General features: G+C 35.4%; 270 protein-coding genes, 5 pseudogenes and 1 other annotated feature (2 of these 276 only partly in view). Of the genes and pseudogenes, 55 read left to right on the top strand and 220 right to left on the bottom strand.

The genetic code is table 11. The annotated features are described in order from the left end of the window. The 5 genes from ACQKNX_RS05260 to ACQKNX_RS05240 all read right to left on the bottom strand — a co-directional run. Window positions 1–553, bottom strand: the 5' portion of a protein-coding gene (locus ACQKNX_RS05260) for an MFS transporter (RefSeq protein WP_427427906.1). 692 nt of this gene lie to the left of the window's left edge; the window shows 553 of its 1,245 coding nt (coding positions 1–553); the start codon lies at window positions 551–553; its stop codon lies beyond the left edge, outside the window. 324 nt (window positions 554–877) lie between these two features. Further along, on the bottom strand, window positions 878–1,252 hold the full coding sequence (locus tag ACQKNX_RS05255; RefSeq protein ID WP_427427905.1) for a DoxX family protein: 375 nt from the start codon (window positions 1,250–1,252) through the stop codon (window positions 878–880). Between the two features lie 474 nt (window positions 1,253–1,726). Continuing rightward, window positions 1,727–2,200: a MarR family transcriptional regulator gene (locus ACQKNX_RS05250; RefSeq protein ID WP_427427904.1), complete on the bottom strand. Its 474-nt coding sequence runs from the start codon at window positions 2,198–2,200 to the stop codon at window positions 1,727–1,729. Window positions 2,201–2,354: 154 nt separating this feature from the next. After that, window positions 2,355–5,060, bottom strand: coding sequence for an aconitate hydratase AcnA (acnA, locus tag ACQKNX_RS05245; RefSeq protein ID WP_427427903.1), 2,706 nt, complete (start codon window positions 5,058–5,060; stop codon window positions 2,355–2,357). Between the two features lie 341 nt (window positions 5,061–5,401). Next, on the bottom strand, window positions 5,402–6,886 hold the full coding sequence (locus tag ACQKNX_RS05240; RefSeq protein ID WP_427427902.1) for a methyl-accepting chemotaxis protein: 1,485 nt from the start codon (window positions 6,884–6,886) through the stop codon (window positions 5,402–5,404). Between the two features lie 141 nt (window positions 6,887–7,027). Here ACQKNX_RS05240 and ACQKNX_RS05235 point away from each other — a divergent pair, with 141 nt between their 5' ends. Next, on the top strand, window positions 7,028–7,981 hold the full coding sequence (locus ACQKNX_RS05235) for an MBL fold metallo-hydrolase (protein ID WP_427427901.1): 954 nt from the start codon (window positions 7,028–7,030) through the stop codon (window positions 7,979–7,981). 61 nt (window positions 7,982–8,042) lie between these two features. Here the strand turns inward: ACQKNX_RS05235 and ACQKNX_RS05230 are convergent, their stop codons facing one another. Beyond that, complete coding sequence (locus tag ACQKNX_RS05230; RefSeq protein ID WP_427427900.1) at window positions 8,043–9,869, bottom strand: DNA ligase D; 1,827 nt, start codon at window positions 9,867–9,869, stop codon at window positions 8,043–8,045. 102 nt (window positions 9,870–9,971) lie between these two features. Between ACQKNX_RS05230 and ACQKNX_RS05225 the strand changes: the two genes are divergently transcribed. Continuing rightward, window positions 9,972–10,790, top strand: coding sequence for a Ku protein (locus ACQKNX_RS05225; protein ID WP_427427899.1), 819 nt, complete (start codon window positions 9,972–9,974; stop codon window positions 10,788–10,790). A 165-nt stretch (window positions 10,791–10,955) separates the two neighbouring features. Further along, window positions 10,956–11,996, top strand: coding sequence for a serine hydrolase domain-containing protein (locus ACQKNX_RS05220; protein WP_427427898.1), 1,041 nt, complete (start codon window positions 10,956–10,958; stop codon window positions 11,994–11,996). 41 nt (window positions 11,997–12,037) lie between these two features. On the opposite strand, the gene ACQKNX_RS05215 is transcribed toward ACQKNX_RS05220, so the two are convergent. Continuing rightward, window positions 12,038–13,387, bottom strand: a complete 1,350-nt coding sequence (locus ACQKNX_RS05215) for an MATE family efflux transporter (RefSeq protein ID WP_427427897.1) — start codon at window positions 13,385–13,387, stop codon at window positions 12,038–12,040. A gap of 73 nt (window positions 13,388–13,460) precedes the next feature. Further along, on the bottom strand, window positions 13,461–13,883 hold the full coding sequence (locus tag ACQKNX_RS05210; RefSeq protein WP_427427896.1) for a MarR family winged helix-turn-helix transcriptional regulator: 423 nt from the start codon (window positions 13,881–13,883) through the stop codon (window positions 13,461–13,463). Window positions 13,884–14,206: 323 nt separating this feature from the next. Here ACQKNX_RS05210 and csaA point away from each other — a divergent pair, with 323 nt between their 5' ends. Together csaA and ACQKNX_RS05200 are read left to right on the top strand one after the other, a co-directional pair. Continuing rightward, window positions 14,207–14,539 carry a chaperone CsaA gene (gene csaA, locus ACQKNX_RS05205; protein ID WP_401016549.1) on the top strand — a complete coding sequence of 111 codons (333 nt, stop codon included), beginning with the start codon at window positions 14,207–14,209 and terminating at the stop codon, window positions 14,537–14,539. A 394-nt stretch (window positions 14,540–14,933) separates the two neighbouring features. Further along, window positions 14,934–15,887 carry a TRM11 family SAM-dependent methyltransferase gene (locus ACQKNX_RS05200; protein ID WP_427427895.1) on the top strand — a complete coding sequence of 318 codons (954 nt, stop codon included), beginning with the start codon at window positions 14,934–14,936 and terminating at the stop codon, window positions 15,885–15,887. Between the two features lie 111 nt (window positions 15,888–15,998). On the opposite strand, the gene ACQKNX_RS05195 is transcribed toward ACQKNX_RS05200, so the two are convergent. The 12 genes from ACQKNX_RS05195 to ACQKNX_RS05140 all read right to left on the bottom strand — a co-directional run bounded on the left by ACQKNX_RS05195 (window position 15,999) and on the right by ACQKNX_RS05140 (window position 26,534). Continuing rightward, window positions 15,999–16,850 carry a leucine-rich repeat domain-containing protein gene (locus tag ACQKNX_RS05195; protein WP_427427894.1) on the bottom strand — a complete coding sequence of 284 codons (852 nt, stop codon included), beginning with the start codon at window positions 16,848–16,850 and terminating at the stop codon, window positions 15,999–16,001. Between the two features lie 30 nt (window positions 16,851–16,880). Then, on the bottom strand, window positions 16,881–17,300 hold the full coding sequence (locus tag ACQKNX_RS05190) for an NUDIX hydrolase (RefSeq protein WP_427427893.1): 420 nt from the start codon (window positions 17,298–17,300) through the stop codon (window positions 16,881–16,883). Between the two features lie 12 nt (window positions 17,301–17,312). Further along, window positions 17,313–17,756 (bottom strand): NUDIX hydrolase, encoded by a 444-nt coding sequence (locus tag ACQKNX_RS05185; RefSeq protein WP_427427892.1) that lies wholly within the window; start codon window positions 17,754–17,756, stop codon window positions 17,313–17,315. A gap of 51 nt (window positions 17,757–17,807) precedes the next feature. Beyond that, window positions 17,808–18,539 carry a class I SAM-dependent DNA methyltransferase gene (locus ACQKNX_RS05180; protein ID WP_427427891.1) on the bottom strand — a complete coding sequence of 244 codons (732 nt, stop codon included), beginning with the start codon at window positions 18,537–18,539 and terminating at the stop codon, window positions 17,808–17,810. A 127-nt stretch (window positions 18,540–18,666) separates the two neighbouring features. Further along, on the bottom strand, window positions 18,667–18,867 hold the full coding sequence (locus ACQKNX_RS05175; protein WP_427427890.1) for a hypothetical protein: 201 nt from the start codon (window positions 18,865–18,867) through the stop codon (window positions 18,667–18,669). Window positions 18,868–19,036: 169 nt separating this feature from the next. Then, window positions 19,037–19,789 carry an SDR family NAD(P)-dependent oxidoreductase gene (locus ACQKNX_RS05170; protein WP_427427889.1) on the bottom strand — a complete coding sequence of 251 codons (753 nt, stop codon included), beginning with the start codon at window positions 19,787–19,789 and terminating at the stop codon, window positions 19,037–19,039. Between the two features lie 376 nt (window positions 19,790–20,165). Next, window positions 20,166–20,339 (bottom strand): hypothetical protein, encoded by a 174-nt coding sequence (locus tag ACQKNX_RS05165; RefSeq protein WP_427427888.1) that lies wholly within the window; start codon window positions 20,337–20,339, stop codon window positions 20,166–20,168. A 427-nt stretch (window positions 20,340–20,766) separates the two neighbouring features. Next, complete coding sequence (locus ACQKNX_RS05160) at window positions 20,767–21,972, bottom strand: EAL-associated domain-containing protein (protein WP_427427887.1); 1,206 nt, start codon at window positions 21,970–21,972, stop codon at window positions 20,767–20,769. Window positions 21,973–22,126: 154 nt separating this feature from the next. After that, window positions 22,127–23,023 (bottom strand): DegV family protein, encoded by an 897-nt coding sequence (locus tag ACQKNX_RS05155; RefSeq protein ID WP_427427886.1) that lies wholly within the window; start codon window positions 23,021–23,023, stop codon window positions 22,127–22,129. Window positions 23,024–23,230: 207 nt separating this feature from the next. Beyond that, window positions 23,231–24,334: a hypothetical protein gene (locus ACQKNX_RS05150; protein WP_427428265.1), complete on the bottom strand. Its 1,104-nt coding sequence runs from the start codon at window positions 24,332–24,334 to the stop codon at window positions 23,231–23,233. Window positions 24,335–24,348: 14 nt separating this feature from the next. Next, window positions 24,349–25,668 carry an SPFH domain-containing protein gene (locus tag ACQKNX_RS05145; protein ID WP_427427885.1) on the bottom strand — a complete coding sequence of 440 codons (1,320 nt, stop codon included), beginning with the start codon at window positions 25,666–25,668 and terminating at the stop codon, window positions 24,349–24,351. A 149-nt stretch (window positions 25,669–25,817) separates the two neighbouring features. Then, window positions 25,818–26,534, bottom strand: a complete 717-nt coding sequence (locus ACQKNX_RS05140) for a nucleotidyltransferase domain-containing protein (RefSeq protein WP_427427884.1) — start codon at window positions 26,532–26,534, stop codon at window positions 25,818–25,820. Between the two features lie 230 nt (window positions 26,535–26,764). Here ACQKNX_RS05140 and ACQKNX_RS05135 point away from each other — a divergent pair, with 230 nt between their 5' ends. Both ACQKNX_RS05135 and ACQKNX_RS05130 read left to right on the top strand, forming a co-directional pair. Beyond that, window positions 26,765–27,547 carry an ABC transporter ATP-binding protein gene (locus tag ACQKNX_RS05135; RefSeq protein ID WP_427427883.1) on the top strand — a complete coding sequence of 261 codons (783 nt, stop codon included), beginning with the start codon at window positions 26,765–26,767 and terminating at the stop codon, window positions 27,545–27,547. Window positions 27,548–27,549: 2 nt separating this feature from the next. Continuing rightward, window positions 27,550–29,169, top strand: a complete 1,620-nt coding sequence (locus tag ACQKNX_RS05130) for a hypothetical protein (RefSeq protein WP_427427882.1) — start codon at window positions 27,550–27,552, stop codon at window positions 29,167–29,169. A gap of 149 nt (window positions 29,170–29,318) precedes the next feature. Here the strand turns inward: ACQKNX_RS05130 and ACQKNX_RS05125 are convergent, their stop codons facing one another. From ACQKNX_RS05125 to ACQKNX_RS04995, 27 genes are all read right to left on the bottom strand, one after another. Next, complete coding sequence (locus tag ACQKNX_RS05125; RefSeq protein ID WP_427427881.1) at window positions 29,319–29,786, bottom strand: GNAT family N-acetyltransferase; 468 nt, start codon at window positions 29,784–29,786, stop codon at window positions 29,319–29,321. A gap of 223 nt (window positions 29,787–30,009) precedes the next feature. Further along, entirely contained in the window at window positions 30,010–30,435 is a 426-nt protein-coding gene (locus ACQKNX_RS05120; protein WP_401011566.1) for an acyl-CoA thioesterase, read from the bottom strand. A 290-nt stretch (window positions 30,436–30,725) separates the two neighbouring features. Beyond that, window positions 30,726–31,013, bottom strand: a complete 288-nt coding sequence (locus ACQKNX_RS05115; RefSeq protein WP_427427880.1) for a hypothetical protein — start codon at window positions 31,011–31,013, stop codon at window positions 30,726–30,728. Continuing rightward, window positions 30,994–31,260, bottom strand: coding sequence for an aconitate hydratase (locus ACQKNX_RS05110; RefSeq protein ID WP_427427879.1), 267 nt, complete (start codon window positions 31,258–31,260; stop codon window positions 30,994–30,996). The genes ACQKNX_RS05115 and ACQKNX_RS05110 overlap by 20 nt, the downstream gene beginning before the upstream one ends. An 87-nt stretch (window positions 31,261–31,347) precedes the next feature. Beyond that, a complete protein-coding gene (locus ACQKNX_RS05105) occupies window positions 31,348–31,686 on the bottom strand; it encodes a YolD-like family protein (RefSeq protein WP_427427878.1) in 339 nt (112 codons plus the stop codon). 18 nt (window positions 31,687–31,704) lie between these two features. Next, a complete protein-coding gene (locus tag ACQKNX_RS05100; protein WP_427427877.1) occupies window positions 31,705–31,977 on the bottom strand; it encodes a YolD-like family protein in 273 nt (90 codons plus the stop codon). A gap of 147 nt (window positions 31,978–32,124) precedes the next feature. Further along, the gene (locus tag ACQKNX_RS05095) at window positions 32,125–32,616 is read right to left on the bottom strand and encodes a hypothetical protein (RefSeq protein WP_427427876.1); all 492 of its coding nucleotides are present in this window, start codon (window positions 32,614–32,616) and stop codon (window positions 32,125–32,127) included. 130 nt (window positions 32,617–32,746) lie between these two features. Then, window positions 32,747–33,463 (bottom strand): hypothetical protein, encoded by a 717-nt coding sequence (locus ACQKNX_RS05090; RefSeq protein ID WP_427427875.1) that lies wholly within the window; start codon window positions 33,461–33,463, stop codon window positions 32,747–32,749. Window positions 33,464–33,677: 214 nt separating this feature from the next. Beyond that, window positions 33,678–34,361 (bottom strand): peptidoglycan recognition protein family protein, encoded by a 684-nt coding sequence (locus ACQKNX_RS05085; RefSeq protein WP_427427874.1) that lies wholly within the window; start codon window positions 34,359–34,361, stop codon window positions 33,678–33,680. Beyond that, window positions 34,361–34,627 carry a holin gene (locus ACQKNX_RS05080; protein ID WP_173477981.1) on the bottom strand — a complete coding sequence of 89 codons (267 nt, stop codon included), beginning with the start codon at window positions 34,625–34,627 and terminating at the stop codon, window positions 34,361–34,363. Before ACQKNX_RS05080 ends, ACQKNX_RS05085 begins: the two co-directional genes overlap by 1 nt. After that, window positions 34,627–34,926, bottom strand: a complete 300-nt coding sequence (locus tag ACQKNX_RS05075; protein WP_402760583.1) for a hypothetical protein — start codon at window positions 34,924–34,926, stop codon at window positions 34,627–34,629. The genes ACQKNX_RS05080 and ACQKNX_RS05075 overlap by 1 nt, the downstream gene beginning before the upstream one ends. A gap of 158 nt (window positions 34,927–35,084) precedes the next feature. Further along, complete coding sequence (locus ACQKNX_RS05070; RefSeq protein ID WP_427427873.1) at window positions 35,085–35,396, bottom strand: hypothetical protein; 312 nt, start codon at window positions 35,394–35,396, stop codon at window positions 35,085–35,087. 140 nt (window positions 35,397–35,536) lie between these two features. After that, window positions 35,537–35,695: a hypothetical protein gene (locus ACQKNX_RS05065; RefSeq protein ID WP_427427872.1), complete on the bottom strand. Its 159-nt coding sequence runs from the start codon at window positions 35,693–35,695 to the stop codon at window positions 35,537–35,539. Then, complete coding sequence (locus tag ACQKNX_RS05060; protein WP_427427871.1) at window positions 35,682–35,981, bottom strand: hypothetical protein; 300 nt, start codon at window positions 35,979–35,981, stop codon at window positions 35,682–35,684. Before ACQKNX_RS05060 ends, ACQKNX_RS05065 begins: the two co-directional genes overlap by 14 nt. A gap of 16 nt (window positions 35,982–35,997) precedes the next feature. After that, complete coding sequence (locus ACQKNX_RS05055) at window positions 35,998–36,927, bottom strand: glycine-rich domain-containing protein (RefSeq protein ID WP_427427870.1); 930 nt, start codon at window positions 36,925–36,927, stop codon at window positions 35,998–36,000. Continuing rightward, window positions 36,927–37,475 carry a putative phage tail protein gene (locus tag ACQKNX_RS05050; RefSeq protein WP_427427869.1) on the bottom strand — a complete coding sequence of 183 codons (549 nt, stop codon included), beginning with the start codon at window positions 37,473–37,475 and terminating at the stop codon, window positions 36,927–36,929. Before ACQKNX_RS05050 ends, ACQKNX_RS05055 begins: the two co-directional genes overlap by 1 nt. Then, complete coding sequence (locus ACQKNX_RS05045; RefSeq protein ID WP_427427868.1) at window positions 37,468–38,559, bottom strand: baseplate J/gp47 family protein; 1,092 nt, start codon at window positions 38,557–38,559, stop codon at window positions 37,468–37,470. Before ACQKNX_RS05045 ends, ACQKNX_RS05050 begins: the two co-directional genes overlap by 8 nt. Then, window positions 38,559–38,963, bottom strand: coding sequence for a DUF2634 domain-containing protein (locus tag ACQKNX_RS05040; RefSeq protein ID WP_427427867.1), 405 nt, complete (start codon window positions 38,961–38,963; stop codon window positions 38,559–38,561). Before ACQKNX_RS05040 ends, ACQKNX_RS05045 begins: the two co-directional genes overlap by 1 nt. Continuing rightward, on the bottom strand, window positions 38,963–39,322 hold the full coding sequence (locus ACQKNX_RS05035) for a DUF2577 domain-containing protein (RefSeq protein ID WP_427428264.1): 360 nt from the start codon (window positions 39,320–39,322) through the stop codon (window positions 38,963–38,965). Before ACQKNX_RS05035 ends, ACQKNX_RS05040 begins: the two co-directional genes overlap by 1 nt. A gap of 1 nt (window position 39,323) precedes the next feature. Further along, window positions 39,324–40,286, bottom strand: a complete 963-nt coding sequence (locus ACQKNX_RS05030; RefSeq protein WP_427427866.1) for an XkdQ/YqbQ family protein — start codon at window positions 40,284–40,286, stop codon at window positions 39,324–39,326. After that, window positions 40,279–40,959 (bottom strand): LysM peptidoglycan-binding domain-containing protein, encoded by a 681-nt coding sequence (locus ACQKNX_RS05025; RefSeq protein WP_427427865.1) that lies wholly within the window; start codon window positions 40,957–40,959, stop codon window positions 40,279–40,281. Before ACQKNX_RS05025 ends, ACQKNX_RS05030 begins: the two co-directional genes overlap by 8 nt. Beyond that, window positions 40,952–43,219 (bottom strand): tape measure protein, encoded by a 2,268-nt coding sequence (locus ACQKNX_RS05020; RefSeq protein WP_427427864.1) that lies wholly within the window; start codon window positions 43,217–43,219, stop codon window positions 40,952–40,954. The genes ACQKNX_RS05025 and ACQKNX_RS05020 overlap by 8 nt, the downstream gene beginning before the upstream one ends. Before the next feature lie 55 nt (window positions 43,220–43,274). Then, complete coding sequence (locus tag ACQKNX_RS05015; protein ID WP_427427863.1) at window positions 43,275–43,619, bottom strand: hypothetical protein; 345 nt, start codon at window positions 43,617–43,619, stop codon at window positions 43,275–43,277. Between the two features lie 116 nt (window positions 43,620–43,735). Next, on the bottom strand, window positions 43,736–43,978 hold the full coding sequence (locus ACQKNX_RS05010) for a hypothetical protein (protein WP_427427862.1): 243 nt from the start codon (window positions 43,976–43,978) through the stop codon (window positions 43,736–43,738). A 134-nt stretch (window positions 43,979–44,112) separates the two neighbouring features. Next, complete coding sequence (locus ACQKNX_RS05005) at window positions 44,113–44,781, bottom strand: hypothetical protein (RefSeq protein ID WP_427427861.1); 669 nt, start codon at window positions 44,779–44,781, stop codon at window positions 44,113–44,115. Between the two features lie 16 nt (window positions 44,782–44,797). After that, window positions 44,798–45,607: a phage antirepressor gene (locus ACQKNX_RS05000; RefSeq protein ID WP_427427860.1), complete on the bottom strand. Its 810-nt coding sequence runs from the start codon at window positions 45,605–45,607 to the stop codon at window positions 44,798–44,800. Then, window positions 45,607–45,816 carry a helix-turn-helix domain-containing protein gene (locus ACQKNX_RS04995; RefSeq protein WP_427427859.1) on the bottom strand — a complete coding sequence of 70 codons (210 nt, stop codon included), beginning with the start codon at window positions 45,814–45,816 and terminating at the stop codon, window positions 45,607–45,609. Before ACQKNX_RS04995 ends, ACQKNX_RS05000 begins: the two co-directional genes overlap by 1 nt. Before the next feature lie 159 nt (window positions 45,817–45,975). Here ACQKNX_RS04995 and ACQKNX_RS04990 point away from each other — a divergent pair, with 159 nt between their 5' ends. Together ACQKNX_RS04990 and ACQKNX_RS04985 are read left to right on the top strand one after the other, a co-directional pair. Next, window positions 45,976–46,752: a helix-turn-helix domain-containing protein gene (locus tag ACQKNX_RS04990; protein ID WP_427427858.1), complete on the top strand. Its 777-nt coding sequence runs from the start codon at window positions 45,976–45,978 to the stop codon at window positions 46,750–46,752. Between the two features lie 240 nt (window positions 46,753–46,992). After that, entirely contained in the window at window positions 46,993–47,217 is a 225-nt protein-coding gene (locus ACQKNX_RS04985) for a hypothetical protein (protein WP_427427857.1), read from the top strand. Here the strand turns inward: ACQKNX_RS04985 and ACQKNX_RS04980 are convergent. The 49 genes from ACQKNX_RS04980 to ACQKNX_RS04740 all read right to left on the bottom strand — a co-directional run bounded on the left by ACQKNX_RS04980 (window position 47,214) and on the right by ACQKNX_RS04740 (window position 75,989). Then, window positions 47,214–47,432, bottom strand: a complete 219-nt coding sequence (locus ACQKNX_RS04980) for a hypothetical protein (protein WP_427427856.1) — start codon at window positions 47,430–47,432, stop codon at window positions 47,214–47,216. The genes ACQKNX_RS04985 and ACQKNX_RS04980 overlap by 4 nt on opposite strands. Window positions 47,433–47,447: 15 nt before the next feature. After that, window positions 47,448–47,612 (bottom strand): hypothetical protein, encoded by a 165-nt coding sequence (locus ACQKNX_RS04975; protein WP_427427855.1) that lies wholly within the window; start codon window positions 47,610–47,612, stop codon window positions 47,448–47,450. A 29-nt stretch (window positions 47,613–47,641) separates the two neighbouring features. Next, a complete protein-coding gene (locus ACQKNX_RS04970) occupies window positions 47,642–48,076 on the bottom strand; it encodes a phage tail assembly chaperone (RefSeq protein WP_427427854.1) in 435 nt (144 codons plus the stop codon). Window positions 48,077–48,137: 61 nt separating this feature from the next. Beyond that, a complete protein-coding gene (locus ACQKNX_RS04965) occupies window positions 48,138–48,719 on the bottom strand; it encodes a phage tail tube protein (RefSeq protein WP_427427853.1) in 582 nt (193 codons plus the stop codon). A 14-nt stretch (window positions 48,720–48,733) separates the two neighbouring features. Further along, complete coding sequence (locus tag ACQKNX_RS04960) at window positions 48,734–50,062, bottom strand: phage tail sheath subtilisin-like domain-containing protein (RefSeq protein WP_427427852.1); 1,329 nt, start codon at window positions 50,060–50,062, stop codon at window positions 48,734–48,736. Beyond that, entirely contained in the window at window positions 50,062–50,292 is a 231-nt protein-coding gene (locus ACQKNX_RS04955; protein ID WP_427427851.1) for a hypothetical protein, read from the bottom strand. Before ACQKNX_RS04955 ends, ACQKNX_RS04960 begins: the two co-directional genes overlap by 1 nt. Then, window positions 50,279–50,722 carry a phage tail terminator family protein gene (locus ACQKNX_RS04950; protein WP_427427850.1) on the bottom strand — a complete coding sequence of 148 codons (444 nt, stop codon included), beginning with the start codon at window positions 50,720–50,722 and terminating at the stop codon, window positions 50,279–50,281. Before ACQKNX_RS04950 ends, ACQKNX_RS04955 begins: the two co-directional genes overlap by 14 nt. After that, on the bottom strand, window positions 50,712–51,215 hold the full coding sequence (locus ACQKNX_RS04945; protein WP_427427849.1) for an HK97 gp10 family phage protein: 504 nt from the start codon (window positions 51,213–51,215) through the stop codon (window positions 50,712–50,714). Before ACQKNX_RS04945 ends, ACQKNX_RS04950 begins: the two co-directional genes overlap by 11 nt. Continuing rightward, entirely contained in the window at window positions 51,215–51,577 is a 363-nt protein-coding gene (locus tag ACQKNX_RS04940) for a hypothetical protein (protein WP_427427848.1), read from the bottom strand. The genes ACQKNX_RS04945 and ACQKNX_RS04940 overlap by 1 nt, the downstream gene beginning before the upstream one ends. Next, window positions 51,571–51,966: a hypothetical protein gene (locus tag ACQKNX_RS04935; protein ID WP_427427847.1), complete on the bottom strand. Its 396-nt coding sequence runs from the start codon at window positions 51,964–51,966 to the stop codon at window positions 51,571–51,573. The genes ACQKNX_RS04940 and ACQKNX_RS04935 overlap by 7 nt, the downstream gene beginning before the upstream one ends. Before the next feature lie 5 nt (window positions 51,967–51,971). Further along, window positions 51,972–52,151: a hypothetical protein gene (locus tag ACQKNX_RS04930; protein WP_427427846.1), complete on the bottom strand. Its 180-nt coding sequence runs from the start codon at window positions 52,149–52,151 to the stop codon at window positions 51,972–51,974. Between the two features lie 14 nt (window positions 52,152–52,165). After that, on the bottom strand, window positions 52,166–53,221 hold the full coding sequence (locus ACQKNX_RS04925) for a major capsid protein (protein WP_427427845.1): 1,056 nt from the start codon (window positions 53,219–53,221) through the stop codon (window positions 52,166–52,168). 16 nt (window positions 53,222–53,237) lie between these two features. After that, a complete protein-coding gene (locus tag ACQKNX_RS04920) occupies window positions 53,238–53,552 on the bottom strand; it encodes a hypothetical protein (RefSeq protein ID WP_427427844.1) in 315 nt (104 codons plus the stop codon). Between the two features lie 19 nt (window positions 53,553–53,571). Further along, a complete protein-coding gene (locus ACQKNX_RS04915) occupies window positions 53,572–54,177 on the bottom strand; it encodes a phage scaffolding protein (protein ID WP_427427843.1) in 606 nt (201 codons plus the stop codon). 123 nt (window positions 54,178–54,300) lie between these two features. Beyond that, the gene (locus ACQKNX_RS04910) at window positions 54,301–54,510 is read right to left on the bottom strand and encodes a hypothetical protein (RefSeq protein WP_427427842.1); all 210 of its coding nucleotides are present in this window, start codon (window positions 54,508–54,510) and stop codon (window positions 54,301–54,303) included. Window positions 54,511–54,523: 13 nt separating this feature from the next. Then, complete coding sequence (locus tag ACQKNX_RS04905; RefSeq protein ID WP_427427841.1) at window positions 54,524–56,053, bottom strand: minor capsid protein; 1,530 nt, start codon at window positions 56,051–56,053, stop codon at window positions 54,524–54,526. Then, window positions 56,034–57,542: a phage portal protein gene (locus ACQKNX_RS04900; RefSeq protein ID WP_427427840.1), complete on the bottom strand. Its 1,509-nt coding sequence runs from the start codon at window positions 57,540–57,542 to the stop codon at window positions 56,034–56,036. Before ACQKNX_RS04900 ends, ACQKNX_RS04905 begins: the two co-directional genes overlap by 20 nt. Window positions 57,543–57,556: 14 nt before the next feature. After that, entirely contained in the window at window positions 57,557–58,822 is a 1,266-nt protein-coding gene (locus ACQKNX_RS04895; protein WP_427427839.1) for a PBSX family phage terminase large subunit, read from the bottom strand. Then, on the bottom strand, window positions 58,812–59,270 hold the full coding sequence (locus ACQKNX_RS04890; RefSeq protein ID WP_427427838.1) for a terminase small subunit: 459 nt from the start codon (window positions 59,268–59,270) through the stop codon (window positions 58,812–58,814). The genes ACQKNX_RS04895 and ACQKNX_RS04890 overlap by 11 nt, the downstream gene beginning before the upstream one ends. Window positions 59,271–59,337: 67 nt before the next feature. Continuing rightward, window positions 59,338–59,568 carry a hypothetical protein gene (locus ACQKNX_RS04885; protein ID WP_427427837.1) on the bottom strand — a complete coding sequence of 77 codons (231 nt, stop codon included), beginning with the start codon at window positions 59,566–59,568 and terminating at the stop codon, window positions 59,338–59,340. A gap of 172 nt (window positions 59,569–59,740) precedes the next feature. Next, window positions 59,741–59,956: a hypothetical protein gene (locus ACQKNX_RS04880; RefSeq protein ID WP_427427836.1), complete on the bottom strand. Its 216-nt coding sequence runs from the start codon at window positions 59,954–59,956 to the stop codon at window positions 59,741–59,743. Window positions 59,957–60,113: 157 nt separating this feature from the next. Next, window positions 60,114–60,284 carry a hypothetical protein gene (locus ACQKNX_RS04875; RefSeq protein ID WP_427427835.1) on the bottom strand — a complete coding sequence of 57 codons (171 nt, stop codon included), beginning with the start codon at window positions 60,282–60,284 and terminating at the stop codon, window positions 60,114–60,116. Between the two features lie 597 nt (window positions 60,285–60,881). Beyond that, window positions 60,882–61,544 carry a zf-HC2 domain-containing protein gene (locus ACQKNX_RS04870; protein ID WP_427427834.1) on the bottom strand — a complete coding sequence of 221 codons (663 nt, stop codon included), beginning with the start codon at window positions 61,542–61,544 and terminating at the stop codon, window positions 60,882–60,884. 4 nt (window positions 61,545–61,548) lie between these two features. Continuing rightward, window positions 61,549–62,031, bottom strand: a complete 483-nt coding sequence (locus ACQKNX_RS04865) for an RNA polymerase sigma factor (RefSeq protein ID WP_427427833.1) — start codon at window positions 62,029–62,031, stop codon at window positions 61,549–61,551. A 240-nt stretch (window positions 62,032–62,271) separates the two neighbouring features. Then, complete coding sequence (locus ACQKNX_RS04860) at window positions 62,272–62,847, bottom strand: GNAT family N-acetyltransferase (protein WP_427427832.1); 576 nt, start codon at window positions 62,845–62,847, stop codon at window positions 62,272–62,274. 232 nt (window positions 62,848–63,079) lie between these two features. Next, entirely contained in the window at window positions 63,080–63,517 is a 438-nt protein-coding gene (locus ACQKNX_RS04855; protein WP_427427831.1) for a hypothetical protein, read from the bottom strand. Window positions 63,518–64,330: 813 nt separating this feature from the next. Next, window positions 64,331–64,642: a hypothetical protein gene (locus ACQKNX_RS04850; RefSeq protein ID WP_427427830.1), complete on the bottom strand. Its 312-nt coding sequence runs from the start codon at window positions 64,640–64,642 to the stop codon at window positions 64,331–64,333. A gap of 7 nt (window positions 64,643–64,649) precedes the next feature. Further along, window positions 64,650–65,081 carry a DUF1064 domain-containing protein gene (locus tag ACQKNX_RS04845; RefSeq protein ID WP_427427829.1) on the bottom strand — a complete coding sequence of 144 codons (432 nt, stop codon included), beginning with the start codon at window positions 65,079–65,081 and terminating at the stop codon, window positions 64,650–64,652. 52 nt (window positions 65,082–65,133) lie between these two features. Further along, window positions 65,134–65,844, bottom strand: a complete 711-nt coding sequence (locus ACQKNX_RS04840; RefSeq protein WP_427427828.1) for a hypothetical protein — start codon at window positions 65,842–65,844, stop codon at window positions 65,134–65,136. Window positions 65,845–65,889: 45 nt separating this feature from the next. Further along, window positions 65,890–66,288 (bottom strand): replication terminator protein, encoded by a 399-nt coding sequence (locus tag ACQKNX_RS04835; protein WP_427427827.1) that lies wholly within the window; start codon window positions 66,286–66,288, stop codon window positions 65,890–65,892. Between the two features lie 89 nt (window positions 66,289–66,377). Beyond that, window positions 66,378–66,887 (bottom strand): single-stranded DNA-binding protein, encoded by a 510-nt coding sequence (gene ssb, locus ACQKNX_RS04830; protein WP_427427826.1) that lies wholly within the window; start codon window positions 66,885–66,887, stop codon window positions 66,378–66,380. Then, window positions 66,884–67,300, bottom strand: a complete 417-nt coding sequence (locus ACQKNX_RS04825; protein ID WP_427427825.1) for a YopX family protein — start codon at window positions 67,298–67,300, stop codon at window positions 66,884–66,886. Before ACQKNX_RS04825 ends, ssb begins: the two co-directional genes overlap by 4 nt. After that, window positions 67,297–67,503: a hypothetical protein gene (locus ACQKNX_RS04820; RefSeq protein ID WP_402763434.1), complete on the bottom strand. Its 207-nt coding sequence runs from the start codon at window positions 67,501–67,503 to the stop codon at window positions 67,297–67,299. Before ACQKNX_RS04820 ends, ACQKNX_RS04825 begins: the two co-directional genes overlap by 4 nt. Further along, on the bottom strand, window positions 67,500–68,006 hold the full coding sequence (locus ACQKNX_RS04815) for a hypothetical protein (RefSeq protein WP_427427824.1): 507 nt from the start codon (window positions 68,004–68,006) through the stop codon (window positions 67,500–67,502). The genes ACQKNX_RS04820 and ACQKNX_RS04815 overlap by 4 nt, the downstream gene beginning before the upstream one ends. Then, window positions 68,003–68,611 (bottom strand): hypothetical protein, encoded by a 609-nt coding sequence (locus ACQKNX_RS04810; RefSeq protein WP_427427823.1) that lies wholly within the window; start codon window positions 68,609–68,611, stop codon window positions 68,003–68,005. Before ACQKNX_RS04810 ends, ACQKNX_RS04815 begins: the two co-directional genes overlap by 4 nt. 35 nt (window positions 68,612–68,646) lie before the next feature. Next, window positions 68,647–69,489 (bottom strand): DnaA ATPase domain-containing protein, encoded by an 843-nt coding sequence (locus tag ACQKNX_RS04805; RefSeq protein WP_427427822.1) that lies wholly within the window; start codon window positions 69,487–69,489, stop codon window positions 68,647–68,649. Next, complete coding sequence (locus tag ACQKNX_RS04800; RefSeq protein WP_427427821.1) at window positions 69,401–70,198, bottom strand: helix-turn-helix domain-containing protein; 798 nt, start codon at window positions 70,196–70,198, stop codon at window positions 69,401–69,403. The genes ACQKNX_RS04805 and ACQKNX_RS04800 overlap by 89 nt, the downstream gene beginning before the upstream one ends. Before the next feature lie 50 nt (window positions 70,199–70,248). After that, window positions 70,249–70,965 carry a hypothetical protein gene (locus ACQKNX_RS04795; protein WP_427427820.1) on the bottom strand — a complete coding sequence of 239 codons (717 nt, stop codon included), beginning with the start codon at window positions 70,963–70,965 and terminating at the stop codon, window positions 70,249–70,251. A gap of 59 nt (window positions 70,966–71,024) precedes the next feature. Beyond that, window positions 71,025–71,225 carry a helix-turn-helix domain-containing protein gene (locus tag ACQKNX_RS04790; RefSeq protein WP_427427819.1) on the bottom strand — a complete coding sequence of 67 codons (201 nt, stop codon included), beginning with the start codon at window positions 71,223–71,225 and terminating at the stop codon, window positions 71,025–71,027. Window positions 71,226–71,234: 9 nt separating this feature from the next. Beyond that, window positions 71,235–71,408, bottom strand: a complete 174-nt coding sequence (locus ACQKNX_RS04785; RefSeq protein ID WP_427427818.1) for a hypothetical protein — start codon at window positions 71,406–71,408, stop codon at window positions 71,235–71,237. A gap of 13 nt (window positions 71,409–71,421) precedes the next feature. Further along, entirely contained in the window at window positions 71,422–72,225 is an 804-nt protein-coding gene (locus tag ACQKNX_RS04780; RefSeq protein WP_427427817.1) for a PD-(D/E)XK nuclease-like domain-containing protein, read from the bottom strand. Beyond that, window positions 72,197–73,075 carry a hypothetical protein gene (locus tag ACQKNX_RS04775; protein WP_427427816.1) on the bottom strand — a complete coding sequence of 293 codons (879 nt, stop codon included), beginning with the start codon at window positions 73,073–73,075 and terminating at the stop codon, window positions 72,197–72,199. Before ACQKNX_RS04775 ends, ACQKNX_RS04780 begins: the two co-directional genes overlap by 29 nt. Window positions 73,076–73,145: 70 nt before the next feature. Continuing rightward, window positions 73,146–73,370 carry a YqaI family protein gene (locus ACQKNX_RS04770; protein ID WP_427427815.1) on the bottom strand — a complete coding sequence of 75 codons (225 nt, stop codon included), beginning with the start codon at window positions 73,368–73,370 and terminating at the stop codon, window positions 73,146–73,148. Beyond that, window positions 73,367–73,576, bottom strand: coding sequence for a hypothetical protein (locus ACQKNX_RS04765; RefSeq protein WP_427427814.1), 210 nt, complete (start codon window positions 73,574–73,576; stop codon window positions 73,367–73,369). The genes ACQKNX_RS04770 and ACQKNX_RS04765 overlap by 4 nt, the downstream gene beginning before the upstream one ends. Window positions 73,577–73,858: 282 nt before the next feature. Then, window positions 73,859–74,125 carry a hypothetical protein gene (locus ACQKNX_RS04760; protein ID WP_427427813.1) on the bottom strand — a complete coding sequence of 89 codons (267 nt, stop codon included), beginning with the start codon at window positions 74,123–74,125 and terminating at the stop codon, window positions 73,859–73,861. Continuing rightward, window positions 74,113–74,403, bottom strand: a complete 291-nt coding sequence (locus ACQKNX_RS04755; RefSeq protein ID WP_402763396.1) for a helix-turn-helix domain-containing protein — start codon at window positions 74,401–74,403, stop codon at window positions 74,113–74,115. Before ACQKNX_RS04755 ends, ACQKNX_RS04760 begins: the two co-directional genes overlap by 13 nt. Before the next feature lie 186 nt (window positions 74,404–74,589). Further along, complete coding sequence (locus tag ACQKNX_RS04750) at window positions 74,590–74,904, bottom strand: hypothetical protein (RefSeq protein WP_427427812.1); 315 nt, start codon at window positions 74,902–74,904, stop codon at window positions 74,590–74,592. Then, on the bottom strand, window positions 74,901–75,680 hold the full coding sequence (locus ACQKNX_RS04745; protein WP_427427811.1) for a phage antirepressor: 780 nt from the start codon (window positions 75,678–75,680) through the stop codon (window positions 74,901–74,903). Before ACQKNX_RS04745 ends, ACQKNX_RS04750 begins: the two co-directional genes overlap by 4 nt. A gap of 51 nt (window positions 75,681–75,731) precedes the next feature. Further along, entirely contained in the window at window positions 75,732–75,989 is a 258-nt protein-coding gene (locus ACQKNX_RS04740; protein ID WP_427427810.1) for a helix-turn-helix domain-containing protein, read from the bottom strand. Between the two features lie 161 nt (window positions 75,990–76,150). Between ACQKNX_RS04740 and ACQKNX_RS04735 the strand changes: the two genes are divergently transcribed. From ACQKNX_RS04735 to ACQKNX_RS04725, 3 genes are all read left to right on the top strand, one after another. Then, a complete protein-coding gene (locus ACQKNX_RS04735) occupies window positions 76,151–76,576 on the top strand; it encodes a helix-turn-helix domain-containing protein (protein ID WP_427427809.1) in 426 nt (141 codons plus the stop codon). 21 nt (window positions 76,577–76,597) lie between these two features. After that, window positions 76,598–77,038: an ImmA/IrrE family metallo-endopeptidase gene (locus ACQKNX_RS04730; protein WP_337981376.1), complete on the top strand. Its 441-nt coding sequence runs from the start codon at window positions 76,598–76,600 to the stop codon at window positions 77,036–77,038. Between the two features lie 101 nt (window positions 77,039–77,139). After that, window positions 77,140–78,303 (top strand): tyrosine-type recombinase/integrase, encoded by a 1,164-nt coding sequence (locus ACQKNX_RS04725; protein WP_427427808.1) that lies wholly within the window; start codon window positions 77,140–77,142, stop codon window positions 78,301–78,303. Between the two features lie 358 nt (window positions 78,304–78,661). Here ACQKNX_RS04725 and ACQKNX_RS04720 read toward each other — a convergent pair whose 3' ends face one another. From ACQKNX_RS04720 to ACQKNX_RS04690, 7 genes are all read right to left on the bottom strand, one after another. Then, entirely contained in the window at window positions 78,662–79,075 is a 414-nt protein-coding gene (locus ACQKNX_RS04720) for a hypothetical protein (protein ID WP_427427807.1), read from the bottom strand. 387 nt (window positions 79,076–79,462) lie between these two features. Further along, window positions 79,463–81,163, bottom strand: a complete 1,701-nt coding sequence (locus ACQKNX_RS04715) for a hypothetical protein (protein WP_427427806.1) — start codon at window positions 81,161–81,163, stop codon at window positions 79,463–79,465. A gap of 390 nt (window positions 81,164–81,553) precedes the next feature. Next, complete coding sequence (locus ACQKNX_RS04710) at window positions 81,554–81,730, bottom strand: hypothetical protein (RefSeq protein ID WP_427427805.1); 177 nt, start codon at window positions 81,728–81,730, stop codon at window positions 81,554–81,556. A 30-nt stretch (window positions 81,731–81,760) separates the two neighbouring features. Continuing rightward, entirely contained in the window at window positions 81,761–81,892 is a 132-nt protein-coding gene (locus ACQKNX_RS04705) for a hypothetical protein (protein ID WP_427427804.1), read from the bottom strand. A gap of 28 nt (window positions 81,893–81,920) precedes the next feature. Beyond that, a complete protein-coding gene (locus ACQKNX_RS04700; protein WP_427427803.1) occupies window positions 81,921–82,481 on the bottom strand; it encodes a glycine-rich domain-containing protein in 561 nt (186 codons plus the stop codon). 250 nt (window positions 82,482–82,731) lie between these two features. Then, window positions 82,732–83,235: a hypothetical protein gene (locus ACQKNX_RS04695; RefSeq protein WP_427427802.1), complete on the bottom strand. Its 504-nt coding sequence runs from the start codon at window positions 83,233–83,235 to the stop codon at window positions 82,732–82,734. A gap of 477 nt (window positions 83,236–83,712) precedes the next feature. Continuing rightward, window positions 83,713–83,976, bottom strand: a complete 264-nt coding sequence (locus ACQKNX_RS04690; protein WP_427427801.1) for a hypothetical protein — start codon at window positions 83,974–83,976, stop codon at window positions 83,713–83,715. Between the two features lie 212 nt (window positions 83,977–84,188). On the opposite strand from ACQKNX_RS04690, the gene ACQKNX_RS04685 reads away from it, so the two are divergent. Beyond that, a complete protein-coding gene (locus ACQKNX_RS04685) occupies window positions 84,189–84,686 on the top strand; it encodes a GNAT family N-acetyltransferase (protein ID WP_427427800.1) in 498 nt (165 codons plus the stop codon). Window positions 84,687–85,155: 469 nt separating this feature from the next. Here the strand turns inward: ACQKNX_RS04685 and ACQKNX_RS04680 are convergent, their stop codons facing one another. The 7 genes and pseudogenes from ACQKNX_RS04680 to ACQKNX_RS04650 all read right to left on the bottom strand — a co-directional run bounded on the left by ACQKNX_RS04680 (window position 85,156) and on the right by ACQKNX_RS04650 (window position 88,153). Next, complete coding sequence (locus ACQKNX_RS04680; RefSeq protein WP_427427799.1) at window positions 85,156–85,620, bottom strand: GNAT family N-acetyltransferase; 465 nt, start codon at window positions 85,618–85,620, stop codon at window positions 85,156–85,158. Between the two features lie 131 nt (window positions 85,621–85,751). Continuing rightward, a complete protein-coding gene (locus ACQKNX_RS04675) occupies window positions 85,752–85,955 on the bottom strand; it encodes a hypothetical protein (protein WP_427427798.1) in 204 nt (67 codons plus the stop codon). A gap of 253 nt (window positions 85,956–86,208) precedes the next feature. Further along, window positions 86,209–86,586: pseudogene (locus ACQKNX_RS04670) on the bottom strand (BclA C-terminal domain-containing protein); the annotation flags it as partial. A gap of 246 nt (window positions 86,587–86,832) precedes the next feature. Continuing rightward, entirely contained in the window at window positions 86,833–87,159 is a 327-nt protein-coding gene (locus ACQKNX_RS04665) for a hypothetical protein (protein ID WP_427427797.1), read from the bottom strand. A gap of 152 nt (window positions 87,160–87,311) precedes the next feature. After that, window positions 87,312–87,632, bottom strand: a complete 321-nt coding sequence (locus ACQKNX_RS04660) for a cytochrome C biogenesis protein (protein ID WP_427427796.1) — start codon at window positions 87,630–87,632, stop codon at window positions 87,312–87,314. A gap of 112 nt (window positions 87,633–87,744) precedes the next feature. Next, entirely contained in the window at window positions 87,745–88,011 is a 267-nt protein-coding gene (locus tag ACQKNX_RS04655; RefSeq protein ID WP_427427795.1) for a hypothetical protein, read from the bottom strand. After that, window positions 87,977–88,153, bottom strand: a complete 177-nt coding sequence (locus ACQKNX_RS04650; protein ID WP_427427794.1) for a hypothetical protein — start codon at window positions 88,151–88,153, stop codon at window positions 87,977–87,979. Before ACQKNX_RS04650 ends, ACQKNX_RS04655 begins: the two co-directional genes overlap by 35 nt. Before the next feature lie 327 nt (window positions 88,154–88,480). Between ACQKNX_RS04650 and ACQKNX_RS04645 the strand changes: the two genes are divergently transcribed. From ACQKNX_RS04645 to ACQKNX_RS04620, 6 genes are all read left to right on the top strand, one after another. Continuing rightward, the gene (locus ACQKNX_RS04645; protein WP_401012140.1) at window positions 88,481–88,624 is read left to right on the top strand and encodes a YjcZ family sporulation protein; all 144 of its coding nucleotides are present in this window, start codon (window positions 88,481–88,483) and stop codon (window positions 88,622–88,624) included. 404 nt (window positions 88,625–89,028) lie between these two features. Next, on the top strand, window positions 89,029–89,466 hold the full coding sequence (locus ACQKNX_RS04640) for a general stress protein (protein WP_427427793.1): 438 nt from the start codon (window positions 89,029–89,031) through the stop codon (window positions 89,464–89,466). Between the two features lie 354 nt (window positions 89,467–89,820). Beyond that, window positions 89,821–90,363, top strand: coding sequence for a hypothetical protein (locus ACQKNX_RS04635; RefSeq protein WP_427427792.1), 543 nt, complete (start codon window positions 89,821–89,823; stop codon window positions 90,361–90,363). A gap of 17 nt (window positions 90,364–90,380) precedes the next feature. Beyond that, window positions 90,381–90,572: a hypothetical protein gene (locus ACQKNX_RS04630; protein ID WP_172771363.1), complete on the top strand. Its 192-nt coding sequence runs from the start codon at window positions 90,381–90,383 to the stop codon at window positions 90,570–90,572. A 377-nt stretch (window positions 90,573–90,949) separates the two neighbouring features. Continuing rightward, window positions 90,950–91,243: an ArsR/SmtB family transcription factor gene (locus ACQKNX_RS04625; protein ID WP_427428263.1), complete on the top strand. Its 294-nt coding sequence runs from the start codon at window positions 90,950–90,952 to the stop codon at window positions 91,241–91,243. 39 nt (window positions 91,244–91,282) lie between these two features. Beyond that, window positions 91,283–92,281 (top strand): NADP-dependent oxidoreductase, encoded by a 999-nt coding sequence (locus tag ACQKNX_RS04620; RefSeq protein ID WP_427427791.1) that lies wholly within the window; start codon window positions 91,283–91,285, stop codon window positions 92,279–92,281. Window positions 92,282–92,461: 180 nt separating this feature from the next. On the opposite strand, the gene ACQKNX_RS04615 is transcribed toward ACQKNX_RS04620, so the two are convergent. Beyond that, window positions 92,462–92,650, bottom strand: coding sequence for a hypothetical protein (locus tag ACQKNX_RS04615; protein WP_427427790.1), 189 nt, complete (start codon window positions 92,648–92,650; stop codon window positions 92,462–92,464). A gap of 1,223 nt (window positions 92,651–93,873) precedes the next feature. Continuing rightward, window positions 93,874–94,014 (bottom strand): hypothetical protein, encoded by a 141-nt coding sequence (locus ACQKNX_RS04610; protein WP_401011597.1) that lies wholly within the window; start codon window positions 94,012–94,014, stop codon window positions 93,874–93,876. A 422-nt stretch (window positions 94,015–94,436) separates the two neighbouring features. Between ACQKNX_RS04610 and ACQKNX_RS04605 the strand changes: the two are divergent. After that, window positions 94,437–94,564 (top strand): annotated as a pseudogene (locus ACQKNX_RS04605) (manganese catalase family protein); the annotation flags it as partial. A gap of 470 nt (window positions 94,565–95,034) precedes the next feature. Continuing rightward, window positions 95,035–95,361 carry a gamma-type small acid-soluble spore protein gene (locus ACQKNX_RS04600; protein WP_401011605.1) on the top strand — a complete coding sequence of 109 codons (327 nt, stop codon included), beginning with the start codon at window positions 95,035–95,037 and terminating at the stop codon, window positions 95,359–95,361. Between the two features lie 145 nt (window positions 95,362–95,506). On the opposite strand, the gene ACQKNX_RS04595 is transcribed toward ACQKNX_RS04600, so the two are convergent. Then, the gene (locus ACQKNX_RS04595; RefSeq protein WP_427427789.1) at window positions 95,507–95,995 is read right to left on the bottom strand and encodes a GNAT family N-acetyltransferase; all 489 of its coding nucleotides are present in this window, start codon (window positions 95,993–95,995) and stop codon (window positions 95,507–95,509) included. A gap of 469 nt (window positions 95,996–96,464) precedes the next feature. Between ACQKNX_RS04595 and ACQKNX_RS04590 the strand changes: the two genes are divergently transcribed. Then, entirely contained in the window at window positions 96,465–96,611 is a 147-nt protein-coding gene (locus ACQKNX_RS04590) for a YjcZ family sporulation protein (RefSeq protein ID WP_427427788.1), read from the top strand. Between the two features lie 201 nt (window positions 96,612–96,812). Beyond that, window positions 96,813–96,926 (top strand): YjcZ family sporulation protein, encoded by a 114-nt coding sequence (locus ACQKNX_RS04585; protein WP_427427787.1) that lies wholly within the window; start codon window positions 96,813–96,815, stop codon window positions 96,924–96,926. 813 nt (window positions 96,927–97,739) lie between these two features. On the opposite strand, the gene ACQKNX_RS04580 is transcribed toward ACQKNX_RS04585, so the two are convergent. Then, on the bottom strand, window positions 97,740–98,480 hold the full coding sequence (locus tag ACQKNX_RS04580) for a lysozyme (protein WP_427427786.1): 741 nt from the start codon (window positions 98,478–98,480) through the stop codon (window positions 97,740–97,742). Window positions 98,481–98,611: 131 nt separating this feature from the next. Further along, window positions 98,612–99,424, bottom strand: coding sequence for a LysR family transcriptional regulator (locus ACQKNX_RS04575; protein WP_427427785.1), 813 nt, complete (start codon window positions 99,422–99,424; stop codon window positions 98,612–98,614). Between the two features lie 131 nt (window positions 99,425–99,555). On the opposite strand from ACQKNX_RS04575, the gene ACQKNX_RS04570 reads away from it, so the two are divergent. Beyond that, window positions 99,556–100,512, top strand: a complete 957-nt coding sequence (locus tag ACQKNX_RS04570; protein ID WP_427427784.1) for a TDT family transporter — start codon at window positions 99,556–99,558, stop codon at window positions 100,510–100,512. 108 nt (window positions 100,513–100,620) lie between these two features. After that, window positions 100,621–101,154, top strand: a complete 534-nt coding sequence (locus ACQKNX_RS04565) for a hypothetical protein (RefSeq protein ID WP_427427783.1) — start codon at window positions 100,621–100,623, stop codon at window positions 101,152–101,154. Window positions 101,155–101,193: 39 nt separating this feature from the next. On the opposite strand, the gene ACQKNX_RS04560 is transcribed toward ACQKNX_RS04565, so the two are convergent. The 16 genes from ACQKNX_RS04560 to ACQKNX_RS04485 all read right to left on the bottom strand — a co-directional run bounded on the left by ACQKNX_RS04560 (window position 101,194) and on the right by ACQKNX_RS04485 (window position 115,513). After that, window positions 101,194–101,859, bottom strand: a complete 666-nt coding sequence (locus ACQKNX_RS04560; protein WP_427427782.1) for an ATP-binding cassette domain-containing protein — start codon at window positions 101,857–101,859, stop codon at window positions 101,194–101,196. A gap of 19 nt (window positions 101,860–101,878) precedes the next feature. Beyond that, on the bottom strand, window positions 101,879–102,664 hold the full coding sequence (locus tag ACQKNX_RS04555) for a hypothetical protein (RefSeq protein ID WP_427427781.1): 786 nt from the start codon (window positions 102,662–102,664) through the stop codon (window positions 101,879–101,881). After that, window positions 102,664–103,464 carry a hypothetical protein gene (locus ACQKNX_RS04550; RefSeq protein WP_427427780.1) on the bottom strand — a complete coding sequence of 267 codons (801 nt, stop codon included), beginning with the start codon at window positions 103,462–103,464 and terminating at the stop codon, window positions 102,664–102,666. The genes ACQKNX_RS04555 and ACQKNX_RS04550 overlap by 1 nt, the downstream gene beginning before the upstream one ends. Continuing rightward, window positions 103,442–104,236, bottom strand: coding sequence for a hypothetical protein (locus tag ACQKNX_RS04545; RefSeq protein WP_427427779.1), 795 nt, complete (start codon window positions 104,234–104,236; stop codon window positions 103,442–103,444). Before ACQKNX_RS04545 ends, ACQKNX_RS04550 begins: the two co-directional genes overlap by 23 nt. Before the next feature lie 77 nt (window positions 104,237–104,313). Further along, a complete protein-coding gene (locus ACQKNX_RS04540) occupies window positions 104,314–104,706 on the bottom strand; it encodes a hypothetical protein (protein WP_427427778.1) in 393 nt (130 codons plus the stop codon). A gap of 257 nt (window positions 104,707–104,963) precedes the next feature. Further along, window positions 104,964–105,485, bottom strand: a complete 522-nt coding sequence (locus tag ACQKNX_RS04535) for an SMI1/KNR4 family protein (RefSeq protein ID WP_427427777.1) — start codon at window positions 105,483–105,485, stop codon at window positions 104,964–104,966. A gap of 18 nt (window positions 105,486–105,503) precedes the next feature. Beyond that, a complete protein-coding gene (locus ACQKNX_RS04530; RefSeq protein ID WP_427427776.1) occupies window positions 105,504–106,520 on the bottom strand; it encodes an HNH endonuclease in 1,017 nt (338 codons plus the stop codon). Window positions 106,521–106,726: 206 nt separating this feature from the next. Then, window positions 106,727–106,927 carry a hypothetical protein gene (locus tag ACQKNX_RS04525; RefSeq protein WP_427427775.1) on the bottom strand — a complete coding sequence of 67 codons (201 nt, stop codon included), beginning with the start codon at window positions 106,925–106,927 and terminating at the stop codon, window positions 106,727–106,729. A gap of 237 nt (window positions 106,928–107,164) precedes the next feature. Beyond that, window positions 107,165–108,049: a DUF3298 and DUF4163 domain-containing protein gene (locus tag ACQKNX_RS04520; protein WP_427427774.1), complete on the bottom strand. Its 885-nt coding sequence runs from the start codon at window positions 108,047–108,049 to the stop codon at window positions 107,165–107,167. A gap of 6 nt (window positions 108,050–108,055) precedes the next feature. Further along, window positions 108,056–108,610 (bottom strand): RNA polymerase sigma factor, encoded by a 555-nt coding sequence (locus ACQKNX_RS04515; protein ID WP_427427773.1) that lies wholly within the window; start codon window positions 108,608–108,610, stop codon window positions 108,056–108,058. A gap of 99 nt (window positions 108,611–108,709) precedes the next feature. After that, entirely contained in the window at window positions 108,710–109,540 is an 831-nt protein-coding gene (locus ACQKNX_RS04510; RefSeq protein WP_427427772.1) for a polysaccharide deacetylase family protein, read from the bottom strand. A 232-nt stretch (window positions 109,541–109,772) separates the two neighbouring features. Then, a complete protein-coding gene (locus ACQKNX_RS04505; RefSeq protein WP_427427771.1) occupies window positions 109,773–110,120 on the bottom strand; it encodes an aconitate hydratase in 348 nt (115 codons plus the stop codon). Continuing rightward, window positions 110,113–110,454 carry a YolD-like family protein gene (locus ACQKNX_RS04500; protein ID WP_427427770.1) on the bottom strand — a complete coding sequence of 114 codons (342 nt, stop codon included), beginning with the start codon at window positions 110,452–110,454 and terminating at the stop codon, window positions 110,113–110,115. The genes ACQKNX_RS04505 and ACQKNX_RS04500 overlap by 8 nt, the downstream gene beginning before the upstream one ends. Window positions 110,455–110,465: 11 nt before the next feature. Next, window positions 110,466–111,725, bottom strand: a complete 1,260-nt coding sequence (locus ACQKNX_RS04495) for a DNA polymerase thumb domain-containing protein (protein ID WP_427427769.1) — start codon at window positions 111,723–111,725, stop codon at window positions 110,466–110,468. Next, window positions 111,722–111,943, bottom strand: coding sequence for a transcriptional regulator (locus ACQKNX_RS04490; RefSeq protein ID WP_427427768.1), 222 nt, complete (start codon window positions 111,941–111,943; stop codon window positions 111,722–111,724). Before ACQKNX_RS04490 ends, ACQKNX_RS04495 begins: the two co-directional genes overlap by 4 nt. Before the next feature lie 966 nt (window positions 111,944–112,909). Further along, the gene (locus ACQKNX_RS04485) at window positions 112,910–115,513 is read right to left on the bottom strand and encodes a cation-translocating P-type ATPase (protein WP_427427767.1); all 2,604 of its coding nucleotides are present in this window, start codon (window positions 115,511–115,513) and stop codon (window positions 112,910–112,912) included. Between the two features lie 809 nt (window positions 115,514–116,322). Here ACQKNX_RS04485 and ACQKNX_RS04480 point away from each other — a divergent pair. Next, window positions 116,323–116,892, top strand: a complete 570-nt coding sequence (locus ACQKNX_RS04480) for a GNAT family N-acetyltransferase (RefSeq protein WP_427427766.1) — start codon at window positions 116,323–116,325, stop codon at window positions 116,890–116,892. 172 nt (window positions 116,893–117,064) lie between these two features. Here the strand turns inward: ACQKNX_RS04480 and ACQKNX_RS04475 are convergent, their stop codons facing one another. From ACQKNX_RS04475 to ACQKNX_RS04465, 3 genes are all read right to left on the bottom strand, one after another. Then, on the bottom strand, window positions 117,065–117,469 hold the full coding sequence (locus ACQKNX_RS04475) for a hypothetical protein (RefSeq protein ID WP_427427765.1): 405 nt from the start codon (window positions 117,467–117,469) through the stop codon (window positions 117,065–117,067). 74 nt (window positions 117,470–117,543) lie between these two features. Beyond that, complete coding sequence (locus ACQKNX_RS04470) at window positions 117,544–117,915, bottom strand: hypothetical protein (RefSeq protein WP_427427764.1); 372 nt, start codon at window positions 117,913–117,915, stop codon at window positions 117,544–117,546. Window positions 117,916–118,039: 124 nt separating this feature from the next. Then, entirely contained in the window at window positions 118,040–118,267 is a 228-nt protein-coding gene (locus ACQKNX_RS04465; RefSeq protein WP_427427763.1) for a hypothetical protein, read from the bottom strand. Between the two features lie 90 nt (window positions 118,268–118,357). Between ACQKNX_RS04465 and ACQKNX_RS04460 the strand changes: the two genes are divergently transcribed. After that, window positions 118,358–119,293, top strand: coding sequence for a hypothetical protein (locus ACQKNX_RS04460; RefSeq protein ID WP_427427762.1), 936 nt, complete (start codon window positions 118,358–118,360; stop codon window positions 119,291–119,293). A 411-nt stretch (window positions 119,294–119,704) separates the two neighbouring features. Here ACQKNX_RS04460 and ACQKNX_RS04455 read toward each other — a convergent pair whose 3' ends face one another. The 4 genes from ACQKNX_RS04455 to ACQKNX_RS04440 form a co-directional block, all read right to left on the bottom strand. Further along, the gene (locus ACQKNX_RS04455) at window positions 119,705–120,751 is read right to left on the bottom strand and encodes a phosphotransferase family protein (protein WP_427427761.1); all 1,047 of its coding nucleotides are present in this window, start codon (window positions 120,749–120,751) and stop codon (window positions 119,705–119,707) included. 11 nt (window positions 120,752–120,762) lie between these two features. Continuing rightward, a complete protein-coding gene (locus tag ACQKNX_RS04450; protein ID WP_427427760.1) occupies window positions 120,763–121,539 on the bottom strand; it encodes an SDR family oxidoreductase in 777 nt (258 codons plus the stop codon). Then, a complete protein-coding gene (locus ACQKNX_RS04445) occupies window positions 121,536–122,771 on the bottom strand; it encodes an acyl-CoA dehydrogenase family protein (protein ID WP_427427759.1) in 1,236 nt (411 codons plus the stop codon). Before ACQKNX_RS04445 ends, ACQKNX_RS04450 begins: the two co-directional genes overlap by 4 nt. 226 nt (window positions 122,772–122,997) lie before the next feature. Continuing rightward, on the bottom strand, window positions 122,998–123,888 hold the full coding sequence (locus ACQKNX_RS04440; RefSeq protein ID WP_427427758.1) for a LysR family transcriptional regulator: 891 nt from the start codon (window positions 123,886–123,888) through the stop codon (window positions 122,998–123,000). A 128-nt stretch (window positions 123,889–124,016) separates the two neighbouring features. Here ACQKNX_RS04440 and hutG point away from each other — a divergent pair, with 128 nt between their 5' ends. Beyond that, window positions 124,017–124,982, top strand: coding sequence for a formimidoylglutamase (gene hutG, locus ACQKNX_RS04435; protein ID WP_427427757.1), 966 nt, complete (start codon window positions 124,017–124,019; stop codon window positions 124,980–124,982). Next, a complete protein-coding gene (gene gltS, locus ACQKNX_RS04430; protein WP_427427756.1) occupies window positions 124,979–126,163 on the top strand; it encodes a sodium/glutamate symporter in 1,185 nt (394 codons plus the stop codon). The genes hutG and gltS overlap by 4 nt, the downstream gene beginning before the upstream one ends. Before the next feature lie 83 nt (window positions 126,164–126,246). Here the strand turns inward: gltS and ACQKNX_RS04425 are convergent, their stop codons facing one another. From ACQKNX_RS04425 to ACQKNX_RS04395, 7 genes are all read right to left on the bottom strand, one after another. Continuing rightward, entirely contained in the window at window positions 126,247–127,515 is a 1,269-nt protein-coding gene (locus tag ACQKNX_RS04425; protein WP_427427755.1) for a polysaccharide deacetylase family protein, read from the bottom strand. A gap of 112 nt (window positions 127,516–127,627) precedes the next feature. Beyond that, on the bottom strand, window positions 127,628–128,185 hold the full coding sequence (locus ACQKNX_RS04420) for a hypothetical protein (RefSeq protein ID WP_427427754.1): 558 nt from the start codon (window positions 128,183–128,185) through the stop codon (window positions 127,628–127,630). Window positions 128,186–128,195: 10 nt separating this feature from the next. Next, the gene (locus ACQKNX_RS04415; protein ID WP_427427753.1) at window positions 128,196–129,032 is read right to left on the bottom strand and encodes a D-alanyl-D-alanine carboxypeptidase family protein; all 837 of its coding nucleotides are present in this window, start codon (window positions 129,030–129,032) and stop codon (window positions 128,196–128,198) included. 123 nt (window positions 129,033–129,155) lie between these two features. Next, window positions 129,156–129,767: a histidine phosphatase family protein gene (locus tag ACQKNX_RS04410; RefSeq protein WP_427427752.1), complete on the bottom strand. Its 612-nt coding sequence runs from the start codon at window positions 129,765–129,767 to the stop codon at window positions 129,156–129,158. Between the two features lie 51 nt (window positions 129,768–129,818). Beyond that, the gene (locus ACQKNX_RS04405; protein WP_427427751.1) at window positions 129,819–130,241 is read right to left on the bottom strand and encodes a DUF3995 domain-containing protein; all 423 of its coding nucleotides are present in this window, start codon (window positions 130,239–130,241) and stop codon (window positions 129,819–129,821) included. 87 nt (window positions 130,242–130,328) lie between these two features. After that, window positions 130,329–130,841 (bottom strand): TetR/AcrR family transcriptional regulator, encoded by a 513-nt coding sequence (locus ACQKNX_RS04400; protein WP_427428262.1) that lies wholly within the window; start codon window positions 130,839–130,841, stop codon window positions 130,329–130,331. Between the two features lie 361 nt (window positions 130,842–131,202). Next, window positions 131,203–132,891, bottom strand: a complete 1,689-nt coding sequence (locus tag ACQKNX_RS04395) for an AAA family ATPase (protein ID WP_427427750.1) — start codon at window positions 132,889–132,891, stop codon at window positions 131,203–131,205. A gap of 93 nt (window positions 132,892–132,984) precedes the next feature. On the opposite strand from ACQKNX_RS04395, the gene ACQKNX_RS04390 reads away from it, so the two are divergent. Continuing rightward, window positions 132,985–133,419: a hypothetical protein gene (locus ACQKNX_RS04390; RefSeq protein WP_427427749.1), complete on the top strand. Its 435-nt coding sequence runs from the start codon at window positions 132,985–132,987 to the stop codon at window positions 133,417–133,419. A gap of 111 nt (window positions 133,420–133,530) precedes the next feature. On the opposite strand, the gene ACQKNX_RS04385 is transcribed toward ACQKNX_RS04390, so the two are convergent. Both ACQKNX_RS04385 and ACQKNX_RS04380 read right to left on the bottom strand, forming a co-directional pair. Next, window positions 133,531–133,971, bottom strand: a complete 441-nt coding sequence (locus tag ACQKNX_RS04385) for a GNAT family N-acetyltransferase (RefSeq protein WP_427427748.1) — start codon at window positions 133,969–133,971, stop codon at window positions 133,531–133,533. Window positions 133,972–134,071: 100 nt separating this feature from the next. Beyond that, window positions 134,072–134,260, bottom strand: a complete 189-nt coding sequence (locus ACQKNX_RS04380; RefSeq protein ID WP_427427747.1) for a transmembrane Fragile-X-F protein — start codon at window positions 134,258–134,260, stop codon at window positions 134,072–134,074. Between the two features lie 661 nt (window positions 134,261–134,921). Here ACQKNX_RS04380 and ACQKNX_RS04375 point away from each other — a divergent pair. Continuing rightward, window positions 134,922–135,707 (top strand): hydralysin-2, encoded by a 786-nt coding sequence (locus ACQKNX_RS04375; RefSeq protein ID WP_427427746.1) that lies wholly within the window; start codon window positions 134,922–134,924, stop codon window positions 135,705–135,707. Between the two features lie 102 nt (window positions 135,708–135,809). Here ACQKNX_RS04375 and ACQKNX_RS04370 read toward each other — a convergent pair whose 3' ends face one another. Further along, the gene (locus ACQKNX_RS04370) at window positions 135,810–136,247 is read right to left on the bottom strand and encodes a hypothetical protein (RefSeq protein WP_427427745.1); all 438 of its coding nucleotides are present in this window, start codon (window positions 136,245–136,247) and stop codon (window positions 135,810–135,812) included. 94 nt (window positions 136,248–136,341) lie between these two features. Between ACQKNX_RS04370 and ACQKNX_RS04365 the strand changes: the two genes are divergently transcribed. Beyond that, window positions 136,342–136,572, top strand: coding sequence for a hypothetical protein (locus ACQKNX_RS04365; RefSeq protein WP_427427744.1), 231 nt, complete (start codon window positions 136,342–136,344; stop codon window positions 136,570–136,572). A 379-nt stretch (window positions 136,573–136,951) separates the two neighbouring features. Here the strand turns inward: ACQKNX_RS04365 and tsaA are convergent, their stop codons facing one another. From tsaA to ACQKNX_RS04345, 4 genes and pseudogenes are all read right to left on the bottom strand, one after another. Further along, on the bottom strand, window positions 136,952–137,413 hold the full coding sequence (gene tsaA / locus ACQKNX_RS04360) for a tRNA (N6-threonylcarbamoyladenosine(37)-N6)-methyltransferase TrmO (protein ID WP_427427743.1): 462 nt from the start codon (window positions 137,411–137,413) through the stop codon (window positions 136,952–136,954). Between the two features lie 36 nt (window positions 137,414–137,449). Next, window positions 137,450–138,205, bottom strand: a pseudogene (locus tag ACQKNX_RS04355) (alpha/beta fold hydrolase). 286 nt (window positions 138,206–138,491) lie between these two features. Then, window positions 138,492–139,202: an NAD(P)H-dependent oxidoreductase gene (locus ACQKNX_RS04350; RefSeq protein WP_427427742.1), complete on the bottom strand. Its 711-nt coding sequence runs from the start codon at window positions 139,200–139,202 to the stop codon at window positions 138,492–138,494. Window positions 139,203–139,221: 19 nt separating this feature from the next. Beyond that, a complete protein-coding gene (locus ACQKNX_RS04345) occupies window positions 139,222–140,076 on the bottom strand; it encodes a DMT family transporter (RefSeq protein WP_427427741.1) in 855 nt (284 codons plus the stop codon). 118 nt (window positions 140,077–140,194) lie between these two features. On the opposite strand from ACQKNX_RS04345, the gene ACQKNX_RS04340 reads away from it, so the two are divergent. Then, window positions 140,195–141,082: a LysR family transcriptional regulator gene (locus tag ACQKNX_RS04340; protein WP_427427740.1), complete on the top strand. Its 888-nt coding sequence runs from the start codon at window positions 140,195–140,197 to the stop codon at window positions 141,080–141,082. 173 nt (window positions 141,083–141,255) lie between these two features. On the opposite strand, the gene ACQKNX_RS04335 is transcribed toward ACQKNX_RS04340, so the two are convergent. Both ACQKNX_RS04335 and ACQKNX_RS04330 read right to left on the bottom strand, forming a co-directional pair. Further along, complete coding sequence (locus tag ACQKNX_RS04335; protein ID WP_427427739.1) at window positions 141,256–141,420, bottom strand: hypothetical protein; 165 nt, start codon at window positions 141,418–141,420, stop codon at window positions 141,256–141,258. Between the two features lie 898 nt (window positions 141,421–142,318). Next, entirely contained in the window at window positions 142,319–142,471 is a 153-nt protein-coding gene (locus tag ACQKNX_RS04330) for a hypothetical protein (protein WP_427427738.1), read from the bottom strand. A gap of 379 nt (window positions 142,472–142,850) precedes the next feature. Here ACQKNX_RS04330 and ACQKNX_RS04325 point away from each other — a divergent pair, with 379 nt between their 5' ends. After that, window positions 142,851–142,994 carry a YjcZ family sporulation protein gene (locus tag ACQKNX_RS04325; RefSeq protein ID WP_427427737.1) on the top strand — a complete coding sequence of 48 codons (144 nt, stop codon included), beginning with the start codon at window positions 142,851–142,853 and terminating at the stop codon, window positions 142,992–142,994. A 444-nt stretch (window positions 142,995–143,438) separates the two neighbouring features. Then, window positions 143,439–143,711, top strand: a complete 273-nt coding sequence (locus tag ACQKNX_RS04320; RefSeq protein ID WP_427427736.1) for a hypothetical protein — start codon at window positions 143,439–143,441, stop codon at window positions 143,709–143,711. A gap of 373 nt (window positions 143,712–144,084) precedes the next feature. Here the strand turns inward: ACQKNX_RS04320 and ACQKNX_RS04315 are convergent, their stop codons facing one another. Together ACQKNX_RS04315 and ACQKNX_RS04310 are read right to left on the bottom strand one after the other, a co-directional pair. Then, window positions 144,085–145,020, bottom strand: a complete 936-nt coding sequence (locus tag ACQKNX_RS04315; protein ID WP_427427735.1) for a PD-(D/E)XK nuclease family protein — start codon at window positions 145,018–145,020, stop codon at window positions 144,085–144,087. A 17-nt stretch (window positions 145,021–145,037) separates the two neighbouring features. Then, on the bottom strand, window positions 145,038–145,772 hold the full coding sequence (locus ACQKNX_RS04310) for a sulfite exporter TauE/SafE family protein (protein WP_427427734.1): 735 nt from the start codon (window positions 145,770–145,772) through the stop codon (window positions 145,038–145,040). 91 nt (window positions 145,773–145,863) lie between these two features. On the opposite strand from ACQKNX_RS04310, the gene ACQKNX_RS04305 reads away from it, so the two are divergent. The 5 genes from ACQKNX_RS04305 to ACQKNX_RS04285 all read left to right on the top strand — a co-directional run bounded on the left by ACQKNX_RS04305 (window position 145,864) and on the right by ACQKNX_RS04285 (window position 149,840). Beyond that, window positions 145,864–146,367: a DUF1648 domain-containing protein gene (locus ACQKNX_RS04305; protein WP_427427733.1), complete on the top strand. Its 504-nt coding sequence runs from the start codon at window positions 145,864–145,866 to the stop codon at window positions 146,365–146,367. A 194-nt stretch (window positions 146,368–146,561) separates the two neighbouring features. Beyond that, window positions 146,562–146,870 (top strand): hypothetical protein, encoded by a 309-nt coding sequence (locus ACQKNX_RS04300; RefSeq protein ID WP_427427732.1) that lies wholly within the window; start codon window positions 146,562–146,564, stop codon window positions 146,868–146,870. Continuing rightward, complete coding sequence (locus ACQKNX_RS04295; protein ID WP_427427731.1) at window positions 146,858–147,499, top strand: hypothetical protein; 642 nt, start codon at window positions 146,858–146,860, stop codon at window positions 147,497–147,499. The genes ACQKNX_RS04300 and ACQKNX_RS04295 overlap by 13 nt, the downstream gene beginning before the upstream one ends. A gap of 532 nt (window positions 147,500–148,031) precedes the next feature. Continuing rightward, window positions 148,032–148,658: a hypothetical protein gene (locus tag ACQKNX_RS04290; RefSeq protein ID WP_427427730.1), complete on the top strand. Its 627-nt coding sequence runs from the start codon at window positions 148,032–148,034 to the stop codon at window positions 148,656–148,658. A 987-nt stretch (window positions 148,659–149,645) separates the two neighbouring features. Continuing rightward, complete coding sequence (locus tag ACQKNX_RS04285) at window positions 149,646–149,840, top strand: hypothetical protein (protein WP_427427729.1); 195 nt, start codon at window positions 149,646–149,648, stop codon at window positions 149,838–149,840. 98 nt (window positions 149,841–149,938) lie between these two features. Here the strand turns inward: ACQKNX_RS04285 and ACQKNX_RS04280 are convergent. The 5 genes and pseudogenes from ACQKNX_RS04280 to ACQKNX_RS04260 form a co-directional block, all read right to left on the bottom strand. After that, window positions 149,939–150,666: pseudogene (locus ACQKNX_RS04280) on the bottom strand (Rpn family recombination-promoting nuclease/putative transposase). 590 nt (window positions 150,667–151,256) lie between these two features. After that, window positions 151,257–151,934 (bottom strand): ABC transporter ATP-binding protein, encoded by a 678-nt coding sequence (locus ACQKNX_RS04275; RefSeq protein WP_427427728.1) that lies wholly within the window; start codon window positions 151,932–151,934, stop codon window positions 151,257–151,259. 1,564 nt (window positions 151,935–153,498) lie between these two features. Next, window positions 153,499–154,314, bottom strand: coding sequence for a hypothetical protein (locus ACQKNX_RS04270; protein WP_427427727.1), 816 nt, complete (start codon window positions 154,312–154,314; stop codon window positions 153,499–153,501). Window positions 154,315–154,400: 86 nt separating this feature from the next. Next, on the bottom strand, window positions 154,401–154,802 hold the full coding sequence (locus ACQKNX_RS04265) for a hypothetical protein (protein ID WP_427427726.1): 402 nt from the start codon (window positions 154,800–154,802) through the stop codon (window positions 154,401–154,403). A 59-nt stretch (window positions 154,803–154,861) separates the two neighbouring features. Next, entirely contained in the window at window positions 154,862–155,461 is a 600-nt protein-coding gene (locus tag ACQKNX_RS04260; RefSeq protein ID WP_427427725.1) for a hypothetical protein, read from the bottom strand. Between the two features lie 256 nt (window positions 155,462–155,717). Between ACQKNX_RS04260 and ACQKNX_RS04255 the strand changes: the two genes are divergently transcribed. Continuing rightward, window positions 155,718–156,212: a hypothetical protein gene (locus tag ACQKNX_RS04255; protein ID WP_427427724.1), complete on the top strand. Its 495-nt coding sequence runs from the start codon at window positions 155,718–155,720 to the stop codon at window positions 156,210–156,212. Window positions 156,213–156,686: 474 nt separating this feature from the next. Here ACQKNX_RS04255 and ACQKNX_RS04250 read toward each other — a convergent pair whose 3' ends face one another. From ACQKNX_RS04250 to ACQKNX_RS04230, 5 genes are all read right to left on the bottom strand, one after another. Further along, window positions 156,687–157,484: a hypothetical protein gene (locus tag ACQKNX_RS04250; RefSeq protein WP_427427723.1), complete on the bottom strand. Its 798-nt coding sequence runs from the start codon at window positions 157,482–157,484 to the stop codon at window positions 156,687–156,689. 378 nt (window positions 157,485–157,862) lie between these two features. Beyond that, window positions 157,863–158,498 (bottom strand): response regulator transcription factor, encoded by a 636-nt coding sequence (locus tag ACQKNX_RS04245; protein ID WP_427427722.1) that lies wholly within the window; start codon window positions 158,496–158,498, stop codon window positions 157,863–157,865. Between the two features lie 86 nt (window positions 158,499–158,584). Further along, window positions 158,585–158,767, bottom strand: coding sequence for a hypothetical protein (locus tag ACQKNX_RS04240; RefSeq protein ID WP_427427721.1), 183 nt, complete (start codon window positions 158,765–158,767; stop codon window positions 158,585–158,587). 421 nt (window positions 158,768–159,188) lie between these two features. Further along, window positions 159,189–159,362: a hypothetical protein gene (locus ACQKNX_RS04235; protein WP_427427720.1), complete on the bottom strand. Its 174-nt coding sequence runs from the start codon at window positions 159,360–159,362 to the stop codon at window positions 159,189–159,191. Between the two features lie 156 nt (window positions 159,363–159,518). Then, the gene (locus ACQKNX_RS04230; protein ID WP_427427719.1) at window positions 159,519–160,367 is read right to left on the bottom strand and encodes a helix-turn-helix domain-containing protein; all 849 of its coding nucleotides are present in this window, start codon (window positions 160,365–160,367) and stop codon (window positions 159,519–159,521) included. 899 nt (window positions 160,368–161,266) lie between these two features. On the opposite strand from ACQKNX_RS04230, the pseudogene ACQKNX_RS04225 reads away from it, so the two are divergent. The 3 genes and pseudogenes from ACQKNX_RS04225 to ACQKNX_RS04215 all read left to right on the top strand — a co-directional run. After that, window positions 161,267–161,362, top strand: a pseudogene (locus ACQKNX_RS04225) (polymorphic toxin type 35 domain-containing protein); the annotation flags it as partial. Beyond that, on the top strand, window positions 161,362–161,817 hold the full coding sequence (locus ACQKNX_RS04220) for a hypothetical protein (protein ID WP_427427718.1): 456 nt from the start codon (window positions 161,362–161,364) through the stop codon (window positions 161,815–161,817). The pseudogene ACQKNX_RS04225 and the gene ACQKNX_RS04220, both read left to right, overlap by 1 nt. 163 nt (window positions 161,818–161,980) lie before the next feature. Then, window positions 161,981–162,433 carry a hypothetical protein gene (locus tag ACQKNX_RS04215; RefSeq protein ID WP_427427717.1) on the top strand — a complete coding sequence of 151 codons (453 nt, stop codon included), beginning with the start codon at window positions 161,981–161,983 and terminating at the stop codon, window positions 162,431–162,433. Between the two features lie 234 nt (window positions 162,434–162,667). Here the strand turns inward: ACQKNX_RS04215 and ACQKNX_RS04210 are convergent, their stop codons facing one another. Together ACQKNX_RS04210 and ACQKNX_RS04205 are read right to left on the bottom strand one after the other, a co-directional pair. Next, entirely contained in the window at window positions 162,668–163,354 is a 687-nt protein-coding gene (locus ACQKNX_RS04210; RefSeq protein WP_427427716.1) for an MBL fold metallo-hydrolase, read from the bottom strand. Between the two features lie 107 nt (window positions 163,355–163,461). Beyond that, complete coding sequence (locus ACQKNX_RS04205; protein WP_427427715.1) at window positions 163,462–164,070, bottom strand: CPBP family intramembrane glutamic endopeptidase; 609 nt, start codon at window positions 164,068–164,070, stop codon at window positions 163,462–163,464. A gap of 358 nt (window positions 164,071–164,428) precedes the next feature. On the opposite strand from ACQKNX_RS04205, the gene ACQKNX_RS04200 reads away from it, so the two are divergent. Beyond that, window positions 164,429–165,829 (top strand): PLP-dependent aminotransferase family protein, encoded by a 1,401-nt coding sequence (locus tag ACQKNX_RS04200; protein WP_427427714.1) that lies wholly within the window; start codon window positions 164,429–164,431, stop codon window positions 165,827–165,829. Window positions 165,830–165,871: 42 nt separating this feature from the next. Here the strand turns inward: ACQKNX_RS04200 and ACQKNX_RS04195 are convergent, their stop codons facing one another. From ACQKNX_RS04195 to ACQKNX_RS04145, 11 genes are all read right to left on the bottom strand, one after another. Beyond that, a complete protein-coding gene (locus ACQKNX_RS04195; protein ID WP_401007429.1) occupies window positions 165,872–166,186 on the bottom strand; it encodes a TIGR04104 family putative zinc finger protein in 315 nt (104 codons plus the stop codon). Between the two features lie 98 nt (window positions 166,187–166,284). Beyond that, entirely contained in the window at window positions 166,285–167,508 is a 1,224-nt protein-coding gene (locus ACQKNX_RS04190) for a GNAT family N-acetyltransferase (protein ID WP_427427713.1), read from the bottom strand. Then, the gene (locus ACQKNX_RS04185) at window positions 167,505–168,236 is read right to left on the bottom strand and encodes an AAA family ATPase (protein ID WP_427427712.1); all 732 of its coding nucleotides are present in this window, start codon (window positions 168,234–168,236) and stop codon (window positions 167,505–167,507) included. The genes ACQKNX_RS04190 and ACQKNX_RS04185 overlap by 4 nt, the downstream gene beginning before the upstream one ends. 369 nt (window positions 168,237–168,605) lie before the next feature. Beyond that, window positions 168,606–169,130: an EamA family transporter gene (locus tag ACQKNX_RS04180; protein ID WP_427428261.1), complete on the bottom strand. Its 525-nt coding sequence runs from the start codon at window positions 169,128–169,130 to the stop codon at window positions 168,606–168,608. A gap of 36 nt (window positions 169,131–169,166) precedes the next feature. Continuing rightward, window positions 169,167–169,368: a binding site (T-box leader), on the bottom strand. Between the two features lie 30 nt (window positions 169,369–169,398). Further along, on the bottom strand, window positions 169,399–169,794 hold the full coding sequence (locus tag ACQKNX_RS04175; RefSeq protein WP_427427711.1) for a VOC family protein: 396 nt from the start codon (window positions 169,792–169,794) through the stop codon (window positions 169,399–169,401). Window positions 169,795–169,939: 145 nt separating this feature from the next. After that, window positions 169,940–170,494 (bottom strand): pyridoxamine 5'-phosphate oxidase family protein, encoded by a 555-nt coding sequence (locus ACQKNX_RS04170; protein ID WP_427427710.1) that lies wholly within the window; start codon window positions 170,492–170,494, stop codon window positions 169,940–169,942. Window positions 170,495–170,702: 208 nt separating this feature from the next. Continuing rightward, window positions 170,703–171,470, bottom strand: coding sequence for a DUF817 domain-containing protein (locus ACQKNX_RS04165; RefSeq protein WP_427427709.1), 768 nt, complete (start codon window positions 171,468–171,470; stop codon window positions 170,703–170,705). A gap of 221 nt (window positions 171,471–171,691) precedes the next feature. Continuing rightward, window positions 171,692–173,119: an amino acid permease gene (locus ACQKNX_RS04160; RefSeq protein WP_427427708.1), complete on the bottom strand. Its 1,428-nt coding sequence runs from the start codon at window positions 173,117–173,119 to the stop codon at window positions 171,692–171,694. A 278-nt stretch (window positions 173,120–173,397) separates the two neighbouring features. Beyond that, window positions 173,398–174,303 carry an arginase gene (gene rocF / locus ACQKNX_RS04155; protein ID WP_427427707.1) on the bottom strand — a complete coding sequence of 302 codons (906 nt, stop codon included), beginning with the start codon at window positions 174,301–174,303 and terminating at the stop codon, window positions 173,398–173,400. 404 nt (window positions 174,304–174,707) lie between these two features. Then, window positions 174,708–175,394: a DUF421 domain-containing protein gene (locus ACQKNX_RS04150; RefSeq protein ID WP_427427706.1), complete on the bottom strand. Its 687-nt coding sequence runs from the start codon at window positions 175,392–175,394 to the stop codon at window positions 174,708–174,710. Between the two features lie 139 nt (window positions 175,395–175,533). Then, a complete protein-coding gene (locus tag ACQKNX_RS04145) occupies window positions 175,534–175,695 on the bottom strand; it encodes a hypothetical protein (protein ID WP_427427705.1) in 162 nt (53 codons plus the stop codon). A 1,018-nt stretch (window positions 175,696–176,713) separates the two neighbouring features. On the opposite strand from ACQKNX_RS04145, the gene ACQKNX_RS04140 reads away from it, so the two are divergent. The 3 genes from ACQKNX_RS04140 (at window position 176,714) to fumC (ending at window position 180,404) form a co-directional block, all read left to right on the top strand. Further along, entirely contained in the window at window positions 176,714–178,333 is a 1,620-nt protein-coding gene (locus tag ACQKNX_RS04140) for an ABC1 kinase family protein (RefSeq protein WP_427427704.1), read from the top strand. 167 nt (window positions 178,334–178,500) lie between these two features. Beyond that, window positions 178,501–178,719, top strand: a complete 219-nt coding sequence (locus tag ACQKNX_RS04135) for a hypothetical protein (protein WP_427427703.1) — start codon at window positions 178,501–178,503, stop codon at window positions 178,717–178,719. Between the two features lie 296 nt (window positions 178,720–179,015). Beyond that, window positions 179,016–180,404, top strand: a complete 1,389-nt coding sequence (gene fumC / locus ACQKNX_RS04130) for a class II fumarate hydratase (protein WP_427427702.1) — start codon at window positions 179,016–179,018, stop codon at window positions 180,402–180,404. A gap of 423 nt (window positions 180,405–180,827) precedes the next feature. Here fumC and ACQKNX_RS04125 read toward each other — a convergent pair whose 3' ends face one another. From ACQKNX_RS04125 to ACQKNX_RS04090, 8 genes are all read right to left on the bottom strand, one after another. Further along, window positions 180,828–181,007 (bottom strand): sporulation protein Cse60, encoded by a 180-nt coding sequence (locus ACQKNX_RS04125; protein ID WP_427427701.1) that lies wholly within the window; start codon window positions 181,005–181,007, stop codon window positions 180,828–180,830. A 123-nt stretch (window positions 181,008–181,130) separates the two neighbouring features. Next, complete coding sequence (locus tag ACQKNX_RS04120; protein ID WP_427427700.1) at window positions 181,131–181,772, bottom strand: TVP38/TMEM64 family protein; 642 nt, start codon at window positions 181,770–181,772, stop codon at window positions 181,131–181,133. A gap of 202 nt (window positions 181,773–181,974) precedes the next feature. Next, window positions 181,975–183,063, bottom strand: coding sequence for a sensor histidine kinase (locus ACQKNX_RS04115; RefSeq protein ID WP_427427699.1), 1,089 nt, complete (start codon window positions 183,061–183,063; stop codon window positions 181,975–181,977). Beyond that, entirely contained in the window at window positions 183,060–183,746 is a 687-nt protein-coding gene (locus ACQKNX_RS04110) for a response regulator transcription factor (RefSeq protein ID WP_427427698.1), read from the bottom strand. The genes ACQKNX_RS04115 and ACQKNX_RS04110 overlap by 4 nt, the downstream gene beginning before the upstream one ends. After that, complete coding sequence (locus ACQKNX_RS04105; RefSeq protein WP_427427697.1) at window positions 183,718–184,326, bottom strand: class I SAM-dependent methyltransferase; 609 nt, start codon at window positions 184,324–184,326, stop codon at window positions 183,718–183,720. Before ACQKNX_RS04105 ends, ACQKNX_RS04110 begins: the two co-directional genes overlap by 29 nt. Window positions 184,327–184,537: 211 nt before the next feature. Continuing rightward, window positions 184,538–185,506: an MBL fold metallo-hydrolase gene (locus ACQKNX_RS04100; RefSeq protein WP_427427696.1), complete on the bottom strand. Its 969-nt coding sequence runs from the start codon at window positions 185,504–185,506 to the stop codon at window positions 184,538–184,540. Between the two features lie 24 nt (window positions 185,507–185,530). After that, complete coding sequence (locus ACQKNX_RS04095) at window positions 185,531–185,908, bottom strand: enoyl-CoA hydratase (RefSeq protein WP_427427695.1); 378 nt, start codon at window positions 185,906–185,908, stop codon at window positions 185,531–185,533. 196 nt (window positions 185,909–186,104) lie between these two features. Beyond that, a complete protein-coding gene (locus ACQKNX_RS04090; protein ID WP_427427694.1) occupies window positions 186,105–186,902 on the bottom strand; it encodes a TrmB family transcriptional regulator in 798 nt (265 codons plus the stop codon). A gap of 124 nt (window positions 186,903–187,026) precedes the next feature. Here ACQKNX_RS04090 and ACQKNX_RS04085 point away from each other — a divergent pair, with 124 nt between their 5' ends. Next, window positions 187,027–187,797 (top strand): TSUP family transporter, encoded by a 771-nt coding sequence (locus ACQKNX_RS04085; RefSeq protein WP_427427693.1) that lies wholly within the window; start codon window positions 187,027–187,029, stop codon window positions 187,795–187,797. Between the two features lie 80 nt (window positions 187,798–187,877). Here ACQKNX_RS04085 and ACQKNX_RS04080 read toward each other — a convergent pair whose 3' ends face one another. Beyond that, complete coding sequence (locus tag ACQKNX_RS04080) at window positions 187,878–188,819, bottom strand: stalk domain-containing protein (RefSeq protein ID WP_427427692.1); 942 nt, start codon at window positions 188,817–188,819, stop codon at window positions 187,878–187,880. Window positions 188,820–188,942: 123 nt separating this feature from the next. Then, window positions 188,943–190,712 (bottom strand): glycerophosphoryl diester phosphodiesterase membrane domain-containing protein, encoded by a 1,770-nt coding sequence (locus tag ACQKNX_RS04075; RefSeq protein WP_427427691.1) that lies wholly within the window; start codon window positions 190,710–190,712, stop codon window positions 188,943–188,945. 343 nt (window positions 190,713–191,055) lie between these two features. On the opposite strand from ACQKNX_RS04075, the gene ACQKNX_RS04070 reads away from it, so the two are divergent. After that, window positions 191,056–191,265 (top strand): hypothetical protein, encoded by a 210-nt coding sequence (locus ACQKNX_RS04070; RefSeq protein WP_427427690.1) that lies wholly within the window; start codon window positions 191,056–191,058, stop codon window positions 191,263–191,265. A 55-nt stretch (window positions 191,266–191,320) separates the two neighbouring features. Here the strand turns inward: ACQKNX_RS04070 and ACQKNX_RS04065 are convergent, their stop codons facing one another. The 13 genes from ACQKNX_RS04065 to ACQKNX_RS04005 form a co-directional block, all read right to left on the bottom strand. Next, the gene (locus ACQKNX_RS04065; protein WP_427427689.1) at window positions 191,321–192,904 is read right to left on the bottom strand and encodes an amidohydrolase; all 1,584 of its coding nucleotides are present in this window, start codon (window positions 192,902–192,904) and stop codon (window positions 191,321–191,323) included. 13 nt (window positions 192,905–192,917) lie between these two features. After that, window positions 192,918–193,469, bottom strand: coding sequence for a biotin transporter BioY (locus ACQKNX_RS04060; protein WP_427427688.1), 552 nt, complete (start codon window positions 193,467–193,469; stop codon window positions 192,918–192,920). A 115-nt stretch (window positions 193,470–193,584) separates the two neighbouring features. Beyond that, window positions 193,585–194,253: a TIGR04104 family putative zinc finger protein gene (locus ACQKNX_RS04055; RefSeq protein ID WP_427427687.1), complete on the bottom strand. Its 669-nt coding sequence runs from the start codon at window positions 194,251–194,253 to the stop codon at window positions 193,585–193,587. Next, window positions 194,240–194,755: an RNA polymerase sigma factor gene (locus tag ACQKNX_RS04050; RefSeq protein ID WP_427427686.1), complete on the bottom strand. Its 516-nt coding sequence runs from the start codon at window positions 194,753–194,755 to the stop codon at window positions 194,240–194,242. The genes ACQKNX_RS04055 and ACQKNX_RS04050 overlap by 14 nt, the downstream gene beginning before the upstream one ends. A 262-nt stretch (window positions 194,756–195,017) precedes the next feature. Next, a complete protein-coding gene (locus tag ACQKNX_RS04045; protein ID WP_427427685.1) occupies window positions 195,018–196,463 on the bottom strand; it encodes a diguanylate cyclase in 1,446 nt (481 codons plus the stop codon). Window positions 196,464–196,835: 372 nt separating this feature from the next. Beyond that, window positions 196,836–198,035, bottom strand: coding sequence for a hypothetical protein (locus ACQKNX_RS04040; protein WP_427427684.1), 1,200 nt, complete (start codon window positions 198,033–198,035; stop codon window positions 196,836–196,838). Beyond that, on the bottom strand, window positions 198,028–198,531 hold the full coding sequence (locus ACQKNX_RS04035; RefSeq protein ID WP_427427683.1) for a sigma-70 family RNA polymerase sigma factor: 504 nt from the start codon (window positions 198,529–198,531) through the stop codon (window positions 198,028–198,030). Before ACQKNX_RS04035 ends, ACQKNX_RS04040 begins: the two co-directional genes overlap by 8 nt. Before the next feature lie 122 nt (window positions 198,532–198,653). After that, complete coding sequence (locus ACQKNX_RS04030; protein ID WP_427427682.1) at window positions 198,654–198,875, bottom strand: hypothetical protein; 222 nt, start codon at window positions 198,873–198,875, stop codon at window positions 198,654–198,656. A 10-nt stretch (window positions 198,876–198,885) separates the two neighbouring features. Further along, window positions 198,886–199,956 carry a LolA family protein gene (locus ACQKNX_RS04025; protein WP_427427681.1) on the bottom strand — a complete coding sequence of 357 codons (1,071 nt, stop codon included), beginning with the start codon at window positions 199,954–199,956 and terminating at the stop codon, window positions 198,886–198,888. After that, window positions 199,953–201,401, bottom strand: coding sequence for a HAMP domain-containing sensor histidine kinase (locus ACQKNX_RS04020; RefSeq protein ID WP_427427680.1), 1,449 nt, complete (start codon window positions 201,399–201,401; stop codon window positions 199,953–199,955). Before ACQKNX_RS04020 ends, ACQKNX_RS04025 begins: the two co-directional genes overlap by 4 nt. After that, the gene (locus ACQKNX_RS04015) at window positions 201,398–202,096 is read right to left on the bottom strand and encodes a response regulator transcription factor (RefSeq protein WP_427427679.1); all 699 of its coding nucleotides are present in this window, start codon (window positions 202,094–202,096) and stop codon (window positions 201,398–201,400) included. The genes ACQKNX_RS04020 and ACQKNX_RS04015 overlap by 4 nt, the downstream gene beginning before the upstream one ends. Before the next feature lie 443 nt (window positions 202,097–202,539). Continuing rightward, window positions 202,540–203,556: an inorganic phosphate transporter gene (locus tag ACQKNX_RS04010; RefSeq protein WP_427427678.1), complete on the bottom strand. Its 1,017-nt coding sequence runs from the start codon at window positions 203,554–203,556 to the stop codon at window positions 202,540–202,542. Between the two features lie 18 nt (window positions 203,557–203,574). After that, window positions 203,575–204,198: a DUF47 domain-containing protein gene (locus ACQKNX_RS04005; protein WP_401018311.1), complete on the bottom strand. Its 624-nt coding sequence runs from the start codon at window positions 204,196–204,198 to the stop codon at window positions 203,575–203,577. 385 nt (window positions 204,199–204,583) lie between these two features. Here ACQKNX_RS04005 and ACQKNX_RS04000 point away from each other — a divergent pair, with 385 nt between their 5' ends. The 3 genes from ACQKNX_RS04000 to ACQKNX_RS03990 all read left to right on the top strand — a co-directional run bounded on the left by ACQKNX_RS04000 (window position 204,584) and on the right by ACQKNX_RS03990 (window position 207,799). Beyond that, window positions 204,584–205,351 (top strand): sulfite exporter TauE/SafE family protein, encoded by a 768-nt coding sequence (locus ACQKNX_RS04000; protein WP_427427677.1) that lies wholly within the window; start codon window positions 204,584–204,586, stop codon window positions 205,349–205,351. A gap of 136 nt (window positions 205,352–205,487) precedes the next feature. Then, window positions 205,488–206,876 carry a Na+/H+ antiporter NhaC gene (nhaC, locus tag ACQKNX_RS03995; protein WP_427427676.1) on the top strand — a complete coding sequence of 463 codons (1,389 nt, stop codon included), beginning with the start codon at window positions 205,488–205,490 and terminating at the stop codon, window positions 206,874–206,876. Between the two features lie 158 nt (window positions 206,877–207,034). Then, window positions 207,035–207,799 (top strand): class I SAM-dependent methyltransferase, encoded by a 765-nt coding sequence (locus ACQKNX_RS03990; protein WP_427427675.1) that lies wholly within the window; start codon window positions 207,035–207,037, stop codon window positions 207,797–207,799. Here the strand turns inward: ACQKNX_RS03990 and ACQKNX_RS03985 are convergent. From ACQKNX_RS03985 to ACQKNX_RS03945, 9 genes are all read right to left on the bottom strand, one after another. Beyond that, window positions 207,757–208,044 (bottom strand): hypothetical protein, encoded by a 288-nt coding sequence (locus tag ACQKNX_RS03985; protein WP_427427674.1) that lies wholly within the window; start codon window positions 208,042–208,044, stop codon window positions 207,757–207,759. The genes ACQKNX_RS03990 and ACQKNX_RS03985 overlap by 43 nt on opposite strands. Window positions 208,045–208,060: 16 nt before the next feature. Next, entirely contained in the window at window positions 208,061–208,384 is a 324-nt protein-coding gene (locus ACQKNX_RS03980) for a YnfA family protein (RefSeq protein ID WP_427427673.1), read from the bottom strand. A gap of 62 nt (window positions 208,385–208,446) precedes the next feature. Further along, window positions 208,447–209,187 (bottom strand): sulfite exporter TauE/SafE family protein, encoded by a 741-nt coding sequence (locus tag ACQKNX_RS03975; protein ID WP_427427672.1) that lies wholly within the window; start codon window positions 209,185–209,187, stop codon window positions 208,447–208,449. A gap of 38 nt (window positions 209,188–209,225) precedes the next feature. After that, window positions 209,226–210,086 (bottom strand): LysR family transcriptional regulator, encoded by an 861-nt coding sequence (locus ACQKNX_RS03970; RefSeq protein WP_427427671.1) that lies wholly within the window; start codon window positions 210,084–210,086, stop codon window positions 209,226–209,228. Window positions 210,087–210,242: 156 nt separating this feature from the next. Further along, entirely contained in the window at window positions 210,243–211,100 is an 858-nt protein-coding gene (locus ACQKNX_RS03965; protein WP_427427670.1) for a patatin-like phospholipase family protein, read from the bottom strand. A 376-nt stretch (window positions 211,101–211,476) separates the two neighbouring features. Then, entirely contained in the window at window positions 211,477–213,027 is a 1,551-nt protein-coding gene (locus tag ACQKNX_RS03960; protein ID WP_427427669.1) for a hydantoinase/oxoprolinase N-terminal domain-containing protein, read from the bottom strand. Then, a complete protein-coding gene (locus tag ACQKNX_RS03955) occupies window positions 213,020–214,123 on the bottom strand; it encodes a DUF917 domain-containing protein (protein ID WP_427427668.1) in 1,104 nt (367 codons plus the stop codon). Before ACQKNX_RS03955 ends, ACQKNX_RS03960 begins: the two co-directional genes overlap by 8 nt. Then, window positions 214,120–215,388, bottom strand: coding sequence for a cytosine permease (locus tag ACQKNX_RS03950; RefSeq protein ID WP_427427667.1), 1,269 nt, complete (start codon window positions 215,386–215,388; stop codon window positions 214,120–214,122). The genes ACQKNX_RS03955 and ACQKNX_RS03950 overlap by 4 nt, the downstream gene beginning before the upstream one ends. Window positions 215,389–215,520: 132 nt before the next feature. Next, window positions 215,521–217,113: a PucR family transcriptional regulator gene (locus ACQKNX_RS03945; protein ID WP_427427666.1), complete on the bottom strand. Its 1,593-nt coding sequence runs from the start codon at window positions 217,111–217,113 to the stop codon at window positions 215,521–215,523. Between the two features lie 263 nt (window positions 217,114–217,376). Here ACQKNX_RS03945 and ACQKNX_RS03940 point away from each other — a divergent pair, with 263 nt between their 5' ends. Next, window positions 217,377–218,255, top strand: a complete 879-nt coding sequence (locus ACQKNX_RS03940; protein WP_427427665.1) for a pentapeptide repeat-containing protein — start codon at window positions 217,377–217,379, stop codon at window positions 218,253–218,255. Window positions 218,256–218,299: 44 nt separating this feature from the next. Here the strand turns inward: ACQKNX_RS03940 and ACQKNX_RS03935 are convergent, their stop codons facing one another. The 9 genes from ACQKNX_RS03935 to ACQKNX_RS03895 form a co-directional block, all read right to left on the bottom strand. Beyond that, a complete protein-coding gene (locus ACQKNX_RS03935) occupies window positions 218,300–220,018 on the bottom strand; it encodes an FTR1 family protein (protein WP_427427664.1) in 1,719 nt (572 codons plus the stop codon). Continuing rightward, window positions 219,993–221,252, bottom strand: coding sequence for an iron uptake transporter deferrochelatase/peroxidase subunit (gene efeB, locus ACQKNX_RS03930; protein ID WP_427427663.1), 1,260 nt, complete (start codon window positions 221,250–221,252; stop codon window positions 219,993–219,995). The genes ACQKNX_RS03935 and efeB overlap by 26 nt, the downstream gene beginning before the upstream one ends. A 6-nt stretch (window positions 221,253–221,258) precedes the next feature. After that, on the bottom strand, window positions 221,259–222,125 hold the full coding sequence (efeO, locus tag ACQKNX_RS03925) for an iron uptake system protein EfeO (protein ID WP_427427662.1): 867 nt from the start codon (window positions 222,123–222,125) through the stop codon (window positions 221,259–221,261). 166 nt (window positions 222,126–222,291) lie between these two features. Further along, the gene (locus ACQKNX_RS03920; RefSeq protein ID WP_427427661.1) at window positions 222,292–223,488 is read right to left on the bottom strand and encodes an MFS transporter; all 1,197 of its coding nucleotides are present in this window, start codon (window positions 223,486–223,488) and stop codon (window positions 222,292–222,294) included. A 12-nt stretch (window positions 223,489–223,500) separates the two neighbouring features. Then, window positions 223,501–223,920, bottom strand: coding sequence for a MarR family winged helix-turn-helix transcriptional regulator (locus ACQKNX_RS03915; protein WP_401007562.1), 420 nt, complete (start codon window positions 223,918–223,920; stop codon window positions 223,501–223,503). A gap of 134 nt (window positions 223,921–224,054) precedes the next feature. After that, window positions 224,055–225,062 carry a FecCD family ABC transporter permease gene (locus ACQKNX_RS03910; RefSeq protein WP_427427660.1) on the bottom strand — a complete coding sequence of 336 codons (1,008 nt, stop codon included), beginning with the start codon at window positions 225,060–225,062 and terminating at the stop codon, window positions 224,055–224,057. After that, a complete protein-coding gene (locus ACQKNX_RS03905; protein ID WP_427427659.1) occupies window positions 225,055–226,056 on the bottom strand; it encodes a FecCD family ABC transporter permease in 1,002 nt (333 codons plus the stop codon). The genes ACQKNX_RS03910 and ACQKNX_RS03905 overlap by 8 nt, the downstream gene beginning before the upstream one ends. A 25-nt stretch (window positions 226,057–226,081) precedes the next feature. Beyond that, the gene (locus tag ACQKNX_RS03900) at window positions 226,082–227,008 is read right to left on the bottom strand and encodes an iron-hydroxamate ABC transporter substrate-binding protein (RefSeq protein WP_427427658.1); all 927 of its coding nucleotides are present in this window, start codon (window positions 227,006–227,008) and stop codon (window positions 226,082–226,084) included. 13 nt (window positions 227,009–227,021) lie between these two features. Further along, window positions 227,022–227,810 carry an ABC transporter ATP-binding protein gene (locus tag ACQKNX_RS03895; RefSeq protein WP_427427657.1) on the bottom strand — a complete coding sequence of 263 codons (789 nt, stop codon included), beginning with the start codon at window positions 227,808–227,810 and terminating at the stop codon, window positions 227,022–227,024. Between the two features lie 149 nt (window positions 227,811–227,959). On the opposite strand from ACQKNX_RS03895, the gene ACQKNX_RS03890 reads away from it, so the two are divergent. Beyond that, window positions 227,960–228,320, top strand: the start of a protein-coding gene (locus ACQKNX_RS03890) for an NAD(P)/FAD-dependent oxidoreductase (protein ID WP_427427656.1). 683 nt of this gene lie beyond the right edge of the window; only the first 361 of its 1,044 coding nucleotides appear in the window; the start codon lies at window positions 227,960–227,962; its stop codon lies off the right edge, out of view.

The raw sequence follows: 228,320 nt of genomic DNA, 5'->3' as shown, positions 1-228,320 counted from the left end.
TTATAATTGCGCCAAAGTACATCGGTGCAGAATAATCAAACTTGGCAAGTAATCCCCCCAACGTTGGACCAATGATCGTACCAACACCTACAACGGCACTAACCCATCCAAAGTATTTGGTTCTCTGCTCTGGAGGAATGATGTCTGCAAAATATGCGAAGATTGTACTTATACTTCCTCCTGTAACCCCTTCTATTATACGCCCAACAAATAGTACCCATAGAGCACCACCTATGCCAAAAACGAAGTAGCCGATTGCAGAACCTAAAAGGCATAATAGAAGCAATGGACGGCGACCATATTTGTCACTTAAAGCGCCAAGTGCAGGGGCTGTGAAAAATACGCAAACTGCATATACAGAGGTCAGCAATGTCACAATTACTGCTTGTTCTCCTTGACTACTCGTATATGGCTGCACTAAAAATGGAACGATAGGTATTATAATACTGAAGCCTATTCCGCAAAGAAACACCGAGATAAGGCCGAATATTAATGCGTGTTTATCTATGGTTTGTTCTGTACTTATTTCATTGTGTGATTTAAAGTTTGACATGTAAATTTCTCCTTGAACGTTATTATTTTATTTCCTAGGAAACAAAATAATAACACCATTTTGTTTCTTAGTCAACAAAAAACAAGAAAAAGAAATGGAAGACAAACGCTATATAATTCTTATTGTTTTAAAAAAACCTATTCTAATAATATCAATCTCGAAAAAAATCCCCCTAAAATGGCAACCAAAAAAATGCAGACCGATTTAACTTTGGACGGACTGCATTTAGTATTATCTTTCATATTTAATTTTCTACTACCTGTTCTTAATTTAATGATTCCTTTAAAAAATCAAGAACCAGAACCGTTTCATTTCTATTGCTTATTATTTAAAACCAGGAAAATTTAAAAGTGCAGAAATGTTGTTTATAAATAAGAAAATTGCCATTACACCTATTACTATAATCATTAGCATATTTTTAAATGAATCTTTAATGCGTACCTGTGCTAAAACGCCGCAGATTGCTGTACATGCAATTAGAAGCGCTCCTACTGCAAGCCAACTAGCAGCCCAATAACCGATAATTAGAGCTACTGCTGAAATGAGTTCGATGACACCTGTGATTACTCGAAACCATTGTGGTAATCTCAATTTATTAAATTCTTCAATAGGTGTTTTAGCACCCCTCAACTTCCCGAAACTTGCCATAAAAAACATAAGCATCAAGAAGGTCTGAAAAATAATCGATACAATATTCATGTTCAAACTCCCTTTTCCCTCAATTTAATATTATTTTGCTTTGTTAGAAACACTGATCCAATCGGAGAATGATCATCTTCATTGCATTAGTTTCTAATAATTTTGGACAACTCGATTATCATTTCACTCCTTTAAATGTTGTAGCCATTTCATAATGTTCACTTATAAGGTAGAAACCTCTTCCATTAGGACCTTACAATCTGTTGCGGTTCGTTAAGTTTTTAAATTCCTTCACTACATTGAGAAAAGTAATTAAGTACCTAATGCTATTAGCGATTGTTGTATTCAGTGTACCTTAGCTTATCGCTACCTTTAATATAGAGCAGTGTTAAACTGAATCCGGACTTAACATTTTTTATTTCCTAAGAAACAAAATAATAACACGCTTTTGTTTCCTGTTCAACAATAAAATAATAATAATAAAAAAGCAACCCTTTTCTTGATAGAATAAGGCTACTTTTTTGTTATCCGAACTTATTCCTGCTTCAAATCTTTATCTTGTTTCTTTATTTCTGCATCCAAATGCGCCCGATACTTTTCTACAAAGCTAAGCATACTATCTAATTGAGCATCAGTTATCTGGTCAAAGACGATCTTATCACGCTCTCGAAACTCTTTGTGGAGCTCCTCATGGATATTAAAAATTACTTTTCCTTGTTCAGTAAGTTTAAAATAGATTTCTTTTTTGTTATCCGCCTTTTGATAGCTTTCAATAAGGCCCTTTTTTATAAGTTTCTTCGTTAATTTACTAATGGCACCGCGCGTCATGTAAAAGAACTCCGCAAGTTTAGTTACATTGGAATCTATATTTTTTTCAATGTATTCGATGCAATGTACCTCTGAAGGTGTATGCCCTTTAAGGCTTTCTTCCATCTTATCTTTATTAAGCCAAACCATTTTGTTATATAAGTCCCGAAATCCCATGATAATTTGTTCTTCTTTGTTCATGGTCAGCCGCCCTCCTACTCGTTGGTGCATTAACAATATTATAGTAAATTTTTGTTTCTACTTCAACAATATTAGAGAGCACTTTAACATCGGTGTTCCGCCAATTCCGCAAAAAAAAAACCGATCTCCTAAGAGATCGGTTTTGATAAAATAATTATTCAGCAGCTTTCGCGCGAAGAACCATTTGTAGGATACCACCGTGACGGTAGTAGTCTACTTCTACTTCTGAGTCGAAACGAGCTAAAGCTTGGAAAGTTTTAACTGTACCGTCTTCAGATTTAGCAGTAACTGTTAAGATATCACGTGGTTTTACGTTGTCAGTAATGTTTACAGAGATTTCTTCTTTACCAGTTAAACCTAGAGAATCAGCAGATTCACCGTTTAAGTATTGTAAAGGAAGAACACCCATCATTACTAAGTTTGAACGGTGGATACGCTCGTAAGATTGTGCGATAACAGTTTTCACGCCAAGTAGGAATGTACCTTTCGCAGCCCAGTCACGAGAAGAACCCATACCGTAGTCATTACCAGCAAGTACGACTAAGCCAGTACCTTGCTCTTGGTATTTCATACATGCGTCATAGATGTACTCTACGTCGCCTGTTGGCCAGTAAGTAGTGAATCCACCTTCTGTACCAGGAGCTACTTGGTTACGGATACGGATGTTTGCAAATGTACCACGCATCATAACTTCGTGGTTACCACGACGAGAACCATATGAGTTGAAGTCACGGATTGCAACACCGTTTTCGATTAAATATTTACCTGCAGGTGTATCTTTACCGATTGCACCAGCTGGAGAAATATGGTCAGTTGTAATTGAGTCACCGAACTTCGCCATAATGCGTAAGCCGTCTAAGCCTTTGATAGCTTCTGGCTCTTTAGCAAGACCTTGGAAGAATGGTGGGTTTTGAATGTAAGTTGATTTGTCATCAAATGTGTATAGAGACTCAGTTGATGTTTCAATTTCATTCCATTTTTCGTTCGCTGTGAATACAGTTTCGTATTCTTTTTGGAATAATTCACGGTTAACTACAGTACCTAATACTGCATTAACTTCTTCAGTTGCAGGCCAGATATCAGCGAAGTATACTTCGTTACCATCTTTGTCTTTACCGAATGAATCTTTTTGTAAGTCGATATCCACAGTACCAGCAAGTGCATAAGCAACAACAAGTGGTGGTGAAGCTAAGTAGTTAGCTTTTACAAGTGGGTGTACACGGCCTTCGAAGTTACGGTTACCAGAAAGAACAGACGTTACGAATAAGTCGTTGTCTTTGATAGCGTCTTCGATTTCAGGAAGTAATGGACCTGAGTTACCGATACATGTTGTACAACCGTAACCTACTGTGTTGAAACCGATTTGGTCAAGGTACGTTTGTAAACCTGAATCTTCAAGGTAACCAGTTACAACTTTAGAACCTGGTGCTAAAGAAGTTTTTACCCATTTAGGTACAGTTAGACCTTTTTCTACAGCTTTTTTCGCAACTAAACCAGCAGCGATTAATACGTATGGGTTAGATGTATTTGTACAAGAAGTGATTGCAGCGATTGCTACAGCACCTGTTGGGATTTCTACATCACCTTCAGCAAATTTAGCTACAGAAGTTTTTTCGAATTCAGCTTCTGTTAAACCGAAACCTTGAGTACCTTGTGGAGCCACTACTGCTTCTTTGTAACGAGAACGCATTTGAGATAGTGGAATTAAGTCTTGTGGACGTTTAGGACCAGAAAGGTTTGGTTCGATTTCATCTAAGTTTACTTCTAATACATCAGTGTAAACAGGCTCTAATGTTGGATCGAAGAACATGTGGTTAGCTTTTAAGTAAGCTTCTACAACCGCGATGTGATCTTCGTCACGACCAGTTAAACGCATGTAGTTTAATGATTCTTCGTCAATTGCGAAGTAACCACATGTAGCACCATATTCAGGAGCCATGTTAGAAATTGTTGCACGGTCAGCTAGTGGTAATTTAGATACGCCAGGTCCGAAGAACTCAACGAATTTACCAACTACGCCACGTTGACGTAAAACTTGTGTAACTTTTAATGCTAAGTCAGTTGCTGTAGTTCCGTTTGGAAGATCGCCAACTAATTTAACACCGATAACTTCTGGGATTGGGAAGTATGAAGGTTGACCAAGCATACCTGCTTCAGCTTCGATACCACCAACACCCCATCCAAGAACGCCGATACCGTTGATCATTGTTGTATGTGAGTCAGTACCTACTACTGAATCTGGGAATGTTTCGAATGTACCGTCAGCATTTTCGTTTACGTGTACAACTGGAGCTAAGTACTCTAAGTTTACTTGGTGAACGATACCAGTTGCTGGTGGTACAGCACGGAAATTATTGTAAGCAGTTTGAGCCCATTTTAAGAAATTATAACGCTCAGCGTTACGTTCGAATTCAAGGTCCATGTTTGCTTGTAATGCAGATGCATTACCGTATTTGTCAACTTGTACTGAGTGGTCAATTACAAGGTCAACTGGAATAGCAGGGTTGATTTTGCTTGGGTCGCCGCCCATTTCTTTCATTGCTGAACGAAGAGATGCAAGGTCAACTACTACTGGTACACCAGTAAAGTCTTGTAATACAACGCGAGAAGGTTTGAATGGTACTTCTGCTTCTGGATCAGCACCGTTACCCCATTTTGCTAATTCGTTTACGTGTTCTTCTTTGATTACATACGCATCATATTGACGTAAAACAGATTCTAATAAAACTTTGATTGAGTAAGGAAGGTTTGAAACTTTTGCAACGCCAGCTTTTTCAATCGCAGCTAAGTTGTAATAATTGTAAGTTTTACCATTAACTTCGAATGATGCACGGCTGTTGTGTAAATTACCTTGTGCCATTTGCGGATCCCCCTAAATATCTTTTTGAAAAGGCCTAATGTAAAGCATCTTTTCTCCACCACCCATGATAGCGTATTTATATTCATAAGTAAATTACATTAATATTATCTTTTTCAATAAGTATTTCTTATGACATTAAATTTAACTCGTTTAATTTACATGAATGAGCGAATTTGTGACGAAAATGACATATTTCGGCCTAATTTATTGTGAACATTTCTTTAAAAAATATTCATATATAGTTTTGAACAATAGCAAAACTATTTGTTTACTATAAAAACACAAGGAATATATCCTTAATGCACCAAATTTTGAGAGAAAAAGTTGATGTTGCAATTATGTTATGTTGCTAACCGTTCATTTGTAACAAGTGATTTCAACCTAATACTCAGCTTTTGGATTTGATCCGTTGTAGTCGTCATCATTTCAAGCATTTGATGTTCATCCTCTACTGAAAGTAAAATCTCACCTGTAGAAGCTGCATTCTCTTCGGTCATCTCATTTAGTTTTTCAATTTGTTGTTGAATTTTTTCAAACTGTTGGATAGCACTACTTAATTCATTCATACCACTTGTTAAATCTGTATTGGTCTTTGCATAAGATTCTTTTAATACATTGAAAAAATGGCTGACTTCCTGCAACAGACTTTCTCCGTACTGTAATGCTTTTTCCCCTTCACTTGAACGTTGTTGCGCTTCCGTAGATTTTTCAAATAATGTTTTTGTTACATTTGTAATGCTAACAGTAATAGCAGCACTTTCTTCAGCTAATTTCCGAACCTCATCTGCAACAACAGCAAAACCTTTTCCTTGCTCACCAGCTCTAGCTGCCTCAATAGCCGCGTTTAACGCTAGTAGATTAGTTTGCTGCGCTATATGATGGATTCCTTTTAATAACGTATCAACGGTTTGCAAACTATGCTGTAGCGCTTGGACTGTATCAGCAGTTGAACACATCGCATTGTTCATTACCCCCATTTGAGCCATCGCTTCTTGCATTTTTCCCCAACCAGCTAACACTTCCTGTTGTAGATCACTTGATTTAGATACAGTATCCTTTGATATTGTAAATGTTTTATTTACAAAGTGTACTGATTGCTTCATTGTGCCGTGAATCACTTGTAAGCTTGATGCCTCTTGTTGAATACTTGCTGCAATATCTTCGGTTGCTTGAAGTATTTGCTTACTCGATCCTGAAATATTATTCATAGTTTGTTGAAATAATGTTGCATGCTCATCTAGTTGATCGCTACTTTGCTCAATTTGATGGAAGGTCGCCTGTAGCTGTTCGAGAGAAATCCTTACTGCATGTTGCTGGGTAGCTGCATGTGTAATAAGTTCATTTCCCCATTTCGCAAGTAGGAAGAAAACGATGATTACCCCATTTGTAATAGCTAAAAGTGTAACGAATACAATAATATCGTTAAAAGGCCCCAGTAACGATTCTGATTTAAAGATATATAAAATAACAAAGCAACTGTTTAGTATAACCCCATAAGAGACTATTAGCTCCTTTTTAAAATACAACGCAATAATGGCAATTGTGCAAAGCAAAATATAATGTTTGTTTAATGAAAAGCTATCAAGTAAAAACAATGTAAAGACAATACATGTAGGAATCATGCCGAATATAAAACCTTTAACATATGTACGAATTGGTAAAAAGTAATTACATATAGCTAAAGCAATTACCGCTAGACCAATGAATAAAAATACAATACCTTTCGACAGAATCATAGGACCACAAATAAGAATGGCCAAAATTGAAATGATTGCTAAATTTACTTGATGAACTTTACGTGTGTCATAGCGGATATTTTTCTCCATTATATCTTTCTCCTTTTTAAAAATGAATGGACATTCAGTTTGTTTTTCCATTATTATATAGTATAACTACTATTTTTTGTAGATAAAAAAGGTATTTTAGAGAAAAAATAGGTTTTTTCAAATTAGGAGGAGATTTATTTGATGGAGCGAACGCAAAAAATAGCACCAAACTTTTTTTGCATTGATACAAATGATTTAAATAGGAAGGAACGTACAAGTGCTTATTTACTGATTGATGAAAAAATTGCTTTAGTCGAGACATCAGCTAGTCCTTCAGTTCCCTATATAATGGAAGGTTTAAATGAATTGCAAATTACATTAGAAGATATTGATTATGTCATTGTTACTCATATTCATTTAGATCATGCGGGTGGAGCGGGACTTTTCCTTCAAAGCTGCCCAAACGCAAAGTTGGTCGTACACCCGCGTGGCATATCACATATGGTTGATCCAACTCGTCTAATTGCAAGTGCAAAAGCTGTATATGGTAATGAATTCGAGCGCCTTTTCGACCCAATAGTGCCCATTGCTCCAGAACGAATTATTGAAGCCGGACATGGAGATATATTGTCATTAGGCAGTCAACAGCTTACGTTTTATCATACGGAAGGTCATGCAAAGCACCACGTATCGATGCTTTATTCTGCTACAAATGGATTGTTTGTAGGTGATACTACGGGCGTTCGATATCCAGAGATGGCGGAGGAAGCAATTGATTTAATCATCCCTTCTACCTCCCCTAATCAGTACGACCCTGAAACGATGGAAAAATCTATTCAATTATACGAGGAACTAAATGTACATGAATTGTATTTCGGTCATTACGGTGCATATCAAAACCCTACTGAAGCTTATCGGCAAGTACGCTACTGGACACCATTGTTTTTAGCTGAAGGTGAAAAGGCACTAGCAGCGTCTGATACATTTGCGGAACAAGTTAAATTGTTAGATAGAGGATTACAAACGTTATTACATCATTTTCTACAAGAAAACGGTATAGCAGAAAGCCATCCTGTCTACCAAACGATTCCTTATGATACAATCGTATCGGCCATGGGTATTCTCGACTATTTACAAAAAAAGAAAAACGTCTAACAAAAATCTGCAATGTTTCTCCATACTATTTCGAGAAATATTGCTGATTTTTTTACGACAGTCATTGATTATTTAAATGCTGGAGCACTGAATGAAAATCCTGTTCCTCCCCTATTGCTCGAAAATTTCTAAATGGGTTGCCTACTTGTTTGATTCGCTCAATGACAGCTGGTATTGTAAAGTGTTCCGGTCTTAGTTGTTCATTTACTTCGTCCCAATATAACGGTGTAGCTACTAAACCCATTGGATTACCACGTGTTGAAAATGGTGAAATGATAGTCTTTCCTTCCGCATGTTGAATATAGTCTAAATACAATCGGTCATTTCTATTTTTCTTTAACCGCTCAATTGTATATAATTCAGGTTTTTGCTCACATAAAAAACGACATACAAACGCTGTAAATTGCCGTACTTGTTCATACGAAAAAGCATTATATCGCAATGGAATGTAAACTTGTAAGCCTTTGCCCCCGGAAGTTTTAACGAATGACTGCAACTTAAAATAATCAAATATTTCTTTTAAGTGGCGTGCACCACTTATTGCAAGTGGAAATGCATCTACCGAAGGCGGATCTAAATCGAAAACGATTTCAGTCGGTTTATCAGTGTCGATTGTTTGAAAAGGAATGTGAAATTCTAACGCAAGCTGATTTCCTAGCCACAATAAAGTTTCAAGATTATTGCATAGAATTACCTGATGATCACTAACTTTCTCCGTTGCGACAAATTCCGGCAGATTGTCTGGACTGCTTTTTTGATAAAAACTCTCACCAGGTACCCCGTGAGGAAAACGAATTAATGTCACAGGTCGTTGATGCAAAAAAGGCAGCATAAAGGGTGATATCAGTTGTAAATAGTGCAAATAGCTATCCTTTGTAATACGGATGTCTGGCCATATCGGCTTGTTTGGATGTGTTACTTGTACACTTTTAGGTATCGGCATTAGCTGTCGTTGCATTTGTTGCCAATTACATTCCTGTGGATCCATCTCTAATCGGAATGCATGAAATCGTGGCTCTCTTAACTTTTTGCCATCAAAGTCTATACATGCTATATCAACACAGATGGATGGTTCTAATTGCCATGTCTCATTCAGTTTGCGACCATTTGCTTGGAAAAACGCTATGAGTGTATTTAAATCATCATTTTTCATACCATGTCTAAAAACAACAACTTCTGTTAATTCGCCCTGTTGCTCAACATAACCATGAAAATAACCATTTCCTTTATCAAATTTGGTGACAATCACCGAAACAATTCTCCAATTTTTTATCTTTATCCATTGCGTAGAGCGTACATCTTCCTGCCATTTACTCGTCTTTTTCTTCGCAATAAGACCTTCGCCATTATTATTAGTTATTAAATGCCATAAAGTTTGACTCGCCTCGAAAACATCAATTGCTTGCAAACGTCGGGTCTCTTCATAATTAATTGTAGTCGGCAGCTGCAAATTAGTAAAAAGGGTCGTTAATTGCTGTTTACGTGTCTTTAAATAGCGATTCGCTTGGCTTTCCCCTTTCAAATATAGTAAATCAAATACAACATAATGGCATGGAAAAGATTTTGCGTGTGCAGCTATTACTTCTTTATTTTGCATTCTACCTCTTTGTTGTACGATTGAAAATTCACTTTTATAGTTGTTCATTAAAAAGACTAGTTCACCATCAAATGTTAACGGTAAATAAGCTTTAATTTGATTATAAATAGTTTTACAATACGCAATAATCTCCGGAAACAAATGATTAAGAACATTACCATTTCTACTTATTAAAATGGGTTCTTCTTCAGCCCACTGTAAAATACAGCGGAAACCATCGTATTTTGCTTCGTAAAACCACTCTTCCCCTGTTGGTGGTTCCATTGCTTCTGTTAATAACATTGGTTTCATGATGCACACCTACTTTCTTTTTTCGTCCAGTAGTGACTATTTCTATTTAGCATACATAAAAATCATCAAAATATAACATAGTAAGAAAAACGAGGTGACAACATGCATACAGTTTGGAAGGGCAGTATATCGTTTGGACTTGTCAACATTCCTGTAAAATTACATGCAGCTACAGAAAATAAAGACATCAAATTGCGACAGCTTCATAAAGAATGCCATACACCAATAAGCTATAAAAAAGTATGTGAAGGCTGCAACCAAGAAGTTACAGATGAAAATATAGTGAAAGCGTATGAATATGCAAAAAATAAATTTGTCGTTCTTGATGAAGAAGAAATAGAAAACTTACGTAAAGAAAATGAAGATAAGGTCGTTGAAATTATAGATTTTGTTAAATTAGGCGAAATTGACCCCATTTATTTTGAACGTACTTATTTTTTATCACCTGATACTACTGGCAGTAAGGCGTATGCTCTATTGCGACAAACATTAGAGGAATCAGGTAAAATTGGTGTTGCTAAAATTATCATCCGTTCAAAGGAACAGCTTGCAATCGTTCGTGTCTATCAAAATGCGTTAGTGATGGAAACAATCCATTTTCCTGATGAAGTACGAAGTGTACAAGATGTTCCAAATATTCCGAGCGAGCCAACGATAGTTCAAAAGGAATTGGACGCTGCGTTAATGCTTGTCGATCAGTTAACCACTGAGTTTAATCCAGAAAAATATACGGACGAATATCGAAATGCTTTGATGGAACTTATCGAGGAAAAGAAAGCGACAAATACAGTATCGACAAGCGATAAACGTCCTCTACCTGATAATGTCACCGATTTAATGTCAGCACTTCAAGCTTCTTTAGATAAAACGAAAAAACCAGCAACAAGAAAAAGAGCAACGAAAACGAAGAAAAATGCGTAATGGACGCTCTGTCTCACAAAAAGATAGGCATCGAGAAATTTACTCTCGATGCCTTTATTATGTGCTCATTTGAGTTAAAAAAACGACGTCTCATGTGAAAATGACAAATAAAAAACATACGTTCGCCATTTGTGATACACTAAAATGAAAGGAAGGAGTGTAAAAATGTCTAACATAAACATCGAAGAACGAATGAAACATTATCGTGTGCAAGGGTTAAGTTTATTGTTTATTGAAAATGGGCAGATCAGTAAAATAGAACACCACGGGACTCTTAAAGCAGGAACACATCATCAAGTAGATGAACATTCTGTTTTCAATGCATGCTCAATTAGTAAATTTTTAACTAGCATGTTAGTGATGAAATTAGTAGAACAAGGTTATTTAAATTTAGATGAGGATGTTAATGAGAAACTAAAAGCGTGGAAAGTACCCGAAAATCCATTCACGAAGCACAAAAAAGTGACATTACGTAACTTGCTTTGTCATCAATCAGGGATTATTGACCCTGCTGATAGCTTTTCCCCATTACACGCTCTTCAAGCTAAACCTTCTTCAATCGTAGACTTGTTAAATGGTAAATCTCCCTACTGTCAAAGTCGAATTGAAGTGTCAAATGAACCGTGGCATAAATTTCATTACTCAGATGCGGGCTTTTGTATAATTCAGCAATTAATAGAAGACGTTATGAAACAATCATTCGACGCTATTATGGACGAACTTATTTTTAAATCGTTAAACATGGCAAATAGTACTTTCTCTACGTCTATTACAAAATCACAAGAAAAAATATTCGCTTGTGGTCATCATCAAAATGGCGAATTAGTTACAGGCAATTATCCCATTTACCCTTATTCTGCTGCTAGTGGCTTATGGACTTCCCCCACTGATTTAGCGAAATTACTGCTAGAATTTATGAATGCTATAAAGGGGTCTAGTAAAATTGGTATTTCTGCAAAGCTTGCCAAAGCGTTTATTCAACCACAAGGAGGCAAGGCATGGACTGGTCTAGGCTTATTTCTTGATGGCTCAGAACATGAAGTTGAAATTTCCTCACTTGGTTGGGGGGTAGGATTTCAATGCATGCTCGTTGCCTATCCGTATTTAGAAAAAGGATTTATCGTTATGACAAATACAGATTTAGGTGTTCATCAAATGAAAGGAATCATTGGCGATCTATATAAATCGTTCATGTCTTGCACATGAAAGAGCATGTTAGCCAACACTTGCTCTTTCATTTTCTATCATTAGTCAAATTGCAGTTCTTCTATATTAACCGTTAATTTATTGCGCAAAACATATAAAACGCTTATGCCAATTAAGAAAGTAAGGAAATCCCCTATAAAAATGGACCAAATGATTCCATGGAATCCTGCGATACTACTCATAATAAATAAAATTGGTATCATGATGAGACCTTGTGTCAGAGACATTATCATCGCTGCTTTACCTTGCCCAGTCGCTTGAAAAATTCCGATAATAAGGAATGTAAAACCAGTGACGAATAATGAAAGGAAAATGACTTTAATCACATAACTTCCTAATTCAATTAACTGTGAGTCTGTCGTAAATATACCTACTAAGTGATTGCCCGTTAAAAATACAAGAATCGCAAATAATGCTGCGAGAATCGCTACTGTCATACTCGTAAATTTTATCGTTGATTTCATACGTTTTTTATTAGATGTAAAATTATAGGCAATCAGTGGGACAACACCTTCACAAAGTCCCATAATAATAAGCTCTGGAAATTGCAAAATACGTTGTGATATACCATAAGACGCAACTGCTGCATCTCCATAACTAGCAGCAAAATTGTTGAACACCAATGCTGTTAATCCCATTAAAGCACTCATTAGCGCAATCGGAATACCAATTTTCAACACTTCAAAAACGACTGATTTTTCAATTTTAAAATATTTCATTGATAAAGTTAAATTCTCACTTTTACGAATTATATGCCAGCTATAATAAATTACCGCTCCGATGTTACCAATAAGTGTCGCTAATGCAACACCTGGAACACCCCAGTGACAAGCGAAAATAAAAATGGGATCTAAAATTAAATTAATGCCAACACTTATAAACATACCGACCATTGATACGATTGCAGAACCTTCAGCACGTACAATTTGCTCCAATGAAAAGTTTAATATAATAAATGGCGAACCTATTAGCATTACTAAAATATATTGCTTCGTGTAGTCAAAAGCCGCTGCACTGGCACCTAGCCCTGTTGTAATGCTATTAGTAGCTACAATCCCTACCAGCATGGCGATAATTCCTAAAGCAATAGAGGCGTAAAATGAAAAAGATGATACTTCTTTTATTTGTTCAAGCTTTTTTTCTCCGAGCAGACGTGAAATAAATGTACCGCCCCCTACTCCAATTAAATTCCCAAGTGCCATTAACACTGCAAGGATAGGAATTGTCAGTGTGATGGCTGTCATCATAACTGTGTCGTGTAGTAAACCGATAAAATAGGCATTTAATATTGTATAAATGACACTGACAGACATTCCGAGCATCATTGGTAATGAGAAATGAGCTACAGCTTTTGCAATGGGCGCTTTCTCAAAATAATATGTGTTCTCCATATAAAATTCTCCTTTTTAATAAATCGTTAGATATCTAACTAAATAAGCAGAAGAACTGAATCAATCAGCCTTCTTAATCTAAGTTTTTAATTATGCGGTTTAACAATAATATAAGCTGTTCTTTTTCCTCTTTTGAGAAGTCTTTTGTCATCTCGTCATCTAGCTCTTTAAAAAACATTTGAAAATCCTTAACGATTGCTATGCCCTTTGGAAGCGGTCGAATAATTTTACGACGTTCGTCCGTTAAATCCGTCTTACGTTCAACTAAACCCTTTTTCTCAAGATTCGTCACAATACTTGAAATCGAAGAGCCTCTACGTTGGAAGACGTTCTCCATATGTTTTTGCGTAATGCCCTCTTCCATATGTGAAACTAAGTAATCTAGAGCATGCCCCTGTTCAATCGTAATGTCGTACGATTCGAGCTTTTTGTCTCCTCGCTGCTTCATTTGATGACCAATCATACGAATTTGAAATTGATAATTGACTTCTTTCATCGTATCACCTTTTTCAATTAGATTTTCTTTTTAGTTAGATTTCTAACTAATAATAAATTATCGATCTTTAGAAGTCAATCACTTTAGTTAGAAATCTAACTAATTCTCCGAGTATCATTTTCCAAAATTTATCGGCGATTCCACATAGTTTATCAGCGATTTCTAGCGTTCTTCCGGCGATTCACACGAAGTTATCGGCGATTCTGTACGTTTTATCGGCGATTCTTCAGTTCAATCATAACCACTTCAAGAAATATCTTTCTTTAGATATTAAACCATTTTATGATAACATTTACAAAAACACATATAAGAGGAGTACAATTATGGCGACCATTGAAGACTTTATAGCACTTGATATTCGAATCGGTACGGTTATCCAAGCAGAAGAACTACCGAAAGCTCGTGTTCCAGCGATTAAAATGAACATTGATTTTGGAGAAACTTTAGGAATTAAGCAATCCTCCGCACAAATTACAAAACGTTATACACCAAATGAAATCATTGGTAAACAAGTAGTAGCAATTGTCAACTTCCCTCCTCGTCGAGTAGCAGGCTTTAAATCAGAGGTTCTAGTTATCGGCGGCGTGCCTATAGAAGGAGATGTTATTTTATTAACACCTGATCAAACAGTACCAAATGGCACTAAAATTAGTTAAGTAACTTATCTAGCTTTACTCTAACGATTTCAAAGGATTTTTTTAATCTATTTCACAGGCAAATGGCTATTTCTTTATAGCTTCATCAGCATATTAATAGTAGTGTAAAGCTTAAATAGCCTTACAAAAACTCTCCTGTTTTGGGGTCACTTTCTATATGGAAGTGACTCTTTTTTCTATTTAGTCTCACGTATTTTCGTCTATTATTATGCTGCAAAAAATCGGTCAAAATTTTGGCAGCAAAACCTACTTTCTTCCTAAGAATTCAATTATTACTGAAACTATGTTAGACTTAAAATTTAGTGCACATAGACATCCTCATATTTAGTTGTCTTTTTTAGTAAATAAAGAATTGAGGATTTAGAGCAATAGTAATTAGAAAAGGATGAATTAATTGCGTAACATACAAAGTGAGAGTAAATATATATACACATATGTACATCACGTAGACGAGTACGATCTATGTAGAATGGAGATGCGTTCATTTTTTAATGTTGATTCCCAATCAAATTTTATTATAAGCAATATTGAGGTCGACCCTAGCCGTAGTCCTTTTATTCAAGATCGACTTGAAGTGCTGTATGAAGATAACAGCATAGATAACATCAAAGAATTAGTGACCAATCTAATAGTAAATGCAAAAACCTATAAAGTGGTTTGTTTAAATAATTTTGATATAGGTGAAACAAAAAAAATCCCTCAATCAGAGCGTCGATTGATAGAACGCGAAATAGGACTATGTATTGAGGGAGAACCAGACCTTAATTTCCCTGAAGTTGTCTTTGGCCTTTTATTTATAGATGGAAGATGGTACTTTGGCATACATAGCAAAAGTGAATCCATTTGGCGTAAACATTTACACAAGCCACATAGCTATTCAACGGCGCTGAGCACAAGAGTAGCTCGGGCTGTTGCGAACATTGCGGTTCCTCAGCCTCAAAACATTCGTGCTATTGATCCTTGTTGTGGTATAGGAACGGTAATAATCGAAGCTCTTTCCATGGGAATTAATATGGAAGGAAGAGATATGAATCCCCTTGTATGCAATGGTTCACGCGAAAACATTGCCTATTTTGAATTACAAGGAAAAATTACATTAGGTCCCATCTCAGAAGTAACGGACCACTATGATGTAGCGATAATTGATTTACCATATAACTTATTTACGCATTCATCACGTGAAGATCAATTTGATATTATCAAACATGCTCGTCGCATTGCCGATAGAGTTGTTATTGTTACAATTGAAACTATTGATGACTTGATAGCAGATGCTGGATTGGTAATATCAGACCGATGCATTGCTAAAAAGCACACATTTTTACGTCAGATTTTATTATGTGAATAATACTAAGTGATGTATGTGTCCACATAATCATAAAATTGCCCAATGGCTGATTGCTTGATTTCAAAAAATCGTATGCATCAGCCAAATGGCGATCTTGCACATGACTTATAACTATAAATACACGATACATCCTCTTTCTTGTAATTCACCTAACCAAGTTGGTACTTGTAAATCGTGGTTCCATCTAAGATCCAGACGTTCTAATCCTTCTATTTCCAACAACGATTTTGGTAGCTCTGTTAGAAGATTACTTCTTAAATCAACTTCCAATAAATTTGTTAATCGTCCAATCTCTTCCGGCAATGTTGTCAATTGATTATGTCTTAAATTTAATCGTCTTAATTTTAAACATTTAAGTATCGATTGAGGAATAGCCTTTAATTGATTTTCTTCCACGTCTAAAACCCGTAATAATGATAACTCACCTACATTGTCTGGAAGCGTTGTTAGTTGATTATTTTTCAAGTGCAACTCTTTTAAATTACGTAAACCACCAATAGTTGTCGGCAACTCTGTCAATTGATTATTAATGACACGAAGTTCTATTAGTTTGCTTAATTGCCCAAATTCTTCTGGTAATTTTATTAATTGATTATCACTAAGATTTAAATATTTTACTTTGACTAGTTTAGCGATTTCAGGTGGAATGGATTGTAATTTATTATTATGAAGATATAAATAATCCTCCATGTTGTGCAAATTTCCAATTTCAGGTGGAATCACTGCAATATCATTATGCCCTGCATCTAGCATGACTAGCTCTGTTAAGTCCCCGATTGCAGCAGACATATGACTGATTTTATTAACAGATATATTTAATGTGTTTATATTTTTCATGTTGTAAATTTCAACAGGGATTGTCGTGAACGCATTATCAAATAAGCTTAAATGTGTGATTGCTGCTATAGGTACTTCTAAATTGGGTAAAGCATCTAAATTCATATGGTGGAATTTTAATTTCATTAGTTTTTCTCCTCGTTTGTTTCAAATAAATTAATTAAAAATTAAATGTAAATAATCGCCGTGACCTCGAATTAGTTCCTCTTCATCTTTTGATGAAATCCAAAAATAATGGAATATTAGCCCCTCCTCATCTCCTCCACCGGTTGGAGCGTAATCCCATTCATCTAGTGTTTTAAATACATGTATTTTGTAAAAAAATCGATTTTGTACAACACCTTCATCATTTTCCCAAATGTCTTCTGCAAGTAGCTTTTCGACATTGAAATCTTTCAATCCCGTTTCTTCTTTCATTTCCCTTATTACTGCTTGATAGGTGCTTTCTTTAGGTTTTACTGTACCTTTAGGAATCTGTATTCCAGCTTCCATAACCGAATGACGAAAAACTAACACCTGTATTATACCTTCTTTAACACGGGTTATATAACCATAAGCTTTTTTAATCGGCAACATAAACCTCCCCTTTTATTTACATCTTATTGCTTCATTTATAGCCCAGCTTTGATGTTCATGAAATAAAATCTCTTTTGCCTGATTTGGTTCCATCCATTTAAGGAAGTGATCTTCCTCTATAGGACTAGCAATTTGTCTACCTGTATTACATAAGTAAAAAAAGCCATCATTTAGATAATATTTTAATTCAATTGTAGAATAAAAATATCTTCGTGCGCGTCCTATAAAAGGACCTACTGTAACATCCATTCCCATTTCCTCAAGTGCTTCTCTTTTCAAACATTGCGCATGTGTCTCATTATTTTCTAAGCCCCCACCTGGAAGAAAAAACTTACCATTACTTGTTTGAATAATTGCAATTTTATCTTTCTGACTATTGAACATTACACAATAGACTGCAGGTCGTAATATGTATTCTATTTCTTCATCTTTTTCACCGAACGTTTTAATATCCATAATTCACCTCACGTGCTATTACAACGAGAGCTGTCTGGAAAGCAGAAAATTTTATTTATCACATGAAAAGATTAAAAAGAGTGGAATCCTCATCCTTCGTTGATATTCACTTTCACTGCTAAATTTCTCGACTTTTGGTTTTCCTTCTCGAATATCATTAATTTTGAATCCAGCTAGCTTTAAAAGTTGAAAATATTCTTCAACTGTCCGATGATACTTAACAACTTTTTTATCAATCCAAGGTTCTACTCTTTTGCCACTATAAAAATAATCATCTACAATCCAATCTGTCTTAGTAGCTGAAGCTGCTGCACTTTTTATTGATGAAGTTAATACTGGATGCTGAACACTAAATATAAATTTTCCGTTCGAAGCTAAGGATTTATGAATTTCCATAAAGATACTCTTTAAATCTGCTATATAATGTAGAGCTAATCGTGAAACAACTAAATCATAATGTTCTTTTGGAAAATCCCATGCTTCCATTGAAGAAAGATACACATTCCCCTTTGTTTCATTAAGATTTTTAGTAGCTTCTTTTACCATATTTTCAGAGCCTTCAACACCGTCATATTGGATACATCCTTTTTGTAAAAGTTCAACACCAAACTGAGCGTCACCGCATCCTAAATCTAACACCGTTTTCCCTTTTACATCACTCATAAGTTCTAACATTATCGGTTTTTCGATCATATTGTTCGGGCTTTCTACACGATTTCTTCTCGTTAAGTATTCGTTGAAAAATGTTGCATCGTCGTAAGCTGCTACACCACTGTATTCCATGCGATTCACTCCTTGTAGATTTTCACTAATCATCATACCTTACAATAGATAAATATTGTTTAATAAATCAAAAATAAAAAGAGCACAAATTAGTCCTCGCTAATATGTGCCCCATTATTTTATTTCGCTAATGATTTTGCTTCTCTTTATCCTTTCTAATTTTCATCATTATTAAGGTCATAATAAAACCAACAAAAATGACAATCCAATTATCAATAGCAGAAAAAGAAAATATTTTTGAAATGATAAAAAACACAACAAAATATGCGGTAATCATAAATGAACCATGCTCTGTGATAAATGAACCGAAATCTCTTCTTTTTTTCATAAGAAATAACTTCCACTTCCTTTTAAATCATTTTGTCACTAAACTTCTATGTTAATATTCATGTGATTTTGGGTAAAATAATCTCTATTTCCATAATCGTTTTTATAAATCTTATATATTATTTCTTTAGAATCAATTATTTTATCTTTAAATCCATTTAAATAAAAAACTATCTTCCCCCGCTAACATTAATGATTTCACCTAATATATAATTCGAAGCATCAGATACAAGAAAAGCTATTGTTTCTGCGATTTCAACTGGTTGTGCTACTCGTTTTATAGGTATAGTTGCAGACATGCGAGAAAGTCGATCATCATTTGGCGCAAACTTTTCATGGAAAGGCGTTTCCACCATTCCAGGTGCCACTCCGTTTACAATGATGCCATATTCGATTAGTTCTTTAGCCATGCCAATCGTCATTGTATTTAAGGCCCCCTTGGAAGAAGCGTAATGAATGCTTTCACCAGCACCTCCAATGCGAGCAGCAGTTGAAGATATATTGATTATCTTGCCTTCTTTTCTTGGAATCATATGTGTTAATACGGCTTGTGAACATAAAAGAACACTAATAATGTTTAGCCTGTATGTTTCTTCCCACAATTCTTCACTTGCATCCATAAACGTACTTTGTCGTATACCACCAGCAGCATTATTAATTAGAATATCAATTTTCCCAAAGGATGCTAGAGCCTGATCCACCATTGCATTCACTTGCTCTTTATTTGTGACATCCGCTTGAATAAGCATCGCCTCTCCACCATTCTCTTGAATGCACTGTACTGTTTCTAAAGCCCCTTTTTCATTCGAAAGATAGTTAACAATGATCCTTGCACCTTTAGATGCAAGTAATTCCGCTGTAGCACGTCCAATTCCTGAGCTTGCACCTGTTATTAAAATCACTTTTCCAAGTAAGTTTTGCATAGTTTCCCTCCTAAATATTTGTTATAAATATAACTTAGCAATTAAATTGTCATTTGTAAGGAATTTTATTTAACAAAATTTATATGAAACAAAAAATTAAATTATTATTATCTAAAGATAGAATTTAACTCTAGCAATACTAAAAGACTGCAAAAATTAATATAAGTTATTATACAGCCTATATAATTATCCAAACGTAGGAAACCAATAAATGTAACTAAATAAACAAATAAAACCCCATTGCAATGAAATCTTCTATTTTCATCTGCAATGCGCACGTTAGGAATTCTTTCTAACTTTTAGCTTCATTCAGCAGGACGGAAAAAAGCACCCAAATTGGGTGCCCTTTGAATGTAGTTTAGTTTTCATTAAACATTTAAACTGGGATTGGACATGCCTTTCCAGGAACACATGTTGGAGGCTTAGAAGGATACCCTCCGCTGCCACCTCCTCCTTGCTCGTTTGTCGCGCTTGCGCTCGCACCAAATGATAAAGTCACTACTAGAAGCATTGCAGTAGCCACTGACCATATAGTTTTTTTCTTTTTCATTATTTCAATCACTCCTTCATCTATTTTTTGCACTACAATTACTATATTAGACATTATTTGTAAAAACCCTTCGATTTTTTAAAAGTTTTTTTATTTAATTTAAGAGACGAATCTTTTACGCTACTCTATTGCATAAAAAAATACTCAACCTTAAAAATCGGTTAAGTACTTAATTCATTAAAATATTCTAAATCTGGTTCAGCTAAACACGGTAATAAATCATAAATTATATACAATTTCTTATCACTCTCAAGGTCCATACGGTGAGCCACGATACTAAGGTTGTTATTGAATTGTATATTCCGGAAGCTTTCATCGCTTAATTCAATTTGAATGAATTATAATTTTTTAGGTTGATTCGGGGTACTTATCGGGGTACAAACTAAATTTGTACCCCTCAACCCTTGATATATAAGCATTTATCACTCTATCGAAATATATTATGTTCATAGAGAAAATCATAAGAAAGATCGACGAATAAATATTCGTGTTCATTAATAGCAATCGAAAACGTTCGTGTAATTTCCCCTGTCTCGATATCTCGATATAGTTCTGAAATTTCACCATTTTGATCATTACGCATTTTAATAATCGTTTGCAGGAAATACGGTCGCCAACTCCAATTTTTATTAATCGCGTTTGGCTGTAATTCCCATTTCCCTTCTAAACGCATAACGTTGGGCGTTAATTGGAAACCATCCTCATTACAAATATATAATCGGAAAGAATAATGGTCTAATAGTTCCGCTAAATGCTCTAATTGTGAAATATTATCGCTAGAAGGTTTTACACGATGAACAATTGCTTCTAGCTCTTCTCTTAATTTCTTTAACTCGAAATATTGTGCCTCAAGCATTTTCTTTTCAGAAGTAATAAATTGCTGACATTCTTCTTTAAAACGTTCCTTTAATATATCTTTCTCCACAAATGTCTTTGCAGCATTTGCTAAATACGAACCTTGATAGAAGCGTCCGCCATTTTTCCAAGCAAATTGCAATTGATAAACTGTACCAATCCCTTCAAACAATAGGTTTGCGCCTATTTTATAAGCCAAACTTCCAATTGCAGAAATCATGTCGGATTGAGCAGACCACGAATCATAATTCAAATCGCGAATATTTACCTTTAAAATTTGAGGTGATAATAATGCGATATGCTCTAAATGGCTTTCAGCTCCTACTTCCTGTACAGCTATTTTCACACCAAATGTTGTAAAATAACGAAGTGCATGGTGTAGTTTATTGATATCACCTAAAAACCGATGCTCGGAAACCACCAATACGATGCGGTGTAAGTCTTCTTCGCCAATATATTGTTGAATAATATTAAAGTGACTTTCACCGAAATCTTGCATTAACAAATTCGGATTACTAGGAATATAAATATCAATGTCAGATGCTATTGTATCTATTTGGGTTAGTGCTGCGTGCAAAATTTTATGTTCCATATCAATACGATATTCTTCTGGAATATCTTCATTATTAACAAAGTCTTTTAAGTTAATTTGCTGTCCTTCTATTTGTAACTGACCGGAAATTTCGTAGGCAATCACCGTATGCGCATCAGCGCTAAATATAGGTTGAAAATACCCATGTATTTGGTCTAAATTAGTTAACACTTCAATTGCGTCCATTGTCGAAACCTCCATACTTGAATAATCATTATTATTCAAAAATAACATTACATCTACAGTACATTTTATAAAAAAGCTCTCTGACTGTATAATAGTGTGTTTATAGGAATTTCGCAACTTCACATGCACAATTTTTGGCCAATAGCCAATCACTTTAAATGGTCACTAATTCTTTTTCTTGCCGTTTCGGTGCTATAAGTTCTGGCAGACGCACCCAGCTCAATCCAAGCGTACCCTCTCCTGCATGAACGCCAACACAAGCACTCAATGGCAGAACACGAAAAGTAATAAGAGGATAAGCTTTTTCTAAAGCTGATTTCCAAATAATCGCGCCTTTTTCATTATTGCAGTGAATAACTGCTACCTCTGGGATAATACTTGATTCCAAATCGTTACTTAAAAGATTTTCCACATATGCTTTTGCTTTTGTTGCTGCGCGTACTTTTTCTTTCATAACAACTTTCCCATTTTCAAAAGAAATAACGACCTTTATATTTAATAGGTGACTCAAAAATGCCTGTGTTCCTGAAACGCGACCACTTTTATGCAATTGAGATAAGCTTGCCGGGATAAAGGATAGCTCACTGTGATCAGCAAGTTCATTTATCTTTTCAACGATTTGATTCGGTTCGAAACCTTCTCGCTCTAATTGCTGACCAAGTTCAATCATTTTCATCATTGGAAATGAGCCGATTTTTGAATCGATTGGATATACCTCAAATTCCGCTTGTTGCGCTGCCGTGAAAGCGCTTAAATAAGTGCCCGACAAATGTTGCGAAGTATGAATAGCAATAGCACAGGCATAGCCCTGCTGCTTTAACGATTTATATAACTCTACCACATCACCTATGGCAGGCTGAGATGTCTTTGGATGTGTTTTAGTAGTACGAAGTTTGTCATAAAATTCATCATGTGTCATATCAACAGTTTCTCGTAATACACCTTCATCAAAAACAATATTAAGTGGTAAAACGTGAATTTGATTGTCCTGTATGAATTTTTCATCTAACAATGCTGCTGTATCTGTAACCCATGCTATTTTCTTTTTCATTAAATGCTGTGCTCCTTGTCTATTGTAAAATATTATTATCCTTATAGCTTATGCAACTATACATAGACAGAACCGTGATGAATAGTGACATTTATCATAATCAGAAATTTTTTTTACATCGTTCGACATCATTCCGACAATATTCGCAATAAAAAAACAGTATTCCAAAAGTATGTAGTGTTCACACTTTTAGAATACTGCTATCGCTTATTCATTCATAAAGAAATACCAAACTACAGCTAGGACCATCAACGATAAAAGAACTGCAATCGTTACACGTAGTGGCGAAATCGGAGCATCTCCTCCTACACGCCCCGTTTGACCATTCACCATAAATCTGAAAATTTTATCTTTATATCGGAAAGAAGAAAGCCAAATTGGTAACATTAAATATTTATATGTAATGTCATCATGTGTTGTAGAGAAGCGCACATTGGAAACAACATCTGCAAACTTTTCCACACGGATTTTTGAAGTAATTTGTGCGTTTAAGTGGTCGTGAATTTCTCTCTTTGCTTGACTCCAACCATCCTGTAACCCAATGCTATATCGCTCTGACAGAAAACCTGCCACATATTCTGGCTTATAGGATTTATTGTTCAGTAAGTTAAATGGTTCAATTTTACGCATCATTTGACGGTCATAACGAGTCGTTGCACTTATTAAATGATCATCTATAAACTCCTGGTAAAAACCACTTGTAGAATACCAATCTGTTACAGTCTTTTGATTGCCATCTTTGTCAGTTACCGTACGATGTTTGCCATAGCTTGCTGAGTAGCGTGAGCTTGTTTTTGTATCAAATGTCCAATACGGCAGATATACACCTTTAAAAGAATCTGGCCTTGCACTAATTTTTGCTGCTTTGGGCGTAAACCATCTTCCTTTAATCCACTTTTGAAAATTTTCCCCTGCTTGTTTATCTGTTACTTCAAAAGCACATACACCATTTGGAGCAAGTGTGTTTTCAGCACTGGCTTCCATTACTTGATTTGAGCCACAATACGGACAGCTATCCGCTACTTGTAATGCATCGTAAATTGTTTCAGCTGCACAAGCTTTACAAATCACTGTTTTTTTCTCTACGCCCCAGTTAAAGTTTCCTCGTTCCTCAGCTTTCGCAAAGTCCATTTCCTGTGCCACTTTTTCTTGTTCCATTTCTGGTGTAGCAATCTCTGTTTCAAAGCCACAGTAAGGACAAGTCAGCTTGCCTGTTGCTGGGTTAAATTCAATTGATGCACTGCATGATGGACATTCAGCATCGAATTCTAGCTTTGCCTCTTTGACGTTTTCCGCTTCTTGCGTCGTCATCATCAGTCATCTCCTTACTTCATATCATTATCATCAAAAATATCGCCACACTCAGGGCAAAACTTTGGAGGATTTGCAGGGTTTTCTGGTTCCCACCCACATTTATCACAAGCATATTGCAATACGCCTATAGGTTTTTTGGCCCCACATTCACTACAGAATTTACCTTTATTGATCGTGCCGCATGCACATGTCCAGCCCTCTTCTACTGGCTTCGATGCTCCACAATTCGAACAAAATTTACCTGTATTCTCCTGCCCACATGTACATGTCCAAGCATTAGAAGGGCTTGATTGTGTTTGTGTAGTTGCTTGTGCCTGTTTATTTTGTTCGCTCATTTGGAATAGCTGACTTGCGTTGACGCCACCTGCTTGTGTCGCCATGTTCATACCCATGAACCCTGCCATCGCACCCCCATCGTTGTGTGCAGCGGCAATCATCGCTTCTGCTTGTGCGCCTGTTAAATGAGCTGCAGCCATCCCTGGATCACGCATTACCGCATTACGCTGTAGTTGTTTAATCATCGCTTCATCTTCGTCAGATGCTTTTAATGAACTAACTCCAAAAGACACAACAGCTAAACCACGTGTTGCAAGCCATTTTTCTGATAGCACTTTGTTAAGGGCGTCTGCTAGCGCCACTGTATGAGCAGGAATTTCACTATAACGAACGCCACTAGCAGAAATATGAGCAAAAGCTGGCTGTAACGCTGTCATAAGCTCTGTTTTCAATTGACTATCAATAGCGTCACGAATATATTCGCTCTCTACATTTCCACAGACATTTGTATAAAATAATAATGGGTCTACAATTTTATATGAATATTCGCCATGACAACGAATGGCAATATCAATATCTAGGCCGATATTGCGGTCAATAACACGGAAAGGAATTGGTGCAGGTGTCCCATACTTATTGCCGACAATTTCTTTCTTATTAAAATAATACACACGCTGATCTTTTCCTGGCTCTCCACCAAAGGTAAAACGCTTTCCAATTTGCTTAAACGTCTCCGTAATGTTTGATGAAAGGTCTTCGCCATACATAATAGATGGCTCAGTAGATGTGTCATAGACATATTCACCGGATTCTGAAGAAAACTCCACTACTTTTCCCTGCTCGACAATCATCATACATTGCCCTTCATTGATTGCAATGATAGAGCCATTACTAATAATATTATTATTTCCTTTATTTGAGCCGCGTTTAGAAGAGCGTTTTACACCTTTAGCGACAAGAACATCCGCTGATAAAGACTCGCAGTAAAAATACTCTCGCCACTGATCTTCTAATACACCTGTTAATGCACCAATACCTGCTTTTAATAAACCCATTTTATTTCCCACCTTTAAATAAATACTTAACACTATTTTATCACTAAAAATATTGAACTCACTATTGTATTACGCAGGAATGGACATTTTGTTTCAAAATTTTTGCTTAGGTCATAAAAATCCGGCATAACAGAATGCAAGTAAAGTCGTTATTTGCCTAATGAAAAACCGTCAAATAATTTTCCGCCATAAGGCTCAAGTACATTTTGAACCAACTTAATAATGTGTTCTTTATCGCCCGTTTTATAAAAAATATCAAAAGCATTAATAAACTGTTGCGTAAATGCCTCATCATATTGCATTAATGCACGCACTACCCATTTCGAATGACCAATCCATTGACGGTTTGTTCTTAACACAAATTCACTTACTAATTCAGCAAGTGCATTCGCTATAAATAATTCTTCTGCTTTATTTGAACAACCTATAAGATCATCCAATGCATCCGAGATAAAATATTGTTTTGTTTTAATCGTTTGTTGCGACCATTTTTCTGGGCCCTTCTTTAATAGTTGATTCGCTTCTTCTTTAATGACTTCAATAAAACTGTTATCTTTTAAAATGATTCCTTCTGAAACCATTCTTGGCATGGAAGGTCTCGCTCTTTTATAATCTTCGTCAAAATACTGCTTATAAGATGTCAAATTGTGTACAAACACTTCTATAGCCCAACCGTTAGCTATTAAGGATTCTCGATAAGAGGTCATACGATGATTGTCAAATACAACGATATCTAGGTCAGACGTTTCTGTTGCTTCGCCACGAACAACACTTCCAGCTAATAATGCTCCATCACAATGAGGAAAATGTTTTGCAATAAACTGCTGTGCCGCCTCGATTGCATTGCCCTTTTTTAGATGATTCACTTTTTCCACCTCAGCTTAGTAATTATCATACTAAAACAATTTGCTATGATGAACATTCTACATTTAAAATCATATTCCTTTAAAAAGACCTAACTAATAATTACTTGTGTCTAAAGAATAATATTGTAATTAATAACAATTTGCGGAAATCGTGTATAATGACTATAGAGAACTATTTAGCCTTATAGTTACTTTTGTATAGTAATAATCTAAAAGGAAGGAGCTATTCCATGGAGCAACAAGAAATTTTAACGATTACAGATTTGACGAAGAGTTATGGTAGTAAGGAAATATTAAAAGGAATCGACTTACATGTTGCAAGAGGAGAAATTATTGGTTATATCGGTCCAAATGGTGCTGGTAAGAGTACGACTGTTAAAATCATTTTAGGGATCGAGGCCGAATACGGTGGAGAAATAAAGCTATTCGGAGAAGATATTAGGCAAAATAACATTGAATATAAACGAAAAATTGGCTATGTGCCAGAAATAGCCGATGTTTATGATAATTTAACTGGTTACGAGTATTTGACCTTTATCGGCCAGCTTTACGGGTTAAATTTTGATTTTGCCGCTACTAAGTCTAAATCATTAATGGAATTGTTTGGGGTTGGAGAAGCATATCATGCAAGAATATCCTCGTATTCAAAAGGAATGAGGCAAAAGCTATTAATTATCGCCAGCCTTATACATAATCCAGATTTACTGTTCTTGGATGAACCTATTAATGGCTTGGATGCGAATAGTGTAATGATCTTCAAAGAAATTTTAACGCAATTAGCAGCCCATGGTAAAACAATATTTTATTCCTCTCATATCATGGATGTTGTTGAAAAAATCAGTAGTCGCATAATTTTATTGAACGATGGAATAATCGCTGCTGACGGAACATTTGCCCAATTACAAACAGCTAATACAGCAGGAACTTTAGAAGGGATTTTCAATCAACTTACAGGTTTCCATAATCATAAGGAAATTGGTGAACAATTCGTATCGGTAGTCCAGGAGGTGTAGAAATGAAAGATTTTAAAATCCTGCAACTGCTTGATAAATTGCATTTTATTTTTCGCAAACTAGGCATTGATTATCAGATTATGAGACAAATCCTTCATATTAAACTAACTATGGATGAAAGAAAAGTACCGACCATCTTTAACCAAAACAAAAAAGATCAGAAAAATAGTTACATAAAGTCTTTATGGATTTATGCCTTATACGGCCTTGTGCTAATTCCATTTATCGTCTTTGGCCAAAACTATCATTTTCAGATGAGCATTGCTTTTGGTATGATAATTTTTATCATCATGACAACATTAATCTCTGACTTTTCTTCAGTACTTCTGGATGTGCGTGATCGAAGCATCCTCTCAACTAAGCCCATTACTGCTAAAACGGTGAACGCTGCCAAATGTATGCATATACTCATCTACTTAACTTACTTAACAATTGCCTTAACAGCAATTCCGCTTTTAGTCGGCTTATTTACTCAAGGAGTATTATTCTTTCTATTAACTGTACTAGCACTTATCTTCATTAATATTTTCATTGTCGTTTTAACGTCGATTTTATATATTGTGATTTTGAGATTTTTTGATGGAGAAAAACTAAAGGATATTATCAATTATGTGCAAATCGGTTTATCATTGGTTTTGATGATTGGTTACCAAGTACTGATTAGATCCTTTGAATTTGTTGATTTTAATATAGTCGTAACGTCTAATTGGTGGAGTATTTTCATCATCCCGATGTGGTTTGCAGCTCCATATGAGCTAATCCTTAATGGGAATAACTCATTTTTCATTATTTTATGTACTATTTTCTCTGTCATCGTACCACTTTTATCAATATTGCTTTATATTAGGCTTATCCCTACATTTGAACGTAATTTACAAAAGTTATTAGGTACAAGTAAATCAAAAAAAGAAAAGAAAAGTCGCTTAAAAGATTATTTATTAACGTTCATTTGCCGAACATCAGAGGAAAGAGCCTTTTACCGATTTGCCTCCCTTATGATGAAACAAGAGCGAGAGTTTAAATTGAAGGTTTACCCATCTTTAGGCTTTTCATTCGTCATCCCTTTTATTTTTATATTTAATATTATTCGTGCAGAAGATGTTGATTATTCTGTCAGTATGAGCTATTTAAACATTTATTTTAGTATGCTAATCATCCCGTCAGCCGTGATTATGCTTGGCCATTCAGCAAAGTTTAAAGCAGCTTGGATATATAAAGTCTTCCCAATTAAAGAATATACAGACTTACAAAAAGGCAGTCTAAAAGCTTTTCTAATAAAGTTGTATATACCTTTATACATTGTCCTAAGCATCGTATTTTGCTTTATTTATGGCCCAAGAATCATTCCAGATTTATTGACTGTTTTAGTAGCAAGCTGTTTGTACACGATTATTTGTTATGTAGGTTCTGGAAGTAAGATTCCCTTTGCGAAGCCATATGACGAAATCGGTGATGGACAGAGCTGGCAGTCCTTAATCTTATTTATTCCTTTAGGTATTCTAGCAGGTCTGCACTATTACATGGCGACACACATTTCTTATGGCACAATTATTTATTTGATAGTACTTCTAATCGCGAATTTCATTTCTTGGAAGCTCTTGTTTAAACGATCTAACCATTAGTACAAGGGGCTTCCGATAAGCACTATTCGAATTAATAAATAATAAAATCCACTTGCTATTAGTGGTCACAGTGTAAGCTGTTTCTACTAGTGCAAGGTGGATTTTTAAAATTTGTATCCTTTTAATGAGCAGTTCGTGAGTATCATTCTTTACAAATCATGACTCATTACGATTAATTCCCCTTTTATCCCCATTACTCTTTCACCTTTATCGGTATATCCGCATTTCTTGTATAGTCCTTGTGCGGCTTCATTCTTTACATTTACAGCCAATACAATTTCATTTATCGCACTATACTGTTTTTTTACAAATTCAGGCAATAGCAGTAGAGCCTTTTTGGCATATCCTTTCCCTTGATGACGGTAATCAGTTGAAAAGGCTCTTATTAATATCGCATTTTCATTATTAGAATATGGCTTTACCCCCTCTTTTCGATGTAATACAAAGAAAACAACAAGCTTTCCTTCATCGATAGCTAAAATTGAGTGACGATTGGCATCCACTTTAGAAAGTTCAAGACATTCCTGAGGTGTTCCTGTAAATTCAAGTTGTTCTTCAGTTAATTGATACTGTTCAATTAACGGCATAAAGCTGCCTTCAAATATGTATAATTGCATAGTTTCTCCTCTCCCAAGAACGTTTGTTCTTATTGTATCAATATTACGTGTGATATTCAACATAAAAATGTATTATTGTGGTATATCAACCAATTTGTTTTACAACTTTATAAGGAAGAAACTAGTACAAGCAAAAGACAGCACCAGCTATTTGCTCTAGTACTGCCTTCGTAATTGATGCTTTTATTAGTATTTTTAACGCAGGGCGACAACACCCTTTGTTCTATTTTGTTTCAATAGCAATTTCTTTATATTTCGCATCCCAAGCTGGGTCAATTTTACTTAGAGAAACCGGGCGTAACGTTTCTTTGTGCGCTAGAATATGTACTGATTGTGCTGTAGCAGCAATCGTGCCATCTTCATGTAAAATTTCATAACCATAAGTTGTACGTAGTCGATCATGTTTTTCTACCCAAGTGCGTACAGTTGCCACCTGGCCGTAGTGCATAGCTGCCTTATAAGAAATCGATAAATCCATTACTGGCGATACATAACCTTCTTTTTCTAATGCTGCGTACTCAAATCCTACATCACTTACTAACTGTGTACGTCCAATCTCCATCCAAATGATGTAGTTAGCATGGTAGACAACGCCCATTTGGTCTGTCTCCGCATATCGAATCTCAATCTGTTTTTCACTCACAAACATTTTCTTCACCTCGTCCTATATTATAGCGTAAAAATGTTGATTTGGCGGGGTTTAGGGTCTGGAGATGAAAAATGATTAAAAACACTATTTAGGAAAATATGGATAATTAATTTCAGTGTTCTTTTTGGAAAAAAATGTTGGTATCCGTTTTTACCCTATGAACCCCATTTATTTGGGGTACAAATTGGGGTACATTGGGGTACACAAAATAAATAACTACACTGGGCAGGTGCTAAGGTTAAATACAAAAAGTCACTCATTATCTTTCTAATGAGTGACTTTCTTTATTGCTATTTTTCTTTTGTCAACATTTCATTTTCACCAGTTATAATATTTCTTAATTTTAATAATTGGTTAATTACTACATCTAAAATCTCTACTTTATTAAAGCCAAGTGTTACAGGAGCATCATTTAAACTTAACATTTCACTTGTTTCTAATTCTGCGCCAATTGGTAAGGGATCAATTTTGGTAAATTGAATGGCACCCGTTTTTAGCTTCTTATTTCCAACTATCCGAACACCTACATCTCCATTTCCAAATAATATTTGTACAGAACTAGTTTTTAGTATTGGCATTATCATTTATCTCCTTTAGGTAGTTAAATATCAAATTTTCTACTTGTGTTTTTAAAGCTTGTTTAGCGTACCGCAGTTCTACATTTTCTCCTGGGGTTTTTAAAACAACGTCACTAAAATATTCGTCTATATGAATCCACTTCACTACCTCAATTTTTTGTTTAGCTAACATTCGTTTTTTATTGAAATAATCACATCTTAAATTTTTTAATAGGTCATCAACTATTTTGATATATACCTCTGCCATTTTTAGATTTCCTAGTTTATCGTAATCATTCTGCAACGATTTTACTGCCATATCCAGAAGGATAAATTATTTCTTCGCTCATCAGGCTTAATCATCAATATCTACCAGTGACGCATTTTGTATCATATCAAAGGTAATATGCTTGATTGATAAATCAGTATCTAAAAGTAACTCCTTATTATAAATATTTGTACCAGTAATTATTCCAATTTCATCATATAATTTTTGGCTTTTCCAAAGTGTGAGTTTAATTAGCTTTTTCATTTTGAAAGCTCGTTGTATTGTTTGCTCAATCTCTTCAAGTTCCCATTCAGTCAACTCACGCTTTTTATCGTAAAACTGCTCCTTTTTCCACTCTTTTAACCGAACTAAATGTTCAGGCAGCATCAATGATGTCCATTTCATATTTCCACGGTCATTTATCATTACAATCACTCTCCACAATTATTCAACATCGGATACTTTTAAAATGTCTAAAAAATGTATCTTATGGATGCCCATATACCTGTCTTTTATATGGATTAATTTAGTGTTTGCATCCATTTTTACAACTGTACCCTCTAATAGCTCATCATGTTTGTATATTGTGTATGTATAAACCTTATTTTCTTTCATCGATTCCGTTAAGGTATATGCGATTTCTTCAAGGTCGAATTCATCACGATCTAAATGTTTAGGCTCTTTCTTTTTTGGTGGTATTTTTGTTTTAGCAACCATATTAACTCCCCTTATCAGAACACTTGTTTGTTCTATTATAGAACATCAGTTCTTTTTTTAGCAATAAAAAATAACACCTTTCACAAGATATAGCTAGAAAGATGCCATTTATTGAAATTATATTCTTAAGGCTGATTAATATTTTCATTAATCTAAAAAATCACTTTTGTAAAAAGGCTGAATATTTAACTCTTTTAATAAATATTTCATATGAAAATACATTTTAGTTTTATCTAAATAATTGTAGATTTCACGTTTCATATCGCTTTCCACAGAATCCGGTAATACTAATTCCCAATGTTCCTTTTTACATTTGCATAACTTTAGAAGCTGTTGAAATAACTCCAAAATGCGGTGATACATAGAGGGGAATTCTCTTCTAATTTTATCCCTATTTTTGAGAAAAGCTTGTGTATAAAGGCAAAGTTCTTCTGGTTTCTTATAGAAATGGAATACACAACCTGCTTCCCAATTTCCTAGTTTCACCATATAAACTGCAATAGCATACCTTCTAATTTCTTTATCTTTCGCATCAAAGTATTCATAATAAGGATAGTCTTCAAAAATAGAACCTGTGTGAAAACCACCTACTTCAAAACCTCTTAACCCCTTTTTTACAGATGCTATTATATTATCCATTTTACACATCCTCCTATAATATAGGGTTTTTGTTGTCAAATATACAGAATATAAAACTAAATTTATCACACAAAAAATGCACCGTAAAATCAATTATAATTTTAATAATTTTACGATGCAATTATTTAATTTAGAAGTACGGATATGCGGTTATTACTACCCAATCGTATGCAGAGTATCCCGTCATATCTGACCCTCGTCTTAGAATTACTTTTACATTCTGTTGTTCTGTTTTAGACCAAGCAGTTTTAGAATACTTTCCATCTTGTTCAGTTACAAGATTTGTTGTCCCATTAATCGCTTCCATAATTACATCCATTGTTGATGCAGAGAAGCGTGCATACATAAATTGAGATGCACCATTTTTATCATATTTTTTAGTACCATTAGCGTTTGCCATATGACGTTCAAATATATGGCAATATCCATAATTATAGTATGGATTAACTGCAGGCATAACGACTCTAGACCCTTGACTACTACTTCTAATTTCGCTCGTTACTGCACTACTTAGCGGTGCAATTGAATCTTCTAACTCTTCACTAGGAAACAATGTAGTGTCTTCTTTAATAGACGTTAAAGGTTCTTCATTATTAATCTGAGTTCCTGGGATCATAGCAATATAATTATTAGGTGTCCGTGCATATGTACCACATATTAAAGGTACTTCCTTTTTAGCTAATTTGTCTATTTCCCAATTATAAGGTTCAATACTTGAGTCTGTATAATTAGACTCATATACCTCTAAGTCCTCCTCGTAAACTGTTGAAGCGTAAGTACTTTGAGGTACCATTAAGAAAGATAATAGTAAAATTGATATTAGTGAAATTTGAAGTATTTTTTTCACTGTTAACACCTCCTTATCTAAGGGTAACATATCTTATATTACAAATATATACTTTTTATCAATATACTGTAATTAATAATTTGAAATCTAAGCCTTCTCCTTAAACTTTAAAATAGATCTGTCGTTCTTTTTTGCCCAATTACAAAAAAACATTCAATTTATACAATAAAAAAATACCAGGCTCACAAAAAGTATGAGTACCTGGTATCGCTGTTTATAGAGTGCGCTTTACAACTGAAATCAATAATCCTAAAGCTTCACCATCAGTCATTGAACAAACTCTTTCGCTATGGTCCACTTTTAAGATTCCCTTTTGATAAGTCTCTTTTAACAATCCTTTCAAATCCTCTTTAGCTGTTGATGTTAGTGTGTTAGTCACTTTTGGTTCCTCCTTTTGTTGGATAGTCGTTTTTGGTTTCAGAGCCTCTTCGATTCGTTTTAAGAAGCTATTCCATCGGTTTTCATTTAAAATTCGATGCGGACAGTATTTTCCGTTCCAGTCTTGATGCTTTTTAACTCGCTCAATGCCCCATCCATATTGTTTTAGTAGCGAGGCTATATACTGCACTGCATTTTCCTCAGCAACAATATAACGAGCACCACCACTTTTGCTGTAGCAAATTTCTACACCTATTGATTTACGATTACCGTTACCTTGACCATCACCGCAATGCCAACCGTTACGGTTAAATAGGATTGCTTGAATAACTTCTACATCATCAACAGCAACATGATAAGATACTTGATTGTCGTTAGTTATCATGTACTTAATCTCATTGGCTGCAGAAGCATCATTTGCCGTATTATGAACCGTAATATACTGTGGTGTCATAGTGTAAGGCGATTTTATTGAATACTTACTAGATGGCAATAAGTTTTGTTTAAAAACGTAAGCCATTATTGCTCACCTTCTTTTTTAGCAGCCTTTAGTAAATCAAAAGTTCCTGAAGCTGTTAGACCCGCCACAAAGCCCGCCATCAACATCACATATGGTGGATACTCTGATAACGGCCAACAAACTATGCCAATAAAAATACCAATCACTACCGAAGTGATTGGCATGTATTGCGTATTAATTTTAAATGTCTTTTTGAGTACTTCTGAAACGGCTAGTACGATAGCCACCATCACCATTGCAATCATAAAAATGTTTGTTAAATCCATTATTCATCATCCTTTTCATTGTTTTTATTCTTTAGTGAGTGCTTCTCAATTCGGTCTACACGACCTTCCAATACATTCAGCGATCGGTTCATACCTTCGAGTGCGATTGCTGTTCTTTCCTGTGATTCATTAGACCGTTCTAAGTGGTCCATTAATTTATTTTCGCGTTCTTCTGCTCGGTTCATTAGATTATCATTTTTGCTAATTAAATAACGAAATGCCCCAAACGCTATAATTAAACAAGCTATCGCCCATACTGCTTGGCTTGTAGCAATTTCATTTACTGCAGCTACATCCATTCCATCACCAATCCTTTGCCCTATTCAAAATAAAAAGCCATGAGAAGCATCGAGATTCAGTAACTAGTACCGTTGCCCATCTCGATTGTTCTCATAGCGAATAATAAAAGCCTTCCAGAGGTTACTGGAAGGCTTTTTGCTAAGTTGTTTTAAAAAAATTATCGATTATTAGCTCTTTCCTCTAGAAGTGTAACAATTGCTTCATTCCAATGAGGATCTTTACCTGTTTTATAACCCTTATTAGCATTTACCCCATCCACAAACTCTCTAAGTTTTTTTGCATTTTCTGAATTAAAATCATTTTGTAAAGCCCATCTTTCTATATATACAGGGTCTAATGTATATCCATTTAATTTCAGCAATTGTAATAATTCTATTGTGGATGCTTTATCATCCGGATGAACAAAACCGGTTGACATGTTAATGCGATTTTTTATTGATTTTAGAGCTTCGATTACTACTTTATTCATTTATTCATCCCCTTAATTTATATATCCTTCTATATGATTGTAATTGAATGGATTACAAATTTCCAACATTATACATAATTAAAATTAGTAATAAAAATAACACGAGGATATACTTGTGATTACTGAACAATATGGGACAATTATGCCGTTAGCTGTGCGTCCATTATTGTTAATAACTGTGTATATTCTTCATCTGCTAACTGATTGTTTGCGTAGAATACGTTCACTTTATTCTGCATTGCAGCATGCTCATAACGTTTACGATCAATTAAAAACTTACATAATTCAAATACTGTCATTATAGTTTCCTCCCAATCCTAGCTCACTACGTGATACCAGGTATTCAGTGTTTAATAATGTTTGAGCCTGCATTTCTTCTAGCGTTGGTTGAGGTTCTACAGGAATAGGCTCTGAAATAATAGGTGGTGTAAACTCACCCGTTTCGCTATTATAAAAAAAACCTTCTTCGATTCCTTCACGTCCTGTAATTTCTAAAAAGTCCTTTACGTTAGGATATGGTGGCAGTTCTTTTGCCTCGAAAATCCAATAAGCAATGTTATTAACGATTTGAACGAATTTTTTCATGTGTACCTCCCTTAATTTAAAATTCTATGATGATGATGCCATCTCCGCCTTTGATTACTTTTACAGAATCCATACCTACATTACCTCCAGAACCAGCTCCATAAGGAACAACAGTTGTAACGTCGCCGCCATTACCCCCATCTCCAAAGCCAGCACCTCCTCCGTAACATGTAGCATTGTTAACTCCTAACAAACTTTCTCCAGCTCGCCCGAACATGTTACTAGATTTTGGGTCATAATAAGTTGAATTACTACTATTCAGATTACCTCTAGTTCCTCTGTTGCATAACGGTGAGTTACCGAATGGTAACGTAGCACTCGAGTAATTATTTGCTCCAGCACCACCGTTACAAGTAATTCCGAAACCAGACGACGCACCACCACTATTACCATTTTGCGATGATGAAACAGTAAATCCACTACCACCACTTCCTACAACCAAAGAATAAGTAGTTCCTGGAATTACCTTTATTGGTTTTCGAGTTACAAATGCAGCTCCTTGTCCACCTTGTGCTGAGATATTTGAATAATTTAATACGCTACCAGTGCCACTACCACCGCCTCCAAACATTGTTAATGTAATTTCAGTTACGCCATCAGGACATTTCCATGTATAAGTACCAGGCTTATCAAAAATAGCAATGTTTTGTTTTAGTGCCCCATTTTGAATTTTGAGCAATAGTGAATCTTGTTTAGTGTTTAAATTATCTACACCTTGTTTGATTTGGTCTGATTTACCTTTAATTTCACCAACACCTTGATTAATGCCGTCAAGTTTAGTATCAATAGTAGTTAAATCTTCTTGTGTCACACCGCTTGCAACTTCTCCAGCAAGTGTCTTTAAAGCGCTATCGATTTTATCCATATTGCCATTTTGTACATTAACGTCATAAAATTCATCTTGATTCGGTTTTTCTAAATTATAATTAGGTGTGTTTGTCGACATTATTGCATCACTTCCTCTCGTAATTGTTGATGTGTAAACGCTGCTAGTTGCGCGTGTGTATAGCGAGCAATTGTGCTGTGTTGGTTGTATCGTAATTGGACGGTTAAAACCATGTTTTGAGGTGTAATTCGTTCAAGCATAATTACAACCGCATCAAACATGCCTTTAACCGTCAACTCAATTTTTACACTTAACGTCTTTGCTGCCACATCACGTTGTAATTCATATTGTCCCTCACCTAATAGGCTATCAAGCAATTGTTTCAATACTCGATTCGTATAAGGTGCCTGTTCTTGATAACGAGTTAAAATACGGAATCTACGCGTTTCGATGGAGTCAGATGCTGGAACACTTAGTTTAAGCATTTTTTCGTATTGACTAGCACCTTTTCCATCAGCTGTTACGACAAATTGATTGTTTAATGTATTTTCGATTTCTTGCCACAACGCTTCTAATACAGGTTTCTCCACATTAGCCATCGCAACAATTTCTTTAATTTCGTGTAGAACAGACGGTAAATACCCTATGATGTCTACCTCTCTAGCCATTTACCACACCCCGTTTTGGAATATACTCAACATCTAATGCGATATTGGATTGACTTCCATTTAATTGCGTATTTGCAATATCAAGTACGCCCGTTATACCTAGTAATCGGTATTCAATTTGTGATACACGTACAACCACTCCTGCATAATCTTCTTCATAACTGTTTGCCTTTGCCCATTCTTCTGCTAACTCTTTGAAATAATCATCGATTACCTTCTGTACTTGACTCTCAATGTCAGTCCATGCCCAACCTGCTTGATACGTGATATTCAATGTAATATTAATAACTGTTTCGCCTACTCCAAACACAGTTACTATATGGTCTATCGGAGCTGTTCCTATGCCTTCTCCCTGATTCTCCAATGGATCAACAGCCTTTTGTACTTCTTCGATTAATGTTGGTGTCGGTTTCTCGTATTGAGAGTTAATAATGACTAATTTAACCGTCCCTCCACCATTCCAAGCGCGATAAACACGTACTCCACCGACACCAGGTAATTTCCCTATCTTTTCTTTGTAGTCGGCTCTATTGCCTCCAAATGCGGTTGATTCAAAGCTATTGAAGTAGCGTGTGCGGAACGCTTCGGTTTCTTCTTCGTCGTCTCCTGGTACCAATACATCGGTTAACATGGCTTTCTCCAAATTGTTAATATAGTTAATCGGAATAAGTTGCCCTGAAAACAAATTACCAACATTACCTGCTGTTTCACATTTCAAGATAAATTGACCTTGTGCGATTCGTTCGATAACTTCATAGTTCAAATCGTCCAAACTGAAACGACTGCCGATTGGTACATCAATGTTAAATACACCTTTGCGTTTTGCGTAAGTGGCTTCATACGGCTTTAACCCACGTTCTGCAGCACGTCGAATTAAGTAATCACGCGGTGCTGTATCGGCAAATACCATATCAATAAAATTCTTTAATGTGAAAAGCATTTGAACTGTTTCAACACTATTTGCAGCAGTTGCGTTATACACTAATGACGTTACCTCACGCTTATCAAGAGAATCATCGATACCAGCAAGTTTCCGAGCCATCAATTCTTCAAATGTTGTGTCTAGATTGAATGATTCGGCCATTAGTATTCCACCTCTTTCTCAAGAGTTAACTCACCAAAAATAGTGTGCGCTGTGTAGGCTACGTGCATTTTGTTTTTCTTTGTTGTCACTACAAATGAATCCACTTCTTTAATGCGGTTATCTTGTAGCAAACACTCTTGTATACGTCGCGGTACCTCACTCGCTACATAAGATGTGGGTTTACCGAATAAATCTTTCGATTCAAAACCCGCATTCCATGTATAGATAATGTGATCGTAACGTTCAACAGAGAGCATTAAAAAAATCGCTTGTTTCATGGCTTCTAATTCATCAATAAAGCCAACACAGCGATTCTTGTCATGTATTAGTTTATAGTTCTTCGATGGTTCAATGACTTCCTCAAAATCGAGTGTCAGACCATCATTTTCTACCTGTGGAATCATTAAACCACCTCTTTATCGATAATTAAATATTGTTGACCACCATGCGCTCGTATCATGGTAACTTTGTCTCCATCAACTAAGCCGTTATGAATTTTAAACTTTTTACGTCCTTTATATTCGTGTATATGACTGGCAGGGCCAAAACCAACTTCTGTTTCATGTTCAACTGTCATGTCTACCTCATAATCTATGACTGCACGTGTAAGCTTTAATTGCTCTTTTTTCAGCGTTAGTTTTTGGTCAACATACACTTCTAATGGCTCTACACTAACCACAGTGCCGTATACAATAGTACAAAGCCTTTGAGCGTTTAATACTCCTTTAATCATCTTTTGAATCTCAATTAAAATATCTTCCATACTACGCAACGAAATCACCGCCAATCAGTTTTAAGTCCATCCGATGGTCCGATTCTTTGAAAGTGTGCTTGACCGTTTCAACCAACATAAAATTAGCTACTGTTAAATCACCTAAATACATTTGCACCCCTAATGTAGTTCCGCCACGCACCGTTGGATCACCAAATACTTTATTAATGTGTAACTTTCTTGATTTACGATTATAAAGAGCAAGCATTCCATCAGCTTTCGCTTTACCGTTTTCTTTTTCATCGAGTTTATCTGTCATTTGCAATATGCCCCATTCGTTCATTTTGGAGCTATCTTGAGCAATGTATATTTCCCGTTTACCTGTTTCTTTGTTTTCTCTTACAAGCTTGATTTTGTTGTATGTGTTCTCGTCAATTGATGTTGTGTATTCAAACGATTCACCCGATTCTTCGTCAATGAGTAAATCAGATTTAAGCATTTTTATATTACGCAGGTTTAATGCACCGTAATCGTCATACAGCACATATAAATCACCAGTGTTAAGTGTCGTTTCAGATAATGCGTTATCCAAGATAGTAAATAGCTCTTGGTTATCCTCCACCCTTGATGCAATAACGTGCTTCGTATTAGCAACGATGCCCGTTTTAAGTTTGAAATCTTCTGTAATCATTTGAAGCACTTGAGCAGCAGTTTTATTGGCGTATACGTATGTGTCCTTGTTTTTAAAATAGCGCAGTTGGTCATAGCAAGTAACGCTGATAAGACGGTTGTTATTTCGTTTTTTTGTGAATACAAAGCCGAAAAATATTTTGTGGCCATCGTAATCAAATCGAACTGCATCACCTTCATGGAAGCCTAACACTTCATCTTTAATGATGTTAAACGTTAGCTTTCCTGGTGAGCCCTTACGATGTGTTTCCCACTCGACACCTTCCTCTACAGCGCATTCGAAAATACGTCCTTTACTCATGATATATAGCTGTGACTTAGCCAAGTTTTATCACCTGCCCAACTTTGATTTCATTTGGATTGCTTATGTTATTGAGTTTTGCAAGTTCGGTGAATTTAGATCCATCACCTAAATACTTCTTACCGATTGCCCATAAAGTATCACCCTTCACGACAGTATGTGTTTTTGGCGTATCCTTGCTTGTTGTTGGACGCTTTTGTTCTACTACTGCCTTTTGTGTAGTCGGTGTACTTGAAGCGTTACTGGATGCAGTAGCAGGCTTTGTGACAAGTCGCTTATTCCCATATGCTCTGTATTGTTTCAAACGAATATTTACCATGATGTCAAAGCCATTTTCAGCGGATTCTTTAATTTCGTAATCCTCAATTGATACTGTCATGTTCGTGTCAAAGAGTAGGTTTCCATTCGGCATCATACGGTTAATGATGAATTGAAAAGGTTTATCAGACACCTTTAATTTTTCGAGTGTATCGAGATAAAATGTAGCTGGCTGAAAACCATTGGGATAAACAGAAAACGGATATTTGACGTTTGGGAGCAATACCTCAAACTCAATATCCGTTAAACCTGTTTTCTTTATGATATTTACTTCACCGTCATTCATCAGCACTATCGTTTCATTACGGCCATTAATTTTCGTGGTCAGTTCAGAAGGAGCGACAGGGAACTGTACGCCATCTACGAAAAAGTTATACATTTTCTGTCGGACCTCCTTCTGCTAACATAGCAACCGTTTCTTCTACCTTTTCACCGAAGCGATCAATTACACCATCAATGTCCATTTCATTATTGATGTAGTTTTCATTTTTCATATCGACTGTGATTTCTGCAGTTGTGTATCGATTAATTGCTTCACGTTCAGCTATGTCACGTAGATACTTTAAATCCTCGTTAAGCATCTTTATTCCATCAGCTGCTTTCTTTGTATTGTCGGCTGTTTTCTTACCTGCATCGTTGCCTTTATCAAGCTTGTCACCAATACCTAATGCGTCATTAATCGACTTCATAAGGGCATCAGAATTGCCGACTTTACCATCATCCGAATTAAATAAATTGGCGCCCCAATTGTAACCCGTGTCCCAAGCATTTCCTAAAGATTTCATTTCCATCTTAGGTGCTTCCCAATAATCAGCAGGTGCTTCACCGACCCAATCCCCTAATGCACCTTTTATATTCTTTAAATCGCTTGTTATTGATTTTCTATGTGAAAATTCTGTCCCTTTTCCTAATCCAATCTTTGCTGCAACTTCCTTTGGTAGTAAATCTATTAACCAATTCCATGCCTCGATAGCTTTATTAACAGCATCTATCATCGCATTTGCAAAACCTGTAGCGAAATTGTCCCAACCACTAGACATAGCAATAGCTTGGTCTAAAACATTACTAGCAAGATTGTAGAAATATTTTTTTACTGAATACATTGGATGACTCCACACATTGACAAAAAATTCTGCAATTGAAGCAAATATGTTCCACAGAAATGCAATCCGATTATATATATAAGTAACTAATACCATAAATGCGCCTGCAATGATTCCTGTTGCACTAATTGATGTACCTGCAAAGTGATTTATTGCTGCTACAGCTAAGTAAATTATCCCCACAAATAAAATAATGGCCATAATAATCCATGTAATCGGACTAGCATATAATGCTGCGTTCAAACCATGTTGAGCTACAGTTTGTGCAAAAGTTGCACCGGTAGCTAACATTGTCGCTGCAGCCTGACCTGCCGTACGCATTGCTAAAATACCTTGCCATGCGGCAACTGCCATTGTAGCTAATTTTACAGCTATTAAAGCTATTACATATGCGCCAATTAATGCAGTTGCAGTTCCAACTACAGGTCCAATGAATGACCAATTATCATAAATAAAGCCTCCAATTAAAGCTATCGCATTCATTACTATACTTATAACGCCAGCTAATAAATACAACGCCTGTGTTGCACTATCTACAAATTCCTTAAATCTCTCGCTATTTGCAATTTCATTTATTTTTTGTAACACTGAACCAAATGCTCGTAAGGCTTCATTTTGGAAATAAGTCCACATTTGAGACCAAGTAACTGGCATACTATTAAACTTGTTATTTATTTCATCTGTTGCTGCAAACATTGCATTTTTTACAATACTTGCAGTAATCTTACCATCTGCAGCTAATTCCCGAATCTTACCTAATGGCTCTCCCATATAATCTGCGATAGTTGTGATAAGATTTGGCGCTTGTTCAAAAATTGAATTAAGCTCGTCACCTCGTAAAACGCCTGATGCCAAAGCTTGCGATAATTGAATTGTTGCATTACTTGCTTCTACAGCACTTGCTCCAGCGATACCAAATTGCTTTTGCACAAGCTCAGTAAATGCAACTACTTCACCTACATTTCCAAATGCATCACGAGCATTAGTACCAATCCTTGCAACCATATCAGCAGTATCTTTAAATGATGAATACGAATTTTGCGCTGCATCATGTATAAGTTGTTGCGCAAGTTCTATATCACTCATATCACCAAGTCCGAAATCAACTTTAGCTAACTGATCTGGAATTACAGGCATATCTTCAACAAGTAGTTGCACACGCGCTTTAGTATTAGTTAGTTCGTCAGAAATATCAATTACTGTACCCAACCCCCGCAAAGATAAATAGGCGCCAATTAAAGCACCTACTTTACCAAGTAATCCATTCATTTCATCTGTACCATCACGTATTCGGTTATTTAAACCTCTTTGTGCGTTATCAGCCGCACGAATTTCTTGTTCAATTTGATTCATAGAGTTTGTCGTAGTAGCTAACTCTCTACGCATCAATGCAATTGTAGAAGTATCAAACATCGTTCCGGAAGCAACATGCATTGCCTCCATTTGATTGACCATCATTGATACTGCATTTTGCATAGCCCTAATTGGTTGACTCAAGCGATCTTCAATTTGAATTGCAGTACGAATTGTTGCCATGATTTCACCTCTTTTTGATATAATAAAAAGCACTCAAGATTGAGTGCTTTACTAACTAAAACATTTTTTGAACAAATGCTTTATATATTTTTTCATCAATTTCTACTAGGCTTCTATTGCCATCTTTAAATTCAATAGCAATGACATGTGTACCTTTGTTTTTTGCACTAAGACCTGCTAGTAAACCTACAGGACCCAACAAAACACCACCCACCAAACCTCTTGTTATACCAGATACAACGCTTTTACGATGTTCTTCAGTAACCACTTCATAATTTGTAATAAATTCTTTGGTTAATTCAATTGGTGGTAGTTTTGGATTAGGATAAATCCCAGGAGTAACAAATCCCATAACAGGACTTCCTTCATATTCACCAGCTATTACTTTATTTTGAGCCATTTTCATCCCTCCTCATACACAAATATACATAATTTGGAGAGATTCGACCAGACTTTCTATATATCTACCACCCCTTTCAATAGAAAAACACCCTCAATTGAGAGTGTTTAATATATTTATATGGCTATCTCTATCTGATTAATTCTTTGTAAAAGAATGCTGTTCATTGAATTTAAAACTTTGTTAATATAATGTGCAAATACATTATTATCTCGTAAAAAATAAAGAAGCCATGCTTCCATTTCATTTACTACGTAGTACCACCAATACCCAATATCATTTGACCAAGGTGGTGTAAGATTAAACATTTCTGAAAAGTCTTCTAGAACCTTCACTATTGTTTCATTTGCTATTCCCATGCCTTTGCCCTCCTGTTTTGAGGACATCCACTTCAAATTGTATCAATATTGTGTTACAATTTGCTTTAGTTTAATTGTAGTGAATGTCACTCAACTGTTACCGCATTTCAAGCGCCAACTTGAAGTGTGGTTTTTTATTTTTCATTTTCTACAACTCGCAAATATCGTGGTCTAGGTTTCTTAATTTCTGTTACTTCACCTGTTTGATTATTCTCGATATATTGTTTGCCATTAACATTGTCATGCATTGTATATGTTGGCACTCCTTGTTCTTCAAGGAATTCCTCCATAATGCTCTTACCAGTTTCTAATTGGCGTAAATCACTTGTGATACCCATCATTTCAAGCATATAAAAACTGATTGTCCAATTTTGGTATTCCCAAAGGAATTCATCCATATCTTCACCGATAACTTTATCTTCACCAAACTTCTCGATGTATTTACGGGTATAAAAGTAATCTTTCACTTCCCATCTCTCTCCATCAAATTCTTTATTGATTGGAAAAATGTTTTGAAACTCTCTAGGAGTTAATTGAGCCATCAATGAGTTTATAAAAGTTACTAGTGAAAATTTATTTTCTAGTCCTTCTTTATTATTACTTCTCGATTCAGAAGCAATAATCATTTTCACACCTGACCATATTAACTTTTTAAGTGTATCTTTATCATATTCTGCAGCAGATTTGTACTTGTCAGTTGCTACTTGAAGTTCATTAATAAATACATTTGAATAAAGCGCGTAATAATCAGGTTTTGCTTTTTTGGTTCCGTCAATAACTTTTAAGTGAGCCATCGAACTCATATAATAACCTCCTTTATTAAATTGCTAGTAACCCTTGTTCATCTAGAATTTTATTAACAAAGTAAATTTGACCTTTACCTGTAATCTTTGGCGTACGAGTTTTTTTCATCTCTCCATTATTACCTGTTCGCAATCCATGTTTTACAACAATGACACCTAAATCTAAACTGCGTTGAGTTGGCATATTCCACATATCGCCTTTTTGTTTGCAAAGATAGCCTTTTTCACGCAGCCATTTGAACAACCTAATTTCGCCTATGTTGATACCTTTTTGAGTTAAGATTGCAGCTAAATCTTTAACTAACACTGTATCCTCAGATACTTCGACGGCATCTGCATACACTACTTTTGGTTTTTGTTTATTTATTATTTGTTGTTGCTCTGCAATTAATTTATCTTTGCGCTCAATTGCCCTTTGAGCTGCTTGCATTCCCTTCGCCATTATCATCGTGTCATCATCTTCTTCTGTAGCGTGAACATACGCACCATCTCGACGAATTGAAGGAAGAACCTCTGATGTTACCCAACGTTTGAAATTCTTCGCCTTTTCTTTGATTTCATGGTTGTTTCCTTGTTTAGCAGCGCCAAGAATTAAACTGTATAAACCAGATTCGTTAATATATTTTTTCTGCTGAACACCGCTGTTTGTAAGGGTGTCATGGACCGTGACGTCCTCTTTTTCAACATGATTAATGATAGCTGCCCTTGGATTCGAGAAAGTTAAAGCTTTTGCTGCTTCCGTTGCACCAAACCATTCAATGTTATCAACTATTAACACTGGCATTTTTCCAAACACCTGGTGTTTAAATGTTTTTAGTTCGCTCATTAAACTGCCTCCTTTTCAATTTCTAATAATTCACCAACTTCGCAATCTAAAAACTTACACAACGCTACAAGTGTCCGGAATTGTATTCCTTTTGCTTTACTGTAGTAAAGCTTTGTAAGAGTTGTTCTTGAAATCCCTGTTTTTTCAGAAAGAGTCGTGATTTTCAAATACCTTTCAGCCATTAAAACAGGTAAATTTGACTTAACCATTCGTCGTTTCCACCTCCTTGTTTAATAGCCACAAATTAAGACTCAATGTCCTTAATGAATATACTACTGGACGATTAGTCCAAAGTCAACAAAACTTGTACTTATTGTCCATGATGAATTAGACATATTGTGTTAACATATAAACGGAGGTGATACTCTTTGAACTTTTCGAAACGTTTAAAAGAACTGAGAGAAGAAAACTCTCTTAGTCGTGAACAACTTGCAGAACAGCTTAAGCTTTCGTATTCGACTATTGCTAAATATGAATCAGGAGCAAGAAATCCAGATACGGATACACTTCAAAAGATAGCTGATTATTTTACTGTAACTACCGATTGGTTATTGGGAAGAACAGATGAATCAAAACCAGGAAGAATTACAATTCCAAAATCCGTTGGATATCGGTTATTAGTACTACTTAAGGTAGCGAATGAACTGAAGCAAAATAAACAAATTCAAACCAACGATGCCTTGAAAAAACTATTGGACATTGTAGGTGATATCGAAGGATTATCGGGTATAAATAACGAACTCGATTACCTTGAATTAAACGACTATGAATTACTAAAAGTCTTTGGAAGTCCTGATGCTATTTATGACTTTGAAGAAGAATTAGGATATGATTTAATACAAAAAGATCTACTAAAAGATGGATCAGATTATTTCATCTACGTTTGCGGTGATGATTCGATGTCACCAGAAATTAATGACAGTGATAGAGTTTTGGTAAAAGAAATAACTTCAATTAATGAATGTAAGGATAAAGATATAGTTATATTTAGACAAAATGACGAATATTTGATTCGTAGATTTTACAAAAATGAAACTCACGTTGTGCTTCAAGCAAACAATTCAAATTTCCCTCCTATAGTTATAAGTAGAGATGATTTTTGCATATTAGGGAAACTGTCCTCTATACTGATCGATACAGAATAACCAGCCACAAAGAGCAGAGGACCTCCTCTAGCTCTTTTTCGCTTATGAGGAACCATTGTCAATAAAAAAGTAAGTTAAGCACGAAATTTAATATCTTTAAATTTGAACTTATTTCATTCTACCTTTTCCTCTTACCGTTTCCTTTTGCTTCTCATTTCGCTTCTCAACCAGATCAAAACATTATTAAAGGCATTCCTTCTTTTCTGTCGAATATTGACAATAGGGAAGGAGATGATGCATATGGCTTGGAATGTAGAAATAAAACTAAGAGAATCACGTGATATTTTAATCCCGGATGTAAAAAGCGTAAATACTCAAAGTAGTTCTGATAGTTCAATCACTTCACTTACCGATTTTGAGAAGTTTCACCTAGTTCAAAATCAACGGTTAACTTTCTTGAGTGATAATCAAGTTTTTTCAATTGACTCATCTGACATTCTGTCTGTTTTATTTCGCAAAATTTAATTTAGGGTAATATCTACTTCGAACACTCGATCACTTCCATATATCGAAATTAGCTTCATGTGAATATTACTGATTTTTTCAAGGGTGTTTTCTAATTCATTTAAATTTGAAAGATTGAGTGATAATTTGATTTTCATTAGATTATCCTGCGAACGCTCCACCGGCAGTTGAACTTGTTGGTGGAGTTTTTCGTTTGTTTGTTTTTTTATCTCCATGATATTCTTTCCTCCTTATCGATTCTTCCCTCTTTTGGCTCCTCGTTTAGCTTCACGTTCTTGCTTTTTATCTTCTTCAATTTTGACTTGGACAGAAGCGATAATACACGCTTTATCAAAAATAGATAATGTCATATACTCTGACGGCAGACGACGCTGTTTTTGTATCCACCAATGCATTATATTAGCGTCACCATCACCGTCCTCGATTAGTTTTTTACTTCTTCCACCAAGTCCTCAAGTTCTGCTTCATATCCATTGACTTCTTGTGCAGCTGCCGAGGCATCCGCCATTTCACCAATTGTTAGCATTTTTCCTAGTAAAGCATCTTCACCCTTTACGCCATATGAATCCTGCAGCTCTTTATCTTTTAAATTTGGATAAACAATAGATTCAATCGTTAACAGACGTTGATATTTAAAATGGTCAAAATCAGTATTATATTGACCTTTACGCTTTCCTTGTGTAATCATAGAACGTTTTGTTGATTCAGACTTTAATTCTGTATCACGTTCTGGTGAGACAGGTGCAAACTCCCATTCAATAGGATTACCTTGCTCATCTAGGAATTTCTTTGAAATAGCGCGCTTAATATTTTCGTTTTGTTTTTTGTTATGTGCAAAAAAAGCAGTTAAGTTTGACATATATAATCACCTTATCCTTTTGTTTTTTAAATACAAAGAGCCCACATTGTGAGCCCTATTCTTAAAGCATCTCTGGTAACATAGTAAACTCCTGTGGCATTTCGAATCGTTCGAAAGTGAAGTCAAATGAATCCTCTAAATATTCTGCATCAGCATCCAATGATGCAACAATACCACCATCTACGTTACAATCAATCAAAATTGTTGTTTGTCGTCCAGCTTGAGAGGAACCATCTTCATTTGTCACTTGAATATCAAAATAAGTATCTTCTCCAGTATCTTGATAGTGTTTAAGCATTTTTCTAAAGATAGATGTGTTGAAGTAAAATGTTGCACTACCTGTATATTCAATACCCGTAGCCTTATTCCCCTTTGCCACTTGTCCCATAATAGGAATTTGGGTTTTCGTTTTGTCTGCCCTTGCCTCTATATTTATCAATTGAGCAAATTTATAACGATTCCCATCAATTGTCACCCACGCTATCCCTTGAGCACCATGAATCGCATCTCGAGCATGCATGTTAGCATCAGCAAAATACTGAAGATCTAGTGGCACAATAATTTTTGGTTTCTTAGAAGTTTGCAAAAAACCTTGCAATAAACCAGCTGCAATTGCCTGTCCTGAAGTTATAATTTCTTTCAATTGAATGCCCTCCCTTATGCTACTGTCGTTGTCACATAAAGCTGTGACATCGTTAATGTATTGATTACTTCTTCTTGTATAACTACAGCTCTTTTTGATTCGCCTTGACCTACGAATAGCTTATCTTTATCGTAGTTTTGGATAGCTCGAATACGCTGCATTTCACCACGATGTTTACCAATATCATTCCACAAAGAAATACGGCCATCATCATCGTTCGGAACTTTCCCTAAGTAACGCGTATTAAATAAATGTGCTGTATCGATTGCTAATTGATCAAGAACTCGTATTGTCTGGTTGAATGAAAAATCTTCATTTTTTTCAACCCTGAACGATGTAAATGTATTAACATCTTCTAACACATTGAAATCATCACCTACACGGTGGAACACGTATTTACCTGTGTTCAATAGAATGGTTAATTGAGGTTGCGTTTTTGTTTCAGTCATATCGAGTTTATGTTCACCATCGTAAGTACGATTTGTATTAGATTGATTAACAGCTACACCTGCTTGTACGCCTGTAACCCAATAAACACCGCCAAAGACTTCCTCACCATCTCCAATTGCATCATTTTGAACATCAATGATACCTTCGTGATCAGCCTTCCCTAACTTGTGACCAATTAGTTGAAATTTACCGCCTACCTCATCACGAATACGTTTTGTGTATTCCATATATAACGATTTAATAATGGGCTCCTCTGATAAACAACCCAACGTATTAAATCCGTATGCCTCTAATTCATCTAAAGCCAATTGATGAGGGGTACCTGCTGTTAATGCTGTTGCTCCATTGTTACCGCCTGCTAATGGTGTACCTGCAGTTGCAGCTAATGTTGCATCTTTTTTGAAATCAACAAAATCATTTGGTTTTAAATCAGAAGCAGTTGAAATCGCATTCTGTTCATCAATTAAAGTGCTTGCAATAAACGTTTTTACGTCCCATTTTGTCGGTTCATCTACATTCGATTGAATAACGATAGTAATATCATTACCTCGTATTCCTTTGCATTTAGCTGCAGCAAATTCATTTGTAGCCTTGGCGCCACCTAGATTCAATTTGCTAAAGAATACTGTAAGAGCACCTTTAAATAAATCTCGAATACCTTTTAACTTTGGATGTGTGTATTCATAACCGAAAATTTTCAATGAGTCTTTTTGCAAATCCTCTTTCGTTACGGTCATTACTGCATCATCCACTCCCCAATCTAAAGCGATGGGCAATGCTGCATAACCACGATCAGATAAATTTAAAAACGCACGAGGTTTACTAATAAAATTGTGATACGTACCAGGTAAGACTTTATTTTGTGTTAACCAAAACCCTCCACCTAATGCCATTAAGCTTTCCCTCCTTCATCAAACTTTTTTAGAATCCCATCCACTTCTGTGGATGAGTATGTTTTGTTGTCCTCTAGCAACGCATTTAAAGCATCACGACGATGGACATACTTTTCACTTTGAACTAACTGAACCTTTGTGAATTTTGGAAGGGTAGATGATAATGCATCACTTACAGCTTCACTTGACACAAGCTCAACTTTATTTAGAATATCGTTAGTTTTCGCCACTAGGAATCACCCTTTGCTTGTTGATGTATTGCTCTAATGAGCCCATAAAAATCTTCTCTTCCACTTCTTGCAAGAAGAAATTGAAACGAATGAAATTATGTCCGATGCCATCTACTATCTCGCTGTTAGCGCCAGCACCTAACATCAGTGAGCCATTTAACAGCGTTATTTCTTTTAGTGCTTGTTGTACCTTCAATGTCATATTTGAAGCCTCAGATATTCCGTTTTTAGGGAAATACTGCACGTTAAAAAGTGTTGTTACCTTCCAACGACCACCTATTTGTCTAATCTGTTCTAAGTTCAAAAATTGAATTAAAAAAGCAGGAGCTTTAAACCCCTGCGGAACTTCGTCGATATATTTTTTATAAGCTGCTCCAAACGCTTGATGAAGCTTAACGGATATTGCATTTTGAATATCATTAATCTCCATCGAAAGCCTCCTTTAGCATTTTCATAAGTTTCTTTTCAAGTATTGATGGTGCTTGCTGTTCAAGTTCATCTGCTGAAATAGTCATCATAAAACGACCGTTTACCCAACCTTGATGATTTCTCGTTCTATGACCGTATTCAACATACGAAGCATATTCTACTGGATTAATTACTTCAATTTCATAATTAGAACCAACTTTTTTCACAGTCATAGAATCTGTAAATTTCTTTGAGCCATTACCTCCACCAAATGTTGCCGTCAGTTCAGCTTCGCGGTGACTTTTAGCAGTCCACCCACGTCTTAATGTACCTCCAGTGGTACCATCTTCATAAACACCGACAGGGGTACGTTTAATGACTTTTGCAAGCAACCTGGCAGCTAATTCTTTCGCACAATCCTCACAAAATTTTTCGTAATCAGCTGTTGCTAACTTTGCCAACTTTCTCTCAAACGCCTTCAACTGTCTTAAATCAACACGTCCGCCTCTACCCATTATGCGTACCCCCTAAAGAGTTCTAAGACTATTTCTTGATGGTCCATATACACAGCAGACTCACCACTTCTTGCGTATTCAGTTGTTTTACCATGCTGAGTCACAATAATCTTTGACCCCGAAGGTATATCCAACTCAGGAGCAATAAATAGCTTGATAGTCTGTGCAATTACGACCGGCCCCCCAGTAGGTGTTGCTGACGTTTGCTTTTCGTATGATAGTTTACATTTTTTATCAGTAAAGAGTGGCACTTCATCATGTTTTGTTACATGAGTAATTGGATCCTCAATCTCTTCCCATACCTTTACGGTACATAAGCCTTTGTACAAAAACTCTATAGCCCTTCGACGTGCGCTCACCATGTTAGTACCCTATACTTTATAAAGTCTGTATTGCCGTGTTGTAGATACGCAATAAAGGCACTAAACTGAGCTTCAGGAGTGCTATTGGCTTCAACAGCAAAAGAAACGTTGGTATCGCCATCCTGCACTTGTTTGGCAACAGTATCGAAGTTCAATGTCTCTACATCCAATAAGCCCATAGCTTTTTTAGTAAGTAAGAACTCTCCTATAACCATATCAATAGCTATTTCTCTTAAACCTTTTGGAACTGCTGATAAATTTGTTTGGGTTTTAATGTGGCTAGTTACTTTATCAATAGCATGCTTCAACAACATATCGTCTGAACTACTTGGAGCGCTAGATAAATTCACTCCAAGAGCAGATAAACGCATTACTACATCTAAATACATACTAATCACTCGCTTTCAGCCGTTTTACTTGGTTGCGAAGCTTTCTTCGGTTCTTCTAATCGTTCCATCATTGATTCGTTTAAATGTTTTTCATCAATTGTCAATTCATCACCAACTAAATAACGCTCTCCCTTATAACGTATAGGGAAAGCGCCGCTTTTCACTTTTACTTTAATGTTCGCCATTTCAAATAGCCTCCTTATGCAATTGGTTGCGCTTGGAATACATTCTGTGCTTCTGGGAATGATGGTATCGCTGTAGCTGCTGCTTTTGCCCATGTTGAAACAGGATCTTTCCCTTCTTCGTACACCATTCCAATTACCTTGCCAATAGTAGTCATTTCAACATCTGAACCACTACGGATAAGGCGTGATTCTTCAGGAGTTGGACCATATAACGATTCACCAAGTGGACCATCACCGAACATTACAAATTTATTGTCTGGGAAGTAACTCTTTGTTGTATATGTGCCATCAGCGTTTTGCTCGCGATATTTTGTATTTGAATTTGATTCATACACAGCAATAGTAGGCAAGCCTTGTTGTGTAAAGAAAGCATTTAAATCCGTTAAGTTTGCCACACGAGCAGAACCAGCGCCATATAGGTAACCGATAATCTTTGGATTACGTAAAATAAGGGCTGCTATCTTTTTAGATGTTAATGCACGAGTTGGCGTAATATCTAGTGAACCAGACCAACGTTCTAAATCCCCTAAGATATCCTCAGTACCTGAACCCCATTGATCAGTTCCTGCAAGCGCTTCTTTATGATCTGCTGGTACTCCGTATCCAACCGTAAGAGTCTTTGGTGTGCCATCTGCTGTATTTAAAGCTAATTTCAATTCACCTGAACTCAGTGCTTGCATACGCATTAATTCAACGCTAGCACGAACATCATTTGCTGCTTTGTCGATTAAATTAAATACTCGTTGCATCAAGTATTGTTGCTCCTGTGCTGTTCGTGGGAACTGCAATGCAATTAAATCCTTTTCAGTAATTTGATACTTTTTCTTGATATAAGCAGCCTCTATCACTTGTTTAGCTGCATCTAATGAGCCGATTTCTGCTTCTGTATCAAATGAGTGTACCTTTGCAATAACAGGTAATTCATTCGCTCCTACTAGATATTCAAACTCCAGCGTGTTGTGTTTAACTTCTGGGAAAAGAGCTTCTCCCACGCCATAGCTTTGATATTTTCGTTCCTTCATGTAATCTAATACTGTTTTTTGACCAAATAGTTCTAAAATGTCTGGCATATAGTTTTCCCTCCACTTATCGGAATTTAATTTCTTTTAATGCTGTTTTGGCTGCTACATCTGGAGCAATTGATAGACGATCCTCTAAAACGTAAGCTTCAACAATCAATGAACCTGGTTGCGGTCCGTTTGACACATCGACGTCGGTATATAAGATACCTTCTGCGGTAGCGTCATTTTTAGGTAAGATAGTACCCGCCTTTACGACTTTCTTTCCATTCGCATCTGCTGTTACACCTACATCACTCACTAAATAGGTAAATGCCTGCACCTTAGATGATGCTAAGAAATTCACACGTTGAAATTTTTCAATTGGTTTTACATATGGCATATAAAGCCCTCCTTATTGTTTAGTCCCACGGGTTGTTTTTTGTATCACTTGAACCCTTCTCATTCGCTATTTTTGCGAAGTTAGAACCTACATCACTTGTGTCTGTTCCACTGTCTGCGCCACCAGCAGGATTCCACCCTCTAAAAGTTGGTTGTTGCTTTTCTGGCACAAATAAAAAGGACTTTGATTCTTGCAACGATTTAAGCTGCTCATCAAGTCCTTTAGTGACTTTTCCATCTTCACTTAATTCAATTGTAGTTCTATCAATGATGCCAGCAACTAAATCAACATCATGCACTTTGCTGTGTAATGACAATTTTAGAGCAGTATTCAAACGCTCATCCTTCATTTGCTGCTCGTGTTCCTGTTTTACAGTTTCATTTGTTTGTTGCAATTCCGTAATTTTCGCTTGAAGCCCTTCAACATCTACCTTTTTTAATTCTTCAAGCTGTGTATCACGTTCAGTAAGTTGCGTTTCTAGCAAACTTTTAGCAGTAGATAATTCGTTATATTTTGATTTTGGTACTACATGTTTCGGAGCTTCCTTTGTAACATTAGCCACAATTGTTTCAATCTGTTCATTTGCAACACCTGAATTTTTAAGTAATTCTTTTAACCAATCCATTTTCCTAACCTCCATACATTTTTATACAGGTTTGTACCTGTTGGTGGTATACGCTTCTTTATGGTCTAGCCTTTAAAAAGACCAAAATAAAAGCACTCAATCCATCATCATGGTTAAGTGCTTCTAATCAATAATTTCAATTGTTGTAACTTCAATTTCATTAAAGTTAACTAGTTGTCCTTTTAACTTACCTTCTGTTGGTTTGACTGTTAATTCCTGAATACCTTCTTCACTATCTGCCGGAGAAGTCCAATGATCAACAATTCCAATTAGAGTTTGATTATCGGTAAATGTAACCTTAATTTTCTTTCCTGAATCATGGTAAATGTCCATCCTCCCACTCCTTTCAGTCTGGTCTAACAGGCACTAAATGCGTCCGTTTTTTCGAGTGATATATTTTTACTTTATTTGTTTGATAGGTTCCGTTATTAGAAACTGCTATTCCTATTACATCATCTACAACTATTATTTCTTTAACAGTTCTGTTTCCATGGCGGTCCTTTTCTACGATACCTGTACCTGCATAACGATCCATTATCTTTTGAACATCCACATCATCAAAGAAGTAACTCTTTCCCTCTAACTGAGTAGATTCCATATGAGGTGCTTGTTTTTCTGGATTAATTTTTGTGCCAAATGAACCGTCTCGTAAGTTTGATTTAACATACAAATTATCCTGCAGTTTATTCCACTCGTTACCATTACTATACTTAATATCTTGGAATTCTTCAAAAGATTTCGGTGCATTTTGACCAAGTATATTTGTGTGTTTTTTATATTGATTCTTATCAGTTTCAAGATTACGTTGCAATCGCTTATGCTTTTCTATTTTTCCGTGGCCATGTTTATCAACTTGCGTTTGATACCATTCTTCATACTTCATATTGCTAGGCACGTAATATGTTTGGCCGTCTAAATCACGGGCAATGCGTTCACTATATTCATCTTCAAAATATGGTGCTGTAGTACTTCGGCAATGCGGATGAAATGGATTTGCCGTAACTCCAGGCTCGAAATCCTCTTGCTTAAACACCTTTCCGTCCATGGACTGGCATATGCTACTAGTTTTATAATCTAAAGTTGCAATGATTTCATAACGTTCCACATCAAGCTCTTGATAAACATCCTTTTGTGCAGCAGCACTAAAAAAAGCTGACTCAGTCATAACTAGACGAGCAGCGTTTGAGCGTGAAGTATTCATTTTTCTTGTGATTGCTGAAATCATACGATTAGGAGCTTCGCCTCGGGCCATTGATTGGATAAGCTCAGTATGCAGCGTATCTAACAACAAATTTCGATCACGCCATATCTTTTGACTAAATGTACGGCCGTCAGCAGTCCACGGTTTACTAATTATTTTTGTTAACTTTGTTTCATCCAGTGCTTGTAAAGTAAATCCTAATTCGAAAGCCTTCTGTACCTCGAATGCTGTGTGATAATACTGTGTCTGATAGGTTTCTTTCATCAATTGCTCAAAACCCTCAATTTGTCCACAATACAGCTTTTCTACATGTTGCTGTAATTGTAACTGCAGACTCTCTAAACGGCTTATATGAACACGAGAAGAAGCATTTTCAAGTTGCTGCATCCACTGCTGATTAAATGCATTCTTTTTGCCGTATTCGATATATTCCTCTACTGTCCAACGAAACTCACGTAATTCATCACTCTTTAGTAACCGTTTGGCTTCATCCAAAGTAATGTCATTGTTCTTAGCAAACCGCTGATACCATCTAGCGATGTCCTTTTCGATTTCTTGCATGGTTTGAATATACGCTTTTTCTAGGTCTTTATAGTATGTTGCAGATTTATTATGCTGTGCTTGTTCCAACATTTCAAAACGCTTTTGCCAATAACTACGCGTCGGCTTGGTCATTTACATCACCTTGCTTTTGCTGGAAGGTCGTTTCGTAATTGTCCATCATGTCCATTTGCTCTTGCTGCTCTTTCTTCAAGCGCTTTAATTCTAACTGTACATCTTTAACATAAGGATGTTGTGCTAAGCGACTTTCTAATGGCATATAAGGTGATTTCTCCAACACTTCAACGACTTCTTTTTCATTGATTAAGATGTCACGGTTAAACACAATATTAACCTGTTCACCTTCAAAGTCTCCTTGACCTGTATTGACTAAATGTTGATTAACAAACCATAATAATTCCTCAAATGACGCTTGGAACTCAGTCTCAATACCATTTGCATCAAGTTCGATATCACTGTACATAGACTGGATGTTCATTTGGTTGGGATTGTTAGCCATACGTTCGTCTTTAGCGTCATAACCACGGCCGTTTTCAATAAGTGCTTTCTTAAACAATGAAAGAATGGATTTATAATTATCAGCATTGACCTCGATTGTTAAAGTCTCAACACCACCCTTTGCACCATCACCAGAACGTACTTTAACTGCACCGTACTGAGCCAGGTTACGCCTGAATTGACCTAAATCCTGCCCATCATAGTTATGAAGAACAAGTATAGTGTTTCGAGCATCTTCTTGCATGTTGTTTTCAAAATCACTAAGCATAATATTAATACCATCTTGTAACGACTTAACACGCTTGATTAGGGGTATTTCCTTACTGTTAAATTTAAAAGGTATTAACGGTACATGCTGCCAGTTCATACCTATCTCATTTCCTTCATCATCGACTACCGTTAAGTATGGAGTAGACTGATTCTCCACATCTACTACTAGTTGTCCGTTAAACCAAACATAACGTTTAACTCCATCGGTACTGTAGATTTCGACCTTCTCCGTAGTGACCTCTTTATCCCCTTCATAACCAAAAATAGCGTACATTCGTACCGCGTAATCTAGTACTGTGCGCTCTGCATCTTGCCAAAATGGTAATATCTCGTGACTTGGAAAACGTTTGAATGTAAACTCACCATGCTCGTTGTAATACGGAAATAACCAAGCGATACCCGCATTCAATGCATCATAACCAACATTTCGGAAAGTACGGTGGAAACGTTTATCAAATATACCTTGTAACAATTTGAGATACGTTTCATTTTCGGTTTCAATAGTTAGTGGCTTACCAAGTTGGAAGTTAACCTTTTGATCTACTAGTTTTGCATACTGATTATCTAATATTTTGTTATTCGGAAGGTTTTCGGCGATCTCTAATTGCCCACCCTTACCGATAATTTTACGTTTACGTTTTAAGATATCTTGCTCACCTTCGTAATAAGCTTCACCAATACGCATCCACTTCAATTGATCTGACGATTTAAACTTACTAATCTGTATTTCTAAAACTCTAAGGTTGCTCAAAATGGATGATGAACCATTATTAATAATTTTATTGAGTCTGTCTGTATCAGTTCCGGCACCTTGGAACGGAAAGTATCCTGTCATGTTCTCACCTCTTTCTAGTCAAAGCTATATGTGCTACCCCGCATATCCTCTTCAAATGCATAACGAGTACTATCAATTGTATGGTTATCCTTATCTTCTAATCTTGGAATTGGATTACCATCTTTATCAGTTTGATAATCAATATTTTCAAACTCTCTAGCAATGTTAGGAGTACGATTCGGATCAATACAGATGAAATCTAAATCATCCAGCCACTCTTCGCCATATTCCACGCTGTCAGGGCCCTTTTTCACGCCATAAATACGTTTTATTCCTAATTCATCACGTAATTCATCAATTGATTTAGGCTCGGCTGATTCTGCTGCTATACGGTCTGATTGATAGCCTTTAGCTTTCAATTTCTCTGCTAACTTACGATTACTGATTTTCACGCCATAAACTTCATCGATTGCGTAGATTCCGTTTTTCTTCTTGTCATAATGCCAACGGACAAAAGCTAATGGGTCTGTAGCATAACCAAAGTCAACACCGTTACGGATATTGTCAAAGGACGCTACCATTTCATCAGTGATTGAACCTTTTTCAATTTGTAAATTATCAAACGGCACAACACCACTCCCTATCGCTTCACCAAGATATTCCCATCGATAACGCAATTCATTACGTTCTTTAGCCGCCTGCGCTTCCTCAATAAACTGCTTTGAGATAAAAGGGTTATCAAGGTAAGTAGACTTATGAACAAACGTGTTATCTGGCTGAAATGAGCTTTCATACTTCTTATTCACCCAAGATTGTTTACGTTTCGGTGGGTTATATGTGTAAAAAAACTTATAAAAAAGACCATACTCAAGCTCACCACGTAGTAATGAGTTGGTAATGGTCGTTACTTCTTCTTCTGTCTTAAATTCAGCTAATTCCTCAAGCCAAGCAAGGGCAAAAGGAAAGTTAGCACTCTTTAATGATTTGATTCGTGTAGGATCTTGTGCACCACGGAAAATCATGTAATTACCTCGTGGAATGTAAGTTATCCGCATCGGTGATTTATTGATTTTGAATAGGTGTGACACCCCTTGCTCGTTTATAGCCCATTTCATTTGCTCGAATATGGATGTTTCGATGGTATTGTCTACTTTACGTATGCCCACTGCATTCACAGCGTATCGCATAAGTAACTGTGTAATGATATGAGCTATGTCTGATGATTTACCAGAACCACGACCACCCTTACATACAACGTTTAAAATATCAGTTGCAATGGATGCTCGCCATACTGGATGAAATGCTGGTGGTAATAATTCAGATAGCTTTTTAACTGTCATTGCTATCACCACTTATGTCATCCACGAAAACAGGCGTTACTGTAGCATTAATTTCTTGTTTATCAATCCATAGACCATGTCGTTTCCCAATTAGTTCAGCAGCTCTTATTCGCTCGGTCATCGTAGGAGGCATATTTTCTTCAATCTTTTGTACTCCGACATCAATACTTCTCAACGTTGCAGCAGTTGCATCACCGCGAAGAATCGCTGTTAATGTTTCTAATACTTCTTGCTGGTCAGCTACACGTTCAGATTTCAATTCCTCCATGCGTTCGTCTATATAAGCTTTAACGTTAGCATTTGTTAGCAGTCTACTTCCATTAGCCCTAGCAGTCGCTTCCTTCTTCACGTTCGGATATGCCTTTAAATAAGCTTCTGTGGCATTCCCTAGCTCAATATAGAAATCAGCAAACGCTTGTTGCTTTACTGTTAATTTACGTTCAATCAATGGCATCACCCCATTATGCTAGTTGCTTTGTGAAATAAAAAATGACGCCGAAATGACGTCAATTAAATCAATCATATAAAAGTTTTATTGCTTCCAAAGGACTTGATGCTAATATCTTTTTAACTGTGTTCTCAACAGCTTTTTCAAGAGTCTCGCCACTTCCAATTCCGATTCTATCAGGGTAACCTAAATAATTCACTTGGACTCTAACTTCTTTCGAAAATGGAATTTTTTCGATTTCGGCATATTCAAAATCATGTCCATATAAATGTATTTGTTTAATTGAATCATCAATCATTGTCTCATCCTCCTTTAACAAATATTATAAGTTAATTGGAAATGAATTGTAATGTGTATTTCACACTCAAAAGCAAGTACCTGTAGTTCAGCAGCAAGAGAGCTACTGCTCGATACTCACTTTTCAGGGCAAAATAAAAATCACACCCTCTAAAGATGTGATTTTATTGCAATTATTCAATTTCATAATTAAATAAATTGTTCTCTCCGCATTTACTGCAATTTACTTTCACTTGTATTTTATTGCTTTCAACAAACGCTACACTTGCTTGTTGACCCGAAACCATGTATCCATTCATTTCGCTTTTACTTGCATGTCTAACTATAGCTTGCCATTTAAATCCCGTGTCACAGTTGAAACATTTATGTGAATCTGTGATGTTTCTCATAATATCACCTCCCACGCAATCATAAACCAGAAGATGAAAATTATGTAATAACTTTCTGCTCTCAAAACCACACCAAACTATACCCTCTCATCACAAAGCGTTTTGGCTGTTTGATGCAGTTTTCAAAGCAAAAGAAAAAAGCCCTTCAACGAAGGACTTAATCAATTTTAGTAATAGCAACTACTTTAGCTATAGGAGCTATATACAAAATATTTTGTTCATTATCATACATTACATAACTGTGTTCAGTTGAATCTACTACACTTACATTATCAATAATATCTTCATATGTTTTCCATTGGTCAGATAAAAATACCGAATATTTCATCGCTTTTCCCCTCCTTATTTTTTCTTAATTTTAACATAAATATTAAATAAAACATTGACTCTTATGTACACAAAAGCCTTACCGTGTTAGGGATAAGGCTTTTCTATTGCGGTAAATTATTTAACTGTCGAGTTAGCTCACTTCTAGAACCGTGGTAGAGCTACACACACGTTATTATCGTAATCGAATTGTGTTCGTGCATTTCCGTGCACGTTTAGTAAGTTTGACTGATTAAAATGGAAAGTGGACGAAGTTCACATGATAACCACTCCTTATTCCGTTTTTTAGCCTTTTATATTAATTAAGATACCTAATCTTTTTAAATATATAGGCCGGCCATGTATGTCTTGCCTCGAACAAGTTCATGAGGCGCAGGTCGGTCGTCGGTCTGTCTTTCCCTAATATTTAGGTTTTTATATATACCAAGGGAAGAAACATTTACCGCACCGAACCTACCTCCGAGTTTACAATACAATTTTTCAATCCCAAACTATCGTACATGTTTTACATTTGTTCTTTTTGTTACATCTGTTTCATTTGTTCCTTTTGTTCCACAATCGCGCCCGATTGCAATATAATTCCTATCCCATTTTTAAATTATTCAGCAACGTTATCTTTAACATATAAATCTTTTATTGGTATTACATCGATTTTATCTTTAAATTGTATAGTTATCTTATCCTCATCCGTTAGTTTCTTTTTCTTCCCATTGTACAGTAATAATGTGTTTTCATCTGCAAATGTGAAAGTAATGCCACCCCCATCTTTTAGGAGTTTTGCTGGGGTAGAGAAATCGTTCCTTTTTTCATACACAAATATAATATCTGTATATCCTTCATCTGTTTTTGCATCTGTTAAAATTATATAATGATTGTCCTTTTTTGCTTTGAATAAGAGCGTAGTCATCTTGCCCTGACTCTGAATGTTTGTTTCAACATTAATGGAATTTGCTTGCCACATATTTACAAACACAAAGTAATAAGCAGTTATCAGAACAAGAAACAGAGCTAGTAGTGATGATACGATAACTAAGATCTTTTTTCTATTTTTGGAGCGTACCTTTTTGAAATAATCAATGTTCCTTTTATCTTTTCTTCTCTCAATTTCATCATCTGAAAATAAATCTCCCTTCATTTTGTTTAAATAATTCCGGCATTCTTCACATTGATCCATATGTTGTTCTATCAGTTCGTTTGTTTCTTCACTTGTTAATTTATCAATATAAGCAGGAGCTAAATCCTTAAATACACTATGTTTCATAACCCTACTCACCCTTTCTGATTTCAAGTTTTGCTCTATAAAAAGTCACTCTTGCCCAGTTTTCTGTCCTTTCAAAAATTGAACCAATTTCTTTGAACGATAAGTCACCCAACAATCTTAAATAAAGTATTTCTCGTTTATCCTCACTGAGTTGATGAGCCTTTTTAAAAAACATAACTTTATCCTCGTTTTTTATATGCTCATCTTCCAAGTCATAAAATGTTGTGCTTTCACTTTTTAGTGAGTCCTTCAATTGTTGGTTTTTATTTTTATGGTTTAATTCTTGCAGCCATACGTTTTTAGCAATTGCACAGAGCCACGTGGAAAACTTGGCTTTACCATTATCGTGAAAGTTATTAATGGATTTAATTGCTTGATAAAATGTTTCTTGAGTTAGCTCCTCTGCTAAATCAATGTTGTTAGTCAAAGTTAACAAGTATTTAAAAATAAAATCCCCATAATCTTGGTATATATTGTCCTTATTCACTGCCACCCTCCCTTTTTCGTCTAGCCATTCACCTATGTATCACAAAATTATTGATTTCGTTACAATTTTTGCAATAAAAATACTGCAGCTTTATCACAGATGCATTTATTCACTTATTCAATTAAATGGCCCTTTAATGAAAAAAGCACTTTCCTTATTCCAGGAAAGCGCCCTATTGTTGCAGGACTATTATTAAAGAAGAGCAAACCATCTTACTGATTTGCCCTCTCATTTATTTGTTTAAACTAATGTCTCTTCCCAATCTTTTCTTAGCAAACCCATGACAAGAATATCATGGTACTTACCAAATCTAAAAAGCTCTTCTCTAAAAGTGCCTTCTAACTGAAATCCACATTTTTCATAAGAGCCAATAGCTCTTTGATTATAACCAAAAACTTGAAGTTTCACCTTATTTACATTCATATAATTAAAAATAAAGTCAAGCAGTACTTTCATTGCATCTGTTCCATAACCTTTCCCTTGAAAGTCAGGACCAATCGAGATACCAACATGGCTGGTGCGATTGTTCCAGTTAACTAAATAAACAGCTATAGTTCCGATGAATACTTTTTCATCTTTAAGTTCAATAGCAAACATGTAGTCATCTTTCTCAGAGCTAATATCTCCAAGAAATTTTTCATGATCTGCTTCAGTTGGTGGAAATGGAATACCATCGTTCATTAGCAGACGGCTTTCCATTACGTCCTCAACGTTAGAATAGCACTCGTAATCCTCTTTTGTAATTTTGCGTAGAATTACTTTATCTCCTGTTAAAAAACTCTTTACATACTTCTTAATCAATTTAGATTCCCCCATTTTTTCAGGGGCGCAGTAAAGGGGTTATTTTTACTGTACCCCCGTAACGTTTTGTACAATTGTGTCTGTGAAAACGTCTACTACAATGCTCGATAACATAGGCTAATCTCCCTTTTTTATGATAATTCAAATATATACTAAATTAGTATAATTATCAACTTCTATCAGTTTTTTTATGCAACAATCTGGCCCGATTGTTGCATAAATGTTTTTAAAAAAAGCAGTCTTTCGGCTACTTCATCATCTGACTCAAAATATTATTTCTTACTCTAAAAATTGTCGTACTAGATAATCCCATATGTTTTCCAATAGCACGCATGCTATCACCATCCAGCAATCTATGAAGGACTTCAATCTCCCTGTCTCCAGTCACTAACGGAATAAGCATTTGCACCTCTGCAATCTTTTGCTCATATTCCTTAATTCTATAATTAAGTGCATAAACTCTGCGTTGTACTTCTGTAAACACCGGATCACTTGTACCTCCGCTAGCCTTTGGTAATGTTGCCTCAATACCATACATAGCTGTTTTAGCCCCAATATAGCTATTGTTATCAACTTTTGCTACTGGCTGTCTTGCTTCCTCAATAGTTTCAACCATCCATCGATAATTCTCAATCCACTGAAGTAAATTCTCTTTCGTTACTTTAATTTGCCCTTGTTTGCCCATTAGGTTTGCCCCCTAAACTATGTTATACTTCTTTTGCTGACTAGACTAAAAGGGCATAAACCAATTCGAGCTGTAGCGTGTGACGACGCTGCGGCTTTTTTCTATTTCCAAAGGCTATAAACTATAAAACCTAATCTTACTTAGCATATAAATAGTAGTGTTAAGCTAACTTCTTAGTTTGACATCTCCTGGTTTGTTGGTTTAGGGTCACTCTGGTCCAGTGGCCCTTTTAATAGTTTCTTTCCTCAAAGTGTTCAGTAACACACTAAACGCGACCAAAGGTTTACTATTATTTTTTTATTAACATTGCCATTAACATTCGTCAGTATTGACCTCACTTAAATTAATATATAATTATCAGCGGGGAAATAAGTTTTTAAATCTATCGCTGACGGATCGCCGTGTGCGACGAAAGTCGCCTGCCCGGTGAAGGCTCGTTATAAAGCTGAGTTATACAGAAAGTATAAGACGAGAATAGCATGTTACCAGCACCTATCATTGAAAATCCCACTATAGCTACTGGAATTACCATCACTATATCTGGGGTTCCGAATGAAAGTATTAATTTTTACCAAATTATCAACGGGAACAAAGTACTTGACATAATATCTAATATTTGGAAATTCGATCAAAATGGTAAAGCTTTAATTGGATACAATAGTTTTGTATCGGGTTCAACTTGGTGCGTGACACAAGTCGTAAATGGAGTCGAGAGTCCTTTTTCAAATACAATAACGTTTCCGTAAATAACATCTTTATTACCTCACCATTTGGTGGGGTTCTTATTATGCAAATGCTCCTGAATAATTTCTTTCAACCACTACACAGCACTATTTCTCTATTCTTTTTAAACTCTTCAAACCAATCATCATAATCCCCATCTAACCTCTTGCCGATTAAACCGTGTTTCCTTGCCTTTATTACACCTAACAACTCCAAATCTATAGCAATAAGTGCTGCACTGACCTTATGAATATTCAACTTGCGATAAATCAAATTAATAGAGAAATCAGCTTCCCACATACCAATGAATTTTTCGATCTGTTCATGTGTGAAATCTAGCTGCAACATATCGTGTTCTGGTTGCGAGAATAAAATGTATCTTCCTTTTACTTTTCTCCCCATTCAATCGTCACCTGCCCATTAATTGCTTCTCTTTTATGTCTTTACGTGCTTTCCTAGCCTTTTTAAGTTCATCATGAGAAATCCAACCACCATCAATCTTTGAGTAAGTTAGAAGCTTTAATTCATGCGGATAACGATATTCAAATAACTTCTTCCTCAATTCAAATTGCTGTGTAACCATTCCCTTAATGTCAACTACCTCTGTATGGCCATCTGCATAATGAACAGTAAAATCCACATTGTATCCAATCTCGCGATATTTCTTTCCATTCTTTTCGAACTTTGGCAACAATACGAACCTTGGTTGTAATTCAAAGGCTGTCACAATGCCTTGTACTTGTTGGTGTTTCAAGTAATCGTAATACTTTGCTTCTAATGCTGAATCGAATGTAATTCCGTCATGTACAACTTTTTTGTTTCCGTATTTTGCTTTACTCATGTTTGCCCTCCATGTTATTAAAGGAAAAGGTGCCGAAGCACCCTCGCTTTAATTAACCGATGATAAATATTTTTTTAGCCGCAATTTGCTCCTCTAATTCAGTTGTCAGGTGCTCTTTGATTGAATGAATAGCGTTTAGTTCCCACGCCCCACCATCAGCTTCAAATAAAGCAACTCTTGAGCCTTCTCGTAGTCTTAATATAAATTCACTCTCTGGTTGAGTAACTTCAGCAAATGTTCGGAACGGCTTTAATGCCACACGTCCAGGAATTGTTTCATACCCTACAGATGCAACTCCTTTTTTCACTGTTACCTGTTGAGCCATACCATTATCTTTAATTTCAGCACTACCATCTTCAACAATATTGCTGATGATATCTAAAACAATTTGTTTGTCATTGTTATCTACAAAATTGGCTTGCATCATAATTTGGAACTCTTCACGATCAACAAATCGCTCAAAAGTGATATTCGGAAGTAGTGCTTTTGCTTGAATATAAGTCCGACGGTCATTTGTGCTATCAAGTGCATCAAATAGTCGTACATCTGTTGGTGATTTAACTTGAATCATTAATTGTTTTTCGCCATCGAATTGAGATTTAATATAGTCGACCAAACCTGTAAGTGTATTTACTTGAAGTTCGCTAACATTTGCCTGTTCTTTAACACGCGTCAAATCTACTGTTGAAAAATTTTGACCTTCTACCTCGATAACTGTTGGGCGAGCTAATCCTACTAAATACTCCATTGCGTTTTTTAACATATTCTTTTCCTCTTTTCTTTTGATTTTTTATTGTTTTGTTTTGATTTATTTGAACTGCACAACTTTAGAAGACTGTGCATTTTCAATCTTTTCAACTGACTCTCCTGTGTCGGTTTTAATATCTTCACCGTCGAAATACGTTTGACCAGGAATACCTGACTTTAATTCAGCACCCACGACATTTCCTTTGCTATCAAAATCGATCATCATTTGTGTTTCCACACCTTTGCTTGGCGCAAGTGTTGATTTCACATCCACGGTAACTGTTGCTAAACCACGGCTTTCATTTGCTTTCAAAGTCATTGTCATGCTGACTTTACGAGCTTTCTTGTGATCTGTATTTGGATCAGCAATGTTAGCGAGAACCTTTTGTAACTCTGCATTTAATTTTTCTGTTACTGCTCCCCCAGCGAAGTTGTCTAAATTAATCATTTGATTTTGCATAATAATTCCTCCTAGTTTTCAGATAAAAATAATATGTTATAAGGTAATACGGGTCCTTTAGATTCTCCGCAATCCCTTTTCAACCTAATTTAGAACGGAAGATCATCTTCTGATACCTCAATCGGCCCCTTACTATTAGCAAATGGATCTTCATCCACTCTCGTATAACTTGGCTGTTTGTTTTGACTGCCATATTCGCCCTGTGGTGGGTTTTGATTCGTTCCACCTGTATTTGTACTAGATTGATAGTTTGGCGCGTTCTGTGCGCCTTCTGTGCTGTTTCTTGGCTCTAAGAATTGGATGCTATCAGCTACAACGTCAGTAGTATATACACGCTTACCATCCTGCCCCTCATAGCTGCCTGTTTGGATTCGCCCTTCCAAACCTATTAAACTACCTTTCTTCATGAAGTTAGCTAGATTCTCAGCATTTTTGCGCCATGCTTGGCAATTTATGAAATCAGCTTCCTGTTCACCGTTCTGCCCTTTGAATGTACGGTTAACAGCTACTGTAAAGCGACATGATGCAATACCGTTGGTTGTATATCGAATCTCTGGATCTTTTGTAAGTCGGCCAACTAATACGACTCGGTTAATCATGCTGTTTCCTCCAGTAGTTCTGGATTTTCGTAAATGTTGCCAACGACTTCTGAATAAATGCTCGGCACTGCATTATGGAAGTAACAATCTGTTCCGTATTCGTAATTGACCTCAGTTTCATAATTTTCATGCAGGTAAAGGACTACTGGTACAAAGCAATATGCCCCGTACTTTTGCAGGTAGCAAACAACGCTTAAATTACCGTTTTCATCAGATTCAATATCCCCCTCATAAATCTCCTTGCCGTTCTTGTCTTTTAAGCCTGTGTATTGCATTACTTCGAAGCGCTCTAAACCTAAAACCGTATTGAATTCTGTCCAATCGTCCGGATCTTCATAAACTCCACTTTGAACGTTTGAATGCATATATTCAGAACACTTATCCCAAGCTCGAAACTTAATCTCTCTACTCATGCAATCATTTCCTTTCTTTGTTCAGGGTAGTAAACCTTAGGCTCATACTGGTGATAGAAGCCTTTCGGATTATCATGCATTGCCAGTGCCACTTGTAATTCGAGTTCATCGAAGCATATTGTTTTTGACTTAGCCCCATCCCCATCACGCCAAATGATGACCGCATACGGTGTTACTTCAAAACCTAAGAATATTGGATTCAATTTGCTTCACCCCCTAGTGCTTGACGTGCAATTTTACCTGCATCTTGCATAACTGTAGAATCTGCATACATATCAACTCTGAAATGGTTATTTTCATTTGCATAAAACTCAAGTACTTCACGTAACTGTTCGTTTTCAGCAACCTCGGCTTCTAGTTCTTCATCTAGTTCCTCAGCATGCCGGATAGATACTTTCAGTTGAAAATCAAGTGCTTCCTTTTCGCTTTTTAAAGTGTTATTCGCAATACACGCAGCATCAAGTTCAATTTTTAATCGTTCAACCTCAGCAACAAGTGATGGGACATCTGTAATAGCATGTTTAATAAATTCTGTATCACCATCATTTAAGCAATCGTATGTTTCATTACCTGTTTGGCAAATGGCATAGTCTTGATTAGGATTGAATATATCGATATGCCCTTCTGTTGTCTCTTCACTTTCCCACGGTCCTGGTGTAGCCTTTGCCACACGTTCTTTAATAGCATTCATCTGTTCTTGATTCATCCCTCATTCACTCCCACTAATTCGTATTCAACTTTCAACACTTCTGCTAAAATTGGCGCGACTTTTTGGCAAAACACTAAGCATTTCCAATCTTTTTGGCGCTCAATAAAATCTTCGAACCATGGTTCATTGGAAACAATGTCATGTTTAATCATTGCATCGAACCAACTATTCCAAAGACCATATAAATGTTCTTCCGTCATTTCGTTTTCAGACTGCAATTGTTCGATTTTATCCCACATTTCTTCCGTGTCATATTTATCAATAATAAGTTGACGTCTAGCTGTTAAAAGTAGCCGTTTTAAGTGTTCGCCAACCTTTTCTGTATCGATAAATTTTTCTTTTGAATAATCAGCTAATTTTTCATATAGGTACTCGTCTTTATGACCAAATATATCGATTAGAAATTTAATAAAACTATCTCCAGGCGCTCCCCAACAATGCGTATAAGATTCACCACCGTATAAAATAGCTGTAAAACGATTTGCCGTTTCATCTACAATCAATTCGCAGAAATCATGACCATTAGTAAATTGAGGTTCCAATTGAATCATTAGACTTTTAATGGTTTTTGTTTCAACTGATGCTACTCCTTGAATGTTCATCCCTTCACCCTCCAATCAAGGGGCTGTGCGCCCCTCTATCTATGTTCAAATACCTTGCGTAATCGGTAGTTCACTTTCATGTCCTTTGGAATCGTTACCGTGAAATCTTGAGCCATTTCAAACAGCCTGCTAGTTAGCGCCTCGTCAATATAAAGCATGTCATCCAGTGATAACTCGCTGGATATTAATAACGGCTTATTGTTCAAATAGCGATAGTTAACCACTTCAAAGATGACCTCGGTCTGCCACGGTTTCACATCGACTTTGCCACCAATCGGCTTGAATAAATCATCTATGAACAGGACCTCAACCTCTTTCATCCGATCCATAATTTCGTTCTTACGTTCAAAGCTATTAGCAGCAATATTGTTCATACCATCTTTATATGGGAAGTACAGAACAGGCACTTGCTTTGCATGCATCAAATAGTTGGATATGGCGGTTAATAGATGCGTCTTTCCGCAACCAGGTTGTCCAATCAGCATGATGCTGTTCTGTCTGAAACCTCTAATCTCATCAAAGGCTGCATAGTACTGATTCGCTTTGCTTTTCATTTCAGCTACAATTGGATGAACATCATCAGTTGAGAAATTTTTAAGGCTCATTTTCTGAAACTCTTCTGTAATAGCACTTGATTTAATGAGTCTATTAATCTTGAGCATCTTGCTACATTCGCATTCGACATAATAGTCCTGCTCAACTTCAACACCTCGGATATAGTAGCCATTTTTTTTGCGAACTAAGTAACTGCCAGTATCTTTACATTTCGGACAGTTGTAGTTAGCTTCTTCAATCGCTACAGAAGTTTCCGAACACAGTTGGCTTCTCGCCTTTAGCTCCTCCATTACTGCTGCCATTCTGTCTACCGTTTTTTGCATCTATTTTCACCTGCCAATCTGCATATGTTTCCACACCAAGCTCTTTACGCCAGTTATCTAAAATTGAAAGAATGTATTTAAAGCTTCGTGCACTATTAGATCCAACGCTGATTGCCTCTTTAATTAATTGTGGTTCGTAAAACTCGAGTGCTTCATGTATGTTGTTGCAATCAGCTAAAGTAGCAACACGAACTTTACTTTCGAATAGTTGTTTAATAGGTTCAAAATTTGGATTAATGAGAGAGACCGACGACTGTCTGTCTATGTCTCTTGTATTATTAGATGTATTATTAAAGACTGTATTATTATCCTCCGCCTTTTCCGAAGGGGGGGCTTCGGGATTCCGAATACCTCCTTCGACTTCTCGAATACCCCCTTCGAGATTCCGAATACCTCTTTCCAAGAAAATTTCATGCCCATAATTCACTCGGATTATTCGTTTTTCTACTTGCTTTGTACCAGGGATATACATTAGCTCTAAAGCGATTAAATTCTTATCCTTGAGCTTATTAATCACCTCTGAACAACGGCTTTTACTTAACTGAAAAAACTTTGAAAAGTGTTCGTTAGAAGCGAAACAGCCGTGTTCGTTGTCTAAACTCTTGATTTCTACTAGAAACGCTTTTTCTTGAAGCGTTAGTGTTTCGGATAGCCATATATTTCTTGGTATCCAAACGCCCTCGAATCTACGATCATATCTTTCAGCCATTTGCCCTCGCCTCTCCTTATGTCGCAATATTCAAATTTTTAAATATGGAATTATTCGCTATAAATTACACCTGTATCACAATCTGCATAGTACGTCTGTGTTCCTCCACCATTTTCCTTGCACCATTGATCCAAGAAGTTTTGTAGCTGTTCCATTGCTTGATTAGATACTTCTGCATCCTCATGTAGTTCTTCTAGTGCGTTTTCCACAATCTCTGCTGCAGAAAGATAAATACTTTCACATCGAGTAACGTAGATTCTCAAATCTTTTGGATCAAAATATCCATCTTCATCTCTTTGATATTCAATCCAATCTTCGAAGGCATTAGATGAAACATACTCATCAAAATCTTCAACGTATAACATTCCTGTATTTGCAAGAGCGTTTTCTAATGAGATTTTTGGAATCTTGCTCCATCGTTCTTTAGCTTCTCTTTCTTGTTGTTCATCCTTTTGTTTTCGAACAGTTTCGCAATTACACACTGTCCATCCTTTCGCAATGAGCTCATTACAGTGTTCACAACGTTTCCTTATACCGTTATAGCAAGACCGACAATAAGATAACGATTGATTGTTAAAAGGAAACGTCATGCCCTTTGAGTGCTTATAGCCTTTTATTCCAAAAATATTATTGTCTATCTTCATACCTAGACCATGACAGTCCTTACAAATCTCCTCGTTTTTACTAAGATGTTTTTCTAATTTTGCTTGGAAATTAACCTCAACCACTTCGCTTCTTAATCCAGCTTCCAAAACGTCATTTACCATGAATACTCCTCCTCAAATTAGGTCTATTTTACGGAATAAAAATCATCTTGCCTGTTGCCCTATGCAACGTATTCAAGAATGTCACCTACACCACAATTCAATACTTTGCAGATTGCTTCTAAGTCTTTCACTTTAACGCTGTTTGAACGGCCATAATAAAGCGTTCTTAACGTTGTCATTGGAATGCCTGTCCATTTATGAATGTCTCTAATTTTCAGGCTACGTTCAGCCAATAAGACAGCTAATCGAATCTTAATCATAGATACCTCCTATAAAAGCCCTTGCTCCCTCTCACAAACCGCGAAACTACCACTAACCTTCATCACCCTATAGTTTGGGTATCTACGCATGTATTGAAGCACCAGGCGTCTAATTTCATCGTTATCCTTCGCCTGTTGGAATATCCAAGCAGGCAATAACACTTTTGACGGTACGTTATTCATTCATTTGCACCACCTAATCTAGTAAATACTCAATTTCAAATGTACCTTCTAACTTCTTTGAAGCCCGGCAATACTCACACTTATCGCAACGATGTGGGTTTTTACGTCCTTGCTTTGCTTCTATGATGCTTGGTAACATCGTTTGAACATATTCCTTTTCAAAATCAAAACGCCCTGTATCGAAGTGTAAAACTGCTTTATCTGGCGGTGATTCTTTTGTTACTGCGACAATGTAAGGATCATAATAATGACCTGTATTTTGATAAATGATTTCTCGATACACCCACATCTGGAGTACATAATCAAAGGCTTGTACAAACGAAACCCAAGTACTATATTTCTCGCTCCAGTATCGCTTTCTAAGCTCCTGTGTACTCTTTATATCACTGAAAAAACCACGTTCATGATTGATGTTATCGACTTTAATTTTCCACTCAACACCGAATAACTCACCTGTGTAGATGACTTCTTTTTCACCTTGTAAAGCAAACATACAAAACTCGTCATTTTTAATCGTTTCGATCATGTCGTCTGCTTTTTCGTAATCCTTATATTTGTTCTCTCGGCTGTTAATGAATGTGCTGTGATTCAGCTCTAGAAATTCATGAAATGCCTCATTACTTTCAAAGGCAGCATGTAAATAAGAGCCCACCATTAGAGCTGTGGAGGGAGGACGAGTAAATTCTCCCCTCACCTCTGCAAATGCTCTAGCCTCGCATTCCATAGCACTTTTAAACTGTGACACTGACATATAATGTTGATTTGCCTCATTCGAGTGATAGTTATCGCTATTCAATTGGAATGTCTTTTGGAGCATCTGATTTCACCTCTGCTTTTGGTTCTGCTTGAGCTTTGAAATCGTCACCTAATCCACTAGATTGATTTTTAGCATCTTCTTTATTAAACCAATCCTCAACCTTACTCAAGCCGTCTCTTAAGCTGTTAAATATGTTAATTAACTCTACATAGTCATATTCAGTAAACGAATCAGCATTGTAACCAAACTTCGCTTCTATCATTTCTTGTGTGACACGATGGTTTTCTTTGTAACTACGCAATGCATTTGCGATACGATCTTTTAACGGCCCCTGACTATTACCAGCTAAAGTTTCATTACATTGAATAATTGCTTTATCAATAATGTCGCCTGGAATAACACCTAAGATGCATGAACGTAAACGGCGAGCACCGTCATTCGCTACTTTTTCATAAATATCACGTGGATCTTCTAGCTTTTTGATAGTCCCTTTAGCTTTCATAGAATGCTTAACAGTAAATACCTTTTCTTGACGGACATTCGTTTCAAGATCCCAACAGAATGCTTTTGCTACTGATTCACCATCACGTTGCTCTAATTCTTGAATGCCATAAGATAAATTGCCCCAGTTTTGCGCAATTGCTTCTGCTAATCGAATTGATGGACCAGTAACTCGTTGTCCTCCTCGAGGGTATTGATACATAGCAACTTGTGCTAGTGCAGGTCTGCGACATGTATCTAACACGCGCTGTTCAGCTTGGAAAACGTTACGTGGGAACTGTTTCGCCATGAAAATTTGCCCTTTCACTTCTTCCATTTCGCGAGAAGCACTAGCTTGTGCTAGAGCTCCACCTTGAAATTGAGGTTGTCCCATTTGAGGGTTGTTGTACTGTTCAGCAAGGTTGTTCATTGAAATTCCTCCTGTAGTGCGCTATAATGAGCGCTAATATATTGTTTGTTAAGCCACTCTGCCAAGTGGTTTATTTTTTTGTGCAAAACGCTGCACCGAAATACGTTTCTAAATACGTGTGAATGTTGTCAAAATGAACTACATCACCATTAGGAAATTTCATATAATCATCATTGCTAACGATTAGCGAACCATATACATCTCGAAAATCTTCTTCGATATATCGAAAAGTTGGTACATGATTTACTTGCTCTATAGTGCTTAACACCATTGGATTTTCTACTAATAAATTCACGCTATTGCCTCCTTCTGTTTGCGTAAAAATTCTGCGTAGGATGCTGTTACATAGGATGTATAACGGATGTTATTTTCAACAGCAACTAATGTAAGAATGATTCCGTTGAATTGACTAATGATGTCATATTCGCTGAAACGTTCTTCGAAATCTTCTGTTTCAATTCGAACCTCTGGCATCTGGTTTTTAAACTGTGCAATATTCATGTTCTCACCTTCTTTCTGATGGCTTTTCCCATCAAGCAGCTTGTAAATTCCTTAGAGGAAACGGCTAACCAACCATTTACAAGCTGCTTGACGAGAGCGAGTTCCGACTCGCAAACGTCTGATTTTGTGTTATAATGTGGGTAGACTATAACCGCACTGCTGTTTAATCGTTCCAGCGATTAAGCAGCTTTTTTATTGCCATTTAACTTGGCTAATACTTTCTTGTCGCAAAAGAAATGTACATATACTAACCTTTGCTTTAATGACATATGTCTCCACGCTCTAGGCTTGATGCGCATATTTCTTCATCGCCTCTCCCAGTAAACCTCTATTTGTTAAATCATCGATTACCCACTGAAAGTTTTGTTGATCTTGTAGATGTGCTTTCAATCGTTCAATTTCGTGTGATGTTCGCTTAACTTTTTGCATACATTCTGCAGACAACCGGTAATTACCACGTTTGTTATGCAATCCAATCGCTACTAATAAATCCTCATTGCAAGCCTCTAACTTAGCTATTTCAAGTTTTAATCTTTCTACAATATCCAACTGAACATACCCCCTATAAACATTGGAACTACCGGCATTAACTGAGTTACCAAGTTCACTGTGTCCATTCCGAACAACATTGCTGCAGCTGGTATTTCCGAACCTGTTACATTAATCCACCTTAAAAAGGTTGATAAATCTAAAGTCTTTCGACCACTTTCATATTTACTAACACACGATTGTGTAACATTTAACTCTTCGGCTATATCTTCTTGTGTCATTTTTGCTTTCTTACGAAAGATTTTTAGCATCTTTCCATGCTCTATCGCATCAAACATTTCGCTCATCGCCCTTCTAAATATTCTGTATTAGAATAAATTCCATTGTGGAATACAAATTTCTTCCAAGTTAACTTAATATAGAGATAAGAGGTTGATTTGCCCCTACCTCTTACTAGATTGGTAGTTTGACGAGGCCATTTGCCCTGGCCTCTCCTATATAAATTGCACCTGCCCGTGCTTTTTTTAATTCCATTCATTCATAATGATGTTTTTTATTGTTGTTGCAGTTGGATCGTATAACCAAACGCGTTTTCCTTTAAATCCTCGTTGTCTTTCGTATTGTTTGATACGTGGATCACACAGGATATGTTCTTCCAAGAACGTTTTTTTAAATGTTGTTGCCCTTATAATGTCATCGATATCCCAAAATAAAATTTCGTGTCTCGCTGTTTCGTTAATAAGCTCACGAAGCTCAAATATTATTCGTTCTTTTGTGATTCCTGACATTTCAAATAACGTTTTGATTACTGTGCTTTCACTTGGTGCTGTTCCAATCACATTGCCACCGCCTTGTTTATAAACTTATTAATAAAGTAGGCTTGTCCTTTACCTGTAATTTTTGAAGTTCTTGAAATACTAATTTCTCCGCTTGTGTGATAAATTGGCGTTTCTTTGATTTCGAACAAACCAAGGTCCATACTCTTTTGAGTCGGTGTGTTATAATCAGAACCTTTACGTTTGATTAAATAGCCATTATCTCTAAGCCATTCGAAAAGTCGCTTTTGTCCGATGTCTATACCGTTTTGCTTTAAGATTTTTGCATACTCACCAATAAGAATTGTTGTTTTACTTGCTTGAATAGCTTCTGCGAAAAGAACTTTCGGTTTTTGTTCTTCAATTAACATTTGCTGTTCAACAATTTTTCTTTTGTTACTTTCGATAGTTTTTTGAGCTATTAGAAATCCTTTCGCTAAGATTGTCATTTCATCGTCATCTTCGGTTGTAGCGATATAGCCACCATTAAGGCGGATGTCTTTCAAAATGGTTTTGACCTGTTTTTTAAATTGTTTTGCGATAGGTTTACGTGATTGCATTAACACTTCATATAAACCATCTTCTGTCAGAAACCAGGATTCTTGTAAACCACCAAGGGTAGGAACATTATTCTTAACCTTCTCATCCTCGTCTACCGAACGAATCATTTTGGATGTGTCACTATGTTCAATCCAACTAGCTACATCCTTAGCTAAAAACAATGGATTTTCTAAAGTTCCGTATACTTCGAATTTTTTCGTTAATACAACTTGTTTGTGAATAACTTGTATTTGTTTCATGGCAAAACCTCCTGTGTTTTAATTTGTTCCAATTTCTAAGTAATAGGTGCATTATGCCAATTGCCTTTCTTTAGAAAATGAAATAGTAGTAATCTCTTTTATAACGGAATCCGTTAGTTTATCATCAAAAAAAGTTGCTACCGGAACACCAAGTATTGTAGCTATAATTTTTAAGTGTTCTGCACTCAATTTACTGATTCCACTTTCAATACGACCGTAAGTCATTTCTGTTACATTTATACCCTTAGCTACACGTCTTTTGGTTATACCGCGTGCTATGCGTATTTTTTTTACATTCTCATAAATCATATTCTCACCTCATTTCTACTAACGTAATCCGTTAATAACAATATACTAACGAATTCCGTTAATGTCAACTAGTTTTATAAATTTTTTCTCAAATTCCGTTAGTAATATATCAAATTCCGTTAGTTTTGGGTATTCTACTCTTATAGAAAAGAGGTGTCTAAATGAGTGATATAATAGGTTCTCGTATTAAAGAACAACGAAAAAAGTTGCGCTATACACAACTACAGTTAGCTCAAAAAATTTCTGTTTCGCCACAAGTTATTTCAAATTGGGAGCGTGGTTATACCGAACCAAGCGCTGACGATATCGCTAGATTGTCAATCACTTTATCTTGTCCTAGTGACTATCTGCTGGGTAAGACAACCAATACGACTATTAAAGAAACTAAAGACGAACGTGATATAGCAAAAAGAATGACAGAACTACGCGAGGATTTATCATCTGCAACTGGTCTACTTTTTGATGGTGAACCGATGAGCGATGAAGCAAAAGAATCTTTATTAGAAGCAATGGAATTTGGTGTGCGTCTAGCAAAGAAAAACAACAAAAAGTATATACCAAAGAAATATCAAAATGATGAAGAATAATTATGATTCGAGGGGTTGCGGATGGGGTGGATCAAAAAGAAGGTCGAGTATTTATATGCGAAGTATAATACTAGAAATCCATTTACATTAGCTAAATATTTAAAGATAGAAATCTTTTATTGGGATTTGCCTCCCGATATAAAGGGTTTTTATCAATATGAAAAACGTAATCGATTTATTTTTATTAATAGCCACTTAAGTGTAGAAGAACAACTTATTGTTTGTGCTCATGAAATAGGTCACGCAATTTTACATACTAAACTAAACACCCCTTTCATGAGAACAAACACGTTTTTCTCTGTTGATAAAGTAGAGATTGAAGCAAATACCTTTGCTGCCCATCTATTAATACCAGATGAAAATTTGTTTGATTACGATGAACAAAAAACATTTTACGATATAGCTTCATTACATAACGTACCGCTAGAGTTGGTAAAACTGAAATGTAAGGGGCTATTTTAATACATAAAAAAAGAACATATATTCTGTTTGAAAGGAGTGATGCAATCTGATTACCCTATATTAATTGTCACCTGCCCGTGTAATTCTATGGAGGTAATCTTATGGCAAGGTATAAAATGATTAAAACAAAAAAAGATTGTATTTACTGGTATAAGGATTCGAATAACAAAAAGAAGTTTGCTTTTCGTTACAAGTATTATGATCGTTTTGGAAACCGCAAAGAAAAAACAATGTTAAGATTCGATACTGAATCAGCAGCTGAACGTGCATTAATCGAAGTCAAAGCTAATGTATTAGATGGAAATGATAGATTTGTAGAGAGTGCAAATGTTACTGTGGCACAGTGGATGGAAATTTGGTTTGAGATGAAAAAGAAAGTTTGGCGTCCAGGCACTTACATTCATTATCAAGAGTCCTACAAAAATCATATCAATCCTCTAATCGGGCACTATAAGCTGCAAAAATTAACAAAAATGACTCTTCAAAGAGAGTTAATTGATAAGTTAGTGTCCTATGGATTAATGCGAGCTACCGTACAAGGCGTGTTTCGGGTTTTTAAATCAGCTGTTTCCTATGCTGTTGAGGAGGAAATACTTCTTCGAGATCGGTTTAAAAGAATGGATTTTAGTGCTGCACCTTCTAGTGACAAAGAAAACTACCTAACTGAAGAAGAGTTAGAATTATTCTTGCAATGTGTTAAAGACAATGACCCTTCCACTAGGTACTCCTCTATTTTAACTTTGGCAATGACAGGTATGCGAAAAGGTGAAATGATGGGGTTAACATGGAATGATTTTGACTTTAAAAATAAAATAATAATTATTAATAAAGCTCGGACACGCACAGGGCTTGGTCCACCGAAAAGTGATAATGGCTATCGAAAAATTAGTATGAACAATGAATTATACGCGCAATTAAAGAAGTACAAAGCTTGGTGTATTAAGAAGAAGTGGGACAGAAGTATGAAACATGAAGATACTGATTATGTATTTATTTCTCGCCAAGGGTGCCGCCCTATTGGCTTAACATACGTTGAGGATGCAATCGATATGATTTGTGAAAAGTACGAACTAAAAAGAATTTCCCCTCACGGTTTAAGACATACGGTAGCATCTATTTTACTTTCACGTGGAGAAACACTTGTAACTGTCGCGAAAATCTTAGGTGACGATCCGAATACTGTTCTAAAAGAATATGTTCACTCGTTCGAAAAAGATGAAATTAAATCCATTGAATTGATGAATAAGTTCGCAACTGGAGGATGATTTTTTAAAAATAGAGATATTTTGATGTATTTGGGGTACAAATTGGGGTACATCAGTTTTTGTACCCTCTCATACCCTTATATATCAACGCTTTCCCTCTAACTCCAACCAAATGATGTAGTTTGCGTGGTAGACGACGCCCATTTGGTCTGTCTCCGCATATCGAATCTCAATCTGTTTTTCACTCACAAACATTTTCTTCACCTCGTCCTACATTATAGCGTAAAAATATTGACTTGGCGGGGTTTAGGCTTGGGAGATTTCGATAGGTTGTAAAATGAAGGTTAAAAAATTTTGAAATTAACTTAAAATATCAATAAATACTCTACGCCATATAAACACATATATGTTACTTGCTTTATTTCTGATATAATGATGTACCACAGTATTCACAATGGTTTTCTTTCGGGTTTAATGCTGCAGCGCAATTTGGACAATTTAAAGCTTTAACCATCTCTACATCGCTCCCTTTCAAAATATCCAACTCAATAGTATCATTTAGTTTTTGTTGACGAGCCTTTGAACCTGATATTTCACTTTCCCTTTCAAATCTCTCAGCTGCTGTTTCTCCTTGATCAATAGTTTTGTTATACTTCATAGACTTTTTCCATAAGTAAATTCCTAAGTATATAAATATACTAATAATTATTAGAAAAATAAATATCGGTCCTATGTAGTAATTAGTTTGAATGACAACTAAAACTCCAGCCATAGTAAAAATAAATGCCCAAAACCATAAAAATAGTGATACAAGACGCAAGAAAAACTTCACTATTATCCCTCCTCATACACAAATATACAGAATTTAGAGGGATTTAACTATATCAATTTTGCATAATGGGTAATTTATCGCTTTCTCTTCCCCTTGCCATTACCACTTCGTTTAGCCTCCTTTTCAGCCTTTTCATCAGTAGCAAGCTTAATTTGCACAGCAGCTATAACGAATGCTTTTTCGTATTTGGGTAATGTATCAAATTCTGACGCCACTTATGAAGTTTGTGAAAGCAGTAATACGGCTGTTTGATGTAGTTTTCAAAGCAAAATAAAAACCCCTCGAATCTCAAGGGGTCTTGCATTCTTCTATTTAGTTATTGTGATAATTGTCGATAGCTCACTCTTCAGGTCATAGAAGTTTGGAAGAAGGAAGCCTAAGTTCCTATTAATCTAATGTAAAACCACTAGAACCATCAACTGCTAATGCCATAGCTAAAGCGTAGAATGCTCGACGAGCTCCAGCACAGTTCGGAGATTCTTTATCAGTGGTAGTAAGGTCTGTAGCAGAATCAACAGTTCCACTTGTATTTGAAGTATCGGCTAATATATCTAAGCGAGCCAAATCCCAAAGGCCAGAACGACCGTGCGATGGAAACTTACTTTGACCGTGTAAAGCTTGACCAACATCAAGTTGAAGTTTAATTGCTTTTGATACTTTATTATCCATACTTGCTATTCCTTGTCCTGTAATTCCAGGATAAACATTAAATAATCCAACCATAGCTTGATTGATTCCCTCGCCTTTATTAGGCATTTGCCACGGATTTTTAATCAACTCGGATGAACCTAACATGGCATTTTCAGGAATATACATTCCCCAATATTTCGCTTGGCTAAACGAATTACTAACTAAGTTATTTTTAATAGTTGAATAGTTATCAAAAATCTCTTTGTAGGTATTAATTAATTGGGTAACCATAACTCCAGAATCCGAATCTATATACGGAACAAGACTGTGCCATAATGAGGCTGTTGGGTTTTCAATTAAGCTTGCATAAATTTGCAAGAATGTTATTGCAAAAGCATTATATGCAGGAGAATCGAATCGAGCACGTAGCATATTATTTGTCAGGTTCACATCAGAAAACCCGTGAACAGGAAGTACTCTTTTTGCAGATAATGAATTGTTATAGGGCTCTTGCAGGAAACAACCTTTAGAAGCATTAGTCACTGAAGTATTGGAACCCCATTGAGTATAACTAAGAACATCTCGGATTGCATTTTTCAGGTTATGTGCAGGATCTAATGAAGCTCCAGTCTCATTAACCTTTACATCATATACATGCGCTGCCATCCAACAAGCAACAGCATTTAGTGAGGAATTAAGAATAAATCGTTCGTTTTTAGTATTAAAATATGCATGATGATTAATATAATCTTTACCGCTTGTACCTGGTTGAATACCAGCGAAAGTAATCTTTCCCGAAACATCAAGAACAGTTGGATTATCTAAGTAATCATTCTGAGGATCAGTTGATAAATCCGCTGTAGTGATCCAATACCCGATTTGCCCCTCATATGGCCCAGCAGCAAAACGATATGATTTTTCTGAATCATCGTAAGTCCAAGCAGACGGAGTACGATAATACTTTAAAATATTGTATTCTCTGGAACTTAATACTTCATTAGCAAAATGCTCTCGGTATTGATTTAACAATATATCGACATTAGAAAATGAAACATCGCTCTGAGATTCATCTAATTTCTTAAGCATTGCTGTCCCAAGATAAATTAAACCTGCTAGTTGATCAATTGGATTCGTCGGAAAATTAAAAGCTTTATCGATAAGTTTTGGAATAACAGTATTAACAATTTCTTTGTAAACTGCATCATGTTCTCCAGCTTGAGCCTTTTGTTGGGCGAACTGAGCACAGAACATCATTAATTGTCCAACACCTTGTTGAATTGGAGAAGAATTGAATGTTTCACTTGAACCATTTAATAAATAGTTTTGGATAAATTTTCTCACTCGTGGATATCGACCTTTATCCCTCTTATAAGGATGTTTTATAGATAACTGCTCAATAGGTAGTAAAAACGCTTCTGCGAAGGCTTGAGCTTCTTGCAAGGGTGTAAATTTAGTCAAATTAAATCACTCCAATTTTTTATTTTTCACCTTTCTCTATTAAGATACCTAATCTTTTTAAATAATTAGGCCGGCCATGTATATCTTGCCTCGAAAGACTTTATGAGGCGCTGGTCGGTCGTCGATCTGTCTTTCCCTAATATTTAGGGTTTTATAAATACCAGGGGAGGAAACCTTTACCGCACAGAACCTACCTCCGAGTTTACATTATTGTTTTAATTTTAACTAATGTTGAAAGTATGGCAAGTTTGGAAAAAATACTTTATGTCCACTATTGTGATATATTCCTCTGACATTTTTAGATTTCCTAGTTTTTCGTAATCATTCTGCAACGATTTTACGACCATATCCAAAAGGATAAATTCATGTACATTTCTTCGCTCATCAGGCTTAATCATCAATATCTACCAGTGACGCATTTTGTATCATATCAAAGGTAATTCGCTTGATTGATAAATCAGTATCTATAAGTAACTCCTTATTATAAATATTTGTCCCAGTTATCATTCCAATTTCATCATATAGTTTTTGGCTTTTCCGAAGTGTGAGCTTAATTAGCTTTTGCATTTTGAAAGCTCTCTGAATTGTTTGCTCTATCTATTCTAGCTCCCATTCAGTCAACTCGCGCTTTGCGTCGTAAAATTGCTCTTGTTTCCATTCCTTTAACTTAACTAAATGTTCATGTAGCATAAATGATGTCCATTTCATATTTCCTCGGTCATTTATCATTACAATCACTCTCCACAATTATTCAACGTCAGATACCTTCTAATAGCTCATCATGTTTGTAAATTGTGTATGTATAACTTTTATTTTCTTGCATCGTTTCCGTTAAGGTATATGCGATTTCTTCAAGATCAAATTCATCACGATCTAAATGCTTAGGTTCTTTCTTTTTTGCTAGTGTTATTGTTTTAGCAGCCATATCCGTCCATGCAATATTTAAGTCTGGTATGCTGTAAGTAGTAGCTGCCCAAGAATCTGTGTCATAAGAATTTATAGCAAGTTCATTCATTCTCGTGCCTTTATTGCATAATAGTGAATTACCTATCGGCAATGACTCGCTGTCGTCGCCACCCAATCCACCGTTACATGTAATACCAAAAGCTGATGACATTCCTCCGCTATTTCCATTAATAGTCCCAACCACGTTCTTACGTCCAGCTCCGCCAGTGCCAACAACTAATGAATAAGTAGTTCCAAGTGTTACTTTTACAGGTTTTTCTCTTAATGAAGCTCCTCCTTGACCACCCCAAGCTCCATTAGAACCTGATGAATTCACCACAAATATTCTGCTACTACCACCAGCACCAAACATCGTTAATGTAATTACAGTAACATCATCTGGACATTTCCATGTATTAGCTCACTTCTAGTATCGTGGTAGAGCTACACCACGTTATTATTGTAATCGAATTGTGTTTGTGCATTTCCGTGCACGTTTAGTAAGTTTGACTGAATTATGGAAAGTGGACGAAATTCATATAAAAACCACTTCTTTCAAATTTCAAAACCAATCTATAAATGTAAAAAGTCACACCTATTAGATGTGACACACAATAAAACACTTATGCTAATCTTAAAATAACAATAGACGCGCTGATAACCTGAGTGCCAGGAATAGTTACATTTAATAAAGCTGTTGGGTTTGGATCAATATTTCTCAAATTAAGAACGTCCGATGCATTTAATGTAGTGATTACTTGACCATTTTGCGGATTGGAACCACCATTGCCTCCGTAACTGGAACCCGCTATTTGGTTGTCGCCATTGAATAGGGCAAATGCAAAAGGGCCACCAGTAACGAACACTTCGTAGGTAATAAGATAAATCCCTGTTTGATTTATAATGATAGGTGCTGTTCCTGGTACATGAGTTACAAATCCTGCAGGTGTAATATTGCCATTTGTATTGAAAGTTACCTCACCATCATTCGGGATTTCTGGTTGTGCAGTTGTATCATAAATATAAGCAAACCCTGGAAGACCTGTACCTACAGGTTGTTGAGGTACCTGTACTCCTTCCCGGTTATTTTTGTGTTTTAACAAAAGCATTAACAAGACCATTAACATTCGTCAGTATTGACCTCGCTAAAATTGATATATAATTGACTGGGGAAATAAGTTAAAAAATCTATTGCTGACGGATCGCCGTGTGCGATGAAAGTCGCCTGCCCGGTGAAGGCTCGTTATAAAATCGAGATAAAAAGGTATAAGACGAGAATAGCTTAACACCACCAGCACCAAGCATCACCTCTGTCTTTACGTCAATTACAATAAACTTGGAACCAAATGCAGATTTTAAAGTGTATCAAGTTATCAACGGGAATATTGTATTTTCTTATTATGTTCATTTTCCAACTATCAATGGAATAATAAACCATCAAAATCCTCAATTTGTTTCTGGTTCATCTTGGTGCGTAACACAAGTCGTAAACGGAGTAGAGAGCCCTTATTCAAATACAATAACGTTTCCGTAAATAATTTCTTTTATTACCTCACCATTCGGTGGGGTTCTCTTTTTATACAAAAGTTACTGCACAATTTTTTTCAACTATTACACAGCAATAGTTCTTTATTCTTCTTAAACTCCTCAAACCAATCATCATAATCACCATCTAACCTCTTACCGATCAATCCATGTTTCCTTGGTTTGATTACTCCTAATAACTCCAAATCTATAGCAATTAGAGCAGCGCTAACCTTATGGATATTCGACTTGCGATAAATTAAATTGATAGAGAAATCAGCTTCCCCCATACCAATAAATTTTGGAATAAAATGTATCTTCCTTTTACTTTTCGATCCACTCAATCGTCACCTCTGCCCTCGGATTATCCGAATAACACTTATTTTTAATGAGTGATTATTCATACATTTGCCTCGTCATAATTGTAGAAAAAGGGACTATTATTAGAAAAATAATACTGATATTCCCTACCAATATTGATACAATAAAGAACTATCAATAGAAGAACAAAGTAAACTCTATGGTGAAAATCAAGAAAAAGGAGTTGTAATGTTAGATGGTACAGATTACCCTTCAACAATCCAAAAATTCGGATGTTGAGACAATTGCTAATTTACGGGCAATTGTACTGCATGATGATTTAACTAGACTAGGAAGATTTGATGAAGAAAAGGTACGCCAACGCTTTCGTGATGCATTTGACCCAGTTCATACATGGATCATTAAAGTAGGTTCCTCCTTTATTGGTTGCGTAGCTTTTAAACCGATATTAGATGGGTATCTGGTGGAGCATTTTTATATTCATCCCAATTACCAAGGTAAAGGTATTGGTAGTCAGGTATTAGAATATCTTCTAAAACAAGATTATGTAATAGGAAAACGAGTGACATTAAATGTCCTGCAAGGAAGCTCTGCTCAACGTCTATATGAACGGTTTGGTTTTAAAGTGGATAGTGAGGATCTTATTGACATTTACATGTCTATGGTAGCAGAGTTGAATACAAATAAATGTACCACCGTTCTCTCTGAAGTGGATGATTCCGAAATTGAGTAACATTATGCTTTTTACGAGACTCTCAGAACAGGTTAAATGGAGAACGATAAATTAATCATAATCAACCGTCCTTTTGTTGGACGTTTTCTTTAAGTCGAAAATCAACATTATCGTTTTACACAGCCAAATTAATAAAAAAGTCACTCATTATTTTTTAAAATGAGTGACTTTTTAATTGCCCTATCAATATTTCTTCTACTCCTGATTTTAACGCATGTTGCGCACATCTCATCACTTCATCTTCACCAATTGTAGTTATGGTTACATCGTTTATCTAACTTCTTTGGCTTTGAGCCTTTTGTTAGTTTTGGAACAGCTGTGTATGACATTTTGATTTCTCCTTATAAAAGAACATTTGTTTGTATTCATAATAGAGCAATTGTTCTTTTTTTGACATGTGTAAATTTTTGAGAAATAAAAAAGCCCAGGCTCAAAATTAATTGAGTACATGGGCACTTTTGTTACATGATTAAATTGTTTTAGCCATAGTTATATTCGTAATTTCATAACCCATTTTTTCATATAAGCCACGTGCAATTTTGTTTTGACCAAAAACGTGTAAACCAATTTTATTTACACCTAACCCTTTAGCAATAGTTTCAATTTCGTTCATTGCTTTCTTAGCATAACCCTGCCCTTGATATTGTTCATAAATCATAAAATCATAAATAAAACCTTCATGAGGTTTTGTAGGGTCTTTTTGTGCAATCCAAATCATTCCAACTAAAATATCATTGTGAAAGATAGAGAATAAATGATTATTCTCTGTCTGCTCATCTTTTGGTAGCAGTTGATTAAATGATTTCTTCGACAACTCAATTGCTTCATCTTCACTCCAATTTCCAGATGCAATCTTGTCTTTTGCATAGTCTTCAATTGCAAAACTGATATAATGTTTGAACTCTTCTTGGTTCATAGGTTTTAATATAATCAATTTATTTTCCTCCCATTCTATTTTTCAATCTTAGCATTTTTTGAAAATTCCCCATACTAATTGGTATTACTTCTTTTATTTACTATTTACTTCTCCGCTGTTGAATTGTAATATACAACCCAATTAAACGGTCAGTCATCATTGTACCATTCTGTAAAACCTTCAAGTGTGAAGTTATGTTTTTCCATACGGTTCATACGCCCTTCAAGTGACGTTAGACTTTTACTGACATCTCGCATTGCACTTGCTTGCTCACCTTGTGCAGCTGTTAATGTTTCTAAATTCTTTAGTTGTCTCTCCTCCCGTTTATAAGCGCTCCAAAAAAACGAAAACAACTAAGCAAATACATAGAATCGACCATACGACTTGTCAATTTGCTACTTGGCTTGCAGCTGTTACTGTTGTTACCGGATCCATTCCATCACCAATCCTTTGCCCTATTCAAAATAAAAAGCCATGAGGAGCATCGAGATTCAGTAATGTTTACCATTGCCAATCTGGATTGTTCTCATAGCACATAATAAATATCCTCCATAGATAATTGCGGAAGGAAAAATAAAAGAGCACCCAAGTGGATGCTCTTTATCATTATTTCTTTGTAATACTTAACGAAGTAACTTTAGTCGGATCACCAGGAGTTAATATAGCTACACCTAAAAGATTATATAATTGCAAACTTAAAGAATCACCCGCGATTAAGTTTACTGTAGCTTTTTTAGTTAAATAATTCGTACTTACTACTGTATTTACCACACTATCTGGAATTTGAATTCCATTTAACTGTATTCTAGAAGATACCAATATTGGCGTCGTGAGATAAACATGATACTCAAGTTCATAAGTTCCTGATTGTTGAACTGTGAAAGTATTACTTCCTCCATTTACACTTACATTATTTAACTGTTGATCATTAGGTAATGGGATATCTGTTCCACTCAATACCACAGCAATCATTGCCCCAGTTGTGTTTTTTGCAGAGTTTAAAACTGTGCTATTCTCGTCTTATCCTTCTCTATCTCTAAGTTTTATAACGAGCCTTCACCGTACGAGCGACTTTCATCGCATACGGCGATCCGTCAGCGATAGATATTTAAAACTTATTTCCCCTCAGATAATTATATATTAATTTAAATAATGTCAATACTGACGAATGTTAATAGTAATGTTAATAACAATATAAATAACGCTAAGCCTATGCTTACGTTTACTATGTTACTTATCACTGTCCACACGCTTCTTTATTTTTCTTAAGTCAATTATAAGCCATTTTAAGATTGCAATTATTAGTATTAAAAGTGGAATTGTCTGGGCGATAAAAAAACCTGTCCAAAAATCTTTCATAGTACTGGTCGGTGAGTCTGTTGCCATTCCACCTATAAAAAAAGCAAATGGCGTTGCGATTACAATCAATCCCAAACTAAACATAATAAATGAAAATTTTTTACTTTTAATCTTCGGTAATCCAGCCGACCAAAATAAAATTCCTGCAACTAACAAAATAAAAATAAGACAACTACCCCAAAACATCCAATAACTCAAAGCCTCTACCTCCTAACTAAACGATAGCCCATCCCACTTTTCTGTAAAGATGAAGATGCATCTACCGTCTACTATTTTACCACAAAAACCCATATCGTTATTCAACTAAACTGCCCCGTTAGTTGAATAGCAATAATCTTTTCGAAAACAACCTAGTTTAATAAAGGAATTACATTTATAATAGGTTCCTCATAAGGATGAATAACATTTATTGCGTTTTTCACTTCTTCTATTTTTGAATATAGACATCTAAATTCCAGCTTACATTCAGTTCCAAATGAAATTTCTCCAATTTCTCCATCATAGGGTACAGCTTTGTCAAGTGGTCTCCAATATCCCTTTGTAACAGTATAAGAAACAACATGGTCATAATTACCGATCGTTAAAACCCCTAATTTATTTAGCTCATTCCTTAGTTGTTCAATGTATTCTTCTGGTAGTAAGACTTCAACTTTTACTGATTTTATATCCATTTGACACCTCAAAATTTTCATAGTTTTCTAAATGATACATAATTCTACCTAATAAATCTTCTAAAAATGTCAGTCTTATATTTTTAAGCATAAAAAAAGAAGCAGTCCAAGGTTACTTCATCATCAAATCAATAACTCGTACTCGTTGTACGCTTATATGGCCCATATTAAGCTTTGCACCAATCCAACGGAAAGGCATCCCCTCTATCAACCAATAAAGTACTTCTTGCTCTATATCTCCAGCTACCTTGCTTGTTAAATTTTGAACCAAAAGTAGTTCTTCTTTAATCTTGTTATTTCGCACTTCTCGCGCTGCTATGATTTGAACATGAGCATGTACTGGATCACTTGTGCCACCAACTGCTTTTCGTTGCCTCAATTCCGTATTGTGCTGTAGATGCGGCTGCTGTTAATGAATCAAGTTCGTCCTTCATTCTCATGTACTTACACATGTTGTCGTGATACTTCTTGATGGCCTTGTCTAGTTGGTAGCGATTTAATTCTGTTTTCTCTTTTAACATAGTTTTGCCCCCTATGATATAGTCCTTGTTTGACTAAGTCATCAAAGGGCATAAACCAATTCGTAGCGTGTGATGACGCTATAGTTTTTTTGTTTTCAAAGGCTATGAACTATACAAACATAACTATCACATCATAATAATAGTAAGGTAAAGCTAAACTTAGCCTTACGTCTCCTTTTCTTTTTACTAAGGGTCACTCCATCCCAAGTGGCTCTTTTTTATTTTCTTATCTCATAAAAATATATTTTTTAGTACTTCTAAATGGTTTAACACCCCACTCCTTCTCTACAGGGAACATATTATAAATTGAAGAAAGGAGGTGTTTTTATGGGATACTATGGTGGAAATGTTGGTGGCATTGAAAACGGCGGCTATTCTGGCGGCGGTTATGGTAATGGTTCTCAATTTGCCCTAATCGTTGTTCTATTTATTCTTCTAATTATTGTCGGCGCTACTTTCTTGAAATACTAGATATTAATTTTCCATTCTAAGGGTCGCCTCCCAATCCGGTGACCCTTTTATAGTTTCTTTCCTCATATTGTTCAGTAACTACATCGCTAATTTCCATGTAAGTTCTCCTATGACTCTCTCAAATAACGCTTCGACTAACTTCGTAGGTATATTAGATCTTTCGTTATACTTTTTACTATAATTATTCCATTCAATTTCACCTTGAGTACTTTTCTGTTTTAGGTTCAAATTTAGGTTACTGAAGATCATTATGTTTGAAAGAAGGAGCTAAAAATGCAACTTTCCCGGAACTACAAAACAGGAGTGGAATTCTAAAAAGAATGAAGCTTGAAGGTGAAATGTGTCTAGTAATACTAACAAACGGGTAAAGAATACATAGTTGAAGCAAACAGGAGGTAATTGTAATGAAGAATCAAGTTATTGGCGTATACGATAATGAACAAAGAGCGGTTGAAGTTGTTGAAGATTTAAAAGAGAAAGGATATACAACAGAGGAAATTTCAGTTATTACTAAAGAAACAAAAGAACTATCTAAAAACACACAGGAAGTAAAACCCTCCACTATGGATGGAGCCCTTGCTGGAGCTGCAACTGGAGCTGCCATTGGCATAGCAGGCATGATAGCAGGATTATCCACTGTATTGATTCCCGGATTTGGTGCTGTGTTGGCTGCAGGTCCTATTATTGCAACAATTGGAGGCGCAGTCGTAGGTGCTAGCTCTGGTGCTGGTGGATTAAAGCATGCTCTTATGGAAATTGGAGTCCCAGATGATGAAGCAGAACGCTATTCGAATGACGCTCAGGATGGTAAATTTCTAGTATTTCTTCACTCCAAAGAGTGAGGGCGGATTGAATGCTTTTTGTTCGCAGGTTTAATTTCTGCCGAGTGCGGACGAAAATTAGTGAGTTTCTATGTTTGTATGTGTTTTGTACAAACATAGAAACTTTTTTGTTTGGGTGCTTTTCAATTGCTAGTATCGAGTGACTTCTTAATTATCAGTAATTCTTTTACTTGCGATTTTAATTTATGCTGCTAGTACACGCTCCGAACAAGTCTACCAAGCACTAGTGGGAAGGTCTGTCTTTCCCCTAATATTTAAATTTTTTTGTTACAATTTTGTGTTTTATATTTTTTATTTTATTATTTTTTTTTAAAATAAAAGAAGAATCAGAATATTAAAGGAGGCGTTTTACAAATGAGAAAATTATTTTTTATGTTGACTTGTTTGGTTCTTTTATTCTTTTTCACGGGAAATATAGCTTTTAATGCTTCAACTGTAGTTGCAGCTGAACAGAATGCTGATTTTGCCATTACCATTTTAAATGAAAGTACGATGCGTTTAGAATTATTAAATGATGAGACAACAATTGAAAACGATGAAGTTGGAAATATTATTGTTAAAAAAGGTGATTATTCAGAAGTATTGCCAACTCAAGCAATAGATAGTAATGGGAATGAGGTTAATTTAATTTATAAATCAGTTGATAATGGACTGATTATAGAATTACATAACGGTGAACAACCGATTCAAACAACTACTTTAGCTCGTTCTAAATGGAAATGTGCATTAGGAGTTCTTGGTGGTTATTATCTTGGTGCAATAACTGGCTTAGGAGTAGGTATTGGTGCTGGAACTGTATTACCTGGTATTGGAAATGCGGTTGGTGCTGTCGGAGGAGCTATTGTAGGTGCAGCGGGTGGAGCTATGTCAGGTGCATCATCCTCTTGTTTTGATTAGCGTATAGGAGGAATTGTATGTTTGATATAGATAAAGTTTTTTGTTGGCCGATGATATTTGCTTATTATGTTTGCATGATTTTGTGGATTCTATTACTTTTAGCATTAGAAACAAATTTACTTTGGGTTTTTTTGAATCCGCTAAATTTCGGATTAATTTTTAACATAGTGTTTGGAATTACTTATCAAATTAAAGCTAAAAAAGAATAAAATGAGTAATTTTCATAAAACATTTATATATAATTAGCTCATTCATCTGCTTTTGAAATATGTGTTTTTAAGATGATGGGCAGTTTGTTTGTCAACAAAATCTCGAGGGTTCTTCCCTCGGGGTATTTTTTTGTAGTTAAAATCAACTTTCCTGAGTGTTTATGTAAAAATCATCTCTTGAAAGAACAATTATTTTTAGCGTTTTCTTCTAAAGGGCATTCGTCTCGATTTACTTTCTCAATATTGCAGAGGTTATAACATTATTATATTGTTGTATTCAATAACATGGTTCAATAACTTAAACTATTCAACTAACCATCGGAGGTATTTAATTGATAAATAAAAAAGACCAACTAAACACTATTAAAGAAGATTTTATGAATTGTCAAAAAGTACTATTGGCTATCGGTGATGAAACCCGCCAATCGATTTTGTTAGTTTTAATGGGAACCGATTGTCAAACAGGATTACGAGTTGGTGAAATTACTGAACAAACACACCTTTCTAGACCTGCAGTGTCACATCACCTAAAAATTTTACGAGATGCAGGAATTATTTTAATGCGAAAAGAAGGTACAAAAAACTTTTATTATATTGATATACGAACAAAATTAAGCCTATTAAAAACGCTTATTTTGGATATTGAAACATTGTTAAAGCAATACGAATGAAAATAGCTTATAAATACAATTTGTGGAGGAATGAACACAATGAAAGCGTTAGTTATTGATCGATATGGTAAAGCTCCTATGCGTTTAACGGAAATACCTACACCTGAAATGGATGATTACGAGATACTTGCAGAAATTCATGCAGCTAGTATTAATCCTATTGATTTTAAAATACGTGATGGAAAAGTGAAAATGTTACTCAAGTATGAAATGCCGTTAATTCTCGGAAATGATTTTTCTGGCGTTGTAATTAAGGTTGGCAAAAAAGTGACTCGTTTTAAAGTTGGAGATAAAATATATGCACGTCCACGCAAAAATAAAATCGGTACTTTTGCGGAATATATTTCTGTTCATGAAGATGATGTAGCGCTAAAGCCTAAAAATTTGAGCTTTGAGGAAGCTGCATCTATCCCCCTCATTGGCCTAACCTCTTACCAAGCTTTACATGACATCATGCAATTACAAAAAGGGCAAAAAATTCTAATTCATGCCGGATCCGGTGGTGTCGGTACGTTTGCTATTCAACTAGCAAAAGTTATGGGTGCCATAGTGGCAACAACTGCTAGTGAAGCTGGCGCAAATTTAGTTACATCTCTTGGTGCAGATGAAGTAATCAATTATAAAACAGAACAATTTGAAGATATACTTAAAAATTATGATGCAGTGTTTGATACTCTTGGAGGACAAACACTTGAAAAATCTTTTAATATTATTAAAGACGGAGGGAAAATTGTTTCCGTTTCGGGTACGCCGAATGCTCGTTTTGCTAAAGAATATGGTTCAGGGCTTTTCAAAACATTGTTATTTTCCGTAGCAAGTCATAAACTTACTTCTCTTGAAAAGAAGCATAAGGCTCAATATTCGTTTTTATTTATGAAGCCAAGTGGCGATCAATTACGTATTATCGCAGACTTCATTGAGTCAGGTAAAATTACACCTGTAATTGATCGAATTTTTTTATTCGAAGATGCACAAAAGGCAATGGAATACGTAGAATCTGGAAGAGCTAAAGGGAAAGTAATTTTAAAGATCAAATAGTTCCAAGAACAACTGCTTCCTTTCCATATGACTTGCACTATATCAAATAGTGGGACCAAGTTGGCATGTAAATCTTTGTCCTCTAGCAATGCCTTCAAATCCTATTAAACTGTTTTGTTAGCGCTCCATTTATGGATAAATAGAAACCTCACTGAAAAGTGAGGTTTCCTTTTGCTTCAATTATGGAGCAGTAACAGTAACTTTTTGAACCGTTTTAGAACCATCTTTCATTACAGAATAAAGCGCATATGAAACCCTTGTTCCTGGACTGTGCCAATCACCAAAACCATCGTTACCTTTATAGGTAATATCCGCATATTTTGGACTGCTTTCGTCAGCTTCATTAGTATTGGAAACTAGAATATACATTGTATAGTGTGACCAATTTGGATCACTATTGCCGTTCCAAGATACATTTATTTCCCCAGAGCCTGTCGCTCCAGGTGTTGCCTTTAAGTTAATTGCTGGATTTACTGGTACTACATTTCCGCTATTCTCGTCTTATCTTCTCAGTTTATAACGAGCCTTCACCGTACGAGCGACTTTCATCGCATACGGCGATCCGTCAACAATAGTTTTCAACTTATTTCCCCGTCAACATCTTAATTTTATTTCTAGATGAAATCAATAGAATTTCGACAAGGTAAAGAAATCTTAACTTTCTATTGTTTCCGCTCTTTACAATATGGTTCAATTAATGGTGCTTCCCAAATGCTAGCTGCTTAGTAAAATAAAAAAGCCATCTCCGATTTGGAAATGACTCAAATACTTAATCGCACGAGCTCCCTGAAGAATCACTGCTACTTGATGTGGTGTCCGAACAATTATTATTATCCGTGTTAAGTAACGAAATTACAGAACCTGCTGTACTAAAGTCAGTCGCATTATTACCTGAATAGCTAGAACTGCTAGAAGATTTAAAATTATTACGACCTGTCTTTTTCAATGTAGTTACAATCCCAATACATATAACCAAAAATATCATTACAATGAAAAACGCCATTCATTACACCTCCTATCGATAACAATTTAATTTTATCACTTAATCATTATTTTCACTATGGGCACTCGCTCTGTCGTTCCCTTGCGAACTAACCTGCTAGTTTCTATTCCAGATTAGACAGATCAATCTCTTATATGTATTTCCCTATTTGGAAATGTTTTTAGGCTAGGAAATAAAAAAATAATTTCCCGGGTAAGCGCAAGAAACGACAAGTTTTACATTACCAGCAGAATTCCTGATTCATGATCTATTCATCTTGCCCTTGTTCAATTACTGGATGACAGCAATTTAAATAAAGTAACACCTACTTGCCAACAATGTTACGAAATCTTTCAAAAAATGACTACTATCTATGAAAGGGAAATACTTAAACAAGAACTTACGTTTCTAATTTAGGGTATTAGCATTTTAAAAATAATTAATTGCTCATAGGGAATAGTTGAAAAACATAACTTGCAAAGTAAAAGCTTTTACGTATTATTCACTAATTGTCGCGTTATGGCACTATCTTTATCATCGTGTTGCTCCTCTTAGAACGCTCATTTTAATTTAAGAAAAGCCACAACCCGAAGATTGTGGCACTGTTTTCTTACTTCTTTTCTTTCTTATTAAATTGTTGTTCTTTCTGTTGTTGCTTTTCTTCTTCTTTTTCTTCTTCAAACTCTTCAGGTAAAAATTCATTTGCAAATTCTTCTTGTTCTAATTCGTTCTTTTTCTTTTCTTTAGTCATGAGACTCACCTCCAATAGATACTAATCTATCCTTATTAGCAGGATTTATACTTTTTACTTTACGAATACTTCAAATAACGTATAAATAAACAACATACAGCCAAAATAATATTTCGTAGTGTTTCACTACTTATAGGGCTGCAGTGTGAAAATAAGCGCTGTAGCTTTTTTGTATTTTTTATAAAATGGTTTAAATTCAAAACATAATTTTTTCCATTATAGCCCAGACTTTATTATAAGTTTGATTTTTAATCGTTTGTTCTCGTTCATTTTGAATACCACGCCTTACCAAACGAAATCCTCTTGCTTCGAGATCTGCAATAGCAACATCTAACTCTTTATTATTTTTCCGCTGTATTGTTGGTAATCTAAATACACCATTTTGACTTGATAAACGAACCCTCAGGCAGAATATAGAATGCAAAGAAATACTAGGTTGACATTATGGTGAAATGAGAACCAAAATGCAATACCTCTTTCAAAGCTCAAATTTCAGAGGTAAAAAAACACAATACTGTGATTGCTTCGTGGTGTTTTCTTAGCAGAAATGACATAATGCTGATTGTAGAAGTTCATTGAAATAGGTTAAATAATGCTCAATTAATCCCCAAGTAGGAATGGCGGAGATTTAGAAGTAACTCCACTATCCGGAGGATTCCCATTACCACTTATGTCAGCGATGCCAAATGAACACAGTTCTGGTCTTAAAGATAGGTGAGTCGACGTTGCAGCTTTTTAATGTATAAGTAACTTTAACTTGCACACATTATTATGGAGTGTATCGCACGCACTTATTAGGTTGTGGCGCTAGTTGACCGTCACTACCTCCCTCAATTCTTACTTTGGGTCACTTCTTTGAATTGTGACCCTTTTTTGTGCTTTTTTTTGAAAATGATAAATGTAATAGTTTATAACACTTTGCTGTTATAGCCTTTAATCCCATTTCAATTTCTTCATTAAAAATATTTGTAGGATACAAAAGCGCCTTCTGCACAAGCTATATTCAGGAGGTGATTTACAATGGCAAACCAAAACTTTGGGAATAAGTCTGACGTTAATCAAATTAAACAACAAATTCAGCAAGCTGAAGCGAACAAACAACAAGCTTCTGGGTCTGCGAACTCAATGAGTCAAGAATTCGGGATGGAATCTGATGTTAATCAAATTAAACAACAAATCCAACAAGCTGAAGCGAACAAACAACAAGCTTCTGGATCTGCGAACTCAATGAGTCAAGAGTTTGGGATGGAATCTGATGTTAATCAAATTAAACAACAAATCCAACAAGCTGAAGCGAACAAAAAATTTGCATCTGGTCGATTTGCAAATGAAAACAATTCAAATTAAATTAAGCTTTTTAAACCGACAAATTTTTTGTCGGTTTTTTATTTTTATCTTTATTAAATTGTTTTACTAAAATCCCCATAAAAAAACCCAGAGTTAATCTATAAAATGTAAAATCAACTCTGGTGATGATAATCGTATTTTATTTTTATTTAATTAATTGTCTCATAATAATTTCTTCGCCAAGACGACCTGTTAACCTCTCATTTGTATCTTCAAATCCCACTTTTAAATATAGTTTTTGTGCAGGTATATTATCTTTGTCTACAACTAAAACTATTTCATCGCAATCCGGGAATTGTGCTTTAACAAACTCACCGAGTAATGTCATTCCTTGTTTTGCATACCCTTTTCCTTGCTCTGTATGATTAATGGATAGTGCAGTCAATAATAAAGCATTTAAATTACTCGAATATTTCTTTACTCTTTCATTTGAATTAAGGAGGAAGAAACCAACAGGTGTATTATCACTTAAAATAACAACACGATACTGTCCTTCATTAATTTCTTCAAATTTGCTTGGAAGTGCAGAAAATTGTTTTTGTTCTTCTGTAAGTACAAAAGAATTTAGTTCATGCATATATTTACTTGAAAAATGCTTTAATTCAACCTGTTCAACCTGTTTAAATTTTCCCATATGACTATTCCCCGCTTATTTTTCATTTCCTATATTTTACTATCTGCTTAAGTTTTGGTCATTATTTTTCTGAAATATTTAAAAATTGATCATCGATAGTATTGGCGGCAGTGCCTCTGTATTTGAATACGTCTTAAAATTGAAAAAAAGCTGCAGCGTCATTACACGCTACAGCTCTAAATGGTTTAGTCAATTCATTATAACACAAAGGAAGATAAACTATGGTTTAAGGCAAATGTCAGTTAAAAGAAGTAGCGACAAAAGCCCTAGGACTTTTTTATCACATATATTAGGTTTTAGTATTTGTTGACCGTCACAACCTTCTATTTCACTTCCACGAGTAACACTTGTTTGTTTACAAAATGTATCACGATTAGTATTTTCAAAATGTTAACTCTAAAGGGTTGGATAAAAACCTCTGCACTTTTTAAAACTATACATATTATATAATTAGAAAGGAGGGATAGTCATGGGATACCAAGGAAATGTTGGAAATTACAACAATAGTTGTTATTATGGAGGCGGCAATGAAGGCGGAGGTTATGGTTCTACATTTGTTTTAATCGTTGTTCTATTTATTCTATTAGTCATTGTGGGAGCTACTTTTGTGTATTAATCTTTTTTTTAGTTTTAATCAAAGTCTATATTTACCTAACATCTCTTACCCTTCTCTTAATTGAACCTCCAAGTAGTAACATTTATTTTCAATTTATAAATTATAATTTATATACTCTAGATATATTTTGCAACTCACTTTCACAACTTTTCATATATTAATTATAGAAATAAATAAATTATATAATGGTGGGAAATAATTATGTCTCAAGAATATTATGGTGGTAGTGGTTATGGATCAGGTTCATCATTTGCGCTACTTGTAGTACTATTTATCCTTTTAATTATTGTTGGTGCTACATTCATCTCATATTAATATTTAAAATGCTCACTGATTCTGCGTTCGCTTTTAAGCCTATAATTTTTTGGATAGCGTAGACTTATCCTTTACCTACCATTCTTTCTTTTAAAGGTCACCTTTTTAGGTGGCCTTTTTTCTTTCTGCGAGTTGCTTTTTCGTTCCCTCTCAACATCAGCTCTCATTACAATCTTAACTTATTTTATCTTCATGTAATATATCTTTTCGAAACGCGTTGGATCGTCCCTGTATTTGAAATTGACCTTGTTCATATTTACCGTCCAGTCAGCGGTATTGTTAGCTATCTACGGATATAGCAACTGAGGGGTCAAATCTATGCTGTTCGAAATACTACATAATTAATACGGCATTTATATATCGGTTGGCTTATTTTCCAGCTAATATCTGACTAACAAGGTCTTATTTTTTTCGTACACTTATTAAGATATGCTATTTAACACCTGTCAAGATTCAATTTAAAATAAAATACGCGCACACTTGCCTACTTGTATGACTTCTATTGTGAATTTTTATCTAAAAAACAGAAAAATTACAGTTTTAAAGAAATTTTTATTATATACTTTATAGAATGGTTCCAATAAAATGTAAACAACAGGACTGGCTCGTGTGAAACGGAGGAATATTATTTTATATGAAGAAATTATTTTTTTGCTCAATTTTAATAGTATCATTTTCATTTTTACTCGTTGGGTGTGGAAGTAAAAATGTTCCTTACGACTATGAATATGATAGATAAAAAAAGACCAAGCCAGCTAACTTAGGTGACAGGCACTCAAACAATTTAGAATTGTTTGAGTGCCTGTCACACTACTATTGCGCTGTACCACGAATCGTTGCGTAGTTTAATTTCCCTGCTATAATAGCTCTCTCGGCTATTATTTTTGCTTCTTCTTGCGTGTTATACCAACCGCTAATAAACCGCCAACCATTCTCATTTGAACTATCTTTTACTGGTTCTACATACGATAAATATTTCTGTTTTATTGCGTCGTTCATCGCGGCAATCATTGCTTCTTGACTGCTGTATCTCCCACTTTGAAGACGAAATTTTTTTGGCTCCTTATCAATCTCGACATATTCGATTTTTTTACTTACATCAACAGTCGCTACGGGCTTTAAAAAAAGTGCAATTTCGTCCAAACGACGGTTAACAAGTCCCTGGAGCTTTTTCCCTCCGGCATAGATGTATAATAACATCTCTTTCGTTACTTGTTCCCATTGCCTATTATTCAAGTATTCTAATAGTGAGCTGTTTCTTAGAATGTAGCGTCCTAAATTATATTGGAAACTTGCAAGAGCATCGTACTGATTTTGGTTAAGAGGAACATTAACATAGTATTCTATTGTATTTGCATGCTCTTGTGCTTGCTTTCTCAGTAGTTCCCACGCTTCTTCTCTTGAAATTGTTTGCCCCTTTTCTACTAATTTTCCACTTGGCCATTTTGTTGTACCATAGCCAATTGTCCAAACATTATCTGAACCAACATAAGCATCAGCGCGAAATCCTTCCCATTTTGCAATGAGCGTTAGTGCATTATTTGAAATTTCCATATTAAATCCTCCTCTCTCTATTCTAAATTTCTGCACCTTCTCTAGCATATTCAATTCCCGATGTAATGAACGTTCACATATATACTAAGCCCACGTGCCTGACACTCAAACAATTCTGAATTGTTTGAGTGTCAGGCACCTCTATCCATAATAAACTTTTCTAACTCGTTGATTCTTGTTTTTAATTGGTTTTCTTTCGCCAAAAAATAAAAGTTTCGAGTATATCTTGGAGACAATGGTTGCCAATTAACGCCCTCTGGTACAATTTTTTGAGAAATTACGGTTTGCCCTATTCCCGCCTTTAACAACGCCGCTATCATTTCATTGTTATTTAGATAAATATGTATCGGTTTTAAATTATTCTCTTTTACATACATATCCGAGTAAAATTGTGTCCCCGAATCTTCTTCACGGTTTAACCAGTAACTAGATTCAGGATCACCAGCTAATACAAGTTGATCTACATTTAATAGACTTCGTTTCAAGCTGCCTGTATCCACTATTTTTTCAATAAACCCTAAATCTGCTTCGTTTTGTTTTAAGTGTTTTACTACTTCTTCTGAATTCATCAATTGTAAGGAAAAATCCATATCAGGAAAGTTCTCTAGAATAGATTTCATTATATTTGGAAGAAAGTAAATCCCACATGTATTAGAACAGGCAATACGGCATTTTGTTCGGACAATTTCTTTGTTATTAAGTGTTTCTATTGTATCTTCCCAGTTATCTAAAATACTTTGCGCTCGTTTATAGAGAAAATCAGCGTCTCTAGTTGGAATAATCTCATGTCGCCCTTTTCTAGTAAATAGGATCACATTTAATTTTTTCTCCAAATTAAGTATTTGGGTGGATATTGTTGGTTGTGATAGATATAATTCTTCCGCTGCCTTTGTAAAGTTTTTCATTTCATATACTTTCACAAATGTTTTTAAACTTTGAAACATAATCAACACTCCAATTCAATTATTGGTTTTTTTAATAATTGGTATCTAAATTATCAATTTCACAAATAGTATAATCCGATTTACAATGTTTATACAAGGTAAAATTGAATTAATTAACCGGAGGGAACATAATGAAAAACTTTCTTAAAAACATTCCTATACCTATTTGTGGCTTAATTTTAGCACTAGTTTCTTTAGGAAATCTTATAAAAACTGATGGAATGCCGAGATTTGGTATTTTAATTGGCCTTATTGGAATGGTATTAATGTGCTTAGTAATATGTAAACTCATCTTTACATTTAAACATACACTTTCTCTTTTAAAAAATCCGATTGTGGCTTCAGTAGCTCCCACTTTTACAATGGGATTGATGATTATTTGCACTTATTTTCTTGAAGTCGATTGGCTAACACCTTATTTGTCTTATATATGGCTAGGTATTGTTATCGTGCATTTTATGTTAATTGCTTATTTCACACACTATTTCTTAATAACAAAATCAGTAAAACTCCATCACGTTTATCCTAGTTGGTTTATTACTTATGTAGGTATAGGCGTTATTACTGTAACGTCATGTAATTTTTATCCTGCATTTGGCCGTTGGATTTTCTGGATTGCATTATCTTTATATTTAGTGTTATTACCAATTATTTTGCACCGTGTCTTTACTATAAAAAATATGGAGGACTCTACACTTCCCCTTATTACAATTATTGCGGCACCAGGATCTCTTTGTTTAACAGGCTATTTAAATGCTTTTGATAATAAAAATGTCCTAATTGTCACATTGCTATTTGTCTTATCCCAAGGGCTATATTTTCTCATTTTGACTCAGCTTCCAAAATTACTAGCAATTGACTTTTACCCAAGCTATGCTGGATTCACGTTTCCTTTAGTCATTTCAGCAACTGCCATTACTGCAACTACCAATTTTTATAACCAACTAGGATTTACTTCAGTACTGTTCCATTGGGTTGCCATTTCGGAATCGATTATCGCGTTTATTATTGTCTTTTATGTTTTATATAAATATGTTATTTATCTTACAATACAATATATTGATACTAGAGCGAATTCGATTTACTAGTTCAGTTGGATCCAAACGAAGAAAGCAACCTAATATGGTTGCTTTTAATTTATTCTCATATGTAATTTCCAAATGTAGTATAATTTAAGTAGGGAGTGTGATAATATTTTGTTGGTAAAAATGAAAAAACAAGGTTTTAATTTAACTGCTTCTGACTTAAGCGACAAATGCTTTAAGCCACTTATTCATCTTTATAAAATGGGCATATCCAATGAAACGGATACTACCCAATTTAAAGAACAATTTTACATGCAATTATCCCAAGGTCAAAAGGCATTATTTGTGTTTTATACGTATTATAACCATGCCAATAATTCGCTTATTGAATTTTATTGGTGGAGTGCCTATTATTACGCCCAACCTAAAAGTTGGCTAGCGCTTAAAGCTAGTGCTAAGTATTTTGAGGATAAATCCTTGCTAGTGCTTTTTGAAAAGATTGAACAAGTATTTCTACAAAATAATTATCCGAACACTTTAGAAAACTTTACTGTTATACGTGAAGACCTAGACAAAAACAAAGAAATTCAAGCTTCTATTATTGCGCTCCATACTATGTTTGACCAAATAACACCATTAACAGTTAGAAAAATAAATGACCGTATTGAAAAAAACATACAGGAATTTGTTGAATTGATAGATTAGATTGCCCCAAACAGCATCCTTTTCCAGGATGCTGTATTTTTAAATAAGCTGTGTCGTACTAGCCGTATTTATAGTATGACGAGCTAACTCCCCTGCATCCATTTTGTAAACCTCATCGCAAAGTAAAGAAATATCTTCAGAATTATGGCTAGCTAAAAGAATGGTTATTCCCTTCTTTTTAAAGTTAAGAATCATCTCGCGCATTTCCGATACACCTGATTCATCCAGCCCATTCATCGGTTCATCCAATAATAGTAATTTTGGTTTTTCCATAATAGCTTGTGCAATCCCCAACCTTTGCCGCATGCCCAAAGAATATTTACGAACTGGTCCTTTATCATTAAAATCGAGGCCAACTAATGTCAGTACATTTTCGATATCCTTATCATTGATTTTGTTCTGTATCGAGGCGAGTATTTTTAAGTTTTGAAAACCTGAATAATGGGTCAGAAATCCCGGCGTATCTAACAGTGCACCAAAGGATTTCGGAAAATTACCTTTCCCGATAATGTCACCAAACACACTTACAGTGCCACTACTCGGAACAAAAAGTCCTGCAATCGTCTTAAATAATAGACTTTTGCCTGAACCGTTTCTACCGACAATCCCATAAATTCCAGGTTTATCAATGACTAATGTTATATTTTTCAGCAGTTCGCGGCCCTTTATCTTTTTATACAAATTGTGTATTTCGAGTATTGTCATCTATACAACCCCCTTTACGTTAAACACCAACTATTTTTTCTCGTAGATTAATAAAAAGCATAGAAAGCACACAATAGGACAAAACGATACATAGCAGGATTATACTATTAGACCAAGCAAAGGTTACCTCCTGCATTTCTCTCAAGCCGAGCAAGAAATACGTTAACGGTAAAAACTTTAGTGAGTATGGAAACAAATAACCGATAGTAGCCGATGAAATCATACTAATAATAACGGTGAACATTGCGAAGACAGCATTATGGATAATAAACGAAAAAATAGTGTGGACAATAAGTAATAACAATAACGTCAAGATAAATAGCATAAAATGATTCAACAGCACTTGCCATCCATTCGTGTTTAGGAACAACGATAAGCCTATGTCACTTTGATTCCCTGTTTGATTATTTAATAAGAAAACAACTATTCCCGTAACCCCATAACCTATTCCAAGTGTTCCAACTAAACTGCTGCATATCGCAATAAACATACTGTGAAAGCAATGACGGTAACTTTTCATTCTTAGAATGAGATATGTTGGATGATCACGCATCTCACGTAAAATAAACGAACTAAGAAATAGGAGGATAGGGATAAAAATCAATAACCAACGTAATAAGTCGAATTGGATATTTAAAGGCATATAGAACATAAAAACAATCTGATTTGCATAGCCATTTGGAATGAGATCGCCATATGAGGCATAAACAAGAATACCATTCAGTACAAAAACGCCAACGATACATAGAACATACGCAGGTTTAAAGAAAGAACGTAAATAGTAGAAAATTAATTTTTTTAGCATTATTTTCTCTCTCCAATATACATATCCTTATTATTGATACAGCAAAACCCAATTAAATATAGTAAGGAAATTAACACAATCCAATATAGTAGAATTGTATATGGATATTCTCTTATGTCAGAAACTGAGCTAGTGGTATATTGAAAAACATTGATATGGTCATAAAATAAATAGGAAGAAATAGGCGTTATTTTTGAAAGGAACACACCTATATTCAATATGTTGACTAGAAGAACAACTGTACAGGCTAATAAAACCCGTCCTGTAAACAAGTAGCTTATGTAAAAAAGCATTCCGAAGAAACATAAAAACAACCATAATAGTACGACTGACATCGTAGTCAAGAAAACAGGTGTGTTATTACTTAATAGCTCAGTATGATGTTTATAGTAATGAATACTATAATTACTCCATTGATTATTGAAATCTAATACAAATATAGCTTCAAGTACCATTATGGCAACAAGCATTAGACAGAAATATGCAGCTGACTTTACCACTCGTAAAAGGTTTGCATAATACCATTGCCGTTTCGTATGAAATCGAATTAACAAATAGTTTTGCACATTCCCTAATGTAAATAACGATATAAGAATGATTAAAAATGCAGGCAAGATGGAATAAAAAAGTGGATGAAACTCCGTAAGATGAAGTAATAAATCAAAGATATTTCCTTCGACTAATTTTGTTGATAGCAACAGATTATAGAAATATAGCATCAACATAATATAAACGAAAATGATACTTTTTTTTGATGAATATAGCTTTAATTGTTTTTTACTCTTTAAACCGCTCTTCAATCTTCGCTGCCCCTCCTATAAAAAATAGTGTCATCCCTACTACAACAAGCACAACGCCATATAGAAAAGTTTGGCCAATATTATATCGATCGATGACATCCACATCAAACAGTGCCATCGCATTTAAAGCAGGGTGAATTTTCGCCAATACTGTCACTGAAATAATAAGATAAATAAACGGTATAAATATCGCAATATATTTATTTTGAATTACCCCCGATATTCCTAAACCAAGGGTTGCAAAAATCATCCCACAACAAAACATAATCCCAATCATCATAATTATCATCATGATTGGAGTACTTACACCGATACTTTGAAAAAAAAGCACCGGTTCCAATCTTTGCTCGGGTCTTAACATCGGTACATTTAATAGAAGTTTTAAAACCATTAAAAAAGTAAAACCAATAATAGGGCCAATTGCAACGACTACACCACCTGCAAGTGCATTTACAGCTAAACGAATTGTCATATAGTAGCTTTTTTTCATACGGTATCGTATATAATGATGGAATCCTGTCTGAATATCTGTTCGATAAGAATTCGCGAACGGCATACATGCAATAATTGGAAAAGTAATGACAATATATGATGCAGTACCAGCGTTATAGCCCTGTAAAAAAGCGTATACAATTGAAATAACCCCACTATTAATCCATATTAATGCTTCCAGCATACCAATAAACACGAGTAGAATAGAGGAGGCTATTGTGATAAGTCCCATTTTGGATAATAATGCTCTTTTAAACTCTTGCTTAATATACATCAGCAACCCAAAACACCTCAACTTTCACCATTTTTAATCAATTGATTGAATGACCAAAAATTAAGTGTCTTTTATCAAATCGATTAATTAGGTGTCCACGTTCCTGCAGTATCAACTGATTCAAACGTTCCTATTGAAGTAGATATATTTAAATAAACATTTTCTCCTATTAATGAACTGGCATTTCCTAAGTAATCCATTAGCACGGTCGTACGCTCTGAGTACATTTCTTTTGTTGTTACATTCCTATTCCCCTTTTCTACCCATGACACTAATTTGCCCCTCTGAACATACGACACTAAATTGTAAGCACTGCCCGTATTTTCTTTAACTGCATCATTACTTTCTAAATCACTTATAATTTGAACTTTCCCTGAATATTCGTGATATGTTGGGGACGCCTTTGCAAATGAACCAAGCCCTATAGTCAACAAACTAACAGCTACAATACTGGCAAAAAGTTTAGACTTCTTCATTTTGCTCTCCTCCAAATTGTAATGTATTTCTCACTATTTTCGGTCATTCAATTATTATAATTTTACTATTTTTCAGTTTATTTCGTAAAGTATTTTTTGTTAAAATCTATATATTTAGTTTATATTTTAATATCACACAAGATAAAGTTACTATTTTTACCGTTGCATGTTATACAAAAGACCAGCTACTTTTTATATATAAGTAGCTGGTCTTCTTCTATATGTTTCAATATTGTTTAGCGAGCTTACAACGAGCTTTACCATAGCCAATATCTAGCTCCCTGTGTGACAATGAACCTGTCAAGCCATGTTTCAAAATTCATCTGCAATCTTTGAATGTCTCCTTCATAAACATAGATGAGATAATCATCTTCCCCATTAGCAACTTTTTGCGAATCAATGAACATATAGTCGCCATATCCTCTATAATTACCCATCATAAACCAATTTTTATCATAGGCACTTTGATAATATATATTTGTCTCATATTCATGGATATAATTTAGTATCTCGCTTAACTTAAATATATCAAAGAAATCATAACCAAGACCTTCAACATTAAATAATTTAGCCCCATCACTTTGTTTTAAAAATAAGGATAATTCTTTTGGTAACACGTGATGGGTATTTAATGCGAATTGCTGTAGTTCATGGTTTGATATTGGACTATTCCACTCACATGTTACATTTAAAATTTCTCCATTTTCCCTTTGGATGGTAATGCTGTTCTCTTTATCTAGCCTTTTATTTAATGATGCTAAGACTAATTCCATAGACATATTAACTTCACCTAATTTCTAATAGTTTACCCACCAAGGAGATACAGTTGCTCTATGAAATGAATATGGCAAAGGAATTAAATTGCTATAATCCTTATTTCCTCCCCATTTACATGGTCTAATATGATGGATTTCATAATCATTCCAATTTAAAGATCCATAAGTTTTATCATACCATGCTTTATATGCTGCTCTATCAGAGGAAGTCAAGGCACAAGAAGAACTAGAGTTTGCTGACCAAGTTGTAGAAGCAGGTTTAGTCATTACTTTTTTAGACTTAGGGTCTGTATATTCTGGGTATTTCATTCCTTTTTTATTCAATAACCAAGGTCCTTCATTTTTAGCACTCGCGCGATAAGATGCGTTTGGATAATTAGCATATGCTATTGAATCCGATTTCCAATAATAAGTAGAATTAATATAAGCAGAAATTGTAACAACTTGTTTTAAGGCTACTGTTTTTGTAGTATTGTCTGCATTTATATATGAACCATTTTCACTTGTAGCTCTTTGAATACTTGCAATAATTGTATAGCTATTTGGTCTTTTACCTATCCCATATACTCCGGTAACCTCTGCTGAATGGTTAATTTTTGATGTTGTTGTACCAGCATCAGTAATCCATGTTTTAAATGCAACTGAATATACCAATAAGGAATTGTAGGTACTTATATTATCTGAATCCTCGTTAATTGAGAATGTATTTATTTGAAACTTGTTGTCAATTAACTCATCTATATCAATTATTTCATCAGTTTCAGTATCTAACGCAACTAGATATGTTCCTTCACTTAATATATATCCATCCTTTATTACATTAAGGCTATCATGAAATTCTGTTCTAAGGTCTTCCTCAGTAATATATTCATCAATATATCCCAACTCATTTAATTTTTGTAACTGAATAGCCGCTTCTGAATAATTTTCCTCATGACTTACTTGATCTAACTCTAACACAGACGAGCTTGCTATAAAGTTTGGAGTAAAAGAAACTAAAAGTAATAATATTAATAGTGATGATACTAATTTTTTCATTTCAATTTTCCCTCTCCTTTTAAAATAGAATTTTAGTATTTTCACAATTTAAAGTTATTATTCTAGTGGTTTAATAGGAGAAATTTTAACTCGTGCCTGATATACATTATCACCTCAACCTTCAGCATTTTAATTAATTGTTGAATGACCAAATTTATGCGGCCTTTCACGTTCCGATTCTTATTCTACTTTTCTACCCATGACACTTATTTGCCCCTCTGAATATATGACACTAAATTGTATGCACTGCTTGTAGTTTCTTTAATATCATTGGTCTCTAAATCTTCGAATCTTGGTACTTTCCCTGAATATTCGTGATATGTTGGGGACGCATTTGCAAATGAACCAAACCCTATAGTCAACAAACTAACAGCTACAATACTGGCAAAAAGTTTAGACTTCTTCATTTTGCTCTCCTCCGAATTGTAATGTATTTCTCACTATTTTTGGTCATTCAATTATTATAATTTTACTATTATTCAGTTTATTTCGTAAAGATTTTTTTGTTAAAATTGATATATTTAATTGATATTTTATTAGTACATAAGGTAAAGTTACTATTTTTACCGTTGCATTTTATACAAAAAGACCAGCTACTTTTTATTTATAAGTAGCTGGTCTTCTTCTATATGTTTCAATATTGTTTATCGTTTTATCTCAAATTCCTGTGGTCCTGCATATGGTGGGGCGATGTTATATTCATAGAAAAAGATGACAGGGTTCCCTTGTTCATTAATATAGAAGTTTTTAGATGTATACTCGTCTATTCCTCCAGCGCCCTTTGAAGCGTAATATTCCTCATAATACCATAATAGATTTTCATCAGCCTTGGCACGTTCCTTCACTTGACGTTCAATCTCAGGATCTACCTTTTTCTCGTAGTCTGGTCCTAGTAAATCAACGAGCGTTAGTTCTTTTCCTGTTGTCAGATCAATATTATAAAAATATTTCGTGACAAACGTTAGTCCGTTCGTTGTTTCCGTTTCATTAATGATAAATGATAACGTCTGTTCATTTGAACTTTTCACTTCATAATCAAATTTGTATGTACTCGGCGTATATTCAATATCCTCGGAATACGCTCCTTCCCCAAGGTAGTTTTTCTTGAATTCAGCTGAGTCTTGCTTTGCCTTCTCAGCAAGACTCTCAATTTTTTCCTTAATCATCGTATTAATCTGATTTTCTATTGATGGATTACGTATATCAGTGAATTGTGGAATTTTAATATGCGCATCAATATAATCCGTCTTTTCTATATATTCATCAATTGTTATCACTTTGGCTACTGCCCCTAGTACAGGAACCTTTGACACTGCCAGTGCAAATGTAGGGCTTAAGTTCACAAAAAACATAAATATAAGACATGCCGTTAAAGGAATTGCAATAGATTTCATTTTCATAATCGTTATCCTCTTCTTCGGTACTATTTCATTTTCAGCCGTCGATAGTACTTTTTTTCGTATCAATTCCTTATTCGCTAAGTTTTCTTCAATAACACGTTTTAATACTTTTCGTTCATGCTCCTTCATTTAGCTTCAACCGTCCTTCCCAAACTTTTTTCGTATTTCATGAGTGGTGCGGTAAATATGATTTTTTATCGTGGATTGATTTAAATGCAGTAATTGAGCAATTTCAGGAATTGATAGTTCAGCATAATAAAATAAGTAAAATACTTTTTGCACCTTTTGTGGTTTTGATTGCAAAAAGCGCCAAATAGCCGATAGCACTTCTTTATTTTCTACTGTAATCTCTATTTCATTTTCGTATTGCTCATTATTTATATCAGCCTGATTATATTCTTTATCTTCTTTATTTATATCAAACAACGGTATGATACTTTTTACTTTTTCCTTTAAAGAATAATGGTTGTAGATTTTAGATTTAGCGATTCTTATTACATAGGCCTCTGGATTTTTAATGTAATCGAGCCCCTTGTCCTTTAGTATTTGATAAAGCGCTAAATATGTTTCTTGAATAATATCAGGAATAACACTCGTATGATTGCATTTACTAATGACATATATTAAACATTGATGATAAGTTTTGTCATAAATTTCGTTAAATTTTTCTTCGACTACTTGCGTATCCAAAGACTCACCTCCCTTTAATGATACGAGAGAATGCAATCTACGAATGATTGAACAAACATCTTGAATGTTTTAATTGATTGGTTTCGTTTCTTGGCACAATCAATTGCCAAAATAGGGATCGACTTTTTCTTCTTGTAGCGTTAAAAGTTCCGATACTGTTACAAATTCATATCCTTCTTTTTTTAATGTCATTAATAACTCTGGTAAAGCCTCTGCTGTTGCTGTATGAATATCATGCATTAATACGACAGATTTATTTGTGACATTACTTAAAATTTCTTTTTTTATCGTTGTTGGATTACGACTTTTCCAATCTAGTGAATCAACAGACCATAGAATGGTTGTATAATTATTTGACGTTGTATAGTTTAAAATATCTTGATTGTATACCCCGTAAGGAGGACGGAATAAAGTTGATGTTACGCCTGTTGCCATTTCAATAATATTGTTCGTTTTATCTATTTCTTCTATCATTTCTTTATGCGTCATTTTCTTTAAATTCGGATGACTAAAAGTATGATTTGCTATTTCATGACCCTCAGCAGCTACTTGTGCCGCAATACTTGGATACATTTCAACTCTGCTCCCCAGCATAAAGAAAGTTGCTTTTGCTTCATGCTGCTTTAAAGTCTGCAATACTCGTGGTGTTACTTTTGGGCTCGGTCCATCATCAAAGGTAAGCGCTATGTATTTTCCATCAGGACGCAATGCAATTGTTTCTACTTCTTCTATTACTTCCACGTCAGCTTCATTTTCTTCTGCTATTTCTTCGGTTTCTACAAGCCTTGCCTCATTACTAACAATATTTTCAGCTTGTCCATGGTCCTCTATTTTTCCACCTATTAAGTAATAACTAGCTCCTAGCATTATAGTAATGAACACAATGACCGCCACAATTCTACCCCATCTAATTCTTTTCCTTCCTCTCATTCCAATGCACCTTTCTTTTCTAAATTTAACCTTTATAAAATAGAAGAGAATACGAGAGTTGAAAAAGTTTCAATGAATTTATAAAAAATATCATTTTTTTGTAGCAATTGCGCTTTAGCATTTTTCTACCCAGCCAATCTATAAAAATCACATTTAAAATAGTACAATTTTGTGAATGTTAATACTTAAATGGCTTCTTTATTACAAAAAACAGGTCTCTCATGAGTACCTGTCATTTGTTATTGCTTATATGATTAATCAACAACTTTTCCACCTGTGATTTAAGAGCTTGATTAGCATAACGAAGCACTACATCATTACCAGCAGTGGCGACTTGCACGTCACTAAAGTATTCATCTACTGGCTGCCATCCTACTACTCGTATACGTTTTCGTGCAAGTTCTCGTTTGAGGTTAAAATATTCTTGTCGTAGGTCCTTTAGCAATGAATCCATCATTGGAAGAAATACCGTTTTCATTTTAAACTGTTCTACTTTATGATAGTCAACCTGCAATGATTTAACTGCTAGTTCCAACAAAAGATACTTATGAAGTAACTGTCTTTCGTCAGCCTTAATCATAATAATCAGCATCCAGTTGGGCTGATTGTACATGCTGTAATGGAATGCGTATAGTTTTTATCAGTGTGTCCAGTATAAGTTCATTGGTATTGAAATTAATTGACTTTATTAATCCATTCCATTGCATAGTTTTACTATCCATCCATACTTCTAACTTAACGTCGCTTTGCTGATTATAGGCTTGATTTATTGTTTGTTGTAATTCTTCTAGCTCCCAATCCGTTAGCTCTCTTGGTGGCTCTATATCTTCTGTTTGTTTATACGCTCTAAGCAGCTCCAAATGTTCTGGTAACATCATCGATGCCCATTTAATATTCCCTCTATCCTTTATCATTCCAATCACTCCTATGCCAAATGACCACCAACTAAGCGATCTCGTTTAATAGCTGTACCCGCTTTTGTATAAGAAACTGCTCTTAATATTGAGGTAGCTCCAAACCTATTGCGTATTGCATCCATTGTAGGACCAATAATTTGACGTTGTGGTTTGCGTTCATCAAATAAATCCAATTGAATGCTATGTTCTTTCTCTAGGTTGGATATTCTGACTGATAATTGTCGCGCTGGCTCTCCAGCAAAATGTTCATCCAGTAATTCAATACAAGTTTTATACATCACAAGCGTTTCACTTGTTGGCACTGCAATTGTTTTAGACCGATGAAACCCTTTGGTCATGGCATTATGACTATATGAAAGACCTAAGCTGATTGTACGGCCAACAAACCCTGCATCACGTGTTCGTTTCATTACGTCTTCGCACATTTCTAGGAGCACTACCGAAATCTCTTTTCGTGTGTGATAATCCCTCATCAGCATTTGCCCCTTACCAAAACTTAAAGCTCCGTTTGTTATTAACGGCTCTCCTAATTTGGATAGATCTATTCCCCATGCATGGTAATAGAGCTGATTGCCCATTACACCAAAGCGCTTTTCTAATTCTTCTAAATCTGTATGAGCCAAACCACCAACTGTTTGTATTCCCATAGCATTTAGATTTGCTTCCATTCGTTTTCCTATACCCCACATTTCGGATAGAGGTCGAACTGGCCATAATTTCTTTGGAACATCCTCATACGTCCATTTGGCAAAACCAGTTTTCTTGGCATCAAGGTCTAAAGCTAATTTGGCTATTAACATGTTTGGTCCCAGGCCTACTGCACTAGGTACATTAAATTGATCCAGAATAGCTTTTTGTATTTCCTTAGCCGTTTCCTCATGCGAGCCCCAAAGCTTTTCAGTACCAGTTAAATCAACAAAGCTTTCGTCTACACTATACACATGTATAGCATCAACCGGTACGTAATTAGAAAGCAAATTTGTAATCGTCATCGACATTTGAATGAAGAAGCTCATTTTTGGCTCAAACAATCTAATATCAGGATGTTTCGGTATCTCATAGCGTCTACTTCCAGTTTTGATTTTAAATTTCTCTTTCATCAATGGTGATGCGGCAAGTACTACGCTGCCTGGTTGGTCAAAGTTAGCAACTACCGCAACTGGCGTTTTTAAAATATCTAGCCCATGTAACATCGCTACGCAGCTGGCATAAAAACATTTCATATCGATACACATAATAGGTCTATTTGGCATTCCCTCATAATTCATATAACTTCACGTCCCTTACTAACAATAGGAATAATGGCTAGAACATTGCTGATTAAAAAAGTACGCCTTGCATGTCTTGTGAAACAAAATGCTTGAAATGAATCGCCAACCATTTTAATGACTTTTACACGCCTTTTTGTCACGGAACCATCTTTCGCTATATACATCATGTTCACTAGTTGACTGCGTTGCATAGCTTTAATCAGTTGCTCTCTCATCTTAGTTTCCTCCTCAGTGCCAGTCATTCAAAAAATTTTGTATCCAATAGCCAACCATTTTTGTTCGCTTCAGTTTACCTAATTATTATTAGCACAATAATTTTCCCCTTTACCTATCTTATGTAAGAACACTTGTTTGTATACATATTAGAACAAATGTTTGTATCTTGGCAAGGTTCAATTTTTGGAAACGAAAAAAGACCAGTTACTCAAATGAGTCCCTGGCTTATCCCTATCTAGTAGACGGCTGTAAAATGACTAAGCAGCATCAAAAATCTAGTTTTTCTAATGTTTGTTATGTGTATTCACACAATACAAATTAATCCCAAATGATCCCCTGCTTAATAATAGGAATGATTGAAAATTATTGAAATAAGTATAGAACATTCTATTAAAGTCTATTCTAAAATCTAAGCAAGAAATGTGAGGAGCCTACAATTCAATATGAAATTTAAACTACCTTTCAGGAAAAAGAAAACTCCTGTAGAAACGCATCTCTTTCCCCCTTGAAAATTCAATGTTTTCACATAAAAAATCAAGCATACATAGTGTATGAATATAAGGAGTAATTCGTTATTAATAATAATTATCCAAATGATTAGAATTCTAAAAAACGTTGCAAAAACAGATTCAATTAAATGCAATAGCACCTAGTCGTATTTGCACACCTCTTATCCCTTCTAGTTTTTCTTCTGATGAACACACTACACGGAGCGAATCTATTTGATCAAATGGCCCAGTCTTTTGAAGTTGCTCCTACATGCATCTAATGATTCTAGAGACGTTACTGGGCAAGTATTGCATATAAATTATGGTGAAGGATTGAAGATTTGCTACTATGCAGTAATCCTATTTGTTTGCACTCGGATGCCCCATACGTTTTTTTCAACAAAAAAATGCCCGCTATTTGATTAGCGAGCATAAAAGTAACTTGATGTCAGGTGCCTGGCACTTTTATTAAGTGTATTATTTACTTCTCACAAACAATAGTTTGTACCATTGATTAACTAAAAACGGTAAGAACGATAAGCTATAAATAAAACCTAATTGTGCGCCAGTTAATGTGGCAACTTCAAATATATCCGTGAAAGATGGTACAAATAATACTACATGTAGAGCAACAAAGCCGATTAAAAATGCTAACCAAGTATATTTATTCGAAAATATACCGATGGCAAAGATTGACTGTTTGGATCTAGAGTTAAAGCCATGTATTAGTCTTGATAAACATAACGTTGTAAATGCCATTGTACTTGCTGTTAAAGTATCTCCTGTCGACAATCCTATTTCGAAAGCAACAGCCGTAGAAATAGCAATTAATAAACCTTCAAGTACCACTTGGGTCGTAAATATTCTATTTAGTAATGGTGTGTGAATATTTCTTGGCTTGTCCTTCATAGTGTTTTTATTATTTGGTTCCAGCCCGATGGCAATTGCCGGCAAACTATCGGTTAGCAAGTTAATAAATAATAGATGGACCGGCGCAAATGGAACTGGTAAACCTAAAATAGTGGCATATAAAACTACAAAGATAGCTCCAGCATTCCCTGAGAGCAAAAATAAAATGGCATTTTTAATATTTGTATAAATACTTCTTCCATTTGATATTGCTTTGACAATCGTGGAAAAATTATCATCCGTTAAGATCATAGAAGATGCATCTTTTGCCACCTCAGTACCGCTTATTCCCATCGCTACACCAATATCGGCTTGCTTTAATGCTGGCCCATCATTGACTCCATCCCCCGTCATAGCAACGACGTTCCCTTTTTCTTGCCAGGCTCTTACAATACGAATTTTTTGCTCTGGTGTTACGCGGGCATAAACTGAGAAATCTTGCACTTTTTCTTGCAGTTCCCGATCAGTTAATTTTTCAATTTCAGCTCCTTCAATCGCTTCTCTTGGATCCTGTAAAATACCAATTTGTTTTGCAATCGCAGTGGCTGTTATTTTATGGTCACCTGTTATCATTACAGGTTTAATCCCTGCTTTGATACAGCTTTCAACTGCTGCCTTTGATTCTTTTCTAGGAGGGTCCATCATTGCGATTAATCCGACAAAGATTAAGTCTCTTTCGTCTACAACGGAGATTGCTCGAGGTTCATATACCTCCTTGTATGCAATAGCCAAAACTCTTAAACCATTCATCGAAAAGTCTCGATTAACTTCTTCAATTTTTTTCTTATGTTCATGAGTAATAGTTAATAAACCATTAGAAGTATTAATTTTCGTGATTTTTGAAAGGAGAACATCTAATGCTCCCTTCGTAATCATAATATTTTGCTGATTAATACGATTCACTGTGCTCATAAGCTTTCTATCTGAATCAAAAGGAAGCTCTGCTACCCTTGGACAATTTTCTCTGACGATTAATTCATCAAAGTCGTATTGCTTCCCTAATTTCACAAGCGCAATTTCAGTAGGATCACCAATTTCTTTATGATCTCTTTCCAACGCATCATTACATAAAATTGCCTTCCAAATAAGATCTTTTTCGATGGTGTTTTTCATTTGTAGCTGATCGTGTGAAATAACTTTTTGATCAACAAATACATGTTGCACAACCATTTTGTTTTCAGTTAAGGTTCCTGTTTTATCTGAACATATAACAGAGACACTTCCCAAGCTTTCAACAGCAAAGAGCTTTCGGATAATAGCATTTTCCTTTGCCATTTTTTGTGTCCCAAAAGCCAACACAATTGTCACAATCGAACTTAACGCCTCTGGTATAGCCGCAACTGCCAGCGAAACGGCAAACATAAACGATTCTACCAACTCACGGCCTCGAACAAGATCAATTGTGAAAATAACTACACAGATCATCGTGATTCCTAAGGCTAATTTCTCTCCAAATTGATCTAGGCTAACCTGTAGCGGAGTCTTCTTTTCTTTCGCAGTATCTAGCAAATTTGCTATTTTACCAATTTCCGTTTCCATTCCGATAGCCGTGACAATCACAATACCCCGACCATTCGTAACAAAGCTCCCAGTGAAAACCATATTTTTCTTATCAGCAACCATTACATCTTCCTTGATAGGGTCGGCAAATTTCGCAACCGCTAAAGATTCACCAGTAAGTGAGCTTTCATTTATGTGAAGATTATGGCTTTCTACTAATCTTCCATCCGCATTTATATAGTCACCAGCCTCCAAATACAGAAGATCTCCTACTACTATATCTTTAGACGGAATTTCGATAATCTGATTATTTCGCATCACTTTCGCAATTGGAGAAGACAAAGCTTTCAAATTACCTAAAGACTTTTCCGCCTTTACATGTTGCACAGTACCGAGAATTGCGTTTAAAATTATGACAATCAAAATGACAATCGTACTTTCTACCTCACCTAATAGAAATGAAATAAAAGCCGCTATCATTAAAATAATTACTAATAAATCCTTAAACTGTCCAAAAAAAACGGCAATTGTACTTACTTTTTTACCTTCCTCTAATACATTGAAACCATAAACTTCTTGCCTCTTTTGAACGTCAGAATCACTCAATCCTTTATTGGTCACGCTCAATTTATTCATGACTTCTGCGGACGACTGCTGATGATATTGTGTCATTTCATCTAGTTCTCCTTCCAGTGTAATTTTATTAGACTATCATACTCATGACGAAAAACGATTGCTGCTATTTTGCTAACAAAAGAGTCTCGCAAAACTCGAATAGACCATTATAACTTATGTGTTATTCATCGTAGAGCTGACTATTTCAATAGAAGGAAAACGTCTATTGAATAGTCTTTTAGCTACCAAATTTCAATTTCCCTTGTATTTTTCGACTACAAACTCCGAACTTTCTTTCATGAATTTCGGGAAAATCCCCATTCTGAAATACGTTTCTCCATATCTACTCCATCTTCAAATATTCGAACTATAACAATCTATTCCTTGTCCTAATCCAGTATGATAATAATTGATATAGAGATTTAATTTTTTATACTATTGTTGACGTAAACTTATAATATTTACCATCTTTGTGAAAATGAAAGCCCCCTCGACTAGTAGCGTCAAGGGGGCAAAATAACTTATCAAGCTCTAAAATGATACACGAGTGCCCATACAAAGCATCCTATTAAGATAAATAGTGCCTGGCACTTTCTTTTATTGATTTCAAAAGATTTATAATACATAAACACAACTATAATGTTTTATTCTGTGGTATACTACTTCGAGTAGCACCATCAAAGGGCACAACCAATTCTGAGCTGTAGCGTATTTCATACGCTACAGCTTTTTTATTGATTTCAATAAAAAGGATATACACCAGTGGCATTTTACAATATAATGTATGAACTAGAAAATATTAATAAATACATATTTAAATAGCTTTCCAAAATTATTAAAATGATTAAGGAGCGAAAACAAATAAGATGAATGTAGAAAAAGTCTTTGAAAGCTTCCCGCTATTAAGTTCGAACAACCTACAATTTAAAAAAATTGAAGAAAGCCACTTAGATATGCTATTTGCCATCTACGATAATGAAAAAGTATTTGAGTTTTGTGGCATCATTCCGAAGCACAATATCCAGACAGTCCAAAAAATGATCGGTCATTTTGAACGGGATTTCACGAAAAGAAGCCGAGTGAAATGGGGTATTTTTTTAAAGAATCAACCAGACACATTAGTCGGCATAATAGAAGCGATGGATTTTAATCAAAAAGTAAACATGGTTACAATTGGTTACTATTTAGCTGAGGACTATTGGAATAAGGGCATCGCTACTGAATCTGTGCAAACAATACTCGAATTTCTATTTAATGAAGTCGGCATCAATAGAATTCAAGCAGAGGTTATGCCGATGAATGATACTTCAAAAAAAGTGCTTTTAAAAAGTGGCTTTGTAAAAGAAGGATTATTAAGACAAGCTTCATTCTGGTCTGGCAAAGGCGTTATTGATTTAGAAATTTACAGCATACTGCAAGAGGATTACAATAAATAAATTAAAAAGATCTTGGATTGGAAAGTACGTTTAGTATCATTAGCTCAACTTTACGTTTCTTTTCCTAATCAATAAAAGCACGCTAAACAGGACTATCTGTTTAGCGTGCTTTCACTTGTTTATCATTATGAATGTTTATTTCATTAAACAGTGCCATAAACCGAATCTACAATCACGTATTAGATTTCAATTCTTGCCATTTCCAATATGCTTCATATAGCATATCGTGTAGAAATTCCTCATGCTCTCGCTCATCACCTAGACCTCTCTGTTCTAATTTCAACCCTAACCACACCGTATTATCATTTCTAAATTTAGGATCACCAACACCATCTAAAATACAGAAAAAGTGAAAAAAGATTGAAATCATCCGATCACGAACAATCTTTTCAATACCACTTATACTTTGATGAGTAAATTCATTGACTTTTAACGCGTTGAGTTCCTCAGCAGTTAGTTTAAGCTCCTTCTCTACGCCTATTATCGCGTTTTCTGGATGACGTAAACTATCACCCATTTTAGAGTATTCTTCAATTAATTCATGAACCTCCATTAGTAAACTCATTTGACTATCCATCTAAATCACCACTTTAAAGTTAATTTAGAAAAAACCAACAACTATCATCGCTAAGCCATTTCCTTAATGGTAACTTATTTACTTACACCATACAGTTTAAAAAGTTCGCCGGATTCATATTGTTCAAGAACTATGCTTGCCTCAAAACTGGTCATATTTTGTTCCATCCCTGCAATCTTTTCAAGCATTTCTAAAGCTTCAACTCTGCGATAGTCCACTACAATTGAATAAATACTGCAAACATATAAAACAAAAGGATTTTCATGTAAAAACAACTCATCTAACACTTCTGTTGCAAGTTCAGATGATTGCTTTAGTTGCTCCAAAATTGCTAACAGCGCCTTATTGGATTTATTTCCTCTTTTATAATCTCCTGTCATCTGCGTTTCTTCTGCTATCAAGCAATGATTAATAAACTCATCTACTAATATTTTCGTATCTTTCATATATAAACACCTACTATATATTAGTTTAGCAAGCCTAACTTTGTATTAAATAAGCTTACCGACATTTACGAAAGCTGTTCTTTTCTATTGTACGAATGCAGAGACATACTACTTAGTTTTCATTCTATTTTTTTAATTTTCTTTTGATATCAGATGCATGTAAATCAATCTTTTCTTTATCTTTCAAAGCGTTTCTAAACGCTAAAAATCCCAATATTAGCATTGCTATACTTAGAGAAGCAAATAAGATGAAAAACACCTCTTCGCTTACTTTATTAGTAAAGAATAAAATTAGTACAAGGATTGCGATTGCAGTAATATAGCTTACATATTTATTATATTTGCAAGACATATGATGCACCCTTTCTAGCTTTAAATTATTTGATATTTCAGTTAATTTAATTTAGGATATAAATTATAACACACTTAGTAAGTGCATGTTATGAAATTAACACAAAAAATAACTAGTTTATTTGCCGCTTTTCTTTTATTGAGTGCAACTTTAAGTAGTGCTACATCTGCACATTCCCTAGTTCCTTCAGCGGCTATTAAGACAGAAGAAATTACTGGTACTAATGATTTAATTAAAGCAAACGAAAACGGTGTTGCGGAAAATGATTTTAATATTATTAATCTACCGAGTGAGTTTGATGATGGAATTCTTCTGAAAAGTAAGGGGACCGGAGAAGATTTAAAAATTGGTGTACCGAATAATATGAAGTTAAGTAAACCTACAATTACAGAATCAGGCAGCTATGAGTATAAGAATGACGGACCAGTAGACTTGATTTTGCAACCGACGGAGTTTGGAATTAGAAGTATTGTAAATATTAAAGATGCAAGTGCTCCAAAGGAATATAAATTTGAGTTGGATATACCAGAAGGACATAAGCTGATTTCATCTGCTGATTACTTTGGTGACGTCCCTGGAAATGAGTTAGATACAGAAGAAGTCTTTATTGTAGATGAAAATAACATTATTCAAAGTGTTTTTGGGAAAGCTTGGGCAGTTGATGCTAATGGTGTAGATGTACCCACTTATTATGAAGTGGTTGATAACACTTTAATTCAAACCGTGAATTTTAATGAAAATACTGCATTTCCTGTATTGGCAGATCCAGATTGGGTAGCAATAGGAGCATGTAGTGCAGCTTTAGTTTGGTTTGTTGGTTCAAATTTATTTGTAGCAGCTAAAATTATCAAAGTTAGAAATTATATTAAAGCTCTCGGTGGTTTTAAAGAAAGTGCAAAATTAATTGCGGGTGCTACATCTTGGGAAGAAAAATTACGTGTGGGGGGATCAGCTTTACGTAGTTTAGCAGCAGAAATTACAGGTGTTACAGGTTTGTATGCGTGTACTAGATTCTTTAATAAATGATGCACATATTTTAAAAGGACTTGAAGAAGAGTAGACAAAATCGTCTGCTCTTTTTTTGTCGTGCTGTGAATGCTAGTAGGAGGCAGGAGAGGATTATAATAAATAAATTGTTATGGGCGTACTGATTAGGTTTTTCAATGAGAACCTGATTTTTTCTTTTAAATCGGCATTACTTCTTTCTGTAATACAAGACGCAAAAAAGAACATATATTCCCCCTCTTTAATTTCTTTATCGTGAATATTTAGTTTTATATTATGACAATGGTGCGAGAAGATAATTTAAAACTATAAAATATAGTGTCGGATAATCTGTAGTTATTATTTATCGATTTATATAGCAACAAAAAAAGATTGTAGATGCACCCGAAAATTAGGAGCAGCTACAATCAAACAGCCTCTATCAACCTACTTTTACTTAATACTTTTAGCAGCTTGCTGAATAAGTGCAGCTACCATCGTATCCATTTGTGCAAAACGATCATCCTTCGTTTGCCCGTTTACAAAGCGGTAATAAATCTGTTGGCAAATCACCGCTAATTTAAAATAAGCAAATGTTATATAATAATTGATTGCTGAAACATCACGACCACTTTTCTCTGCATAACGTTCGATGAATTCTTCCCTTGTATAAAAGCCAGGTAAAATCGTAATCGGTGGTTCTCCTAGTGCGTACAGCAGCATTTTTGGGTCATCTGCATGCATCCAGTAGCTCATGGCAACCCCGAGATCTGCTAAAGGATCCCCTACTGTCGTCATTTCCCAATCAAAAAGCCCAATCATTTGTGAATAATCTTGTGAAAACATCGCATTGTTAAACTTATAATCATAATGAATAATTGTCGCTTCAGCATTTGTCGGTATATGATCCTTTAACCAAGCTGTTAGCACTGCTACCTCTGAAAGCTCAGCTGTTTTCGCTTTATCGTATCGATCAATCCAGCTATGCACCTGGCGTTCCATAAACCCATCAGGCTTGACCATGTCTATTAATGGCGTTTCCTGATATGGGATGGCATGAAGCGCTACTAATGATTCCACCATCTTTTCAGATAACTGACGGGCTAGTTCTACTGTCGTATCGGTACCAGGTGGAAAATGCGTATCCAATACAACACCCTTTTTTCGTTCCATTAAGAAAAAATCACTGCCGATAATGCTATCATCATCGACATAAACATATGGTTTTGGCACAATTGCTAAAAACGGATGGAGCGCAGATAAAATTGTAAATTCACGCTTCATATCATGCGCCTTTTTTGCAACTGGCCCAAGAGGTGGTCTGCGAAGTGCGACTTCAAAATCCGCTATTTTTAAACAGTAAGTTAAATTAGAATGGCCAGCACTAAATTGAGAAATTTCTAGTTTCCCCTCTGGTAAGTTTGAGAAATGTCGCTTTAAAAAAGCATGTAATTGCTCTGCATCAATCCGTTCACTTGCCCTTACTTGCATCGTATCCATAGGAACCCCCCTTAAATAATTGCACTCATTCCACCATCTACGACAATGACCTCACCTGTAACATAATCCGAAGCTGCTGCTGCTAAAAATAGTGCAACTCCCTTCAAATCATTTTCAGAACCTAAACGCTTTAAAGGTGTAGCGCCCATTAAATAATCTTGTCCTCGTTCAATTAAGACATTCGACATTTTCGTCGGGAAAAATCCGGGAGCAATGGCATTGACGTTGACACCCGCTGGTCCCCATTTTACGGCTAAATCTTTCGTGAATGTAATTACTGCACCTTTACTAGCATTATAGCCAATCGTATCCATAAAATTAGGTAGTGTACCACCAAGCCCTGCAATAGAAGCAATATTAATAATTTTCCCAGCGTTTTGTTCGATCATCACTTTACCAACTGCCTGAGTCATTAAAAATGTCCCATTGACATTCACATCAAAAACCCTTTGCCAAGCCTCGTACGGCATGTCGACAGCAGGTGCACCCCATGAGGCTCCACTGTTATTTACTAAAATATCAATTTTCCCAAATGTCTCCAATGTTTTGGACACGACATTAGCTATTTCTTCGGGTTTTGTCACATCACAGGCAAGCGCAAGTGTCTGGACACCCAATTTCGCAAGCTGTGCAGCCACTTCCTCACAAGCCTCCACTTTTCGTGAGCATAGCACAACATTTGCACCTGCCTCTGCAAAGCCTTGGGCAATTTGCGCACCAAGTCCGCGACCGCCACCAGTAACAATAGCGGTTTTCCCTTTTAAGCAAAATAAGTCAAATACACTCATTTCACCAGCTCCTTTTGCTTTGTGGCATGTTTTTTCAGTTCCAATTTCGCTACAGTATTGCGATGAACCTCATCTGGTCCATCTGCTAATCGCAAAGTACGTGAATTGGCCCATTGTGCAGCTAATGTTGTATCGGGTCCCACGCCAGCAGCGCCAAACGCTTGAATTGCACGATCGATCACACGTAAAGCCATATTTGGTGCAACAACTTTAATCATCGCAATTTCAGCCTTCGCTTCTTTATTGCCTACCGTGTCCATCATATAGGCAGCCTTTAACGTAAGCAGTCTTGCCTGCTCAATATCAATGCGTGACTCGGCTATCCTTTCACGCATTACGCCTTGATCGGCTAATGGTCGATGGAAAGCATGACGCTCCTGTAAACGAATACACATTTCCTCTAAAGCTCGTTCGGCTGCTCCAATTAGGCGCATGCAATGATGAATTCGTCCCGGACCTAAACGCCCCTGTGCAATCGCAAATCCTTTGCCCTCACCCCATAAAATATTTTCCACAGGTACTCGCACATTGGTAAACGTTACCTCACCATGTCCTTCTGGGGCATGATCATAGCCAAAAGCAGTTAGCATGCGCTCTATTTTGACCCCTGGTGTATTCATCGGTACTAAAATCATCGACTGTTGCTCATGTATAGGTGCACTAGAATCCTTATGTTTGCCCATAAAAATAGCGACTTTACAACGAGGATCTCCAGCCCCTGTTGTCCACCACTTATGGCCATTTAAAACGTAATAATCGCCATCACGTTCAATACTTGCCTCAATATTTGTTGCATCACTTGAAGCTACTGCGGGTTCTGTCATCGCAAAGCAAGACCGAATTTCCCCACGTAATAACGGTTCTAGCCACTCTTTTTTCTGCTGCTCAGAGCCGTAGCGTACAAGTACCTCCATATTCCCTGTATCAGGGGCATTGCAGTTAAAGACTTCGGGCGCTATTAATGAACGCCCCATAATTTCACACAAAGGAGCATATTCTAAATTCGATAAACCTGAGCCGTACTTACTATCAGGTAAAAACAGATTCCATAGCCCCGCTTCCTGTGCTTTGCTCTTCAATTCTTCCATAATTGGAGGAATCGCTCCCCAACGATCCTCCATTGCCTCCACCTGTGCCGCATATACTGCCTCATTTGGATAAACATATTGCTCCATAAAATTTGTCAGTTTTTCTTGCAGTTCTACTACTTTTTCACTATAAGAAAAATTCATATGAACGCCCCCTTTGATTGACAACGCGAATGAAAAATGAATGATTGTTCATTCTTATTCTTACATTAAATGTTACCGCTATATGCCATGTAAATCAATCATCAATTCCATAAAAAATAGAATAAAAGAGATAATACGTTCACAAAACAGCTAAATTAAGCACCATTTTTTCATTCCTTCCATAAAACACATACAAGATATTCACTATTTTAAAAAAATATAATTATTATCTTTTACTATCAAAGTATTGCATAACACCTTCAATAAATTGACGGATTGCAAAAGGTAGATGTCGATTTTTCAAATACACTAAATAAACATTTCGCTGTAAATGTGGGCAATCAATTTCTTTTTGAACAATTGTCTTTGCTGTTGGTCCCTGTAAATAATTTTTAGGCAATATCGTAATACCTAAATTTTCACGAACGAGTGATACAGCGGTTTCAAAACGCTCGATTTCAAATTGTACATTAATCTCTTGACCAGCATTTTCAAATGCTTTCAAAATGTCTTGACGTGTTTGAAAACCGTCTGTACTAATAATGAAAGGTTCATTGCCTAAATCCGAAATAGACAAAATATCTTTTGCTGCTAATGGATGATTTAAAGGTAACACTGCTACAAGTCGTTCCTCATACAAACATTTCACCTCGAGCTCTTCATCATCAATCAACTGATTAGTAATAATGACATGTGTTTTATAACCTTTTAGTGATTTTTTAACACGTTTGCTGCCTAAAATATCTACTAAATGAAACTTCATCTGTGGATAGACCTTTTTATATTCAACAATGGCTTTTGGTAACCAATGCTTGATTGATTCCATCACGCCTATAGTCAAATCACTCGTACCATGTACAATGACCTCGTCCATTTCAATTTTTAATACTTCCATATTTTTTAATATAACTTTTGCTCTTTCATATAGAAGCTCACCTGCTTCAGTTAAGTGTAAGTTTCTTGTATTTCTTTCAAGTAAAGAAGACCCCACTTCTTGCTCTAATTTTTTAATCGCATTACTTAAAGAAGGCTGAGAAATATGCAGTTTTTCAGCTGCTTTCGAGTAATTCATATGCTCAATAACTGCGATAAAATATTGTAATTGTTTTAAATCCAAAACAGCATACCTCCATATTTATAGTTTAAAGCTATAGATTAATAATAATTATATATTAGTAAATATAATTATGTGAATATATAATAAATTAACACTACATGAATAATGTTAATGGAGTTGATAAAGAGATGTATATAATGACAGATCAAAAACAATGGAAAGGTCGAATAGACTCAACTACAAATACTAGCAGTTTCCGTTTACATCAAAAAGTAAAACGATTAGCTATTAATGATGTAAGCGCTTCAGAACAGAAAAATGCTGGGATTGTAGGTTTTATATGTGATGAAGGTGTACGCCGTAATCAAGGGCGTGTTGGTGCTGCCAATGGACCAAATGCAATGCGCGAAGCTCTAGCAAGCTTACCATGGACATTTGATGATCAACAGGAAATTATCGATGTTGGTAACATTATTTGCCTAAATCATGCGTTAGAAGATGCGCAACGTGAGCTAGGCGAGGTTGTCCAAGGGTTACGAGCAAAAAACATGAAGTGTATTATTCTTGGTGGCGGTCATGAAACTTTATATGGACATTATTTAGGCGTTCGTGCAGCATTACCAAATGATGCTAGTATCGGAATTATTAATATCGATGCACATTTTGATTTACGACCATATGATGAACAGCCTTCATCTGGTACAATGTTCCGTCAAATTTTAGAACAAGATCCACATGCGGATTATTTTGTACTAGGCATTCAGCGTTATGGAAATACAAGAGAGCTTTTTGATAAGGCACATGAGCTACAGGTGAAATATATATTAGAGGAACAAATGACAGCAGAAAATCACACGAACATGATGAATGATTTACAGCAATTTATGGATAATCATGATTATATCTTGCTTACTTTATGTATGGATGTCGTTAACACTGCTTTTGCACCTGGTGTAAGTGCGCCATCACCTTTTGGACTAGATACAAAAACTGTTCGCTCTTTAATTCAGAAAGTAGCATCACATCCAAACACACATTCTTTTGATATATGTGAAGTGAATCCGTTACTAGATGAAAAAGGTCAAACAGTCAAATTGGGTGCTTACTTTGTCTACGATGCACTCAATCACTTAATTAGGGGGAACGGTTCATGATCGAAATTAATCAAATTACTACAATATTTCTCGCAGTCGCTCTATTTGCATTCGGGAGCTTTCTTATTAATAAAATTAACTTTTTAAAGCGTTTCTGTATTCCAGCACCAGTTGTTGGTGGTTTACTGTTCGCAGCATTAACAACAATTTTAAAAACAACTGGCGTTTTAGAAATATCTCTTGATACTTCATTACAAAGCTTATTTATGATTACGTTTTTCACAACCATTGGGTTAGGAGCTAGCTTTAAACTTGTAAAGCTTGGCGGTAAACTACTTGTGATATATTGGTTAGCTTGTGGCTTCCTTGCATTAATGCAAAACGTAATTGGTGTCTCACTTGCTTCACTTATGGGCATTCATCCACTAATCGGTATGATGGCTGGCGCTGTTTCAATGGAAGGTGGTCATGGTGCTGCTGCTGCATTTGGACAAACTTTAGAAGATTTAGGTATTTCATCAGCTATGACAATCGGTGCTGCTGCTGCAACATGTGGCTTAGTAGCAGGTGGACTAATCGGTGGACCGATTGTAAAATATTTAGTCGGAAAATACAATTTAACACCTGATAAACAAGAAACTGAAGCAGTTGAATATGAGAATAAAAATGAACAAATAACATCTGATTCATTCTTTACACAGGTAGTAATCATAACATTTTGTATGGCTGTAGGAACGTATGTGGGCACTTTGTTCTCAGAGGCTACAGGCTTTGTTTTACCAGGCTATGTTGGTGCAATGTTTGTCGCTGTATTAGTTCGTAACATTTTAGATAAAGTGAAACCTAACGCAATTAACATGAAAAGTATTTCTTTAATCGGTGACGTAACACTAGGTGTCTTCCTTTCAATGGCGTTAATGAGCATTAAACTATGGGAAATCGCTGATTTAGCATTACCTCTATTTGTAATTGTTTTTGTACAAGTACTATTTATCGTTCTATTTTGTATATTTGTATTATTTAAATTACTCGGCAAAAATTACGATGCTGCCGTAATGGTTGCAGGCTTTGCTGGACATGGCTTAGGCGCAACACCAAATGCAATGGCGAATATGTCTGCTGTTGTTCAACGCTTTGGTCCTTCTACAAAGGCTTTCCTTGTTGTACCAATCGTAGGCGCATTTTTAATCGATGTTTTTGGTATCCCTATTATTATTACAACGATTAATTTATTTAAATAACATGATAAAAGCCGTGCACCGTCTACATAAGACAGTTGCACGGCTTCTTCTTTTATAGTAAAGAAAATAATAGATTTAATTAATTAATGTAATATATCACTAACCGTTACGCATTCATAGCCTTGTTTCTGTAAGTAAAGGATGACATTTTCTAGCCCATCGGCTGTCGTTTGATGAATATCATGCATTAAAATAATGCTTCCATCTTTTACAGATGCTTTGACATACGTTAGTATTTTATCGGCATTTCGATGCTTCCAATCGAGTGTATCTATAGACCATAAAATAGAAGGCATTGTGATAACAGATCGTACTTCGTCATTTGTAGCGCCATATGGTGGGCGAAAAACCGTTGGATATTGACCAATAGCCTCATAAATAGCATTGCTTGTTCGATCAACTTCTTGTTTAACACTTGCATTCGTCAAACTGGTTAGCTTCGGATGATTCCAAGTATGATTGCCAATTTCATGACCTTCTTTATATACTTGCTCTACAATTTTCGGATTGTTTGAGGCATTTTTCCCAACCATAAAAAATGTAGCCTTCACATTATACTTTTTTAAAATGGCAAGTATTTGAGGCGTTACTTTGGCATCAGGACCATCATCGAAAGTTAAAGCTACTCGTTTTTTTGCCCCTTTTGCTACAGGTACACCTTTATTATAAACTTTATTATCAACTATCGATAAATCTGTTAACTCAGAAGCCTTTATGTAACCTTTTTGCTCGCCTGCTTCCACATATGCCCAACCTGCCACTATTGTATACTGCTGGACAATCGTTTTATTGGCTAGTGTACCTAGCACTTCACCACTTGGACTCGCTGTTAAATGAATTACAGCCCCATTAGGAGCGTTTACCTGCTTTTTTGTCCCTGTGGGCTTTTTAAGTGCATTTGTTGCGACATAGCCAAATCCATGTCCGTATTGAACATACGACCAACCACCAGGCGCTGTACCATACACAACCAACATACTATTTTCATATAGCTGTCCGGCTTTTTGTGCATTTGGACTTGGATAAGTAAATAAGTTTGTGCCGCCTTTTTTAGCGACTACAGCCTTTTCAGGAGTTACCTCAGCTAATGTTGTTACTTCTACATACCCTTCTAGCTGTGACATTTGGATATGTACCCATTCTTCATTTAAAGGTGTGGCTAACACAAAGTTACCTTTTGTTACATGGCCGCTCACCTTACTTTCTGTTGAAGCTTCTACATAGACCGTTGCATCCTTTGTAACAAGTTGGATGGCAGCCGTACTAACTGTATTTGCAGAAGCATGCCCTACAACAGCAATACTGCATAAAAATGCCCAAATGAAAGCAAATGGTAATAATTTCTTCATCATTCTACACCGCCTTTTACTATCACTGATGTCGTCTCCCGTGTAAAATATGCTGAAAAACATAGGATTTGATTCTTATTATAGATGAAGATTTCATACCAGAAAATAGTAATAATCAACTAGATTTACTAATTGAAAATTTAGCTAGGAATGTTTTTTGATAATTTGAATCAACAGCATACTGCTGAATTGTTTCTTCATGCTTTTGCAAAAATGCTTTTACCTTTCCTTCATCAAACAATTCATTGCCTTTGGGTAATGTAGAAAATAAATTTTCCATTTCATCGATTAAGATATCTCTTGAAATTTCATACAAGTCTCCGTCCACCTCAAAGCCGAAGCCCTTGGCATTGGGCACTAAAATGACGCCCATCATAGTGTTATAAACAATTGCTTTATCTTTGGATATTGATGAAGAAAACCACTTACTTAATGCTTCATCATCATCTTTATAAATAACGTGGAGCATCTCCCCACGCAAATCCAAGTGGTCGATTGTATCCCCATGTAAAAAGACTGTATTCGCAATTTTCCCAACATTCATCGCATCCCCCACATATGTGCCAATTAAAGGCTCCCAAGTGGCCTGCTCCTCTTTCACTTCAGGCGCTTGAGCAGTGCATCCTGTAATTAAAACTAAGCAAAAAAGAAAAGAAGCTACTATTTTTTTCATTATTTTCCTCCTATAGTGCTTGATAAGCTGCCATTGCATCTTCTACATGGAATGGAGGGGTCCAAACATGCCCTTCCGCATTCGTCGTAACAAAAATAAATAATTCACCGTTCTTTTCCATTAAGGACGCTAAGCAAAGTCCTGCCTCAGGTGTATAGCCCGTTTTCCCACCAAGAATAGCACCTTCCACACCATCCATTTTCGTAAATAATGTGCTCGATATCGTTAATTCATTTGGCACTAATGTCGTATAACTTTTAGTAGTCAAAATTTGATAAAATGTTGGATTTTCAAGCGCATATTGAAAGAGCTTACTAATATCACGAACACTAGATACATGTGCAGCATGATGGAGCCCACTAACATTTTCGTAATGGGTATCATGCAACCCTAGTTCCCGCGCTTTATCGTTCATCATTGCCACAAATGATTCCTCACTACCTGCAATGGCAATTGCAAGCGTAGCAGTTGCATCTGCACCAGATGCCAGTAATGTACCGTATAATAAGTCCTCTAGCGTCACAAAATCTCCTGCTTGAAAGCCTGCCATCGAAGCATTTTGCGCAGTATATTTTGCAATTGTTTGTGGTGTAACCATTGTTTGTGTTTGAAGATCTTTACTCGCCTCAATTGCTACGATTGCCGTCATGATTTTAGTTAACGATGCTGGAAAAATAATAGCATCTGCATTTTTTTCATATAATACATCGCCGTTATCGTTTAATAATAAAGCATTTTTACTATGTAACGAAGGTAGCTCAATGTCCACTACTTGTTCGTTTGTTTTATTAGTATAGAAAAATACTGCAACAGCACATATACAACAAAATAATACAAATTTTTTCATAAAAAAACGCCTCCCACTCATTATAATAGGAGGCAATTATGAATATTCCTGTAGGAAATTTATGAAGAAATTCTTAAGGATTGCGTGTAGTCTTACATTATGTAATAAAACAAATGCTACTTATCAATAAAAATCATCAAATTCCAAAGAGATGTTTTGAATCTTTTTTTTTGTTAATTTAAAAAATACATCTTGTGAAACATCTAACTTTAGTGCATTTTCCTTTGCTAGACCAGCATAGACCCCACGTAAAATTCGCCCCGTAAGACCATGTGAAACAACAATTACTTTTGGTTCATCCTTTATGCTCTCAAGCCAATCTGTTAATCTGCTCACAACTGTGTCGTAGCTTTCTCCATTTGGCGCATTGAAAAACCAGTTATAATGATCTGTATTTGCAAAAAGATTCGGCCAAGTATGCTCAATTTCTTCCGTTGTTAAACCAGCCCAATCTCCCACAGCCACCTCAGCTAGTCGATTGTCCTGTTCCACATTGTTAAAATCATAGCCAATTGTATTACAAATAATTTCTGCGCTCTGTAAGGCCCTTCCTAAAGAGCTTGAAAATACTTTCCACTCTTGCGGATCGCCAATTAAACTTTTCAACATGTCGGCATTTTGCTGAACTTGTTCGATGCCTACAGCCGTTAATGGTGAATCAAGCTCCCCTTGGTATCGTCCTTGTGTATTTAAAACCGTTTCTCCATGACGCAGTAAATAAATAATTTGGTTCAACGATATTCCTCCTCTACAATGCTAAAAGATAATCAGATTGTACAGGTAAAATTAAATTAGTACAAATAAATACATTGCGGCTAATAGCAAACAGAGCGGGCTATAAAACCACGTGTCATTTCTTGCAAACTGAGAATGTTTTATTTTTTTGAAAAACCCGATATATTTAAAATCCCCTATTGCTCGAATAAAAAATATAACAGCGCAGACTGCACAACCAAGTGTGAGAAAGGCGAATTTTTGCATGCTTTGCAAATAGATTCCTTGCATATACAACAGGAAAGCTGCTACCAGCAGAAGGAATGCCACTAACAGTGTTCCTGTTTTCTGAGGGATAAAAACGGGTTCTTGCTCTCCCTTTTTTACAGGTAACACTACTTTAGAGCCCCAGCTCCCCCCACAAGCCCAATAAACATGTAACATACTAATGAGAAACAGGACAGTGACAGCCAATAATAGTAAACTTATAACCATTTATTCTCCTCCCATAACGTTTTAAAACATACTATATCGTATGTTTAATTGTGAATTTGTCCCTCACATTTATGAGAGACATTCATCTTATATCTTTGCTAAAAGCTCCAACATTGTTCCTATCGTAAAATTAGGATTCTCTTCAAATCTTGTCATCCAGCCTATATAAGTTAAATATGCAAGTCTAGCTCGCTCTAAAGCTTCAAAAGCGTTGTTTTCCTTCTTTTCATATAACAATGCAATACATCGAATTCTTTGTTCCTCAATATCAACTAATCGACTTGCGACAATTTGGTCATATTTAGCCCAAGCATAAATGCCCATTTCGATTTTTTTATCGCTACTAAAACTAATTGTTAAGAGCTGTTCTAATGATGAATCCTCTTGCTCCATACTTTGAATGATTCGTTTTGTTGCATGCATTTCCCAATAATCTAACATCGCATCTAACAGTTCTTGATGATCCCGAAAATGATGATAAAAACTCCCTTTACTTATTTTCAGCAATCCCGCAAGCGTTTCAATACGAACTTTATGAATACCTGCATCCGCTAATTGCTGTAGACCAGCCTTGACCCAGTCTTCTCTCGTTAATTGCATCATGAATACCCCCGTTAACATACACTACCGTATGTTTAATTCAGATTAAGGCTAATTCTAAATTTTGTCAATCAAAAAAGAGCATATAAAAAAACCCCATAACAGTTTGTTAGGGGCAATGAGATAATACGTCTAATCTTGTGTTTTACTACCTTTATGCACATCGATATTGTTATTAATCGTTATCTTAATGTGTAAAAATGTTGGTAAAACACACGCAAGAACCAACAGCAATGGCACTATTTTCTTCATCAAACTCTCCCTACTATATAAAAATTATCTATTTACTATATTAATAGATCCTTGTATTTATGATTCTTAAAATAGTTGCAAAGCGTTGCGACTTTCATCCAAATAGCTTCTAAAACGTACTATCAAAAAGATTTTCAGAAATCGCTTGTACAATATCTGCATCTGTAAATTCCATCAGTTCATCTCTCGTAACATTTTGCTGCTGGATTAAACGATTTGATTGAATTGTCACCAGCTTTTCAAATACATTGCGAATATAACGGCCATTTGAGAAATTCGGGATCATTTCAACAGGAATCTGGTTTAATTGTGTTTTCATATGCTGCGCAAACGCGTCGCTATAACGATAATCGTTATTTTTACATAGCATCGCAAATATTTCGTATAGCTCGTCTGTGCTAAAGTTATCAAATTGTACAAAATGATTAAAGCGCGATTTGAAACCTGGATTTGCTTGTAAAAATTCCTCCATTAGCTCTGTATAACCTGCCACAATGATTACTAGATCATCACGTAAATCTTCCATTGCTTTTAACAAGCTATCAATCGCCTCTTTACCAAATGCATCCTGCTTATCATTAATTAATGCATAAGCCTCGTCGATAAATAACACGCCACCTGTTGCTTTTTTCACAACTTCCTGTACCTTTAAGGCTGTTTGACCAACATAGCCTGCTACTAGACCTGCACGATCGGTCTCAACGAAATGCCCGCTGGACAAAACGCCAAGATGTTTGTATATTTGTCCAATAATGCGAGCAACAGTTGTTTTTCCAGTTCCAGGGTTTCCAGAGAATACGAGATGATACGTAATAGGGAAGCTCGTTAAGCCATGGTCAACGCGTAAGCTTTGAATTTTAATAAAGTTGATTAGATTATGTAATTCCTTTTTGGCATTCGGGAGCCCTACAAGCCCATCTAATTGCGCCTGTAGCTTATTTATTTCCCTCTCTATTTCAGGTGTGATACGCAGACGCTCGCCGTGGATAAATTCTCCACTATAAATTATTTTGCCATCTTCATTATAATAGTCACCACGACCATGCTTTTCCCCATTTACAAGGTCACCAATATAGGATGCTTGCCCATTTGCATAATAAAGTGTGCCTTTCCCAGTCATAATATCCTCTTTAAATTGACCTTCTGCTTCAAGCTCACCTTGCCTTGAAAAGACTTTACCTTTCCCATGCTTCATATCTTCAAAAAAATAACCTTCATAGTGTAGAACTGTAACACCCGATTGAAGCTCTATTGAAGTAGGCGTTTCTGGAACATAATACAGCTTCCCTGCCCCCTGCATATGGTTCCACATAAAATCACCTTCGTATTGTAAAAAACCACTTGGGTAATATTGTATACCCTTGCCTTTTTTCATACCATGTACAAAATCTCCCTCAAATTGCGGGCGATTTAAGTGCGGATACTGCTCCCGTAAATCTTTAAATGGTGCAATGACATCCTCTTCATAATATAAAACGCCATAGCCATCCATTAAGTCATTGCGAAAATGTCCATCGTAATAAACCTTTCCATCTTTATATAAAATACCATGTCCTTGTTTTTTATTTTGAATAAATTCGCCTTGATAGATTATTTGACCTTTTAAATACATAATGCCGTTGCCTTGCTTCATATGATTGACGAATTCTCCCTCGAATAACAACTCACCCTCCTGATCAAAAATCGTTCCCTTGCCATCATAAATATCATGGCCAAAATCGTTTTTCTTAACGCCACCACTGTACATTATCTTCCCATCTGGGTAAAAAAGCTCTTTTTCTTGATGATTATAGTTCATTTTATTGCCTTCCTTTATCAATTCAGTATATGCTCAATTATAGCGTGGAACAGAATACATATGTGTGAATTTTTAGAATTTAAGGAGATTAACATGAAAAAAAGTTATAAAATAATTTTAGGTATCCTAATCCCCATCATTATCTTGTTTGTGACAACATCACTTCTAACTCGAGACTCTACCTTTAATAAGGAAGTAATCGATCGACTTGATATCGAACAGATAAATGAAATTGAAATTATTCGTGCATCTGACGAAAAAACAATTACTATAAAAGATGCAGCGAAAATCAGTGAAATTATGCAGTTATTTGAGAACAAAGAAATTCGAAAAGTATTTTTTGCAAAGTCAGATTTTAAAGAGGCATACTGGTTAACATTACAGATTAATGATAATCGTGAAGTCGGCATACGCCTTGATGATGCAACACATCTATTTGTTTATTTATACGAGGAAAATTACATGAAAGACTATAAACTGTTAGACAAATTGGATACTAAGTATATTGAAGAATTGTTTTTAGAATGAATCCCAAGTAAATTATACGGGAACAGTACATGTTGTAAGACGCAAAAACCGCGCATTGAATATTGCGTCTTACACTGTGTCCTAAAGTAGTTTTATTGGAAACTAGCGTTATTAAACTAAATGTTTAACCATTGTGAAATAGCTACTTCCCGGAGGATAATCTTTTATTTCCCCAACAACTACATAACCTCTTGCTTCATAAAACAAGCGAGCTTGAAAATCATAAGTAGTTAATAATGCCTTTTTTGCTCCCATTTTGATAGCAGTTGCTTCAGCTTGTAACAGCAATTTTTCACCTAATCCCTGTCTTCGATATTCCTTACTAAACCAAAACTTATTAATTTCGAGCCAATCCCAATAAACCTCAGCTGTTAATCCGCCAATCCATTGACCATCATTTGAAACGATAACATGCAATGGCTGCACTGCACCCTCTTTTCTTATTTCTTTATGGTAGGCAGAATGTTCATTATTAAACTCTCTTAAACTTGTATTTAGAAATGTGACAAATGCTTCATGATTTTCTAATACAACTTCTACATGATAATTCATCGTTTTTCCTCCTTCATTCACTGCATAGCTGTCTCCCCTTGAATTATCGTTCGATATTTCTACTAATAAAGTATCACTAGTTGCATACTTCATTCAACAGCTATCGTTCTTTACGTTTCTTTACAGTCATTATCGTTGCCATAACGATTGCTACCTTTACCAATAAAATTAGTACGTAAATACTAAAAGAAATGATCGATGGTAACAGCACTAACCACCACGACCATGTAATGACTTCAGTTAGCTTTAGCACAATAAAGACAATGGTTAAAACTTCTGCTACTCCCACAATCTCACCACCATTAATCATTTATTTAGTACAAAGTATAGCCGATTCTTCTTATTTTTAGGAAAGCACTCTAAGGAACATAGAGGTTTAAAATTCGTTTAATTAAAACAGGAGGGAATGTATGGAAATAACCTTGACTATATGGTCACTGATTTTTTTAATATGTAACATTATTTTATTTTTTATTATAAGTTCATCCGCAACATTTTTAAACTTTTTCATCGCTCATTTACATTTTCATCCTTTGAACGCTATATTACTCCTAACAATAGGATGTTTCTTTCTAGCCCTTATTGGGATGAAAGATATTAAAAATAGGGCTACTTTAATTATTAGCTATATTACGATTACGATAACTTTAATTTTTGCAATTATCACTTTTATATTAATTATGGGGCACTTGTTCGGTTAGTTGGTACTAGCTAATTGTGCAACTGTAGATAGAATCATGTGAATCGTTCGTCATTAAAGACATGTTAAAAATTGTTAACAATCCAATTATTAACATTTATCAGTATTTCATTGTCACGTATTGTTTTACAGTTATAGAGAGGTACTTACATAAAGTTGAGTATCAAAATAGTAATGAAGGAGGTTCCTTTTAGGTTAAGGTAGCAATTCGAGTTTACTAAAAAGCACGACTATACTAGGAGGGAAATAAATGCAAACTCAGCTAATTCGAGAAAAATTTTTATTTTCAGATTTACCTGCAATGAATTCAAGTTATGACGAAGTGAGACAAGCATTCAAAGAAAAATTCAAAGTAAATCCAGATGGTATTGCAGTAAATAGCGAAACTTATTTTAAAGGAGTTACGCCTGCAATCACTGAGCAATATGGCCACCCTTGCTTCAAAACACTTGGTGACTTTACTTATACTAAAGGAGACGGGGCACCCCCTAAATCTGTCATTGTCGGTAGTAATATTGCTGTAAATCATGGGGATGAAGCAGCCACTATGACTTTAGAAGTACAAGGCAGTTGGCAAAGTCAACAAACATGGTCTACTGAAAGTACAACAGGTTTAACTTTTGCTTCTAAATTTACAATAGAGGGATTTTTTGAATCAGGGATGGAATTCTCTGTTAGTACTACTATAGGGGAATCAAAAACTGAAACAGAATCAAAAACGGCAACTGCCAAGATAGAGGTAACAGTACCACCAAGAAGTAAGAAGAAAGTTGTTATAGTTGGGACATTAAAAAAAGAGACTATGCATTTCCGAGCACCGATTTTTGTCAATGGCATGTTTGGTGCAAACTTCCCTAAGAGAGTACAAGATCATTATTTTTGGTTCCTTAATGCGACAAGTGTACTCAAAAATACTTCTGGAGAAATATCTGGAACAATTAAAAACTCCGCCGTCTTTGATGTTCATACAGAGATTGGTAAAACAGAGCCTTTAACAGCCGAAGAATTAAATGAATTTATGGCATTAACTAAATAGCTTAACTTTATCGGTGGGTTAACTCATACCCACCGATTTTACTATGGCCTCGAATAAAGGGAAATCACTGATAGGACCCTTCAACAAAGTTCGAACCTTTTATTAGGACAACACGTCGTTAAAAATTGGTCCGCCATCTTTTATATTAATTATTTTTAAACGATTCGTATTTTTAATAAATATTGATTTATAAAGCTTTGTGCCATTTTCATCAATAATTAATAAAATACGCTTATCACCGGTATCGCTTACCTTTTCAAAGTGAATGCCTTCTTTATTGTCAATTTGTTCGTTAATTTTGCTATATTCAGGTAATGAAGTCCATTCACTAAGGTCACTATTTTCCTTATCTTCACCTTGTACATTTTGTTCTGGCTGTACTGGTTGTTCAATATGGTCTTTTCCTTGTTGATTTTCCTGTTTCTCCTGCAGTTGAGAGATATCTTGATTTGTAGCCTCATTTTTTTCAGTTACTTCATTATTGCTGCAAGCTGCTAACATTGTTACGACAGCACTAAATAGTATCATTTTCTTAAACACGTTGCATTACATCTCCTTGTAGTCTCATAGTTTACGATAATCGCCTAATTATGCTATTATTTTTTTGTATTTTTAAGCATAAGGAGGAAATATTATGTCAAATAACACAATTAAGTGGACCATTATTACTGCTGTTTTAACAGTTTTCGTGTACATTGATGGCTTCTATTTGTGGGACATCTTTTATGTCACTATTCCTTTGGCAGTTTTGTCATCTATATTTGCGATGGTAGTCACGTACAAAGAACTGCGACCTGTTTATATGCTTTTAAACGTTTTATTCACATTTATAGCGATTGTCGCTTTTTTTGTTTTAAACAAATGACTTTCCAATGATAGCTATCATTGATTTATGTTACACATAGCTCTTTCATCTGTTATTTACCCAAGATCCTTCTAGTCTACTTGCTCGTTTGAAAGAATATCGGCTTGAAAGATAATTATAGCTTTCATAAAGTTTAAGTGTAAACCAAAAACTCTAATTACGAACATCTTTCTATCGTAGTTTTTTCTTTATTAATCACTAACGAATAGTCGTTTTAGGTCACCTGTTGGTCACTTTTTAGTCACTATAGCAAAAGACCCCCCATCACTGAACTGCACACCAATTGTTAAACACAATCTAACAATTGTGGTGCGGTTCATCACGGAGTGGTCTTTTTCCAATACTACTAAATAGTTACATTATGTTAGAAAAAATCAATTTAATCCCAATATTTATCCATTAATGATGTTGACCAATTTGGCTGTTTCACATCGCCTTTTGGTAAGAACTCTTTCATTACAGGTTTAATATCAATAATAGGTGTTCCGTCTATCGCATCTAATCCTTTAACAATTAATGTTCTTTGTTTTATATCTATTAGTTCTACAATAGTTACCCCCAATTTATTGGGTCTATTTTTTCCTCTTTGTGCAAAAATGCCAACCTCGGGATAATTTTTATTGTTTCTAGGATGCCTTGCATCGTACTGAATTTTTTCATCAGCAACCTTATCAAAATAAAAAATGATTTCCAAGTGAGAAAACTCGTCAACACCCTTTAAAGACGATTCATTAAAATTTTCTGTAAGTTCAATTGTTGACATTATTGAACCCCAATTATCATCCTCAATTTCTTTTCTATGATTATTTACAATCGCTACTGGTTGTATAGAATACTGCATAGTTAACTCTCCTCAAATTAGACTTTATTTTATCGCTCACTTTCCCTTCTCCTTTAACATTAATAAAATCTCTTCTATTACAATATCAGGCTCATCATGATGTATATAATGTCCACTACGACTAGCAATCCTAAACTTACTTGACGTTGACAGCCATTGGAATTCTGCTTGTAGACTTTGTTCAATTTCTAATATTTCTTGCGAGGGCCATCCTTCTTCATTATTATCGGGTAAACCTCTTGTAATAATTGAGAGAGGGATGTCACTTTGCTTTGAATGATCAACAATTTGCTTATAACTCTGTATTTTATCAATTTTCTCACTATTCAACATAGGATTTTCGAAATATTCCCTATTTCCTGCAAGTAGATTTTATGGTAGAACCTTTTCATAGGCAAGTTCTTTATATTCCGGTGCAGCGTCAACCAAAACCATACCACAGATGTCCAGCGGATAAAGACTGGTATACAATCTGGCGATCAATCCACCAAAGGAATGGCCTACTAATATATAAGGCTTCTCCAAGTCAAGCGCTTGCACCAATTCGGAGAGCTCCTCAACAAGATCACAGCAAGTTCGTGGGACAGCTACGTCTTGACTCCTGCCAATATCCGCCCTGTCATAGGACAAGGTTGATGTTTCATTCGATATTCGGTCTTGGACCTTTTTCCATGTTTCATGGCTATCGCCTAACCCTGCAATAAAGATTACGCTGGGTGTATTTTTACAATATTTATTGAACAGTATACGCCTATCATAGAAATTGATTATCTTTTTATGTTGTATCGTCACTTTTAATCACCTAATTAAAATATAAGCTTTACATTATTATTTCTACAATACAAATAAAGGACCGTTTATGAAAATCAGTAATAATTTTCCAAAGTCCTCTGTTAGTTAAAGTGGGAATCTTCACAAGATTACTCTATATTTTAACAATAATATCCAATTTATCAAAAATGTTCATCAACAATCTGTCCCTTTCCATGAATAAAGACGCTTTCCTTATTTCAGAAAAGCGCCCTTTAGTTGAATAACTCTCTTTCATAATGAACTCGGTAGTTTGAACAACAATTTACTATCTGTATTCGCTTTTCAACTGATGATTCTCGTCATAATGTGAGTGTGGATGATATGGAATTGTAGGTATTTCTAAAAGATGATGTAAACGCCTTTTATACTCTTCTAAATAACTTTTTCGTCCTTCTTCATCATGTGATGGTGTCCATGCAATGAATGGTTCAACAGGATCTAACCCTGCAAAATAAAGCATACCATGATTGATATGATAAAGAATTTTTTCATTGATATCTCCATCCATTCCATATGGAGTATATGCCTCTTTAGGAGAACCTGTTGTAATTGACAACATTGCCTTTCTTCCTTTGAGGCCACCTGTGTCATACCGCATATCCCTTGCATAAACAAATCCTGAAGCAAAAACTCGATCAAACCATCCCTTCAAGATTGCTGGAACCGAGTACCACCAAAGTGGAAATTGAAAAATAACAAAATCTGCCCACACAAGTTTTTCTTGTTCTTCTTGAATATCTTTCGAAAAACTATTTGTTTTAACTGCGTTTTTTTGTTCTACTGCATATTTTAAAAAATCATTATTTTCTCGATTAATAAAGTCGTTACTATCGGCAACAGCTTTAAAGTTCATTTCATACAAATCGGATACTTTGACATGATGACCTAAAGCAGTTAATTCTGAGATAGCCAGGTCCTTTAATGCTCCGTTAAAGGATTTTGGTTCTGGATGTGCGTATACAATTAATATATTCATTCTTTCATCTCCTCCAATATCATTTGTTTTTTGATGGCAGATTTGCAATTAATACACCAATTAAAATGAGCAAAGCACCTAAATATCCTTGCCCTCCCATGATTTCACTTAGGAAGATAAATGCAAATATTGCTGAAAAAACTGGCTCGAGAGAAAATAAGAAACCTGTACTCTCAGGAGTCGTGTACTTTTGAGCGATTGGCTGCACTACAAAACCATAAGCAGAGCAAATAACCGCTAACCCAAGTATTGAGAACCACTCTACAGCTCCATTTGGTAAAGTAACTGTACCAAAAATCAAATTACCTATGGCAGCATAAATACTTGCAAATCCTAGTTGAAAAATTCCTAGTTGAAAGGCATCCACTTCTTGTACAAAGTAATTTGTAACGATGATGTGTACTGCATAAAGAAATGCAGCAATCAAACATAACAGTGAACCCAAAGCAAAAGTAAAATCATCAATTATTGTAAGTAGTGATAAGCCAATCGAAACAATAATCACCCCGTATATAACCTCTTTGCGAGGTAATTTCCGTGTAATTAGTGTTTGCAAAATAGGCACTAAAATTACAGTTGTGCTTGTCAAAAAACCTGCTGAAGAGGCTGAAGTCGTTTTCATTCCATACATAAGCGCTATGAAAATCCCACATAATAGCGCTCCCACTATGGCACTGTACTTTAATATTTTAGTATTCACCCTCATTAAGGTTTTGTAAAAAATCACAATCATAACGAGAAATGCAATCCCAAATCTTAAGGCTACGACTGTGAAAGGAGAAACTGTATCCGCAAGAAGTTTCATAAAAATATAAGATGTTCCCCAGCCTAAAGAGACAGTTGCCAATAACAAGTTAGCCTTTTTTTGTGTCATCTGTTAATGTTCCTTTCAATTAGTAGATGGTGGCTATATGGTATCATCTACATTTACATTAGTAAAATTAATATTTATAATATAAATATTACAATTTCTAATGTAAGGAGCATCTAGAATGAACGCATATCATGCTTTTATGAAAGTAATAGAAACAGGTAATTTTACTAAGGCTGCTGAAGAACTAGGCTATACCCAATCGGCCATTAGTCAAATGGTAAATTCCTTAGAGAAAGAACTTTCAACAACTCTTATTTTTCGCTCTCGAACTGGTATTACTCTTACACCAGATGGCGAAGAATTTTTGCCATACATTCGAAATATTAGCAATTCGCATTTTGAGTTATTGGAAAAGCAAAACGAGATGATGGGGCTACAAAGTGGACTTATTCGGATTGGGACATTTTCTAGCGTAGCATGCCACTGGCTACCAAGGTTAATAAGGGATTTTAAATCTAAGTACCCAGCTGTACATTTTAATATATATCAAGGAGAGTATACAGTGATTTCCAATTGGGTTAAAGAAGGATACGTTGACTTCGGCTTTGTTAACCCAGATGCTGTGTACAAACTAACAACTATTCCATTACAAGAAGATGAAATGCATGCAGTCTTGCCAATAAATCATCGATTAGCTCCTAAAAATAAAGTCTCTTTGAAGGAATTATCAGAAGAACCTTATATACTTTTAGATGAGGGAGAAATTAATGAAGCATTAAGCATTTTTAAAGAAAATTCCATTGAACCTAACATACAATACCGAGTACATGACGATTATGCAATTATGTCGATGATTGAACAAGGTCTTGGCATATCAATTTTACCGAAACTTGTCTTAGATAGGTGTCCGTATAATATTGAAACAAAGCCAATCTCTCCGTCTGTTTCACGCAAAATAAGTTTGGTATATAAAGATAAAAGGGTATTACCTATAGCAAGTAGATATTTTATCGACTTTATCATTGAAAGTTTTAAAGAGACAGGTAATGAATTAAATAAAGAGTAAACGACATTCGAAAAGAATGCCGTTTTTTTATTTTTAAAGTGATTAGATTCACTAATTCGTTTTCTGAATTGCTGTATAAAAATAATTTGAAATTCAGTTATTGAATAGAGTCAATTCTTTGCGTCAAAGTTTCCTTATCTTTTTTTAACGTTTTTATTTGTTTTCAAGTTCGTTCATTTTTTATCCTTTTTTTCTAATTTTATAGCAAAATCTCTAACTTGCTTTTCCAATGGGTATTTACCTAATTGTTCCTTGGTTTTTTCATCGCTGAAAATCCTATTGACGACATCATAGACATCTACTATATCAATTTGCCTATTATCTGTAGAAACAATCATCTACCAATTCTACCTTCCTTTTTCCAATTAGTCATATGAAGTATCATAAGGAAACTTGATATTTCCAACATTTCTTTGGCATATTTAGAAATAAGTTTCACTAATTTCCTTCAAAATGATGTCCTTGTTACTTTGCAGTTCGTCAAAAGAAACTCTCTAATGCTTACAGAAATAACAACCAGTATATAAATCATCAAATGTTGGACAGGGCATAGATTCATCTGAACAATACCCCAGTTCTAATTTTTTATATTGCTTATTATTAATATTCGATTCAATAAGAGACTACCAATTTAGTAGCCTCTCCACAGCGTTGACGACTCCACAATCATCTTATTAAGTTGTATGCATGTTTCTTAGAATCAACCGTACATGCGAACGCCGATTATTGTAAGGAAGTTTTGTTAACGCATTTCCGTGCGCTTTTAAAATTTTCACAATATCAATTTACTACAAATTTTTGCGAACTTGCCTGGTGTTAACAAGTTCACTTTATTCAGGGGAATAAAAAATATAAGGTTATCATTGTATAGCCAAATGCAAATGTGAATTTTTGAAACAACCATTTATCTCTTGAATAGAAGAATAAACCCCACACCATAATGCACGATAGTAACATTAGCCATAACACCGTTTGATTAATGTAATACCAGTTCAGAATATCCACTACATACACCTACCTCCCTTAATCTGATACTATTTTATTAGACAACCTCTACATAAATACCCTTATACCCATCCAATTCTTTCTGCTATTTTCTCAATTAAGATATTATGTTTACGCAATACTTTGTGGCGTGAGATATACAGCTTTTCAGCTATATCCCCACTCGTAACAACCATCCTTGTCCCAGTAACGCATGGCTACAATGGTGCGCATATCCTCGTCAAGTCAAGGTCACGATATAGGTCCTCCACAGTCTTGATGATGCGCCTTAAATATTGATAGTAAGGCATCATTAGCAAGTACCTTAGCTTTCTCGGCTGTAGTATCTGAGATTGTATTACTGCGACCACCAACCAACTCACCTTGTTCGTTATGTGATTGCAACAACTCCCATTCACGGTATTTTAATTTCTTCCTATTTTGCTCCAGCTCAATCTAACTGTATAATACAAAGCGATAACGTAGGCATGCGCAGCACCTACCTTGTTTGTCAATTTTATTAAAGCTGTACTTTTATTTATAAATCTATTTCACAGGCATTTCACTATACAAACATAGCTATCACATCATAATAATAGTAAGGTAAAGCTAATTTAGCCTTACGCCTCCTTTTCTTTTTACTAAGGGTCACTTCATCCCAAGTGTCCCTTTTTTTATTTTCTTATCTCATAAAAGTATATTTTTTAGTACCTCTAAATGGTTTAACACCCCACTCCTTCTCTACGGCTAACATATTATGAATTGTAGAAAGGAGGTGTGTTTTATGGGATACAATGGTGGTAATGTTGGTGGTATTGAAAACGGCGGCTATTCTGGCGGGGGTTATGGTAATGGTTCGCAATTTGCCCTAATCGTTGTTCTATTTATTCTTCTAATTATTGTTGGCGCTACTTTCTTACAATACTAGATATTAATTTCCCAATCTAAGGGTCGCCCCTCAACCCGGTGACCCTTTTATAGTTTCTTTCCGAAAGTTGTTTAATATCTTACTGCACCATATCCACACGTTTTTTACTATCCGCAGCTTTGAAGCTTTCTGGATAACGCATTTTCAATTTATCAATGTTCATTTCGTAATGTTGTTTTATTACTCATACATTCTTAAACGTTTTTCTTCTTTTTCATCAATGCGTTCTATTTTTGTTTACGATGTGATTCCATTGCATGATCTCCGTAGCGTTTAAGATACGAATGATTTCACCTTGTTGAATGATAATCTTTTTGTTAGAGCATGTTAGTACTCTATGCTTATTGCGATTAGCCATGCGCAGATTCCTCCAATTTCTATTTAGTACCGTTAAATAAACAAATTCATCCATTAACTCTTGTCTTGGATGATCTGTATCCCCGCTTGGAGCCAAAAAAGAAGACATTAGTATTTTATAAAGAAGAACAGTTAAAACATCTCTTCAGAGTATTAGAAAAAGTTAAGCTTAAGCACAGGCTCCAGATTAAGGTAGTAGCAATGGTGGAACTTCGTTTAGCTGAAGTGGCAGGATTGTGTGTGGAGTTCTTTGATTTTGAAAATAATACTATCTATGTAGACAGAACGCTTCATTTTGATATTGAAATTAGAAAACTAATAATTTTACCTCCAAAAAAACAAAAAGCCTCGCTTAGATAACGTCCTAATGAGTGAATTAAAGATATTTATTGAAGAATATTTGGAGTTGAAAAATGAAATGGGTACACTTGGAATGCACTTAAAGTAGATGGGATTCCCTTAAATTTTATCTTTACAAATTCTGACGGTTATCCTTCAAAACCAGACTCTATAGATTTGGCTTGGAGAAGACTCATTGAAAAGTACAACTTACCAAAATATGACTTTCACGCTTTGCGACATTCATATATACAAGAACAACTTGGTCACTCTGATATAAAGATGACCATCAACACATGTAGTCATTTAACTAAAAAGGATAAAAATGATGCAAGCGACACTTCGATGATTTAATTAATTGGTCACTTTTTGGTCACTTGCTTAATTTTTCAACTTATTTGTTGTAACATAGTTCTTTAAAATTACATCTCAAACAGCGCCATTCATCTTGTGTTTGCTCAAAATCCTCAAGGTCTACTGGCTCGTTTGAAAGTATATCGGCTTGAAACTTTTTCATTTCTAAAACACTGTGTCGAAATGTATGTATTATATTGTCCATATCGAACGATGTAAACATATATTGTTTGCGTTCCCCTGTTACTAAATATTCATTATAAACTTCGATTTTTTCTAATGAAACACCGTATTTTTGTTGGATGTAATAAGCGTAAAGCGCTAATTGCTGACGATCATCATCTGATTGACCACCTGTTTTCCAGTCAATAATAATCCATTTATCTTCTATATCATCGTAATAATGAAAGTCCATCACGACAAAAACTTGCGTATCCTCAATTTTCATCGACCGAAACTGTTCAGGCTCACCAATTCTTAATGATCCTGTATGAGCAGTAATTTGTAAAAACGTCTCACTTAAAAGAAAGTTCGTAAACACCGCTTCCATTCGATTTTTATAATCTGTAATTAACTCAGCATTTAGCTTTCCCTCATAATAGATTTCCTGCATCATATAAAACTTATTAGGTTTATGTCTCCATAAATCCACATGTCGAGTAGAATCAATAAAGGCAGCATTTAGTTGGCTACGCGCACGATTTACAAGCTCTGACACAGACGGTACTGTCTTCGTTTGCAAATAATCGATAATTGTTTGCTCGATTAATCGATGGACAATTTGCCCAAATAATATAGGCATCGCTTGTAGCTTTTTTAAGCGATACACATGCTGGTGAAATGGTTCCACTTGATGGCTCAGCCATCCATTATGAGAAAAATAATATTCATAACCATATTTTCTGGCGCAGCTTGTTAATGTTTTATGGCGTGAAAGTGACCACGAAAATGTTGGAAAAGGTGAAATTTCAAACATGCGAACCCTCCTTATAACTATTGGAAGAAATCATAAACAAGTTGTAGCATAAGCACTATTGTCACAACACGTAACAATATCTTTACTTGATTTGCCTTTACCTTTCTTGCAAGGACAATGCCAATTTGCGCGCCAATAATGGATCCAACCATTAAGACGATTGTGAGCGGCCATTCGATTTTTCCAGTGGCAATATACGTAATGGCTGCCCCTGAGCACATGGCAAAAACGCCAACACGAGACAAGCCTACAGCTTTTATATAGGAAAGTTTTTCATGCGCATACGTATACAACGCCAATGTACTACTACCAGGACCAAATAAGCCATCATAAAATCCTACGCCCAGCAAAATGGGTCCATTTTTCCGAGTCATTTTAAATCTTTCTACATCACCAAAATCTGCACCACCGATAAAGGACATGATGAGTGCGAAGCCAAGTAAAATAATAGCAATAAGCGTTAACGTCTGGCCACTCATAAAGGAGGCAAAGAGCCCACCCAAAGTTCCACCAATCAAAGATACAAGCAGAACTGAACGCATTTCCACCCAAGACAATTCCTTTCTTCTAAAAATCGTATAAAAGCTAGAAAAAGCACTTACCATATTGGAAACTTTATTCGCTCCAATTGCTGAGTGAACCGGTACACCCATCAACATCATTGTTGGTAATGTGATTAATCCACCACCGCCAACTAATGTGCCGATGACATTACCTGCAATACCGATTACTAAAAATAAAACATATTCCATCCAATCCTTCTTTCTAACCACTTGATATCAATCTTATGTTACAGTATAACAGAATCCTATTTTGAAAGAAGACAATATCGAGGTGAATCTTATGCATGCACAACAAAAAACACCTACCCCCAAACTGTGTAAGCGACTAACAATAATTGTGGCAACCATTTTTACAGCTGGCATTACCGCAACTTTGATTCAATATCGTAAGCTCCCCTCCTCCATTTCTGTTTTACAAAGCTTTACGACGGACCATGCACAGTTCGGCCCTAAAATCGCTATCTTTTATTTACCATTTGTAGCGTTAATGCTCTTTTTACTTTTGCACTACTTGGAAATAAAAGCGGCTTATCCATTAGTCCGTAAACATAAGCCTACCTTATCTCATATTGAGCGACAAAATGGGATAATCACCTTCTGTCTTATGAAAAACAGTATTTTGCTGTATTTTACATATTCACTTTTCAATGATTTATCAGTGTCAATGGGCCATACTCGTATTTTACAACAATGGCATGCTTATGCATTTCTTGCTTTGTTGTTCGTTATCTTTATTTCTGGCATTATCCGTGGACTATTCCTCCAACATAAAGCAAAAAGCTAGCTGCACAATCACCTTTGTGCAACTAGCTTTTTTTATGATATAACACTGACAAATCGCTGAGTAGCGCTTCTCTTTCATCATCAACTATTGGCAAAAAAACTAATAAAATCTCTACATAAATCGATTGACTGAGAATGATTCTCGATGATAAAATTTTCGTAAATAAACGATAAAATGACAAAGGAGGACGACTTATGTCGAGTTGGGGAACAAGTATTGCCAATGCAGCTAAAAAAACGGCTAATGATCAGTTATGGCCAGTTACAACTATCGCTAGTGCGGTGGGTGGTGGATTGCAGGGTGCAAGTATTGCTAAAGAAACAGCCAACCAAAACAAAGCAAATGCACACATAAAAAATGTTGCTAATGTTCACTTACCCGTTAAAAATGTTGCTAAAACGGTTGTTTCAACAGCAGTTAAATCTTCTGTTGTTGGCTTAGGAGTGACGCTTGGTGTAAACTTTGGTTATCGTCTAGGGCAAGAAAGAGGATGGTGGAAATAATCGCTACTTTCACACTTAATTTTTCTGAAAAAATAAAACATTTGGATATTTGCTATAAAATACAAGATGAGTTATTTACTCAACAATGCTTTTATAATGAAGTAAAAGAATATTGGGAAGTAAAGATTATGAACTTTCCTTACAATACATTATATTTCTTTCAAACAAAGGATAACTACTTCTTAGATCCGAGCAATCCAATAATTCACCAAGATGGGCAAATGTATTATTCTGTATATACAGAGAAGCCAAAAACACAACAAGTTAATATATCAGCAAGTGTTACTATAAACCATCAAAAAACAGATGGCAATATTGCACCGACCGTATTTGTAAATGATTCTTTTATTTCATTGTCAATCACATTGCATTTCAATAAAATGGCGCAAACAACAGCGCATATTATCACAATCGAATGGATAAGTCCTGAAGAAACGTATTATATAATGGACAACCTTTTACGATTCGAAAAAGGCGCAACTAAAGTGCAGGCAAATCCTCATTTACGAATCGACCCTTCTACTATGAAACTAGGTATTTGGCACATAAGGATTTTAATTAGTAACATTCTCGTGCAAAAAGTACAATTCAAGTTATCAAACATTTCGTACTTCAAGGAAAGTTGGTGAAGTATTATGTGGTATTATCAATCGCTCGCATATTTTTTGTACTTTACGCTAATTATTTTTATTCCTTCATTTGTAAGGGGTTCTCCTTACAAGGAGACCCCAAAGTCTTCTTATACAAGAAGATTACTAGCCTCTATGGTAGTGGCTCTTATCATGACATGTATTGTTACTCTTTTAGATATAAGATTTCCTTTTGGATTTGATTAGTACTTCTATTACTATTGGAGTTCGGTGGATAGGCATTCATTCATATATGAACCTCTTCTATTTAAATTAAATGACTCTTCCTCAAAATATTCAGGAGGTGTTTTCCATTAAAGATAATACAAAAAAAGATAAAGCATTAATCGCATCTGGCTTTTTCTTTATCGTTTTTTTCGTTAAGTTAATTCAGGATTTTGATGTTATAAATCTACAAGATTTACTTGCATATACTCTTTTTGCTGCAATAGCTACTGGGATATTTTTTATTTTAAAGTACCCATTTAATAGCAAATAATTTTTATTAAATACATTAAACTGGAATGATATTATGATAAAAAATAGTCCATATACATTATTTAAAGGAACTATGGTCGTTGTTATTGTAATGTTTTCTATTCTTGGTGTATTTACAGAATATACGGTTGCGAACGAATACCCAGATGACGAAGAGGTTCTCGCTTTGATTGAGGAATCTCTAAAATTAATTTATGAAACAGGAATTGTTACTGACAATCAAGGTAATTTTTTAGGATATGATAAAGAGAAATTTGTAAACAGTTTAAAAAAATATGATAGTTATGAAGAGCTTATTCAAGCATTCGAAGATGAAAATTTATTCATAAATATTAATAAAGTAGATGTTTCTATCCAATCGAACTTTGGAACAAGTGCTGTTGCGTGTGAATGGCATTTAATGAGACCAACCGCTGAATACAGAGCGGCACAAAACAGTTGTCTTTCCAAAGGATTAAAAGCACATTTTGGTTTAGTTTCTTCAATTAGCACCTTAGCGAATTTAATATATGATAAAAAGTTCAAATTAGCTGCTTCACATATATTAAAGCTCAGTATTAGATCCAATATTGCTGGAGCAATTGCAACATTAGGGTATATTCAATATCAGTGTGCAGAAGAAATGAATAAGAAATTCCCTGGAAAAAGTAACTGTGAATAATTAACAAGTATACTTGGCTAATTAGAGAAGGTGTTTAAAGTTAAAAATATAATAAAAAATAGATTAGTAGTAGCATCTTTATTTTTCTCTATAAGTATTTTCATCATGATAATTGTGAACACTGATGATATCAGCATATCAAACCTAATAAGCTCAATTATTTTTGCGGTATTTGTAGGTGTCATATTTTTCATTCTAAACTACCCATCTAAAAATAAGTAAGATGCACATTTTCAACTCATAAAATTCCAATCACATGCTCTTTATTAAGCGTTGAAAAGGTAGAATTAACTTTCATTGTAAAGGAAGAGGCAGAACTAGATATTATCAAAGTATTTTCTGTACAGAACCATACTTTTTTCAATGTGCCTATCTAATCGTTGAAATAGTCTGGATTCTTTGAAATAAACCCAATTTTAACACCACATATCAAAAGTCGATTGAATTCCAACATTTTGGACCAATCGACTTTTATCGTTTATATCACATCGTTCACTTTCTTTTTATTGTGAGAAAAACTACTTTCAAAATATAAATTCATTAAAATGAGCCCTAATGCAAAAGCAATGAGACCTCCACTAATAAATGAAAGTATCAGTTTATAAAATAAACCAAAATCAGCTGTATAGTGATAATAATCTAATATTAAAAAAATTCCTATTGTACCAATAATCGAAGTAAAACTAGAAATACAATAAGCCCAGATGAATTGTTTTCTACTGTACAAAATACTTTCCACTTCCTTTCGATGTGCTTGTATATATTAGAATGAGAAAATTAAAATAAAAATATGCATTTTTTAAACATTTATTTGTAAATTATCACAGAGCTTTTCTTTATTAATTTATACCCCAGAAATAGATTTCTTAGCCATGTATGTTACGAAGCCAAAATTCCGTTTATTGTACTGAGAGTTTCACAAATTACGGAAAATAGATTATACTGGAACTAACTATTAACAATCATATTCAAAAAGGGGAATCTCCTATGACAGAAAATAATCAGACAGAAGCACCAAAAAAGAAAATGACTCTGCAAGAAGCCGTGAAGCAACAGCTTGAAAACAAAAAGAACAAAAACGATTCTACTAAGGGTAAAATGAATGGCGACACTTCAACAAAGAAAATGAAAAGTCAACAGTCGAAAAAAACAAGTAATACACGTAGAAAAATGGGCGTTTAAGAACGGTTTGATAAAAAATTCGTTTAACGCAAAAAAGCATTCAAGGAATCGTCAATTTTCCTTGAATGCTTTTTATTTGAAAATTACTAATTTATTTTTCATTCGACCTCTTGCCGAATCGATTGAACCTCTTCTAATTTTAAGTTCGTTAACTCCATAATCTCTTCATTGCTATTCCCTTTTAAAATCATCTTTTTCGCAATGCCTTCTATCCCTTGTTTAATTCCTTTTTCTATTCCTTCTTGTTCCGCGTAGTATTTTGCATCTTCAATTTTAGCCGCTTCATCTAGCAAATACTCGACCCGTGATTGGTAAGCGATAATATTATCTGGATCGAGACTGATTTCTTCCCATGCTTGAAGTGCTTTATGTATGTTTTCATCGGTCTGCGCTATTTCCTCCAATGCTTTATAGATATCCTCATGCACAATCTTTTTACCGTTATCTACCTTACCAAACATCAGCAACCACCTCTCTAAAAGATTATTGAATAATTGATGTTCATCATTTGTCCAAGCCTTTAAAAATTTATCCATTTCAATAAAATGAATTTCAAACACATCATCAGATTTTTGTATACGCTGTAAAGTCGTATCTTCGTACAAATGATACGTGCTATGATAGTGGGCTATCTCGTGAAACAATGTAAAATTACAAATGTTAATCGTAATGGTAGGATTCAATGTATGATACCCTTTGCCCTTTTGTAAACGTAGGTTGAAAATCTTGACCAATAAAATAAAGTAAGCTTAAGCATGTCTTTTTTATTGACTAATGGTATTTCAATATTAATTAATTTAATTAACTCTTCATTTTGCGTTTTCACAACAATATCTAATCGGGATTGTTTATCTCGTATACGCACCCGCGACTTATTGATTGATAAAGGTCAATTCTTTTATTAACTCTTCCCAGTAAATTGCAAGAATGCGTTAGATGTTTATTTCGTTCACTTCATAATAGTTGTTTAAAAGCAAAATCAATCTTGAAATCTAACAATTTAGCAAGCGGTATGGTATTAAGAGCTTGTTTATTCAAATTTATACCACCTTCGCTAAATAAGTTATTCGAAACCACTGTAGTTAGAAATTAAAGGAAGTTTTATTTAAAGGTTACTAAACTAAATTAGACCTATTTTTAAAAATTATTATCAATATCATCGTCGTACTAAATATAATACCTAAGTAAGGGAAAAACAGAGGAATATTAATAATATTTAGTAAAGTTAAAGCAACTACTAGACCACAAAGTACTAAAAAAACAGAGAAAATATTTTTAATCATAATAATCATACTCCTTTCTAAAATACTTAACTTACTTTCATAGTACCTCGCCCATAACCGACATTTCAACCGACAAAATTTCTGTCGGAAGCCTTCATTTACAGCCTTATGAGCGATTGAAACTTTGATGATTTCAAGAATGTTCGTCTTCATTGCTTAATTCATTAACCTTTAGTTTTTTTAATTTTTTATCGTTAAATTCAAAAACCTCATCGCATATCAATTCAATATCTTTTTGCATATGGCTTGTCAGAAGAATCGTTACGCCCTTTTTCTTCAGTTCAAGCAACAATGTACGAATGTTTTGGACGCTTGTTTTATCAAGTCCATTAAATGGCTCATCAAGTATAAGTAAAGAAGGATCCTCCATTATTGCTTGTGCAATCCCCAACTTTTGTTTCATACCTAAGGAATACTTTTTTACAGGTTGCCTATTTTCAGGATCTAACCCCACCCTCTCAAGTATATCCTTAATCGTAGTAACGCTTATTTTATTTTGGATGGCCGCTAAGTAACGCAAATTTTTAATACCGGAATAGTCTTCAAGAAATTGAGGTGTCTCAATGATGATTCCTGTATTTTTAGGAAAATCCACTTCATTTCCAAGTTTTTGTCCGAATACTTTAATTTCACCACTATCCGGGGCAATGAGGCCACTAAGAATTTTAAATAAAATGGATTTTCCACACCCATTATGACCAATAAAGCCATATGCTTTGCCCTTTTCTATAGACAAAGATACAGAATGGAAAATAATTTGCTTTTTAAAGGATTTAGATAGATCTTTTGTTTCTAAAATCAAGTTGTGCATCGTTTAACCCCTTTCCGAAAAGAATAATGTATTCTTCTTACTAGTGACATAAAGATATCCTACAGAAATACCAATGATCACAAATTGTATAAATAGAAAGTGAAAATACGTACCATGATTTATTAGAATGTTAGCAACAAATGCATGCTGACCTAAAATAAATGGAAAAACTAATTGGAAAAAATAGAGGAATACAACGAAAATAAAACCACTGCTTAGTCGGTTAAATTTAATTGAAACTGCAAGCTGTACACATGAAATACAAAAAGTACCTATAAATTGTCCAAAAAATGCAGGAAGTAAAAGCCTTTGAAGCATGTCCTCCTGTGGGAGGTCTAACCAAGAGAAAAATGCCTCAGTGATCTGCGTAGTTCGTTCATATAAAGTAAACGAACTAATTAGCAACATTAAATAATAGATATATAGCATTGCAAAGATAATCAAGTAGAGGGACAAAACATGGGAAACTATAAAAAGCACACGCTTCTTAATTCTTAATAAACAATTTATTGCATGCTTCCCCATCATTTGGGCTATGTATATATCTACAATTATCGCAATTCCGATATAGGGAAGTAACAATATGAAAATTTGAATAAAATGTAAATTTTCTAGTTGTACTATACCTATGTTCACTAAATAAAAATCCATTGCAGACTGATACAAGTCTCCACTATTATAAAAAGTATAAAAAATCAAAATTCCTGTTATCCAACCTAAAATGAAAAATACCTTTTTGTAAATAAAACGTATATTGTATTGAAGAATAGACAGCAAACGGAAAGACATTCTCTATAAATTCACCCCTTTAGACAGACGTACAGAAAAGAATGTGCAACCTATACTTATTATTAATATTGGAACATATGACATGAATGTATGTAGCAAAATCGTATGTTCATTCGGGTTCAAATAATAAATATTTGCAAAACTTAGATTTATTACATTCAAAATAGGTATATTGTAAAAATTGAAGATTGCATTAAAAAGTAATAGAAAGAAGATGATAATCATACCTAAACTGCCGTACTGTCTTTTCGTGAAACTTTGTCAATAAAAATAAAAAGCCCCTAAAAAAATAAGTGTTACAAAAAACTTTACCGCAAAAAGACTTAGTACAATGATTGGTGATAACTCTAGAGAAAAAAATGTATATGGATCGAGCCCAAATTTAGTTTCTTTGCTCCAATCAGATGTGACCCCAAAAATTAAACAAGCTTCTATGCTTACTACGCCAAATACGTAAATAGTTAAAATTATGCTATGTATAATCATTGCCGTCATTTGAACTTTTAACATAGTAGCTTTTGTAACTAGTCTACCCGCACAATATCGAAGGTTACCTTCATTCGCAAGATCATAAAGAAAAATAAGAAACACTGGAACAATTAATAAAAAATAGAGATACCTATTGCCAAAGATAAAAAACACACCATTCCAATTGTTACTATCAACAGACCAGTCATTCATTAATAGAACAATGAACGGAAGAATTAGTAAATAAATTAAGATCCATAGAAACTTTCTACTCTTTAAAATTCTTTTACAAGTGATTTTTTAAAAATTAGCTTCCATTTTTCAACTCCCATTTACTATTTAGATAAAATGCTACTGTTCCTATTAAGATTAAAAGTAAATTAATCATGACAACATCACTAGCTTGTAATTCTATACTTGACATGACGTAATAAATTTTAGTTAATGCGATTTTTTCTAGTCCAGTAAAATTGGAAATAAAAATATCAAATGTTAAGTAAAGTGCAAAGGAAATAGCATAAACATAAACAATTTTTGAAAAGAAACTTGTTATTCCCATAGTGAAAATAGCTATAGAAAAACCTAAAGCAAAATGAATGGCTAAAACAAACAGGATATAAAGAAAAGGAGTCGAAGCAAAAAGATTTCCTAACAAACCTTCTGGCTGATATTCAAATGGATAAAGAATTTTATTTTCAAAAAAGGCACTCATTACTAAGAAAAAAAGAACATTCGGTATAAATAATGCCAAACCACCAGCAACGCCATTGGCAAATAATTTAGTCAAACGATATTTAATATGCCCCATCCGGATAATAGAAAAATAATGAAAATGCCCTCTTTTGTCACCAACAAAAGAGGCAGCATAAGGATAAATTGCGGCTAATACAAATACTATTTGTGTATAATGGAATCCATTCAGCCAAATATGATATGTATTACCACCAACTTCAAGTAGATATTGTAGGTTTTCAGGTGTTAAGTCATCTGCTTCCCTATCAATAAAAAAGTGAGAACTTAACAAAGAACCATAAGATGAAAAATAAGACAAAATGAACATGATTGTAATAACTAAAGCCATTCTTTTGTTGAAGATTGCACGCTTTAATTCTCTCCTTAGCACAATCATCACCACCTATTCTTAATAAAATATTAAACTAAAAGGTTTTCCTCCATAAGTATATGGAGGAAACCTTTTTTCAGTAGATTTTAATAGGAATCGGGGTTCCAAGCTCCTCTAACATTATATCTGTTATACCAACTTCCATCATCAGTTTGTATGCTCATACGATACTGATGGTTTTGTGCCATTCCTAGATTATTTAATAAACTTGAAGTTGCTGAGCGAGTTGTCAACGTTGAGCTTCTGGCATCACCATTGGAGTTTACTACCATAAATTTTGTGCGTACACTGGATTCAATATAATCAACTTGAAGAAATGGATCTTCATCTTTTGTATACTTGTACGCTGGAGTTGTATATACCTTTCCATAGAAAAGGCCAGTATTCATATCAAAGCTAAATTTGGCATTATATGCACTTACTCCTGTTGCTCCCAAAACCATCATTAAAAATACTCCTAATACTGATAAAGCTTTCATCCTTTTCATGAAGACTCCTCCTTATTAGAAAAAATTATGTTCATGGTACTTCTGTTAATATATAGTTGTCATCTTAATGAAGAATAGCTATAAAATTCATTTTTTATTCTGTCTAAATATAAATTAGGGTCCTCCCCATCCTCTCGGGGGTATCGCTCCAGTAAAACGGGCATTAAATTATCCCATAACGTGTCCATAACATAAAAATCTCGATCAAAATTATAATCTAAATCATAAAGAGATATACCCAATGCCTTAGCATAGCGTTCTTTTTCGGGCATTACGACATCCGCAACATTTGTATCGATATAATGATTTACTTCCTCTTGGGTAACACTTACACCATAAATCTCTTCAGCGATTCGAATTGCGTCTAGATATCTTTCTGTTTCCACTATAGCGACTTTTTCCAAGTAAGCATTATCATGTTTCAAATTACTCATTTCATTATGGATTTTTAATCGAAACTCTGCTTTTTTGTTATCTAACGATTCTACTACTGAGGCAAAATTTAAATCACTATCTTTAGTTACTTGAAGTTTATGTGCTATATCAGGCATTTCATCTAACACTTTAGCTACAGTTTCTTCAAGTTCATTCCTATCACTGCTTACTGCATAACTTTCTTTGCCTAATACAATTAGGCACCCAAAAACTACCGTTAACAAAAGTGCACAAACAGCAAAAATAATTCTATTAATCTTAGGGCATATAAATTCTCCTTTCGATAATCTATTAATTAAATTTTATCTTGTCCATAACCGACATTTCAACCGACAATATTTTTGTCGGTACTGTCAAGAATTCAGTCGGTAGCAGTTATTTTTCCTACTGTTTGCACTGCACAATTGATTATTATCAGAAAAATAAGAAACTTAAAATTTATATTTTCGTCTGATTCTTTAAGGGGGAGGTAAAATTATTATGATAAGGAAATTACTGTTTGTGTTCGTTTTTTTCAGTTTATTATTTTTAGCAGCTTGTACATCAAATGAAACAAACAAAAAGATATCGTTACCTGAAGACATTCCTAATTTTGTTCAAGCAAGTGATTTTGAAAAGATTGATTGGGATAAAAAAGCTGTAACTTTCAATAACAATATTATTGGAAATGAAAATAAGTCAGGCGTTATAGGTGCAGGCGCGCCAAGCTTAAATGTTCAAAAATGGATGTGGCATCTTTGGGGAATTGAAAAACCTACTGAAACAAAGTTAACGGTGGTAGGTTATCACAAAGAAACAGGAACGGTCCATCCAATATTAACGACTGGCTGGACAATTGACCTTGGAGGGGCAAACAATGGAGCAGATGCCCACGCCCCATCAGGCGTTAAAATACCAGAAAAAGGACAATGGGCGATACTGCTTTATACAGATGAAAAATTGTTTGATATCTTGATTTATGACATCAATGAATAAGAAAAGAATATTAAAAGTTTAGTTTTAAAGCGCAAATTCAAAATACTAAATTTGTTGGCTAACTTGCTCAAAGCGTTCTTTTCAGCATCTTGGATTTTTACTACTTATATTTTGTTCATATAAGTTAAGCTGGAATAGCATCTTTAACAGTTTTTATTGCTTTGACAAGTAAGTACTTGATACCAGACGCTCCTCATTTGATAAACATATTCCTGTCTACCTAATGAGGAGCATATCAATAATAAGTTGCTTGTTTAAATTCTATCATTAATTATCTGCTAGATTCCTTCTATTTTTGAAGAGAATGATTAATATAACGGTTGTACTAATAATTATTCCTGCATAAGGAAAGAACAACGGTAGGTGAATAATATCAAGTAAAGTTAAACCCACTAAAAGCCCACAAATCATGATAATCAATGAAAAAATATTTTTAATCATAATTAGATTACACCTCTTTCTTGAAAGTTTTTATCATGAATTTGCTCTGACTTTAAAAGCACAATAAGCTACTACTCCTTCAGTAGCCAAGCCAGCTCCTAACAAGCAAGGGATACACCCAGCACCTGCTGTACCTATACATGCTAATCCACATGCAACCGATAAAGCTGTTATTGCCCAAGCAGCAATACCTTTGCTCGCTAAACAATCGTTAAATTCACTCCAAAAACCAGCACTTACTTTTATGGGATTAATAAATAAAATATTATTTTGAGAGATTGACTCCTCAGTTAAAAGTGTAGAATCAAAATCCTCTTTATCAAATTGTAAATATTCTTTTTTTGCTAAGATTCCGTTATTATATACCTCAACCTCAGCTGTATAATTAACATCATTACCAACAATTTTAGTTTCAACATAATATTCTAGATTGCCAGTCTTATCAAAGATAATAGAAAAGAAAGATTTATTTAGCTCACTTTTAACATTTTCATACTCAATTGGAAGATAAACAACATTGTGTTCGTCACTAGTTTTAACATCTAGGTCAGATAAAGATAATTCACCATTTGTATTTAAGCTAATATCATCATTAAAAATTAGTTTTTTTGTGTTTTCCTCAAATTCTTTTGTTACTGACTCACTTGCATCATCAAATTTTTTATTAAATTCTTCAGATTTAATCAATAAATCTTGCAGTAAATCTTGTCTTTCTTGCATTTTTACACTTGCTTCAATATCCCTATATAATCCCAAAGATGAAGCGAAAATTATTGAAAATACCAAGCTTAAAACTACAACTACTTTTACAACTAAAGTATTTTTTATCATATACATTTCCCCTTTACTTTGTTTAATGTAATGTATAAAAAATATAACTATATGTTTGATTCCAACAATTGCTATCTGTGTATAAAATCAATTGTCATGGAAATCAAGATTTTTTACTTTATTATGATATTATCTGCTATAGCACACTTCTACTCGAGTTAAATTAATCATATTCCCTCACCAACCGACATTTCAACCGACAATTTTTTTGTCGGTACCGTCTAAATTTCTGTCGGTCAGATTAAATTCCCTAACTTAACACTCTTCAAAACACCCCTAGTTAGAGCTTTTTCGCTTCTAGTCGTTGCCAATGACAAGTAATTTGTGTAGCTGAACAGAAACTAAAAAAAGTGCCGATTTACCCCGACACTTTTATCATCAAATATCTTTAAATTCATCAAGCAATTGTTTCTCTTTTGCAACCTTAACCGCTTCTAGTCTTGTAGATACACCTAACAGGCTAAAAAGCTGGGATAAATGGCGTTCTACCGTACGCACAGAAACATTGCATATTGCTGCTATTTTCTTATTTGGATAGCCTTTGATTAACATCTGCAGTAATTTTATTTCTCGATGCGTCAGCTTTAAATTAGCATATCGATCATTTATTTTCTCATTTATATAATCTAAAAAATCGGTTGGAACCACGATTTTCTCTTGAATACTTAAACGAATTGTTGAGATAATTTGATCAATAGGAGCGGTTTTTACAAGAATGCCCTCCACTTTTTTCTCAACTAATAGGGAATAATACGAACAATCATCATTAGTCGTATATAAAATAATAATTGCTTGTCCCTGCTTTGCTTTGATTTTTGTCATAAGTTCTAGATTGTTATATGTGGCAATACAAGCATCAATTAAATATACATGGAATTCTTCCTCTTGCATTCTATCAATTACTTTATGTGGATTCTTCTCGATTTCAATATTTAAATCTTCTATCTCCAAAGACAACATTTTTAAACCTTTTAAAACAATTGGATGATCATCCACAACTAAAACTGAAATCAATCGTATCCCTTCCTTCGAATAGTTTTCATTTAAAGTTACGAAACATTTACAGTATCAACCACATTTTTATAGTTGCATTTCTAATACTACTTACCATTCTTCCTTAAATAGTATCTAGCATTTGCAAAAAAGATAGTTCCGAAAAAGAACAAGAAACAAATAATCCAACTAGCAATGGCTAAATAACGTCCACCTAATATAAATTCACTGATTAAATTTACAAAAACAATTAGCATCATCATTACATATAAAGCAATTAAATATTTCATTTTATCCACCTTAAACTAAACTCATCGTAATTCCCTTCCACCATGTGATTTAAAACGCGAAACGCAATCAAAAAAACAGTCAATTAAAGGTTCTTTACTTTTTCAATCGACTGTTTCCTTGTTATCACATGTTATCTTACAATGTTTAGACATGGTTTAGAGTAAGTTTCCAGCCTATTGATTGAAATGAAATTGTGAATACCGAACACACCTATGTACTTATCTAAACTTCTTATTACGAACAAAAATCTACTGTAACTTCTTCCGCATCCTTCTTGTGAATATAAGGCCAGCCCCAATAAAGAAAACGAGCATCATCACCTTTATAATCGGAAAGATAAAAAGCTTACTGACAACAAAAACTACTAAGATATAATACACGACCATCGCCAACAAAAATAATGTGAGTTTATTCAAATTGTTACCTACTTTCTTTTAATGCCGTTTCAATTGCAGCAAGCGCCTTGGGACCCATACCATGCAAATTTTTTAATTTCGCTAAATCAACATCTTTTAGTTGTTGCAATTGTGTATAGCCTGCAGCATTCAATGCTCGAATTGCAGGCTTAGCAACGCCTTTTGGCCATTCTGTCATATAAATCCGACCTTTCTTTTCCGTGGATTCTTGATTAATAATACCTAATTGAAGTATAACTAGCAAAGCACAATCCTAATCAAAGCTAATGGCTTTCCCCCATCCTTTCGTTAATTATCAAGGGTTAATAATGAATGTCGTTTCTCAATTAATAGCCTAGTATTGTTTTATTTCTTCTTCTACCATTTCTAATAATGAAAATTGCTCAAGGGTCATTAACATATTTACACCTTTCCGTATCCATTTTTCACCTGATTGACTAAGGTGATTAAGACAGATGCCCTTTCTTACATAACAAATAGATAGTAGGATGAAATCATGTTCTTTTTTGCATAAAAATATGGCGTTTAATATTTCTCTATGTGCTTTTGAATACTTATTATCTTTCATTAATAGTAAAGCAATATTCATTGAAATATTAATTTGTAATCGTGACACATGACGAAAGTTTCCATATAAGGCGATGTGTCGTAAAGCAAATTGTTTTATTTGAAGGACTGTTGGTAAAGGGAAAAAAAATAAAATCGCATTCAACATATATAAATCACCAATATAAAGTTGATTGCGTTTAGATAAGTCACGCCAAACTGGTTCAACGGTTTTCTTCGCTAGCTCAAAATCACCTGTTTTAGCTAAAAAGATGAGTCCATCTAAAATAATAGAAATATGAACAACTTGTTGATCTTCCTTAAAATCTTTTAAGTCTTGTTTGCACTTTTCCAAGAGTTCTCTCAGTACAGCTTCATCGTTATAGGTTAAACGATAAAATTGTGTAATGATATCATCACGTTTACTGTATTGATAGCCATTTTGAATATAAAAAAATTCCTCAAATGTAATACCTAGACGATTTAATATCCCATGCATCGTTGCCAAATTTATGTCTGTATTCTTATTTTCAAACTTTGAAAACGCACCTTGAGTTAACAAGTTATCTGACACATGTTTTTGTGTATACCCTTTACCATTCCTAATTTGTTTTGTAATCTCACCATAACCTTTCACGTTGACATTCACTCCTTTACAAAATATTCTTTCAAGAATATTTAGCGAAAACGATTGAAATGTATGCAATTATATAATTTACAAGGGGGTGATCAAATTGATTGATGCAGTAAATTTAGAAAAAGCAACTTCAACACTTTGGTTAGTCGGGACAGGGACAGGAAGCTAATAACAAGTTCATTAAGCCCCTTTCCCTGTTTTTGAATGAATGTAAAGATTGAGCCACTTACCATCTTATCATTGTTGTCCAGTTCTAACTTTATTGTACAATTGGTGTTTTTTTGTTGTCCATATCTAAAAGCTTTGCAAACCAACTTCGGACAGAGGGTTTGTAAAGCTTTTTAAATTTATAGAAGTACCCTTATTGTTTCTTCCACTCAGTACTTTTAACGAACTAAATGCCTCGTTTGGCTAAGCCAGCCCTATTTAGCTGGATTCTTGGCGCAACAAATCATCCCATAGAGGCTCCATGTCAAGCAACCTGACCGTCCCTTATGCTTTAAAGGAACCCTTAAAAAAGTTGTCTAAAAGTGTTTCCATTCCAAAATAACATCCGTCCCCCTTAATTATATCTCTACTAGATTTGACTCCTGACCTATCACTCTTCGCTGACTTTTTCCTCGCTTTTAACACATTATGCACTTAAAACAGTAGATTCGGTCTAAATCCACAAGCATTGGTATCACTTCTTTATTTATACAAAAAATTTAGCATTTTGAAACAAAATATTCCTAAAAGAATAATAGAAAATCAAAATAAATGATCTCCTTCAAAACTTCATTTATATTTCTAACCACTTAACCTACAAGAGAATTATAGAAACTATTTTAAATATTCTTTTACGCATATTTTGAAAAATTCAAATAATGACCATTTATTATAGAAGAATTAGTTAAATCAAGAAGACATTAAATATGAATGGTCAAACAATAACAGTAACTTTTGTAAGAAAGAATGGAAAAATACACATAGGAAATGCGTGGTTGAATAAATAATGACTTATAATTTAGAATACTATATTCTATCAGTAAATTTTATGGAGGCTGAAAAATTATACCACAAAATGGATTTCCAGCAATTTGATGATGAAATCATAATTAGTGCTTATGATAACCGCAATATCCTTTTTTACACCTTTTTACATTACTTATTAATGAAAGAAGAATCTGTAGCGTTACACAATCTTGCCTTTACTTTATTGATAGTCCCTTTAGTTCCTATCGAAGGTGCCTATCATTGTGCTCTCTATCATGCACAAAGAGCTGTGGAGCTAACAAATGAACAAGATACAGGGGATTTAGAACTTATATTATTCCTTCATACCGTTCCCGATAAATTAGTGAGTGATGAAAAAGCGATTGAAACTTGCCATAAAATTTTAGCGTTAGATCCAACGAATAAAATCGCGAAAAGTTCCCTTAAGGAATTACAACGTAAAAAAACTAAGTAATATCAATTACATTTGTAAAAAGACGTATAAGCACTATGGTTAAAACGTTATAAGGATTTGTTTTAAACCTAGTGTTGAAACTTCAAAAAGCCCAAGTTCACTTATAAATATTGTTAATCTATTATTAAATAGCAAAAAAATCTAATATGTAGGTGATGATACAATGTTAAAAAACCTAGAGCAACTTATTCTATCAGTCAACTTTAAAGAGGCAGAAAAAGTATATTATAATATTGATTTCGACCAATTTCAGAATGAACTTATATCGATTGCTTATGATAACAGTAATTTAATTAATTATACCTTTTTGCACTATTTATTAATGAAAGAAGATTCAGCAGAGTTACACAATCTTGCCTTTTCTTTATTTGTAAATGCATTAACGCCTATCGAAGGCGCCTATCATTGTGCACTCTATCACGCACAAAGAGCTGTAGAGCTAACAAATGAACAAGATGCAGGTGACTTAGAAAATTTATTATTCCTAAATATCGTTCCTGATAAATTAGTGAGTGACCAAAAAGCGATTGAAATTTGCCATAAAATTTTAGCGTTAGATCCTGCTAATAATACCGCCAAAAGTTCCCTTAAAGAGTTACAACGTAAAACTAAATAAAATTTGAAATTGTGCTCCTATAAAAATAAATATAAACACGCTGTTGAAACACGTCTTTATAGTGTTTCAACAGCGTGCCTTATAGACGTAAAATAATAGTTTTTTCATTTAACTAATCCCCTCCCGACATCAGCGAACAAAAAAGAGGATTTGGTATTTATAATTTTTCCAAATCCTCATATTTGTAATCACTAGTGTTTTATCCTTTTTGGCTCCCCACTTCACCTCGCTATTTTAAATAGTAAATTTTCCACCATGATAACAATAGTAATTATCAGCATGAAGATTTTTAATCTTACGCAAAGACAGTCCTGCGTTCTCTATATTTAAACAAAAATGTGGATTGGCAATGACCAATTCTTGATTTTCATGTGCAGCTGCATCGCCTGTAATGACACTTTTTAAATTTGGGAAATATAATGAAATATGCCCTGATGTATGCCCAGGTGTTGCTACTACCTTACATTCGTTATGTAGAATCATATCGCCATCATGTACCTTTTTATCGATTGCAACATGCTTTAAATCCTTTAATTGTTGGATAAACCATTTTCCAAATTCAATTTGTTCTGGTGGCATATTTTCGAGCATTTCTTCAGCTTGCACCAATCTCTCAGACTTCATTTCACCACTAATATATCTCGATTCTATTTCACTTGCTATGACGTTAACCCAAGGATGTTTTGCTTTAAAATCATATAAGGAACCTATGTGGTCATCATCGTAGTGCGTAATAATAATATGCTTTAAATTCTTCATCTCAAAGCCAGTTTTTAATATTTCATCTTCAATCAAAGGGTAAAAATTTGAGTACCCAGTATCGACCAATGTTAGTTCATCATTCACTACAATTAAGCTCGGATAAATAGTGTTCTTTTGTCCATTAAATTCAAATTCAATTGGTAGTTCTACTATCTTCATTTTTCTCTCCCCCATACGCGTGCTTTTGGAATATTCATTAACTGTACATTGTAAAATGGCTTTTTTTCAATAAGTGCATTCAAAAAACAGTTATTGTCATTTACAAGCTATATTACATTAAACATCGCCATGAAAGCTGCAAGTATATTGGCACTGCTATGAATCCCCCAACTCGAAATAATGGAACCCTTGGATAAATTTTCGTTTATCCAACCCATTAAATAACCTGCCAATGATGTTGCGATGAAGATGAAAACAACTCCTATTAACTGAATAGACGACAAAAACATCAAGCCATGAATAGCTCCAAATAGTAAACTTTGCAGGACATTTCCCTTATAAAAACCTAATTTAGAAACAAGCCTCTTTGTTAAAAAACCCCTAAAAAACAGCTCTTCTGATAAGCCAGTTTGTAAAATCGCATATATTAATGCAGGTATTACGGCTGAAAATCCAAGTCCTACAAAACGGTTGGATGCCAATAACGACTCATCTACGAAAAAGTAAATAATTATATTAATTGGGATAACTAATAATGCCAAGATGACAAGAAACCATGTCCAATAATTAGCTTTGTTTTCAATGTTAGGTTTTTGAAAACCGAGCCATACAAGAAAAGAACATTTCTTTCTTGCGAGGATTAACCACCAACAAAATGGAATTACTGAAAATAAAATGATTTGCATCACCGCATTAATTAGGCTTTCCACAATCATTAAACCCCTCCTATGTTTTAAACGCACTCTATTTACATTATCATACAGAACACAGGAGCTAAAATCAGTAATTTTTATGTGTTAATTCAAACACGACTAAATCATTTGTCCGCTTTGTGAAAATGTCATTCGGTTTTAATCGTTTTTACTATTTCTACAATCGTCCATAAATCGGAAAACCTTCATAGAAAATAAAAGAAAGCAAAACAATTTTACTTTCTATACTTATTTTTCAACTGATGATTTTCGTCATCTGTCATTTCCTTTCAACGTGGATTCCTGTACTATAATACATAACTATCTGACATTTAAAAAAGAACATTATTATATCTTTCTGCATGACAAGGAGGTCTTACATATGAACGATTTTATTTTTCCATTTAGCAATGAAGAACCAAAGTATAAACAGATTTATCAGCAATTAAAAGCTTTAATTGAGCAAGGAAACTTACAGTCGAATGATTCTCTCCCTTCTATTCGAAGGTTGGCGGAGACGTTACAGGTCAGTCGGAATACTACTTTGACTGCCTATGATCAGCTTGTAGCAGAGGGATACATACGAGGTGAAGGACGCAAGGGCTATTTCGTCAATGTATTGGAACAAGTTTTTTTAAAGGAAGAGGAAGCATCATTGCTTCCGTCAAACGTAAAGCAGGTGCCCCCTGCTATAAAGATTGATTTTCGGGCAGGAGCTGTCGATCAAGCACATTTTCCGTTAAAGGTATGGCGACAATTTGCTAATCGTGCACTCCAGTTAGAGGAAAGTTTTGTGTATGGGGAACCGTTTGGGGAACCGTTATTAAAAGAGCAGCTTGTCCAATACTTATTACAAGCACGCGGGGTTAAATGCGAAGCAGATAATATTATTGTTGGTAGTGGTACACAGCAAATGTTACTGTACCTAGGTTTTATTTTGAAGCACGATTTCGCAAGTTTGATTGTCGAGGACCCTGGTTATATTGGTGCACGACAATCGTTTAAACTAAACGGCTTTACCCTAGAAGCACTCCCTGTTTTAGAGCAAGGTACACAGCTACAATTATTATCAGAAATGCAATCACGACTCTTATATGTTACACCTTCACACCATTTTCCTTACGGCGTCACAATGTCTATACAGCAACGCCAAACTATTATTCAGTGGGCAAAAACAGTGGATGGATACATTATCGAGGACGATTATGACAGTGAATTTCGCTATGCACAGCAGCCATTTCCTGCGCTTGCATCCATTGATCATTCACGGGTTATTTATATTGGGACCTTTTCAAAATCTTTTTTACCTGGTATTCGTCTAAGTTATATGGTATTACCTAAGTCACTTCTAGATCGTTACAAGGAACAGTTTAGTGAATTTGAACATAATGCATCATCACTTCATCAATTAACGATGGCAGCATTTATGGAAAAAGGTGAATGGACTCGGCATATTAAAAGAATGCGCCTTATTTATAAACAGAAAATGAACTATCTTGTTGGGCAGCTTCAACAACAATTTGGTGCCAATATTACAATACTTGGAGAACATTCAGGCCTTTATGTATTGGTCAAGTTGCATGTCCAACAAACGGAAGAACAACTCATCCAATCTGCAGAAAAATACGGCGTAAAAGTGTATCCAACAAGCCCGTATTTTCTTGAACATCTCACAGCTGAACCAATACTGCAATTAGGCTTTAGTAAGTTGGAAATGGAAGACATCAAGAATGGGGTTCAACAGCTAGCAAAAGCTTGGCAGTTGACTTCAATCAACAAATAAAAAACGCAGGAAAGTCATATTCCTGCGTTTTTTTATTATGTATTATTTTTGTGCATATTTTTGTAAATGTTTTGGTATTTCACGAAGATCCATTAACAACGGCATCATCATAAGTAATACGATTAAATAGATAGCAATCCCGATTGCTACAGCTGAGCCTTTAACTTCATCATCGACCACATAAGGCATTGTGATATAAGGTACAAATACCAATAGTAAAATAGAAATACGTGTCATTGATGTAAACATTTGTTTTTTAGCACAATATGGACAACTAATGAAACGTGAAAATGTCACAATCGAACGCATCGACTGCTTCCAAGTCCATTTCTCCTTACATTTAATACATTTTGGCATACAAATCCCTCCATTCACTAATTATGCCATATCGCTTAATAGAGAAGCACTAAATTTTAAAAAAAGAATTTGCACAGTCATTTACTGTACAAAATCTTTTAAAAATAATCAATAAACGTTGGGATTCCTACTGGTAATACTGCTTCTAATAGCGCCATTTCAATCGCTTCACCTTGTAATCGTTCGATTTTCTCCAAATAGCTAGGTCGTTTATACCCAAGTAGCATCGTCGCTAATGTTTGAACTGTCAGTTGAATAGCATTCTCGGACAGTTGTTCACTAATCTTATCAACTGCTACTTCTCCGTTTTGTACCGTTACGACAAACGTACCGTTATTCCAAGCAACAATACGATCGCTTACTGCTAAGCGCAGTTGAAAGTCATTCCCTACAAACGGGTAGCGCAATAAAAATTCCTTTACGTCTACAATGCGTGCCATAAAATAAGGAGATACTTTTTGAATAATTTCACTGTCCTCAAGTAAAAATGCTACCGCTTCATTGCCGGTCGTTTTGCCATATACATTGTAAACCATTGAGCTATGTGCAGAGACAAAATTCCATAACCCTTTTCGTGCTTCTTCTTGTATATAAACGATTTCATCGATATAAAAATTTTCTTCCATAATACGATAGAACATATAGCCTTGTGGCTCATCTTCCTCATCGTAATAGACTGCTGCCTGCAGTTTGACATCACTATCTATAAATTTTTCTTCCCAAAAATCTTCTTGAAATTTTTCATTCCAAGCAATGCTATTACGCACCATCACACCATGCGTCTTTATTGCATAACGTGCATAAATTGTAACAACATCTTTATCTTTAGGATCAACACGACGAATTTTACCATTTAATCCACCATAATGAGGAAGTTGTGTATCTTTCACTTGAAATTCCACAATATCACTCATAATTTCCCAGCCTTTTTTGCGATAATATGGAATTGAATAAGGGAATAAATAAGAAATATACCGACCTTCCTCACGCATTTGTTCTAAGCACTTTATAATGAGACTCTCCATTAAGCCGTGTCTAGAATATTCAGGATACGTACCAACTGCCGTTATCCCACCCATTTCATAAAACTTCCCATGTACATTGATTTGAAAAGGCAGATTTAAAATTTGTGATACAAGTTGTGAGCCGTCAAACCAACCAAACGCATGTCCTTCGTCAAATTGTTTACTTTTGGCATTAACGAAACGACGATCTTTATGAATAGACATAGACATCTGAAATACGTAGTTTAGCAAATCGATGGACTGTGCCATCTCATCTAGTCGTATTTCCCGCATTACTAAACCTTTCCGTTGATTCATGTTTTTCTCTCCTCATCAAATAGCTCTGTAAAAATGGTCTCCGGAGCATTTAAAAACCGCTTCGTTATAATATAATGTATAGTGTCCTCGTATCGGATAGATTCAATTCCTCCATCTTCAAAACTGTAGATGGTAGCATTCGGATAACCGAGTAAAATAGGTGAATGTGTAGCGATAATAAACTGGGCTTCATGCTCTAAATCCTTCATTATTTTTAGAAGACTGAGCTGTCTCGTAGGTGATAAAGCTGCTTCAGGCTCATCAAGTAAATAAATCGCTTTTCCTTTAAAACGATTCATAAATAGCGATAAAAATGACTCCCCATGTGACTGTTGATGTAGGGATTTCCCTCCAAATGCAGTATACTTATTAGGGTGATTCTCTAACAAATCAATATGGCTTGCAAATTGATAAAACGTTTCTGATCGTAGAAAAAAGCCGTTAGAAACTTTAGGCCACCACGATAATCGTATGTAATCTCCAAGTGCAGATTCCGCTTTATGTACTTCATAAATATTTTGACGTCCACCACCTGCTGTATTAAAATCACAGCGATCTGCAATTGCTTCCAGAAGCGTTGATTTCCCAGAGCCATTTTCCCCAACAAAAAATGTTACATTTGTTGGAAACTCTAGTTCGTTTAAATCCTGCAAACTGGGTATATTAAATGGATACAGTCGTTTATCGTCTATGTCATCTTGTAAAACCTTACATGATTTTAAATACATTGTGTCCCCTCCTTGGTACTAGTATAACTCGCATTCGCTACTCTGAAACGGCCCTTCTTTCAAAATACAAACTAAAAATACCTACTATGAATAATAGAGTGATACCGATTAAGGAAATAGGTTACCACATAAGCCTAGAATCGAATAATTGAAAGAAAAAAGTGAATAATAGAACAAATCATAAACTCATCATCACCATTAAAGGAGAACAATACCCAATGCCTATTTGAAATAAATACAGCGGAAGCATGACACCCATTGCTGTTACAGCAAGTATCCAGCCAATATTTCCTGAGAAATACTCAAAAAATACAGCTTAACTAGCGAAAAAAGATAATAAAATTATGCCATAATAACGATTTGTCAAAATCATAGAAGTTGTCCAGCCTGCCTCAAGGTGTATAAAACAGCACCCACCCCACAACTAATACTGGCGAATAAGGCTATGATAACAGGCATTGTTATTTCTAACTGGACTGCTGAGTTTCCGCTAAGTACAGCCACAATAAGTACAATACACGCAATCATAGTTGCTATGGCAATTAGCCACTGCATCCTTAGAATCGATTCCTTTGCAATGACCGCAAGAACTAGGACAAATAATGGCCCAATACCCATTTCAAGTGCACTTACTATGGCAGACTCCACGTATTTTAATGCAAAATAAAAACTCATAAAGGCGAGAACGGACGCTCCATTTAATTTCACAACATAGCCGATTGTTCCTTGCCATTTATTATGATGTTTATGTGTACGTGCAAAAAATGCAAAGTAGAATGCTGTTAGAAATAAACTTATACTTGTAAATAGAAATGCCGGCACTTCTTGTACTTGCTTAGCATAAAATACTTGACTCATTGCAGTAAAAAGCGCTCCATCTCTCCCACTTTTCATCATTTACTAAAACAAAAAAACTCCATCTCCAATAAATGTAGAGACGAAGTTATCCGCGGTAACACTCTGTTTAGCATATATGCTCACTTTACCTATAACGGTAGCTGCCGTTTATACCTACTTATTCAGTATAAAAACTCCTGGACGAGTTCACGAATCATTTACGATGATTTTCACCAGCCATCATCTCTCTCCAAGTATATGATTTTCGTTACTATTTCTAATCATTTGAATTATTAAGAATTATAGTAAGTCATTTATTTATTCTTTATTTTGCATTTTTATCTGGCTGATGAATACCAAATACATTGCCTTCAGTATCTGTATAATATCCTTGCCATGCCATCCCTGGAAGAGCATATTTTGTTACTGCTACCTTCCCACCATTATCAATAATTTTAGCTTCTGTTGCATCGTAATTTTCCACACCCATTGTACAAGCAAATCCATTCATAGCTTGGTTTGGTTCTGGAGGAGGACCTTGTCGTTGCATTAAAGCACCATTGATGCCAAGTTCTTCCTCACCCCCTGTCACTGCCCCAAAATACGGCATACCAGCGTAGTCACTCCAATCTTCAAATGACCATCCAAATATGTTGCCATAGAAAGCCTTTGCCCGTTCCATGTCACTCACATGAATTTCAAAATGAACTAATCTCCCCATCGTATCCTCCTAAATGTAATAGAATATATTTACTATAATGCATTTTTTTATAGATAGGAAATATAACATATAATCAAATATAATGATTGTCCAATTACTTTAATAGCACCTACAAAGTTAATGCTTTGTTTGTAGTCATAACATATTATCGGTTTATATCTTGAGTTACCTTTCTTCCAGTGTAAAACTTCATTTGTTCATCACCTTTATGTTCCTTTGCGGTCATGGTAATTGGTTTCAATTTAAGTACAACAGTTTTACTACCTAAAGAAGATAGATATTTATCGACATGTGCTTTCAATAAAGGTACTTTATAATAATTCGGGACATATTTATCAAGCATTTCTTGCATAGCTGCTGTTGCTTCATTTAAATCCGTTACAATCTCGATTTTTCCATTTGCGATAATACTCATATAAGCTGTATCTGTATTCGCTGGAATCGGATCTGCGATTGTTCCATAAATTTCACTTATTGTAAGGCATGCATTAGCATTATTATTTAAAATGTTAATTTTTCTTCCTTCATTTGCACCATGAATATAAAAGTTTCCATCCTTAAAGACAAAATTTAAAGGAATTACATATGGCATGTTGTTATCCACTAACCCAAGAAAAACTGTTTGAGCTCCTCGTAAAAATTGATTGATTTGCCCCTCGTCTGTACATGTTCTATTCACCATACGAATTTTAGTTTCCATCCTAATCACTTCTCCCTTTTTTAACGAGTATAAAAACTACTAACTTCTAAAGAGAGTCTATAGCAGGAATGACGTCTAAAAAAGGGACAGTTTGAAGAAAAGGAATGGGTACAACGTTAAATTTTCATACTTTTGATTGGAACTTCACTATTTGAAACTGTTGTCTTTGTTTACTTTTTGTTCCTATTACTTAGGATGATTTGCCTCTTCACTGTTCTCGATAAAATAATTTAAGCTGTGCGACAATCATAATGCTAATTACGACAAGTAAAAACCAAGAGCTAATTTTTCCAAAATGCACAATTGTCCAAGCTACCTCTTGGTTAGGATATGACCATGCACCAAAGTATGTTGCAATATTCTCTGCAATCCAAATGAAAAATCCAATTAAAAGGAATGATACAACAATAGGCATTTTATAGTGATTGTGCCGTACTGTGAATTGGACAACGGTCCGATAAAACACAACAAAAAGTGCAGCCATTAACAGCCATCTCACGTCATATATAAAATGGTGTGTGAAGAAATTTAAGTAAATCATAACTCCTAATGGGATAGCCACATAACTTCTTGGCCAATTTATAATTTTCAAATCAAACCTACGCCAAGCTTGGCAAATGTAACTAGCCACACTGGCATACATAAAGCCGCTATATAAGGGCACACCACCAATTTTGGACCACGCATCTTCTGGATAAGACCAAGAATGAAAGTTCACTTTATATAATTCTAGTAAAAGACCAATAATATGAAACAAACAGATTACTTTTATTTCATCTTTAGATTCTAGACCAAATTTATACATCAAGTACTGTGTCACAAGACAAACTATTAGAATAAAATCATATCTTGGAATCCCTGATAAATGAATTATTTTTGACAGCGCAAGCGTCACAAATATGACAACAGGAAATATACAAGACAAGGATTGATGGTACGTAAAGTACGCTAAGTCTTTTAAAAAATTTTTCAACATTTATTCACCTCATGTAACAAAGTACGAGAAAATTAACTAGCGTAAGAATAATCTCTTCTTGTATGAAGAATAAATGATTTATTATCTTATTACAATGTTTTTTTATCGAAAAACGATAAATTATTTCACTTTTTAGTGGAACAATTTTTTGTGTTATACGTCTTTTGTAAACCTAAATAAAACAACAAAAGTAGCCACATCATTGCAGCTACTCTTGTCATTTAAAGAAACATTTTTTGATCTAATTTTAACTGTACTTCCTGTTGGTTTACTTTTATCGCCTTCGTTTTTTTCACTTTTACATAATAAACGATATAACAGCCGATAAAGAATGCGCCTCCACAATATAAAGCTAATCGTTGTGACGGATCAAATGCTAAACTTGCCATAACAATACAATTCGCTGTTAAACCTAAAACTGGAACGATTGGATACAGCGGTGCTTTGAATTTTAAATCTTCCACTTTACCACCTTGACGAACATACGAGCGTCTAAAGGCAATTTGCGATGCTGTAATTGCTATCCAGCCTATTTGAGCACCTAGACCTGCTAGAGATAATAACCAAACAAACACTGTTTTTGCCGCGAATACACTTGATAATAGTGATAAACCAGCGACAGCAAGTGTAATTAATAATGCATTCATCGGAATTCCTCTTTTATTAACTTTCCCTAAAACTGGGCTAGCCATCTTTTCAACAGATAAAGAGAACAACATACGTGTTGCTGCATATAGACCAGAGTTTGCAACCGATAATAGAGCTGTCAAAATTACAAAATTCATAATATCAGCCGCATAAGGTATGCCTATGCTGTCCAGAACAACTACAAATGGACTTTCAACAACACCTGCTTTATCCATTGGAATTATAGCGGCAAGTATTACTACAGATAATACAAAGAAGAAAAGTGTACGCCAAATTGTTTGTTTAATAGATTTAGGAATTGTCTTTTCAGGATTTTCACTCTCCCCAGCAGCAATACCAATTAATTCAGTCCCTTGGAATGAAAAATTTACAGTAATCATTGTAATAAGTAGTGCTGTGACACCATTTGGAAATAGCCCATGCTCATAAAAATGACTAAGGAATGGAGCGTTGGATCCGTCTTTCATATCAATAAGGCCAAACATAGCGGCTCCTCCAACAATTAGGAACATAATGATAGCCAATATTTTTATGCTAGAGAAAACAAATTCTGCTTCACCAAATGCTTTCGCTGATAAACCATTTAATAAAAAGAGCAAGGCACCAAATATTAAACACCACATCCATACTGGTGATTCAGGAAACCATCTTTGCATAAGTTGTCCAGCCCCTAAAAATTCGAGGGCAACCGTTACTGCCCAGCCCAGCCAATACAACCAGCCAACGGCAAAGCCAGTAGCAGGACCAATAAACTTCGTCGTATATGTTTGAAATGAACCAGATACTGGCATAGCAACAGACAATTCACCCAAACAAAGCATCGTTAGATACATCACTAACCCGCCTACTAAATAAGAAAGAATAGCACCAGTTGGCCCTGCTTGATTTATAGTAAAACCTGATCCAAGAAAAAAGCCAGTCCCAATACATCCCCCTAGTGAAATCATAAATAAGTGTCTAGCTTTCATAGTTCTTTTTAATTCATGTTGTTCTGTTGCCATAAAATAACCCCTTACACTATTATCTTGTAAGCACTTTCTTTTTGAAGTGCAAAAAGATAATGATGAGAAATATTAATAGATGTGATTTTTAAAATTAAATCTATTTTGTGAACATTCAATTTTCTGACAAATAAAAGTGCTTAATTAGTCTAGAGCATTCGTTCCTTCTATTGTAAACTACAATTAGGGAGAGCATTTTTCTTAAATTTGGTTGTCGCGACCTCATTTTACTAAAAAGTTCTTCCTTATCAGCTAATTGATTTTCCCCAATCCATTGTTTAAAGTAATGTATCGCCAAATAAAGAGCTAATTAAAGCTACTGCAGCAATAGCTGTTTTATTATATTGATCTAATACTGGGTTTGTCTCTACAAACTCTGCAGAAGTAATAATGTTTGCTTCCGATAGCATTTCCATAGCTAGATGACTTTCACGATAGCTAATACCGCCTGCAACTGGCGTTCCTACACCTGGTGCATCGTTTGGATCAAGACCATCTAAATCTAAAGATAAATGGACACCATCTGTACGTTCCTTTAAATATTCAATCGTTTCTGACATTACTGTCGTCATACCTAAGCGATCGATTTCATGCATTGTATAAACTTTAATGCCAATTTCCTTAATCAGCTTTTTCTCACCTGAATCTAAATCACGAGCTCCAATAATTACTACATTTTCAGGCTTTACTTTTGGAGCATAGCCGCCAATATTGGTAAGTGTAGGATGTCCAAGCCCTAAGCTTACTGCTAATGACATTCCATGGATATTTCCTGATGGAGATGTTTCACCTGTGTTTAAATCACCATGGGCATCATACCAAATAACGCCTAAATTCTCATAATGTTTCGAAACACCTGCTAATGTTCCAATGGCAATACTATGATCTCCTCCTAAAACTAAAGGAAAGCGATTAGAGGAAATGACATGATCTACTTTTTGACCAAGCTTGTCATTAGCATCTGCAACAGTTTTTAAATTTTTTAAGTTTGTTGTTGTTTCTATTGTTTCATCATTTTTAACGAATTCGATATTCAAATCCCCTAAGTCATCAATCGAATAGCCAAGGCCTTCTAGTCTATCTGTCAGTCCTGCATATCGGATAGCACTCGGCCCCATGTCAACCCCTCTTCTAGTTTGACCCAAATCCATAGGCACCCCAATAATTGTAACTTCTTTACGCATAATATTTTCTCCTCTCCAATAATTACTTTCACAGTATAAAGAAAATGAAAAATTGACTCAACTCGACATTATTTTTAATTTTTATACAGTTTAGATTATTAGAAACATAGATTTTCTCTTGCATAAATGAATGCATAAACACAATTACAATGAATAAAGATACTTATTTTGTAAATTTTATATGTATTTTTGTCATAAATTTCAAAAATGAAAGATTAAAACTCTTCATTTTTATTGTTTTTTCAGAAAAATATTGCGTTAATTTTAGGTTTTATATCAATATAATGTAAAAATATTTAAACTATATCCATATTTGTGTAATAATAATAGGTTTCGATATCGATATATTTTAATAATATAATAAAAAAATAAAACCAGAATCTCATTTGACAGTGAGTTCTAGTTTAAAATTTTTGTATGAATAATTTTTCATCTGATTGGATTTCAGCATAAAAGACTTCTTCAATATTATTGATTCCTGCTTTTTTTAATTCGCTTTTTAGCCATTCTCTATTTTTTCCAACTTCTAATAAATTTCTTTTTAATAATTTTCCGTCTGATATTATTTCTATAGGTAAAAACGGTGGGTTTTTAGGTGAAATGTTCATATCTATTTTTTGCGTACCTTGAAATTGAGGTTTCTTTAGAATACTAAGCGTGCCGTTCGGTTCTAGTATCGCAAAATCGATTTCATCAATTGAAAAAACTTGATATTGCCTTATCATCATCGTTAAGTCATCTATATTGACACCCGTCCTTTTCAATGCTTTTCTATCAATTCTGCCGTGTTTTATTACGATTGTAGGTTGACCATCAAGAATCATCCTTATTTTTCCGGATTTCAAACTAATATAGCCAATTATTGTTGTTAGCGAGCACCATATAACCAAGCTCAGTAAATCTTTTGTGTAATCTTTTGTACTAAGAACGATCATGTTAGCGGCAATTGAGCCTATTGTTATGCCTGTTACATAGTTAAAAAACGTAAGTTGACTTAATTGTTTTTTACCTAAAAAACGTGTTAGTGCAAGAAGTACAAAAAAAGTTATGACCGTTTCTATTGCTATTTGTAAGTAGCTTACATCTTTCATGCTCCCACTCCTATCTATACAATAGAATGTGTTATGCATAAAATAAAATACACTAAAACTAGGCACTAATTAGCGATTCTCGTCAAAGTTTTCCAATGACTCCAAAGATTGATTTAATGTCGATTTGCTGATGCCTGTTTCATTTTAAAATATCATGTAATTTAGTAGTAAAAATCCCAATGCCATTACTTGTCGGCATCATGATTATGGTTTGTATCGGTACATTTAATTGGAATTCATTCAAGTATTTAGTGATGGCACCTCCTAGTGATGCAATCGTTATGCTAGTATCGGTTATCATCGTAGTATACACCCTTGATTTATCAAAAGGAGTCATTGCTAAGGTTATTTTAAGTGCAATCTTCTTTGTATATAGAAGGCCCACTATTCTTTGCTGCCACACATAGCTTTGTCCATTACTTTAAAAAATTGAAGACATGAATACTAAAATTACTATAGATTTTAGAAATAGTCGTCTATTGGATGATGATGCTGTAGGTGCCTTGCATAAAGTAAAACATTTGCTACATGCAAAAGGGATTACAGTTGAAATAACGGGACTCAATAGTTCCGGTCAAAAACTAATAGATCGATTACAAAGTATAACTTCTTCTCATTAAAGACCAAGGAATTCCGGCATTCTTACGCGGGATTCCTTTTTCATTCATTCTGGGGATTACATTTCTTTCGCGGGATTACACCTCGCCTTCGCGGGATTCTGCCTCTCGTTCGCGTAATTACTCCTTCCTTCCGCGGGATCCTACCCCTCTTTTGCGGAATTACACCTCTCTTTCGCGGGATTACACCCCTCTTCCGCGGAATTCTACCCCTCTTTCGCGGAATCCTACCTCGCCTTCGCGGAATCCTACCTCTCTTTCGCGGAATCCTACCTCTCTTTCGCGGGATTACACCTCTCTTCCGCGGAATTCTACCCCTCTTCCGCGGAATCCTACCTTCCTTCCGCGGAATCCTACCCCGACTTCGTGGGATTACTCCTCTTCCGCGGAACCCTACCTCGCCTTCGCGGGATTCTGCCTCTCGTTCGCGGAATTACTCCTTCCTTCCGCGGGATCCTACCCCTCTTTCGCGGAATCCTACCTTCCTTCCGCGGAATTACACCTCTCTTTCGCGGGATTACACCTCTCTTCCGCGGAATTCTACCCCTCTTTCGCGGAATCCTACCTTCCTTCCGCGGAATCCTACCTTCATCCGCATATAATTAATTAATTACATTTATCTCATTTTTAACAGAAATTGGTGTATGATTTAGTTATAATTTATAATCTATCTATTAATCTGATAAAACCGGGGGATGTCGTATGAAAAACAGGAAAAGCTGGTTTCGAATGTGGAAAATACTTTCCTTTGCGTTTTCCATGTTTCTTCAAGTTTATTGGTATCGTTTTCGAAAAAAATCAGATACACAATGGGAATTGTTATGGGAGAAGCTTGGTCGACAATTTCGCCAAACTTTATTTGAGCTCGAAGGCGTGTTAATTAAGGTCGGGCAACTTTTAAGTATTCGCGAGGATTTACTGCCGAAAAGTTTTATTAGTCAAATACAGGATCTAGTTGATCAAGTACCTGCCTCTCCTTGGGAGGACATTCAACGTGTATTGGAAAAAGAATGGGGAAAACCTATAGATAATGTGCTTCTTTCTATTGAAACAAAGGCTGTGGCCTCAGCCTCTATTGGAGAGGTTTATCGCGGAAAGCTAAAAGACGGCACAAATGTTGCAATCAAAGTACAACGTCCATCCATCCCATCAATTATGCGAACTGATTTTCGTTCATTAGCAATAATTATTTGGTTTGCACAATATTTTGCACCTATTCCTAAGGAGTTTATCAATTTTAAAATGCTCTTTAATGAACTCAAATCTGTTATAGGTCGCGAATTGGATTTCAAAAAAGAGTTAGCTACAATGAAGCATTTCAGAGAACGCTTTGAATCCATTCAACAGCTTACGATTCCTACTGCTTATCCCGATATTAGCACTTCTCAAGTATTAGTAATGGATTGGATAGATGGTGCTAGAATAACGGATAGTGTATTTTTATCAACAAATCAAATTGATAAAGAAGCTTTATCAAAGCAATTAATGCACGTTTTTTTGCCTCAATGGTTAGAGGCAGGCATTTTTCATGCAGATCCTCATGCTGGAAATGTTTTAGTTAAGTCTGATGGTACGATTGTACTTCTGGATTTTGGTATGGTCGGCGAAATTTCAAGAAAGGACGCAGCTAATTTTCAAAATTTAATGCAGGCCATTTTTTTGAAAAATTATGCGCAGGCGGCAGAAACATTAAAAAATTTGGGTTTTTTACTACCAGGCGCAGATTTAAAAATTATTGAAAATCTACTTAAGGAAGTACTACTACTGGATCTAAATAAGATAAAAGAAATGGACTTATTTGCCGTCAAAAAAGAAATGAACGACATAATCAAACTGCTGCCTATACAAGTACCGACTCGATTTATTTTTTTAGGACGCTCATTTGTGACAATTGAAGGCATGCTGCTAACTATTAATCCAGAGAAAGAAATTTTAGATATTATTAAACCTGTATTTTCTGATTGGGTAAAACAAGGAAGCTCAAATAATTGGAAATCCATTTTACAATGGCTTAATGCGTTACCAATATTTAAAATTTTTCATTCTTTGCAAGATCTCGTGGAAACGCCCCAGCGTATATTAATCCAAAAGGAATCTTTGCAACACAGGGATTTTGTCTTTTCCATCTATGAAAATCAAAAAAGGCAAATTTTCATATTAGCTGTTTTAGCATTAGTCGGTATTTTAACTGGAAAGTATTTACATTTCTCAATAATGTATAAAGCATCCACGGTGTTATTGTCACTCTCCATTCTCTTATATATTGTGAGTAGTTGGAAGCAACGAAAATGGTTAAAACGTATGTATAACAAAACATTGTAAAAAACAGCGCCCGTTCGCATTGCATTAGTATTGCCTCCTAAGGTTTAGGAGGCTTATTTTAATTCTGTACGCCACGCATTTCTCGACTTTCCCTCTCTATCAATAGTTCTATATTCTTTTACTATTTCATAAATTGACTAAAATACAGAATAAGGAGAACTGTGAATATGCATGTTGTTCATTTTTATGAAAATAAGTCCTCGATTTTAAATCAGTTATTAATTCGTATTCCCAATGTGGACGAAAACATTCAACTAAAAGGGCGTAAAGCTAAAGTAATCGAGGTTATTCAAATCGATGAGCGCCAGTATCATGTAAATGTATTGTTTGAAAAAATTCCGAAAAAGCAAACTTTAACAAAAGATTTAGGGAAGAAAAAAAGATAGTTTCTTCCCTATTTCCATGTGTGAACAAGTTTATCAACAAATAAAAGGGGTAAATTATTTTATCTATACCAACCACAGTGCGACTTATTCTCATTCAATGTAATTTATCGAGCAGAAAGATTGACTTTTTAATTGATAACAATTATCATTATCATATAGATTATTTCTTTTCTCTATTTTTGTTTATTTCAGAATCCCCCCTTATTTTTTGAAATAAACATGCATTAAACGGATATTCTTACATCAGACTAAGAATGTCCGTTTTTTCATTACATAAATCGAAGGAGCTGTTCTAAATGGATTATCGTATCGAAAAAGACACTATGGGTGAAATCAAAGTACCTGCCAATAAAATATGGGGTGCGCAAACTCAACGCAGTAAGGAAAATTTCCAAATCGGCACTGAGCAAATGCCTATTGAACTTATTCAAGCAATGGCTATTCTAAAAAAAAGTGCAGCACTTGCGAATAATAAATTAGAAAAACTTTCAGATATTAAAGCCAATGCTATTGTGCAAGCAGCAGATGAAATTTTAAATGGTCAATGGGATGACCAGTTCCCACTTGTTGTATGGCAAACAGGTAGTGGTACACAATCCAATATGAATGTAAACGAAGTTATTGCGCATCGTGCAAATCAAATTTTACAGGATGCAGGCGAATCTGACCGAATTCATCCAAATGATGATGTCAATAAATCACAAAGCTCCAACGATACATTCCCGACGGCGTTGCATATTGCAGCAGTACTAAAAGTAGAAGATTATTTACTGCCTCGCCTTCGCTTATTAAAAGCAACGTTCGATGAAAAAGCTGAGAAGTTTAAAGATATTATTAAAATTGGACGTACCCATTTACAAGATGCTACGCCACTGACATTAGGTCAAGAAATAAGTGGCTGGTCCGCAATGTTGGGCAAATCTGAGCAAATGATTAAACATAATGTAGAATACATGAAGGAGCTTGCAATTGGTGGTACGGCTGTCGGTACTGGTATTAACGCACATCCGGAATTCGGTGACCGTGTAGCCGCTGAAATTAGCGAGCTGACAGGCAAACAATTCACATCTGCAGCAAACAAGTTTCACGCACTCACAAGTCATGACGAAGCTGTCGTGGCACATGGTGCATTAAAAGCACTCGCTGCGGACTTGATGAAAATCGCCAATGACGTTCGTTGGTTAGCAAGTGGTCCCCGTTCTGGTATCGGTGAAATTACCATTCCAGAAAATGAACCCGGCTCATCCATTATGCCAGGTAAAGTGAATCCAACTCAAAGTGAAGCGATGACAATGGTCGTGACGCAAGTCGTTGGCAATGATGCAACGATTGCCTTTGCCGCTTCCCAAGGGAATTTTGAACTTAACGTCTTTAAACCAGTCATCATTTATAATTTCTTACAATCAACTCGCCTACTGGCCGATACGATGAAATCATTCAATGATAACTGTGCTATTGGTATCGAACCAAACATTGAAGTGCTTGATCATAACTTGCAAAATTCCTTAATGCTAGTAACTGCGTTAAATCCTTATATTGGCTATGAAAATGCCGCTAAAATTGCGAAAAAAGCACATAAAGAAGGCACTACATTAAAAGAAGCTGCCATTGCTTCTGGCTTGTTAACAGAAGAACAATTTAATGAATACGTTGACCCAGCTACAATGATTTATCCAAATGCATAATGATATACGTGTAGGGGAAATTAAAGCGAACTGCACATAACAAAAAGCCTTGATATTCCATCAAGGCTTTTTCCTTTGTCTGAAAATCCTAATTAATCCTTTAACGTTATACGCGGAAGTATTTTCCTTTTTTAACTAGTATCGATTCAAACTGGCCATTGGTATTTTTCTTATATACTTTCACATCTTTTGAAAACGTCATTTTTCCTGTTTGTGCTTTGACTATTTCTGCCCATCATACATCACTTTCGCTTGTGATGTTGTTGGATTTACTACGGCTAATACAAATGCCACTGATAACACGATAAAAAATTTTTTCACTTTACTCCTCATACTCATCCTTAACTTACCTATTTATCATTCCAGTCTATGATAGAAAGCACTCATAAAAAGAAAAAGCCACATCAAAGTATGATGTGACTTCTATGTAATTTTAAAAAGAATAAGGGCTGTATAAACACTGTGCTTATCATAAAAAGTATATGTAGAAAACTTAATGTCTATAAAATCTCCTTCTGGTAAATCATATAAAAATCTATTAATCATGTTTTCAAGCGTATCTTTATCTCTCGCCTCAAGTATGTTCGTTCTTAATCGTGCCATTTTTATCACCTCGCTACATTCATCATATATTAAATGGGTAGATTTGCCAATATAATAGATTGAATATTAATGATAGAAAGCTAAGAGCCTGACTACACAAATCTGACTCTTAACTCAACTAAACTATTGATGCAGCTCTAATCGTTTTTGTTTAAGCGAATTCCAAATTTTTATCGATGCTGCGAATACTAAAATTAATGAAATGATTACAAACACTAAACCAACTGTATATTCATGAAGATTACTGCCCATATAACTATATAGTATTCTTAAAGGGGTACTCGCAATAATAACAGTAAAAATGTAAGTTGAATACTTTATCCCTACAGATGCGGACAAAAAACAGATCACATCTGCTGGTGCTATCGGACATATAACGCCTATTGCTAAAAGTTTGTAATTGTACGTTTCTAATAAATTATTCAAGTCGGGGTACCTATTATCTAAATATTTAGTTAGCCTATTTCCAGCAAAACTTTTTGAAAGTATATAGACGAACGTTTCACTCAATACAATGCCTACAGTTGATAACATAAAAGCCTCAATGGGCTGGAAACAAACTCCCCCCAAAATCAATAGCGTTGTACCTGGAATAAGAAATATCAGTCTAATTATCCAAAGGCCAATAAACAATAAATATGCATAATTTTTATTGTCCGAAACAAAATCATTTAGTGTATTCAAATCAAGTGGCAGTAACTGAAAATGCTTTAATATATAAATGAATACGAACCAAATAACAATTATGATTAGTTTCTTTGTCATTTCTACACTCTCCTCAACACTTTCAATAAACACATAATAGGAATTGAATATTAAGAAATACGCGTTGAAATCATTAAGGATTCTTAAGAAGAGCAATATATACATATGTCAATGTATGATAAATAAGGTTACACAGTGATTATTAAAAGTCGGGACTAAAAAAGAGATGTATCAGCGTGCACATCCCAGCTACTTCATTAAATTATTGTTCCTCAATAGGGAGCATAACAATAAACGTTATCCAGCTATCCTTGTATACCGCGCGTAAATCCCCTTGATGAAGTTCAATGATTCTTTTAGAAATAGACAATCCAAGACCAGTACCTTTTGCGTCCATTCTTGCTTTATCCCCTGTAAAAAACCGTTCAAACATTTTATTGACATCATCCATCGGGGGAGATTCCATTCTGTTTGATACTTTTAAAACAGCTGTGTTACTTTCAGCCTCAAACGAAATAAAGATATCAGAAGGCTTTTGGCTGTATTTTATTGCATTTATAAAAAGGTTTTCATACACCCGAACGATTTTTTCAATATCAATTAAAACAGGTATGTCTTCCTCAGTTATTGAAATTTGAACATTCAATTGTTGTTCCTCAAATATCGGAATATACTCACCAACGATTTGTTGCAGTAAGCTCGCCATGTCAACATTAGACAAATTTAACATCACATCAGTACCCGATAAACGAGTAAATTCAAATAGTTCATCTATCAAGAGTTTTAATCTTTGCGATTTGGAATAAAGCGTTTCGAAAAATTCCTGTAGTTGTTCTTGATTTTTATATTGTCCATCTTTTATTAAATTCAAATAACCAATAATTGATGTCAAGGGTGTCCGTAAATCATGGGATATATTTGTAATAAGCTCGTTTTTTTCTTTTTCTATTTGTCTTTCATGTATGAATTTATGTTCTAACTCCTTAGACATATAATTGATGTTGTGCGCTAGCTGCGACAATTCGTCCTTACCTTTAATCTCAATTGTTTGCCCTAATTGTCCACTGGCAATATGTTGAACGGTATCGGAAATTAACTTTAAATACATAATTTTTTTCCTCACTAGCATGATAAAAATTAGTACAAAAGTTACGATTGCAACTGAAAACCACCCAAAAAAGGCAACACTTGCTTGAACTACAACGAGATCCTTATTGTTCATAGTCAATCTTATTAATTCAAATATAGGTCTAGATAAAATGCTCATCACTAAAATAGTGCCGAATAAACTGATTACAATCATCACGAGGAGCTGAAAAGAAAGTTTATTACGAAGCTTAAGCGTTGTCATATTTTATATCCTACTCCCCAAATTGTCTTAATGTATATTGGATGTTTTGGGTCCTCCTCTATTTTGTCTCTAATTTTTGTAATGTGTACCATCACCGTATTATCAGATTTAAAAAAGTCATTCTTCCAAACCGCCTCATAGATTTTGGCAACACTTAAGACAATTCCTTTGTTCCGAGCTAGAAGTTCTAAAATATCAAACTCTTTTGGCGTCAATCTAATTTCTTTGCTTTTTACCCAAACCTGACGTGTATCTGTATTGATAGTTAAATCACCTATTTCCAACACGCTCTTTTCAACAGATGAATCTGTATTATACTTTTTATATCTTCTTAATTGAGATTTCACCCTAGCTATTAACTCCAGTGGGTTAAATGGTTTAGATAAATAATCATCAGCCCCAGCAGCGAGACCTTTGATTTTATCCATATCCTCCGATTTTGCAGAGAGCATAATGATAGGCATACTGCGTTCTTCTCTAATCTTCAAACATGCTTCTATACCATCCATTTTCGGCATCATTATATCTAAAAGTATTAAATCAAACTTATTTTTTTCGAGCATCTTTAATGCTTCAACTGCATCTTCTACCTTTTCGGTTTGCATACCTTCGTTTTCTAAATATACCGAAATAAGATTTCTTATCGCTTGATCATCATCGACAATTAGTATTCTTGACATCATCAAGTTCCTCCATATGTTTTTTTGACACCGAACAGCTAAAAACGTAGGCAGGTGGCCAATTTCTATATTCTTTTGTCATTTCTAATTTGGCAAAAAACTGTTGAATAAATGCCTTTTTTAATTTTGTATATTGGAATGTAATAAACATGCCATTATCTTTTATACTTTTTGAAGTGTTTAATAAAATCTCGTAGGATATTTTGCTTGGCAAACTTGAAAAAGGAAGCCCAGAGATAACATAATCGACATATGGAATATTATACTCCTTCAAATATTGTGCAATATTTTCTGCAGATCCATGTTTAATGTGTACGTTATCTATTCCTTTATATCGTTCTTTAAGCAATGAACAAAAGGTTATGTTATTTTCCACTAATAAAATTACTGTATTAAGGTTTCTTTTTTCAAGCAATTTTTCTGTGAACACGCCTGTACCTGGCCCATATTCAACAATATAATTTGCTACATTAAAATCAATTTTTTCAATCATTTTATCACCGAGAAAACTTGAGCTTGGAAGAATGGCTCCAATTGTTTTTGGATTCGCGAAAAATTGAGTTAAGAAAGAAAAGTTTTTCACACTTATTCACCCCATTAGTTTGAATTGATAATGATACTTTAAAATTCAAACCTTAAGAGGATATATCGAAAATTCTTAAGAATCCTTAACATTTCTTTTAATTACCTCTAAGACAATTTAATTCGTTTAAAGCAAATAAAAAAAGAAACAGTATTAGAACCTCCTTCTCTTCTAATACTGTTCCTTATTTATATTTGTAAAAATTGTTTCATCACCTTGTCCAATTAATAGGCTTCCAATCTTCTTCTATCCATTTTGAATTCGGTACTTCGTATGGTGCTGTCGCAAATAACTTGTCCTGTTGCCATATGGCTGCTTTAGAGCGAATCATTTCATCAAGTAATAGCTGGACAAATTCCTTAGGCTCTAAACGGAAAACGTGCACGGCAAAATCATGAAACCAGCCACAGCCAAGTAAATAAGGTGGAATTTCTTTGCTCGTTAATCCATTTTTCAGCATTAGTGTAAACGAAAAAATTCGCTTACATGCGTGCCAAGCCATTTTTTCAGGAGATATCATCCACTTTTCAAGTCGTTCTCTTGCTTTGTCTATCATTAGTAATGGGTCCTCAATTGCTCGTCCATGGCCAGGATAGGCTATTTTTATTGGCAATTTAGCAAGTCGCTCTAAACTTTCGTAAGAACGTCTTACACTATTTGTACCTTCACGAAAAATATTCAACCAACCTACATCATTGTATTGAAACAAATCACCACAAATTAGTATCTGTTGCTGTTGTTCATATAAAGCTATATGCCCCAATGTATGTCCTGGTGTATGTATAACCTTAAGAGCACTTTTCCCCGTCAAAATTTCCTGTTCATCTATAAGTAGCTGTTGTACGACATATTGTTCTACAGGTTGATCTAAATATTGGGAACCACATGACTCTATATCACGTTGATTCACCATTTCCCCCTCCCAAAGATGTGCAGCAATCGGTAGGTCATACTGCTGTTGAAAATAATGATTTCCCCCAACATGATCACTATGATAATGTGTATTGATAATACCATTTATTTGCTTTGGTAATATCCCAGCATCGGATAAAAGTTTCTCTGTTTGGAGCACATCACTGCCAAAGCCCGTATCTACTAAAAAGGTTTGATCATCTTGAATTACAATGCTATTGGCACTTGGAAACGGACGTTCAAAAAACATAATATTTGCAGTTTTCATGTGTTAGCCTCCACTTCTATACTTTTATAGAATAATGCCAGAAAAGCTTCCCTTTAATACCTCTTTGTTGAGTTGATTTATGCAGGAAAATGTTGAACTAATCGCCTGACGATTTTTTTCATCTGCTTCAAATTGTTCAATTATGACATCACACCGAATGGTATCACCACTAAAAACGGGACGTAAAAATTCGAAATTCATTGTACGGGCTAATACGTTAAAGTCACCACCCACTTTTGTTGGGAGCGTAGCTGTCAAAAGCCCCTGCACAACAAAACGACTTTGTTCATCTGGTGTAATATGATGAACCCCTTCATCTTTGGATACCATTGTAAATAATTCAACGTCTTCCATTGTAAACGTACGTTCAAATGTAATCTTTTCACCTACTTGTACTGTCATCATTTCCCCCCTCTATATAATCCAAATTGTAGACTGAATGTTGAAGTAATTCAATTTTTGAAACTAGTATTTTTAGAGTAACAATTAAGAAAAAATCTTAGAGTATTAACATTTTGTAATAAAAGTAGCCACCTAGTGTCCTTTAAGAGGTAAACTAGGTGGCTAAATGAAATTTTTAATAAAATTTGAAAGTCAGTCAATTGTTATTGTTGTTTTCTAAAAAAAATGAACTTCTTTCTTTCGTAATCCAATCATTCAAATTATCGTCACTTCTTTTTACTAATCGATTGACAAGTACGTCATGCCAAATATAATCTTCTAAAAAGTTAATATGAAAAGCATCATCAGTAAAAAAAGCTAAATCTTTGCGAAAAGGTGATGGGCCATAAATCATTTCGTTTCCATCAACAGCGATAATAAACCAATGGGCAGTTGTTTGTGCTTTAATATAGTTTGTTGTTCGATGTTGGTCTACAGCAGCTATTGGGTTGTCTACATTTATTGTTATGCCATGAATGGGTACTTTTTTCCCGATTTCCTCTAAGTCCTCGCGTAATATATTATAGACGTCATCCCACATTGAAATGAGTACTTTTTCTTTCGCTCGTTTTAACATCGCAGTACAAAAGCTAAGAATTGTATCCTTATCTCGAATGATTAATATTTGATTTTCTTCTTCTTTCTTTTTTTGTTCTAAAATTTTTAATTGATCCGTAATGGACGTAAAATTGGATTGCCATTGTTGCTTTGTTTTTTGTATAAAAATAGAAATTGGTATCGCTGAATAGGTTGTTTGATCAGGTGTCTCTTCCTTCATAACTAGTCCTTTTTCAACCAATTGATTGAGCGTATCGTATACACGTGCTCGTGGAACTTTAGAATCTTTACTCACTTGATATGCCGTCACATTATTATTTTGTACAAGCGCTATGTATGCTTTCGCTTCATATTCTGTATACCCTAATTGCTTCAATTGGGAAATTAACTCCATCATCCATTACCTCCATTTGTTTCATTATAGTAAATCTATTCATCTAATTGCGAATGAAAATAGTCTTTACTTATAAATTTATTTTAGTTACTATTACAGTAGTAACTAAAATGAAAAGAGTGACAATATGATATTTGATTTAGATCCACAAGTTTTAACTATCCTGATATTACTTGGCTTTCTAGCCGCATTTATTGATTCTGTTGTTGGAGGTGGGGGTTTAATAGCGCTGCCAGCTCTTTTATTTGTAGGGTTAAATCCGACAGCTGCTGTTGCAACAAACAAACTCGCAGGTACGATGGGGTCATTAACTTCTGTTATTTCTTTTTATCGTTCTGGAAAACTCGATTTTGGATCTGTCATAAAGTATTTCCCACTAGCATTTATTGGGTCACTTATAGGAGCTTGGTCCGTTACATTAATTAGCCCAGATATATTAAAACCTTTAATGCTCATAATGCTTGCTGCTGTAGGCGTTTACACGATTTTTAAAAAGGATTGGGGAGGCAGCACTACAATAAAAAAACTGTCACCTGTTCGGATTTTCGGATTAATCTTTTTACTATTAGCGATTGGCTTTTATGATGGGTTTTTAGGACCAGGTACAGGTTCCTTTTTTATCTTTACTTTTTTAATGCTTGGTTTAGATTTTTTAAAGGCGGCTGGAAATGCAAAGTTTTTAAATTTGGGAAGTAATATGGCAGCACTTCTTATGTTTGTCTATTTAGACGAAGTTCATTATATATATGGATTTATTATGGGGATTGCTCAAATTTTTGGCGCTATTGTGGGGACACAGTTCGCCATAAAAAAAGGCAGTACTTTTGTGCGGAAATTGTTCATAATTGTCACAATGACCCTTCTTTTAAAAAACACATATGACTATTTTTTCAGTTAAAGTGCCAGGCACCAAAACAATTCTGAATTTTCGAACATAAATAACCCCCTCCAAAAACCATTGGAGGGGGTTTTAATATGTTATTGCATTAATTCCTCAAAAAATTCAACAGGTACATATGTTTTTGTTGGTTCTAATAAAGCAGGTGCTACCTCAAAGTGACGTAGAGCTTTATTGTAGCCATATGCTTTTTCACCACGTGTAATTGTATAAGATAATGCGCCTTTTGAAATAATTGCGCCAGTTCCTGTTGATTCTACTTTAAAGCCAAGTTCTTCAGCAATTAATCGTAAAGGCACCATAGTTGTACCATCAATATCATAGAAATCATTTTTAATAATTTCTTGAACTGCTGAATTAAAGGAAGCTTCCTCTCCTACTTCACCTTGTTCTTCAGCTGTAGCGTCTAACACGATTACTTTTGTTGGCGGTGTTTGTGCTGGGATACTTCTTGTTGTAATTGTATAGAACACAAGTAAATGTTGCTCTGCTAAATCTTTAGCTGATACTTCTTTACCTGATTGGCTTTGGACTACTGTTTCTTCCCCAACGTTTAATTTTAGACTGTTATCCGTATTTACTAAATCTTTATCGAAAAAGTCAACAGTCACACTGCCCATTTCTTTCGATTCTACAATGATAACTTCAGGGTTATATTGTGGTGGATAGATCAGCAGCATTGGCTTATTTGCGTACGTATAAGCCGTTACTTTATCTCCTTTTTGAAGCTTTACTTCTTTCCCCGTATTATCAAAAATAAGTGTGTCCTTATTTACAACAAATACGTTCGTATTTTCTCCATCTTTCGTTGTATAATAAGTCGCATTGTTACGTTCTTCTACATTCTCAATAGTACCAGCTACTTTTATAAAAATCGGCTGCACTTGTGGGCTTTGTTCATCTTGTTGTGGAGCATTTGTCACAACTGCTTCTCCTCCGTTTGCTGATGCTGATGGAGCGATAGCCACACTCCCTAGTAATAATGCTGTCATTGCAAATGGTACGACCTTAGTCATTTTCATAAAAAATACATCTCCTTCATTTCACGAATTCAATGAAGTAGTCGATTTCAAAAGAAAAAGGTTACATTATTGCCAAATTATTTTTATGTCCGTCAAATAGTAGAATATTTATGATTTAACGAGCTAGAAAACAAAGGACAATCTATTTAATATCCGTTGTAAAAAATATTGTTGCTCATTTTGCTTTGATCTTATTTCTAATGCCACATCTGGATGATCCGTAATCACACCCGAGACATTTTTCTCAATAAACTCTTGTAATGAACGATCTTTGTTTAATGTCCAAACAAATAGATCCATATGTTGTGCCTTTAGTTCTGTAATTAAGTCCTCATTCACCCATGATTCTTCTAATGCAATAAAATCCACATTTAAATCATCTATCGGTCCAATATTAAGCGCATAAACTATTCCTACCCGCAAATTAGGTGTTAAAATTTTTAACTGTGTCATCAATTGTGAATCTGAGGACTGTACATAGTACGTATCAAGCACTTTATAGGCTCGCAACTTTTCTACTAATCGAGGCAATAGGTCTTCCCTTTCTTTACCGTGTACTTTTAGTTCAATTAGCAATGTAACATCAAGAGCTTTTGCGATTTCTATAAAATCATCTAAAGATGAAATTTTATCGGTTAAACCATTTTCATAGATAGTGATTGTTTTTAGATCACTTAATGTCATATTTGCGACGACTCCATTTTTACCAGCTAAGCGCCTTAATGTACGATCATGAAAAACGACGAATTCCCCATCCACCGTTTGCTGAATATCTAGTTCAATTATATCTGCACCTGCATTAGCCGCACTAACAAGCCCGCTAATGGTGTTTTCTACGTTTCCTGCTGTGTATCCTCGATGTGCAATAATTTTTGTATCTGGTGCGTAAACACTTTTTTCTAACGAATATATATTCATGATGCTTAATATTGAAAAAATAATACAAAGCAGTAGTGGCAAAGCGTTATAGCGTTTGCTTTTATAAGAATATCTTGGCATTGCCACATTACGAGTATTATAAGTAATGGCAACCATTACTTGCGAAAACATTGCTTGCAACAAACTAAATAACACAACAAAGACCATTTCTAAAAACGCGAGTGTAAGCCCTGCCGTTACAAGTGCTGCACTCGGCATATTGCGTTCCAAGAAAAATAGAGGTAACGTACTGACAACTGTAATAGCTAATAAAAGAAATAAATGAACTGTTAAAACCATTGTCAGTAATACGAGTAGCTCAACTAATCCTCGTCTTGAAAAACGCCAACTTTGTAGAAACGATTGGCGAATAGATATTTTCGGCTGTATTGTAAAAATTGGTAATGTCAAAATGCTACGTATACCTACTATTACTAATATACTGGCTATAGCTGCATAAAGTACCCTTCCTAAACTTGTGCTCATAATTTCATTTGTAATAAAGTGAGGTAACGTAATTCCTTGCGTTAATGTAAGAGGAAGCAAAAATGAAGCCAAAGGTAACAATAGGGCAATATAAACGATTAAATAAATGATTTGCAGACTAAAAAAGTAGACAAGCTTGCGATTTAATTGCTGCCACATTGTAAGAAAACGATAACGGATGCCCCTTTGCTGATTAAAAGCCATGATAAATAGAAAACCCATCTCATAATAAATAAACAGCAGGACAACCAATACGAAAAGAAGCATCATAGCTAGGACAAAGGGGTGCATAAGAAAGCTTTGTATATTTTGTTCTGTAATGTGGGTGTAGCCCGTCACATTTAGCATTAGCTTCAAAACGACTGTTGACACCGGTATTACTAATAAAAACTGAAATACACGTATCATAATGAAAACTCGGATATAGTCGGTGCGATACGTGTATATGTTATAGATGGCTTGTCGCATAATTTGACGTGCTTTTTGCATTTCCTCACCCCTGTCGCGTACTAACCGTTACTAGCATTTTCACGCTATTTCTTCTTATAACGTATGATAAGTTTTTCATTTCAAGTTATCTTTCAAATAGAAAATGTTATCAATTGCGCCTCGATATTGTAGCGTCCAGATTTTTTGAACTGCTTGAAACGCTCATGTAAGCTTTCATCCCAAACTTAAAGAAGTTGCGGAATTATGCTCAGGCAAGTTAAACGCAAGAAATTGTCATGAACGATGAGATAAATGTTTGAGGGGTACAGCTATAATTTTTTGAAACCTTTTGTTAGCCGATTCAGTAAATAAAGAATCACAACTAATTAGGAGGCGGAATTAGATGCAATTCTACATCGGTGATATTATTAGTACTATTTTTATTCTTGTCATTTTAGGCGCTATGTTTTTCTTTCTGATAAAGATGATTAAGATTGGAAAGTCTACCCCTCTACCGCTTCCTCCAGAAACGCTTCAACAACAAATAAATGAACTTACGACACGCGTTAAACAATTGGAGAGACAAGTGCAGGATCTATCAGAAAGACGATAGATTAATCGCTTTTAGTCATTTGAAACATTTGGTTACTAAAAAAATCGTTGTGAGGCTAAGCCTCACAACGATTTTTTGTATTTTCATATACGATACGACCATCCACAACTGTATAGGCAACTTGAATATGTGGAACTTTTTCGATATCTACCTCAAATATATCATCTTCGAATACGGTGAAATCAGCACTATATCCTTCTTTTATTTTGCCTCTCGTATGCTCCTGAGCAATTATTTCAGCAGAGCCTACTGTATAGAGACGCACTGCATCGAAGCGTAAAATTTTCTCCTGAGGACCAAAACCATCGTGGCTTTCACCAAAATTTCGTCTTGTCACTGCAGCATAAATGCCGTATAAAGGATTCGGCACTTCAATTGGCGCATCACTACCACCTGCTACGATCAGTCCGCGGTCTAGAAGTGATTTTAATGGATGTAGACCTTGTGCACGTTTCTCGCCTAACTTTACAAGCTCTGCTAAATACTCTCCTTGCACAAACTGTGGTTGCATATCTACAGCAATCGGTAATGCTGCCAACTTGTCTAAAATAGCCTCATCAACTAAACTGCAATGAATTAATCGGTCTAATTGCCCCTCACGAGGTGGAAATGCTGCGAAAACATCTAAGATTATGTCAATTGCTAAATCACCGATTGCATGAACAGCAACTGTTTGTCCATAATGACGTGCAAGTTGCACATACTGCTCTAATTGTGCAGTTGAATGAACAAGTATGCCATAATTGCTTGGGTCGTCACAATATGGTTCACGTAAAGCGGCCGTACGCCCGCCAAAAGCTCCATCGACGAAGATTTTCATTGCACCAAATTGAACATATGGTGTTGATTGCTCATTTAACAGAACAACTTCCTCAAAAACTGTATGATGTTGTAATAAATGCACTTTAAATGATTTTTGAGCATCAACTATTTTTCGATAAGCATTTATTGGTTGACTAGGAGGTCCGAAGTAACTTAAATCTTCCGAATGACCTCCTACTAAGCCGTAAGATTGAAGCGATGCTACGGACTTTTGAAGAGCTTCTTCAATATATTCAGGCGTATAATACGGCATATGGTTAACAATTAAATATAATGCTGTATCTTTTAAAACACCTGTTAATTGACCATTACTCTTTTCAATAATGCCACCTTCTGGGGATGGTGTATCATTTGTAATTCCAGCAAATGCAAGTGCCTTAGAATTAGCCAAAATTAAATGATGGCAACTACGTTTAATAATCAGATGGGCTTCACCGAGTGCATCAAGCTCCGACAAAGTTGGGAAAATTGGCTCTGTATAACCTGTTTCATTCATGCCTATAGCAACAACCCATTGCTCTGCGGAAGTGCCTTGCAGACGGTCACGAATAATATTTAACAATTCTTCCTTACTCGTTACGTTCGAAACATCAATATGCATTAATTTTTCGCCATAGCCAATAATATGTAAATGACTGTCTACAAACCCTGGGTACATCACATTTCCTTGTAAATCTCTTACCGTTGTCGCTTGTGGTAATAAACTATCAGCGGAGCCCACCGCCACAATTTGTCCATCTTTTTCAAGAACTGCTTCGACTGTTTCGCCCGCTCGTTCCATCGTATAAATTGTTCCACCTGTCCAAAGTGTTGCCATCAATTTTCTCCCCCTATGCTATTGCTTCGATTAAATGCGCACTTTCTAAGCGTCGACGTACAATGACACCAAGCCATGCAGCAAGTACTGCTTTTAATACTCCAACAACAATAAATGGAGCAGCTCCCCCCATAAATGCTGAAGTCCATGTTAAATCACCAACAATTTTTAACCAAACTGTACCAAACGCCAATGTCACTACCATACCGATAATGTTAGCGATAATTGCTTGTACAAAGGTAATGCCAAATTTATTTAAGTATAAACCCATTAACACAGCTGCCGCAAGGAAGCCTACAATATATCCCCCTGTTGGTCCTATGATGATACCATATCCTCCTGACATACCACTAAATACTGGAATACCGGCTGTGCCAAGTAATATATATACAAGTACAGATAATGTACCAAGTCTTGTACCTAAAATTGTGACAACTAAGCCTACTGCTAAAGTTTGGCCAGTAATTGGAATGAGTGGTAGCGGAATCGTTACCTGCGCAAGAACTGCAATAATAGCTGCTCCAAACGCCGCTAACACATAATTGTAAGTACTACTTTTCTTCAAATGAAAATCCCCCTTTTGTTAACCTACTTTTAAAATAAGTTAACAAAAAGATAATGCAAATAAAAACAGTTGTCAATCGAATTTGACAAATTACTATAAAAAGAGACCTTTAAATTTACCAGAGGGGCTCATTACTGGGATCTTCCTCTTGTAATTTTACAATATCAGGTAGTAATAAATAATAATAAATTAAGCTACTTGCGATAAAAGATAAGAAACCGATTAGGAAATGATCAAATGCTAGGTTCAAAAACACGATAAATGGTATTGGCAGATTAAGTATGCCGGATAATTGTACCGTCTTTTTTGTGCGATATTGCTTTTTACTACAATGTGGACATTCCATTTGCCCATTTTTCCAATACAATTTTCGAACTTGCTTAGCAGACCAAATTTCTCCACATTCAATACATACGGGCAAGCCATATCCTTTTTTATGCAAAATACGTTTAATAATCAATGCTATACATACAAAAATACCAATGAGGAGCAACCCCTTTAACCAATCAAGCTCTAATAACGTCCAAAGGCTCCATCTCTCTGTTTCTTGCTGTAAGGCTGCGCCTTGCAAAGGCCTTGACCGTGGTTCTGTTTTTTGTGACACAAGAACACTAAAGCCAATAGCAAGCAGTGTAAATGTCGCCAGTACGATTCGATACTGCTGTTGGCTACTACTTCTATGTTTACTTTTAGCTCTTGCTTTTTGTGCAATCCGTTGCTTTTTTTCCTCCGATAGTTTTACATGCTGTAGCTCATGTAACACGTTTTCTTTAAATCGATTCATAGCGTAACACCTCCCAATCATAGTCAGCGATTACTGTAGCTAGCTGCTTTCTTGCTCGCTGTAATCTCGTGCGCACAGTTGCCTCAGGACAATGCACAAGCTTAGCAATATCTACGGTTGTCATTTCCTCAAAATAATAGAGAATCAAAACCTCTCTATATTGTACAGACAAAGTGAATAAAGCTTCTACTAGCTCCTGTTTAGAAGATTTAACGAGAATTTCTTTTTCTGGCGTCACGGTCGTTGAACGTCCTGATATTTTCTCAAACAGCGACAGCCGTTTACTTTTCCAACTGCGTAAATAATCGTGACTGCGATTGACCGTCATTTTGACTAAATATGTACGTAATGATGATTCTTGTCGAAACTGCTGCTGCTTTTGATAAAAGGCAATAAACACATCTTGGACAATATCCTCTGCTGTTGCTTCATTCTTTACATATAAGTATGCAACCTTCAGTAGATAATCCGCGTGCTCTGCAATAATTTCTTCAATTTCCATTGCTGCCTCACCTTCTTTCTAAACTACTGACGTAACCCAATTTATTTCCGATTCATTTTATATGAAATTTTTTCAAAAGAGAAAACTTTTTTCTAATACTTGCAAGCTAGTTCAGTAACTACAGAAATCCGCTCCCTTTACACGAACAACGCTATACCTTACGCTTGCTGGTGAGGTAATGCATTGTTCAATGTTCTACATAAAGGTCACGGATACTTACTTAATCACTTAAAGGACATTCAATAAATTACCTTAAATTACTTTATTTACTATTTCCCGCATTGCTATATTGGTTATAGAGCGTAATTTGGTTACGTCCATTTCGTTTTGATGTATAAAGTGCACTATCAGCATAATGAATTAATTGCTCCACACTTGTAATGTGAGCATCTTCATTCGTGCTAGCACCAATACTAAATTCTAATTGGACAATATCATCATTTACTGTCAATACAAGTGAGGTTAATGCATTGTATAAATTTTGCGCTATTATGGAGATGGATTCTTCCTCTCGTAAATGGATGAGAACAATAAATTCATCACCACCAAAGCGAGCGACAATTGATTTGTACGGCTGAAAAAATTGTTGCAATGTGGTGGCTGTCATTGTTAAAGCATCATCTCCAAATAAATGACCATTGGAATCATTAATGGATTTAAAATGATCTAAATCAATCATGAGTAAAGCTAATCTCTGATCATTTGTTGCACTTTCAACCATTGCTTTCGCATGTTCATCAAAATAACGGCGATTATATATATTTGTAAGTGGATCGATGTAGGAAGTTCTTTCAAGATGCTTCTTTTGATCGTTATATTCCATTTCGAATAATACTTGCGTATAATTCTCTCTTTGCATCTCTAATAATATATTAATATATTCCTTTTGCACGGCACTTAAAATAATTTTATTCCCCTGCTCTTCAATAAGCTTAACTAATGAATTGTAGATGGTCTGTAACAAAGATAAATCATTATTTTGCAATGCATAGTGCTTTGATTTTTGATACATATCAATTGCTTCACCGATATATCCTTGTTTTTCAAATAATAAAGCTTGGGCATTGAACACTTCTAATTGCGCCTTATTATAGGGAGGGTCCTTTATCATCATTAGTAACTCTTTTATTAGAACATCGGCTTCATCATATTCCTTCAGCCAAATATGAGCAGTAGCTAAATTTGTCTTAGAGTGTATAATACTTTTATAGGGTTCATCATGTTTCGTTTCAAATTCATTGGCGTAATATAAACTCTTTAATGCAAGTCTCTTTGCCTTTGCATATTTACCGAGTTCAATTTCTAGACCACTCAAATTATTATAGATTTTCCCCATGCTTTCTATATGTTGTATACGCTCTGCAATTTCCAGGCCTTTCATTAATAGCTCTTCCGCCTTTTTTAAATGCCCAAATGTTCCCCAATAAATGGAGGCAAGAGAATAATATTGAATAATGTCAATATCATTACCATATAAAAAAGTCAGTTCTCGGTATTTATCTAGTAAATTGATGGATATTTGGAGATCTCCCACTTGAAAATAGCTAATGCAGCTGTAACGTAATAAATGCATTGCTTTATCGTACAATGCAAGTGCATTGGCACTTTCAATAGCGGCATTGCTTAACTCGATATATTCTAAATAGCGATTCGCACTATATAATTCATCTAGCGTAATCCATAGTTCTTCAAATTGTTGTAAATCCATACCGCACCCTCCCTTTTCAACCCCTACTCCCTTAATACTACATTTGCTTATAAAATATTACAATTCTTTATCCTTATTTATTTCCCAATTAATGAGTAATTTAACCTAAAGCATAGTAATATTTACTTTGAGCGCTATAACTTGATGCTGAAACCATCATACGATGTAGCTTTAAAGCACCACAAAGGTATCAAGAAGGGTTTACTCTAAGTGCCAGGCACTCAAACAATTTTGAATTTTTATCGTACTGCTAGTAGGGCTATCCAAAAAATTAATGTAAGCCGCAACCATACGCGCATGGCGATGGTTGCGGCTTACTAGTGCCAGGCACTCAAACAATAGACTGAAGGCGCATTAAAAGAGAAATACCCATTATTCTTCAATTTTTAATAACGCTTTTAATTGATCTGCTCTTTCTTGGCTAAGTTGTATTTCACCGTATTCTGGCGCTTGTAGCCAAAGTGAATGGCCATAGCCGTCCCAAATGTCCACTCGCACTTCGTCTAAATCCAAAGAATATTTTGGCGGTCTCTCAATGTTTTTTTCTTTTACTTTCCAAGTTATTTGTTGAAGAAATTGTTTAACTTCATCCGTATTTTCAGGGCTAAGTTTTTTGGTAACAGTAGGCTCCATAATTTCTATAGCATCTACTAAGCCAAAACGTTTTACTGATCCATCCTCATCAGTCGAGCCTCCTCCTACTGACTGAACACCTACATAATCTCCTTTTTGCAAGGAAATGTTACTGATGAGTGGATACCATGTAGCGTTTTGATATTTTTCAACAATTTGTTCCTGCGTCAGATTGACAATATCCTGTGGAACAGCCCCTTCAACAAGTAGAAAGGCATTACCTTGGATTGCAACTACTGTCCCAATATGATTAGTACCTTGACGAATATTTGAATAATGTTTTAATCCTAATTCCTCCTGAAAGGCCTTTGCCTGTTCTGAAAAATGCGCATTAAAGTAGTTAAGCGCCTCTCGCGTAGCTATGTCCTTCACTATAAAACTCGGAAATGTAGGATACTTTTCCATGTAAAATGCTTTTAGCTTTTCCTCTGCTACCATCATTGCTAACATCGGCTCAATATATTTTGTAAAGTAACCTTTTAATCCTTGTTTTTTAAAAAGCTTAGCATATTCAGGCGATTCCTGAAGCATTTGCAACTCATCGAAGCGCTTTTTTGCTTCTGCCTGGCGCTCTTCTTTTGTACTTTCGATACCAAGAGACTGCGCAAAATAATAGGAGGCAACACGTTTTTCATAGCGCTCATACGCCTCTTCTATATTAGATTCTCTATCTGGATTAAACGAAATAATTTTTAAAATATCTTCATAATAGGCGAGCTGGGTTTGATTAAATAATGGTGCAGACTGCTTTTTATCACCATCTAAAAGCTGTATGACGAATGCTAGTAAACATAGCGTAACAATGGTAGCTATTGCTCTAAAGCGAATGGATTTTTTAGGTTTGACTTCATGACGCTGTAAAACACGTTGTTTGACACGTTCTTTACTCGGTAACATATCCCCTGCCATTTTAATTAGCTCTTTTTTAACGTTATTCATGTAGTAACACCTCCCATTCCTCCCCTAAATGTGGCTTTAATGCTTCACGTGCCCTTTTTAGTCTTGTTTTCACGGTATTTTCAGGTATCGCAAGCAATTGTGCAATTTCTGCAATCTTCATTTCTTCATAATAATAAAGTAGGATCGGTTCTCTATATGCTAGCGGAAGGTTTAGTATTGCAGCTCCAATTTGTGACCTTTCCTCCGCTTCTATTAGTGCCTCTCGCTGTCTTTTTGCTTGTGTTAGAAATAATTTTTCTTGTAAAATACATTTTTTATAATGCCAGCTTTTTAAATAATCTTTACTTTTATTAATCGTCAGCGTCGATAAATACGCACGTAGCTGTCCACGTTCCTCATATGCATGCTCCGAAAATTTGATAAACACTTCTTGCACAATATCTTCTGCTACATGCCGATTTTTGACGTAAAAATAAGCGAGGCGCAGCAAATGCTCTGCATGATCATCGATAATTTTTTCAAGAATGCCGTCCACCTCCTCCTCTTACACTATAAACGATTACCAATAGACGACCGTTTCACATTATGTACTTTTTTATATAAATGTACAAAAAAAGAGAAAATCCACTTTATGTCAAATAGTGGATTTTCTAATACTTAAATAAATCGTTTAACGAACGTTTCGTATACCCCAACCATGAGCAAGCCGCCAAAGATAGGAATCAGTGAACTGAAGCTAAAATAAAAGCCTTCAGCATCGTACTGTCCTAAAAATCGGAACGCAAGCCATGGTATATTATATGTTTCACCGACACCATATAAAAAACCAGTACTAAATAAAAACAGGGCGAAGCATTTAATAAATTTTTCCTTATGCATACCGTTCACCTCACTGAACAATGGTCATTTCCTCCGCATATGCTAGTATTTCTTCCTTTGTCAATTCGGGATTTTCTGTAATGATGCTGTATTCGTAGCCATTCTCAGACCAACTAATAACAAATAGTTCCCCTAAATCCATATATGTCCCTTTTTCTCCTCGTACGTGTATATCTTCTTCATTTGCAAGATTACCACCAAACGTTTCATAATGACTAACAACTTTAAAAACTGAGACTGAAAATGCAGGTTGCTCATCTTTTTCATATTCAAAAGAAAATTCTGGACGTTCTTCTACTTTCAAATCTAGTATCGTGGATAGGGTCAGCCCATTTTCTTCAGGTAGTATTAAAAAATCACCTAGCTGTTTTTTCACCTCATCTATTGTGGTAGGCGCTGTCTGATCTAACGTATCAATTTGTTCGATTGTTGCACCCTTTGGTATATCAAAGACAAACAACGCATCATCTATTTTCTTATTAACTTCAAGCTTCGTATATTCTTGTTTCGTCACATTGCCTGCGTTCGTCGTGATTGTTTTTAACGTCAACCACGTTTTTTTATCGATCCACACTTCAATGTCGCCTAGTAAAGTATTCTTTTTTTTGGCTTTCGCCTTAATATGATAAGCATCTCTTCCAGCAATTTTTTCTTCACCCGCTATTGAAATATCATGAGAGTCTTTCACGATGTTTAGTAATACTTGGGCACTGTCTTTTGGCGATTTCCCCATTAATTCTTCTAATTCTCCATTTTTAAATGTCATAATCGAAGCCTTATTTTCTTTTTTACTGAAAGTAGTAATCTGCTTACCATCATTGACTGCAATTACATGATCATCATCGACTGACATTTCAATTCGACGCTTACCTTCCTTCATCCATTCTTTTACTTTCGCTCCCCCAGTTTCATCTATATCCATAGTATATTCACCATAATAGCTTTCTAGCTCTTTTGTTTCCTGTAATGCTTGATCTATTATCTCCTGTGGCGAATAGGATGCCTCTGAATTGCAGCCAACTAAACTAATGGACAGTAGTGCCATCATTCCTCCTACACATAATGTTTGTTTCCAGTTCATTGTTCATCTGCTCCTTTGTATAGTGGTAGCCAGCAGAGCACTGCTGTACCAACACCTTGTTGTGATACCATATTTACAGTTCCACCGTGTTTTTCAATAATTTGTTTCGCTATGCTAAGACCAAGTCCAGTTCCTCGTTGTCCTGTCTTTGTTCTAGCGTTATCTGATTGATACAGTGGTTCAAATAATTGATTGATTTCTTGTTCACATACGCCCGCCCCACTGTTTTGCACAACTAAATACATTCCTTTCTTTTGGGTAAGCGCTGCATTGACAAAATCAAAGCCCCAGTCGAGTTTACGATTACTGATAGCCGCTAAACCAATAGTAGTGCCCGATGTTCCAAAGTGGGTCGCATTGCTCATTAAGTTATCAATTACCCGTTGCATTTGTGAAGGATGAACAGCATATGCTCCCTCTACTTCACATAACGTACGCAGCGAAAATCCTTTGCTTTGACAAAGTGGTTCATATTCAGAAAGCGCCATATCAAAAAATTCCTGCCCCTCTACTTGAACAAGTGATACATCATAGCTTGTAGATTGAAGCAATGTATACATAAGTAAATCCTCTAGCATTTCCTTCATATCCACTGCCTTAGTTAAAATAACAGCACGATATTCCTCCTTCATCTGGGAAGAGAGGAAAGGATTTTGTAAGCTTTCTGCATATGCTTGAATTGACGTTAATGGTGTTTTTAAATCATGTGAGATACTGGCAATCATCAGCTCCTTTTGTTGCTGTTCTTCTTTTAAATGAGCACGAGCTGTTTCAATTTCACTTTGCATACTTAAGAAAGTGTTTGCAAGTTCCCCAATTTCATCTTTTCTTGTTGCAATAGCAGATTCTACATGTTTTCCTTTGCCAAAGGCATGCATTTGTTGCATTAACTTTTGTAATGGCTGATTCAATTTACGGTTTAGCAACAGAATCACGGTCATATAAATTGCTAGAAATAGTGTAATGATGCTAGCAATAACAAGCCATGAACGCCTCTCTACACCTTGAACCCAGTCCTTCCTCACTAATTGGACTTCATAAATTCCAACTAAATCACCTTTTTGATAAATTGGTTCTTTGTATGTAAATGCATTATATTTTTGCTGTAATTCAAATAAGTCTTTCATTATGACTTCTTTTGAAACAAACCCAGAGTTTAAAGGATTAGAAGAATAATAAACAAAACCAGATTTAGCGTACAGTGTAATAGCAAGTTGATCACTCGTCAGTACTTTCACCTGTTGCAAATCAGCATTTTTTGTATATAACGATGGATCGTTAAGAACTGATTTTACACGATTTAGTTCAGTCCATTTTTCCATATACTCTGCAAAGCTTTTATCATGGTAATATGCATTAATCCACATGTATAAACCATATGCCCCCCCAATCGGTACAATCATGACGATGAAAAACATGATGAGCAGCCAAGATTTAATTTTCATAACGGTTCTCCAATAAAGCGGTAGCCCTTGCCCCAAACTGTTTGAATATAATGTGGGGTTTTAACAGAATCCTGTAGTTTTTCTCGTAGTGCTTTAATATGTACTGTTACTGTAGGTGTTTCATCAACGCTTGCTTGCTGCCAAATATGCTGGTATAGCTCTTCCTTAGAAAATGTTTGACCAGGGTTTTTCGCCAGTAGTTTTAACAGTGCAAATTCCTTTTGTGTTAAGGTTAGTTCATTATTTTGAAGTGTCGTTATTTCTTTTTGCCAGTCGATTGTTAAACCAAAAGCAAATGTAGCTACATGTTCCGTAATTTCTATTTTCTTATAACGTTGCCATCGACGTAGATGCGAGGCAACACGTGCCTTTAATTCTGCCAAGCTAAAAGGCTTCGCTAAGTAATCATCAGCACCTTGTAAACCTTCAACCTTATCAGCTTCGTCTTTACGAGCGCTCATCATTAATATTGGGACATCACTTTCCCAACGAATATTTTGGCAAACGGTAAGTCCGTCCATTTCAGGTAGCATCCAATCGACTAATACTAAATCAAATGGTTGTGCTTGAAAATCTGCTAGCCCTTCTAAACCTGTTGTAGCCCAAGTGACTACATATCCTTCTTGTACTAGCGTATCTTTGACTATACGACCTATTGCGGGATCATCCTCAATTAGTAATAGCTTTTCACTCATCTGTTTTCCTCCTGTACTTACCTTACTATGGATTCATGCATTTACTCTGAACTTTATACTTTCTTTATAATTACGATAGATGGACTTTACTCTATTAACAAGGACAAATCAAAAAGAAAACAAAAAAAGAATGCACATACGTTGTGCATTCCTAACTGTAGACAAACTCAATAAATTAAACTACTGCCGCTGATTTCCGCTACGTGGAGACCTTTTTTGCGGGTACACACGTAAGCAGTAACCCTCGTTAACCCGCAGTTTGTTGCGTCTTTCTATTTGTGCTGTTCTAAGCAGGATTCACCGCTCTCTGCTCCAATCAACTGACGTTAGTAGAGTAGCTCCATTATAATTCAAAAAAATGACAAAAGGCATCGAGTTCAACTTCTTGAGCCTTTTGTCAACAATATGGGAAGCACGTATGTGGAGCATTCCTTCAATCTATTTTAAAAAAATAAGCTTAAGATAAAGTAAATTGTAGCAGCCATAACTGCTGAGATAGGCATTGTGATTACCCAAGTCGTCACAATTTTACGTGCCATACCCCATTTAACACCTTTAACACGATGCGCAGTACCTACACCCATAATGGAAGATGAAATAACGTGTGTTGTCGATACAGGTAAATGGATTAACGTCGCACCGAAAATAATCGAAGCAGATGCTAAGTCCGCTGCTACACCATTGACTGGGCGGATTTTCATAATTTTACCACCCACCGTTTTAATAATTTTGTAACCACCTACCGATGTCCCAAGACCCATCGCACATGCAGCTGCAAAACGTACCCAGAACGGAATATCATCCCCTTGGTGCAAGCCACCTGCGATTAACGCAAGTGTAATGATCCCCATCGCCTTTTGCGCATCGTTCGTACCATGCGTAAATGACTGCAATGCCGCTGTACCGATTTGTACTGTGCGGAAGCCTTTATTCGTACGATATAAATTCATATCTTTAAAGATTACTTTAAATAGTGACATCATTAAAAAACCAGCAGCAAACGCAAGTAATGGTGAGAAAATAAGCGCTTGAAGTATTTTAATGAAACCCTCGTAATTTAGGACATCAAAGCCTGCCGCTGCAATTGCTGCCCCGGCTACCGAACCTATTAATGTATGAGAGGAACTAGATGGTATTCCGAAATACCACGTTAATAAATTCCATGTAATCGCTGAAAGTAATGCCGCTAAAATAACAACTGAGCCTGTAATATCACCGTCATAAGTATTTAAGGTGAAAGGGTCAACAATATCTTTCGTTAGCGCCTTCGCAACGCCAACAAATGTAATTGCTCCGACAAAGTTCATTACCGCAGCCAGGTAAACGGCCGTGCGAGGCTTTAATGCACGTGTTGATACAGATGTTGCAATCGCATTGGCTGTATCATGGAAGCCGTTAATAAAGTCGAATACAAGTGCGAACATAACGACTAATATTGTTATCAGTAATATCGTATCCATTATTTAGTACACTCCATCTTACGCATTTCGCATGATTATTGTTTCAATTGTATTTGCTACTGTTTGGCAGCAATCTGCAATATCTTCAAATTGTTCATAAATATCTTTGAATACGATAATGCGCATTGGATCTTTTTCTTGAATAAATAATTGCTTCATTGAAGAACGGAAAATTTCATCACATTCACGCTCATAATCTTTAATTTGAATTGCATGTTTACGCATTTCAACAAGCTTTTTACTATTTAACAGTTCCATTGCTTGTACCATTTCATCTGTACTTTTCGCAATGTAAGTAAGGAATTGGCGCATCGGCTCTGTCACTTCTGTTAAGTTATACATATTAAAATGAGCAATACAGCCTTCCATCCCATCTATTACGTCATCCAATTTATTTGCTAGTGCTAAAATATCTTCGCGTTCAATCGGTGTCATAAATGATTTATTAAGCATTACAATTAGCTCGTGAATTAATTTGTCACCGCTTGTTTCATATTGTTTCATTGTATCGGCAATTTCTTTCAATGCATCAATATTATCTTGAATACGCGCATTATGTGCGTAGTAAATGCCTTCTTTCACATTTTGAGAGATTTTTAATAATGCCTGAAAAAATGGATCTTGCTTGCTTGAGTTGAACATTATGTTCCTCCTGTTGATTAAATATTGTCGATTGCTGCAACTATCATAACAAAACCTTTACATAATTCTACATAACTTTAAAGATAAATAAATTGAATTTACAATAATGTAATATAAAAATTGCCACATTTCATTCCAATGTACTTTAACAAGTTACAAACGTTGGAAATCTTCTAACAAAAACACGGTTTTTGCTGTGAAATGTAACGTTTTTTCTTTAGTTTTTATAAAAATACTTGAAAAAATTTAATTCTTTCTATTTTTTAATGTAAAGGAATTGTAAAGGCTTTTTTCACTAAAACAACAAACACCATTGTTATTTTTAGCCATTCACAGTACGCTTATAAGAAAGCGGTGAATTATAAAAGGATGTGTATTACTTTATATGGATATTGATTTACTCTCACTCGGAACATTATTAGTTTTTGGCTTTATCGCATCCTTTTTGAATGCTATTGTTGGTGGCGGCGGATTGATTTCTTTACCCGCATTAATGGCAGTTGGCTTACCTCCAAGCACAGCGATTGCAACAAACAAACTGGCGAATACCATTAGTAATGGAACAAGCATGTTAACATTTTTGAGAGCAGGTAAAGTAGACTTTAAAAAGATTGGAAAAACCTTACCCTTTATTTTTATTGGCTCACTAATTGGCGCTTACACCGTACACCTCGTGTCTCCTTCAATTTTAAAGCCACTTATGCTTGTTATGCTCGTACTTGTAGCTACTTATACAATTTTAAAAAAAGATTGGGGACAACAACCTACTCAACGCATATTAAGTACTGGAAAGAAACTTGGCTTTCTTTGTGCTTTTGCGGCAATCGGCTTTTATGACGGATTTTTTGGTCCAGGAACAGGTTCTTTTTTCATATTCATATTATTAATGATGGGTAATGACTTCTTGCAAGCTGCAGGCAATGCAAAAGCATTTAATTTCACATCTAATTTAGCAGCCCTTGCAATGTTTTTAGTTTTAGGGCAGGTTAATTTTTTATACGGTTTACCGATGGGTTTCGTGATGATTTTCGGGGCCATTTTAGGTTCCAAGTTTGCGTTAACACGCGGTACGAAAATAATGCGTATTATTTTTATTATGATGACTTGTATCTTAATAGTGAAAAATGCATGGGATTACTTCGGCTCACATTAATTAGCAGGTAGCGATATTAATCGCTGCCTTTTTAATAGATTGAATTTTCAATCAATTGACAATAATCGTTAGCGTGCTATAATACTTTTGGGCTTCACCGCATTGAAGCGCAAAAGTAATTTTTAGGAGGATTCATATGTTTCGAATTGAAGCAAAAAGTAACCCTCGATTTATTGAGGCTTGCTTCATTACACTTTTAATTATTGCCACAATGGCTATTAGTATTGGCTATTTAAAGGCAACGCCCCATATTCCTATTATTCTAGTCATTTCGATTTTAATTGCCTATGGACTGCTTAAAAAAGTACCGTTTCGAGAGCTTGAATCTGGAATGATCGCTGGTGCTAGTGCTGGTTTAGGCGCTGTCTTTATTTTCTTCTTTATCGGTATTTTAATTTCCAGTTGGATCATGGGTGGAACCATCCCAACGCTCATTTACTACGGCTTTTTAACTGTTTCACCTAGCTTTTTCTTTGCCATTGTTTTTCTAATTTGTAGCATCGTCGGTGTATCTGTTGGTAGTTCATTAACAACAGTCGCAACAGTTGGTGTTGCCTTTATGGGGATCGCTGGTGCAATGGATATTTCATTAGCCATAACTGCTGGTGCAATCGTTTCGGGTGCCTTTTTCGGGGATAAAATGTCACCGCTCTCTGATACAACAAATCTAGCATCAGGTACGGTAGGCGTAGATTTATTTGAGCATATTAAAAATATGGGTTGGACGACCATTCCCGCCTTTATCATCTCGTTTGTACTGTATGCCTTATTATCTCCATCTAGCGCCAATACTTCTTTTGAAACGGTCGAACAATTTAAAGTAGGCTTACTATCAACAGGACTTATTCATTGGTATACATTGCTACCAATCGTTGTGCTTGTCATCATGACATTATATAAAGCTCCTGCACTTATTACACTTGCAGTTGTTTCAATCGTTGGTGTTGGGCTTGCTTACATTCAAGAACCAATTGCACTATCTCATGTATTCGACATACTTTTTAATGGCTATGTATCCGATACAGGGATTAAGGATGTAGATGCCCTACTAACTCGTGGCGGTATGAATAGTATGCTATTTACCATCGCCCTCGTTTTACTTGCTTTAACAATGGGTGGACTTCTATTTACGCTCGGTATTATTCAAAGTATTTTAGCAAAAGTTGAAAGTTTATTTACAAGTGCAGGCTCCGTTATTACTGGTGCAGCACTTACTGGGATTGGTGTCAACACATTAATCGGTGAGCAATATTTATCTATTTTGCTTACAGGAGAGGCTTTTAAAGCTCAGTTTGCAAAGGTCGGACTTGCACCAAAAAATTTATCACGTGTAATGGAGGATGCTGGTACTGTTGTCAATCCGCTTGTGCCTTGGAGCGTGTGCGGAATTTTTATTGCTAGTGTACTAGATATCTCTACGACAACTTACCTTCCCTTCACCTTCTTCTGTTTACTCGGTCCAATTTTAACAGTACTATTTGGTTGGAGTGGCAAAACGTTAACAAAGCTTGAAAAACTAGATTAGCATAAAAAATCTGCTAGCAGTCTACGCAATTACATCGTAGATTACTTGCAGATTTTTTCTATTTCTATCATTCCATATTGGAATCAAAACAGTGATTTTTTTGCATTTCCGAACAATAAATCGCTTTGTTATGCTAAAGCAAAGGAGTTGGAATAACAATGACAATAAAATGGAATGCAAATCTATACGATCAAAAGCATGATTTTGTTTCAAAATTTGGGGAAAGCTTAGTGAACTTACTTGCACCCCAAAAATATGAACTTATTTTAGATGTTGGCTGTGGAACTGGCGATTTAGCAAATGAAATTGCTCAATTTGATGCGGTCGTTTTAGGAATTGATGCCTCAAATGAAATGATACAAAGCGCGCAACATAAATTCCCGGCACTTACGTTCGAAACACAGGATGCTGCTTTGATGGACTACACACATCAGTTTGACGCAGTATTTTCAAATGCTGCACTGCATTGGATGAAACAACAGGATAAAGTTATCGACAATATTTACCGTGCACTGAAACCACACGGACGTTTTGTTGCAGAAATGGGCGGTAAAGGTAATATTGCTTCAATTGTGAGGGCACTACGAAAAAGTATGGAGGAGCTTCAGCTTCCTTTTGAGGAGCAATATTTCCCTTGGTATTTCCCGACGGCTGAGGAATATCAAACTATGCTAGAAAATGAGGGCTTTACAGTTCAAATGATTACTTTATATGAACGTCCCACCAAGCTTCAAGGTGATGATGGTTTACGCAATTGGTTAGTCATGTTTAGCGATAACGTTCTTCAGCATTTAAGTGACCATGAAAAAGAGTTAGTTTATGCCAAGTGTGAAGAATTGTTAAAGCCAGACTATTATCAAGACAAGCAATGGATTGCCGATTATTGGCGATTACGTTTTGTTGCGACGAAGCTAGGGACATAACAACGTTGTGAAATCGCCAGAAAAGTCTCATGAAACGCCACAAAGACTTGTGAAATCGCCAGCAAAAGTCCATGAATCGCCACGAAAACTTGTGAAATCGCCAGGAAAAGCCCGTGAAACGCCACAAAGACTTGTGAAATCGCCAGCAAAATTCCATGAATCGCCACGAAAACTTGTGAAATCGCCAGTAAACCTTTGGAAAGCACCTTCTGTAACGAAAAAAGTGTTAGTTTGACTGAAATCAATCTAACACTTTCCTCTTTATGAACGAGGCCATAACATAACCATGACCCCTATAATACAAATGCCAGCACCGATTAAATCTAGCATATCTGGCTTTTGCTTATCTATTCCCCAGCCCCACAATACGGAGAGCACAATAAAGACACCTCCATATGCTGCATAGACTCTACCGAAAGTCGGGAATGATTGAAAGGTAGCAACAACGCCATATAAAGCTAATGCAACTCCCCCAAAAATACCCCAATAAAATGGTTTACCTTCCCTTAGCCAAAGCCAAATTAAATAACCCCCTCCAATTTCGCCAATACCTGCTACGATAAATAATATAATTGCGTAAATCATATCTTCCCACTTTCTTCTTATATGTAATACTTTTACTTGTCCCTACATTCAACTTACCTTCCTCATGTATTAAAGCCCCAATACGTAATCGTATCCGTTACACCAATGATAATTAAAATTATACCTGCTACGATTTGTATCACTCTTCCCATTTTCATACTTGTTTTCATAATAAGGCGTTTTGTATCAAACAAATGGATAAGTGTCAGCATTAAGATTAATGGTACTGAGGTCGCAATGCCAAAAATCGCTGGCAAAATAAAGCCATATGAAGTTGTAACGACTGTCGGCATAAGCCAAACGAAAAATAGCACAAACATCGTAGGACAAAAGGCAATGGCAAAACATGCACCCATTATAAATGAACCAAGCTTTCCTTCTTTTAATATAAGCGGGATACGTGTTGACAGTTGATGTAGCCATTTGAATTTTAAGATGCCTATTAGGACAAACCCAGTCAACAACATAATTGGACCGATTAACTTTCGAAAAATTGGAAAATAGCTAGTCATTGACGTTTCAAATGATTGACCAAATAGCCACGCAAATAATCCGATTATACTAAACACAACGACCTTACCGATGATAAAAAATATTACTTCCCCAAAATTATTTTTCATTTGAATCGTACGATTACCATAGAAAGTAATAGCACTCATATTGCCAGTTAATTGACAAGGTGCTAGGGCGCCAACTAACCCTAAAAGTAACGCAATAATTAGTGGGGAATGTTCATAGGAGTTTAAAAATAAAGTAATTGGACCGCTAACGAAGCGACTAATTTCTGACATCAAACTATACATGCTTCTATCACCTTCAATCCTAGTAATGGTCCGCTAAACTAATTGTTTTTATATATGGCATAACAAACAGCCAAAAATGCTTCAATATCTGCAGTTACATATTTACATAAAAAATAAGTATTTGAAACAATATGTGAAAACTCTTTTACGGAATAACTATGAAGCAATTGCTCTTGATAGGGAGCTTCAATTACACTTTTCGGTAAAAAAGCAATACCTAACCCCTGCTGAACAAAATTTTTGATGACTTCTGTTTGATTAATTTGCATACTTTTATAGCTCGGCAATTGTTGTAGTACTTGCTGTACCTCTTGCCAATATGGCGCATATTCGTGGATTAAAATCGTTTCTTGCTGTAAAAGTGTCATTGGGTCAGTAAATTTTTTGCCTATCGGTACGATCAGTTGGAGTGGCTCTTCGGCAAGCATTTCCATATGGATAGCTCGTGTGGACGTCAGTTTCGAAATACCTATATCGACAGCTCCTGCATATACCGCTTCTCCGATTTCATTGGATTTTAACAATTCAATTGAGAGCTGAATTGCAGGTTTTTGCTGTTGAAAATAATCAATTATAGCTGGTAATGTAGAATTCGCAATTTGTGGTGCTATGCCAATCGTTAATTTTGAAGTAAACCCACTTTTCAAAGATTGTGTACTATGTAATGCTTCATCAACGGTTGCCATTATCTTTTGGGCATGCTGTAAAAAGTGTGCCCCGATGTAATTTAATTTTACATGTTTTGCTTGCCGTTCAAACAGCGGTGTATGTAATTCCTTTTCTAAATGCTGAATATGTTTTGATACTGTCGATTGTGTAATAAAACATCTTTCTGCCGTCTCACGAAAATTTTCGGTTTCCGCTGCCACGATAAACGTTCGTAACCATTCTGTTTCCATAGACAAAGCCTCTTTTAGTTTTTCATTCATTATAACGAAATTATTGTGTAACTTGAAACCTTTCAAACTATCTAAGTTAGTATTGTTACGACTAAAAAGGACAAAGGAGCACCTTAACATGCAAGGCACTCTCTATCTGAAATCGATTATCTACAATTATTTTAAAAAGTGCTTCAATGCATCTATTTGTTGCATAGCTTGCTCATAACCCATGTCGTAATTTTTACGCATTTGCACCGTATCTTTCTCAAAGCTGTTAAGCGCTTGTGTTGGGCGGAATATAAACGCTTTTCCTTGTGCCTCCAACTTTTCACAGTAATCAAGTGAAGCATTATAATGGTCTGCACGTTTTTGCATGCTTTTCACCAAATTAGGATAACGTTTTGCTAGTAGTTTCATTGCCCACTTGCTTTGGCGATCCATTTGTTTACGGTAGCCTTTAGGTCTTGTTAATACAAGTACATGCTTTTGAAAACCATTTTCGACACCATGCATTATCGGAATTGGCTCCGCTAAACCACCATCGTAATAGGGCGTATTATTTAGTTTAATTTCCGGAAAAAGAATAGGTATAGCACAAGTTGCACGCAACATCATACATTGGCGATCCATTTCTCCTGCATCCATATACTCAACTTGCCCTGTTGCTGCATTCGTTACGCCAAAAAGTAATTTCCCATCATATTGTTTGTACGTATCCCAGTCAAAAATATCTAGCTCATTAGGAATAACATTATAAGCAAAATCTAAGCCAAATAAGCTCTTTTCCTTAAGGAAATTTTTTATGCCCATATAACGCTTATCATGCCGGTAATCCATTAATACACGTAACGATCGTTCCTTTTGTTGTGACACATAGGAGCAAGCATTTATTGCACCTGCTGAAATGGCTACTACATAGGGCATCATAATGTCGTGCTCTAAAAAAGCATCCAATACACCGGATGTAAACAATGTACGAAACGTTCCACCCTCTAATATTAAACTTGAATCTTCCACATTTACCTGTAGCATACCATCACTCTTTCACTCTATATTCTCTTTTAGTTTACCGCAATCAAGAATGAGTTTCTTAATTATTTTAGCAACATGTTAGATTGTTGTTTTTCGAAAATTAAAACAATATACAGAGTGCCCGTTCTTTTTGTACAAATATTGCACGTGTTATCCAACTAGATGCTAGAAAACACAGATGACAGATGCTTTCCAGAGGCACACACGTAAGCCGCAACCTTCGCTAGCGCGCGGTTTGTTGCACTTACTTTCTGGGCTTTTCCACAGGAGTCGTCGCCCTCCGCTCCAATCAACTAAACAAGCTTGTAGTCCATTTTATGACCATTAAAAGCTATAAAAAGACAAAAAGAAGAACCTATAAAGGCTCTTCCTTTCTTTACGCCATTTTACCGACAACTTTTACTTTTAGTCTTGTTGCGTTTTCTGGATGATAAGCAAGTGGCGTTTCTTCCACTTCGACTAATTCAATTGTTTCAGCAAGAGCTCCGGCTAATACCGCTTGCTTCACTGCTTTATTTTGTGCATCTTGCAATGATTCTTCACGTGGTTCTTTAGCATAAATATAAATCTGTTCATACTGCCCACTAATTTGAGCAATGGATGCGCCAATTGCATTGGCAACACTGCCATGTTCATTTTTAATAATTTTAGCTACCCCTCGTAACGATTCAGGCACAATAATACTGCCCCCACCGACTAAAACAAGTTGCACATCTTCCGATGAAGTTTTCATTTTATCAATGGCCTGCTCAAGTAACGACGCCATTTCTTTTTGTACGTCTTTGGCAAATGCTTCATCAAGATGAGCTACTAAACTACGATCTCCTACATCTGCAAGACCTAAACGAACAGCAATATCTGTTGTTGTCAGTGTGTCGCCTCCAAAGACCAGTGCCTCTTGGCTAATTTTATAGCCTACACTATCAGGGCCAACCGTAATCTTGCCATCATTGACACGAACGATACTACCTCCGCCTAGTCCAACAGAAATAATATCTGGCATTCTAAAGTTTGTACGAATGTCCCCTACTTCTACAGCGACAGACGATTCTCTTGGAAACCCATCTTGTAGGACGCCAATATCAGATGTTGTCCCGCCAACATCCAACACCATCGTATTTTTAATTTGTGACAAATAAGATGCACCACGAATACTGTTCGTCGGTCCACAAGCAATTGTTAAAATTGGGAATTGTTTTGCATAATCAATTGACATCAACGTTCCATCATTTTGACATAAATACACTTCCGCATTAAAAATCCCTTCTGTTTGCAATGCATGAACGAAGCCTTGTGTCGTTGTTTCAATTACTTTGCAAAGCGCCGCATTTAAAATTGTTGCATTTTCACGTTCAATTAACCCAACTGACCCAATCAATGAAGAACAAGAAATTGGAAACGCTTTACCATATACTTGTTGGATAATATCATGGACTTTCAATTCTTGATCATTTTTGATAGATGAGAAGACCCCAACGATGGCTATTGATTCTACTTGGTGTCGCCAGCCCTCTAATAGCGATCGAATTTCATCTTCGTCAAGCTGTCCTAATATTTGCCCATCATATTCGTAACCACCATGTACTAAAGCATAATTGCCAGATAGGTTTTCAATCATATCTTTCGGCCAAGCAGTGTACGGCAATACGGATGCAGTTGCTGGATAGCCAAGGCGAATCACACCTACTTTAGCGAGTTTTTTACGCTCCACAATAGCGTTCGTACATTGTGTTGTACCTAACATCGCATGACTAATTTGTGTTTTATCAATTGCTAAGTCTTGCAGTAAATTTCGTAAAGACGTTTCAATCCCTGTTTTTATATCTAAGCTTGTTGGTGATTTCACACTATGAACAAGCTTATTATTGTTATCTAAAAGGATGGCATCTGTATTTGTTCCACCTACATCAATTCCGATTTTATACATGCTCAGTTACCCCCTTTTTCACAATTTCCTCGATTGGCTTATAATCATAATCATAGCCAAAGTATTTTGGACCTGCTGTTTCGATCCCTTTTGCCGTACGCCATTTTTCATTAGCAGGCAGACCAATGACACGGACACGTTTACCATATTTTAAACTTTCTGTTGTTACAGGTAATAATGTTTCATAATCTACTAAACAAATTAAATCTGGAGTCATGGCAACGACTTGCTCATTTTTTTCTGCTAGTAGATTTTCATTTTGGAAATGGACTTTCATTTGTTCATCTTTATTAGCATCAATGCCTTCAAGATTCATTTTCCCAAGGTTGAAGCCGCCCTTCGTTTCTCGAATGACATCCACGATTTTACCTTGGAATAATTCAAAGCCTGAAACGAGGTTTAGCAATTCTTGTAGCTTGTCATTTACTTCCTTATTTTTGGACGCAATGATTTCCCCAATTTTTTCAGAAAGTGTGATAATGTGATGCACACCACTTTTCTTCATTTGTGCACCAGTTGTAGGATACAAGCTCACTAAAGCACTTGCGCCCATTTCTACTGTCGCTGTACGAGCTAAACGCTCTGTCCATTTATTATCAATTGTTTCAAAAATACCAATATTCCCTTTTTCATCGGTAATCGCCATCGGAGTTGCTGAAATGCCATCTAAATGGAATGTCACCATCTGCAATTCTGGGAAGGCACGACCCATGCCATCACAATCAATAAGTGGTAAACCAAGTTGTGCAGCTACGACAATCGGAATCATTGAGTTCACGCCACCGGCTTCCATTGGATACGTACCAGCAATTTTCTCTTTCCCTAAGTATTGAGCAAGCTTTTGGAAAACTTTCACGAATTCATCACCACGTGGGAACTTCTCGACTAAAACAGAAGGTGCTCCCATCATTGCAGCGGGAATAAAAAAGCCCTCATCTGCTATTTCATCTACTGAATACAATTTGACAGGCCCATTTTTTTCAATAGCAGAAAGCGCCATAAGCTTTCCAATGTAAGGATCACCGCCGCCGCCAGTGCCTAAAAACGCTGCGCCAATCGCAATATTTTCAATTGCTTCTTTATCTAAATATCTCATCTATTTTCCTCCAATATTATCGATTTTTGTCCAGTTATCCGATGCCCTATATAATAAATACCAAATGAAATGACAATCCCGATTAAAGGCTGATTTGGTATTTGAGGTAATTCAGGGAATAAGGATAAAATAACAGGAGCACTAGCAATAATTGCGCCAGCTAACCATGAAAATACACCTAAACGATTGACCCCTTCTACCTCATGCCAACTATTTTTATCACCTTTATTCATAAACCAGTATGAAGCAATCATAACGCCAGCAACTGGTGGAATCATCGCTGATAATATTGACATAATCGGTGTAAAGTAATTGAGTATCCCTACTACAGCCAATAACGTCCCAACTGTTCCGGCAATACCAATTGCCACTTTTTCTTTTTCCTTAGAAACGTTAAAGACATTAATAAGAGCAATTCCTCCTGAAATGGCATTGACCAAATTCGTTTTCCATGTCGCTAAAATTAACGCCACACCGCCAATAAATGGCGTTGCAATATTTAAAAAGACAGCTGTAATATCACTTGTTTGATAAGCGATTGTTAACACAGCCCCTACGCCAATCATTAAAATACCGGCGGGAATAATACCGAATGTAGCTGCTTTAAAAACATCCGCACGTTTTTTGGAAAATTGCGAATAGTCACCAGCTATTACTGCTCCTAAAGCAAACGAACCAATCGTTACAGCTAATCCATCCATAAAGCTCATCGTTTGTTTCGGTTTATAGTCCAAAATGATTTGTAGATGATCTCCCGTTAATGTTTGTACTAAACCAAATACACAAATTACAACTAATAACGGTACTGCAATATAACTTAATACACGTAGTACTTTCATTCCATAAATCGCTGAAATCACCATTACCAACCCACTAAGGAAAGAAGCGAATGGCGTTGGTACATTCACATTAAAATGCGCTAACAAATTCGCTAACGCTACCCCACAAACATTGGCCTGAATACCAAACCAGCCCAAGCAAGCGATAGCTAATATAATAGACAAAATCGTGCGAGATCCTGTCTTACCAAATACATGTCCTGCGATATGGACGGTTGGCTTTCCTAAGTCACTGCTTTGCATCCCTTGCAAAACCATGATAATCACAACAATCGTATAGCCAACTAGTGCTACGGTAAGTGCCATCGGTAAACTCATACTCGAAATAAGCGTGTTCCCTACTAGTAAACTTGGGATACAAATCATCGCACCAGCCCAAATAATACCTAAACTATACCAGGACTGTTCATTGCCTTCGTTTCTCATAATACTCCCTCCTTATACTTCCTTGTTTCTTGAATGAATCTAATTATAAGAGAGAAGGGAATGGTACGTCTTTTTCATAAATAAAAAAAATAATCTGAAATTTTGTCAATTCGAACAAAATTCCAGATTATTTTAATTATTAATTAAACGATAGAGCATACAAGCCATATAAACATCGTAAAATTCCGAGTAGATTGTGACATCACTGCCAATCAATTCACTTATTTTTTTTATGCGATATTTTACAGTATTTTTATGAATGAATAAAATCTTACTACAGTCATCAAAACTACCATTTGCATCTAGAAGAAACGTCATTAAAGTTTTTAACGACTCCTCATCATTCAAAATAGGTTCAATTGCTGACAAGTATTCTTCAATCATCTCTTCCCCTTGTTTACTTAAATCAATCGCCCGCTTTATGGATCTTATTTCAGCTGCCGTATACAATTTGCGCAATGGAAATATGGCATGGACCTTTTCGCCGACTTGATTCACTAACTGATACATTTGTCTTACTGCTTTCGTATTTTTCATTTTCGGTGAATACACAATTTTAGCAATTTGTGCGTCGTAACTTGTCGTCTGAATAAACTCACTAGCAATTTCAAATTCGTTATATTTATATAAACAATTTCCTAAAAGAACTATGATGCAATGATCAATACATTGAATCACTCTTGTTTTGTAATATTTTGAAAGTTGTTCATCCAATTCATCTCGAATACTTTTTTCTTTTGTTAAATCATTGATTGTAACTAACCACATCATCTGCACAGCAGAGACATCAATATGAAGTACATTTGCCAATCTGCGCATTTTATCACTTTCATCATTAATAATCGCTTTGACCAACGCATACTCACTTACATCATCATGTTTATCTCCCCATAGGTTAATTGCTACTTGTACCACTTCACTAATTTTTTCAATCGTCTTTGCAGGCAATTTCGTATTCTCTTTAATAAGGAATACATACAGCAGCTCGCCATTTTTTTGGTGAATGCTTTTATATTCAATAACGCAAGTGATATCATTATTTAATAACTCAAGCTCCCCCTTGTCCTGATTAACTAAACTTTTGGAAAATTCTTCGATAACTTTGGACACATCTAAGGAAGAATTTCTAGGCCACATCACTTGGTTGACAATATCAAAATTCGTATTCGTCAGCACAATATTCGCTTTCAGGCGATCCGATAACATTTTTAGCGTAATTTCTACACTGCGTAAATGCTCTGGTAGCAACGACACCTTCTCTAATGTCTCCTTCACGAAATGATCATTGACCACTTGGTTACTAATGATTGTCTCCATCACTTCATAAATGACTTCATTATACCTTAGTGAATAATCATTTTTAGGCATACAAATAATAATAAAATCTTGTGAATCTGCTAATTGCAGTACTTCCTTTGGGATTTCTGGCAAAACGATACCGACATAATATAATATTAAACCCAATTCTCCTAGGTCATGTAAATATTGAATGGTACTACATTGTTTTTCCACACTATCTCGAATGGAAAAAAAAGAGCTGATCACTAGCTCTTCCGCATACCACTCTTCTTGCACTGTTTGGACAATCTTCGAACAAAAATCTCCATCTGAAACTTCTAAAACAGATAGAGAGGAAACAGTTCGATTAAGATTATTTCGACCCGTTAATACATCTGCTCCTCTAAATGATGGTAATTGCAGCAAATCGTTTACTGTTACCCCCATATTCCTTCACCACTACTTTGTTAAAAATTTGCATTCTATTAAATATTACTGGTATCACAAAAGTCGATACCTTATGAAAAAGAGTATCACATTCGACACAATGTTTCAAAAATAGACATTTTTCAAGAAATTTACTTGCTGTCAGCCTGCTCCACTTTTATACGCGTTTATTAATTACCTATTACAATTTTAAAAAATTGCCATTAAAAGTTATATAATGGTAAAATCAAAAGTGAATTTAGAATATAAGTGAGGGAAAGACAATGTCAGAAGTAATAAAAATCGATAATTCTATTGGAAATGATTTACGTAAGAGCATGCAAGCAGATTGTCGAAACTGTTTTGGCTTATGCTGTACCGCACTAAATATAGTTGCATCAAGCGATTTTGCTATTCATAAACCAGCTGGCACAGCATGTCCCAATTTGCAATCTAACTTTAGCTGTCAAATTCATAGTGAGCTTAGAAACAAAGGCTTTAAAGGATGCACCGTATACGATTGTTTAGGGGCAGGGCAATGGGTTTCGCAATCGACGTTTCATGGACAAGATTGGCGCGATAATCATGAAATTGCTAATAAAATGTTTCAGATATTTCCGATTATGGAACAGTTATACGAAATGATTGCCTATGTAGCAGAGGCAATGTCTTATGCACTGTCACAGCGCTTATACGATAAATTACATGCACAGTTAGAGAACTTGCAACACCTCACTACATTAGATGTAGAAGCACTGTTAGCTCTTGATATCCCTCATATTCGACTACCTGTTAATGCCTTACTGTTAAAGACAAGTGAACTAATTCGCAATGAGCTTGTAGTAAACACTTTCGGTCAAAATGGTCGAAAAACGAATTATCGAGGTGCTAATTGGATGGGGAAAAATTTAAAAGGTAAAGATTTAAGAGCAACCGATCTGCGAGGTGCATTGTTAATTGCGGCAAACCTGCAAAATACGGATTTAAGAGGGGTTGATTTTATTGGTACTGATTTACGTGATGCCAATGTATGCGGGGCAAATCTTTCTACTACGATGTTTTTAACGCAAATGCAAATCAATTCAGCAGTTGGTAATCACGAAACGAAACTACCCTTTTATTTAAGCATGCCGACACATTGGCATAATATACTACAAAAATAAGGGACAGATTAGAAGAATCTTTCACTTCAATCTGTCCCTTTTTATTACTTCACTTGTTTCTTTTTATAAAGAATAGTTGCTATAACGAGCACAAGTAAAATAGCTTGCCCGATGATTGTTTCAACAGTTGGATAGAAGCCTATAAAGCTAATAACTGGTAGACCATCAACGATTGTCGTTGGCACACTATCTCTAAGTTGCAATGTATGCAAGCTGACACCGATAATTTTAAATGCCAATACATAAATTAACACCGTCGCCACGGCAAAAAGCTTATGAATGGCAATTTTGCCACTCGCTTTAAATAATACAATGGCTATTACCCCTAGAATGACAAGTGCTAGGATAATACCAAGTATAAATTGAGATGTCGCCATTTTTGGGGCAATCCCAGCATAGAAAACAAGTGTTTCTGCCCCTTCACGGAACACCGATAAGAAGCTAACCGATGCCATCGCAAATACCGATCCACTTGAAATGGCGTTGCCCATTTGTTTTGAAATGTAACGGTTCCAGCTTGCGACACTTGATTTACTATGTAGCCAAATACCGACACCTATCATCATCGCAGCAGCAACAAGACCTACATAACCTTCCATCATTTCTCGGTTCGTATCCACCGTTGCTGAGTTGAAAATCGTAGACATTAATACTGCGGCTACCGCTGATACTAATATTCCAGCTAATGCTCCTACATAAATCCATTTACGCAACGACTTTTGCCCAGATTTATTTAAAAATGACACTAATGCCAAAATAATTAATAATGCCTCTAAGCCCTCACGTAGTAAAATTAATGCTGAATCCCAAATAGTATAATCTGAATTTCCTTGAATTAATTCAATTTCAGTTCGGAATTGATCAAGCTTACTTTTAATGCCTTTGACATCTACCTGTGACTTTAATAAGTCACTTACTAGTATCGGCATATCACTTTCAATCTTTGTATAAAGACTACCATTACGAGTTGAAATATCGATTTCTACACTCGGCCATATTTTGATGAACTCGCGGATTTTATCGGATGCTGCTTTGTAGTTGCCTTCGTCAATTAAATCATTAGCATCATCAATATAAGCAATTAATGTTGATAAAGAATAATCGCCTTCTACAACTTGTGCAGTATCATGACCTGCTACAAAATCCTCAATTGTTTGCTTTAATTCAGCGTATTGTGATTGCATTAACGCTACTTCAGGCTCTTCTGAAGCAAGTGTTATTCGTATAAAAGCCATTTGCGTTTCAATTTGACCGTACATCCCTATGCTTTGCTCACGTACGGGACGTTCAATTTTTTTCCATTTCGCATTAAAATCTTTATAAGCATCGTTAATTGAAGCTACATCACCGCTTGCCAAAGCTTCTTCAAATGCTTTCATAATAGGTTTAAACTTTTGCCCAAATTCTGCTCGCTGTGCCGCTTCATCCACAGGGTTTTCAAGCTTTTCTAACGCGCGCAAAGCATTTGAAAGTGCAGACAAAGCCGTTAAACGTTCTTCTTTAGAAGAAGCCTTTACTGCTTGGTCGAGTATTTTATCGACTTCTTTTTTCGCCTCAGTTTGATCCGATGATACAGAAGACCAATCTGTTGCGAATTGTTCAAGTGCATCTTTTGCTTCTGCTTCCTTGTCTTGTTTTGTATTCATTAGCGCATCACTTATCGAAATGTATAAGTGACTGTAAGATTGCGCTGCTTGTACGGGTACTGCAAGTGCCAGTAATAAGCATACGATAATGCTACAGCGCGTTAAAAAGTGCTTCACCTAAGTAACTCCCCTTTTGTACTCCAGGGAAGCAAGCAAACACCGCACTGCCTCGATGGGTAATATATTCATTCATTTTATCCATTCGCCCTAAACTGTTTTGAATCGTTGTAAATTGAGCTGGATCTTTTTGGAAAGAGATAAATATTAGTCCTGCATCGTGCGCACCCGTATTCGACATTACACCTGATGCGTATGAATAAGATCGACGTAATATGCGTGCACTAGATTTACGTGCTAAATGCACATGCGATGTATCAGGCATAATATACTCGCCCTTGCTATCTTTTGCTTCGATATCGAAATCATCAAATTCTTTCGTTTTACCTAATGGTGCACCACTATCGCGATAGCGCCCAAACGTTGCTTCCTGATCCTTCAAAGATGTACGATCCCATGTTTCAAGATGCATTTGAACTTTTCGAGCAACTAAATAGGAGCCACCCTTTAACCAGCCTTTATCCACCCACACGACTTTATTTAAGTCTTGTTCATCCGTAATTGAAGGATTTACTGTGCCATCCTTGAATGCGAATAAATTGCGAGGCGTGCCTCCCTCTGCTGGAAATGAGTTAAAGCCCGCTTGCGACCATTTAATTTCCACTTTTCCGGAAGCAGCACGCACTAAATTGCGGACAGCATGGAACGCCACTTGTGGATCGTCAGCACACGCTTGAATACAAAGATCCCCACCTGTAAATTCCTTTTGTAGCTGATCTTTTGGAAAATGTGGCAAATCAGCTAATTCAGCAGGCTTTAAATGGGCCATCCCGAGCTTATCAAATAAAGAGGGACCTACACCTACAGTAATTGATAAATTAGAAGCATTTAAACCTTCTGCTTCACCTGTATCACCTGTCGGCACTCTAGTATTTGTTGTTAAATCTACCATTAACTCACCATTCATTAAACGGACAACAAGAGGTGTCCATTTTTCGAACAACTCTTGTAGCTCTTCTTTTGTTGACACGAGGACAGTTAAAGAAGCAAAATAAATATTTTTTTGAACGGGTGTAGTAATGCCCGACTGATGTTTTCCATAAAAATTAACTTTGTTTTTTGCTGTTGAGCTATCTGCTACAGGCTCAAAAACATCATAGCCCATCGCTTTCATCACACCACCAAAGCCAGAAGCACCAATAGCAATACCGGCCACGCCCATGCTTGTTAGCTTTAACATTTCACGGCGCGATATTTTTTTATCGATCCATTTTTCATCTTTTGACGATGTCATTATTTATCACTCCAAAATAATTCCCATTTGACTTAATGGTTCACCTAATTGGTTCACCGCAGCTGCAAGTGCTTTTGTATTTTCTTCTGTTAATTCTTCGTAAGAAATATAGCCCCCATCAGTTGTTGCATGTTGAGCTAATAAATCATCCACTGCTTTGAATTTTTCATCTAATGTTGCCACTAACTCTTTGTCTTTTGCTTCTAATTTCGGACGAAGAATTTCAAAGATTTTTTCTGCACCTTCAATATTCGCTTTAAAATCATATAGGTCTGTATGTGAATAAATTTCTTCTTCTCCAGTAATTTTTGAAGTAGATACCTCGTTCAATAAATCAACAGCACCTGTAATCATTACATCTGGTGTTACTTCTACTGTTTGAACGAGTGCATGTAATTCTTTCGCGTCAGCAAGCAGCTGGTCTGCCACCGCTTCATAGCCTTCTGTTTTATTTTCTACCCAAAGTGCATACTCAAGCTTATGGTAGCCTGTCCATTCTTCTTTGCCTTTACCTTCTTCTTCGATATCCGCTAAACGACCATCAATACGTGGGTCAAGATCACCGAAGCTCTCTGCAATTGGTTCAGATCGCTCAAAATACATACGTGCTGGCGCATATGCTGCTTTCGCGCCTTCAATATCACCTGCTTTGAACAGGTTCACAAACTTTTCAGTATTTAGCAAGAATTGATCCATTTGTTCTAATGCAAATTGTTGATAGGCTGATAGTTCAGTAGATAAATCCACTGCTATCGTTTGATCTGCTTGCTCTGTTGCTGGTTTCTCATCTTTTTTTACTTCCTCTGTATTACCGCAACCCGCCATAAGGATGCCACCTGCTACTAATACTGACAATAATGATTTATTTTTCATGCTTAATACCTACTTCCCGAATTAGTCTCTAACGTGAATGATAATCATTATCATAATTGATTGCAAGAAGTATTTTTAAATTAAGAAAAAAACGTCATTTCGCAGTTGAATTTTATTTCCAACTAGCAAAAAGACGTTTTTTCTACAATATAATGATTCTAAACTACTAAATATTGACTTGTTTTATCTTTTCATTTTTTCCATATAAGAAATAATAAAGCACGATTGACATAAAAATTACGGCTACCATCGCTAAGAATATGGCGCTGTACCCCATCGTCGGTACAAAAAATCCTAAGAAATAAGGTCCTATACCTAATCCTAAATCATATAAAATGAAATACGTTGAAGTTGCTAGCCCTAAACGTTCATTTGGTGTAACCTTAATAGCTATCGCTTGTGCTACAGAGTTGAAATTACCATAACCAATTCCAATAAAAGCTGCAGCTATTAAAAATACACCAGTGCTTGTTGCTGAGCTAAATGCATACATACCAATTGCAAATAACACAAGACAAGGATAAATAATAATATTTGCTCCTCTTGAATCAAGTAATTTTCCGGTAAACGGACGAGTAGCTAAAATTACGATTGCATAAACGATAAAGAAATAACTACCTGCCGTTACCAAATTAAGCTCTTTTGCGTAGAACGTCATAAACGACATCACACCTGAATAAGCAAAGCCAATAACAAGCGCTACAAAGGCAATCGGTAATGCTCGCATTTCGATAAAGTTAGATAGCTTGAAGCCCGCTTTCTCTGCAGCTGCCTTCGCGTTTTTACGTGCCTCTGGAACTTTCACAATAAAATACATCATAAAGCAAATAATTGCTAATACTGAATCTACCGCAAAAATCATTCGATAATCTTCAAATAACTGCGTTAATAATATGCCAATAAATGGACCAATTGCCGTTGCTAAAATAGCACTTAAGCTGTAATAGCCTATCCCTTCACCACGACGTTCTGGTGGTAAAATTTGTGCAATAATCGTCCCTGTTGCTGTACTTGCTATACCTAGCGCTATCCCTTGCACTAAACGATTTAGCATAAGGAGTGGTAAGTTTAAGGCGATAAAATAAGACATCGTAGATAACATAAATAATAACAATCCACAAAATAATGTTTTTTTACTGCCCCAATCACCGATAATGCGTCCTGTGCCAAGACGTCCAAATAACGTCCCGATAATAAAAATACTCGACACTAGCCCTGCTGTACTTGTCGAAGCGTCAAATTTCTCCACCGCATAGCCAGCTATCGTCACCATCAATAAATAAAAAATTAACGTAATCGTAAAATTGATGAGTGAAACGATTAAAAAGTCTTTTGTCCATAGTTTCTGTCTAGTTGCTTCCACTTGTTTCCTCTCCTACTGATGAATGTTTTTACTTATGTTGGCTAAAACCCGAGAAGCAATTTCAATATCCTGTTGTGATACACCAGCTAATGCTTTTTCTAAAAAAGGTTTTATATGCTCCTGGATTTCGTCCACGTTTTTTTCACCATATGGCGTTAATTGTACAACTTTTGCTCGCTTATCTTTCCCAGCCACCGTCTCCACATAACCAAGATCTACTAGCTTTTGCACAAGCCTCGTTACGCTAGGCTTTTCAATCGACATAAAGTTCGCGATTTCAACTAGTGAATGTGGACCTTTATCAATTAAGAAGCGTAAAACTGCCCACTGAGAGCTATATAATTGATATTGTTCCAACTGCTTGTTGAGTTGATTCGTAAACGGGCGGTACATTAAACGAAACTCATTAAAAAATTGCTGTTCAATCGTCAAAAAAATCCCTCCTTAATTAGTTAGCCTAGCTAACTATATATTAAATTACACCGTTTGTCTAGGTTGAAGTTTGCTACACTTCTATTTTTGCCCAATCTTTCTGAACAAAAAAACAACTGAACAGCGCAAGCCATTCAGTCGTTTTTTCTTAATAAATATAAAAAATAAGGTGCACCGATACATGCTACAACGATGCCTGCAGGCACAGTGGCAGTTGAAATGGCCACGCGCCCTATTGTATCTGCTAGCATTAATAAGCAAGCACCAATACATAATGTTATTGGTAAAAAGAATTGATAGCGTGGTCCAACAAGCTGCTTTGCAATATGTGGTGCCATTAAGCCGATAAATGCAATGCCTCCTGTGACAGATACAGCAGCGGCAGCAAGTGCAACAGCCACCATTAATAATTGTAATCGCTCTTTAGCAATATTCACGCCTAACCCAATTGCTGTTTGCTCAGTCATTGCTAGCACATTTAAAACATTTGCTTTATATAAAATGAACGGAATACATATGACTAACCATGGTATTAATGCCCACAGGAATGGCCAATCAGTTCCCCATACACTTCCTGCAAGCCATTGTGCGATAAATTGTACATCTGAGCGCTCAGCCGAAGAAATTAACAGCATCATCACACCCGATAATGCAGATGCCACACCTACCCCAATTAAAATTAGCTTTACAGGTTGAACACCTTGATTGCGCTTATATGAAAAAAAGTAAATACTAAGGGCCGTTATTATAGCACTGAAAAATCCTACTACTGGCAATATGTACGCAAAGTTTGGTAAATCACCATGGACACAAAGGTAAAATATAGTTATCCCCACACCTGCACCAGCATTGATACCAATAATACCAGGGTCCGCTAAATCATTACGTGTTACCCCCTGTAATACAGCTCCTGCCAATGCTAAAGCCATACCTGCTGCCGCAAGAACAAATAGCCTTGGCAGACGTACAGAAAACAATACAAAGGATTCTTTAAAGTTCCCATCACCAAATAGTATAGGCAAGATACGATCTATGGACACGGAAGCAGCGCCCAGCGAAATACCCATTATGAAAATAAGGAATGTTAGCACTAGCCAAATGATAAGCCAAGTTCGTTGTTTTTTTTGTGCTGTTTTAAGCAAATTGACGACCTCCCTTACGTACAAGTAGTAAGAAGAACGGAAGGCCGATAATTGAAATAATAGCTACTACAGGCGTTTCATACGGTGCATTCACCATGCGTGCTACGAAATCTGCAGCGACCATTAACCAACCACCCATAAGAGCACTCATCGGTAAAACAAAACGATAATCTGTACCAACTAAAGCACGGACAATATGCGGCACCATTAAACCAACAAATGCTAGATTACCTACTAGGGCAACAGCAGAGCCCGCAAGTATAACAACTACGAACATCATAATCCCTTTAATCACTGTTGTTTTCTGACCTAACCCGACAGCTACCTCTTCATTTAAACTTAAAATCGTTAGCTGGCGACTGAATATAAACGCAATACCTAATCCGATTACAATAATAGGTACAATAATTAAAGCCTGCCATGTTGTGCCAATTAGACCACCACTCGTCCACATTGATACATCTTTTGCAATTTTAAATAATATACCCGTACCATCAGCAACCGCTTGTAAAAGAGCTGATACTGCTGCACCTGCTAAAACTAGCTTCAATGGAGAAAAGCCACCTTTTGTTGATGCACCGATACTATAAACAATAATCATCCCTACCCCTGCACCAATAAAGCATGCAAAAATTAGTATATAATACGAGGAATTCGGGATAAACGCCATTGTTAAGGCTAAAGCAGCATTTGCCCCTGCTGTAAGTCCAAGAAGCCCTGGATCTGCTAAAGCGTTTCTTGTGACGCCCTGCATAATAGCTCCAGCAACTGCGAGTGCACTACCGACAAAAATAGCAGCAATTATACGCGGAAATCGAATTTCACGCAAAATAGCATAATGCTTGCCGCCACCTTGTCCGACAATCGCTTGATAAACATCTTGAATACTTGTATTCGCAGCGCCAATACATAGCGAGATTGTTACTGTCACTGCTAAAACTAGCAGGGATAGTAACAGCTGAAGCCAAAACGGGAAATGTCGAAACTTTGTCATTTGCCTTCGCTACTCTCTACCGAAATTATTGTAAAAACTTCTCTTTAAAGAATTTTAGTTGATAATCTAATGTGATAGGATCGTTAAAGTAAAATGCGTTACCATTTACTTTAAATAAATGACCATTCTTCACAGCATCTAAATCTTTATACCAACCAGCATTTTCAATAGAAGTCTCTTCGCCATTAAACGTACTAAAAATCACATAGTCCCCAGCGTATTCATTTAAAACTTCAGTAGAAATAGCGAAATAACCTGGTTTTAGCGCATCCTCTTTCACTTTTTCAGCCATATTTAAGCCCATTTCTTGATATAAAATTTCTGTTCCACGACCCCAATTATCGCCATACACATACATTTGTTTATTAAACATTTCTGCTACCGTAACTGTTGCATTTTCACCGATTTTTGCTTTAATTTCTGACCCTGCTTTAGCAGCGCGTTCTTTAAAATCTGCTACCCATTTCGTTGCTTCATCTTCTTTATTTACGACTTTACCGATTTCGATAAATTGCTGTAAATAATCGACTTTACCATACGTAAATAAGACAGTTGGTGCAATTTCAGCTAGCTTATCTGCATTTTCAATGCCATTTAAACCAATGATTAAATCTGGATCTAGTTCAATAATTTTTTCGATATCTGTATTTTCTACTACTACTGCATCTTTAATAGCATCTTTAAAGTTTGGATTATCTGCAGCCCATGTATCTATCCCTACAACATTTACGCCAAGTTGCAATAAATCCCCAACAAATGATGATAACACGACTACACGTTTAGGATTTGCTGGTACTTCAATAGGACCTGTTTCAGATTGATAAGTAATTGTTTCCGCTGATGATGACTCATTTGTGCCTTCATCTTCTTTCTTCGAATTATCTTCTTTGTTGCCGCACGCTGCAAGTGCTAGCACGACAATCATAAACATTGGTAAAAGCCACTTTTTCATTTATATATCTCCTTTAAGTCGTTTGTAATAAGTCGTATGTAATGCACATCGGTTTGTCTGTTCGTGGATCTTTTCCAATGACTGCATCAATATGAAACACTTTTTGTAATACTTCAGGTACAATGACTTCCTCTGCTGTACCAAATTTTACGAGCTCTCCTTGTGAAAGCGCTACAATATAATCAGAAAAGCGGGCTGCTTGATTTAAATCATGAAGCACCATGACAATTGTACGACCTTCATCTTCGTTTAGCTTGCTTAATAATTCTAAAACCTCTAATTGATGTGCCATATCTAAGTAAGTTGTTGGCTCATCTAAAAAAATGATATCGGTTTCCTGTGCTAATGCCATCGCAATCCATACACGCTGACGTTGTCCACCAGACAACGCATCTACTGCATGCTGACGAAAAGCATCTGTTTTTGTTACCTTGAGGGACCAGTCAATGACATCTTTATCTTTTTGAGATAAATTGCCGAAGCCCTTTTGATATGGAAATCGACCGTAGGACACAAGCTCCTCTACCGTTAAACCGTGCGCACTTTCAGGACTTTGTGGTAAAATAGCTAGCTCTTTTGCCAAATCTTTCGTATGCATTTTGGAAATATTTTGACCGTCTAAAATGACATGCCCACTCTCATGCTTAAGAATTCTTGTTATTGCCTTTAAAAGCGTAGATTTACCACAACCATTGGATCCAATAATTGTTGTTATTTTTCCATCTGGAATTTGTAATGATAAGTCATGCACTATGGTTTTGTTCTCATAGCCAACACGGATCGATTCAATTTGTAAACGCAAAACATGCCCTCTCTTTCTTTTTACTAATTCACATGATATGATAACATCGAAAGCGACATTGATAATCATTATCACTAAAGCTAGTCTAGTTTTCCACTAAGGATTTGTCAAATACTTTTTTAATATTTTTCAAGGATGTGACGATATAAGTGCAAGATTTATACGATGTAACGATTATAGGTGGTGGGCCTGCGGGCTTATATAGTGCTTTTTATAGCGGGTTAAGGGGCCTAAAAACAAAATTGATAGAAAGCCAGGAACAGTTAGGTGGTAAGGTGTTACTTTATCCAGAAAAGTTAATTTGGGATATTGGTGGGCACCCTCCTATTTTAGGTGGACAGTTTGTTAAACAATTAATTGCGCAAGCTAAAACATTTGATCCAACAATACTAACGGACACAAAGGTTGACTTTATTGAACGTCTAGGTGAAATGTTTGTTTTACATACAGCACAAGGAGAAAAACATTATTCAAAAACGATTCTTTTAGCTGTTGGTGGGGGCATTATAA

Source organism: Lysinibacillus sp. NPDC093712 (assembly GCF_050280025.1).
Taxonomy (GTDB): domain Bacteria; phylum Bacillota; class Bacilli; order Bacillales_A; family Planococcaceae; genus Lysinibacillus.
This window is presented reverse-complemented; position numbering and strand designations above follow the sequence as displayed.

Excerpts from the sequence above, each read along its gene's own strand:
- ACQKNX_RS05255 (WP_427427905.1), bottom strand. The coding sequence starts at position 1,252 with ATGAATATTGTATCGATTATTTTTCAGACCTTCTTGATGCTTATGTTT.
- ACQKNX_RS05250 (WP_427427904.1), bottom strand. The coding sequence starts at position 2,200 with ATGAACAAAGAAGAACAAATTATCATGGGATTTCGGGACTTATATAAC.
- acnA (WP_427427903.1), bottom strand. The coding sequence starts at position 5,060 with ATGGCACAAGGTAATTTACACAACAGCCGTGCATCATTCGAAGTTAAT.
- ACQKNX_RS05240 (WP_427427902.1), bottom strand. The coding sequence starts at position 6,886 with ATGGAGAAAAATATCCGCTATGACACACGTAAAGTTCATCAAGTAAAT.
- ACQKNX_RS05235 (WP_427427901.1), top strand. The coding sequence starts at position 7,028 with ATGGAGCGAACGCAAAAAATAGCACCAAACTTTTTTTGCATTGATACA.
- ACQKNX_RS05230 (WP_427427900.1), bottom strand. The coding sequence starts at position 9,869 with ATGAAACCAATGTTATTAACAGAAGCAATGGAACCACCAACAGGGGAA.
- ACQKNX_RS05225 (WP_427427899.1), top strand. The coding sequence starts at position 9,972 with ATGCATACAGTTTGGAAGGGCAGTATATCGTTTGGACTTGTCAACATT.
- ACQKNX_RS05220 (WP_427427898.1), top strand. The coding sequence starts at position 10,956 with ATGTCTAACATAAACATCGAAGAACGAATGAAACATTATCGTGTGCAA.
- ACQKNX_RS05215 (WP_427427897.1), bottom strand. The coding sequence starts at position 13,387 with ATGGAGAACACATATTATTTTGAGAAAGCGCCCATTGCAAAAGCTGTA.
- ACQKNX_RS05210 (WP_427427896.1), bottom strand. The coding sequence starts at position 13,883 with ATGAAAGAAGTCAATTATCAATTTCAAATTCGTATGATTGGTCATCAA.
- csaA (WP_401016549.1), top strand. The coding sequence starts at position 14,207 with ATGGCGACCATTGAAGACTTTATAGCACTTGATATTCGAATCGGTACG.
- ACQKNX_RS05195 (WP_427427894.1), bottom strand. The coding sequence starts at position 16,850 with ATGAAATTAAAATTCCACCATATGAATTTAGATGCTTTACCCAATTTA.
- ACQKNX_RS05190 (WP_427427893.1), bottom strand. The coding sequence starts at position 17,300 with ATGTTGCCGATTAAAAAAGCTTATGGTTATATAACCCGTGTTAAAGAA.
- ACQKNX_RS05185 (WP_427427892.1), bottom strand. The coding sequence starts at position 17,756 with ATGGATATTAAAACGTTCGGTGAAAAAGATGAAGAAATAGAATACATA.
- ACQKNX_RS05180 (WP_427427891.1), bottom strand. The coding sequence starts at position 18,539 with ATGGAATACAGTGGTGTAGCAGCTTACGACGATGCAACATTTTTCAAC.
- ACQKNX_RS05175 (WP_427427890.1), bottom strand. The coding sequence starts at position 18,867 with ATGAAAAAAAGAAGAGATTTCGGTTCATTTATCACAGAGCATGGTTCA.
- ACQKNX_RS05170 (WP_427427889.1), bottom strand. The coding sequence starts at position 19,789 with ATGCAAAACTTACTTGGAAAAGTGATTTTAATAACAGGTGCAAGCTCA.
- ACQKNX_RS05165 (WP_427427888.1), bottom strand. The coding sequence starts at position 20,339 with ATGAAAAAGAAAAAAACTATATGGTCAGTGGCTACTGCAATGCTTCTA.
- ACQKNX_RS05160 (WP_427427887.1), bottom strand. The coding sequence starts at position 21,972 with ATGGACGCAATTGAAGTGTTAACTAATTTAGACCAAATACATGGGTAT.
- ACQKNX_RS05155 (WP_427427886.1), bottom strand. The coding sequence starts at position 23,023 with ATGAAAAAGAAAATAGCATGGGTTACAGATACAGCAGCATTGTTAGAT.
- ACQKNX_RS05150 (WP_427428265.1), bottom strand. The coding sequence starts at position 24,334 with ATGACGACGCAAGAAGCGGAAAACGTCAAAGAGGCAAAGCTAGAATTC.
- ACQKNX_RS05145 (WP_427427885.1), bottom strand. The coding sequence starts at position 25,668 with ATGGGTTTATTAAAAGCAGGTATTGGTGCATTAACAGGTGTATTAGAA.
- ACQKNX_RS05135 (WP_427427883.1), top strand. The coding sequence starts at position 26,765 with ATGGAGCAACAAGAAATTTTAACGATTACAGATTTGACGAAGAGTTAT.
- ACQKNX_RS05130 (WP_427427882.1), top strand. The coding sequence starts at position 27,550 with ATGAAAGATTTTAAAATCCTGCAACTGCTTGATAAATTGCATTTTATT.
- ACQKNX_RS05125 (WP_427427881.1), bottom strand. The coding sequence starts at position 29,786 with ATGCAATTATACATATTTGAAGGCAGCTTTATGCCGTTAATTGAACAG.
- ACQKNX_RS05120 (WP_401011566.1), bottom strand. The coding sequence starts at position 30,435 with ATGTTTGTGAGTGAAAAACAGATTGAGATTCGATATGCGGAGACAGAC.
- ACQKNX_RS05115 (WP_427427880.1), bottom strand. The coding sequence starts at position 31,013 with ATGCCAATACTAAAAACTAGTTCTGTACAAATATTATTTGGAAATGGA.
- ACQKNX_RS05110 (WP_427427879.1), bottom strand. The coding sequence starts at position 31,260 with ATGGCAGAGGTATATATCAAAATAGTTGATGACCTATTAAAAAATTTA.
- ACQKNX_RS05105 (WP_427427878.1), bottom strand. The coding sequence starts at position 31,686 with ATGATAAATGACCGTGGAAATATGAAATGGACATCATTGATGCTGCCT.
- ACQKNX_RS05100 (WP_427427877.1), bottom strand. The coding sequence starts at position 31,977 with ATGGTTGCTAAAACAAAAATACCACCAAAAAAGAAAGAGCCTAAACAT.
- ACQKNX_RS05095 (WP_427427876.1), bottom strand. The coding sequence starts at position 32,616 with ATGGATAATATAATAGCATCTGTAAAAAAGGGGTTAAGAGGTTTTGAA.
- ACQKNX_RS05085 (WP_427427874.1), bottom strand. The coding sequence starts at position 34,361 with ATGGCTTACGTTTTTAAACAAAACTTATTGCCATCTAGTAAGTATTCA.
- ACQKNX_RS05080 (WP_173477981.1), bottom strand. The coding sequence starts at position 34,627 with ATGGATTTAACAAACATTTTTATGATTGCAATGGTGATGGTGGCTATC.
- ACQKNX_RS05075 (WP_402760583.1), bottom strand. The coding sequence starts at position 34,926 with ATGGATGTAGCTGCAGTAAATGAAATTGCTACAAGCCAAGCAGTATGG.
- ACQKNX_RS05070 (WP_427427873.1), bottom strand. The coding sequence starts at position 35,396 with ATGAATAAAGTAGTAATCGAAGCTCTAAAATCAATAAAAAATCGCATT.
- ACQKNX_RS05065 (WP_427427872.1), bottom strand. The coding sequence starts at position 35,695 with ATGACAGTATTTGAATTATGTAAGTTTTTAATTGATCGTAAACGTTAT.
- ACQKNX_RS05060 (WP_427427871.1), bottom strand. The coding sequence starts at position 35,981 with ATGAAAAAATTCGTTCAAATCGTTAATAACATTGCTTATTGGATTTTC.
- ACQKNX_RS05055 (WP_427427870.1), bottom strand. The coding sequence starts at position 36,927 with ATGTCGACAAACACACCTAATTATAATTTAGAAAAACCGAATCAAGAT.
- ACQKNX_RS05050 (WP_427427869.1), bottom strand. The coding sequence starts at position 37,475 with ATGGCTAGAGAGGTAGACATCATAGGGTATTTACCGTCTGTTCTACAC.
- ACQKNX_RS05045 (WP_427427868.1), bottom strand. The coding sequence starts at position 38,559 with ATGGCCGAATCATTCAATCTAGACACAACATTTGAAGAATTGATGGCT.
- ACQKNX_RS05040 (WP_427427867.1), bottom strand. The coding sequence starts at position 38,963 with ATGATTCCACAGGTAGAAAATGATGGTCTGACACTCGATTTTGAGGAA.
- ACQKNX_RS05035 (WP_427428264.1), bottom strand. The coding sequence starts at position 39,322 with ATGGAAGATATTTTAATTGAGATTCAAAAGATGATTAAAGGAGTATTA.
- ACQKNX_RS05025 (WP_427427865.1), bottom strand. The coding sequence starts at position 40,959 with ATGTATAACTTTTTCGTAGATGGCGTACAGTTCCCTGTCGCTCCTTCT.
- ACQKNX_RS05020 (WP_427427864.1), bottom strand. The coding sequence starts at position 43,219 with ATGGCAACAATTCGTACTGCAATTCAAATTGAAGATCGCTTGAGTCAA.
- ACQKNX_RS05015 (WP_427427863.1), bottom strand. The coding sequence starts at position 43,619 with ATGGCTCAAAATAAAGTAATAGCTGGTGAATATGAAGGAAGTCCTGTT.
- ACQKNX_RS05010 (WP_427427862.1), bottom strand. The coding sequence starts at position 43,978 with ATGGGAATAGCAAATGAAACAATAGTGAAGGTTCTAGAAGACTTTTCA.
- ACQKNX_RS05005 (WP_427427861.1), bottom strand. The coding sequence starts at position 44,781 with ATGAGTTCGATGGCTCACTTAAAAGTTATTGACGGAACCAAAAAAGCA.
- ACQKNX_RS05000 (WP_427427860.1), bottom strand. The coding sequence starts at position 45,607 with ATGAGCGAACTAAAAACATTTAAACACCAGGTGTTTGGAAAAATGCCA.
- ACQKNX_RS04995 (WP_427427859.1), bottom strand. The coding sequence starts at position 45,816 with ATGGTTAAGTCAAATTTACCTGTTTTAATGGCTGAAAGGTATTTGAAA.
- ACQKNX_RS04985 (WP_427427857.1), top strand. The coding sequence starts at position 46,993 with ATGGCTTGGAATGTAGAAATAAAACTAAGAGAATCACGTGATATTTTA.
- ACQKNX_RS04980 (WP_427427856.1), bottom strand. The coding sequence starts at position 47,432 with ATGGAGATAAAAAAACAAACAAACGAAAAACTCCACCAACAAGTTCAA.
- ACQKNX_RS04975 (WP_427427855.1), bottom strand. The coding sequence starts at position 47,612 with ATGCATTGGTGGATACAAAAACAGCGTCGTCTGCCGTCAGAGTATATG.
- ACQKNX_RS04970 (WP_427427854.1), bottom strand. The coding sequence starts at position 48,076 with ATGTCAAACTTAACTGCTTTTTTTGCACATAACAAAAAACAAAACGAA.
- ACQKNX_RS04960 (WP_427427852.1), bottom strand. The coding sequence starts at position 50,062 with ATGGCATTAGGTGGAGGGTTTTGGTTAACACAAAATAAAGTCTTACCT.
- ACQKNX_RS04950 (WP_427427850.1), bottom strand. The coding sequence starts at position 50,722 with ATGGAGATTAATGATATTCAAAATGCAATATCCGTTAAGCTTCATCAA.
- ACQKNX_RS04945 (WP_427427849.1), bottom strand. The coding sequence starts at position 51,215 with ATGGGTAGAGGCGGACGTGTTGATTTAAGACAGTTGAAGGCGTTTGAG.
- ACQKNX_RS04940 (WP_427427848.1), bottom strand. The coding sequence starts at position 51,577 with ATGGTGAGCGCACGTCGAAGGGCTATAGAGTTTTTGTACAAAGGCTTA.
- ACQKNX_RS04935 (WP_427427847.1), bottom strand. The coding sequence starts at position 51,966 with ATGTATTTAGATGTAGTAATGCGTTTATCTGCTCTTGGAGTGAATTTA.
- ACQKNX_RS04930 (WP_427427846.1), bottom strand. The coding sequence starts at position 52,151 with ATGGCGAACATTAAAGTAAAAGTGAAAAGCGGCGCTTTCCCTATACGT.
- ACQKNX_RS04925 (WP_427427845.1), bottom strand. The coding sequence starts at position 53,221 with ATGCCAGACATTTTAGAACTATTTGGTCAAAAAACAGTATTAGATTAC.
- ACQKNX_RS04920 (WP_427427844.1), bottom strand. The coding sequence starts at position 53,552 with ATGCCATATGTAAAACCAATTGAAAAATTTCAACGTGTGAATTTCTTA.
- ACQKNX_RS04915 (WP_427427843.1), bottom strand. The coding sequence starts at position 54,177 with ATGGATTGGTTAAAAGAATTACTTAAAAATTCAGGTGTTGCAAATGAA.
- ACQKNX_RS04910 (WP_427427842.1), bottom strand. The coding sequence starts at position 54,510 with ATGGACATTTACCATGATTCAGGAAAGAAAATTAAGGTTACATTTACC.
- ACQKNX_RS04905 (WP_427427841.1), bottom strand. The coding sequence starts at position 56,053 with ATGACCAAGCCGACGCGTAGTTATTGGCAAAAGCGTTTTGAAATGTTG.
- ACQKNX_RS04900 (WP_427427840.1), bottom strand. The coding sequence starts at position 57,542 with ATGACAGGATACTTTCCGTTCCAAGGTGCCGGAACTGATACAGACAGA.
- ACQKNX_RS04895 (WP_427427839.1), bottom strand. The coding sequence starts at position 58,822 with ATGACAGTTAAAAAGCTATCTGAATTATTACCACCAGCATTTCATCCA.
- ACQKNX_RS04885 (WP_427427837.1), bottom strand. The coding sequence starts at position 59,568 with ATGATTGATGATTCAATTAAACAAATACATTTATATGGACATGATTTT.
- ACQKNX_RS04880 (WP_427427836.1), bottom strand. The coding sequence starts at position 59,956 with ATGAGAAACATCACAGATTCACATAAATGTTTCAACTGTGACACGGGA.
- ACQKNX_RS04875 (WP_427427835.1), bottom strand. The coding sequence starts at position 60,284 with ATGAAATATTCGGTATTTTTATCTGACCAATGGAAAACATATGAAGAT.
- ACQKNX_RS04870 (WP_427427834.1), bottom strand. The coding sequence starts at position 61,544 with ATGAAACATAGTGTATTTAAGGATTTAGCTCCTGCTTATATTGATAAA.
- ACQKNX_RS04860 (WP_427427832.1), bottom strand. The coding sequence starts at position 62,847 with ATGGGGGAATCTAAATTGATTAAGAAGTATGTAAAGAGTTTTTTAACA.
- ACQKNX_RS04855 (WP_427427831.1), bottom strand. The coding sequence starts at position 63,517 with ATGGGCAAACAAGGGCAAATTAAAGTAACGAAAGAGAATTTACTTCAG.
- ACQKNX_RS04850 (WP_427427830.1), bottom strand. The coding sequence starts at position 64,642 with ATGGGGAGAAAAGTAAAAGGAAGATACATTTTATTCTCGCAACCAGAA.
- ACQKNX_RS04845 (WP_427427829.1), bottom strand. The coding sequence starts at position 65,081 with ATGAGTAAAGCAAAATACGGAAACAAAAAAGTTGTACATGACGGAATT.
- ACQKNX_RS04840 (WP_427427828.1), bottom strand. The coding sequence starts at position 65,844 with ATGTTAAAAAACGCAATGGAGTATTTAGTAGGATTAGCTCGCCCAACA.
- ACQKNX_RS04835 (WP_427427827.1), bottom strand. The coding sequence starts at position 66,288 with ATGCAAAATCAAATGATTAATTTAGACAACTTCGCTGGGGGAGCAGTA.
- ssb (WP_427427826.1), bottom strand. The coding sequence starts at position 66,887 with ATGATTAACCGAGTCGTATTAGTTGGCCGACTTACAAAAGATCCAGAG.
- ACQKNX_RS04825 (WP_427427825.1), bottom strand. The coding sequence starts at position 67,300 with ATGAGTAGAGAGATTAAGTTTCGAGCTTGGGATAAGTGTTCTGAATAT.
- ACQKNX_RS04815 (WP_427427824.1), bottom strand. The coding sequence starts at position 68,006 with ATGAATCAAGAACAGATGAATGCTATTAAAGAACGTGTGGCAAAGGCT.
- ACQKNX_RS04810 (WP_427427823.1), bottom strand. The coding sequence starts at position 68,611 with ATGAACATTCAAGGAGTAGCATCAGTTGAAACAAAAACCATTAAAAGT.
- ACQKNX_RS04805 (WP_427427822.1), bottom strand. The coding sequence starts at position 69,489 with ATGCAAAAAACGGTAGACAGAATGGCAGCAGTAATGGAGGAGCTAAAG.
- ACQKNX_RS04800 (WP_427427821.1), bottom strand. The coding sequence starts at position 70,198 with ATGGCTGAAAGATATGATCGTAGATTCGAGGGCGTTTGGATACCAAGA.
- ACQKNX_RS04795 (WP_427427820.1), bottom strand. The coding sequence starts at position 70,965 with ATGGTAAATGACGTTTTGGAAGCTGGATTAAGAAGCGAAGTGGTTGAG.
- ACQKNX_RS04790 (WP_427427819.1), bottom strand. The coding sequence starts at position 71,225 with ATGATTAAGATTCGATTAGCTGTCTTATTGGCTGAACGTAGCCTGAAA.
- ACQKNX_RS04785 (WP_427427818.1), bottom strand. The coding sequence starts at position 71,408 with ATGAATAACGTACCGTCAAAAGTGTTATTGCCTGCTTGGATATTCCAA.
- ACQKNX_RS04780 (WP_427427817.1), bottom strand. The coding sequence starts at position 72,225 with ATGCTCCAAAAGACATTCCAATTGAATAGCGATAACTATCACTCGAAT.
- ACQKNX_RS04775 (WP_427427816.1), bottom strand. The coding sequence starts at position 73,075 with ATGAACAACCTTGCTGAACAGTACAACAACCCTCAAATGGGACAACCT.
- ACQKNX_RS04765 (WP_427427814.1), bottom strand. The coding sequence starts at position 73,576 with ATGAATATTGCACAGTTTAAAAACCAGATGCCAGAGGTTCGAATTGAA.
- ACQKNX_RS04755 (WP_402763396.1), bottom strand. The coding sequence starts at position 74,403 with ATGTTTGATGCGATAGAGCATGGAAAGATGCTAAAAATCTTTCGTAAG.
- ACQKNX_RS04745 (WP_427427811.1), bottom strand. The coding sequence starts at position 75,680 with ATGAAACAAATACAAGTTATTCACAAACAAGTTGTATTAACGAAAAAA.
- ACQKNX_RS04740 (WP_427427810.1), bottom strand. The coding sequence starts at position 75,989 with ATGATTTATGAGAATGTAAAAAAAATACGCATAGCACGCGGTATAACC.
- ACQKNX_RS04735 (WP_427427809.1), top strand. The coding sequence starts at position 76,151 with ATGAGTGATATAATAGGTTCTCGTATTAAAGAACAACGAAAAAAGTTG.
- ACQKNX_RS04730 (WP_337981376.1), top strand. The coding sequence starts at position 76,598 with ATGGGGTGGATCAAAAAGAAGGTCGAGTATTTATATGCGAAGTATAAT.
- ACQKNX_RS04725 (WP_427427808.1), top strand. The coding sequence starts at position 77,140 with ATGGCAAGGTATAAAATGATTAAAACAAAAAAAGATTGTATTTACTGG.
- ACQKNX_RS04710 (WP_427427805.1), bottom strand. The coding sequence starts at position 81,730 with ATGCAAAAGCTAATTAAGCTCACACTTCGGAAAAGCCAAAAACTATAT.
- ACQKNX_RS04705 (WP_427427804.1), bottom strand. The coding sequence starts at position 81,892 with ATGATAAATGACCGAGGAAATATGAAATGGACATCATTTATGCTACAT.
- ACQKNX_RS04700 (WP_427427803.1), bottom strand. The coding sequence starts at position 82,481 with ATGTTTGGTGCTGGTGGTAGTAGCAGAATATTTGTGGTGAATTCATCA.
- ACQKNX_RS04695 (WP_427427802.1), bottom strand. The coding sequence starts at position 83,235 with ATGTTAATGGTCTTGTTAATGCTTTTGTTAAAACACAAAAATAACCGG.
- ACQKNX_RS04685 (WP_427427800.1), top strand. The coding sequence starts at position 84,189 with ATGGTACAGATTACCCTTCAACAATCCAAAAATTCGGATGTTGAGACA.
- ACQKNX_RS04660 (WP_427427796.1), bottom strand. The coding sequence starts at position 87,632 with ATGGATATAAAATCAGTAAAAGTTGAAGTCTTACTACCAGAAGAATAC.
- ACQKNX_RS04650 (WP_427427794.1), bottom strand. The coding sequence starts at position 88,153 with ATGTTAAAAGAGAAAACAGAATTAAATCGCTACCAACTAGACAAGGCC.
- ACQKNX_RS04645 (WP_401012140.1), top strand. The coding sequence starts at position 88,481 with ATGGGATACTATGGTGGAAATGTTGGTGGCATTGAAAACGGCGGCTAT.
- ACQKNX_RS04640 (WP_427427793.1), top strand. The coding sequence starts at position 89,029 with ATGAAGAATCAAGTTATTGGCGTATACGATAATGAACAAAGAGCGGTT.
- ACQKNX_RS04635 (WP_427427792.1), top strand. The coding sequence starts at position 89,821 with ATGAGAAAATTATTTTTTATGTTGACTTGTTTGGTTCTTTTATTCTTT.
- ACQKNX_RS04630 (WP_172771363.1), top strand. The coding sequence starts at position 90,381 with ATGTTTGATATAGATAAAGTTTTTTGTTGGCCGATGATATTTGCTTAT.
- ACQKNX_RS04625 (WP_427428263.1), top strand. The coding sequence starts at position 90,950 with ATGAATTGTCAAAAAGTACTATTGGCTATCGGTGATGAAACCCGCCAA.
- ACQKNX_RS04620 (WP_427427791.1), top strand. The coding sequence starts at position 91,283 with ATGAAAGCGTTAGTTATTGATCGATATGGTAAAGCTCCTATGCGTTTA.
- ACQKNX_RS04615 (WP_427427790.1), bottom strand. The coding sequence starts at position 92,650 with ATGTATATTCTAGTTTCCAATACTAATGAAGCTGACGAAAGCAGTCCA.
- ACQKNX_RS04610 (WP_401011597.1), bottom strand. The coding sequence starts at position 94,014 with ATGACTAAAGAAAAGAAAAAGAACGAATTAGAACAAGAAGAATTTGCA.
- ACQKNX_RS04600 (WP_401011605.1), top strand. The coding sequence starts at position 95,035 with ATGGCAAACCAAAACTTTGGGAATAAGTCTGACGTTAATCAAATTAAA.
- ACQKNX_RS04595 (WP_427427789.1), bottom strand. The coding sequence starts at position 95,995 with ATGGGAAAATTTAAACAGGTTGAACAGGTTGAATTAAAGCATTTTTCA.
- ACQKNX_RS04590 (WP_427427788.1), top strand. The coding sequence starts at position 96,465 with ATGGGATACCAAGGAAATGTTGGAAATTACAACAATAGTTGTTATTAT.
- ACQKNX_RS04585 (WP_427427787.1), top strand. The coding sequence starts at position 96,813 with ATGTCTCAAGAATATTATGGTGGTAGTGGTTATGGATCAGGTTCATCA.
- ACQKNX_RS04580 (WP_427427786.1), bottom strand. The coding sequence starts at position 98,480 with ATGGAAATTTCAAATAATGCACTAACGCTCATTGCAAAATGGGAAGGA.
- ACQKNX_RS04575 (WP_427427785.1), bottom strand. The coding sequence starts at position 99,424 with ATGTTTCAAAGTTTAAAAACATTTGTGAAAGTATATGAAATGAAAAAC.
- ACQKNX_RS04570 (WP_427427784.1), top strand. The coding sequence starts at position 99,556 with ATGAAAAACTTTCTTAAAAACATTCCTATACCTATTTGTGGCTTAATT.
- ACQKNX_RS04560 (WP_427427782.1), bottom strand. The coding sequence starts at position 101,859 with ATGACAATACTCGAAATACACAATTTGTATAAAAAGATAAAGGGCCGC.
- ACQKNX_RS04555 (WP_427427781.1), bottom strand. The coding sequence starts at position 102,664 with ATGCTAAAAAAATTAATTTTCTACTATTTACGTTCTTTCTTTAAACCT.
- ACQKNX_RS04540 (WP_427427778.1), bottom strand. The coding sequence starts at position 104,706 with ATGAAGAAGTCTAAACTTTTTGCCAGTATTGTAGCTGTTAGTTTGTTG.
- ACQKNX_RS04535 (WP_427427777.1), bottom strand. The coding sequence starts at position 105,485 with ATGTCTATGGAATTAGTCTTAGCATCATTAAATAAAAGGCTAGATAAA.
- ACQKNX_RS04530 (WP_427427776.1), bottom strand. The coding sequence starts at position 106,520 with ATGAAAAAATTAGTATCATCACTATTAATATTATTACTTTTAGTTTCT.
- ACQKNX_RS04525 (WP_427427775.1), bottom strand. The coding sequence starts at position 106,927 with ATGAAGAAGTCTAAACTTTTTGCCAGTATTGTAGCTGTTAGTTTGTTG.
- ACQKNX_RS04520 (WP_427427774.1), bottom strand. The coding sequence starts at position 108,049 with ATGAAGGAGCATGAACGAAAAGTATTAAAACGTGTTATTGAAGAAAAC.
- ACQKNX_RS04510 (WP_427427772.1), bottom strand. The coding sequence starts at position 109,540 with ATGAGAGGAAGGAAAAGAATTAGATGGGGTAGAATTGTGGCGGTCATT.
- ACQKNX_RS04505 (WP_427427771.1), bottom strand. The coding sequence starts at position 110,120 with ATGATTAAGGCTGACGAAAGACAGTTACTTCATAAGTATCTTTTGTTG.
- ACQKNX_RS04500 (WP_427427770.1), bottom strand. The coding sequence starts at position 110,454 with ATGATAAAGGATAGAGGGAATATTAAATGGGCATCGATGATGTTACCA.
- ACQKNX_RS04495 (WP_427427769.1), bottom strand. The coding sequence starts at position 111,725 with ATGAATTATGAGGGAATGCCAAATAGACCTATTATGTGTATCGATATG.
- ACQKNX_RS04490 (WP_427427768.1), bottom strand. The coding sequence starts at position 111,943 with ATGAGAGAGCAACTGATTAAAGCTATGCAACGCAGTCAACTAGTGAAC.
- ACQKNX_RS04485 (WP_427427767.1), bottom strand. The coding sequence starts at position 115,513 with ATGACACAATATCATCAGCAGTCGTCCGCAGAAGTCATGAATAAATTG.
- ACQKNX_RS04480 (WP_427427766.1), top strand. The coding sequence starts at position 116,323 with ATGAATGTAGAAAAAGTCTTTGAAAGCTTCCCGCTATTAAGTTCGAAC.
- ACQKNX_RS04475 (WP_427427765.1), bottom strand. The coding sequence starts at position 117,469 with ATGGATAGTCAAATGAGTTTACTAATGGAGGTTCATGAATTAATTGAA.
- ACQKNX_RS04470 (WP_427427764.1), bottom strand. The coding sequence starts at position 117,915 with ATGAAAGATACGAAAATATTAGTAGATGAGTTTATTAATCATTGCTTG.
- ACQKNX_RS04465 (WP_427427763.1), bottom strand. The coding sequence starts at position 118,267 with ATGTCTTGCAAATATAATAAATATGTAAGCTATATTACTGCAATCGCA.
- ACQKNX_RS04460 (WP_427427762.1), top strand. The coding sequence starts at position 118,358 with ATGAAATTAACACAAAAAATAACTAGTTTATTTGCCGCTTTTCTTTTA.
- ACQKNX_RS04455 (WP_427427761.1), bottom strand. The coding sequence starts at position 120,751 with ATGGATACGATGCAAGTAAGGGCAAGTGAACGGATTGATGCAGAGCAA.
- ACQKNX_RS04450 (WP_427427760.1), bottom strand. The coding sequence starts at position 121,539 with ATGAGTGTATTTGACTTATTTTGCTTAAAAGGGAAAACCGCTATTGTT.
- ACQKNX_RS04445 (WP_427427759.1), bottom strand. The coding sequence starts at position 122,771 with ATGAATTTTTCTTATAGTGAAAAAGTAGTAGAACTGCAAGAAAAACTG.
- hutG (WP_427427757.1), top strand. The coding sequence starts at position 124,017 with ATGTATATAATGACAGATCAAAAACAATGGAAAGGTCGAATAGACTCA.
- gltS (WP_427427756.1), top strand. The coding sequence starts at position 124,979 with ATGATCGAAATTAATCAAATTACTACAATATTTCTCGCAGTCGCTCTA.
- ACQKNX_RS04425 (WP_427427755.1), bottom strand. The coding sequence starts at position 127,515 with ATGATGAAGAAATTATTACCATTTGCTTTCATTTGGGCATTTTTATGC.
- ACQKNX_RS04420 (WP_427427754.1), bottom strand. The coding sequence starts at position 128,185 with ATGAAAAAAATAGTAGCTTCTTTTCTTTTTTGCTTAGTTTTAATTACA.
- ACQKNX_RS04415 (WP_427427753.1), bottom strand. The coding sequence starts at position 129,032 with ATGAAAAAATTTGTATTATTTTGTTGTATATGTGCTGTTGCAGTATTT.
- ACQKNX_RS04405 (WP_427427751.1), bottom strand. The coding sequence starts at position 130,241 with ATGGTTATAAGTTTACTATTATTGGCTGTCACTGTCCTGTTTCTCATT.
- ACQKNX_RS04400 (WP_427428262.1), bottom strand. The coding sequence starts at position 130,841 with ATGCAATTAACGAGAGAAGACTGGGTCAAGGCTGGTCTACAGCAATTA.
- ACQKNX_RS04395 (WP_427427750.1), bottom strand. The coding sequence starts at position 132,891 with ATGAACTATAATCATCAAGAAAAAGAGCTTTTTTACCCAGATGGGAAG.
- ACQKNX_RS04390 (WP_427427749.1), top strand. The coding sequence starts at position 132,985 with ATGAAAAAAAGTTATAAAATAATTTTAGGTATCCTAATCCCCATCATT.
- ACQKNX_RS04385 (WP_427427748.1), bottom strand. The coding sequence starts at position 133,971 with ATGAATTATCATGTAGAAGTTGTATTAGAAAATCATGAAGCATTTGTC.
- ACQKNX_RS04375 (WP_427427746.1), top strand. The coding sequence starts at position 134,922 with ATGCAAACTCAGCTAATTCGAGAAAAATTTTTATTTTCAGATTTACCT.
- ACQKNX_RS04365 (WP_427427744.1), top strand. The coding sequence starts at position 136,342 with ATGTCAAATAACACAATTAAGTGGACCATTATTACTGCTGTTTTAACA.
- tsaA (WP_427427743.1), bottom strand. The coding sequence starts at position 137,413 with ATGCAGTATTCTATACAACCAGTAGCGATTGTAAATAATCATAGAAAA.
- ACQKNX_RS04350 (WP_427427742.1), bottom strand. The coding sequence starts at position 139,202 with ATGAATATATTAATTGTATACGCACATCCAGAACCAAAATCCTTTAAC.
- ACQKNX_RS04345 (WP_427427741.1), bottom strand. The coding sequence starts at position 140,076 with ATGACACAAAAAAAGGCTAACTTGTTATTGGCAACTGTCTCTTTAGGC.
- ACQKNX_RS04340 (WP_427427740.1), top strand. The coding sequence starts at position 140,195 with ATGAACGCATATCATGCTTTTATGAAAGTAATAGAAACAGGTAATTTT.
- ACQKNX_RS04335 (WP_427427739.1), bottom strand. The coding sequence starts at position 141,420 with ATGATTGTTTCTACAGATAATAGGCAAATTGATATAGTAGATGTCTAT.
- ACQKNX_RS04325 (WP_427427737.1), top strand. The coding sequence starts at position 142,851 with ATGGGATACAATGGTGGTAATGTTGGTGGTATTGAAAACGGCGGCTAT.
- ACQKNX_RS04315 (WP_427427735.1), bottom strand. The coding sequence starts at position 145,020 with ATGTTTGAAATTTCACCTTTTCCAACATTTTCGTGGTCACTTTCACGC.
- ACQKNX_RS04310 (WP_427427734.1), bottom strand. The coding sequence starts at position 145,772 with ATGGAATATGTTTTATTTTTAGTAATCGGTATTGCAGGTAATGTCATC.
- ACQKNX_RS04305 (WP_427427733.1), top strand. The coding sequence starts at position 145,864 with ATGCATGCACAACAAAAAACACCTACCCCCAAACTGTGTAAGCGACTA.
- ACQKNX_RS04300 (WP_427427732.1), top strand. The coding sequence starts at position 146,562 with ATGTCGAGTTGGGGAACAAGTATTGCCAATGCAGCTAAAAAAACGGCT.
- ACQKNX_RS04295 (WP_427427731.1), top strand. The coding sequence starts at position 146,858 with ATGGTGGAAATAATCGCTACTTTCACACTTAATTTTTCTGAAAAAATA.
- ACQKNX_RS04290 (WP_427427730.1), top strand. The coding sequence starts at position 148,032 with ATGATAAAAAATAGTCCATATACATTATTTAAAGGAACTATGGTCGTT.
- ACQKNX_RS04285 (WP_427427729.1), top strand. The coding sequence starts at position 149,646 with ATGACAGAAAATAATCAGACAGAAGCACCAAAAAAGAAAATGACTCTG.
- ACQKNX_RS04275 (WP_427427728.1), bottom strand. The coding sequence starts at position 151,934 with ATGCACAACTTGATTTTAGAAACAAAAGATCTATCTAAATCCTTTAAA.
- ACQKNX_RS04265 (WP_427427726.1), bottom strand. The coding sequence starts at position 154,802 with ATGAAAAGGATGAAAGCTTTATCAGTATTAGGAGTATTTTTAATGATG.
- ACQKNX_RS04255 (WP_427427724.1), top strand. The coding sequence starts at position 155,718 with ATGATAAGGAAATTACTGTTTGTGTTCGTTTTTTTCAGTTTATTATTT.
- ACQKNX_RS04250 (WP_427427723.1), bottom strand. The coding sequence starts at position 157,484 with ATGATAAAAAATACTTTAGTTGTAAAAGTAGTTGTAGTTTTAAGCTTG.
- ACQKNX_RS04240 (WP_427427721.1), bottom strand. The coding sequence starts at position 158,767 with ATGAAATATTTAATTGCTTTATATGTAATGATGATGCTAATTGTTTTT.
- ACQKNX_RS04235 (WP_427427720.1), bottom strand. The coding sequence starts at position 159,362 with ATGACAGAATGGCCAAAAGGCGTTGCTAAGCCTGCAATTCGAGCATTG.
- ACQKNX_RS04220 (WP_427427718.1), top strand. The coding sequence starts at position 161,362 with ATGACTTATAATTTAGAATACTATATTCTATCAGTAAATTTTATGGAG.
- ACQKNX_RS04215 (WP_427427717.1), top strand. The coding sequence starts at position 161,981 with ATGTTAAAAAACCTAGAGCAACTTATTCTATCAGTCAACTTTAAAGAG.
- ACQKNX_RS04210 (WP_427427716.1), bottom strand. The coding sequence starts at position 163,354 with ATGAAGATAGTAGAACTACCAATTGAATTTGAATTTAATGGACAAAAG.
- ACQKNX_RS04205 (WP_427427715.1), bottom strand. The coding sequence starts at position 164,070 with ATGATTGTGGAAAGCCTAATTAATGCGGTGATGCAAATCATTTTATTT.
- ACQKNX_RS04200 (WP_427427714.1), top strand. The coding sequence starts at position 164,429 with ATGAACGATTTTATTTTTCCATTTAGCAATGAAGAACCAAAGTATAAA.
- ACQKNX_RS04195 (WP_401007429.1), bottom strand. The coding sequence starts at position 166,186 with ATGCCAAAATGTATTAAATGTAAGGAGAAATGGACTTGGAAGCAGTCG.
- ACQKNX_RS04190 (WP_427427713.1), bottom strand. The coding sequence starts at position 167,508 with ATGAATCAACGGAAAGGTTTAGTAATGCGGGAAATACGACTAGATGAG.
- ACQKNX_RS04185 (WP_427427712.1), bottom strand. The coding sequence starts at position 168,236 with ATGTATTTAAAATCATGTAAGGTTTTACAAGATGACATAGACGATAAA.
- ACQKNX_RS04180 (WP_427428261.1), bottom strand. The coding sequence starts at position 169,130 with ATGAAAAGTGGGAGAGATGGAGCGCTTTTTACTGCAATGAGTCAAGTA.
- ACQKNX_RS04175 (WP_427427711.1), bottom strand. The coding sequence starts at position 169,794 with ATGGGGAGATTAGTTCATTTTGAAATTCATGTGAGTGACATGGAACGG.
- ACQKNX_RS04170 (WP_427427710.1), bottom strand. The coding sequence starts at position 170,494 with ATGGAAACTAAAATTCGTATGGTGAATAGAACATGTACAGACGAGGGG.
- ACQKNX_RS04165 (WP_427427709.1), bottom strand. The coding sequence starts at position 171,470 with ATGTTGAAAAATTTTTTAAAAGACTTAGCGTACTTTACGTACCATCAA.
- ACQKNX_RS04160 (WP_427427708.1), bottom strand. The coding sequence starts at position 173,119 with ATGGCAACAGAACAACATGAATTAAAAAGAACTATGAAAGCTAGACAC.
- rocF (WP_427427707.1), bottom strand. The coding sequence starts at position 174,303 with ATGCGTAAAGAAGTTACAATTATTGGGGTGCCTATGGATTTGGGTCAA.
- ACQKNX_RS04150 (WP_427427706.1), bottom strand. The coding sequence starts at position 175,394 with ATGAAAGATGTAAGCTACTTACAAATAGCAATAGAAACGGTCATAACT.
- ACQKNX_RS04145 (WP_427427705.1), bottom strand. The coding sequence starts at position 175,695 with ATGATAACCGATACTAGCATAACGATTGCATCACTAGGAGGTGCCATC.
- ACQKNX_RS04140 (WP_427427704.1), top strand. The coding sequence starts at position 176,714 with ATGAAAAACAGGAAAAGCTGGTTTCGAATGTGGAAAATACTTTCCTTT.
- ACQKNX_RS04135 (WP_427427703.1), top strand. The coding sequence starts at position 178,501 with ATGCATGTTGTTCATTTTTATGAAAATAAGTCCTCGATTTTAAATCAG.
- fumC (WP_427427702.1), top strand. The coding sequence starts at position 179,016 with ATGGATTATCGTATCGAAAAAGACACTATGGGTGAAATCAAAGTACCT.
- ACQKNX_RS04125 (WP_427427701.1), bottom strand. The coding sequence starts at position 181,007 with ATGGCACGATTAAGAACGAACATACTTGAGGCGAGAGATAAAGATACG.
- ACQKNX_RS04120 (WP_427427700.1), bottom strand. The coding sequence starts at position 181,772 with ATGACAAAGAAACTAATCATAATTGTTATTTGGTTCGTATTCATTTAT.
- ACQKNX_RS04115 (WP_427427699.1), bottom strand. The coding sequence starts at position 183,063 with ATGACAACGCTTAAGCTTCGTAATAAACTTTCTTTTCAGCTCCTCGTG.
- ACQKNX_RS04110 (WP_427427698.1), bottom strand. The coding sequence starts at position 183,746 with ATGATGTCAAGAATACTAATTGTCGATGATGATCAAGCGATAAGAAAT.
- ACQKNX_RS04100 (WP_427427696.1), bottom strand. The coding sequence starts at position 185,506 with ATGAAAACTGCAAATATTATGTTTTTTGAACGTCCGTTTCCAAGTGCC.
- ACQKNX_RS04095 (WP_427427695.1), bottom strand. The coding sequence starts at position 185,908 with ATGACAGTACAAGTAGGTGAAAAGATTACATTTGAACGTACGTTTACA.
- ACQKNX_RS04090 (WP_427427694.1), bottom strand. The coding sequence starts at position 186,902 with ATGATGGAGTTAATTTCCCAATTGAAGCAATTAGGGTATACAGAATAT.
- ACQKNX_RS04085 (WP_427427693.1), top strand. The coding sequence starts at position 187,027 with ATGATATTTGATTTAGATCCACAAGTTTTAACTATCCTGATATTACTT.
- ACQKNX_RS04080 (WP_427427692.1), bottom strand. The coding sequence starts at position 188,819 with ATGAAAATGACTAAGGTCGTACCATTTGCAATGACAGCATTATTACTA.
- ACQKNX_RS04075 (WP_427427691.1), bottom strand. The coding sequence starts at position 190,712 with ATGCAAAAAGCACGTCAAATTATGCGACAAGCCATCTATAACATATAC.
- ACQKNX_RS04070 (WP_427427690.1), top strand. The coding sequence starts at position 191,056 with ATGCAATTCTACATCGGTGATATTATTAGTACTATTTTTATTCTTGTC.
- ACQKNX_RS04065 (WP_427427689.1), bottom strand. The coding sequence starts at position 192,904 with ATGGCAACACTTTGGACAGGTGGAACAATTTATACGATGGAACGAGCG.
- ACQKNX_RS04055 (WP_427427687.1), bottom strand. The coding sequence starts at position 194,253 with ATGAATCGATTTAAAGAAAACGTGTTACATGAGCTACAGCATGTAAAA.
- ACQKNX_RS04050 (WP_427427686.1), bottom strand. The coding sequence starts at position 194,755 with ATGGAAATTGAAGAAATTATTGCAGAGCACGCGGATTATCTACTGAAG.
- ACQKNX_RS04045 (WP_427427685.1), bottom strand. The coding sequence starts at position 196,463 with ATGGATTTACAACAATTTGAAGAACTATGGATTACGCTAGATGAATTA.
- ACQKNX_RS04040 (WP_427427684.1), bottom strand. The coding sequence starts at position 198,035 with ATGAATAACGTTAAAAAAGAGCTAATTAAAATGGCAGGGGATATGTTA.
- ACQKNX_RS04030 (WP_427427682.1), bottom strand. The coding sequence starts at position 198,875 with ATGCATAAGGAAAAATTTATTAAATGCTTCGCCCTGTTTTTATTTAGT.
- ACQKNX_RS04025 (WP_427427681.1), bottom strand. The coding sequence starts at position 199,956 with ATGAACTGGAAACAAACATTATGTGTAGGAGGAATGATGGCACTACTG.
- ACQKNX_RS04020 (WP_427427680.1), bottom strand. The coding sequence starts at position 201,401 with ATGAAAATTAAATCTTGGCTGCTCATCATGTTTTTCATCGTCATGATT.
- ACQKNX_RS04015 (WP_427427679.1), bottom strand. The coding sequence starts at position 202,096 with ATGAGTGAAAAGCTATTACTAATTGAGGATGATCCCGCAATAGGTCGT.
- ACQKNX_RS04010 (WP_427427678.1), bottom strand. The coding sequence starts at position 203,556 with ATGGATACGATATTACTGATAACAATATTAGTCGTTATGTTCGCACTT.
- ACQKNX_RS04005 (WP_401018311.1), bottom strand. The coding sequence starts at position 204,198 with ATGTTCAACTCAAGCAAGCAAGATCCATTTTTTCAGGCATTATTAAAA.
- ACQKNX_RS04000 (WP_427427677.1), top strand. The coding sequence starts at position 204,584 with ATGGATATTGATTTACTCTCACTCGGAACATTATTAGTTTTTGGCTTT.
- nhaC (WP_427427676.1), top strand. The coding sequence starts at position 205,488 with ATGTTTCGAATTGAAGCAAAAAGTAACCCTCGATTTATTGAGGCTTGC.
- ACQKNX_RS03990 (WP_427427675.1), top strand. The coding sequence starts at position 207,035 with ATGACAATAAAATGGAATGCAAATCTATACGATCAAAAGCATGATTTT.
- ACQKNX_RS03980 (WP_427427673.1), bottom strand. The coding sequence starts at position 208,384 with ATGATTTACGCAATTATATTATTTATCGTAGCAGGTATTGGCGAAATT.
- ACQKNX_RS03975 (WP_427427672.1), bottom strand. The coding sequence starts at position 209,187 with ATGTATAGTTTGATGTCAGAAATTAGTCGCTTCGTTAGCGGTCCAATT.
- ACQKNX_RS03970 (WP_427427671.1), bottom strand. The coding sequence starts at position 210,086 with ATGGAAACAGAATGGTTACGAACGTTTATCGTGGCAGCGGAAACCGAA.
- ACQKNX_RS03965 (WP_427427670.1), bottom strand. The coding sequence starts at position 211,100 with ATGCTACAGGTAAATGTGGAAGATTCAAGTTTAATATTAGAGGGTGGA.
- ACQKNX_RS03960 (WP_427427669.1), bottom strand. The coding sequence starts at position 213,027 with ATGTATAAAATCGGAATTGATGTAGGTGGAACAAATACAGATGCCATC.
- ACQKNX_RS03955 (WP_427427668.1), bottom strand. The coding sequence starts at position 214,123 with ATGAGATATTTAGATAAAGAAGCAATTGAAAATATTGCGATTGGCGCA.
- ACQKNX_RS03950 (WP_427427667.1), bottom strand. The coding sequence starts at position 215,388 with ATGAGAAACGAAGGCAATGAACAGTCCTGGTATAGTTTAGGTATTATT.
- ACQKNX_RS03945 (WP_427427666.1), bottom strand. The coding sequence starts at position 217,113 with ATGGGGGTAACAGTAAACGATTTGCTGCAATTACCATCATTTAGAGGA.
- ACQKNX_RS03940 (WP_427427665.1), top strand. The coding sequence starts at position 217,377 with ATGTCAGAAGTAATAAAAATCGATAATTCTATTGGAAATGATTTACGT.
- efeB (WP_427427663.1), bottom strand. The coding sequence starts at position 221,252 with ATGACATCGTCAAAAGATGAAAAATGGATCGATAAAAAAATATCGCGC.
- efeO (WP_427427662.1), bottom strand. The coding sequence starts at position 222,125 with ATGAAAAATAAATCATTATTGTCAGTATTAGTAGCAGGTGGCATCCTT.
- ACQKNX_RS03905 (WP_427427659.1), bottom strand. The coding sequence starts at position 226,056 with ATGACAAAGTTTCGACATTTCCCGTTTTGGCTTCAGCTGTTACTATCC.
- ACQKNX_RS03900 (WP_427427658.1), bottom strand. The coding sequence starts at position 227,008 with ATGAAAAAGTGGCTTTTACCAATGTTTATGATTGTCGTGCTAGCACTT.